The 225,875-nt window shown below is 63.3% G+C and carries 199 protein-coding genes, 1 other RNA gene and 1 pseudogene (1 of these 201 running past the window's edge); 115 read left to right on the forward strand and 86 right to left on the reverse strand.

Annotated features, from left to right (window positions below):
- Positions 1–68: 68 nt before the first annotated feature.
- Positions 69–980, reverse strand: coding sequence for a LysR substrate-binding domain-containing protein (locus tag B4L76_RS11130; protein WP_296232809.1), 912 nt, complete (start codon positions 978–980; stop codon positions 69–71).
- Between the two features lie 279 nt (positions 981–1,259).
- Here B4L76_RS11130 and ycaC (B4L76_RS11135) point away from each other — a divergent pair, with 279 nt between their 5' ends.
- Positions 1,260–1,889, forward strand: a complete 630-nt coding sequence (ycaC, locus tag B4L76_RS11135; RefSeq protein WP_296232474.1) for an isochorismate family cysteine hydrolase YcaC — start codon at positions 1,260–1,262, stop codon at positions 1,887–1,889.
- 637 nt (positions 1,890–2,526) lie between these two features.
- Here the strand turns inward: ycaC (B4L76_RS11135) and B4L76_RS11140 are convergent.
- Both B4L76_RS11140 and B4L76_RS11145 read right to left on the reverse strand, forming a co-directional pair.
- The gene (locus B4L76_RS11140) at positions 2,527–4,314 is read right to left on the reverse strand and encodes a monovalent cation:proton antiporter-2 (CPA2) family protein (RefSeq protein ID WP_296232475.1); all 1,788 of its coding nucleotides are present in this window, start codon (positions 4,312–4,314) and stop codon (positions 2,527–2,529) included.
- Positions 4,315–4,490: 176 nt separating this feature from the next.
- Positions 4,491–5,468, reverse strand: coding sequence for a GlxA family transcriptional regulator (locus B4L76_RS11145; protein ID WP_296232477.1), 978 nt, complete (start codon positions 5,466–5,468; stop codon positions 4,491–4,493).
- Positions 5,469–5,649: 181 nt separating this feature from the next.
- Here B4L76_RS11145 and B4L76_RS11150 point away from each other — a divergent pair, with 181 nt between their 5' ends.
- Together B4L76_RS11150 and ycaC (B4L76_RS11155) are read left to right on the forward strand one after the other, a co-directional pair.
- The gene (locus B4L76_RS11150; RefSeq protein ID WP_296232478.1) at positions 5,650–6,012 is read left to right on the forward strand and encodes a helix-turn-helix domain-containing protein; all 363 of its coding nucleotides are present in this window, start codon (positions 5,650–5,652) and stop codon (positions 6,010–6,012) included.
- Positions 6,013–6,084: 72 nt separating this feature from the next.
- A complete protein-coding gene (gene ycaC / locus B4L76_RS11155) occupies positions 6,085–6,711 on the forward strand; it encodes an isochorismate family cysteine hydrolase YcaC (RefSeq protein ID WP_296232479.1) in 627 nt (208 codons plus the stop codon).
- Positions 6,712–6,760: 49 nt separating this feature from the next.
- Here the strand turns inward: ycaC (B4L76_RS11155) and B4L76_RS11160 are convergent, their stop codons facing one another.
- Positions 6,761–11,809, reverse strand: coding sequence for a trifunctional serine/threonine-protein kinase/ATP-binding protein/sensor histidine kinase (locus tag B4L76_RS11160; RefSeq protein WP_296232481.1), 5,049 nt, complete (start codon positions 11,807–11,809; stop codon positions 6,761–6,763).
- A gap of 238 nt (positions 11,810–12,047) precedes the next feature.
- Between B4L76_RS11160 and B4L76_RS11165 the strand changes: the two genes are divergently transcribed.
- From B4L76_RS11165 to B4L76_RS11175, 3 genes are all read left to right on the forward strand, one after another.
- On the forward strand, positions 12,048–13,046 hold the full coding sequence (locus B4L76_RS11165; RefSeq protein ID WP_296232482.1) for a response regulator: 999 nt from the start codon (positions 12,048–12,050) through the stop codon (positions 13,044–13,046).
- The gene (locus B4L76_RS11170) at positions 13,043–13,411 is read left to right on the forward strand and encodes a response regulator transcription factor (protein WP_296232483.1); all 369 of its coding nucleotides are present in this window, start codon (positions 13,043–13,045) and stop codon (positions 13,409–13,411) included. Before B4L76_RS11165 ends, B4L76_RS11170 begins: the two co-directional genes overlap by 4 nt.
- Positions 13,412–13,519: 108 nt before the next feature.
- Complete coding sequence (locus B4L76_RS11175) at positions 13,520–13,948, forward strand: DoxX family protein (RefSeq protein ID WP_296232484.1); 429 nt, start codon at positions 13,520–13,522, stop codon at positions 13,946–13,948.
- A 72-nt stretch (positions 13,949–14,020) separates the two neighbouring features.
- Here B4L76_RS11175 and B4L76_RS11180 read toward each other — a convergent pair whose 3' ends face one another.
- Complete coding sequence (locus tag B4L76_RS11180; protein WP_296232485.1) at positions 14,021–15,511, reverse strand: YifB family Mg chelatase-like AAA ATPase; 1,491 nt, start codon at positions 15,509–15,511, stop codon at positions 14,021–14,023.
- Between the two features lie 255 nt (positions 15,512–15,766).
- On the opposite strand from B4L76_RS11180, the gene B4L76_RS11185 reads away from it, so the two are divergent.
- The gene (locus B4L76_RS11185; RefSeq protein ID WP_296232486.1) at positions 15,767–17,746 is read left to right on the forward strand and encodes a DUF4034 domain-containing protein; all 1,980 of its coding nucleotides are present in this window, start codon (positions 15,767–15,769) and stop codon (positions 17,744–17,746) included.
- A gap of 23 nt (positions 17,747–17,769) precedes the next feature.
- Here B4L76_RS11185 and B4L76_RS11190 read toward each other — a convergent pair whose 3' ends face one another.
- Positions 17,770–18,123 carry a gamma-glutamylcyclotransferase family protein gene (locus tag B4L76_RS11190; protein ID WP_296232487.1) on the reverse strand — a complete coding sequence of 118 codons (354 nt, stop codon included), beginning with the start codon at positions 18,121–18,123 and terminating at the stop codon, positions 17,770–17,772.
- A complete protein-coding gene (locus B4L76_RS11195; protein WP_296232488.1) occupies positions 18,124–18,390 on the reverse strand; it encodes an accessory factor UbiK family protein in 267 nt (88 codons plus the stop codon).
- A 400-nt stretch (positions 18,391–18,790) separates the two neighbouring features.
- Here B4L76_RS11195 and glnK point away from each other — a divergent pair, with 400 nt between their 5' ends.
- The 3 genes from glnK to sutA all read left to right on the forward strand — a co-directional run bounded on the left by glnK (position 18,791) and on the right by sutA (position 21,265).
- Complete coding sequence (glnK, locus tag B4L76_RS11200; protein WP_002555808.1) at positions 18,791–19,129, forward strand: P-II family nitrogen regulator; 339 nt, start codon at positions 18,791–18,793, stop codon at positions 19,127–19,129.
- Between the two features lie 46 nt (positions 19,130–19,175).
- A complete protein-coding gene (locus tag B4L76_RS11205) occupies positions 19,176–20,507 on the forward strand; it encodes an ammonium transporter (protein WP_225779718.1) in 1,332 nt (443 codons plus the stop codon).
- A 428-nt stretch (positions 20,508–20,935) separates the two neighbouring features.
- Positions 20,936–21,265 (forward strand): transcriptional regulator SutA, encoded by a 330-nt coding sequence (sutA, locus tag B4L76_RS11210; RefSeq protein WP_296232489.1) that lies wholly within the window; start codon positions 20,936–20,938, stop codon positions 21,263–21,265.
- 109 nt (positions 21,266–21,374) lie between these two features.
- On the opposite strand, the gene B4L76_RS11215 is transcribed toward sutA, so the two are convergent.
- The 6 genes from B4L76_RS11215 to lptM are packed head-to-tail and all read right to left on the reverse strand — an operon-like array spanning position 21,375 to position 25,994.
- Positions 21,375–22,070, reverse strand: coding sequence for an HAD family hydrolase (locus tag B4L76_RS11215; RefSeq protein ID WP_296232490.1), 696 nt, complete (start codon positions 22,068–22,070; stop codon positions 21,375–21,377).
- Complete coding sequence (gene xerC / locus B4L76_RS11220) at positions 22,067–22,966, reverse strand: tyrosine recombinase XerC (protein WP_296232491.1); 900 nt, start codon at positions 22,964–22,966, stop codon at positions 22,067–22,069. The genes B4L76_RS11215 and xerC overlap by 4 nt, the downstream gene beginning before the upstream one ends.
- On the reverse strand, positions 22,966–23,676 hold the full coding sequence (locus B4L76_RS11225) for a DUF484 family protein (RefSeq protein WP_296232493.1): 711 nt from the start codon (positions 23,674–23,676) through the stop codon (positions 22,966–22,968). The genes xerC and B4L76_RS11225 overlap by 1 nt, the downstream gene beginning before the upstream one ends.
- 13 nt (positions 23,677–23,689) lie before the next feature.
- A complete protein-coding gene (gene dapF, locus B4L76_RS11230; RefSeq protein ID WP_296232494.1) occupies positions 23,690–24,520 on the reverse strand; it encodes a diaminopimelate epimerase in 831 nt (276 codons plus the stop codon).
- A gap of 4 nt (positions 24,521–24,524) precedes the next feature.
- Positions 24,525–25,772: a diaminopimelate decarboxylase gene (gene lysA, locus B4L76_RS11235; protein ID WP_296232496.1), complete on the reverse strand. Its 1,248-nt coding sequence runs from the start codon at positions 25,770–25,772 to the stop codon at positions 24,525–24,527.
- 9 nt (positions 25,773–25,781) lie between these two features.
- Entirely contained in the window at positions 25,782–25,994 is a 213-nt protein-coding gene (gene lptM / locus B4L76_RS11240) for an LPS translocon maturation chaperone LptM (protein WP_296232498.1), read from the reverse strand.
- Between the two features lie 250 nt (positions 25,995–26,244).
- Between lptM and cyaY the strand changes: the two genes are divergently transcribed.
- The 3 genes from cyaY to rnk all read left to right on the forward strand — a co-directional run bounded on the left by cyaY (position 26,245) and on the right by rnk (position 27,359).
- Positions 26,245–26,577 carry an iron donor protein CyaY gene (gene cyaY, locus B4L76_RS11245; protein ID WP_170033689.1) on the forward strand — a complete coding sequence of 111 codons (333 nt, stop codon included), beginning with the start codon at positions 26,245–26,247 and terminating at the stop codon, positions 26,575–26,577.
- A gap of 1 nt (position 26,578) precedes the next feature.
- Entirely contained in the window at positions 26,579–26,803 is a 225-nt protein-coding gene (locus B4L76_RS11250; RefSeq protein ID WP_296232500.1) for a DUF1289 domain-containing protein, read from the forward strand.
- Positions 26,804–26,948: 145 nt separating this feature from the next.
- Complete coding sequence (rnk, locus tag B4L76_RS11255) at positions 26,949–27,359, forward strand: nucleoside diphosphate kinase regulator (protein ID WP_296232502.1); 411 nt, start codon at positions 26,949–26,951, stop codon at positions 27,357–27,359.
- Between the two features lie 17 nt (positions 27,360–27,376).
- On the opposite strand, the gene B4L76_RS11260 is transcribed toward rnk, so the two are convergent.
- From B4L76_RS11260 to B4L76_RS11270, 3 genes are all read right to left on the reverse strand, one after another.
- On the reverse strand, positions 27,377–27,949 hold the full coding sequence (locus tag B4L76_RS11260) for a hypothetical protein (protein ID WP_296232504.1): 573 nt from the start codon (positions 27,947–27,949) through the stop codon (positions 27,377–27,379).
- Entirely contained in the window at positions 27,909–28,220 is a 312-nt protein-coding gene (locus tag B4L76_RS11265; RefSeq protein ID WP_296232507.1) for a hypothetical protein, read from the reverse strand. Before B4L76_RS11265 ends, B4L76_RS11260 begins: the two co-directional genes overlap by 41 nt.
- Positions 28,221–28,290: 70 nt before the next feature.
- The gene (locus B4L76_RS11270; protein WP_296232509.1) at positions 28,291–31,155 is read right to left on the reverse strand and encodes a class I adenylate cyclase; all 2,865 of its coding nucleotides are present in this window, start codon (positions 31,153–31,155) and stop codon (positions 28,291–28,293) included.
- A gap of 174 nt (positions 31,156–31,329) precedes the next feature.
- Between B4L76_RS11270 and B4L76_RS11275 the strand changes: the two genes are divergently transcribed.
- On the forward strand, positions 31,330–31,782 hold the full coding sequence (locus tag B4L76_RS11275; RefSeq protein ID WP_296232510.1) for a YaiI/YqxD family protein: 453 nt from the start codon (positions 31,330–31,332) through the stop codon (positions 31,780–31,782).
- 178 nt (positions 31,783–31,960) lie between these two features.
- Here the strand turns inward: B4L76_RS11275 and elbB are convergent, their stop codons facing one another.
- Complete coding sequence (elbB, locus tag B4L76_RS11280) at positions 31,961–32,620, reverse strand: isoprenoid biosynthesis glyoxalase ElbB (RefSeq protein ID WP_296232512.1); 660 nt, start codon at positions 32,618–32,620, stop codon at positions 31,961–31,963.
- Between the two features lie 112 nt (positions 32,621–32,732).
- Here elbB and B4L76_RS11285 point away from each other — a divergent pair.
- Positions 32,733–33,359: pseudogene (locus B4L76_RS11285) on the forward strand (sterol desaturase family protein); the annotation flags it as partial.
- A gap of 501 nt (positions 33,360–33,860) precedes the next feature.
- On the opposite strand, the gene B4L76_RS11290 reads toward B4L76_RS11285, so the two are convergent.
- On the reverse strand, positions 33,861–34,505 hold the full coding sequence (locus tag B4L76_RS11290; RefSeq protein ID WP_296232514.1) for a DedA family protein: 645 nt from the start codon (positions 34,503–34,505) through the stop codon (positions 33,861–33,863).
- Between the two features lie 213 nt (positions 34,506–34,718).
- Between B4L76_RS11290 and ppk1 the strand changes: the two genes are divergently transcribed.
- A complete protein-coding gene (ppk1, locus tag B4L76_RS11295; RefSeq protein ID WP_296232516.1) occupies positions 34,719–36,968 on the forward strand; it encodes a polyphosphate kinase 1 in 2,250 nt (749 codons plus the stop codon).
- On the opposite strand, the gene ppx is transcribed toward ppk1, so the two are convergent.
- Positions 36,955–38,457: an exopolyphosphatase gene (gene ppx / locus B4L76_RS11300; RefSeq protein ID WP_296232518.1), complete on the reverse strand. Its 1,503-nt coding sequence runs from the start codon at positions 38,455–38,457 to the stop codon at positions 36,955–36,957. The two genes, ppk1 and ppx, sit on opposite strands and share 14 nt — an antisense overlap.
- A 256-nt stretch (positions 38,458–38,713) precedes the next feature.
- On the opposite strand from ppx, the gene trxA reads away from it, so the two are divergent.
- The 5 genes from trxA (at position 38,714) to B4L76_RS11325 (ending at position 44,142) form a co-directional block, all read left to right on the forward strand.
- Positions 38,714–39,040: a thioredoxin TrxA gene (trxA, locus tag B4L76_RS11305; RefSeq protein WP_056794137.1), complete on the forward strand. Its 327-nt coding sequence runs from the start codon at positions 38,714–38,716 to the stop codon at positions 39,038–39,040.
- Between the two features lie 261 nt (positions 39,041–39,301).
- Positions 39,302–40,561, forward strand: a complete 1,260-nt coding sequence (gene rho / locus B4L76_RS11310) for a transcription termination factor Rho (RefSeq protein ID WP_003253661.1) — start codon at positions 39,302–39,304, stop codon at positions 40,559–40,561.
- A 217-nt stretch (positions 40,562–40,778) separates the two neighbouring features.
- Positions 40,779–42,245 carry a 4-hydroxy-3-polyprenylbenzoate decarboxylase gene (gene ubiD / locus B4L76_RS11315; protein ID WP_296232525.1) on the forward strand — a complete coding sequence of 489 codons (1,467 nt, stop codon included), beginning with the start codon at positions 40,779–40,781 and terminating at the stop codon, positions 42,243–42,245.
- Positions 42,245–43,213 (forward strand): CDP-6-deoxy-delta-3,4-glucoseen reductase, encoded by a 969-nt coding sequence (locus B4L76_RS11320; protein ID WP_296232526.1) that lies wholly within the window; start codon positions 42,245–42,247, stop codon positions 43,211–43,213. The genes ubiD and B4L76_RS11320 overlap by 1 nt, the downstream gene beginning before the upstream one ends.
- A gap of 278 nt (positions 43,214–43,491) precedes the next feature.
- Positions 43,492–44,142: a gamma-glutamylcyclotransferase gene (locus B4L76_RS11325; RefSeq protein WP_296232527.1), complete on the forward strand. Its 651-nt coding sequence runs from the start codon at positions 43,492–43,494 to the stop codon at positions 44,140–44,142.
- A 69-nt stretch (positions 44,143–44,211) separates the two neighbouring features.
- On the opposite strand, the gene B4L76_RS11330 is transcribed toward B4L76_RS11325, so the two are convergent.
- Positions 44,212–45,189 (reverse strand): NADPH:quinone oxidoreductase family protein, encoded by a 978-nt coding sequence (locus B4L76_RS11330; RefSeq protein WP_296232528.1) that lies wholly within the window; start codon positions 45,187–45,189, stop codon positions 44,212–44,214.
- Positions 45,190–45,346: 157 nt separating this feature from the next.
- Here B4L76_RS11330 and B4L76_RS11335 point away from each other — a divergent pair, with 157 nt between their 5' ends.
- Entirely contained in the window at positions 45,347–45,751 is a 405-nt protein-coding gene (locus tag B4L76_RS11335; protein ID WP_170033661.1) for a flagellar basal body-associated protein FliL, read from the forward strand.
- Between the two features lie 57 nt (positions 45,752–45,808).
- Here the strand turns inward: B4L76_RS11335 and B4L76_RS11340 are convergent, their stop codons facing one another.
- From B4L76_RS11340 to B4L76_RS11355, 4 genes are all read right to left on the reverse strand, one after another.
- A complete protein-coding gene (locus B4L76_RS11340) occupies positions 45,809–46,921 on the reverse strand; it encodes an ABC transporter permease (protein WP_296232530.1) in 1,113 nt (370 codons plus the stop codon).
- Between the two features lies 1 nt (position 46,922).
- A complete protein-coding gene (rbbA, locus tag B4L76_RS11345) occupies positions 46,923–49,643 on the reverse strand; it encodes a ribosome-associated ATPase/putative transporter RbbA (RefSeq protein ID WP_296232532.1) in 2,721 nt (906 codons plus the stop codon).
- Positions 49,640–50,599, reverse strand: coding sequence for an HlyD family secretion protein (locus tag B4L76_RS11350; protein ID WP_296232533.1), 960 nt, complete (start codon positions 50,597–50,599; stop codon positions 49,640–49,642). Before B4L76_RS11350 ends, rbbA begins: the two co-directional genes overlap by 4 nt.
- Before the next feature lie 127 nt (positions 50,600–50,726).
- The gene (locus B4L76_RS11355; protein WP_296232534.1) at positions 50,727–51,176 is read right to left on the reverse strand and encodes an EVE domain-containing protein; all 450 of its coding nucleotides are present in this window, start codon (positions 51,174–51,176) and stop codon (positions 50,727–50,729) included.
- Positions 51,177–51,354: 178 nt separating this feature from the next.
- Here B4L76_RS11355 and B4L76_RS11360 point away from each other — a divergent pair, with 178 nt between their 5' ends.
- Positions 51,355–51,507: a hypothetical protein gene (locus tag B4L76_RS11360; RefSeq protein ID WP_170033651.1), complete on the forward strand. Its 153-nt coding sequence runs from the start codon at positions 51,355–51,357 to the stop codon at positions 51,505–51,507.
- A 19-nt stretch (positions 51,508–51,526) separates the two neighbouring features.
- Here B4L76_RS11360 and B4L76_RS11365 read toward each other — a convergent pair whose 3' ends face one another.
- From B4L76_RS11365 to B4L76_RS11380, 4 genes are all read right to left on the reverse strand, one after another.
- A complete protein-coding gene (locus B4L76_RS11365; protein ID WP_296232537.1) occupies positions 51,527–52,135 on the reverse strand; it encodes a 5-formyltetrahydrofolate cyclo-ligase in 609 nt (202 codons plus the stop codon).
- 81 nt (positions 52,136–52,216) lie between these two features.
- Positions 52,217–52,396, reverse strand: a non-coding RNA gene (ssrS, locus tag B4L76_RS11370) — 6S RNA.
- A gap of 17 nt (positions 52,397–52,413) precedes the next feature.
- On the reverse strand, positions 52,414–52,734 hold the full coding sequence (locus B4L76_RS11375; protein WP_296232539.1) for a cell division protein ZapA: 321 nt from the start codon (positions 52,732–52,734) through the stop codon (positions 52,414–52,416).
- A complete protein-coding gene (locus B4L76_RS11380) occupies positions 52,731–52,913 on the reverse strand; it encodes a TIGR02449 family protein (protein WP_170034340.1) in 183 nt (60 codons plus the stop codon). Before B4L76_RS11380 ends, B4L76_RS11375 begins: the two co-directional genes overlap by 4 nt.
- Positions 52,914–53,097: 184 nt before the next feature.
- On the opposite strand from B4L76_RS11380, the gene B4L76_RS11385 reads away from it, so the two are divergent.
- From B4L76_RS11385 to gcvP, 10 genes are all read left to right on the forward strand, one after another.
- Positions 53,098–53,652 carry a YecA family protein gene (locus tag B4L76_RS11385; RefSeq protein WP_225779697.1) on the forward strand — a complete coding sequence of 185 codons (555 nt, stop codon included), beginning with the start codon at positions 53,098–53,100 and terminating at the stop codon, positions 53,650–53,652.
- Positions 53,653–53,672: 20 nt separating this feature from the next.
- The gene (gene pepP, locus B4L76_RS11390) at positions 53,673–55,007 is read left to right on the forward strand and encodes a Xaa-Pro aminopeptidase (RefSeq protein ID WP_296232540.1); all 1,335 of its coding nucleotides are present in this window, start codon (positions 53,673–53,675) and stop codon (positions 55,005–55,007) included.
- Positions 55,004–56,203 (forward strand): 2-octaprenyl-6-methoxyphenyl hydroxylase, encoded by a 1,200-nt coding sequence (gene ubiH, locus B4L76_RS11395; protein WP_296232541.1) that lies wholly within the window; start codon positions 55,004–55,006, stop codon positions 56,201–56,203. The genes pepP and ubiH overlap by 4 nt, the downstream gene beginning before the upstream one ends.
- The gene (locus B4L76_RS11400) at positions 56,200–56,685 is read left to right on the forward strand and encodes a DUF4442 domain-containing protein (RefSeq protein WP_296232542.1); all 486 of its coding nucleotides are present in this window, start codon (positions 56,200–56,202) and stop codon (positions 56,683–56,685) included. The genes ubiH and B4L76_RS11400 overlap by 4 nt, the downstream gene beginning before the upstream one ends.
- Before the next feature lie 9 nt (positions 56,686–56,694).
- On the forward strand, positions 56,695–57,912 hold the full coding sequence (locus B4L76_RS11405; protein ID WP_296232545.1) for a 2-octaprenyl-3-methyl-6-methoxy-1,4-benzoquinol hydroxylase: 1,218 nt from the start codon (positions 56,695–56,697) through the stop codon (positions 57,910–57,912).
- A gap of 106 nt (positions 57,913–58,018) precedes the next feature.
- Complete coding sequence (locus B4L76_RS11410) at positions 58,019–59,020, forward strand: extracellular solute-binding protein (protein WP_296232546.1); 1,002 nt, start codon at positions 58,019–58,021, stop codon at positions 59,018–59,020.
- A 161-nt stretch (positions 59,021–59,181) separates the two neighbouring features.
- Positions 59,182–60,804 carry an ABC transporter permease gene (locus B4L76_RS11415; RefSeq protein WP_296232548.1) on the forward strand — a complete coding sequence of 541 codons (1,623 nt, stop codon included), beginning with the start codon at positions 59,182–59,184 and terminating at the stop codon, positions 60,802–60,804.
- 125 nt (positions 60,805–60,929) lie between these two features.
- A complete protein-coding gene (gene gcvT, locus B4L76_RS11420) occupies positions 60,930–62,012 on the forward strand; it encodes a glycine cleavage system aminomethyltransferase GcvT (RefSeq protein ID WP_296232550.1) in 1,083 nt (360 codons plus the stop codon).
- A 51-nt stretch (positions 62,013–62,063) separates the two neighbouring features.
- Complete coding sequence (gene gcvH, locus B4L76_RS11425) at positions 62,064–62,447, forward strand: glycine cleavage system protein GcvH (RefSeq protein WP_296232551.1); 384 nt, start codon at positions 62,064–62,066, stop codon at positions 62,445–62,447.
- A gap of 123 nt (positions 62,448–62,570) precedes the next feature.
- On the forward strand, positions 62,571–65,444 hold the full coding sequence (gene gcvP, locus B4L76_RS11430; protein WP_296232552.1) for an aminomethyl-transferring glycine dehydrogenase: 2,874 nt from the start codon (positions 62,571–62,573) through the stop codon (positions 65,442–65,444).
- A 119-nt stretch (positions 65,445–65,563) separates the two neighbouring features.
- On the opposite strand, the gene B4L76_RS11435 is transcribed toward gcvP, so the two are convergent.
- From B4L76_RS11435 to B4L76_RS11445, 3 genes are all read right to left on the reverse strand, one after another.
- Positions 65,564–65,878, reverse strand: a complete 315-nt coding sequence (locus B4L76_RS11435; RefSeq protein WP_296232554.1) for a DUF2388 domain-containing protein — start codon at positions 65,876–65,878, stop codon at positions 65,564–65,566.
- A 90-nt stretch (positions 65,879–65,968) separates the two neighbouring features.
- Entirely contained in the window at positions 65,969–67,654 is a 1,686-nt protein-coding gene (locus B4L76_RS11440) for a GspE/PulE family protein (RefSeq protein ID WP_296232556.1), read from the reverse strand.
- A 141-nt stretch (positions 67,655–67,795) separates the two neighbouring features.
- Positions 67,796–68,101 carry a hypothetical protein gene (locus B4L76_RS11445; RefSeq protein ID WP_296232557.1) on the reverse strand — a complete coding sequence of 102 codons (306 nt, stop codon included), beginning with the start codon at positions 68,099–68,101 and terminating at the stop codon, positions 67,796–67,798.
- A 126-nt stretch (positions 68,102–68,227) separates the two neighbouring features.
- Between B4L76_RS11445 and B4L76_RS11450 the strand changes: the two genes are divergently transcribed.
- A complete protein-coding gene (locus tag B4L76_RS11450; protein WP_043198918.1) occupies positions 68,228–68,698 on the forward strand; it encodes an Lrp/AsnC family transcriptional regulator in 471 nt (156 codons plus the stop codon).
- Positions 68,699–68,738: 40 nt separating this feature from the next.
- On the opposite strand, the gene B4L76_RS11455 is transcribed toward B4L76_RS11450, so the two are convergent.
- Positions 68,739–70,106: an inorganic triphosphatase gene (locus B4L76_RS11455; protein ID WP_296232561.1), complete on the reverse strand. Its 1,368-nt coding sequence runs from the start codon at positions 70,104–70,106 to the stop codon at positions 68,739–68,741.
- Between the two features lie 114 nt (positions 70,107–70,220).
- On the opposite strand from B4L76_RS11455, the gene argE reads away from it, so the two are divergent.
- On the forward strand, positions 70,221–71,363 hold the full coding sequence (gene argE / locus B4L76_RS11460; protein ID WP_296232562.1) for an acetylornithine deacetylase: 1,143 nt from the start codon (positions 70,221–70,223) through the stop codon (positions 71,361–71,363).
- Positions 71,364–71,487: 124 nt separating this feature from the next.
- A complete protein-coding gene (gene argA, locus B4L76_RS11465) occupies positions 71,488–72,786 on the forward strand; it encodes an amino-acid N-acetyltransferase (RefSeq protein WP_296232563.1) in 1,299 nt (432 codons plus the stop codon).
- Positions 72,787–72,838: 52 nt separating this feature from the next.
- Here the strand turns inward: argA and B4L76_RS11470 are convergent, their stop codons facing one another.
- Entirely contained in the window at positions 72,839–74,215 is a 1,377-nt protein-coding gene (locus B4L76_RS11470) for a glutamine synthetase family protein (RefSeq protein ID WP_084856533.1), read from the reverse strand.
- Between the two features lie 574 nt (positions 74,216–74,789).
- On the opposite strand from B4L76_RS11470, the gene B4L76_RS11475 reads away from it, so the two are divergent.
- The 21 genes from B4L76_RS11475 (at position 74,790) to B4L76_RS11575 (ending at position 97,731) form a co-directional block, all read left to right on the forward strand.
- Positions 74,790–76,148: a glutamine synthetase family protein gene (locus tag B4L76_RS11475; RefSeq protein ID WP_296232567.1), complete on the forward strand. Its 1,359-nt coding sequence runs from the start codon at positions 74,790–74,792 to the stop codon at positions 76,146–76,148.
- A gap of 45 nt (positions 76,149–76,193) precedes the next feature.
- Positions 76,194–77,555 carry an aspartate aminotransferase family protein gene (locus B4L76_RS11480; RefSeq protein WP_296232568.1) on the forward strand — a complete coding sequence of 454 codons (1,362 nt, stop codon included), beginning with the start codon at positions 76,194–76,196 and terminating at the stop codon, positions 77,553–77,555.
- A gap of 169 nt (positions 77,556–77,724) precedes the next feature.
- Positions 77,725–78,822: a polyamine ABC transporter substrate-binding protein gene (locus B4L76_RS11485; protein ID WP_296232569.1), complete on the forward strand. Its 1,098-nt coding sequence runs from the start codon at positions 77,725–77,727 to the stop codon at positions 78,820–78,822.
- Between the two features lie 158 nt (positions 78,823–78,980).
- The gene (locus B4L76_RS11490; protein WP_296232570.1) at positions 78,981–80,075 is read left to right on the forward strand and encodes a polyamine ABC transporter substrate-binding protein; all 1,095 of its coding nucleotides are present in this window, start codon (positions 78,981–78,983) and stop codon (positions 80,073–80,075) included.
- A 71-nt stretch (positions 80,076–80,146) separates the two neighbouring features.
- On the forward strand, positions 80,147–81,289 hold the full coding sequence (potA, locus tag B4L76_RS11495; protein WP_296232572.1) for a polyamine ABC transporter ATP-binding protein: 1,143 nt from the start codon (positions 80,147–80,149) through the stop codon (positions 81,287–81,289).
- A 35-nt stretch (positions 81,290–81,324) separates the two neighbouring features.
- On the forward strand, positions 81,325–82,206 hold the full coding sequence (locus B4L76_RS11500; RefSeq protein ID WP_225780768.1) for an ABC transporter permease subunit: 882 nt from the start codon (positions 81,325–81,327) through the stop codon (positions 82,204–82,206).
- A complete protein-coding gene (locus tag B4L76_RS11505) occupies positions 82,203–83,096 on the forward strand; it encodes an ABC transporter permease subunit (protein ID WP_296232575.1) in 894 nt (297 codons plus the stop codon). The genes B4L76_RS11500 and B4L76_RS11505 overlap by 4 nt, the downstream gene beginning before the upstream one ends.
- A 277-nt stretch (positions 83,097–83,373) precedes the next feature.
- Entirely contained in the window at positions 83,374–84,462 is a 1,089-nt protein-coding gene (locus B4L76_RS11510; RefSeq protein WP_296232577.1) for an efflux RND transporter periplasmic adaptor subunit, read from the forward strand.
- The gene (locus B4L76_RS11515) at positions 84,459–85,526 is read left to right on the forward strand and encodes an efflux RND transporter periplasmic adaptor subunit (protein WP_296232578.1); all 1,068 of its coding nucleotides are present in this window, start codon (positions 84,459–84,461) and stop codon (positions 85,524–85,526) included. Before B4L76_RS11510 ends, B4L76_RS11515 begins: the two co-directional genes overlap by 4 nt.
- Entirely contained in the window at positions 85,523–88,573 is a 3,051-nt protein-coding gene (locus B4L76_RS11520; protein ID WP_296232580.1) for an efflux RND transporter permease subunit, read from the forward strand. The genes B4L76_RS11515 and B4L76_RS11520 overlap by 4 nt, the downstream gene beginning before the upstream one ends.
- 251 nt (positions 88,574–88,824) lie before the next feature.
- On the forward strand, positions 88,825–89,007 hold the full coding sequence (gene oscA, locus B4L76_RS11525; RefSeq protein ID WP_003258557.1) for a sulfur starvation response protein OscA: 183 nt from the start codon (positions 88,825–88,827) through the stop codon (positions 89,005–89,007).
- Positions 89,008–89,054: 47 nt separating this feature from the next.
- Positions 89,055–90,062, forward strand: a complete 1,008-nt coding sequence (locus B4L76_RS11530) for a sulfate ABC transporter substrate-binding protein (protein WP_296232584.1) — start codon at positions 89,055–89,057, stop codon at positions 90,060–90,062.
- 100 nt (positions 90,063–90,162) lie between these two features.
- Entirely contained in the window at positions 90,163–90,981 is an 819-nt protein-coding gene (gene cysT / locus B4L76_RS11535; protein WP_289133489.1) for a sulfate ABC transporter permease subunit CysT, read from the forward strand.
- An 11-nt stretch (positions 90,982–90,992) separates the two neighbouring features.
- Positions 90,993–91,865, forward strand: a complete 873-nt coding sequence (gene cysW, locus B4L76_RS11540; protein WP_225779670.1) for a sulfate ABC transporter permease subunit CysW — start codon at positions 90,993–90,995, stop codon at positions 91,863–91,865.
- A gap of 3 nt (positions 91,866–91,868) precedes the next feature.
- Positions 91,869–92,858: a sulfate/molybdate ABC transporter ATP-binding protein gene (locus B4L76_RS11545; protein WP_114171931.1), complete on the forward strand. Its 990-nt coding sequence runs from the start codon at positions 91,869–91,871 to the stop codon at positions 92,856–92,858.
- 298 nt (positions 92,859–93,156) lie between these two features.
- Positions 93,157–93,942, forward strand: coding sequence for an energy transducer TonB (locus B4L76_RS11550; protein WP_296232587.1), 786 nt, complete (start codon positions 93,157–93,159; stop codon positions 93,940–93,942).
- Between the two features lie 30 nt (positions 93,943–93,972).
- Positions 93,973–94,692 (forward strand): MotA/TolQ/ExbB proton channel family protein, encoded by a 720-nt coding sequence (locus B4L76_RS11555; RefSeq protein WP_296232588.1) that lies wholly within the window; start codon positions 93,973–93,975, stop codon positions 94,690–94,692.
- A gap of 1 nt (position 94,693) precedes the next feature.
- Complete coding sequence (locus B4L76_RS11560) at positions 94,694–95,095, forward strand: ExbD/TolR family protein (RefSeq protein ID WP_296232589.1); 402 nt, start codon at positions 94,694–94,696, stop codon at positions 95,093–95,095.
- 202 nt (positions 95,096–95,297) lie between these two features.
- Positions 95,298–95,879: an alpha/beta hydrolase gene (locus B4L76_RS11565; RefSeq protein WP_296232590.1), complete on the forward strand. Its 582-nt coding sequence runs from the start codon at positions 95,298–95,300 to the stop codon at positions 95,877–95,879.
- A gap of 61 nt (positions 95,880–95,940) precedes the next feature.
- Positions 95,941–96,771, forward strand: a complete 831-nt coding sequence (locus tag B4L76_RS11570; RefSeq protein ID WP_296232592.1) for a sigma 54-interacting transcriptional regulator — start codon at positions 95,941–95,943, stop codon at positions 96,769–96,771.
- 174 nt (positions 96,772–96,945) lie between these two features.
- Positions 96,946–97,731 (forward strand): MetQ/NlpA family ABC transporter substrate-binding protein, encoded by a 786-nt coding sequence (locus B4L76_RS11575; RefSeq protein WP_225779664.1) that lies wholly within the window; start codon positions 96,946–96,948, stop codon positions 97,729–97,731.
- A 231-nt stretch (positions 97,732–97,962) separates the two neighbouring features.
- Here B4L76_RS11575 and B4L76_RS11580 read toward each other — a convergent pair whose 3' ends face one another.
- Both B4L76_RS11580 and B4L76_RS11585 read right to left on the reverse strand, forming a co-directional pair.
- The gene (locus B4L76_RS11580; protein WP_296232594.1) at positions 97,963–98,781 is read right to left on the reverse strand and encodes an alpha/beta fold hydrolase; all 819 of its coding nucleotides are present in this window, start codon (positions 98,779–98,781) and stop codon (positions 97,963–97,965) included.
- A gap of 63 nt (positions 98,782–98,844) precedes the next feature.
- On the reverse strand, positions 98,845–101,208 hold the full coding sequence (locus B4L76_RS11585) for a penicillin acylase family protein (protein WP_296232595.1): 2,364 nt from the start codon (positions 101,206–101,208) through the stop codon (positions 98,845–98,847).
- A gap of 86 nt (positions 101,209–101,294) precedes the next feature.
- Between B4L76_RS11585 and B4L76_RS11590 the strand changes: the two genes are divergently transcribed.
- Positions 101,295–101,861 (forward strand): sugar O-acetyltransferase, encoded by a 567-nt coding sequence (locus B4L76_RS11590; RefSeq protein ID WP_296232597.1) that lies wholly within the window; start codon positions 101,295–101,297, stop codon positions 101,859–101,861.
- Here the strand turns inward: B4L76_RS11590 and B4L76_RS11595 are convergent.
- The gene (locus B4L76_RS11595) at positions 101,840–102,409 is read right to left on the reverse strand and encodes a DUF6436 domain-containing protein (RefSeq protein WP_296232598.1); all 570 of its coding nucleotides are present in this window, start codon (positions 102,407–102,409) and stop codon (positions 101,840–101,842) included. The genes B4L76_RS11590 and B4L76_RS11595 overlap by 22 nt on opposite strands.
- Positions 102,410–102,532: 123 nt before the next feature.
- Here B4L76_RS11595 and B4L76_RS11600 point away from each other — a divergent pair, with 123 nt between their 5' ends.
- Positions 102,533–103,459: an alpha/beta hydrolase gene (locus B4L76_RS11600; RefSeq protein ID WP_296232599.1), complete on the forward strand. Its 927-nt coding sequence runs from the start codon at positions 102,533–102,535 to the stop codon at positions 103,457–103,459.
- On the opposite strand, the gene B4L76_RS11605 is transcribed toward B4L76_RS11600, so the two are convergent.
- On the reverse strand, positions 103,460–104,212 hold the full coding sequence (locus B4L76_RS11605; RefSeq protein ID WP_296232600.1) for a DUF2059 domain-containing protein: 753 nt from the start codon (positions 104,210–104,212) through the stop codon (positions 103,460–103,462). It lies immediately after the preceding gene.
- A gap of 113 nt (positions 104,213–104,325) precedes the next feature.
- Between B4L76_RS11605 and B4L76_RS11610 the strand changes: the two genes are divergently transcribed.
- Together B4L76_RS11610 and B4L76_RS11615 are read left to right on the forward strand one after the other, a co-directional pair.
- The gene (locus tag B4L76_RS11610) at positions 104,326–104,958 is read left to right on the forward strand and encodes a 2OG-Fe(II) oxygenase (protein WP_296232811.1); all 633 of its coding nucleotides are present in this window, start codon (positions 104,326–104,328) and stop codon (positions 104,956–104,958) included.
- Positions 104,945–105,448: a DUF523 domain-containing protein gene (locus B4L76_RS11615; protein ID WP_296232601.1), complete on the forward strand. Its 504-nt coding sequence runs from the start codon at positions 104,945–104,947 to the stop codon at positions 105,446–105,448. Before B4L76_RS11610 ends, B4L76_RS11615 begins: the two co-directional genes overlap by 14 nt.
- Before the next feature lie 57 nt (positions 105,449–105,505).
- On the opposite strand, the gene B4L76_RS11620 is transcribed toward B4L76_RS11615, so the two are convergent.
- Positions 105,506–105,994 carry a substrate-binding periplasmic protein gene (locus B4L76_RS11620; RefSeq protein WP_296232602.1) on the reverse strand — a complete coding sequence of 163 codons (489 nt, stop codon included), beginning with the start codon at positions 105,992–105,994 and terminating at the stop codon, positions 105,506–105,508.
- 224 nt (positions 105,995–106,218) lie between these two features.
- Between B4L76_RS11620 and B4L76_RS11625 the strand changes: the two genes are divergently transcribed.
- Complete coding sequence (locus B4L76_RS11625) at positions 106,219–106,695, forward strand: DUF4399 domain-containing protein (RefSeq protein WP_296232604.1); 477 nt, start codon at positions 106,219–106,221, stop codon at positions 106,693–106,695.
- Between the two features lie 45 nt (positions 106,696–106,740).
- On the opposite strand, the gene serA is transcribed toward B4L76_RS11625, so the two are convergent.
- Positions 106,741–107,970: a phosphoglycerate dehydrogenase gene (gene serA, locus B4L76_RS11630; protein ID WP_207838165.1), complete on the reverse strand. Its 1,230-nt coding sequence runs from the start codon at positions 107,968–107,970 to the stop codon at positions 106,741–106,743.
- 171 nt (positions 107,971–108,141) lie between these two features.
- On the opposite strand from serA, the gene B4L76_RS11635 reads away from it, so the two are divergent.
- The 4 genes from B4L76_RS11635 (at position 108,142) to B4L76_RS11650 (ending at position 112,263) form a co-directional block, all read left to right on the forward strand.
- Positions 108,142–109,539: an FAD-binding oxidoreductase gene (locus tag B4L76_RS11635; RefSeq protein ID WP_296232605.1), complete on the forward strand. Its 1,398-nt coding sequence runs from the start codon at positions 108,142–108,144 to the stop codon at positions 109,537–109,539.
- Positions 109,540–109,563: 24 nt separating this feature from the next.
- On the forward strand, positions 109,564–110,229 hold the full coding sequence (locus B4L76_RS11640) for a fumarylacetoacetate hydrolase family protein (protein WP_296232608.1): 666 nt from the start codon (positions 109,564–109,566) through the stop codon (positions 110,227–110,229).
- A 120-nt stretch (positions 110,230–110,349) separates the two neighbouring features.
- Positions 110,350–111,270, forward strand: coding sequence for an SdiA-regulated domain-containing protein (locus B4L76_RS11645; protein ID WP_296232610.1), 921 nt, complete (start codon positions 110,350–110,352; stop codon positions 111,268–111,270).
- A 90-nt stretch (positions 111,271–111,360) separates the two neighbouring features.
- Positions 111,361–112,263, forward strand: a complete 903-nt coding sequence (locus B4L76_RS11650) for an SdiA-regulated domain-containing protein (protein ID WP_296232611.1) — start codon at positions 111,361–111,363, stop codon at positions 112,261–112,263.
- Between the two features lie 76 nt (positions 112,264–112,339).
- On the opposite strand, the gene rpiA is transcribed toward B4L76_RS11650, so the two are convergent.
- Positions 112,340–113,014, reverse strand: a complete 675-nt coding sequence (rpiA, locus tag B4L76_RS11655) for a ribose-5-phosphate isomerase RpiA (RefSeq protein WP_013974672.1) — start codon at positions 113,012–113,014, stop codon at positions 112,340–112,342.
- Between the two features lie 134 nt (positions 113,015–113,148).
- Between rpiA and ilvA the strand changes: the two genes are divergently transcribed.
- Positions 113,149–114,663: a threonine ammonia-lyase, biosynthetic gene (ilvA, locus tag B4L76_RS11660; protein WP_296232614.1), complete on the forward strand. Its 1,515-nt coding sequence runs from the start codon at positions 113,149–113,151 to the stop codon at positions 114,661–114,663.
- A 124-nt stretch (positions 114,664–114,787) separates the two neighbouring features.
- Complete coding sequence (locus B4L76_RS11665) at positions 114,788–115,213, forward strand: DUF2269 domain-containing protein (protein WP_296232615.1); 426 nt, start codon at positions 114,788–114,790, stop codon at positions 115,211–115,213.
- Positions 115,214–115,232: 19 nt separating this feature from the next.
- Here B4L76_RS11665 and B4L76_RS11670 read toward each other — a convergent pair whose 3' ends face one another.
- Positions 115,233–115,889, reverse strand: coding sequence for an HAD family hydrolase (locus B4L76_RS11670; protein ID WP_296232617.1), 657 nt, complete (start codon positions 115,887–115,889; stop codon positions 115,233–115,235).
- Positions 115,890–116,030: 141 nt separating this feature from the next.
- Between B4L76_RS11670 and B4L76_RS11675 the strand changes: the two genes are divergently transcribed.
- Both B4L76_RS11675 and ptsP read left to right on the forward strand, forming a co-directional pair.
- Entirely contained in the window at positions 116,031–116,510 is a 480-nt protein-coding gene (locus B4L76_RS11675; protein WP_003249017.1) for an RNA pyrophosphohydrolase, read from the forward strand.
- Positions 116,511–116,532: 22 nt separating this feature from the next.
- Complete coding sequence (gene ptsP, locus B4L76_RS11680; protein WP_296232626.1) at positions 116,533–118,812, forward strand: phosphoenolpyruvate--protein phosphotransferase; 2,280 nt, start codon at positions 116,533–116,535, stop codon at positions 118,810–118,812.
- 32 nt (positions 118,813–118,844) lie between these two features.
- Here ptsP and B4L76_RS11685 read toward each other — a convergent pair whose 3' ends face one another.
- Complete coding sequence (locus tag B4L76_RS11685) at positions 118,845–119,591, reverse strand: NRDE family protein (RefSeq protein WP_296232627.1); 747 nt, start codon at positions 119,589–119,591, stop codon at positions 118,845–118,847.
- Between the two features lie 130 nt (positions 119,592–119,721).
- Here B4L76_RS11685 and B4L76_RS11690 point away from each other — a divergent pair, with 130 nt between their 5' ends.
- Genes B4L76_RS11690 through B4L76_RS11700 form a run of 3 tightly spaced genes read left to right on the forward strand, consistent with a single transcriptional unit; the run spans position 119,722 to position 122,350 of the window.
- Positions 119,722–120,504, forward strand: a complete 783-nt coding sequence (locus B4L76_RS11690; protein WP_296232628.1) for a sulfite exporter TauE/SafE family protein — start codon at positions 119,722–119,724, stop codon at positions 120,502–120,504.
- Between the two features lie 16 nt (positions 120,505–120,520).
- Positions 120,521–121,327, forward strand: coding sequence for a prolipoprotein diacylglyceryl transferase (gene lgt, locus B4L76_RS11695; protein ID WP_296232630.1), 807 nt, complete (start codon positions 120,521–120,523; stop codon positions 121,325–121,327).
- Between the two features lie 51 nt (positions 121,328–121,378).
- Entirely contained in the window at positions 121,379–122,350 is a 972-nt protein-coding gene (locus B4L76_RS11700) for a thymidylate synthase (protein ID WP_296232631.1), read from the forward strand.
- A 40-nt stretch (positions 122,351–122,390) separates the two neighbouring features.
- On the opposite strand, the gene cadR is transcribed toward B4L76_RS11700, so the two are convergent.
- The gene (cadR, locus tag B4L76_RS11705; protein ID WP_296232633.1) at positions 122,391–122,834 is read right to left on the reverse strand and encodes a cadmium resistance transcriptional regulator CadR; all 444 of its coding nucleotides are present in this window, start codon (positions 122,832–122,834) and stop codon (positions 122,391–122,393) included.
- Between the two features lie 83 nt (positions 122,835–122,917).
- On the opposite strand from cadR, the gene B4L76_RS11710 reads away from it, so the two are divergent.
- From B4L76_RS11710 to B4L76_RS11730, 5 genes are all read left to right on the forward strand, one after another.
- On the forward strand, positions 122,918–125,131 hold the full coding sequence (locus B4L76_RS11710) for a heavy metal translocating P-type ATPase (RefSeq protein WP_296232634.1): 2,214 nt from the start codon (positions 122,918–122,920) through the stop codon (positions 125,129–125,131).
- A gap of 9 nt (positions 125,132–125,140) precedes the next feature.
- Complete coding sequence (locus B4L76_RS11715) at positions 125,141–126,010, forward strand: LysR family transcriptional regulator (RefSeq protein ID WP_296232636.1); 870 nt, start codon at positions 125,141–125,143, stop codon at positions 126,008–126,010.
- A gap of 218 nt (positions 126,011–126,228) precedes the next feature.
- Positions 126,229–127,287 (forward strand): putative 2-aminoethylphosphonate ABC transporter ATP-binding protein, encoded by a 1,059-nt coding sequence (locus tag B4L76_RS11720; protein WP_296232637.1) that lies wholly within the window; start codon positions 126,229–126,231, stop codon positions 127,285–127,287.
- A 1-nt stretch (position 127,288) separates the two neighbouring features.
- Positions 127,289–129,013, forward strand: a complete 1,725-nt coding sequence (locus tag B4L76_RS11725; protein ID WP_296232638.1) for a putative 2-aminoethylphosphonate ABC transporter permease subunit — start codon at positions 127,289–127,291, stop codon at positions 129,011–129,013.
- 18 nt (positions 129,014–129,031) lie between these two features.
- Positions 129,032–130,057: a putative 2-aminoethylphosphonate ABC transporter substrate-binding protein gene (locus B4L76_RS11730; RefSeq protein WP_296232640.1), complete on the forward strand. Its 1,026-nt coding sequence runs from the start codon at positions 129,032–129,034 to the stop codon at positions 130,055–130,057.
- A 100-nt stretch (positions 130,058–130,157) separates the two neighbouring features.
- Here the strand turns inward: B4L76_RS11730 and B4L76_RS11735 are convergent, their stop codons facing one another.
- Both B4L76_RS11735 and B4L76_RS11740 read right to left on the reverse strand, forming a co-directional pair.
- Positions 130,158–131,522 carry a GTPase/DUF3482 domain-containing protein gene (locus tag B4L76_RS11735; RefSeq protein WP_296232642.1) on the reverse strand — a complete coding sequence of 455 codons (1,365 nt, stop codon included), beginning with the start codon at positions 131,520–131,522 and terminating at the stop codon, positions 130,158–130,160.
- Positions 131,515–132,906 (reverse strand): DUF2868 domain-containing protein, encoded by a 1,392-nt coding sequence (locus B4L76_RS11740; RefSeq protein ID WP_296232644.1) that lies wholly within the window; start codon positions 132,904–132,906, stop codon positions 131,515–131,517. Before B4L76_RS11740 ends, B4L76_RS11735 begins: the two co-directional genes overlap by 8 nt.
- A gap of 54 nt (positions 132,907–132,960) precedes the next feature.
- Between B4L76_RS11740 and B4L76_RS11745 the strand changes: the two genes are divergently transcribed.
- Complete coding sequence (locus tag B4L76_RS11745; RefSeq protein WP_296232646.1) at positions 132,961–133,476, forward strand: dihydrofolate reductase; 516 nt, start codon at positions 132,961–132,963, stop codon at positions 133,474–133,476.
- Between the two features lie 34 nt (positions 133,477–133,510).
- Here B4L76_RS11745 and B4L76_RS11750 read toward each other — a convergent pair whose 3' ends face one another.
- Positions 133,511–134,902, reverse strand: a complete 1,392-nt coding sequence (locus B4L76_RS11750; RefSeq protein WP_296232648.1) for an L-cystine transporter — start codon at positions 134,900–134,902, stop codon at positions 133,511–133,513.
- Between the two features lie 245 nt (positions 134,903–135,147).
- Between B4L76_RS11750 and B4L76_RS11755 the strand changes: the two genes are divergently transcribed.
- A complete protein-coding gene (locus B4L76_RS11755) occupies positions 135,148–136,203 on the forward strand; it encodes a haloacid dehalogenase-like hydrolase (protein ID WP_296232650.1) in 1,056 nt (351 codons plus the stop codon).
- Between the two features lie 165 nt (positions 136,204–136,368).
- On the opposite strand, the gene ilvD is transcribed toward B4L76_RS11755, so the two are convergent.
- The gene (gene ilvD / locus B4L76_RS11760; protein WP_296232652.1) at positions 136,369–138,210 is read right to left on the reverse strand and encodes a dihydroxy-acid dehydratase; all 1,842 of its coding nucleotides are present in this window, start codon (positions 138,208–138,210) and stop codon (positions 136,369–136,371) included.
- A gap of 478 nt (positions 138,211–138,688) precedes the next feature.
- On the opposite strand from ilvD, the gene B4L76_RS11765 reads away from it, so the two are divergent.
- Complete coding sequence (locus B4L76_RS11765) at positions 138,689–139,345, forward strand: magnesium transporter (RefSeq protein WP_296232654.1); 657 nt, start codon at positions 138,689–138,691, stop codon at positions 139,343–139,345.
- A gap of 38 nt (positions 139,346–139,383) precedes the next feature.
- Here the strand turns inward: B4L76_RS11765 and B4L76_RS11770 are convergent, their stop codons facing one another.
- Both B4L76_RS11770 and B4L76_RS11775 read right to left on the reverse strand, forming a co-directional pair.
- Positions 139,384–140,580: a class I SAM-dependent rRNA methyltransferase gene (locus tag B4L76_RS11770; RefSeq protein WP_296232656.1), complete on the reverse strand. Its 1,197-nt coding sequence runs from the start codon at positions 140,578–140,580 to the stop codon at positions 139,384–139,386.
- A gap of 118 nt (positions 140,581–140,698) precedes the next feature.
- The gene (locus B4L76_RS11775; protein ID WP_296232657.1) at positions 140,699–141,238 is read right to left on the reverse strand and encodes a type 1 glutamine amidotransferase domain-containing protein; all 540 of its coding nucleotides are present in this window, start codon (positions 141,236–141,238) and stop codon (positions 140,699–140,701) included.
- A 191-nt stretch (positions 141,239–141,429) separates the two neighbouring features.
- On the opposite strand from B4L76_RS11775, the gene B4L76_RS11780 reads away from it, so the two are divergent.
- Positions 141,430–142,248, forward strand: a complete 819-nt coding sequence (locus B4L76_RS11780) for an HDOD domain-containing protein (protein ID WP_289134205.1) — start codon at positions 141,430–141,432, stop codon at positions 142,246–142,248.
- A gap of 3 nt (positions 142,249–142,251) precedes the next feature.
- Positions 142,252–143,064 carry a bifunctional DNA-formamidopyrimidine glycosylase/DNA-(apurinic or apyrimidinic site) lyase gene (mutM, locus tag B4L76_RS11785; protein WP_296232658.1) on the forward strand — a complete coding sequence of 271 codons (813 nt, stop codon included), beginning with the start codon at positions 142,252–142,254 and terminating at the stop codon, positions 143,062–143,064.
- 39 nt (positions 143,065–143,103) lie between these two features.
- On the opposite strand, the gene B4L76_RS11790 is transcribed toward mutM, so the two are convergent.
- The 5 genes from B4L76_RS11790 to B4L76_RS11810 form a co-directional block, all read right to left on the reverse strand.
- A complete protein-coding gene (locus B4L76_RS11790; RefSeq protein WP_009683359.1) occupies positions 143,104–143,355 on the reverse strand; it encodes a YfhL family 4Fe-4S dicluster ferredoxin in 252 nt (83 codons plus the stop codon).
- Between the two features lie 107 nt (positions 143,356–143,462).
- Entirely contained in the window at positions 143,463–143,942 is a 480-nt protein-coding gene (coaD, locus tag B4L76_RS11795; RefSeq protein ID WP_296232664.1) for a pantetheine-phosphate adenylyltransferase, read from the reverse strand.
- Between the two features lie 111 nt (positions 143,943–144,053).
- Positions 144,054–145,652, reverse strand: a complete 1,599-nt coding sequence (locus tag B4L76_RS11800) for a GMC family oxidoreductase (protein ID WP_296232665.1) — start codon at positions 145,650–145,652, stop codon at positions 144,054–144,056.
- A 21-nt stretch (positions 145,653–145,673) separates the two neighbouring features.
- Positions 145,674–146,159 (reverse strand): twin-arginine translocation pathway signal protein, encoded by a 486-nt coding sequence (locus B4L76_RS11805; RefSeq protein ID WP_296232667.1) that lies wholly within the window; start codon positions 146,157–146,159, stop codon positions 145,674–145,676.
- 10 nt (positions 146,160–146,169) lie between these two features.
- Positions 146,170–147,600 carry a coniferyl aldehyde dehydrogenase gene (locus B4L76_RS11810; RefSeq protein ID WP_296232669.1) on the reverse strand — a complete coding sequence of 477 codons (1,431 nt, stop codon included), beginning with the start codon at positions 147,598–147,600 and terminating at the stop codon, positions 146,170–146,172.
- Between the two features lie 150 nt (positions 147,601–147,750).
- Between B4L76_RS11810 and B4L76_RS11815 the strand changes: the two genes are divergently transcribed.
- Together B4L76_RS11815 and B4L76_RS11820 are read left to right on the forward strand one after the other, a co-directional pair.
- The gene (locus tag B4L76_RS11815; RefSeq protein WP_296232815.1) at positions 147,751–148,416 is read left to right on the forward strand and encodes a TetR/AcrR family transcriptional regulator; all 666 of its coding nucleotides are present in this window, start codon (positions 147,751–147,753) and stop codon (positions 148,414–148,416) included.
- Between the two features lie 35 nt (positions 148,417–148,451).
- Positions 148,452–149,306, forward strand: coding sequence for a sulfurtransferase (locus B4L76_RS11820; RefSeq protein ID WP_296232671.1), 855 nt, complete (start codon positions 148,452–148,454; stop codon positions 149,304–149,306).
- Positions 149,307–149,355: 49 nt separating this feature from the next.
- Here B4L76_RS11820 and B4L76_RS11825 read toward each other — a convergent pair whose 3' ends face one another.
- From B4L76_RS11825 to B4L76_RS11850, 6 genes are all read right to left on the reverse strand, one after another.
- Positions 149,356–150,348 carry a hydrolase gene (locus B4L76_RS11825; RefSeq protein ID WP_296232673.1) on the reverse strand — a complete coding sequence of 331 codons (993 nt, stop codon included), beginning with the start codon at positions 150,346–150,348 and terminating at the stop codon, positions 149,356–149,358.
- 60 nt (positions 150,349–150,408) lie between these two features.
- Positions 150,409–151,782 carry a M16 family metallopeptidase gene (locus tag B4L76_RS11830; RefSeq protein WP_296232675.1) on the reverse strand — a complete coding sequence of 458 codons (1,374 nt, stop codon included), beginning with the start codon at positions 151,780–151,782 and terminating at the stop codon, positions 150,409–150,411.
- Positions 151,775–153,076, reverse strand: a complete 1,302-nt coding sequence (locus tag B4L76_RS11835; protein WP_296232817.1) for a M16 family metallopeptidase — start codon at positions 153,074–153,076, stop codon at positions 151,775–151,777. Before B4L76_RS11835 ends, B4L76_RS11830 begins: the two co-directional genes overlap by 8 nt.
- Positions 153,077–153,168: 92 nt before the next feature.
- Complete coding sequence (gene rsmD, locus B4L76_RS11840) at positions 153,169–153,771, reverse strand: 16S rRNA (guanine(966)-N(2))-methyltransferase RsmD (protein WP_296232676.1); 603 nt, start codon at positions 153,769–153,771, stop codon at positions 153,169–153,171.
- Positions 153,771–155,261, reverse strand: coding sequence for a M16 family metallopeptidase (locus tag B4L76_RS11845; RefSeq protein WP_296232679.1), 1,491 nt, complete (start codon positions 155,259–155,261; stop codon positions 153,771–153,773). Before B4L76_RS11845 ends, rsmD begins: the two co-directional genes overlap by 1 nt.
- Positions 155,254–156,609, reverse strand: coding sequence for a M16 family metallopeptidase (locus tag B4L76_RS11850; RefSeq protein WP_296232681.1), 1,356 nt, complete (start codon positions 156,607–156,609; stop codon positions 155,254–155,256). Before B4L76_RS11850 ends, B4L76_RS11845 begins: the two co-directional genes overlap by 8 nt.
- A gap of 230 nt (positions 156,610–156,839) precedes the next feature.
- Between B4L76_RS11850 and ftsY the strand changes: the two genes are divergently transcribed.
- From ftsY to rpoH, 4 genes are all read left to right on the forward strand, one after another.
- On the forward strand, positions 156,840–158,372 hold the full coding sequence (gene ftsY / locus B4L76_RS11855) for a signal recognition particle-docking protein FtsY (protein WP_296232682.1): 1,533 nt from the start codon (positions 156,840–156,842) through the stop codon (positions 158,370–158,372).
- Between the two features lie 2 nt (positions 158,373–158,374).
- Positions 158,375–159,046, forward strand: a complete 672-nt coding sequence (gene ftsE / locus B4L76_RS11860; RefSeq protein ID WP_009684915.1) for a cell division ATP-binding protein FtsE — start codon at positions 158,375–158,377, stop codon at positions 159,044–159,046.
- Entirely contained in the window at positions 159,043–160,068 is a 1,026-nt protein-coding gene (gene ftsX, locus B4L76_RS11865; RefSeq protein ID WP_296232683.1) for a permease-like cell division protein FtsX, read from the forward strand. The genes ftsE and ftsX overlap by 4 nt, the downstream gene beginning before the upstream one ends.
- A 111-nt stretch (positions 160,069–160,179) precedes the next feature.
- Positions 160,180–161,034, forward strand: a complete 855-nt coding sequence (gene rpoH, locus B4L76_RS11870; protein WP_170033417.1) for an RNA polymerase sigma factor RpoH — start codon at positions 160,180–160,182, stop codon at positions 161,032–161,034.
- A 115-nt stretch (positions 161,035–161,149) separates the two neighbouring features.
- Here rpoH and mtgA read toward each other — a convergent pair whose 3' ends face one another.
- The gene (mtgA, locus tag B4L76_RS11875) at positions 161,150–161,860 is read right to left on the reverse strand and encodes a monofunctional biosynthetic peptidoglycan transglycosylase (RefSeq protein ID WP_296232685.1); all 711 of its coding nucleotides are present in this window, start codon (positions 161,858–161,860) and stop codon (positions 161,150–161,152) included.
- Positions 161,861–161,924: 64 nt separating this feature from the next.
- Here mtgA and B4L76_RS11880 point away from each other — a divergent pair, with 64 nt between their 5' ends.
- The 4 genes from B4L76_RS11880 to trmB all read left to right on the forward strand — a co-directional run bounded on the left by B4L76_RS11880 (position 161,925) and on the right by trmB (position 164,179).
- Positions 161,925–162,296: a DUF423 domain-containing protein gene (locus B4L76_RS11880; RefSeq protein WP_296232687.1), complete on the forward strand. Its 372-nt coding sequence runs from the start codon at positions 161,925–161,927 to the stop codon at positions 162,294–162,296.
- Positions 162,297–162,398: 102 nt separating this feature from the next.
- Positions 162,399–162,599 carry a sulfur carrier protein ThiS gene (thiS, locus tag B4L76_RS11885; protein WP_003257817.1) on the forward strand — a complete coding sequence of 67 codons (201 nt, stop codon included), beginning with the start codon at positions 162,399–162,401 and terminating at the stop codon, positions 162,597–162,599.
- A 53-nt stretch (positions 162,600–162,652) separates the two neighbouring features.
- Entirely contained in the window at positions 162,653–163,447 is a 795-nt protein-coding gene (locus B4L76_RS11890; RefSeq protein WP_296232691.1) for a thiazole synthase, read from the forward strand.
- A 9-nt stretch (positions 163,448–163,456) separates the two neighbouring features.
- A complete protein-coding gene (gene trmB, locus B4L76_RS11895) occupies positions 163,457–164,179 on the forward strand; it encodes a tRNA (guanosine(46)-N7)-methyltransferase TrmB (protein ID WP_170033409.1) in 723 nt (240 codons plus the stop codon).
- 174 nt (positions 164,180–164,353) lie between these two features.
- On the opposite strand, the gene B4L76_RS11900 is transcribed toward trmB, so the two are convergent.
- The 9 genes from B4L76_RS11900 to B4L76_RS11940 all read right to left on the reverse strand — a co-directional run bounded on the left by B4L76_RS11900 (position 164,354) and on the right by B4L76_RS11940 (position 170,926).
- The gene (locus tag B4L76_RS11900) at positions 164,354–164,680 is read right to left on the reverse strand and encodes a DUF3392 family protein (protein WP_023378203.1); all 327 of its coding nucleotides are present in this window, start codon (positions 164,678–164,680) and stop codon (positions 164,354–164,356) included.
- A 9-nt stretch (positions 164,681–164,689) separates the two neighbouring features.
- Positions 164,690–165,865: a radical SAM family heme chaperone HemW gene (hemW, locus tag B4L76_RS11905; protein WP_296232693.1), complete on the reverse strand. Its 1,176-nt coding sequence runs from the start codon at positions 165,863–165,865 to the stop codon at positions 164,690–164,692.
- Positions 165,862–166,458 carry an RdgB/HAM1 family non-canonical purine NTP pyrophosphatase gene (rdgB, locus tag B4L76_RS11910; RefSeq protein ID WP_296232695.1) on the reverse strand — a complete coding sequence of 199 codons (597 nt, stop codon included), beginning with the start codon at positions 166,456–166,458 and terminating at the stop codon, positions 165,862–165,864. The genes hemW and rdgB overlap by 4 nt, the downstream gene beginning before the upstream one ends.
- On the reverse strand, positions 166,455–166,889 hold the full coding sequence (locus B4L76_RS11915) for a DUF4426 domain-containing protein (RefSeq protein ID WP_296232697.1): 435 nt from the start codon (positions 166,887–166,889) through the stop codon (positions 166,455–166,457). The genes rdgB and B4L76_RS11915 overlap by 4 nt, the downstream gene beginning before the upstream one ends.
- A 22-nt stretch (positions 166,890–166,911) precedes the next feature.
- Positions 166,912–167,532, reverse strand: a complete 621-nt coding sequence (gene metW / locus B4L76_RS11920; RefSeq protein ID WP_296232699.1) for a methionine biosynthesis protein MetW — start codon at positions 167,530–167,532, stop codon at positions 166,912–166,914.
- A 7-nt stretch (positions 167,533–167,539) separates the two neighbouring features.
- Positions 167,540–168,679, reverse strand: a complete 1,140-nt coding sequence (gene metX, locus B4L76_RS11925) for a homoserine O-succinyltransferase MetX (RefSeq protein ID WP_296232700.1) — start codon at positions 168,677–168,679, stop codon at positions 167,540–167,542.
- A 99-nt stretch (positions 168,680–168,778) separates the two neighbouring features.
- Positions 168,779–169,369 carry a YggT family protein gene (locus B4L76_RS11930; RefSeq protein ID WP_114168978.1) on the reverse strand — a complete coding sequence of 197 codons (591 nt, stop codon included), beginning with the start codon at positions 169,367–169,369 and terminating at the stop codon, positions 168,779–168,781.
- 10 nt (positions 169,370–169,379) lie between these two features.
- Positions 169,380–170,198: a pyrroline-5-carboxylate reductase gene (proC, locus tag B4L76_RS11935; RefSeq protein WP_296232703.1), complete on the reverse strand. Its 819-nt coding sequence runs from the start codon at positions 170,196–170,198 to the stop codon at positions 169,380–169,382.
- A gap of 38 nt (positions 170,199–170,236) precedes the next feature.
- Complete coding sequence (locus tag B4L76_RS11940) at positions 170,237–170,926, reverse strand: YggS family pyridoxal phosphate-dependent enzyme (RefSeq protein WP_296232704.1); 690 nt, start codon at positions 170,924–170,926, stop codon at positions 170,237–170,239.
- A 65-nt stretch (positions 170,927–170,991) separates the two neighbouring features.
- Between B4L76_RS11940 and B4L76_RS11945 the strand changes: the two genes are divergently transcribed.
- Positions 170,992–171,990 carry a type IV pilus twitching motility protein PilT gene (locus tag B4L76_RS11945; protein WP_296232705.1) on the forward strand — a complete coding sequence of 333 codons (999 nt, stop codon included), beginning with the start codon at positions 170,992–170,994 and terminating at the stop codon, positions 171,988–171,990.
- Positions 171,991–172,093: 103 nt separating this feature from the next.
- Here B4L76_RS11945 and B4L76_RS11950 read toward each other — a convergent pair whose 3' ends face one another.
- Positions 172,094–172,723 carry a C40 family peptidase gene (locus tag B4L76_RS11950; protein WP_296232706.1) on the reverse strand — a complete coding sequence of 210 codons (630 nt, stop codon included), beginning with the start codon at positions 172,721–172,723 and terminating at the stop codon, positions 172,094–172,096.
- Between the two features lie 165 nt (positions 172,724–172,888).
- On the opposite strand from B4L76_RS11950, the gene B4L76_RS11955 reads away from it, so the two are divergent.
- Positions 172,889–173,308, forward strand: a complete 420-nt coding sequence (locus B4L76_RS11955) for an NINE protein (protein ID WP_296232707.1) — start codon at positions 172,889–172,891, stop codon at positions 173,306–173,308.
- Positions 173,309–173,343: 35 nt separating this feature from the next.
- Here B4L76_RS11955 and B4L76_RS11960 read toward each other — a convergent pair whose 3' ends face one another.
- The 3 genes from B4L76_RS11960 to B4L76_RS11970 all read right to left on the reverse strand — a co-directional run bounded on the left by B4L76_RS11960 (position 173,344) and on the right by B4L76_RS11970 (position 178,119).
- Entirely contained in the window at positions 173,344–174,042 is a 699-nt protein-coding gene (locus B4L76_RS11960; RefSeq protein WP_296232709.1) for an SPOR domain-containing protein, read from the reverse strand.
- A gap of 1 nt (position 174,043) precedes the next feature.
- Positions 174,044–175,780 carry an arginine--tRNA ligase gene (gene argS / locus B4L76_RS11965; protein WP_296232710.1) on the reverse strand — a complete coding sequence of 579 codons (1,737 nt, stop codon included), beginning with the start codon at positions 175,778–175,780 and terminating at the stop codon, positions 174,044–174,046.
- A 119-nt stretch (positions 175,781–175,899) separates the two neighbouring features.
- Positions 175,900–178,119, reverse strand: coding sequence for a primosomal protein N' (locus B4L76_RS11970; protein WP_296232711.1), 2,220 nt, complete (start codon positions 178,117–178,119; stop codon positions 175,900–175,902).
- Positions 178,120–178,286: 167 nt separating this feature from the next.
- On the opposite strand from B4L76_RS11970, the gene rpmE reads away from it, so the two are divergent.
- The 3 genes from rpmE to B4L76_RS11985 all read left to right on the forward strand — a co-directional run bounded on the left by rpmE (position 178,287) and on the right by B4L76_RS11985 (position 180,772).
- Positions 178,287–178,502: a 50S ribosomal protein L31 gene (rpmE, locus tag B4L76_RS11975; RefSeq protein ID WP_003257833.1), complete on the forward strand. Its 216-nt coding sequence runs from the start codon at positions 178,287–178,289 to the stop codon at positions 178,500–178,502.
- A gap of 2 nt (positions 178,503–178,504) precedes the next feature.
- On the forward strand, positions 178,505–179,326 hold the full coding sequence (locus B4L76_RS11980) for a thermonuclease family protein (RefSeq protein ID WP_296232714.1): 822 nt from the start codon (positions 178,505–178,507) through the stop codon (positions 179,324–179,326).
- A gap of 177 nt (positions 179,327–179,503) precedes the next feature.
- Positions 179,504–180,772: a malic enzyme-like NAD(P)-binding protein gene (locus B4L76_RS11985; protein WP_296232715.1), complete on the forward strand. Its 1,269-nt coding sequence runs from the start codon at positions 179,504–179,506 to the stop codon at positions 180,770–180,772.
- A gap of 98 nt (positions 180,773–180,870) precedes the next feature.
- Here B4L76_RS11985 and B4L76_RS11990 read toward each other — a convergent pair whose 3' ends face one another.
- Positions 180,871–183,321: a penicillin-binding protein 1A gene (locus B4L76_RS11990; protein WP_296232717.1), complete on the reverse strand. Its 2,451-nt coding sequence runs from the start codon at positions 183,319–183,321 to the stop codon at positions 180,871–180,873.
- A 188-nt stretch (positions 183,322–183,509) separates the two neighbouring features.
- On the opposite strand from B4L76_RS11990, the gene pilM reads away from it, so the two are divergent.
- From pilM to B4L76_RS12045, 11 genes are all read left to right on the forward strand, one after another.
- On the forward strand, positions 183,510–184,391 hold the full coding sequence (gene pilM, locus B4L76_RS11995) for a type IV pilus biogenesis protein PilM (protein ID WP_296232818.1): 882 nt from the start codon (positions 183,510–183,512) through the stop codon (positions 184,389–184,391).
- Positions 184,388–184,924: a PilN domain-containing protein gene (locus tag B4L76_RS12000; protein WP_296232719.1), complete on the forward strand. Its 537-nt coding sequence runs from the start codon at positions 184,388–184,390 to the stop codon at positions 184,922–184,924. The genes pilM and B4L76_RS12000 overlap by 4 nt, the downstream gene beginning before the upstream one ends.
- Positions 184,921–185,928, forward strand: coding sequence for a pilus assembly protein PilP (locus tag B4L76_RS12005; RefSeq protein ID WP_296232721.1), 1,008 nt, complete (start codon positions 184,921–184,923; stop codon positions 185,926–185,928). Before B4L76_RS12000 ends, B4L76_RS12005 begins: the two co-directional genes overlap by 4 nt.
- Positions 185,852–187,114: a type IV pilus secretin PilQ gene (locus tag B4L76_RS12010; protein ID WP_296232723.1), complete on the forward strand. Its 1,263-nt coding sequence runs from the start codon at positions 185,852–185,854 to the stop codon at positions 187,112–187,114. The genes B4L76_RS12005 and B4L76_RS12010 overlap by 77 nt, the downstream gene beginning before the upstream one ends.
- A gap of 4 nt (positions 187,115–187,118) precedes the next feature.
- On the forward strand, positions 187,119–187,637 hold the full coding sequence (gene aroK, locus B4L76_RS12015) for a shikimate kinase AroK (RefSeq protein WP_225779590.1): 519 nt from the start codon (positions 187,119–187,121) through the stop codon (positions 187,635–187,637).
- A gap of 98 nt (positions 187,638–187,735) precedes the next feature.
- Entirely contained in the window at positions 187,736–188,833 is a 1,098-nt protein-coding gene (gene aroB, locus B4L76_RS12020; protein ID WP_296232725.1) for a 3-dehydroquinate synthase, read from the forward strand.
- Positions 188,834–188,848: 15 nt separating this feature from the next.
- The gene (locus B4L76_RS12025) at positions 188,849–190,477 is read left to right on the forward strand and encodes an SPOR domain-containing protein (protein ID WP_296232727.1); all 1,629 of its coding nucleotides are present in this window, start codon (positions 188,849–188,851) and stop codon (positions 190,475–190,477) included.
- A 371-nt stretch (positions 190,478–190,848) separates the two neighbouring features.
- On the forward strand, positions 190,849–195,294 hold the full coding sequence (gltB, locus tag B4L76_RS12030) for a glutamate synthase large subunit (RefSeq protein WP_296232729.1): 4,446 nt from the start codon (positions 190,849–190,851) through the stop codon (positions 195,292–195,294).
- A gap of 106 nt (positions 195,295–195,400) precedes the next feature.
- Positions 195,401–196,819, forward strand: a complete 1,419-nt coding sequence (locus B4L76_RS12035; protein ID WP_013974599.1) for an FAD-dependent oxidoreductase — start codon at positions 195,401–195,403, stop codon at positions 196,817–196,819.
- Between the two features lie 236 nt (positions 196,820–197,055).
- Complete coding sequence (hemE, locus tag B4L76_RS12040) at positions 197,056–198,120, forward strand: uroporphyrinogen decarboxylase (protein ID WP_296232732.1); 1,065 nt, start codon at positions 197,056–197,058, stop codon at positions 198,118–198,120.
- 116 nt (positions 198,121–198,236) lie between these two features.
- Positions 198,237–198,584: a NirD/YgiW/YdeI family stress tolerance protein gene (locus B4L76_RS12045; RefSeq protein ID WP_296232734.1), complete on the forward strand. Its 348-nt coding sequence runs from the start codon at positions 198,237–198,239 to the stop codon at positions 198,582–198,584.
- 36 nt (positions 198,585–198,620) lie between these two features.
- On the opposite strand, the gene B4L76_RS12050 is transcribed toward B4L76_RS12045, so the two are convergent.
- Positions 198,621–199,808, reverse strand: a complete 1,188-nt coding sequence (locus B4L76_RS12050; RefSeq protein ID WP_296232819.1) for an MFS transporter — start codon at positions 199,806–199,808, stop codon at positions 198,621–198,623.
- Positions 199,809–199,973: 165 nt separating this feature from the next.
- Between B4L76_RS12050 and B4L76_RS12055 the strand changes: the two genes are divergently transcribed.
- Together B4L76_RS12055 and B4L76_RS12060 are read left to right on the forward strand one after the other, a co-directional pair.
- Complete coding sequence (locus B4L76_RS12055) at positions 199,974–200,867, forward strand: LysR family transcriptional regulator (RefSeq protein ID WP_296232735.1); 894 nt, start codon at positions 199,974–199,976, stop codon at positions 200,865–200,867.
- 89 nt (positions 200,868–200,956) lie between these two features.
- Positions 200,957–201,730 (forward strand): ParA family protein, encoded by a 774-nt coding sequence (locus B4L76_RS12060; RefSeq protein ID WP_186672219.1) that lies wholly within the window; start codon positions 200,957–200,959, stop codon positions 201,728–201,730.
- On the opposite strand, the gene trxC is transcribed toward B4L76_RS12060, so the two are convergent.
- The 4 genes from trxC to B4L76_RS12080 form a co-directional block, all read right to left on the reverse strand.
- Positions 201,727–202,161, reverse strand: coding sequence for a thioredoxin TrxC (gene trxC, locus B4L76_RS12065; RefSeq protein WP_296232737.1), 435 nt, complete (start codon positions 202,159–202,161; stop codon positions 201,727–201,729). The genes B4L76_RS12060 and trxC overlap by 4 nt on opposite strands.
- Before the next feature lie 43 nt (positions 202,162–202,204).
- Positions 202,205–203,665 carry a protein adenylyltransferase SelO gene (gene selO, locus B4L76_RS12070; RefSeq protein ID WP_296232738.1) on the reverse strand — a complete coding sequence of 487 codons (1,461 nt, stop codon included), beginning with the start codon at positions 203,663–203,665 and terminating at the stop codon, positions 202,205–202,207.
- A gap of 114 nt (positions 203,666–203,779) precedes the next feature.
- Positions 203,780–207,088, reverse strand: coding sequence for a mechanosensitive channel MscK (gene mscK / locus B4L76_RS12075; protein WP_296232739.1), 3,309 nt, complete (start codon positions 207,086–207,088; stop codon positions 203,780–203,782).
- 33 nt (positions 207,089–207,121) lie between these two features.
- On the reverse strand, positions 207,122–208,864 hold the full coding sequence (locus B4L76_RS12080) for a potassium/proton antiporter (RefSeq protein WP_170034328.1): 1,743 nt from the start codon (positions 208,862–208,864) through the stop codon (positions 207,122–207,124).
- Between the two features lie 179 nt (positions 208,865–209,043).
- On the opposite strand from B4L76_RS12080, the gene B4L76_RS12085 reads away from it, so the two are divergent.
- Positions 209,044–211,194 carry a dermonecrotic toxin domain-containing protein gene (locus B4L76_RS12085; RefSeq protein ID WP_296232740.1) on the forward strand — a complete coding sequence of 717 codons (2,151 nt, stop codon included), beginning with the start codon at positions 209,044–209,046 and terminating at the stop codon, positions 211,192–211,194.
- A gap of 43 nt (positions 211,195–211,237) precedes the next feature.
- On the opposite strand, the gene betA is transcribed toward B4L76_RS12085, so the two are convergent.
- The 3 genes from betA to betI all read right to left on the reverse strand — a co-directional run bounded on the left by betA (position 211,238) and on the right by betI (position 215,179).
- Positions 211,238–212,935, reverse strand: coding sequence for a choline dehydrogenase (gene betA, locus B4L76_RS12090; protein ID WP_296232741.1), 1,698 nt, complete (start codon positions 212,933–212,935; stop codon positions 211,238–211,240).
- A gap of 77 nt (positions 212,936–213,012) precedes the next feature.
- Complete coding sequence (gene betB / locus B4L76_RS12095) at positions 213,013–214,485, reverse strand: betaine-aldehyde dehydrogenase (protein WP_296232742.1); 1,473 nt, start codon at positions 214,483–214,485, stop codon at positions 213,013–213,015.
- 37 nt (positions 214,486–214,522) lie between these two features.
- Positions 214,523–215,179: a transcriptional regulator BetI gene (gene betI, locus B4L76_RS12100; RefSeq protein ID WP_296232743.1), complete on the reverse strand. Its 657-nt coding sequence runs from the start codon at positions 215,177–215,179 to the stop codon at positions 214,523–214,525.
- A 474-nt stretch (positions 215,180–215,653) separates the two neighbouring features.
- Between betI and B4L76_RS12105 the strand changes: the two genes are divergently transcribed.
- From B4L76_RS12105 to B4L76_RS12120, 3 genes are all read left to right on the forward strand, one after another.
- Complete coding sequence (locus B4L76_RS12105) at positions 215,654–217,657, forward strand: BCCT family transporter (protein WP_414707186.1); 2,004 nt, start codon at positions 215,654–215,656, stop codon at positions 217,655–217,657.
- Positions 217,658–218,006: 349 nt separating this feature from the next.
- A complete protein-coding gene (locus tag B4L76_RS12115) occupies positions 218,007–222,026 on the forward strand; it encodes a dermonecrotic toxin domain-containing protein (protein ID WP_296232745.1) in 4,020 nt (1,339 codons plus the stop codon).
- Positions 221,953–222,654 (forward strand): hypothetical protein, encoded by a 702-nt coding sequence (locus tag B4L76_RS12120; RefSeq protein ID WP_296232747.1) that lies wholly within the window; start codon positions 221,953–221,955, stop codon positions 222,652–222,654. The genes B4L76_RS12115 and B4L76_RS12120 overlap by 74 nt, the downstream gene beginning before the upstream one ends.
- A gap of 15 nt (positions 222,655–222,669) precedes the next feature.
- Here B4L76_RS12120 and B4L76_RS12125 read toward each other — a convergent pair whose 3' ends face one another.
- The 3 genes from B4L76_RS12125 to B4L76_RS12135 all read right to left on the reverse strand — a co-directional run.
- A complete protein-coding gene (locus B4L76_RS12125) occupies positions 222,670–223,437 on the reverse strand; it encodes a divergent polysaccharide deacetylase family protein (protein WP_296232749.1) in 768 nt (255 codons plus the stop codon).
- An 8-nt stretch (positions 223,438–223,445) separates the two neighbouring features.
- Positions 223,446–224,762, reverse strand: a complete 1,317-nt coding sequence (locus B4L76_RS12130; RefSeq protein ID WP_296232750.1) for a S41 family peptidase — start codon at positions 224,760–224,762, stop codon at positions 223,446–223,448.
- A 78-nt stretch (positions 224,763–224,840) separates the two neighbouring features.
- Positions 224,841–225,875, reverse strand: the 3' portion of a protein-coding gene (locus B4L76_RS12135) for a murein hydrolase activator EnvC family protein (RefSeq protein WP_296232751.1). Its footprint extends 270 nt past the window's final position; 1,035 of the gene's 1,305 nt are visible here — the last part of the coding sequence; the start codon falls outside the window, past its right edge; its stop codon occupies positions 224,841–224,843.

Here is a 225,875-nt window from a genome sequence, read left to right on the forward strand (position 1 = left end):
CAGATGCAATGAAGAGCCTGTAGGAGCGGGCTTGTCCCGCGAAGAGGCCGGTACAGACAACCTTGAGCTCAGGCCATGTCGCTGATCGCGAACTCCTCGGCCAGGTGATCGATCAACGCCCGTACCGACGGCAGCAACCCCCGCCGTGACGGGAAGATCGCATGCACGATACCGCAGCGCGGGTGCCAACCCGGCAAAAGCTCCACCAAACGCCCGGACGCCAGGTCCTCGCGCACTGCCACCCGCGGCAGGTGCGCGATGCCCACACCAGCGACTACGAAATGACGCAGGGCGAACAGGTCGTCGGTGACCATGCGTGGCGTATGCGGGATGACGATGCTGTGGCTGGTGTCCTCGCCCTGGAACAACTGCCAGTGGTATTCGCGTTGGGCGCTGCCCCAGTGCAGGCTGGGCAACGTGCCGAGCAGCTGCGGGTCGAAGTCCTTGGGCAGTCGCTCCAGGTATTGCGGCTGGCCGACCAGGCACTGGGTACTGTTGCTCAGCACCTTCATCACCATGTCGGTGTTTTCCAGTGGCGGGAAGCGCACCCGCAGGGCGACGTCGAAACCTTCGTGCAGCAGGTCGACGCGGCGGTTGGTGCTCTCGATGAACAGTTCCACCTGGGGGTACTTGAGCATGTAGCGGGTCAGCATCGGCCCGACCCAGGAGTTGAGCAGTGTGGTCGGGCAGCTGATGCGAACCAGGCCGCGCGGTTCGCTGCGGTTGCGCTCGATGATCTCCGCCGCGCCCTCGGCTTCCACGCGCATGGCCAGGCAGCGGTTGTAGTAGGCCTGGCCGATCTCGGTGAGCGAACAATGGCGGCTGGTGCGGTGCAGCAGGCGCACGCCCAGGCGGTCTTCGAGGTCGGCGATGCGCCGGCTGAGTTTTGACTTGGGCATGTCCAGCGCGCGCCCGGCCGGGGCGAAGCCGCCATGCTCCACGACTTGGGTGAAGTAGTAGAGCGAGTTGAGGTCTTCCAATGATCGGTCTCCAGGCATGTGGTTGCCTGTGCCGGCCTCTTCGCGGCTGACGCCGCTCCTACAGGCTCAGCGCAGGTTCAGCTCCGGCGCGATCCCTGTAGGAGCGGCTTCAGCCGCGAAGGGCCGGCACAGCCCCGACAAATCCGTCGTTCATAAATTAGAACGCTAAAGCCAAATTCTGCTATCTACCGCCGTAAAGGTGATGATTTTAATCTGTGCTCATCAACACGAAACACCTTCAAATGCTGAAAAATTCATAAACCCTTAGGAGCACAGACCATGAGCAAATTCACCTACAACCGCCTGAACAAAGACGACGCCGCAGTCCTGCTGGTCGACCACCAGGCTGGCCTGCTGTCGCTGGTGCGTGATATCGAGCCAGACAAGTTCAAGAACAACGTGCTGGCCCTGGCTGACCTGGCCAAGTTCTTCAACCTGCCGACCATCCTCACCACCAGCTTCGAGCAAGGCCCGAACGGCCCGCTGGTACCCGAGCTGAAAGCGCTGTTCCCGGACGCCCCGTACATTGCCCGCCCTGGCCAGATCAACGCCTGGGACAACGAAGACTTCGTCAAGGCGGTGAAGGCGACTGGCAAGAAGCAACTGATCATTGCCGGTGTGGTGACTGAAGTGTGCGTAGCGTTCCCGGCTCTGGCGGCTCTGGAAGAAGAGTTCGACGTGTTCGTGGTGACCGATGCTTCCGGCACCTTCAACGAAATGACCCGTGATGCCGCACACGACCGTATGAGCCGTGCAGGTGCGCAGCTGATGACCTGGTTCGGCGTAGCCTGTGAACTGCACCGCGACTGGCGCAATGACATTGAAGGGCTGGCGGCGCTGTGCTCCAACCATATTCCGGACTACCGCAATCTGATTACCAGCTATAACGCCCTGACTGTTGGTAAGTAACAGCGAGGATTCTGGTTCAAGAGGCCGACCCTGATTGCAGGGTCGGCCTTTTTTTGTCTGTGGATGGCTGCGATGTGCCCGCCTTGATGGCATACCAGGGCCGCCAAGGGCTCGCCTTGAGATTTGCAGCGCCTGTGAGATCGAGCGCCGCGCGGGCGGCGCTCGACTGACCGACGCTGAAAAGCTCAAGGCATGCGCTTGGTAGCATTGACTCAACAACCCGCCAGGCACCTCATGCGTTCTGAATTCAGAAACAAGAACAGGGCCTAAGCCCTCTTGTCGTTTCGCTGTACCTCCTACATCTGTTTCGGGCCAGTACCTCCTGTGAGGTCACCGGTGTCCGCCTTGTTTGTCCCATTCATAATCGAAGGCATCGCTGCTGCCGTTCCACCTATCTCCCGCCATGCGCCAAGGGTGCGAGCGCCAATGGTGCAGGAATAACTGGCCCGACACAGAGGTAGGAGCGGATTTATCCGCGATGCGCCGCGCGGGCGGCGCTCGACTGACCGACGCTGAAAACCTCAAGGCATGCGCTTGGTAGCATTGACTCAACAGCCCGCCAGGCACCTCTCATGCCTTCTGAATTCCAGAAACAAGAAGAGGGCCTAAGCCCTCTTGTCGTTTCGCTGTACCTGCCTCAATCCGCATCCGAAGCAAACAACCGCTCCAACTCCACCCGCGCCTCCTTGGCCGTCTGCATCACCTTGGCCCGGTCATCGCGCACCTGCCCCTGGGCCAACAGCACCTCTTCGTCATGTTGGGTAAAGCGCTCGATGCGGTCCGCCGCCTGCTCGTCGCTCAAGCCCAGCCCCACCAATGCCCGGCGGGTCATCTCAAGGCTGGAGTAGAACGTCTCGCGAATCGGTTCGGCACCCGCATCCACCAGTTTGTGCACATGCTGGCGGTTACGCGCTCGGGCGAGCACTTTCAGGTGCGGGTACAGGCGTTTGACCCGCTCTGCCGTATGGATGGCGGCCTCCGGGTCATCGATGGTGATGATGAAGTACTCCGCCTCACCCACCTTGGCCGCATGCAGCACCTCGGGGCGCAGCGGGTCGCCGTAGAACACCGGCACCTGCTCGAACATGCGCGTCATCTCGATGGCATCCACCGACGTTTCCAGGGCAACGAACGGGATCTTCTGGGCGCGCAGGATGCGCGCGACGATCTGGCCCATGCGGCCCATGCCGACGATTACCACCCGTGGCGTGTCGGTCTGGATCTGCTTGTACTGCTCGGGCACTTCACGCACCGCTTGCGGGCGCTTGAGGGCGCGGGCGCAGCCAATCATCAACAGCGGGGTAATCGCCATCGACAAGGTGATGGTCATCAACAGCAGGTCGTAGGTCTGGGTGTCGAACAGGCCCTGGTCCTTGCCCAGCTTGAACACCACGAAGGCGAACTCGCCACCTGCGGCCAGCACCATACCCAGGCGCAGCGCGCTGGCGCTGTTCAGGCCACCGGCCAGGCGGCCGACCCCGATCAGCAGCACCAGCTTCACCGCCACCAGCAACAGGGTCAGGCCCAGCAGCACCAGCGGCATCTCCAGCAGCAGGCGCAGGTTGGCACCCATGCCGACGCTGATGAAGAACAGCCCCAGCAGCAAGCCCTTGAACGGTTCGATCTGCGATTCCAGCTCGTGGCGGTATTCCGAATCGGCCAGCAGCAGGCCGGCAAGGAAGGCACCCAGGGCCATGGAGATACCGGCTTGTTCCATCAGCCAGGCGGTGCCGATCACCACCAGCAGCGCGGTGGCCGTGGATACTTCCGGCAGGCGCGTGCGGGCCACGGTGCGAAACACCGGGCGCAGCAGGTAACGGCCACCGACAATGACCACGGCAATGCTGGCGAACACCTTCAGGCCATGCCCCAGACTGTCGCCGCTGCTGGTGTCCGGGCCGCTGGCGGCCAGCAGCGGGACCAGGGCGATCAGCGGGATCGCGGCAATGTCCTGGAACAACAGGATGGCGAACGCCAGGCGGCCGTGTGGCGCGTTGAGCTGCTTGCTCTCGGCCAGGCTCTGCAGGCCGAGGGCGGTAGACGACAACGCCAGGCCCAGGCCGAGCACGAGGGCTGCTGGTAGCGTCTGGCTGAAGCCGAACAGGGCAATGGCGCCGATCACTGCGCCGGTCAGCAGAACCTGGGCAGTACCGACACCGAACACCGCCTTGCGCATCAGCCACAAGCGCTTGGGCGACAATTCCAGGCCGATGATGAACAGCAGCAGGACCACGCCCAGTTCGGAAATGTGCGCCACGCTTTCGGTGTCGCGGATCAGGCCGAGTGCTTGCGGGCCGATGATCACCCCGGCAAGCAGGTAGCCGAGCACGGCCCCCAGTTGCAGGCGCTTGGCCAGGGGGACCGCGAGGACTGCGGCGAACAGGAAGATCACCGCAGTTTGCAGAAGGCTGCCGTCGTGTGGCATTGGCTCGTACTCCATGAGCTGCCGGGGCAGCATTAGACCAGTTTGGCGGACAATTCTGGGGGCTGGGGTGAAGGCAGACAATCCGCCTGGGCGGAGAAAGATTGTCCCGAATTTGATGACAGCCTGTGCCGGCCTCCTGGCCGGCATGCCCCGCGAAGAACGCAGCGCTGATCCAGCTATTCATCGCCTCCGAACTGCGCCCGATACTGCGCCGGCGTCATGCCGATCCGCTCACAGAACACCTTGCGCATATGCCGATCGCTGCCGAACCCGCACCGCGCCGCCACCACCTTCAATGGCAAATCGCTGCCTTCCAGCAGTTTGCGCGCCCGGTCGATGCGCGCGTTCTGCAGGTACTGCAATGGTGTGATGCCCACCTCGCGCTGGAACATGCGGGCGAAGTTGCGCCCGCTCATGGCCACCAGGTCGGCCATTTTCTGTACGGTGAACGCCTGCTCGATATGGTCGACGATGTACGCCTGTACCCGGGCGATCGGTGAATCATCCCGTGGCACCGCTGCCAGCAACGGCCCGTAGGGCGTCTGCCCGCCCTGGCGATGGCGGGCGACCAGCAGCACTTTGGCCACGTCCAGGGCCAGCGCCTTGCCGTGATCCTCGGCGACCACCGCCAGCGCCAGGTCGATACCTGCAGTGATGCCGCCCGAAGTGATCAGGCAGCGGTCGATCACGTAGATCTGCTCGGTTTCGACCTTGGCCTGGGGGAACGCCTGGGCCAGGCGCTCCACGTAGTTCCAGTGGGTGGTGCAGCGATAGCCATCCAGCAACCCGGCCCGGCCCAGCAGGAACACCCCGGTGCAGATCGCACCGAAGCGCCTGGCCTGGCGCACGGCCTGGGGCAGCCAGCGCTCGATCCCGGGCAGGGCAATGTCATAGGCGCCCGGGCCACCTGGTACCAGCAACAAGTCGACGGTCTCCGGTAGGTCTTCCAGGCGCCGGTCAGCGACCACTTTCAGGCCGCATGAGCCGCGCACCGCTGCCTGCCCCTCGGCCAAGGTCAGCAGCCGGTACTGCCGTTCTGCGGGCAGGAACCGATTGGCGATGGCGAATGCATCCATGGGGCCGGTGACATCCAGCAGCAACACATCGTTGAACAGCACCATGGCCACGGTGCGGTGGGCGGGTTTTTCCTGCATACCTCTTTCGCCTTGAATGTCGGCCGCTGGCAGCGGCCAGAAGCTGAATACGAAACGTATCTTATGGTATCGGCAAAACAGCCTGGGCCAGCAGCGCACAATTAATAACAATTCAGCTTTGGCTCAGGACTTTGTCATGCGCCGGGGGCGAGACTTCCCGCCATTGAACAGGAGAGTCGCCATGCACCCTGGGACGCCCGAAGCGCCGCTGCAAACCCCCGGCGCACTAACGCCCGCGCGGCTGCGCCGGGCCAAGGAACTGATGTTGCACAGCTCGTTGTCGATCATCGAGATCGCTGCGGTATGCAACCTCACCCGCAGCCATTTCTCCCGCGCGTTCAAAGTGACTACCGGCCTTTCGCCCCAGGCCTGGCGCCTGCTGGCGCGCATGGAAAAGGCCAAGCGCCTGCTCGCCACCGAGGCGCCCATCACCCACGTGAGCCTGGAGTGCGGCTTTTGCGACCAGGCCCATTTCACCCGCGCTTTCAGCCGTCTGGTTGGCCAGCCGCCGAAGGCGTGGCGCCAGGCGCAGGTACTTTCTTAAACCGTAGCTATCCGCCGGTATAACCCCCGCGGACAGTGCCGGCCCTTTATCCCAACCCAAGGAGTCACCCCCATGAGCCAACCCGATTACAAGCGCTTGAACAAAGACGACGCGGTGGTGCTGCTGGTCGATCACCAGACCGGCCTGATCTCGCTGGTGCAGGACTTTTCGCCCAACGAGTTCAAGAACAACGTGCTGGCGCTGGGCGACCTGGCCAAGTTTTTCGGCCTGCCGACCATCCTCACCACCAGCTTCGAGCAAGGCCCCAACGGCCCGCTGGTGCCCGAGCTGAAGGAAATGTTCCCGGACGCGCCATACATTGCCCGACCAGGCCAGATCAACGCCTGGGACAACGAAGACTTCGTCAAGGCAATCAAGGCCACTGGCCGCAAGCAGCTGATCATCGCCGGTGTGGTCACCGATGTGTGCGTGGCCTTCCCGGCCCTGTCGGCGCTGGCAGAAGGCTTTGAAGTGTTCGTGGTGACCGATGCCTCGGGCACCTTCAACGAGACGGTGCAGCAGGCGGCCTGGGTGCGCATGACCCAGGCGGGTGCACAGATGATGAACTGGTTCTCGGTGGCCTGTGAGCTGCACCGCGACTGGCGCAACGACATCGAAGGGCTGGGCAACCTGCTGTCGCAGCGCATCCCCAACTACCGCAACCTGATGAACAGCTATGCGGTCTTGAGCGCGCGTTGAGGTAAGCCTGCGCCGGCGGCTTCGCGGGCTTATTCGCGAAGCCGCCGGTCTAGGAGGGATTCACCGGCAGGGTGAAACGAATCCGGCACCCACCCAGCTGCGACACCAGCGCCTGCAATTGCCCGCCGTGCGCCTGAGCCACCGAGCTGCAGATCGCCAGACCCATGCCCATGCCACCGGTCTTGGTGGTATGAAACGCATCGAAGACACGCTCGCGCTCGTCCGCGGCAATCCCCGGCCCGTTGTCGTCCACGCAGATTTCCACGCCGTCCTCGACCAGCGCCGAGGCAATCCGCAGCACGCCATCACTGCGATACCCCGCCAGTGCCTCAAGGGCATTGGTGATCAGGTTGAATACCAACTGTTGCAACTGCACCGGGTCGGCTGTCACGCACACCCCGGCCTGTAGTTGCGTCTGCACGTCGACCCTGCCTTTGCTGGCATCGGCCGAGGTCAGGCGCACCACCTCGCGGATCAGCTCGTCCAGTTTCACCGCCTTGAGCTGCATCGGCGACTGCTTGGCCAGTGCCCGCAGCGCCCGCACGATGTTGGCGGCCCGTTCGCTGTCGTTGCGGATGTCTTCCAGGCCGGCAATCGCTTCTTCCAGGTCGGGTTTGGCGCGCTTCAGCCAGCGCAGGCTGGCCGCGGCATTGGAGGCAATGCCCAGCAACGGCTGGCTGATTTCATGGGCGATCGAAGCCGACAACTCGTTCATCACCTGCAAGTGCGCGCTGCGCGCCAGTTCGGCCCGCGAGCGGCGCAACTCGTCTTCCATCTGGGCGCGGGTCTGGTTGTCTTCGGCCAGGCGGGTATAGAACTTGGCGGTTTGCAGCGATACCGCTGCTTGTGAGGCGAGGATTTCCAGCATGGCCAGGCGCTGGCTGCCGAACAGGTTCGGCACCAGGCGGTTTTCCAGGTACACCAGGCCGATCAGCACGCCCTGGATCACCAGCGGCAGGCACAGCACCGAGCGGGCATTGCGCGCCTGCAACTGCTGGCGGAAAGCCTCCGGGCAATCGCTGAGGGCATCGCTGATTACCAACGGTTTGCGGGTGCGCATGGTGGCGTTGATGACCGACAGCGGCGCCTGGGTCATGAACCTCTGGCAGTTGTCCATGCTCACGTGCAGCCCGTCATCATCAATGTAGGCAAGGGCGGCCATCTGGAACTCGGCACCACTGACGATCAGCAGCGCGCCGTGGTCGGCGCCGGAGTGCTGGGTCAGGTGGCCCATCAGGGTTTCGATCAGGCCTTCGAGCAGCACTTCCTCGGACAACGCCCGCGCGGCTTCGATACCGGCTTCCAGGTCCAGGCTGGCCTGCTGGGTGGCGCGATAGGTCTCCTGGACCGGCTGGGTGCGCAGGAACGGATGCAGCGTCTCCAATTGGTGCACCTTGCCGCTCGCGCCCCAGATATGGAAGCAGTCGCGGGCGATACGCAGGTGCAGGTTGGCGCCGGAAATCAGGCCGCTGGGGATGCACACCTCGGCCAGTTGTTCATGGGCCAGCGCCTGCTCGTGGATGAAACCGGCAGCAGTAGCAGCGATCTGCGCCTGGTCGAAGCAGCGGATCGCAGCCAGGCCGTCGCCTTCGAGCTTGGCGATCACGCCCTCGATCAGCAGCAGCTTGTTGCGGAAGGTGCCCGGGTTGAAGCCGGCCCAGCAGCTGAAGCGCTCGCGCAGGGTGCGCAGCTCGCGCAGCTTGTCGGCCAGGTTGCCGGGGGCCTCCGGGCTGCCCAGGGCCAGGCCGCGGAACAAGTGGTAGTCGGCCAGGTTGATGTGTGCCGGTGCAGCCCAGGCGTAGTCAGCGGCCAACGCGAGGTTGCGCATGGCCTGCGCAATATTGCCCATGTAGAAGGCGCCCATGCCGGCGAACAGGTGCTGGAAGAACCGCGTGGTAGGCGATTTCGACGAGGCGGGCGAGGCCGGGCAAGGCATGCCGCCAAGGGTCGCGACGAACGCTTGCTGGGCCTGCAGGATCAGTTCGATATCGCGGTAGCCGTGGCGCCGCACGGTGGCCAGGCCTTGCGCCACTTCTTCGACCACTTCCGGCAGGTAGCGGCCCATGAACAGTGAGTCGGAAACCAGGTGGTTGCAGGCATAGCAGCTCATCGCCAGGTCGCCGCTCAGGCGCGTCGAGCCGACTGCGTCCAGCGCGGTACGGCGGGCGAACTCCATGGGCGAGGTCCAGGCGCTGACCTGGTCCAGGGCCAGCAGGGCGCTGGTCAGGTCGGCCTCCAGACCGTGCCGCTCGATCAGCTTGAGTGCGGCCAGGCAATAGGCATGGCCGTCATGGTAGGCACCGAAACGCTCGGCAATCATCACCCCGTACCAGGCCATGCCGTAGATGCTGCCCGGGGCGACGCCATGCTGCAGCGACATTTCCATGAGCTTGGCCAAGTGCAGGAAACAGATGTCGTCCTTTACGAAGAACGATGATGACAGCGTGGCGAGCAGGCTTATGGCAACCGTCACTTCCTCCGAGTCGGTGCGCGGCAGCGACTCCAGGCAATGCCGGCCTTTCTGTTCGACCAGGCTCTGTACGTGGGCATGGCAGGCCTCGACCTGTTGCCAGTCGACGCCCCGTGTCGGGTTTATACCCAGCAGGTCCAGGCCGGAAAGGGCGCTGTCGATGGCCGCCTGATAGTCGCCGCGCAAGGTGTGCAGCAATGCTTGCAGGCGGCACGCCCGTGCCAGGTCCAACGCCGATTGTGCGCGCTGGCGGCATACCTTGAGACGGGCTTCGGCGCTGTTCGTCCGTGATAGCTGAATGTCGCATTCCGTCGCTTTGCAGGCGATGGCAAAGCCATGCGTGGTGCGGCTTTGCAGCGAAGCACCGTGCTGCAGCAACTGCTCGGCGGTATGCAGGTAGTCAGCGGCTTGCTCGAAGGCGCCACGGTCGCGTGTGCGTGATGCCGCTTCGCGGAGAAGCTGCAGGAACGCTTCGCAGTCGTCCGCTGCAAACCCGCACGGGCTGGCGCGTTGCAGCTGGCTGGCGAGTTCGAACAGTACCTCGTGCAGGTGACCAGCCCAGACCTGGCGCATGGCCAGGACAATACGTGCATGCAGCGAGGCGCGCTCGGACGCCGGGGTAAGAGCGTAAGCGGCATCCATCACCCGGTCATGGGTGAAGCTCAAACCGTTCGCGCCTGGCTGCAGGAAACCCGCGCCAATCAAGGCTTTCAACGGTTCGCCTGGCGGTTGGGCGAGCACCTGCCGCAGCAGGCGCTGATCGCAGCGGCTGCCCGCCGCGCCAGCGACCCGTAGCAGGTCGCGTTGCGCTGCGGGCAGGCGCGCCAGACGCTGGATCATCAGGTCGGCGACATTGTCGGCGTAGCAGTGTCGGGTCACGGCTTGCAGGCACCACGACCAGCGCATGGCATGGGTGTCGAAGGTGAACAGCTGGTCTTCGACCATGGCCTTGAGGATCTGGTTGATGAAGAACGGGTTGCCGGCCGTCTTGTCATGAACCCTTTCGGCCAGCGGCAACGCCTCCTCGGGGGTGACGTGGTAGCGCTCGCCAATCAGTTCGGTTACCGCCTCGACAACCAGCGGTTGCAGGTTCAGCGTGGTGCTGCGCAGCGTTGCGGGTATGGCCAGTGGCGCGCTGCTGGTGGGCGCGTCGTTGTTGCTGGCGAACATCAGCAGCAGGTTATCGGGCGCCTCCGCCAGCGTTTGGGCCAGCAACTGCCGGGAGGCGTCGTCGGCCCATTGCAGGTCGTCGAAGAACAGTACCAGCGGTTGTCCAGGGCGGCTGAAAACCTGGAGGAATTCAATGATCGCGTGCAATTCCTTGTGCAACTCGAGGCGCGTGAGTTTGGCCGGCAGTTGCGGCTGCGGGCCGAGAATGAGCTGCAGGTCCGGGGCCAGTTTGCCGAGCAGGCGGCCATGGCCTTTGATGCGCTGCAGGATCTCGCGGCGCAGGGTGTCCAGGGCCTGGCTGTTCTTGGCCAGCAACTGGGTGGTCAGCGCACCGAGTATCTCAACCCAGGGCGTGTAGGGCACGGCCTGGGCCAGGCTGTTGCACTTGCCAATTGCGTGGTAGCCCTCGGTGTCGGCCTTGAGGGCGGCTTCGACCAGGCTCGACTTGCCCATGCCGGCAGCGCCGTTGACGAGCAGGACTTGTGGTGCGCTGTCGCGGCGCATGGCCTTGAACAGAAGGGCGATTGCCTGCTGCTCGGTGCGGCGGCCATACAGGCGCACGCGGCTGGGCACGACCGGGTCGGCGCAACCTGGGGTGAAGGGCGCCATGGTCCGGGTGGCAGCCCACTGCCGCTGGCAGTGAGCCAGATCTACCGCCAGGGCGCGTGCGCTCTGGTAGCGGGTATCCGGTTCTTTGGCCAAAGCCTTGGCCAGGATCAGGCTGAGGGGCTGTGGCACGTTGCCGTTCACTTCGCAGGCCGCCCGCGGCTGTACGCCGGCATGCAGCTGCCGCCAGTGCTGGATATCGCGGCCGGCCAGTGGCAGCTCGCCCAGCAATAGCTGGTAGAGGATGGCGCCCAGGGCATAGATGTCACTGCGGAGGTCGCTGCTGCTGCCGTGCGGGCAAACCTGTTCTGGCGCCAGGTACGCCCAGTTGCCGAGCGGGGCGCCCTGGTCGCTGATACGCTGCGCGTGGTCGGCGCGAAAGAAGCACAGCCGCACCCGCTGGTTGGCATGCAGGCACACATGCCCGGGCTGCAGCGCACCGTGCAGCACATTGTGTTCGTGCGCCTGTGCCAAGGCATGGGCAGCATTTACCGCGATGTCCAGAAACGGCGTCAACGCCAACGGGCCGTTGGCGAGCAGGTCGGCGACCGAGCGGCCGGCCGGGTACACCAGCAATGGGCCTTCAGCCGAGCGCACGAACGCCGACGGGATTACCGCCCACAAGGGGTTCAGTTGCAGACGGTAGTCACGTTCCAGGCGCTGGCAGGCGGCGGGTGCTTCGATCGGGGCGCGCACGGCGATCCAGGCCTGACGGGTGGCCGCGTCGCGCAGACGGAAGTAGCTGAGCTCGCCTTCCTGGCCCAGCGCGCTGATCTCGCATCGGTTCAGCCAGCCCTCGTCAATCGACTGGTCGTAATCGATGGGCCTGTGGGCAAGGCGTTCATCGAGCATAAAGCACCCCCGCTAGCGACATCCTGAGGCGCGAGTATACGCAGCGGGCCCAGTGCTGATGCGGGTTACAGCTTGTTTGGCAGGAACGGGCACGCTGTTGTCCGTTATCGTCCCCTGGCAGCTGGCTGGCTTTTGTATAGTCCTCAGGCCAACCTATCCCTCGGGATAATTGCCTGAACGCTTTCGCTGGCCTAGGCTGCCCAGGCAGCGAAAATGCCCGTGCCCGCGCGAGGAAGCCATGATCCGAATAGGCAATGCCCAGGTGTCGCTGGAGCGGCGCGAAGTGTTTGTCGACGGCAAGCCGATCCTGTTGGGTGGGCGTGCTTTCGAGGTACTCGCCACGCTGATCAGGGCCAACGGCCGGGTAGTCGGCAAGGACGAGCTGTTCAGCCAGGTATGGGCCGGCACGGTGGTCGAGGACAACAATCTGCAGGTGCAGGTGTCCATGCTGCGCAAGGCCTTTGGTGACCGCAGCCTGATCCAGACCGTGCCGCGTCGCGGCTACCGTCTGGCTGCCGAAATCAGCCTCGAGGTGCCAGGCCAGGCACTGGGCAAGTCGGTGCTGCGCAGCGTGGCTGAACCTGTCGAGCCACTCGATGAGCGTTTGAGCGTGCCGGTGCCGGTGCTGGTGGTGGATGACGACCCGTCGGTGCGCAGCGCCTTGGGCCGCCTGTTACGCTCACAGGACATCCCGCATCACTTGTTCGCCAGTGCCGAGGCGCTGTTCGAAGCCCGCCTGGAAACCCCCTGTGCCTGCCTGCTGCTGGACATGCACCTGCCCGGTACCAGCGGCCTGGAGGTTCAAGACGCGCTGCGCCGGCTGGCGTTGCCCTGGCCGATTGTGTTCATGACCGGCTTCGGCACCATCCCGATGACCGTCCAGGCCATGCGTGGCGGGGCGCTGGAGTTTCTCACCAAGCCGTTCGACGAGGACCAGTTGCTGGCCCTGTTGCAGGCGGTGCGTGCCCGCGCTGTGGTCGAAGGCCGCAAGTGGCACCATGCGCGGCAGGTCGAGGAAAAGTACCAGCGCCTGACCCAGCGTGAACGCCAGGTTTTCTCGCTGGTGGTTGGCGGTTTGTCGCACAAGCAGATCGCCAGGCAGATCGGCACCAGCGAGGTGACCACCAAGGTGCACAAGAAGAACATCATGAACAAGATGCAGTCCCGCTCGCTGCTGGAGCTGGTGGCCATGCACAACGTCCTCGGAGCACGACCTGAGGGCCTGGGCGGCGCATGAGCAGAGGGGTGTGCATCGTCGACGACGATGCGTCAGTGCGCAAAAGCCTGGCCAATCTGCTGCGTTCGGCGGGGTTCGACACCTTGACGTTTGCCGCTGGGGAAGCCTTCCTGGCCTCGCCCCTGGCGGGCGAGGCGGGCTGTGTGTTGCTGGACCTGAAGATGCCGGGCATGAGCGGGCTGGAGGTACAGCGTGAGCTGGCGCAGCGAAGCTGGCGCTTGCCGGTGATCTGCATGTCGGCGCATTGGGATGATGGCTCGGTGCAGGCGGCGATGGGGCAGGGGGCGCTGGCCTGCCTGGGCAAGCCGTTTTCTGAAGAAGTATTGCTCAAGGCGGTAGAAGAGGCACTGGCCGACAGCCTGTGATGCCCAGGTTCCTGTGCAGATGCTGCCTGGCAACTCAGCACACCTGCACAATCAACTTACCTGGCGCTGCGCAATGCTCTTGGGCTGATCGACCAGAGAGCCATCGTCATGCCTCGCCTGAAGCCCTTCCTCGACGCCCCATCGCCACGCCTTACCGACAGCGGCCTGTTGTTCCTGCGGGTAATGGCCGCCTTGCTGCTGCTGTTCATCCATGGCCTGCCCAAGTTGTTGAACTGGAGCACAGAACTGCAGCACATTGAAGATCCCTTCGGCCTGGGGGCACCGCTGACGTTGGGGCTGGCGGTGTTTGCCGAAGTGGTCTGCCCGCTGCTGCTGATGCTGGGAGTTGCCGCACGCCTGGCTTGCCTGCCGGTACTGGCGGTATTGCTGATAGCGCTGGTGGAGGTGCACCCGGACTGGACGCTGGAGCAGGGGCAGTTTGCCTGGTTGCTGGTGGCGCTTTATGGCGGGCTTGCCTTGACGGGGCCGGGGGACTATTCGGTTGCCGGGCTTTGCTGTCGGAGCAAGGCTGCCTGATGAATGTCGAGGCCGCTGTGCTGCCCATCGCCGGCGAGCCAGCCCCCACAGGTAAAGCGCAACGCTGACCCGCTAGCTGCTCCCCGGCCGGTACTGCAGGGCCTCGGCCAGGTGCGCCCGGCCAATCGCCTGGCTACCTTCCAGATCGGCCAGCGTTCGCGCCACCTTCAATAACCGGTGCGCCGCGCGCAACGACAGGGTCAGTCGCTCACAAGCTCCCTCCAGCCAGGCCTGCTCCGCTGCTGCCAGCCCGCAGTGGCGGCGCAACCCCTCAAGGTCGAGAAACGCATTCGCGCACCCCTGTCGCCTTTGCTGAACGTCCCGTGCCTTGGCAACATTGGCGGCGACATCGGCACTGGTCTCACCACACGGCTGGTTATTCAGCGTGGTGCTCTCGCGGGCCACGGTCAGGTGCAGGTCAATTCGGTCCAGCAACGGCCCGGACAGCTTGTTGCGATACCGCGCTATCTGCTCGGTGCTGCAGCGACAGCGCCCGGTGGGATCGCCCAGGTAGCCGCATGGGCACGGGTTCATTGCCGCCACCAGTTGGAAACGGGCAGGGAAGCGCACCTTGTCGCGGGCTCGGGCAATCACGATCTCGCCGGATTCCAACGGTTCGCGCAGCACTTCCAGCACCCGCCGCTCGAACTCCGGCAGCTCGTCCAGAAACAGCACGCCATGGTGGGCGAGGGTAATTTCGCCCGGTTGTGGTCGGCTGCCGCCACCGACCAGTGCCGGGCCGGAGGCGGAGTGGTGCGGATGGCGAAAAGGCCGCTGCGGCCAGCTGCTCAAAGGTGTGTGACCGCTCACCGACTGGATCGCAGCCACTTCCAGTGCCTCATGCTCATCCAGCGGTGGCAGCAGCCCCGGCAGGCGGCTGGCGAGCAAGGTCTTGCCAGTGCCGGGTGGGCCGGTGAACAAGAGGTTATGCGCCCCGGCCGCGGCCAGTAGCAGTGCGCGCTTGGCAGCCAGTTGGCCTTGCACCTCGCTCAGGTCCGGGTAGGGGCGTTGCTGCAGTATCAGGCCGTTGGCGGCATAGGGCGGCAGCGGTACCTGGCCGTTCAGGTGGGCGACCAGTTCCAGCAGGTGCCCCACCGCATACACCACCAGCCCGCCGGCCAGGCTGGCTTCCTCGGCATTCTCGCATGGCACCACCAGCGCCCTGCCTGCTTCGCGTGCTGCCAATGCCGCAGGCAGCACCCCCTGCACGGGGCGCAGTTTGCCCGACAAGGCCAGCTCACCCAGGCATTCGAGCTCGGCGAGAGGGGGCGTTGGCACCTGGCCATCGGCGGCCAGGATGCCCAGGGCGATGGCCAGGTCGTAACGCCCACCGTCCTTGGGCAGGTCGGCGGGTGCAAGGTTCTGGGTAATGCGCCGTGGCGGGTAGTTCAGCCCGGAATTGACGATGGCGCTGCGCACCCGGTCCTTGCTTTCCTTGACCGTGGTTTCCGGCAGGCCAACCAGGGTGAGATGGGGCAAGCCATTGGCCAGGTGAGTTTCGACGCTTACCGCCGGTGCCTGCACGCCCACCTGGGCGCGGCTGTGGACGAGGGCTAGGGACATGGACGCTCCGTTGTCGCTGATAAGGGCCGCTTCCTGCGGCTGCTGCAAGCATAGCGAGCGCTCTCCAGGACGGCGCAGGAAGTGTGCGTCCGGGTTTTTCAGGCCAGGCATCGTCCCCAGCCTTGATGCCGTATGGCAAGAATGGATCCAATAACTTTTGCGCAGGCGCCTGGTATGGCTTAGTGTTGGTGGGCATCAGCGGTTGCCATGGGATGGCACCGCAGCTTCCTTCAAATGGACTTGAGGTGGTGCCCCGTGCAAACGCTCACCCGCACGCGCCAGGTAATCCGCGAACTGGTGCAGGCCAACGCATTCACTGAACTCAACCGCTTTTACGATAGCCTTGAAGGGCAATGGCGGCAGGCTCCGCCCGGTGAGTTCCCCGACTACCTTGCAGCTATCGAAGGGCACTTGCTCGCCGACCTCGACTGCAACGGCGACCGTGCCCTGAGCCAGGTGCTCAGGGCCTGGACAGATGCTTGCCCCAAGGCTTATCACCCGCAGGTGGTAATGGGCTTGCACTGCTTTCAGCGCGCTTGCCAGGTGCAGGCCAGCGGCGGGCGCAACGCGGCGCGCTCGCTCGCCGTCGAGCAAATCTGCGAAACCGCGACCGCACACCTGCTACGGGCCATGGACCGCTCCACCCAGCCCGTGGCCGCAGCCATTGGCATGCTGCACATCAGTGCGCAATTCGGTGAGCCCGGCTGGCTGGCCGAATTGTTCCAAGGTCAGCCGGCGCGCTTCCGGCCCAGTGCCCGTGCCGATGTCGAGGTGCAAGAGGCTGCGGCACCGTTTCTGGTGAAGCATGGGCTGCTGCCTCTGGCCGAGCTGCCGCAAGCGTTGCCGGCATGCCTGGACAGGCGGGCCGACAGCGAAAGCAAGGATACCTGCCACTACTGGTTACGCCACGCGCTGGCCGCACGGCCCGGCTGCTTCGAAGCGATCCAGGCGTTGGCGTTGTACCTGCAGCCGCGCCGGGGTGCCAGCCTGGATGCGATCGAGTTGCTGGCCAATGGTCCGTTGTGCGAAGCGTGGGACGAGACATTGCGTAATGCGTTGCGCTGGATGCCTGTCGAAGACCGGCTGACACTGCCACATGCCGATCAGCAGCAGGCTGTCGCCGAGTGGCAACAAGTGTTCGAAGCCTGGTCGCAGCGCCCGTTAAGGCCAAGGGAGCAAGCCATTCTGCTGGCCTGGCGTGGGGCGTTGCGCAGCCATGCGTTGCACGACCACGTTGGCGGCATGAGTGATATCGCCGCCAGCCTCGCGTGCCAGGCAGATCACGCTGCCATCCCGGCCATGGCCGAGCCATTTCGCTGTCTGGCGGAATTGGTACTGCTAGATGGCATGACAGATGAAAAGCAGCTGCTGCGTACGGCTATCGAGTACTTGTGTGAGGGTCATTCGCATGCGGCGGCCTGCGCATTGCGTACCGCCGGGCACCGCTTCGGCCTGTGGGGCCTGCCGCGTTCTGCCGAGCAGGCCAGGGCCTGGGCGCAAATTGCGGTAAGGCGCCAGTGCGCCGGCCTGTCGCCGGGCTTCGGGGTGCTCGACGTGGCACGGCTGCTGTGGGCGGGCAACCGGCATGAGGTGGCCTGCTATCTGTATGAGCGGTGCGCCGAGCTGAATCTGCCAGGGGCTGCCCTTGCTTTGTACGAATTGCATCACGGCGAGCTGGGCGACACCCCTGAGCAATATCTGGATGACGAGGCGGCCAAGTACTGGCTGCAGCGTGCGGTGCAGGCTGGCAGCCAGCAAGCCAAGTACCACCTGGCCCGGTTGCGCATGGATGGCGATGAAGACCTCAACGATCGCAGCGCCATGCTGGCGGTCCGGCAGCTGCTGGTTGATGCGCTGGGCAATGCGCAGACCAACGCACAAGCGCGGCTGCACCTGGGGATCCTGTTGCGTCGGTTTGGCGAGCCGCAGGAGCGGGCCGAAGCGGTGGCCTACCTGCTGAGCCTGGTCGAGCATCCTGAAGCCGGGATTGCCGGGCGGGCCAGTGCCGAGCTGGGGCTGGCCTGGATGCAAGGGCGCGGCACCCGCAAACAAAGCCGTTTTGCCGCCATCGAATGGGTGAACCGAGCCGCCACCTTGCAGCCGGATGATTCGGCCATTGGCGAAATACAGGCCAAGGTGCTCAATTCACGCAATCGGGTGAAGACGTTGTTCACCCAGTGCGGCGCGGCCTTGTTCCGCGGCACCCTGCATGCCAGCGAGTTGCCGCCCGGGTGAATGTGGAGGCGGCCTGGAGGGATTCAGGCGCGCACATAGACCCAGGCAGTGAGCCCCGACGCGAGGGTGACCGCGATGCGCTTGTAGTCGGCAACTTCATAGCGGTCGGCAGCCGCCAGCTCTTCTTCGTTGATCTGGAAAACCATGCCGGCCACGCTGTCGTCGGCCTGGTTGCTGGGGGAGACGATGGGATGGTGGGACTTGCCGCTGGTCGCCAACACGGCCGGGTCGGTTATCTCGACCCAGTCCTGGCGATAGCCGGGCATCCGGTCGGCCTGGCCGGTCAGCTCACGGCCGAAGTTGGCCAGTTGCACGGCCTTGTCCTGCAAGGTGCCGTATGAGAACAGCAGTACCGGGTAGGCATCGGAAGGCTGCATTCACTTGTCCTGTGATGTCGGGGTCAGCCGCGCTTCCAGCTCGGCTACTTGTTGTTCCAGGGCTTCGAGGCGGGCACGGGTGCGCGCCAGCACAACCATCTGGCTGTCGAATTCATCGCGGCTGACCAGGTCCAGCTTGCTGAAGGCACCTTGCATCAGCACCTTGAACTGGCTTTCCAGTTCGGCACGGGGCTGGGTGGTATCGCTGCTGAACAGGCGCGAGGCCTGGTCGCTCAGGGCGTCGAGGAGGGCTTTTGGCGCGAGCATGGTTCGGCTGTCCACTGGTACTGGGAAATGGCCCGCAGTGTATCACGCACCTACCTCGCCTTTAGAGTGCGCATTGTTCGCTTCCACAGGAGCGCGTGGTTGCACACATTTCGAGCAATATGCCGGGCTGTCGCGCCCCAGGTTGGTGCGTGTATCCCGTGCTGGCGACTGGCCAATCACGCTTCACTGACATAAGCCGCTGTTTTCCGGGTGCCTTGGTAGAACTGGCAAGGTTTCTGCAAAGACCAGTACGAGCCATGCACTGATGCGGTTCCTTGTGACCAGGCAGTGCGCATGCGGAGCCGGATGCCGACGACGCGTTACAAAGCCAACTGCTGCGCTTAGACTTGAGACGGGTTTGTTTTCCTGGGGCAAGTCCACCAAATCGGGAGAGAGTTTCATGAAGCTAGTCACAGCCATCATCAAGCCGTTCAAGCTAGACGACGTGCGCGAGTCGTTGTCGGAAATCGGCGTGCAAGGCATCACCGTCACCGAAGTCAAAGGCTTCGGTCGGCAGAAAGGCCACACCGAGCTGTATCGCGGTGCTGAATACGTGGTCGATTTCCTGCCCAAGGTGAAGATCGATGTCGCCATCGATGACAAGGACCTTGATCGGGTAATCGAAGCCATCACCAAGGCAGCCAACACCGGCAAGATCGGTGACGGCAAGATTTTCGTGGTGAATCTGGAGCAGGCGATCCGTATCCGTACCGGCGAAACCGATACCGACGCGATCTAACAGCAAAAAAAGCCTCACCAAACCCAACGCCCCAGGAGAAAACAACATGACTCTGCGTAAAATCGCAGGGCTAGGAGCCCTATTGTCCCTCGTCATGCCCGGGCTTGCCCTGGCAGAGGAAGCTGCCCCAGCGCTGAACTCCGGCGACACCGCCTGGATGCTGACCGCAACGGCGCTGGTGCTGTTCATGACCATCCCAGGCCTGGCCTTGTTCTATGGCGGCATGGTGCGCTCCAAGAACGTGCTGTCGGTGATGATGCAATGCTTTGCAATCACTGGCCTGATGAGCATTCTGTGGGTCGTCTACGGCTACAGCATGGCCTTCGATACCACCGGTATGGAAAAGGGCGTGCTCAACTTCAATTCCTTCGTCGGTGGCTTCTCCAAGGCGTTCCTCAGCGGCGTCACGCCCGGTAACCTGACCTCGGCCACCGCGCTGTTCCCCGAGGCGGTGTTCATCACCTTCCAGATGACCTTCGCCATCATCACCCCGGCGCTGATCGTCGGTGCCTTTGCCGAGCGCATGAAGTTCTCCGCGATGCTGGTGTTCATGGGCATCTGGTTCACCCTGGTCTACGCGCCGATCGCCCACATGGTGTGGAGCGGTGACGGTGCGCTGATGTGGGACTGGGGCGTACTGGACTTCGCTGGCGGCACCGTGGTGCACATCAACGCCGGTGTCGCTGGCCTGGTCTGCTGCCTGGTGCTGGGCAAGCGCAAGGGCTACCCGACCACCCCGATGGCTCCGCACAACCTGGGCTACACCCTTGTCGGCGCGGCGATGCTGTGGGTTGGCTGGTTCGGCTTCAACGCAGGTTCTGCCGCTGCCGCCAACGGTACTGCGGGCATGGCCATGCTGGTGACTCAGATCGCAACTGCCGCCGCTGCACTGAGCTGGATGTTCGCCGAGTGGGTTGGCCACGGCAAACCGAGTGCCCTGGGTATCGCCTCGGGCGTGGTCGCCGGCCTGGTCGCGATTACCCCGGCTGCCGGTACCGTCGGCCCGATGGGTGCCCTGGTGATCGGCCTGGCCGCTGGTGTGATCTGCTACTTCTGCGCCACCAGCCTGAAACGCAAGCTGGGCTATGACGACTCGCTGGATGCCTTCGGCGTGCACGGCATCGGCGGTATCGTCGGCGCCATTCTCACCGGTGTGTTCGCTGCCCCGGCACTGGGTGGCTTCGGTACCGTGACCGACATCGGCATGCAGGTCTGGATCCAGGCCAAAGGTGTGATCCTGACCGTGCTCTACACCGCCATCGTCACCTATGTGATTCTCAAGGTGCTGGACCTGGTGATGGGCCTGCGGGTCAATGAAGAAGAAGAGTCGGTCGGCCTCGACCTGGCTCAGCACAACGAACGCGGCTACAACCTGTAACCGCGGCGCGGTAAAAAACTTGCCCGGCTTGCCGGGCATTTTTTTGCCAGATTTTTAGCATTTCGCGTTCGGCAAACGGTTTATTCGGTACGTTTGCGACGTGGGCATAAAACTTACAAAACGTAGAGCGTTCAGGGTGCTTTGCTTTTTCTTCTGGCGCGCTAGAATGCGCGCCGAAGGGTGTTTGACTGTTGTCCGCACGCTTCGCCAGCCTTTGCTAGGCTTGCCAATAGCGAGTGGCCAGCAGGGGCTTATGGATTTGTCAGGTCCTGCCAGGAGCAGGGTCTGCTGGGTACCGCCTCCCATCAGGAGCGCCGGCCCTAGGGCAGTGGCCTTACCACGGCCAGTTGAATTTTCACTGGTGGCTGCCGGTCTACGGCTGCACTGGTCTATAACTAACCTGCTTTTCGCAAGTCATGAGGTAGAACATGAGCGACGACGATCTGGAAAATGATGACCTCGAAGTAGGCGACGAAGACGAGGCTGACGAGGGCCTCGAAGCAGCGGCTGATGAAGTCGCCGAAGATGCCGGCGATGATGACAGCAGCCCGGCACCCACTGCCAAGGGCAAGTCCAAGGCGGCTGTCTCGGTAGACGAGATGCCGAGCATGGAAGCCAAGCAGAAGGAACGTGATGCCCTGGCCAAGGCCATGGAAGAGTTCCTCGCTCGCGGCGGCAAGGTTCAGGAAGTCGAGGCCAACGTTGTCGCCGACCCACCCAAGAAGCCGGACAACAAGTACGGCAGCCGCCCTATCTGAGTGGCTGATCGTCAAAAGGCCCGCCGTCGCTGCGGGCTTTTTTGTGCCAGTTGTACAGGCCAGGCCTGTGCGGCCCTGGAGACGACCATGAGGAGCCGCAGAGAATCTGTCAGCGCCAGCGCGCGAGCACGTCAGGTAGCTGCGACAGCCGCTGGATCTCGGCATCCGGTGCCTGTTCACCGGCCCAGGCCTTGCCCTGCGGGTTGAACCATACCGCCCGCAGCCCGGCGCGCTGGGCGCCGGCGATATCGTCGCCGGGGTGATCGCCGATGTGCACGGCGGCACTGGCGTCCACTTCACCGCGGCGCAGCGCCTCCAGGAAGGGTGCCGGGTCGGGCTTGCCGATGCCGAGGTCTTCGGCACACAGGGCAAAGCGGAAGTAATCGGCCAGGCCCAGCCGGCTCACGTCGGCATTGCCGTTGGTGACCACGCCCAAGGTGTAGTGGTGGCGCAGGATCTCCAGCACCGGCTGCACCTCCGGGAAAATCTCCACTTGGTGGCGGGCATGCAGGAATACTTCGAAGCCTTCGTTGGCCAGTTCCTGCGCATGTTTTTCGCTGTAGCCGACTTCTTCCAGGGCATGGAACAGCACGCGTCGGCGCAGGGCGCTGATGCGGTGTTTCAGACCGGGTTCGGCCTGCACCAGGCGCTCACGAATGGCGAACAGGTGCTCCACCGGCACGCCTCCGAGGATTGGGGCGTTGGCTTCGAGCCAATCGCGCAGCACCACTTCCGCGCTGGCAATTACCGGCGCGGTATCCCACAAGGTGTCGTCGAGGTCGAAGGTGATCAGCTTGATGCTCATGAGTCTGTGCCTTTGCTGCGTTTGGCCCGAGGGTGGGCGCTGTCGTACACCGCGGCCAGGTGCTGGAAGTCCAGGTGGGTGTAGATCTGTGTGGTGCCGATGTCGGCATGGCCGAGCATCTCCTGCACCGCGCGCAGGTCCTGGGACGATTCCAGCACATGGCTGGCGAAGGAATGGCGAAGCATGTGGGGGTGCAGGTGCTGGCCCAACTCGCGCTCGCCAGCCACCTTCACCCGTTGCTGGACCGCCCTTGGGCTGATGCGGTTGCCCTGGCGGGTAATGAACACCGCGCGGTCGCGCGGGTTGCCGAGGCCGCGCAGGCGGTACCAGGCCTGCAGCGCTTCACGGGCCTTGCGACCTACTGGCAATACGCGCGTCTTGCTGCCCTTGCCCAGCACCTGTACCAGGCCGGCAGCGAGGTCGAGGTGGTCGAGGTCGAGGTTGGTCAGCTCGGACAGGCGCAGGCCCGATGAATAGAACAGTTCGAGCATGGCCTGGTCACGGCGAGCGATGAAATCGTCATCGACGCCACCATCCAGCAGCTGCAGGGCGCGGTCGGTGTCCAGGACCTTGGGCAGCCGGCGCTCGCCCTTGGGCGCGCTCAGGCCGCTGGCCGGGTCATGCTGGCACAGGCCCTCGCGGTTGAGATAGCGGTACAGGCCGCGCACCGCCGACAACAGCCGCGCCAGGCTGCGCGAGGACTGGCCATGATGGTGCTGGCGAGCGATCAGCTGGCGTAGCTGCTGGATCTGCAGCGCTTGCCAGCCGGCAATGCCATGTTCCTTGCAGTAGGCGACAACCTTGTCCAGGTCGCGACGGTAGCCCAGCAGGGTATGCTCGGAAACCTGGCGCTCATTGCGCAGGTGTGCGCAATAAGCCTCCAGCTGGCGTTCCATCAGCGCACCGGGCGCAGGGTCTGGGTAACGCGCGGTACAACGCGGCCAAGTACCTCGGCGATATAGCCGAGGAACAGGGTGCCGACGCTGCTCTTGTAGTGCTGCGGGTCGCGGCTGCCGATCGCCAGCACGCCGTGCAGGCCTTGATATTCCAGGGCAGCCACCGCGCTGGAGCCAACCTCTCGGCGCTGCTCTTCGCCAAACAGGAATGCCAGCTCGTGCTCGCGCAGGTTGCCGCTGACGGTCTTGCCGCCGCCCAGTAGGGCGCCGATGGCCTGCTGCGCTTCGGCATTGCTGACCCAGCGCCCGACCGGCGCAACGTTCTCCCCGAACAGGATCAGGCTGACGAAGGGCACCTGGAATTCCTGGCGCAGGCTGTCTTCGACCGCCATTACCACTTCCTCCAGGCTGCCGGCATCCAGCAGGTCGAGGATCAGCCGACGGGTCTTGTCGAACAGCCGGTCATTGTCACGGGCCACATCCATCAGTTGTGACAGGCGATGGCGCATTTCGATGTTGCGGTCGCGCAACAGCTTGAGCTGGCGCTCGACCAGCGACACGCTGTCGCCGCGTTGGTGCGGGATGCGCTGTTCGATCAGCAGTTCGTCGTGCTCGGCGAAGAAAGTAGGGTGGGCGCGCAGGTAGGCGACAACCGCATCGGCATCGAGCTCGGCGGACTGCTTGGGTACAACCTTTGGCTGATCGGTCATGGCGGTTACTCGCTTAGAGACGAACCTGTCCTTCGTAGACGCGTACGGCTGGGCCGGTCATCAGCACAGGCTTGCCAGGGCCGGCCCATTCGATGTGCAGGCGGCCACCGGGCAGCTCGAGGGACACCGGAGAGTCCATCCAGCCCTGGCTGATCGCCGCCACGGCAGCGGCGCAGGCGCCGGTGCCGCAGGCCTGGGTTTCGCCCGCGCCGCGTTCCCACACGCGCAGGTTGGCGCGGTGACGGTCGACAACCTGAAGGAAGCCGGCATTCACCCGCTGTGGGAAGCGTGGGTGGTTTTCGATTTTCGGCCCCAGCTGGTGCACAGGGGCGCTACGCACGTCGTCGACCCGCAGCACGGCATGCGGGTTACCCATGGACAGGGCGGCGATCGGATACACCTGGCCGTCGACTTCCAGTGGGTAGCTCAGCGCCTGCTCGTCGGCGACGAACGGAATGTCCGCCGGGTTGAAGCGTGGCGGGCCCATGTCGACACTGACCTGGCCGTCGTTCTGCACGTCCAGTTCGATGATGCCGCTCTTGGTTTCCACGCGAATGCGCTTCTTCGCGGTCAGGCGCTTGTCCAGCACGAAGCGGGCGAAGCAGCGCGCACCGTTGCCGCACTGCTCGACCTCAGAGCCGTCGGCATTGAAGATGCGGTAGCGGAAGTCCACCTCCGGGTTGTTCGGCGCCTCGACGATCAGCAACTGGTCGAAACCGATGCCGGTATGGCGATCGCCCCATTGTTTGGCGTGCTTGGGCTGGATGTGCGCGTGCTGGCTGACCAGGTCGAGGACCATGAAGTCGTTGCCCAACCCATGCATCTTGGTAAAACGCAGCAGCATGGGCTTACTCCGGCAGCAGGCTTTCGCCAGCGTACAATTCGGCGATGGTCTCGCGGCGGCGAACTTCGAAGGCCTGGTCGCCGTCGACCAGGATTTCAGCGCAACGGCCGCGGGTGTTGTAGTTGGAACTCATGACAAAACCATAGGCGCCCGCAGACTGAACAGCCAGCAGATCGCCTTCGGCCAGGTTCAGCACACGGTCCTTGGCAAGGAAGTCACCGGTCTCGCAGATCGGCCCGACCAGGTCGTAGGCACGGCCTTCACCTTCACGTGGGATGACCGCGCTGACGCCCATCCAGGCCTGGTACAGGGCCGGGCGGATCAGGTCGTTCATCGCCGCATCGACGATGGCGAAGTCCTTGTGTTCGGTGTGCTTGAGGTATTCCACGCGGGTCAGCAGCACGCCGGCATTGGCCACGATGTAGCGACCCGGTTCGAACACCAGGGCCAGGTCGCGGTCGCCGATGCGCTCGCGGATGGCTTTGATATAGTCGGCCACCAGGGGTGGCTGTTCATCGCGATAGCGCACACCGACACCGCCGCCCAGGTCCAGGTGGCGCAGGTGGATACCGCATTCGGCCAGGCGGTCGACCAGCACCAGCAGGCGGTCGAGGGCGTCGAGGAAAGGCTCGACGCTGGTCAGTTGCGAACCGATGTGGCAGTCGACCCCGACCACTTCCAGGTTCGGCAACTGCGCGGCGCGCACATAGATGGCCTCGGCGTCGGCGATGGCGATGCCGAACTTGTTTTCCTTGAGGCCCGTGGAGATGTACGGGTGGGTGCCGGCGTCGACGTCCGGGTTGACCCGCAGCGAGACCGGGGCAACCTTGCCCATTTCGGCGGCCACCACTTGCAGGCGTTCCAGCTCGTCGGTGGATTCGACGTTGAAACAGTGCACCCCGACTTCCAGGGCGCGGCGCATGTCCTCGCGGGTTTTGCCGACACCGGAGAACACCACGCGGTCAGCGCGGCCGCCAGCGGCCAGCACGCGCTCCAGCTCGCCGCCGGAGACGATATCGAAACCGGCGCCCAGGCGCGCCAGCACGTTCAGCACGCCCAGGTTGGAGTTGGCCTTGACCGCGAAGCACACCAGGTGCTCGGTGCCTTGCAGGGCGTCGGTGTAGCTGCGGTACTGGGCCTCGATGTGGGCACGCGAATACACGTAGGTGGGAGTGCCGTAACGTTCGGCGATGGCCGACAGGCCCACGCCCTCCGCGAACAGCTCGCCGTCGCGGTAGTTGAAAGCGTTCATCTGGTTTCCTTACTGCGCTGGCAACTGCTCGGGCTCGGACTGCAGCTCGGGCTGCTGTTCCTGCGTCGTGGCCGGCTTGGCTTTTGGCGAGTGCTGGTGCGACTTGTGCGCTTTGCCGTTATCGCCGTCTTCAGGCAGGTACAGTGGACCTTTCTGGCCGCAGGCCGAAACGAGGCAGGCAACAGCGACCAGCGCCGCGAAGGAGGAAATCAGGCGCTTCATGGGTGAAATCCTTAGAAATTTGCAGTATTGCGCCGAGTATACCGAGCGACCGACGGCTTGCCTATGCAAGGGCAGGCCCGCCGGGCGGGCTATTCTTGGCGCTTGCAGCGGCCCGTTCCCAATCCTGCAGGCACTGCGCAGGCTTCGAGTTCGCGCCGCTGCAGGCAATGGGTAAAACTTTGCATTCGGCGGCAAGCGCCCGTATCTTGCCCGGCATGCCAGTAACGCAGCCAATTTCGAGGTTCCTGTAATGAGTTTGAGTGAAGCGCGTTTCCATGATCTGGTCGACACTACCCAACAGGCCCTGGAAGACCTGTTCGACGAGAGCGGCCTGGACCTGGACATGGAAAACTCGGCGGGTGTCCTGACCATCAAGTTCGACAACGGCAGCACGCTGATCTTCAGCCGCCAGGAACCGCTGCGCCAGTTGTGGCTTGCCGACCGTTCCGGTGGTTTCCACTTCGACTACGACGAAGAGAGCGGCAAGTGGGTGTGCGAGAAGAGCGAGGAGCTGCTCGGCGAAATGCTCGAACGCATCGTCTGGGAACGGGCCGGGGAAAAGCTGGACTTCGACGAGATCTGACATGAGCAGCACCCAGGCCCGGCCGCCCAGGCCGCTCTACAGCAACGTCAGCCCTGCCGTGCCGTCGCCGTGCATCAGCGTGTGCCGGCTGGACGAGCAGCGTATCTGTACCGGCTGCCACCGGCATGTAGAGCACATTCGCGAATGGCGCTCGGCCGATGACGAGCGGCGCCGGCAGATCTGCCGCGAAGCCCGGGCCCTGCGCGATCAGGCTAAGGCACACTGATCGCAGGGGCTTGAGTATTTGCCCGGCTGTGGTAGTGTCGGGTTCTGCGTCAGTGACGCAATGCCATTACAAACCCCGCCCTTGGGCGGGGTTTTGCTTTATCTGCATGTTGAAAACCGCCTGTTCAAAGGAGTCTGACTGGATCATGAGCACCAAGCCTTCCCTCATCCTCACCCGATTGGACGTACAGCGTCTGGAGCGTCTGATCGACAGCCTCGACGAGAGTACGCCGGGTGTGCTTGCCTTGATGGGCGAGCTGGACCGTGCCGAGCAGGTAGTCGGTCATGAGGAGGTGCCGGCTGGCGTGGTGACCATGAACTCGCGCGTGCATTGCCGTGAAGAAGCCAGCGGCAAGGACTACCACCTGACCTTGGTGTACCCGAAGGACTCAGGGCCTGAAGGCACGGTTTCGATCCTCGCGCCGATTGGTTGCGCCTTGCTGGGGTTGTCGGTGGGCGAGCAGATCGACTGGCCGGCACCGGGGGGCAAGACCCTCAAGCTGAAGCTGCTGGAAGTCGAGTACCAGCCGGAAGCGGCGGGCGATTTCGACCTCTGATCGCCCGCCCGGCTACTTCATTGCATGTTCCGCGCCCTGACTTGGCAGGCGTGGATGCAGTTCTCGACGATGCGGCTGCGCAGTGACCAATCGGTGTTGATGATGTCGAAGCCCTGGATGTAGCTGTCGATGTCTTTCGAGGCGAACCATTCGTCGATCTTGTCGCTGAAATCGTCGGGTGTGAATACAACCTTGTTGTATTTCGCACACTGAATCGAACGTAGCCTATCACCGGTCCTGTAGCGTTGCGCGCACTGGTCCATGAATGTTTTCAGCTCTTCGGTGGATGGCGTGTTCTCCCCGAACCAGTGGTGCTTCACGCCCGGCCAATGCTGCGCCCGGGCGTGGTGGTTGTACGCAATGACCACGGTCTTGCCGGGGTGCGCGTTCCACAAGTCATCCAGGGTGAGTTCGTGCAGCGCCCATGGGATGATCCGCTGTCCCATGTGCTTTTCCAGCATTCCCAGCATCCACTCGTGTTCCTTGTCAGTGAAGTTGTCGAACTGGTGGAAGTTGAGAATGATGATCTCCCGCTGAGTGGCAGGGTCGTCATAAAAACGCTTCAACTCCAGCACGACGTCGCCGAGCACGGTACGCCCCGAAGTACTCAAGTGATAAAGCTTGTAACGGGTGAGGCGAATCGGGCGTGTATTCGCGGTTGGCGCGCACTCGCAGGTCAAGAACGCGAATGCCGTTGCGGATCTGCTCGATGCACGATACATCCTGGGTCACTTCCTGCAGCGGCACGATGTTGTCGGCTTGTTTGTCCATGCCCGAGTCATGACTCCCGGGGAGAATCAACTGATCAACCCGTAGTCGGCCCAGTTCGGGCAACGCTCCCATCCAGCTCTGTTTGTTCATGTTCAGCTCTACTCGTTAGTCGAGTGGCAAGCATGTTTAGCTGGCGGAGCGTGGAGCAGAGGGAAATGCTCTAGCGTAACGCTGAGACAGGCGGCTGCAGCTGCGCCAGGCCCTGATTGAGCGCCAGCTCCAGGTGCTCCTTGTAACGCAGATAAAGGATGGTCGACCCTTGCTCGTCCTCGAGCAGCGCCGACAGGTCAAGGTCGGTGATGTAGCAACGATACTGGCCGGCACTGCGGCGTTGGCCCAGGATCTGTCGGGCTACTACCGCATACAGCTGCTCGCCATGCTCCAGTTCGGAAAACTCCTGCTGGTCGCAGTACAGCGTTACATGCGCAGCACCCGCGACCCCGGCCTGGATAATGGCCTGTACCTCGTAGTAGGGCTGGTTGCTGCCTTCGAAAGGGGCCGGGCGCGGCTCGCTGCTGCGCGCCTTGCCTGGGCCGGATGGCAGCAACTGGGCGTAATGGATGTCCGATGACGCCGGCCGCAGGGTGTCCATCGGCAACCGGGCATCGCGGCGCATCACCACCGAGCGCAGAAAGCGCTGCAGCGGCAGCAGCAGGTGTGCTTCGTCGTGCAGTGGCAGGCGCTGTTGCCACAAGGCGTTGTACTCATCCAGCACATACAACTCGGCCCAGCCTCCCTGCAGGCGGTAGAACACCTGGATGCAGGCTGGCTGGCCTTGTTCCAGGACCAGGCGCAGGTCGTGGTCCGGCAGGGCGTTGGCGTCCAGGTACAGGGGGCTGTAGGTACTGCGTTCTTCGCCAAGGTAGGCCAGTAATGCCTCGTGGTCGGCCAGGGTCGTCAGGCTTACGTGCCCGGCCAGCAGTTCAAGCACATGGGTATGCTGGGCAACCTGCAGCAGGTAGCGGTGGTTCTGGCCCTGGTCAAGCAGCAACTGCACCGTGTCGAATATTTCCTCCACGCGCTGGCTGATGGCCTGGGCGCGGCTCTGGCAGAAGCAGCGTACCCGCACCCGTGGCCGCTGGCCATGCAGCACCGGGCCGTTGAGAAAATCGCGCAGGCAGCGCACCAGCGCATGTTCGCCGTCATAGCGCTGGACCAGCACCTCGTTCCAGCTGTTGAGGGTGACCTGGTCCAGGGTCAGCACCAGGTTTTCGCGCACACCGGCGTAGCTTAGCGAGTCGGTGCGCTCGGTGGTCATCAGGATGTTCAGGTCGCGGTGGTGGCGCAGCGGGTCGACCGCGACGTTGACCAGCAGCAGTACTTCGTCGGCAACACTGGGTTGCAGCAGGCGCACCTCGCTGACGATCGGCAAGGGCAGGGGAATGCTCTGCTGCAGGCAGCCCACCAGGTTGAACAGCTCGATTTCGCTGAGGTCGCTGACACCGGGGTGCAAGGCCAGGCGCGTGCTGCTGTCGATCACCCCGTTGCGGTGCGCCCAGGTCAGCAGTTCGATCAGCTCGCGGCAGCGTTTCAACGGGCTGAAATGCTCCACGTCATGCGTGCTCAGGTTGCCGGTGTACAGCCCCCAGTGGTAGCTACCGGGCTCCTTGCGGTTGGGCGCCTGGACCAGGGTCAGCGTCCCTTCGGCGAGATCCGGGGCGATGCCTGGGTTGATCACCTCGACCTTGCCGGCACGGCGCTCGAAAGCCGCATACAGGCGCCGACCCAGCACGTTTAGGTCACGCTGGTCGGCGCGGCTGCTGGCGTTCTGCGTGCGGGCGAACTGGTTGAGAAAGCGGTAGCTGTGATTCAGCTCCGCTACCAGGTCGCGGCGTTCCACGGCGACGTGCTGGACTTTCCACTGGTTGCGGCTGTCCAGCAGTGCCAGCTGGCGCGTGTCCCAGCCCCATTCGTCAGTCAGGCGTTGCAGCAGTCGGCGTTGCCAGCCATTGGTCCGGGATGCATCGCTGAGCTTCTTGTTGACCTTCAGGTACAGGCTGCGGCGTACCAACTCCAGGCGGGCCCGTTCGCCACGCTGCAGCAGGTAGTGTTCGATGCGCCGGTAGACCATCACGTAGGGGTCCAACGCGTCGAGGTCGAGCTGGTTGGCGAACACGGCTTGCTTGTAGTCCAGGCTCAGGCAGCGCACGGCGGGGTGTTCGCTGGCATAGGCCTCGGTCAGCAACAGCTTGAGCAGCGACTTGTAGGGCGAGTCGATAGCTTTGAACAGCTGCCACATGCCGGCGCCAACGAACTCGCCCGGCGGAATGTGCGCCAGGCTGCCGAGGTCGAGCGCGTCCTGGCTGCGGATGAAGCGCTTGGACAGCAGGGCCTGGGTGTAGCTGTGATAGTGCTGTTCCTGGTACACCGGCACCATCCACCACAACGGCGTGCGCCCGGCCAGCCAGATGGTGGTGCGGTAGAACTCGTCCAGCAGCAGGTAGTGCTGGGTGGTACCGCAGTCGTCGGAGCCGAGCTGGCCCGCGCGTTGGCCCTGGGCGAAACCTTGCGTGTCGATCAGGAAGAAATGCGCCTCGGCGCCCAGGCTTTCCGCCCATGCTTCCAGCAACTGGCACTTGCGTCGCAGTTCGCCCAGCTGTTCATCGGCCAGGTCGGGCGCATGGCACACCCACAGGTCCATGTCGCTGTGCTCGGCCTGCGCCAGCGAGCCCAGGCTGCCCATCAGGAACAGGCCATGGATCGGCCGCGGCGGGTTGCCGTGACGGGCCTTGTAGGTGAACGAGCGGGCCAGGCGCTGGGCTTCGAGCAGCAGCTCGGCGCCTGGCTCGTAACCCGATACGCCGGCAGGGGTGCTGCCCGAAACATAGCCTGGCAGCAGCGGATGGTTTATGTGGAACAGCAACGGCAACAGCCTCAGCACCTGTTGCTGGCGCGTCGACAGGCCTTCCATTGCCCGCTGCAGCCGGCCCTGGTTGAGCCGCAGGAAACGCGCGCGCAAGGTCGCCAGCTCCTTGCGGTCGATGCCTTCATCCAGGTCGGGGCGGATTTCGTGGGGGTGGTTCATTGCGCACTCGGGCAGGCCAACGGAGCTGTGGCGAGTTTAGCCTGAGGGCTCGGCAGTGGATAAGCGTCAGTTGAAAAATTGACGCCATTTTGCCATCGCCGATGGGCGGCAAGCTCCAGCTTTTGCTGCCGTTGAGGCATGATGGCTGCCTTGGAAGAATGATGAGGTTACCCGATGCGTGTGTGGATCGATGCCGACGCCTGCCCCAAGGCGGCCAAGGATCTGGTCGTCAAGTTCGCCCTCAAGCGCAAGTTTGAAGTGGTCATGGTCGCGGGCCAGGCTGTGGCCAAGCCGGCATTCGCCACCGTACGCCTGATCGTTGTACCCAGCGGCATGGACGCCGCGGACGATTATCTGGTGGAGCACGCCGTGCCCGGCGAACTGGTGATCTGCAGTGACGTACCATTGGCCGACCGCCTGGTGAAAAAGGGCGTGGCAGCGCTGGACCCGCGTGGGCGCGAGTTCGACGAGCGCAACATGGGTGACCGGCTGGCGGCGCGCAATCTGTTCACCGAACTGCGCGAGCAGGGCCAGGTGGGGGGAGGGCAGGCGCCGTATGGCGAGCGCGAGAAGCAGGCGTTTGCCAATGCGCTGGACCGTATCATTGCCCGGCTTTCCAAACCCTGAAGCAACCCGGCTGGCGGGATGAACGCGCCATGTGGGAGCGGCCTTGTGCCGCGAAAGTGCCGCAGCGCGGCCCCGGCAATTCATGCGGCGAAGCTGAAATTCCGGGCCGCTTCGCCGCCCTTTCGCGGCACAAGGCCGCTCCTACAGGGACCCCGTCAGATTCTGAATCTTGCACCCGTTACTCGTGGGTCAGCTCCAGCACCCGATCCACCAGCTTGTAGATGCCGCCAGCCGCCTCGCTGATCGACTTGGCCTCCATGTATGCCGGGGTAGTAACCAGCTTGCGCTGGGAGTCTTCGACGATATCGTGCACGTCACATTGTTCATGGGTACCGCCCATTTTCACCACGGCCGCTGCGGTGTCTGCGTCAGTACCGATGGTGCAGACCACTCCCGGTCCGTAGATCTTCGCTGCCAGCGCCGGCGAAATACAGATCAGGCCAACCGGCTTGCATGCCGTTGCAAAGGCTTCGGCCAGGGCCAGCACATCCGGGTTGACGCTGCAGTTGGCGCCCTCCACGGCAAAGTTGGAGAGGTTCTTCGCCGCACCGAACCCGCCCGGGACGATCAGCGCATCGAAGTCCTCGGCCTTGGCCTCGCGAATGTCCTTGACCTGGCCGCGGGCAATGCGCGCCGACTCCACCAGTACATTGCGCGACTCGGGCATTTCTTCGCCGGTCAGGTGGTTGATCACATGCAGCTGCGCAATGTTGGGCGCAAAGCACTGCACTTGCGCACCGCGCTGGTCGAGGCGCAGCAGGGTGATCACGCTTTCGTGGATTTCGGCGCCGTCATACACGCCACAGCCGGAAAGAATCACCGCTACTTTTTTTGTCATGCTCATTACTCCAGTGTCGAGGCGCTAAATGTCCTCTAGTTTGGCAGATGTCGCCATAGGGATTCCTGCGGCTACGGCCTAATCTTGGTGGATAACGCCTGAGCTCATGCCCATGGATCTGATATTGCTGGCCGTGCCGTTCTTCTTCGTGTTGATCGCCGTGGAGCTGGCGGCCGACCGCGTGCGTGGGCAGCGCAATTACACCCTGGCCGACTCGATCAACAGCCTCAGCACAGGTGCACTGTCGACCAGCACCGGGCTGCTGACCAAGGGGCTGGGGCTGCTGACCTATGCACTCGCATTCGAGCATCTGGCGCTGCTGCGCTTGCCGGCGCAGGCCTGGTGGGTGTGGTTGCTGGCTTTCGTCCTGTACGACTTCTGTTATTACTGGCTGCACCGCCTCGGTCACGAGCGCAACGTGCTGTGGGCCGCGCACTCGGTGCATCACCAGAGCGAGGAGTACAACCTCACCACCGCGCTGCGCCAGACCAGCAGCGGCTTCATCTTTTCCTGGATCTTCTACCTGCCGTTGGCGCTGGTCGGGGTGCCGCCAGTGGTGTTCATCACTGTGGCGTCGCTCAACCTGTTGTACCAGTTCTGGGTACATACCCGGCATATCGCCAAGCTTGGCTGGCTCGAGTGGGTGTTGATCACGCCATCCAACCATCGCGTCCACCATGCGCAAAATCCTGCTTACTTGGATCGCAACTACGGCGGTGTGTTCATTCTCTGGGACCGTCTGTTCGGCACATACCAGGAGGAGGACCCGGCCGAGCCGGTAGTGTTCGGCGTGACCACGCCGCTGGCCAGCTGGAACCCGCTATGGGCCAACCTGCAGTTCTATGCCCAGCTCTGGCATGACGCCCGGCGTGCCGGCAACGTGTGGGACAAGCTGCGCATCTGGTTCATGCCCACGGGGTGGCGCCCGGCCGATGTAGCCGCCCGCTACCCGCATGGCAAGCAGGACCTGGTGTTGTTCCGCAAGTTCGAGGTTGCCCTGGGCCGCCCGCAGCAGGCCTACGTGGCGGCACAATTTGTGGTTTACCTGGCGCTGGGCAGCTATCTGATGGGCGTGGCCGAGCGCGTGCCAACCGCCGCGCTGGTGCTCGGCTGGTTGCTGATGGCGTTTGGCTTGTTCGTACTGGGCACGCTCCTGGAAAACCGGCCATGGGCCACGCGCCTGGAACTGGTACGGCTGGTGGCAAGCGCGCCGGCGCTGTACCTGGCCGGTGCATCGGGCCTAGCGGTGGTCGTGCCGCTTGCCTGGTTCCTGCTCGTGGCTTACGGCCTGCTCAGTCTCTGGGGCCTGGGCCTGGTCCGCCGCCTTGCGCTCCGCCCGCAGGGTGCGGAAGCGCCGGCGCAGCCATAACAGGCCCCCCAGCGCCAGCAGGCCACCCAGTACCCAGAGCTCGTAGCGCTTCACGTTGCCCAGCAGGCCTTCGAGAATGGCGCCGAAGTGGTACGCGGCCGCGCCCAGGGCGACTGCCCAGATCGCCGCGCCCAGACCGTTCAGCAGCAGGTAGCGGCGTGGCGGGTAGCCGGACAGGCCGATCGCCACCGGCATGACCGTGCGCAGGCCATAGACGAAGCGGAAGCTCAGAACCCAGATGTCAGGGTGGCGACGGATGTGGTCCAGTGCCCGGTCGCCCATCGCCTGCCAGCGTGGCCTGCGCGCCAGAATCCTGCGGCCGTGGCGACGGCCCATGAAGTACCACAGCTGATCGCCGGCATAACTGCCGAAAAAGGCCACCAGGCACACCAGGTTGATGTCCATGTAACCGCGGAACGCAAGGAATCCCGCAAGCACCAGGATGGTCTCGCCTTCGAAGAAGGTGCCAAGAAAAAGGGCGAAGTAGCCGAAATCCTGCAGGAATTGTTGAAGCATTTTCTGAGGTGCTGGCGAAATGAACGCGCAGCCTACCCCTTCGCGCGCATTCATGAAAGTGTCCAAATGTGTCTCGACGTGAACATTTCCTGCATCGAGAATGCCCGAAGGCGCGCGCCATCGCTTGCCCTGGCGTGTAACACAGGCGTCATAATGGGCGCTTATCTTGCCGCTCAATTGATGATAGGGCGTTAACGTCCTCAGGAACGCCAGATGAATAATGAAGTGCTAACCCCTGTCGCGATCAAGGATGCTCAGGAACTCCCCGAAGAGATGGTGCAGACCCCGCCAGACCTGCCGCCGACGCCTGCGCCTGCCGTAGAGCCAGCGGCCGGGCCCGTGGCCCCGGCGCCAGCACCGGCCGCGGCCCCGGCCATTGCCGTCCCCGGCCTGGACGACAGCAGCCTGTACATTCATCGCGAACTTTCGCAGCTGCAGTTCAACATCCGCGTGCTGGAACAGGCGCTGGACGAGAGCTACCCGCTGCTCGAACGCCTCAAGTTCCTGCTGATCTTTTCCAGCAACCTCGACGAGTTCTTCGAGATCCGCGTGGCCGGCCTGAAGAAGCAGATCAATTTTGCCCGTGAACTGGCCGGCGCCGACGGCCTGCAGCCGCACCAGGCGCTGGCGCGCATCAGCGAGCTGGTGCACAGCGAAGTGGAGCGCCAGTACGCGATCCTCAACGATGTGCTGCTGCCAGAGCTGGAAAAGCACCAGATCCGCTTCATCCGCCGCCGTTACTGGACACCCAAGCTCAAGACCTGGGTGCGCCGCTACTTTCGCGACGAAATCGCCCCGATCATCACTCCGATCGGCCTCGACCCGACCCACCCGTTCCCGCTGCTGGTGAACAAGAGCCTCAACTTCATCGTCGAGCTTGAGGGTGTCGATGCCTTCGGCCGCGATTCGGGCCTGGCGATCATCCCGGCCCCGCGCCTCCTGCCGCGGGTCATCCGCGTGCCGGAAGAGGTGGGTGGCGCAGGGGACAACTATGTGTTCCTGTCGTCGATGATCCACGCGCACGCCGACGACCTGTTCCAGGGCATGAAGGTAAAGGGCTGCTACCAGTTCCGCCTGACCCGTAACGCCGACCTGGCGCTGGACTCCGAAGAGGTCGATGACCTGGCACGCGCGCTGCGCGGCGAGTTGTTCTCGCGCCGCTATGGCGATGCCGTGCGCCTGGAAGTGGCCGATACCTGCCCGAAACACCTGTCGGACTACCTGCTCAAGCAGTTCAGCCTCAGCGAAAGCGAGCTGTATCAGGTCAACGGCCCGGTCAACCTCACCCGCCTGTTCAGCATTACTGGCCTGGACAGCCACCCGGAGCTGCAGTACACGCCATTCACCCCGGCGATTCCCAAGCTGCTGCAGAACGCTGACAACATCTTTAGCGTGATCGGCAAGCAGGACATCCTGCTGATGCACCCGTTCGAGTCGTTCACCCCGGTGATTGACCTGCTGCGCCAGGCGGCCAAGGACCCGCACGTGCTCGCCGTGCGCCAGACCCTGTACCGCTCCGGTGCCAACTCGGAAATCGTCGACGCCCTGGTCGACGCGGCGCGCAACGGCAAGGAGGTCACCGCGGTGATCGAATTGCGTGCCCGTTTCGACGAAGAGTCCAACCTGCAGATGGCCAGCCGCCTGCAGGCCGCCGGTGCAGTGGTGATCTACGGTGTGGTCGGCTTCAAGACCCACGCCAAGATGATGCTGATCCTGCGCCGCGAGCACGGCGAGATCGTGCGCTATGCGCACCTGGGCACCGGCAACTACCACGCCGGCAACGCCCGCCTGTACACCGACTACAGCCTGCTGACTTCCGACGACGCCCTCACCGAGGACGTCGGCAAACTGTTCAGCCAGCTGATCGGCATGGGCAAGACCCTGCGCATGAAGAAGCTGCTGCACGCGCCGTTCACCCTGAAGAAGGGCATGCTCGACATGATTGCGCGGGAAACCCAGTTCGCCCTCGAAGGCAAGCCGGCGCACATCATTGCCAAATTCAACTCGTTGACCGATGCCAAGGTGATCAAGGCGCTGTACAAGGCCAGCCAGTCGGGCGTGAAGATCGACCTGGTGGTGCGTGGCATGTGCTGTCTGCGCCCAGGCATCCCGGGGGTTTCGCACAACATCCAGGTGCGCTCGATCATCGGCCGTTTCCTCGAGCACACGCGGGTGTTCTATTTCCTCAATGGCGGCGAAGAGCAGATCTACCTGTCCAGTGCCGACTGGATGGAGCGCAACCTCGACAAGCGTGTCGAGACCTGCTTCCCGGTGGAAGGCAAGAAACTGCTGTTGCGGGTGAAGAAAGAGCTGGAAGGCTACCTGACCGACAACACCCACGCCTGGACCCTGCAGCCGGACGGGCGCTACGTGCGCAGCACGCCGACCGGCAACCAGAACCCGCGCAGTGCCCAGGCGACCTTGCTGGAGCGCCTGAGCAACCCGGTCCTCAACGTACGCTGAGGACGAAACCGACCCGGGCCAGCCATTCCGCCTCGTTGGCGAAGTCGGCCTGGGTCAGCTGGTTCTGTTCCAGCCAGCCTTGCGGGAATACCACATCGAGGCTGTCACCGGCTGCCTTCAGTTCCACCTTCGGCATCTGCTGGTTGCCACGGATATGATGGAACAGGATGGCGAAGCGCAGCAGCACGCACAGGCGCAGGAGCTTCACCCCTTCCTCGCCCAGTTCGGCGTATTTGTCCTTGGGGATGTTGCGGCGGTGGCCGCGTACCAGCAAGGCCATCATCTGCTGGTCCTCGCGCGAGAAGCCCGACAGGTCGGAATGCTCGATCAGGTAGGCCCCGTGCTTGTGATAATGGTAGTGGGCTATGTCCAGGCCGATCTCGTGCACCTTCGCTGCCCAACCCAGCAGGTCGCGCCAGTTCCCGTCCTTCAGGTCCCAGGCATCGGCGACCTGGTCGAACGCGTGCAAGGCCTTGCGCTCGACGCGAGCGGCCTGGCCCTGGTCGACGTGGTAACGTTCCATCAGCGAGTTGAGGGTGCGCTCGCGCACATCTTCGTGATGGTGGCGGCCTAGCAGGTCGAACAGCACGCCTTCGCGCAGGGCGCCGTCGCAGTGGTCCATGCGCTGCAGTTCCAGCGCATCGAAAATCGCTTCGAGTATCGCCAGGCCTGCCGGGAAGATGGTCCGGCGGTCAGGTTTGACGCCGTCGAAGTCGATCTTGTCGGCCTCACCCAGCTTGAACAGCTTGCGCTTGACCCAGGCCAGGCCTTCGGCGTTGACCTCGCCATTGCCCAGGCCTCCGGCCTTGATGGCTGCGCCGATGGCGCGGATGGTGCCGGAGGAGCCGATGGCCTCGTCCCAGGTCAGGCGATGCAGGGCATTCTCGATGCTCATCAGCTCCAGGCGCGCGGCGGTATAGGCCTGGGCGTAGCGGGCCGGGGTGATCTTGCCGTCGCGGAAGTAGCGCTGGGTGAAGCTGACGCAGCCCATCTGCAGGCTTTCGCGCAGCAGCGGTTCGAAGCGCTGGCCGATGATGAACTCGGTACTGCCGCCGCCGATGTCGGCGACCAGGCGCTTGCCCGGCGTATCGGCGAGGGTGTGCGACACGCCGAGGTAGATCAGGCGCGCTTCTTCGCGGCCGGAGATGACCTCCACCGGGTGGCCGAGGATGGCTTCGGCGCGCTGGATGAATTCGTTGCGGTTGCGCGCTTCGCGCAAGGCGTTGGTGCCCACGATGCGCACCGAGCCGGCGGGCATGCCGTTGATCAGCTGGGAAAAGCGCTTGAGGCAGTCCAGGCCCCGTTCCATGGCTTCTTCGCTGAGCATGCGGCCCTCGTCGATGCCGGCGGCCAACTGCACCTTCTCGCCGAGCCGCTCGAGAATGCGGATTTCGGTATGGTGGGCCTTGGCCACGACCATGTGAAAGCTGTTGGAGCCAAGGTCGATGGCGGCAATCAGGGACAGGTTCTTCGCGATGGTATGCGGCATGATCTGGTTGTTCTCGGTCGTTAACCCGGCAATCGTGCCACGATAGCAGGCTATCGCCAACGCGTCGCACCCAGCCGTTGAGCTGGCCTTGATGCAAGGCAACAGGTCATTCGATGTTATGACACTGGCATGACAGTTCCGATTCGCTGCGTCTTGCACAACTATAGTTACACTCAATCGCCCGCGACTTCCTGTAGGAGACGGGTGCGGCTATGATGGGCAACGTTTTTTATTGCTTACGACCTTGGAGATTTCCATGAGCGACAAAATCAAACACGTCACCGACGCCAGCTTCGAAGCCGAAGTACTGCAGGCTCAGGGCCCGGTTCTGGTCGACTACTGGGCTGAATGGTGCGGCCCATGCAAGATGATCGCTCCGGTTCTGGACGACATCGCTGCCACCTACGAGGGCAAACTGACTGTCGCCAAGCTGAACATCGACGAGAACCAGGAAACCCCGGCCAAGCACGGCGTGCGTGGTATCCCGACCCTGATGCTGTTCAAGAACGGCAACGTCGAGGCCACCAAGGTCGGCGCCCTGTCCAAATCGCAGCTGGCCGCGTTCCTCGACGCCCACCTGTGATAGCGAAAAGCCCCGCGAATGCGGGGTTTTTTTTGCGCGCAAAGGTCTGCAGGGGTACGATTTACCCTGTCAAAACCACTAGACGTCGAAAAAAGCAAGTGTTACATTCGGCCTCGCACTGCTTCTCCAGTGCCCTCTACACGCCGTCGCCGAAGCATCCCTAATTCGAATCAGTACGCGATCCTGTCGCCATCTAGCGGCGCGGCCTCATTAAGCCAGAAGCTTAATTCTCCCTTCTTACATGATTACGTCACTCCCCTTATGAACCTGACTGAACTCAAGCAAAAGCCGATTACCGATCTTTTGGAAATGGCCGAACAGATGGGCATCGAAAACATGGCCCGTTCGCGCAAACAGGACGTGATTTTCGCCCTGCTGAAGAAGCACGCGAAAAGCGGCGAAGAGATCTCGGGTGACGGCGTGCTGGAGATTCTCCAGGATGGTTTCGGTTTCCTGCGTTCGGCTGATGCGTCCTACCTGGCCGGCCCCGACGATATCTACGTCTCGCCCAGCCAGATCCGCCGCTTCAACCTGCGTACCGGCGACACCATCGTCGGCAAGATCCGCCCACCGAAGGAAGGGGAGCGTTACTTCGCCCTGCTGAAGGTCGACACCATCAACTTCGACCGCCCGGAAAACGCGAAGAACAAGATCCTGTTCGAAAACCTGACGCCGCTGTTCCCGAACAAGCGCCTGAAGATGGAAGCCGGCAACGGCTCCACTGAGGACCTGACTGGCCGCGTCATCGACCTGTGCGCCCCGATCGGCAAAGGCCAGCGTGGCCTGATCGTGGCGCCGCCAAAGGCCGGCAAGACGATCATGCTGCAGAACATCGCGGCCAACATCACCCGTAACAACCCTGAGTGCCACCTGATCGTCCTGCTGATCGACGAGCGCCCGGAAGAAGTGACCGAAATGCAGCGCACCGTGCGCGGCGAAGTGGTTGCCTCCACCTTCGACGAGCCACCCACCCGCCACGTGCAGGTTGCCGAGATGGTGATCGAGAAGGCCAAGCGTCTGGTCGAGCACAAGAAGGATGTGGTCATCCTGCTGGATTCCATCACCCGTCTGGCGCGTGCCTACAACACCGTGATCCCGAGCTCCGGCAAGGTACTGACCGGTGGTGTCGACGCCCATGCCCTGGAGAAGCCGAAGCGCTTCTTCGGTGCCGCGCGTAACATCGAGGAAGGCGGCTCGCTGACCATCATCGCTACCGCGCTGGTCGAAACCGGCTCGAAGATGGATGAAGTGATCTACGAAGAGTTCAAGGGCACCGGCAACATGGAACTGCCACTTGACCGTCGTATCGCCGAGAAGCGTGTGTTCCCGGCCATCAACATCAACCGCTCCGGTACCCGTCGCGAAGAGCTGCTGACCGCCGACGACGAACTGCAGCGCATGTGGATCCTGCGCAAGCTGCTGCACCCGATGGACGAAATCGCCGCCATCGAGTTCCTGGTCGACAAGCTCAAGCAGACCAAGACCAACGACGAGTTCTTCCTGTCGATGAAGCGCAAGTAAGCTTCCCAGCCAGGTATTGAATGGGGCTGCTTCGCAGCCCATCGCCGGCAAGCCAGCGCCCACGGCAACTGCACAGCTTTCGAAGCTTGTGCAAAGCCTGTGGAACTGGCTTGCCGACGATGGGGCGCGAAGCGGCCCCAAGTCATTTTTGGCCTTTGGGCACCGAACGGCGCTACACTCTGCACCCCGACCGATACGGCCAACATGAGGCTCCTGCATGCAGTATCGCGACTTGCGCGACTTCATCCGTGGCCTGGAACAGCGCGGCGAACTCAAGCGCATCCAGGTACCGATCTCCCCTGTGCTGGAAATGACCGAGGTCTGCGACCGCACCCTGCGCGCCAGGGGCCCCGCATTGCTGTTCGAAAAGCCCACCGGCTTCGACATGCCGGTGCTGGGCAACCTGTTCGGCACCCCGGAGCGCGTGGCCATGGGCATGGGCGCCGAATCGGTGGCGGAACTGCGCGAAATCGGCAAGCTGCTGGCCTTCCTCAAGGAGCCCGAGCCGCCGAAGGGGCTCAAGGACGCCTGGTCCAAGCTGCCGATCTTCAAGAAAGTCGTGTCGATGGCGCCAAAGGTAGTCAAGGACGCGGTGTGCCAAGAGGTAGTGGTCGAGGGTGACGATGTCGACCTCGGGGCGCTGCCGATCCAGCACTGCTGGCCGGGCGACGTCGCACCGCTGATCACCTGGGGGCTCACCGTCACCCGCGGCCCGAACAAGGACCGCCAGAACCTGGGCATCTACCGTCAGCAGGTGATCGGCCGCAACAAGGTCATCATGCGCTGGCTCAGCCACCGTGGCGGTGCCCTGGACTACCGCGAGTGGTGCGAGAAACACCCCGGCCAGCCGTTCCCGGTTGCCGTCGCCCTGGGGGCGGACCCGGCAACCATCCTTGGCGCGGTGACCCCGGTGCCGGACACTCTTTCCGAATACGCCTTTGCCGGCCTGCTGCGTGGCAACCGTACCGAGCTGGTCAAGTGCCGGGGCAGCAGCCTGCAGGTACCGGCTACCGCCGAAATCATCCTGGAAGGGGTGATCCACCCGGGCGAGATGGCCCCGGAAGGCCCGTATGGCGACCACACCGGTTACTACAACGAAGTGGACAGCTTCCCGGTGTTCACCGTCGAGCGCATCACTCACCGGCAGAAACCGATCTACCACAGCACCTACACCGGCCGTCCGCCGGATGAGCCGGCGATTCTCGGCGTGGCGCTGAACGAAGTGTTCGTGCCGATCTTGCAAAAGCAGTTCCCGGAAATCGTCGACTTCTACCTGCCGCCGGAGGGATGTTCGTACCGCATGGCGGTGGTCACCATGAAAAAGCAGTACCCAGGCCACGCCAAGCGCGTAATGCTGGGTGTATGGTCGTTCCTGCGACAGTTCATGTACACCAAGTTCGTTATTGTCACCGACGACGATATCAACGCCCGCGACTGGAACGATGTGATCTGGGCCATCACCACGCGCATGGACCCCAAGCGTGATACGGTAATGATCGACAACACGCCTATCGACTACCTGGACTTTGCCTCGCCGGTATCGGGCCTGGGATCGAAGATGGGCCTGGACGCCACACACAAGTGGCCGGGCGAGACGACGCGCGAATGGGGGCGGGTCATCGTCAAGGACGAAGCCGTTACCCGCCGTATTGATGAGCTGTGGGATCAGTTGGGAATAGATTGATGCAGGTAACGTTGCAGCCGTCCGGGGCGGTGCTGGCGCTCGAACCCGGGGAACGGATCCTCGATGGAGCGCGGCGGCTGGGCTATGACTGCCCGAACAGCTGCCGCAATGGCAATTGCCATGTCTGCGCCGCATTGTTGGTTGAAGGCAGGGTCCGCCAGGACGGCGCGGTCCGTGACCATGGTGAGCTGTTTACCTGCATTGCCGAACCGCTGGAGGACTGCGTATTGCTCTGGGATGGTGTGCTCGCCCTGGGCGAGCTGCCGGTGCGCAAGCTGGCGTGCAGTGTCAGCGAGTGCGTCGAGGTGGGCGGCGATGTCTGGCGCGTGCGTTTGCTCGCACCGGCCGGCAGGGCGCCGCGCTATCACGCCGGGCAATACCTGATGATCGAGCGCGACGGCGGCAAGCAGGCGGCGTTTTCACTGGCTTCCGCGCCTCATTCCGGGCGTGAGCTGGAGCTGCATGTGCTGGCACGCGAGCCCAGCGCCCTGCAACTGATCGCCCAGTTACAGCGCGATCGCCTGGCGCGCATCGAAATGCCGTTTGGCGACACCCACCTGGCCGAGCTGCCTGACGGGCCACTGGTGCTCATCGCCGCCGGCACGGGCATGGGCCAGATGCACAGCCTGGTCGAGCATTGCCGGGCCCAGGGTTTCCGTCACCCGGTGCATCTGTACTGGGGCGTGCGCCGGCCGGAGGACTTCTATCAGATCGAACACTGGGACGAATGGCAGCGTCTGCCCAACCTGTTCTTGCACCAGGTCGTCAGCGACCTCTGCGGCTGGGAGGGGCGATGCGGGATGCTGCATGAGGCGGTCTGCGAAGACATCGCCGACCTCAATGCCGTGCATGTGTATGCCAGCGGCTCGCCAAACATGATCTATGCCACCCTCGACGCCCTGGTCGAAGCTGGCATGGATGCGCACCGCATGCGCGCAGATGTGTTTGCCTACGCACCACGCGGTTAATAACCGAAGTTTAAAAGTGCGGGTATAAGGCGGTAATTGTTACCGCCTTGGCCACTAACTTTCACGCCGCCTGGAATAATAATTCCCAATCGTCGGAATGCCCGTTGAAAATCTCGACATATACTTGAGCTAACGCACCGGTCTGCCTTAGGTTATGCATGTCTCCCTCGTGGGAGCTGGCTTGCCGGCGACAGTGCTGGCGCGGGCAGTACACTGCGACTGCTTCGAATCGTTTTTCCGCTACATGTGTAGTTCACAGGGAATCATGGCGGCAGCTTATGTCGGCACTTGAAAGTTCGTCCTGGAAAGTTAGTTACCCCCCTTCGCTCGACTTCGGTCAGCAACTGACCCGCGAGCAATTGTACAACTCCATGCAGAGCACCATGTCGCGCCATCAGGGTGGGCCGGTCTGGCTGTTTGCCTATGGTTCTTTGATCTGGCGACCGGAGTGCAACTCGGTAGAGCGCCAGCGCGCCCGGGTGCATGGTTACCATCGGGGCTTGTATCTGTGGTCGCACGAACACCGCGGCACCCCGGAAACCCCTGGGCTGGTGTTCGGCCTGGACCGGGGCGGTTCCTGCAGCGGCTTTGCCTACCGGCTGGATGAAAGCAACCTGGACGACTCGCTGATGGCCCTGTGGCAACGCGAGATGCCGTACCCGGCTTATCGGCCGCACTGGCTCAACTGCCGGCTGAGTGATGGCAGCAAGGTGCAGGCCTTGGGTTTTGTACTGGAGCGGCACCTGCCGTGCTATGCCGGGAACCTGCCCGACACCCTGCTGAGCCAGATCCTGGCCAGCGCCAAGGGGCGCTATGGCACTACGCGTGACTATGTCGAGCAGACCTTGAATGCCTTGCGTAGTCACCAGATGCCCGATCGCAACCTCGAAGCACGGTTCCGCCGTTGCCATAACCTGCGCGAAGTCTGACAACCTGCACTGATCAACTTCGCGGGCATGCCCGCGAAGGGCCGGAACTGCGGATCAAGTTCTGCAGCCTTACCGCGCCAGCACCACCAACTTACCCACAGCCTGCCGCTGCCCCAGCCTTTCAATGGCCGCACCCGCCTCAGCCAGTGGATAAGTCTGCGACACCAGCGGCTTCAGCTTGCCTTCGGCATGCCAGGCAAACAGTTGCTGGAAGTTGGCCGCGTTGTCCTGTGACTGGCGTTGGGCAAACGCCCCCCAGAACACCCCCAGCACCGCTGCGCCCTTGAGCAGCACCAGGTTGGCTGCAAGTTGCGGGATGGTCCCGCTGGCAAAGCCCACCACCAACAGCCGGCCATTCCAGGCCAGCCCGCGCACCGCCTGCTCGAACAGCCCACCGCCCACCGGGTCATAGATCACGTCGACGCCCTGGCCGCCGGTCAGCCGCTTGATCTCGTCACGCAGGCTGGCCTGGCTGTAATCGATCAGCTCATCGGCCCCGGCCGCCTTGGCCACGGCCAGCTTTTCCGCACTGCTGGCTGCCGCGATCACTCGCGCGCCCATGGCTTTGCCAATTTCCACCGCCGCCAGGCCAACCCCGCCGGACGCGCCCAGCACCAGCAGGGTTTCGCCCGCCTGCAACTGGCCCCGCTGGCGCAGGGCATGCATGGAGGTGCCGTAGGTCATGCCAAATGCGGCAGCAGTGGTGAAGTCCATGCTTGGCGGCATCGGCATCACGTTGTAGAACGGCACCGCCACCTGTTCAGCGAATGCCCCCCAGCCGGTGAGTGCCATGACCCGGTCGCCGACCCGGAAGGCGCCGGCCTTTTCCCCGACCGCGGCCACCACACCTGCCGCTTCACCGCCTGGGGAGAATGGCAACGGTGGCTGGAACTGGTACTTGCCTTCGATGATCAGGGTGTCGGGAAAGTTGACCCCGGCAGCCTGCACATCGAGCAGGATCTCGTTCTTCTTCGGCACCGGGCTGGCCACCTCTTCCAGCACCAGGTTGCGCGCCGGGCCCAGGGTTTTGCACAACACAGCTTTCATCAGGGCTATTCCTTTGCGGGTAGTGGCCGATAAGTGTAGGAGGGCCGCCTGACCGGTCAACGAGCATGGCCCGCCCTGATGGCGCGGCATAAGCCCGGGCTTGGGTTTGCGCGGTGTGCTGGGTAAGCTGGCGACAACTGTATTGAGGAGCGAATTCGTGAAAGCGTGGATCTTGATGGTGCTGGCGCTGCTGCTGCCGGCTGCGGCCATGGCCGAGGAAGCCAAGGAAGGGGCGCCCAAGGTCGCCTACATCAGCCTGAGCCCGCCCTTTGTTGGCAACTATGCCCTCGACGGCAGCCCGCGGCTGCGCGTGTACAAGGCCGATGTGGCCCTGCGCGTGACCGGCGACGAAGCCGCCAAGGCGGTGAAGCACCACGAGCCGCTGATCCGCAACCAGCTGGTGGCGCTGTTCACCCAGCAGTCGGTGGAAAGCATGAGCAATGTCGAGGCCAAGGAGCATCTGCGCCAGGAGGCGCTGAAGCAGGTGCAACAGGTGATGGAAGCGGAAGAGGGCAAACCGATCGTCGAAGACCTGCTGTTCAACAACCTGATCGTGCAGTGACCTGCGAGCCCTGGTCCCCGTGCGACTACGGGGGCCTGCATAGGCCTGGCGCCCTGTTCAGGACGCCAGGCTACGGCGAAACCGTGCCAGGGCCACGCCGAAGAACACCAGGCCAATCACGGCCAGTGCCAGGATGTCCGGCCACACTACTGTCCACCCGGCATCACGGAACAGGATCGCCGCGCCAAGGCTGACGAAGTGCGTCGATGGCGAGCCCTGCATCACCCATTGCAACCATTGCGGCATGCTGTCCAGTGGTGTGCTGCCACCAGACAGCAATAGCATCGGAATGATCACCGGGATCGCCAGCAGGCCGAACTGCGGTGTCGAACGCGCCAGGGTGGCGAGGAAGATGCCCAAGGCTGTGCTGGCGAACAAGTACAGCGCGGTCACCGCCAGAAACAACCCCATCGAGCCGGCCAGCGGCACACCCAGTGCCCCCTTGACCACCACCACCAGCGAAATCCAGGTGCAGATCACCACCACCAGCGCATTGCTGGCGATTTTCGCCAGCATGATTTCCAGGGCGGTCAGCGGCAGCACCAGCAGATGGTCGAGGGTGCCATGTTCGCGCTCGCGCAGCAGTGCGGTGCCTGTGAGGACGATCGCCAGGATGGTGATGTTGTTGACAATCTGGATCACCGCCAGGAACCAGCCACCCTCCAGGTTGGGGTTGAACAGGGCCTTGGCATTGATTGCTATCGGGCTCTGGATATCCGCCCGCTGGCCGTAGTCGAGCAACTCGCGTTCGAAGATGCGGTTGATATAGCCGGCGCCCATGAACGCCTGGCTCATGGCGGTGGCATCGACGTTGATCTGCAGCTCCGGCGAGCGCCCGGCCAGCAGGTCGCTCTGGAAGTTCACCGGCACATTGACGACGAAGGTGTACTGGCCGCTGTCCATGGCCTGGTCCAGGCGCTCCGGAGCCAGCGCCACGGCAGGCTGGAACTCGGGTGGTTGCAAGGCTTCGCTGAGCTTGCGGGATAGCAGGCTGTGGTCTTCGTCGACCACCGCGACGCTGGCATTGTGCACGCCGATCACCGAACCGGCTGCCGGCATGTAGATGGCTACGCTGAAGGCGTACAGCAGGAACAGCAGCAATACGCTGTCATGGCGCAGGCTGCTCAGTTCCTTGAGGCCCAGGCGCAGGGTGTGGCTGAGGTGCGACATGTCAGGCTTCCTGCTTCTTCAGCATGGCCAGGCTGAGGCCGGTGAATGCGGCGAAGAAGCCCAGCAGGATCAGGCACTGCGGCCACAGTTCGCGCAGGCCCAGCGCCTTGGTGAAGGTGCCCACCGCAATATCGAGAAAGTAGCCCGCCGGGAACAGCTGGCCCATTACTGCCGCTGCACCGTCCAGCGACGAGCGTGGCACGATCAGGCCGGAAAACTGGATGGTCGGCAGGCTGGTGATGATCATGGTGCCAAGGATGGCGGCGATCTGGGTGCGAGTGAAGGCCGATATCAGCAGGCCCAGGCTGGTGGTTGCCAGCAGGTATGCCACGCCGCCACAGGCCAGGGCCAGCACGCTGCCCTTGAGCGGTACGGCGAACAGCCAGCGGTTCATCGCCACCAGCAGCGCCAGGTTGACCAGGCTCACGGCCAGGTAGGGCATCTGTTTGCCGAGCAGGAACTCCAGGCGGGTGAGCGGTGTGGCGTAGAAGTTGGTGATGGCGCCAAGCTCCTTCTCGCGGACGATGCCCAGCGCCGTAAGCATGGCTGGGATGAAGGCCAGGATCAGTGCCATCACACCCGGGCCGATGGCATTCACGCTGACCACGTCCTGGTTGTAGCGAAAACGTGTTTCCAGGCGCACCAGGTCCTGGCGTGGCTGTGGCTGTCTGCTGGCCTTCGCCAGCTGTTCGAGGTTGGCCTGGTGCACGGCTTCCACGTAGTTGCGGCTGGTTTCGGCACGGAACGGCATGCCGCCGTCGAGCCAGGCGGCCACCACCGGTTGGCGACCGGCATACAGGTCGCGGCCAAAGCCGGGCGGAATTTCCAGCGCCAGCTTGATTTCCGAGCGCTGCAGGCGCTGGTGCATGTCGCGGGCGTCGCTGATGAGCGGTTGCTCGGCGAAATAGCGAGAGCCACGGAAGGCTTCGAGGTAGGCGCGGCTTTGCGGGCTCTGGTCCTGGTCGTATACGGCGAAGGCGAGGTTTTCCACATCCAGCGAAATGCCGTAGCCAAAGATCACCATCATGAACATCGCGCCCAGCAGGGCAAATGCCAGGCGCACCTTGTCGCGCAGCAATTCCTTGCCCTCGCGGCTGGCCACGGCCAGCAGGCGCCGCAGACTGAAGCGCTGGCGTAACGCTGGTACTGGCGTGGCAGCCTGCTCCAGCACGCTGGTGTCGGTGGCTTGCGGGGCCAGCTCCTGGGCCTGTTCCAGGCAGCGTACGAACGCGTCTTCCAAGGTGTCGCCCTGGTATTGGCGTTGCAGGGCATCGGGTGTGTCGCAAGCCAGTACCCGACCGGCATGCATCAGTGAGATGCGGTCGCAGCGCTGGGCTTCGTTCATGAAGTGGGTGGACAGGAAAATGGTTACGCCCTGCCCGCGCGACAGTTCCACCAGCAGGCGCCAGAAGTCGTCGCGGGCGGCCGGGTCGACACCGGAGGTGGGTTCGTCGAGGATCAGCACTTCCGGACGGTGCAATACCGCGACCGCCAGCGACAGGCGCTGGCGCAGGCCGAGGGGCAGGGCGCCGGACGGCTGGTCGGCAATGGCGCCGAGGTCGAAGCGCTCGATCAGCTCATCGATGCGTTGGGCGGTTTCTGCCTTGGGCAGGTCGAACAGGCGCGCGTGCAGGGTCAGGTTCTGCCGGGTGCTGAGTTCACCATACAGCGAAAAACTCTGCGACATGAAACCGACCCGCTTGCGTGTGGCCAGGTCGCTGGCATCCACCGGGCGGCCAAGCAGGCTGGCGCTGCCCTCACTGGCCGGCATCAGCCCGGTGAGCACTTTCATGGTGGTGGTCTTGCCGCAGCCGTTGGAGCCTAGAAAGCCGAAGATTTCCCCGCGGCCAATGGCGAAACTCACCTTGTTCACCGCCGTGAAGTCGCCAAAACGCAAGGTCAGGTCATGGGCCTCGATCGCCACCGGGCCGTCAGACGCCGGACGTGGCGGGATCCTCAACGGCGGGTGTTGCGCCTTGCCCGTGCCCTGGTAATGGGTGAAGGCGTCATCCAGCTTGCCGCTGGGGGTGGCCGCAGCCAGTTCGTGGCTAGGCCCGGCGGCCAGCAAGCGGCCGCCATCGAGCATCAGGCAATGTTCGAACTGTTCGGCTTCCTCCATGTAGGCGGTGGCCACCAACAGGGTGAGCTGCGGGCGTTGTGCGCGAACCTGTTCGATCAGCTTCCAGAAGCGCCGCCGTGACAGCGGGTCGACGCCGGTGGTCGGCTCATCGAGGATCAGCAGGTCCGGCTCGTGGATCAACGCGCAACACAGGCCCAGTTTCTGTTTCATGCCGCCTGACAACTTGCCCGCCGGGCGCTCGGCGAAGCGCTGCAGGTCGGTAGCCTGTAGCAGTTTGGCCATGCGCTGCTCGCATTCACGGCGGCCCAGGCCGAAAAGGGTGGCAAAAAAGCGGATGTTCTCGCTGATCGACAGTTCTGGATAGAGGTTGTTGCCCAGCCCTTGCGGCATGAACGCCACTTTAGGGTACAGCGCCGCGCGGTGGTGTCGCTGGCGGATTGAACCACCCAACACCTGCAGTTCACCCTTTTGCAGGCGCTTGACCCCGGCGATCAGGCCCAGCAGCGTCGACTTGCCAGCCCCGTCCGGGCCGATCAGCGCGCAGCGAGTGCCGGCTGGCAGGCTGAAGCCGACGGTTTGCAGGGCAACCAGGTCGCCATAGCAATGGCTGATGCCTTCAGCCAGCAGTGCCGGGGTGTTCATTGCAGGCTGGCCGGCCAGTCGACCTCAGCCGTGCGTACATAGCCGGCGCCTGGCATGCCCGGTTTGGCCTGCGGCACGGCGCCCGGGTCACTCAGGCGCAGTTTCACCCGGAACACCAGCTTCTGCCGTTCGTCGCGGGTTTCTACCTGTTTGGGGGTGAACTGGGCCTTGGCGGCGACGAAGGCTACCTTCGCCGGCAGCGCCTGCTCGGGCAGGGCGTCGAGCACGATGCGTGCCTGATCGCCGACTGTCAGGCGACCGCTGGTAGAGGCCGGCAGGTACAGGTTCATGTACTGGTCGCTGGGGTCGATCAGCATCAACACGCGACCGCCGGCACCCAGTACTTCACCGGGTTCGGCCAGGCGCAGTTGGATGATGCCGTCGATGGGCGCACGCAGGCTGCTGTCGTCGATCTCGCTGCTGAGCTGCGCCACCTGCGCCTCGGCAGCACCGATGGCAGCCTTGATGGCGGCCAGTTGCGCGCGAGCGGCGACTACCGCTGCGTTTGCCGTGTCGAAGCGCGCCTGTTGCTGGTCGAGCAACTGCTGGCTGGCATATTTGCGCTGGAAAATCTCGCGCACACGCTTGAGTTCCTGGCTGGCCAGCAGCAGTTCGCTCTGGCGCAACTGCACGCTGGCCTGGGCGGCGGCGTAGTTTTCGCGCGCGCGCAGCACTTCGGCCTCGGCCTGGCTGCGTTGGGCTTCCATGGTGCGCGTATCGATACGTGCAAGCAATTGCCCGCGGGTAACCTTGTCGCCTTCATCGACCAGCACTTCGGCCAGGCGGCCGGGGATTTTGCTGGCGATTTGTACTTCGGTGGCTTCGAGGCGGCCGTTGCCCATGCTCAGGCCTTCAGGCAACTGGTCGTGCAGCGACTTCCAGTACCCCAGCCCGGCGGCCGCCGCAAGCAGGGCCAGCAGCGCGATGGCGAAGATTCTGGGAGCGTATCGGTTCATCGTTCTGCATCCTTGCGGTCATGCACACTCCATCATGGTCTGCGGCCATAATTGGTGTGTTGATATCGGTCAAGTCCATGACTGGGCCGCAGGGCGGCCCGTTTGGTTTATGACCTTAGCCGCAGTTTCAACGCAACGCGACAATCACCGCCCATTGCTCCGCAGTCACCGGCATCACCGACAGACGGCTGCCCTTCTGTACCAGCGGCAAGTCGGCCAGGCCGGCCTGCTGTTTCAGCCAGCCCAGTTCCAGCACCCGTGGCAGCGTCTGCACATGGGCCACATCCACTGCACTCCACGGGTTCTTTTCCGGCGTGGCCTTGGCGTCGTAATAAGGACTTTGCGGGTCCAGTGCGGTCGGGTCCGGATAGGCCGCGCGGGTGATTCTGGCAATGCCGGCAATGCCCGGTTGCGGGCAGCTGGAGTGGTAGAAGAAAAATTCGTCGCCAACGCTCATCGCGCGCAGAAAGTTACGTGCCTGGTAGTTGCGCACGCCGTCCCAGCGCGCTTCGCCGAGGCGGCCAAGGGCTTCGATGGAGAGCTCGTCGGGCTCGGACTTCATCAGCCAGTAGGCCATGAAAGTGCTCCTGAAAAAGTTTGAAATAACCTGTTGCACGAAACCGACAGCCGGTTGACGTCAAGGTTTGCGTGTAGACGCAGGTTGTCGGAAAATGCGCCCCGATAAAAGCGCGATGCTCCGGCGGTACCCAGAAAATCGCCGAGTACTGAACAGTTTGCCGGGGGGGCAATCTTCGATGAATCAACGCAACAAGCCAGACTTGCTGTGGGTCCTGGTGTTCATTTTCGGCCTGGGCGTGGTCACTACCGGTTATGCGCAAGGGTTCTGGGAGCGCAAGCTGGACAACGCCTACCAGATGCCAGTCGACGCCAGCCAGCCACAACGTTGATACCCCTCGCTGGCACCCTTCAGCGTGGTGCCAGGTACCAGCCACGGTCCGAGACGGTGCCCTGCAGTGGAACATCCCAGCTGGCCTGGGCCAGTCGCTCGACCTTCTGGCATTCATGCGCCAGCCCTAGCAGCAATGGCTTTTTCCAGGTCTGGCGACGCGCCTGGTAGGCCAGGCTGCGATCATAGAAGCCGCCGCCCATTCCCAGGCGCCCGCCCACTTCATCGAAACCGACCAGCGGTAGCAGAATCAGGTCCAGCGCCCAGATCGGGCGTTGGCGCTTGCGCTCGGTGACAGGCTCGGGAATGCGAAAGCGGTTGGGCAGGAGTTTTTCACCCTGTTCGAAGCGCTGGAATACCATCCGTGTGCGTGGCCAGGCGTGGAGTACCGGCAGGTAGACACGCTTGCCACGGCGCAGGGCCTCGCGCAGCAGCAGGGCAGGGTCGATCTCGCCGTCATTGGGCAGGTACAGGGCAATGTGCCGGGCCCGGCGGAACAGCGGGTGTTGCGCCAGCTGACGATACAGGCCGACAGCGGCCTGGCGTTGCTGGGCCGGGGTCAGGGCGCGGCGGGCATTGCGCAGCAGGCGACGAAGCTGCGGGCGGGTGAGCGGCGCGGTGTCGGTCATGGCACGAGCGGTCCCAAGTGCGTTGGCCGGCATGGCCGGCCAAAACGAATTGCCCGCCGGTAGAGGCGGGCAAGAGAATTCAGGCTCCCCGACAAGACCGCTATCGGTGTAGCCCTTGAACCCGAAAGTTCAAGGTGGAGATTGCAGGGGGCGTTAAGGCTTTCCGTCGGGCGGACATGCACACCGGCCCCAGCGTGCAACCCCCGTGGTTGTGCGTATCGGCTCAGGGACATAACCGACTGGCGCATCCCCCAGGGAGTGGCGCCAGTATACCAACCTCAGCCGATTTTGGTATCCGCATCGTCGGACAGCGCCTGGTCGACCCGCTCCAGCAGGTCGCGCACCTGTTCGCGGGTGGTGCCGCCAGCCGGCGCATCGTTGCGCTCGTCCTGGCGGTGCAGCATTTCGTGGGTGATGTTCAACGCAGCCATGACCGCGATGCGGTCGGCGCCGATCACCTTGCCGCTGCTGCGGATCTCGCGCATCTTGCCGTCCAGGTAGCGCGCCGCGCTGACCAGGTTGTTGCGCTCTTCCGGCGGGCAGATGATCGAGTATTCCTTGTCGAGGATCTGCACGGTGACGCTATTGCTTGAACTCATGAGTCTTGCTCCAGAGCCTTGAGGCGTAAAATCATCGACTCGACCTTGCGCCTGGCGATCTCGTTCTTTTCGATGAGGTGGGCGCGCTCTTCGCGCCAGGATTTTTCCTGAGCTACTAGGAGTGCATTTTGCCGTTTTAGTTGCTCGACGCGTTGGATCAGCAACTCGAATCGGCTCATCAGTGCCTGCAGGTCGTTCTCTTGCGTGGGTTGCACTCGATTCGCTCCGTCGTTGAGTCACCGTGGCGATGTGATGCCTCTGCCCGGGTGGCGACGGCCAGTGCCGATGGTCTTGGCGCGCCTGCCGGTGCTAGGATACAAGGTCTCCATTCTAGTCATTGCGCCGTCTGGCGCCTAGCTGCCCATGCCCAATACCCAATCGCCTTACGTTGCCTTCGCCATGCTGCTGTCCAGCAATGGCCATCCTGTCACCCCGGCCGAACTGCACGGCCTGCTGATCGGCCGCAGTTGCGCCGGTGCCGGCTTCGACGCCGAAGGCTGGCTGGCCGATGCCGCCCAGCTGCTGGAAACCGAGCCTGGCGACACTGTGCGCAACGCGCTGGTCGGCCTGCAGGAAATGGTCAAGGGCGAGCTGACCAGCGACGACATGGCGATCGTCCTGCTGCTGCCTTCCGACGACGCCGCCCTGGGCGACCGCGCCACCGCGCTGGGCCAGTGGTGCCAGGGTTTCATTACCGGGTTCGGTCTGAATGCCGGTGGCAAGGACCTGTCCAGCGAGGCCAAGGAAGTGCTGCAGGACCTGGTGGCCATCTCCCAGGTCCAGGAAGCCCTCGAAGAGTCCGAAGACGGCGAGAGCGACTACATGGAGGTCATGGAGTACCTGCGTGTGGCGCCGTTGCTGCTGTTCTCCGAGCTGGCCAAGCCGGCCGCTCCCGCGCCCAAGCCATCGTTGCACTGATCAACCGGGGTAGTCTGCCCATGAGCCACATTCCCAAGGCCGAATATGCCCGTCGGCGCAAGGCGCTGATGGCGCAGATGGTCCCCAACAGCATCGCCATCCTGCCCGCCGCCGCGGTTGCCATCCGTAACCGCGACGTCGAGCACTTGTACCGCCAGGACAGCGACTTCCAGTACCTCAGCGGCTTCCCCGAGCCGGAGGCGGTGATTGCGCTGATTCCGGGGCGCGAGCATGGCGAATACGTGCTGTTCTGCCGTGAACGCAACCCCGAACGCGAACTGTGGGATGGCCTGCGCGCCGGCCAGGAGGGCGCGGTGCGCGACTTCGGCGCCGACGACGCTTTCCCCATCACCGACATCGACGAGATCCTGCCGGGCCTGATCGAAGGCCGTGAGCGGGTCTACAGCGCCATGGGCAGCAACCCTGAATTCGACCGCCGGCTGATGGACTGGATCAACGTGATCCGCTCCAAGGCACGCCTGGGCGCCCAGCCGCCGAACGAGTTCGTTGCGCTGGATCATCTGCTGCACGACATGCGTCTGTATAAATCAGCGGCGGAAGTGAAGGTGATGCGCGCTGCCGCAGACATCTCGGCACGCGCCCACGTGCGGGCCATGCAGGCCTGTCGAGCCGGGCTGCATGAATACAGCCTGGAAGCCGAACTGGATTACGAGTTCCGCAAGGGCGGGGCGAAGATGCCGGCCTACGGCTCGATCGTCGCGGCCGGGCGCAATGCCTGCATCCTGCATTATCAGCAGAACGACGCCCCGCTCAAGGATGGCGACCTGGTGCTGATCGACGCCGGCTGCGAGATCGACTGCTACGCCAGCGACATCACCCGTACCTTCCCGGTCAGCGGGCGTTTTTCGCCCGAGCAGAAGGCCATCTACGAGCTGGTGCTCAAGGCCCAGGCCGCGGCGTTTGCCGAGATCGCCCCGGGCAAGCACTGGAACCACGCCCACGAGGCGACCGTGCGGGTCATCACCGAGGGCCTGGTGGAACTGGGCCTGCTCGAAGGCAAAGTGCAGGAGCTGATCGACAGTGAGGCTTACCGCGCCTTCTACATGCACCGCGCCGGGCACTGGCTGGGCATGGATGTGCACGACGTGGGCGAGTACAAGGTCGGCGGCGAATGGCGGGTGCTTGAACCCGGCATGGCGCTGACCGTCGAGCCGGGCATCTACATCGGTGCCGACAATCAGGCCGTGGCGAAGAAGTGGCGCGGCATCGGTGTAAGAATCGAGGACGATGTGGTAGTGACCAGGCAAGGCTGTGAAATCCTGACTTCGGGTGTGCCGCGCACGGTCGCCGAGATCGAGGCGCTGATGCAGGCTGCGCGCAAGGACGTCGCATGAACCGGATGAACCTGGCGATCATCGGTGGCGGCCTGGTCGGGGCAAGCCTGGCGCTGGCCCTGCAGGCCGGGGCCAAGGCGCGCGGCTGGAATATCCTGCTGATCGAGCCGTTCGCCCCCGGCGACAGTTTTCAGCCCAGCTACGATGCGCGCTCGTCGGCGCTGTCGTTCGGCACCCGGCAGATCTACCAGCAGTTGGGCTTGTGGCAGGTGATCGAGCGCCGCGCCGAGCCAATCCGGCAGATCCATGTTTCCGACCGTGGCCGCTTCGGCGCTACTCGCCTGGATGCCCAGGAAGAAGGCGTGCCGGCGCTGGGCTACGTGGTGGAGAACGCCTGGCTGGGCCAATGCCTGTGGCAAGGGCTGGACAGCGAAGTGGTGAGCTGGCGCTGCCCGGCGGAAGTGACCTCGATGCAGGCAATCGAAGGTGGCTACCGGTTGATGCTGAACGACGACACCACGCTGGAATGCGACCTGGCGGTGCTCGCCGACGGCGGTCGCTCCGGCCTGCGTGAACAGCTGGGCATCCATGTGCGCCACACGCCATATCAACAAAGCGCGTTGATCGCCAATATCACCCCCGGCGAGGCCCACGGCGGCCAGGCCTTCGAGCGTTTCACCGAAGACGGCCCCATGGCCTTGCTGCCGATGCCGGAAAACCGTTGCGCCCTGGTCTGGACCCGCCAGGGCATGGATGCGCGGCGCCTGGCCGATATCGACGAGCGCCATTTCCTGCGCGAGTTGCAGGCAGTGTTCGGCTACCGCCTGGGCGCGCTGCGCCAGGTCGGCGCGCGGCACCTCTATCCGCTGTCGCTGATCGAGTCCGAGGAGCAGGTGCGGCCGCATCTGGTGGTGCTGGGCAACGCCGCGCACAGCCTGCACCCCATCGCCGGGCAGGGCTTCAACCTGTCGCTGCGTGACGTGCAGGCGCTGGCCGAGGCACTGCTGGCCGGCCCGCAGCGGCCTGGCGACCTGACCACCTTGCTGGCTTATCAGCAGCGCCAGCGCCTGGACCAGGCCCTGACCATCGGTTTCTCCGATCAGGTTACCCGCCTGTTTGGCAGCAGCCAGCCGTTGCTGGCTGCCGGACGAAACTTCGGGCTGCTCGGGCTCGACCTGCTGCCGCCGGCGAAAAGCTGGTTTGCCCGCCAGGCCATGGGCCTGGGTACCCGCCCCGATTCGCGGGGGCAGCCATGACCGGTGATGCGCGCCGGCTGGCGCGCCGCGCGCGCCTGTTGCGCTGGCGCCTGAACCTGTTCCCGCCGCACCTCGGTGCCGGTATCCGCGTGCAGCACATCAGCGCAGACCTGCGTAGCGTCAAGGTAGCGATGAAGCTGACCCGCTGGAACCGCAACTACGTCGGTACCCAGTGCGGCGGCAGCCTGTACGGCATGGTCGACCCGTTCTACATGTTGTTGCTGATCGAGCAGCTGGGACGCGACTACATCGTCTGGGACAAGGCCGCCAGCATCGATTTCATTTCACCGGGCAAAGGCCCGGTGTATGCCGAGCTCCACGTCGATGACGCGTTGCTGGACGAGATCCGTCAGCAGACCGCCACCGGCAAGAAGTGCCTGCCGCGGCTGCAGGTCGATATTCGCGACGGCGCCGGCGAGCTGGTGGCGCGGGTCGATAAAACCCTATATGTGCGGCTCAAGCCGCAAGCGAGGCTGGCGTAAGGCATGGAAATGCGCGCAGATTTGTTGATTGTCGGTGCCGGTATGGTCGGCAGCGCCCTGGCTCTGGCGTTACGCCACAGCGGCCTGCAAGTCCTCTTGCTCGACGGTGGCCCGCTGGCGGTCAAGCCGTTCGATGCCCAGGCCCCGTTCGAACCGCGTGTCAGCGCGCTGTCGGCGGCCAGCCAGCGCATCCTCGAGCGCCTGGGTGCCTGGGATGGCATTGCCCGGCGGCGTGCCACGCCGTACTCGGACATGCATGTATGGGATGGCAGCGGTACCGGCCAGATTCACTTCTCGGCCGCCAGCGTGCATGCCCAGGTACTTGGCCATATCGTCGAGAATCGGGTGGTGCAGGATGGCCTGCTGGAGCGCCTGCATGACAGCGACATCGGTCTGCTGCCCAACGCGCGGCTTGAACAGCTGCGCCGCTCGGGCGATGAATGGCTGCTGAGCCTGGCCGATGGCCGCCGGCTGCGCGCGCCGCTGGTGATTGCGGCCGACGGCGCCAACTCGGCAGTACGGCGCCTGGCTGGCTGCGAAACCCGCGAGTGGGATTACCTGCACCAGGCCATCGTCACCAGCGTGCGCTGCAGCGCCGGGCACCAGGCCACGGCCTGGCAGCGGTTCACCGATGAAGGGCCGTTGGCGTTCCTGCCGTTGACCCGCGATGGCCAGCAGGACTGGTGCTCGATCGTCTGGTCGACTACGCCGGAGCATGCCGAGCAGTTGATGGCATTGGATGAAGTGGCCTTCGTGAAGGCCCTGCAGCAGGCGTTCGAGGGGCGCCTGGGGGATGTGCTGCAGGCCGACCCGCGGGTGTGCGTGCCACTGCGCCAGCGCCATGCCAAGCGCTATGTGGATGAAGGCCTGGCCTTGATCGGCGATGCTGCGCATACCATTCACCCGTTGGCTGGGCAGGGTGTCAACCTGGGCTTTCTCGATGCTGCCGTGCTGGCCGAGGTGCTGATCAGTGCCTGCGAGCGTGGCGAGCGGCTGGCGGATGTGAAGGTGCTCAGCCGTTACGAGCGCCGACGCATGCCGCACAACCTGGCGCTGATGGCAGCGATGGAAGGGTTCGAGCGGTTGTTCCAGGCCAATCCGCTGCCGTTGCGCTGGTTGCGTAACACTGGCCTGAAGCTGGTGCAACAGATGCCGGAGGCCAAGGCGCTGTTCGTGCGCCAGGCGTTGGGCTTGAGTGGTGATCTGCCGGAATTGGCCAAGGCTTGAGATTGTCGGGGCCGCTTTGCAACATCCAGTAACGGCTAGGTAGATGAGCCGGAAAATGGGATTCACTACCATTTGCGCCTCTCACACGATCCGAGGAGCGCTTTCCATGTTGCCACGCAAGCCCCTACTGGCCGCCCTGGCCCTGACATTGTTGGGCGGCACTGCCCAGGCGGCGGAAGAAGTGGTGGTGTACTCCTCGCGTATCGACGAGCTGATCAAGCCGGTGTTCGATGCCTATACCGCCAAGACCGGGGTGAAGATCAAGTTCATCACCGACAAGGAAGCCCCGCTGATGCAACGCATCAAAGCCGAGGGTGACAACGGCGTGGCCGACCTGCTGCTGACCGTCGATGCCGGCAACCTGTGGCAGGCCGAGCAGATGGGCATCCTGCAGCCGATCAAGTCCGAGACCATCGACCAGAACATCCCGCCGCAGTACCGCGCGTCGTCGCATGACTGGACCGGCCTGAGCCTGCGCGCGCGCACCATCATCTATTCCACCGAGCGGGTCAAGCCGGAGGAGTTGAGCACCTATGAAGCGTTGGCCGACAAGCAGTGGGAAGGCCGCCTGTGCCTGCGTACGGCGAAGAAGGTGTACAACCAGTCGCTGACTGCCACCCTGATCGAGACCCACGGCGAGGCGAAGACCGAGCAGATCGTCAAAGGCTGGGTCAACAACCTGTCCACCGACGTGTTCTCCGATGACAACGCAGTCATCCAGGCCATCGAGGCCGGCCAGTGCGATGTGGGCGTGGTAAACACCTATTACTACGGTCGGCTGCACAAGCAGAACCCGGAACTGCCGGTGAAGATCTTCTGGCCCAACCAAGGGGACCGTGGCGTGCACGTGAACCTCTCCGGCATCGGCCTGACCAGGCATGCGCCACACCCGGAGGCGGCGAAGAAGCTGGTGGAATGGATGACCGGTGAAGAGGCGCAAAAGCTGTTTGCCGACATCAACCAGGAGTTCCCGGCCAACCCGAAGGTCAAGCCATCGGACGAAGTGGCAGCGTGGGGGAGTTTCAAGGCCGACAGCATTCCGGTGGAAATCGCCGGCAAGCGCCAGGCTGAAGCGATTCGCTTGATGGACCGGGCTGGCTGGAACTAAGCGCCAGGCTTTATCCTTCAGGGGCCTGCAAGGGCCTCCTCGCGGCTAGTTACGCTCCCGCAGGAACTGCACAGGATTCAGGCATTGTGCGTTCCCTGTTGGAGCGGGTCCTAGCCGCGAACGACCGCACAGCGGTCGCCATCGCACTCGAGAATTCAGCCTTGCCCCACACCCCGCAACGCCGCTGGTACCTCCCGGTCGTCCTGACCGCCGCCCTGGTGCTCCTGCCCCTGAGCGTGCTGCTGCTGTCGTGGCAGTCGATCGACCTGCAGATCTGGTCGCATCTGCTCGACACCCAGATGAGCCGCCTTTTGGGCAATACTTTGACGCTGGTGGCGGGTGTTGGCATTGGCGTCACCCTGCTGGGCGTCAGCCTGGCCTGGCTGACCAGCCTCTGCGAGTTCCCCGGTCGGCGCTGGCTCGATTGGGCGCTGATGCTCCCGTTCGCGATTCCTGCCTACGTGCTGGCGTTCGTCTTCGTCGGCCTGCTGGACTTCGCCGGCCCGGTGCAAAGTGCCTTGCGCGAGGTGTTCGGGCCCATGCGCCTGCCGCGGGTGCGCTCCACCGGTGGGGTGATCATCGTGCTGGTGCTGGTGTTCTACCCCTATGTCTACCTGCTGGCGCGCACTGCCTTCCTGGCCCAGGGCAAGGGCCTCATGGAGGCGGCCCGGGTGCTCGGTCTGTCGCCCTTGCAAGCCTTCTGGCGCGTGGCGCTGCCCATGGCGCGGCCGGCTATCGGTGCCGGGATCGCCCTGGCGCTGATGGAAACCCTGGCGGATTTCGGTGCCGTGGCGGTGTTCAACTTCGACACCTTCACCACCGCCATCTACAAGACCTGGTACGGCTTCTTCAGCCTGTCCAGCGCAGCCCAGCTGGCCAGCCTGCTGCTGCTGGCGGTGATGCTGGTGCTGTACGGCGAACGCCGGGCACGGGGCGCCAGCCGCAGCGGCAATGAGCGGCCGCGCGGCCAGGCGCTGTACCACCTGCGCGGGGTCAAGGCGTTGCTGGCCAGTGGCTGGTGCCTGCTGGTGTTTGCCTGCGCTTTCATCATCCCGCTGCTGCAACTGCTGACCTGGTTCTGGCAGCGTGGTCGACAGGACCTGGACGAGCGCTATGTCGGCCTGGTCCTGCATACCCTGTACCTGGGCGGCATGGCGGCACTGGTTACGGTGAGCGTGGCGCTGCTGCTGGCCTTCGCAAGGCGCCAGGCGCCGACGGGGACTATTCGCGCTGGAGTCGGGCTGGCCAACCTGGGCTACGCCTTGCCCGGGTCGGTGCTGGCGGTGTCGATCATGCTGGCCTTCAGCTACCTCGACAACCAGCTGGTCATCCCGCTGTCCAGCTGGCTGGGTGGGGCCGGCAAGCCGCTGTTGCTGGGCAGTCTTGCCGCTTTGCTGCTGGCGTATCTGGTGCGCTTCATCGCGGTGGCCTACGGGCCGCTGGAAAGCAGCCTGGAGCGTATCCGTCCGTCACTGCCCGAGGCGTCGCGCAGCCTGGGTGTCGGAGGCGTGGGATTGTTTTTCAAGGTGTATCTGCCGCTGCTGGTACCGGGTGCCCTCAGCGCCGCCTTGCTGGTATTCGTCGATGTACTCAAGGAAATGCCGGCGACCCTGCTGATGCGCCCGTTCGGCTGGGACACCCTGGCCGTGCGGGTGTTCGAGATGACCAGCGAGGGTGAGTGGGCGCGTGCATCGCTGCCGGCGCTGACCCTGGTGCTGGTGGGACTGCTGCCGGTCATCGGCCTGATCCGCCGTTCGGCCCGTCGACCCGGTCACAGTCGCTAAGGGTGTCAGCCCGCGCCCTTGCGGCTACAATGCGCGGCACTCGCGCGGCGGGTCCTACACAAGAAGAGCTGACGACCTAACGTCATCGACCGCCGCCGCTTCGCCACGCCCGGAAGGAGAAACCCATGGGACAGCGCACGCTTTTGTATGACCTGCACCTGGCGCTGGGCGCCAAGACGGTCGATTTCGGTGGCTGGGACATGCCCCTGCACTATGGCTCGCAGGTCGAGGAGCACCATCAGGTGCGCAGCGATTGCGGGGTATTCGATGTTTCCCACATGACCGTGATCGATGTCGACGGCAGTGACGCTACTGCCTGGTTGCAGCGCCTGCTGGCCAACGATGTAGCCCGCCTCGACGATATCGGCAAGGCGCTGTACAGCCCGCTGCTGCAGGAGCAGGGCACTGTCATCGACGACCTGATCGTCTACCGCACCGAAACCGGCTACCGTCTGGTCACCAACGCCGCCACCCGGGCCAGGGTACTCGATTGGCTGGCAATACAGCGTACCGGTTTTGCCGTGGATTTTCGGGTCCGCCCTGACCTGGCCATCCTCGCCATCCAGGGGCCGCATGCGCGCGAGAAGGTGGCCGCCTTGCTCAGCCCCGCGCGCGCCGCGCTGATTCGCGAACTGCGCCCGTTCGAGGGCATTGCCGAAGGCGACTGGTTCATTGCCCGCACCGGTTATACCGGTGAAGACGGCCTGGAGATCATTCTTCCTGGCGAGCAGGCCGTGGCCTTCTTCAACGACCTGGTCGGCGCCGGTATTGCCCCAAGTGGCCTTGGCGCCCGCGACACCCTGCGCCTGGAAGCCGGCATGAACCTGTACGGCCAGGACATCGACGAAACGCACACACCGCTTACCTCCAATCTGGGCTGGAGCATTGCCTGGCAGCCAGCCGAGCGCAACTTCATCGGCCGCGCCGCCCTGCTGGCGGAAATCGAACAAGGTGTGCAGGAAAAACTGGTCGGCCTGGTACTGGAGGAGCGCGGCGTATTGCGCGCCCACCAGGTGGTCCGGGTGGCGGGGATTGGCGAAGGGGAGATCACCAGTGGTAGTTTCTCGCCTACGCTGAGCAAGTCCATTGCCCTTGCACGCGTACCCATGGCCACCGGCGACCGGGCCGAGGTGGAAATTCGCGGTAAGTGGTACCCGGTGCGGGTGGTCAAACCGACCTTCGTGCGCCACGGCAAGATCCTGATCTGAACCATTTATAACCGGCGGGCGTACCGCTGAGCCAATCGAGGAATTCAAGACATGAGCGATATCCCTAGCGACCTGCGTTTTGCCGAAAGCCATGAGTGGGCCCGCCTGGAAACCGACGGCACCGTGACCGTGGGTATCAGCGACCACGCCCAGCAAGCCCTGGGTGACGTGGTATTCGTCGAACTGGCCGAGGTCGGCAAGGTGTTCGGCGCTGGCGACGCTGCCGGTGTGGTCGAATCGGTGAAGGCCGCCTCGGACATCTACGCCCCGGTGGCTGGCGAAGTGATCGCGGTCAACGATGAGCTGGCCGACAGCCCGGAACTGCTCAATGAGAACCCTTACGGGGCGTGGATCTTCAAGCTGAAGCCAAGCGACCTGGCCGAGCTGGACAAGCTGCTGGATGCTGCAGGCTACAAGGCAACGATTGGCGAGTAATCGAGGGATTCTTGGGGCTGCGAAGCAGCCCCGACGTTGAGATCAAGTTTCCCCGCACAATCGGCAATCCCTTCCTAGACTTGTAAGTCTCCATGAGAGCTGGCCTAGGAAGAGAGCGTCGTCATGTCCCAGTCGCCATCCCTGCATCAACTGCAAGAGCCCAATCCTTTCCTGCATCGCCATCTGGGCCCCGATGCTGCCGATCAGCAGGCCATGCTCAACGCGCTTGGCGTTGCCAGCCGCAGTGAGCTGATTGAGCAGACCGTACCGCCGGACATCCGTTTCGATCGCCCGCTCGACTTGCCCGCTGCGCTGGACGAGCAGGCCGCCTTGGCCAAACTCGCCGGCTACGCCGAACAGAACCAGGTCTGGACCAGCCTGATCGGCATGGGTTACCACGGTACCATCACGCCCACGGTCATCCTGCGCAACGTGCTGGAAAACCCCGGCTGGTACACTGCCTATACCCCCTATCAACCCGAAATCGCCCAAGGCCGGCTGGAGGCGTTGCTGAACTTCCAGCAGATGGTCATCGACCTTACCGGGCTGGCCCTGGCCAATGCCTCGCTGCTCGACGAGGCGACTGCCGCCGCCGAAGCCATGGCGTTGGCCAAGCGGGTGGCGCGAAACCAGAGCAATGCATTCTTTGCCGACGAGCATTGCCACCCGCAGACCCTTTCGGTGCTGAAGACACGGGCGGAGGGGTTCGGCTTCGAGCTGATCGTCGACTCTGTGGATAACCTTGGAAAACACGCGGTATTCGGTGCTTTGCTTCAGTACCCCGACACTCATGGCGAAGTACGCGACCTGCGTCCGTTGATCGACCAGTTGCACAGCCAGCATGCACTGGCCTGCGTGGCAGCGGACCTGCTCAGCCTGGTGGTGCTGGCGCCGCCGGGGGAACAGGGTGCCGACGTGGTACTGGGCTCGACCCAGCGCTTTGGCGTGCCAATGGGTTACGGCGGCCCCCACGCGGCCTATTTCGCCTGTCGCGACGACTACAAGCGGGCGATGCCGGGGCGCATCATCGGCGTGTCACGCGATGCGCGTGGCAACACCGCCCTGCGCATGGCCTTGCAAACCCGCGAGCAACATATCCGCCGCGAGAAGGCCAACTCCAACATCTGCACTGCGCAGGTGCTGCTGGCCAACATTGCCGGCTTCTACGCGGTTTACCATGGCCCTGAAGGCCTGCGACGCATCGCCCAGCGCGTGCATCGGCTGACCTTCATCCTGGCAGCCGGCCTCGAAGCCAAGGGGATCCCGCGGCTTAACCAGCATTTCTTCGACACGCTTACTGTGGAGGTAGGCGGCGCCCAGGCGGCCATCATCGAAAGCGCCGAAGCTGCGCAGATCAACTTGCGTATTCTCGGCCGTGGGCGTCTCGGTGTGAGCCTCGACGAGACCTGCTCGGAGCAGACGGTACTGCGCCTGTTAGACATCTTCCTGGGGGTGGATCACGGCCTGGACATTGCCGCTCTCGACCAACTCGCCCTGCCCGAAGGGATTCCAGCGAGTCTGGTGCGGCGCACGCCATTCCTTGCCCACCCGGTATTCAACCTGCACCACAGCGAAACCGAGATGTTGCGCTACCTCAAGCAGCTGGAGAACAAGGACCTGGCGCTGAACCAGTCGATGATCCCGCTGGGCTCCTGCACCATGAAACTCAACGCTACCAGCGAGATGATCCCTATCACCTGGCCGGGCTTTGCCCAGTTGCACCCGTTTGTCCCGGCCGCCCAGGCCACCGGTTACAAGGCGATGATCGACGAACTGGAAAGTTGGCTGTGCGCCATTACCGGCTTCGATGCCATCTGCATGCAGCCCAATTCCGGTGCCCAGGGTGAATATGCCGGCCTGATGGCCATAACCCGCTACCACCGCAGCCGTCACCAGCCGCAACGCACCTTGTGCCTGATCCCGGCGTCAGCCCACGGCACCAATCCGGCCTCGGCGCAGATGGCCGGCATGGAGGTGGTGATCGTTGATTGCGATTACCATGGCAACGTTGACCTGGCCGACCTCAAGGCCAAGGCGCATGCCGCCGCAGACCGCCTGTCGTGCCTGATGATCACCTACCCGTCGACCCACGGTGTATACGAAGAGGGCATTCGCGAAATCTGTGAAGTGGTGCATCAGCACGGCGGCCAGGTGTACATGGACGGTGCCAACCTCAACGCCCAGGTGGGCTTGGCACGCCCAGCGGATATTGGCGCCGACGTTTCCCACATGAACTTGCACAAGACCTTCTGCATCCCCCACGGCGGTGGTGGCCCCGGCATGGGCCCGATCGGCATCCGCGAGCATCTCAAGCCGTTTGTCGCCAGCCACCCGGTGGTACCGGTGCCCGGCCTGGACCCGAACAACGGTGCGGTAAGCGCCGCCCCCTGGGGTAGCGCGAGCATCCTGCCGATCAGCTGGATGTACATCGCCATGATGGGCCCGCAGCTGGCTGATGCCAGCGAAGTGGCGATCCTTTCGGCCAACTACCTGGCCAGCCAGTTGAGCGGCGCCTTTCCGGTGCTCTACCGTGGTCGCAACCAGCGTGTGGCGCATGAGTGCATCCTTGACTTGCGGCCGTTGAAAACGCTGACCGGCATCAGTGAAGAGGACGTGGCCAAGCGCCTGATGGATTACGGCTTTCATGCGCCGACCATGTCCTTCCCGGTGCCGGGTACGCTGATGGTCGAGCCCACCGAGAGTGAGTCGAAGGCCGAACTGGACCGGTTCGTCGAGGCGATGCTGGCGATTCGCGCAGAAATCGGCGAAGTGCAGGAGGGTAACTGGCCGGCGCAAAACAATCCGCTCAAGCATGCGCCGCATACGCTGGCTGACGTGCTCGGGGCGTGGGACCGGCCTTATAGCCTGGAGCAGGCGGTGGCACCCAGTGGCCACGTACGCCAGCACAAGTACTGGCCGGCGGTGAACCGGGTCGACAACGTTTATGGGGACAGGAATCTGTTCTGTGCTTGTGTGCCGGTGGAGGCTTATCGCTGATTGTGGTTTGCCCGTGCCGGCCTCTTCGCGGGTAAACCCGCTCCCACAGGACTTGTACAAGTATTGAATACTGTGCAGTACCTGTGGGAGCGGGATCCCCCGCGAAGCAGGCGACGCGGTTACTCGGCTACCGCGTTCTTGGCCAGAATGGCATTGGCCAGTTCCATGTCGGTGGCCTGCAGGCCTTGGTTCTCTGTGCGGGCCTGACGAATTGCCGCCTCCAGGAATGGCCCACGGATCGCGCCTTCGCTGGCCACGAAGCTGCCGGCGTCATCCTGCGCCGCCATCACCAGCTTGTGGTCCCCCGAGGTCAGATAGCTCGATGCTGTGGTGGCACCGGTGGTCATCACGTTACGCCAGAAGGTATCGGCCATGGCCGAACCTATAGGCAGCAAAAGCAAGGCAGCGGCGGCGATGGCGGTTTTGAGACGCATGTTGGAAAACCTCGAAGGGGTGGGGTGTTGACGATGCGCGGTTGGATTGGCGGTAAAGAGGTAAGTTCCTTGAATACAAGGCGTTTTTTCTCATGAACAGGCCCGTAGCACTTCCTCCTCTCGGGTCTGCCCGCAGGCCACCTTGGCGGCCCCGCAAGTGCGCAAGTCGAGCAGGCCATCGGCTTTTGCCTGGTGACGCAGGCTGGCCAGATCGCTGCCTGGGCCTATCAGGGCACGCAGGCTGTCGCTGGGCACCAGCAGCTCGAACAACCCGGTACGGCCGTGAAACCCGGTGCCTCGACAGGTACGGCATGGTTGGCCGCCGGGTGCAGTCAGCGCGCCGCGACAATCCGCGCACAAGGTACGCACCAGGCGCTGGGCCATCACGCCGACCAGCGTCGCCTTGATCAGGTAGTCGGCCACGCCCAACTCTTGCAGGCGGGTGATTGCACTACAGGCATCGTTGGTATGCAGGGTGGACAGCACCAGATGACCGGTCAGTGCCGCCTGGACCGCCACCAGGGCCGTCTCGCGGTCGCGGATCTCGCCGATCATGATGATATCCGGGTCCTGACGCAGCAGTGCCCGTACACCGTTGGCAAAGCCCAGGTCCAGCGCGGGCTGCACCTGCAGCTGGTTGAATGCAGGTTCCAGGCGCTCGATTGGGTCCTCGATGGTGCACAGGTTGACTTTTGGTGTGGCCAGCAGTTTGAGGCTGGCATATAGCGTGCTGGTCTTGCCGGAGCCGGTCGGCCCGGTAACCAGGATGATGCCCTGGCGCTGTCGCAGCAGGCCCTGCCACTGGGCCAGTTGCGGTCCTTCCAGGCCAAGGCGATCGAAACCTTCCTGCAGTTGGTGCGGGTCGAACAGGCGCAACACCAGTTTCTCGCCGAACGGGGTGGGCAAGGTCGACAGCCTCAGTTCTACCTCGGCGCCACCCGGCAGGCTGCTTTGCAGGCGGCCATCCTGTGGCCGGCGTTTTTCCGCGACGTCCATACGCGCCAGATGTTTCAGGCGGCTGACCAGCGCCAGGGTGACCCCGGCGGGGAAGGCATACACGCAGTGCAGCAAACCATCGATGCGGTAGCGCAGCTGGCCCTGCTCGCGGCGGGGCTCCAGGTGGATATCGCTGGCGCGCTGTTCGATGGCGTACTGCAGCAGCCAGTCGACGATATGCACGATATGGGCGTCGTCGGCGCTGGCCTCGGCCTGGCGCTTGCCCAGCTCCAGTAGCTGTTCGAGTTCACCGAGGCTGGCCGACTGCTGGTTTTGCGCACCTTTGACCGACTGAGCCAGACGGTGGAATAACTGCCCTGCCTGACGAATCTGCAACGGGCTGGCCAGCACGCGACGTATCGGCCGGCCCAGGCTGCGCGCCAGGTCTGCCTGCCAGTCATCCTGGTAGGGCTGGGCGCTGGCGACTGTGACACCGGTGTCGTCTGCGGCGACGATGAGAATGCCATGGCGCTGGGCGAAGGCAGGGGAGATCAGGCCGCTGATCTGGGTCAGGTCAAGTTGCATCGGGTCGATGCGCAGGTAGGGCTGGCCAACCCTGTGGGCCAGCCATCGGCAAAGACGATCCAGGTCCAGGGGCTGGCCGGGGTGCAGGCGGTCCTCCAGGGCGCAGGCGGCTATCTGCTCCAGTGGGTGGGTGCCGGGGTGGGTGTTGGCGTGTTCAAGTACTGGCAGGGTGTCGTTAGCGTGCAGGTGCCGGTCGGCGAGCAGGGCCTGGAGCACCCGCCTGAGGTCGAGGGCCGGATTGTCGGGAGTGTGCATTGGGAGCGTCCGTGCTTGATGGGGAAGTGCTGATCAAGCCTAGCCGGGCGCTGGAAAGTGACTGGAGTGAAGGGTTTCTGAATCTTGCTGTTTGCCGTCGCTGTGATACCCCTTCGCAAGTAAACCAATACAGCGAACCGTTCAAACCACTGCCAGCTCCACTCGCTGCAGGTTGGACAGGCTCACCTCGCTCACACACACCAGATTGCGCAGCTTCTGCGCGATCACCTCGGCCCGGTGCCAGCTCAGCCCGCCGATGCCGACTTCGATATCCAGCCAGTCATCCTGTTGGCTGACCTGCACGCTGTGCGGTGTGAGGAACTGCAAGGCAAACAGATTCAGGACCCGGCACAGGCTGTCAGGCTCGGCTTCGGCCTGCAGGCGGTAGTGCACGGTGCTATGGGCGTTGGTGGCGGCCCAGGCGTCGGTACGGGGTTGTGCGTTCATGCTGGTCTCCGCAGATGTGGGAGAAATTCTTGCACGTTGGCAGGGGTATTTTTTCGCTATGATTCGTAGTTTTAGAGGTATTTTCGAATAGAAATATTCATATTTTGACGTTTTGGAGAATAGTCAATGCACAGCGAGCTGGACGCCTACGACCGCCGTATTCTCGAACTCTTGCAGGAGGACGCTTCGCTTTCCAGCGCGCAGATCGCCGAACGCGTGGGGCTGTCGCAATCGCCGTGCTGGCGACGCATCCAGCGTTTGAAGGAGGAGGGGGTGATCCGCGGGCAGGTGACGTTGCTGGATCGCAAGAAGGTCGGCCTGAATACGCAGATCTTCGCCGAAGTGAAGCTGAATGCTCACGGGCGCTCAAATTTTACCGAGTTCACCGAGGCGATCCGCGGGTTTCCGGAAGTGCTGGAGTGTTATGTGCTGATGGGCTCGGTGGACTTTCTGCTGCGGATCGTCACGTCGGATATCGAGGCTTACGAGCGGTTCTTCTTCGAAAAACTGTCGAACGTGCCGGGTATCCAAGAGGTGAACTCGATCGTGGCACTGTCGGAGATCAAGTCCACCACCAGCCTGCCCCTGTCGCGGTGAGGCCATTCGCGGGCAAGCCCGCGAAGAAGGCGACACGCTTTCAAGCCTTGAGCAAGTGCTTCCAGCCGCGGCTCTGATCGACTACCCGGGCCTGGTCGACACGGGCTTCCAGCACCTCATCGCTGATCGGCTGCTCGGCCAGCTCGTGCAGTTTCTTCAGGTCGCCATACAGGCGGTCCATCTGTGGCGCCTCCAGCACCTGGCGGGCATGGTGCAGCCAAGCCAGCAGCTGCTCGATACGTGGCAATTGCTCGGCCAGGTCTTCCGGGCGCTGGGTGTACAGCGGCAGCTTCAACGCACGGCCCTCTTCACCCAGCAGGTGTGCCAGCCAGCTGGCCAGTTGCGCCTTGCCCTGGCGTTCGCCACGGCCTTTGCGTTCAACGGTCCAGGCACGGGCCAGCAGCCAGCGCGAGGTTTCCAGCGAGAACAGGCCCCAGCGCACGTCTTCCAGCTCCTCGGCGAACTGCTCGGGTGCCGCGCGGCGGATATCTTCGTCATCGTTACCGGCCTGCACCAGCGGGCGCCAGTCTTCCAGCAGGGCATCGAGGCTGCTGCGCAGGTCGCGGGTGGTAGCGCGCGGGGCGGCCTGGCCCAGGCTGGCGGTCAGGGCACGCAGTTCGCTCAGGCACTCGACCCAGTCCTGCAGCAGGCGCCAGTGACCGTTGTGGCGGTACTGCTCGGCCAGGCGCTGGCTGCTGCCCAGCAGTTGCCAGGCCAGTGCGGCATAGGCATCGTCCACGGCGGTTTCGGCTTCCAGCTCGGCGTGTGGCAGGCCCAGCTCGTAGCTGTCCGGCTCCAGCAGGCGGTAGCCACGCTCGGCCTTGCTGATATCGCAGGGCATCAGCGGCAGGCTGGCGGCCAGTTCGGCAGCCAGTTCCAGCAGGGCCTGCGGTTCACCTTCGCGCAGTTCCAGCTCCAGCTCGCAGATCTCTTCCTTGCGCTTGCCGGCGATCACGAAGCCTTGGTCAAGCGCCGCCTCGATCACCACCTTGCCCTTGCCACGGCCCCAGGCGATTTCGGCGTATTCACGGCTGAAGTCGGTAGTGAACAGCGGTTTGATGGTTTTCTTGTCGAGGTTGGCCAGTTGCGCGGGCCAGCAGGTGGCGTCGAGCTTTTTCAGGTCGAGCTTGACCTTGTCCAGCTGCCATTCGTACTCATTGCGCTCGGACAGGCCGGCGACGCTTTGGCCGCGGCACTTGAGGGTCTGGATGATGGCCTCGCCGTCGCGGCGCAGGCGCAGGGCGACACGGGCGGCGGAAAGCTCGCGCTCAGGGGTGTCGAAGTACTGGTTGAGCAGTTCGCGGGTCTGCCAGCCGGACTTGTTGCGCTTTTTCAGCAGAGGGTGCTCGCGCAGGGCGGCAAGGGTCTCGCGGCTGGCGCGGAGCTTGAGTTCGGTTTCTTTGTGCATCACAGGCTCGAAAGGGGGCGTGGTTGGCGGAGAGTCTACAGCAGTCGGCCGCCAACGGTTTATTCCAGACAGCGGATAGTCCTATGATGGGTCACGTTTCCAAGGAGTACGGGCATGCCGTTGCCAACGTTGAAAGACCAGTTCGCCGCCTTGATCGCCGCGCCCTCGGTCAGTTGCACCCAGCCTGCACTGGACCAGTCCAACCGCCAGGTCATCGACCTGCTGGCCGGCTGGCTGGACGACCTTGGCTTCAACTGCGACATCCGCCAGGTCAGCCCCGGCAAGTTCAACCTGCTGGCCAGCCGGGGCAGCGGCCCAGGCGGCCTGGTGCTGGCGGGGCACAGCGACACCGTACCGTACGACGATCAGCTATGGGCCAGCGACCCGCTGCGGATGACCGAAGTCGATGGCCGCTGGGTCGGTCTGGGCAGCTGCGACATGAAGGGGTTCTTTGCCCTGGTCATCGAAGCGCTCATCCCGCTGCTGGAGCACGACTTCAAGCAGCCGCTGCTGATCCTCGCTACCTGTGATGAAGAAAGCTCGATGTCCGGGGCCCGCGCCCTGGCCGAAGCCGGCCAGCCGCTCGGCCGGGCGGCGGTGATCGGTGAGCCCACCGGGCTGCGGCCGATCCGCATGCACAAAGGCATCCTGATGGACCGCATCGACATCCTGGGGCGCAGCGGCCATTCTTCGGACCCATGCCTGGGCCGCAGCGCCATGGAGGCCATGCACGCCGTGATGGGCGAGTTGCTGGGCCTGCGCCAGCAATGGCAGCAACGCTACTGCAACCCGCAATTCACGGTGCCGACCCCGACCCTGAACTTCGGCTGCATCCATGGCGGTGACAACCCCAACCGCATCTGCGGCCAGTGCGCCCTGGAATTCGACCTGCGTCCGTTGCCGGGCATGGACGTGGAGCAACTGCGCGCGGCCATCCGTGACAAGCTGGCGCCCGTGGCAGAGCGCTTCGAGGTGCGCATCGACTATGCGCCGCTGTTCCCGGAGGTGCCGCCTTTCGAGCAGGCTGCCGACGCCGAACTGGTGCAAGTGGCGGAGCGCCTCACCGGCCATCGTGCCGAAGCGGTGGCGTTCGGCACCGAAGCACCTTATCTTCAGCAGCTGGGCTGCCAGACCATCGTGCTGGGGCCTGGCGACATTGCCTGTGCCCACCAGCCCGGCGAATACCTTGAAATGTCACGAATCGAGCCTACCGTGCGTCTATTGCGTGACCTGATCCGGCATTACTGCCTGAACTAAACGTCAACCGAGTTTATACGTTCCTGCCTAGAGGAGACCGCGCGTGACCGCAAGCCTGTTCCGACGATGATCCTGAACGCCCCCTGTATCGCCGTTCTCCGTCCACTTATCCACAGGCCCTGTCATGCCCGACTACGTCAACTGGCTGCGTCATGCCTCCCCGTATATCAATGCCCATCGCGACTGCACCTTCGTGGTCATGCTTCCTGGCGATGGGGTGGAACACCCTAATTTCGGCAACATCGTCCACGACCTGGTGTTGCTGCACAGCCTGGGCGTGCGCCTGGTGCTGGTGCATGGCTCGCGCCCGCAGATCGAAAGCCGCCTGGCTGATCGCGGCCTGACCCCGCACTACCACCGCGGCCTGCGCATCACCGATGCTGCTACCCTGGATTGCGTGATCGATGCCGTGGGCGCCCTGCGCCTGGCCATCGAGGCGCGCCTGTCGATGGATATCGCCGCGTCGCCGATGCAGGGTTCGCGCCTGCGCGTGGCGTCCGGCAACCTGGTCACGGCGCGGCCGATCGGCGTGCTGGAAGGGGTGGACTACCACCACACCGGCGAAGTACGCCGGGTCGACCGCAAGGGCATCAGCCGCCTGCTCGATGAGCGTTCCATCGTACTGCTGTCGCCGTTGGGCTATTCGCCCACGGGGGAGATCTTCAACCTGGCCTGCGAGGACGTGGCCACCCGAGCCGCGATCGAGCTGGGTGCCGACAAGCTGCTGCTGTTCGGCGCCGAGCCAGGCCTGCTGGACGAGGACGGCAAGCTGGTGCGCGAGTTGCGCCCCCAGCAGGTTGCCCCGCATCTGCAGCGCCTGGGCAATGATTACCAGGCCGAACTGCTGGATGCTGCCGCAGAAGCCTGCAAAGGCGGGGTGGCGCGCAGTCATATCGTCAGCTATGCCGAGGACGGTGCCCTGCTGACCGAGCTGTTTACCCGTGGCGGTGGCGGTACGCTGGTTTCGCAGGAGCAGTTCGAAGTGGTGCGTGAGGCGAGCATCGATGATGTCGGCGGTCTGCTGGAACTGATCAGCCCGCTGGAAGAGCAGGGCATTCTGGTACGCCGTTCGCGCGAGGTGCTGGAGCGGGAGATCGAACAGTTCAGCGTGGTTGAGCGCGAAGGCATGATCATCGCTTGCGCGGCGTTGTACCCGATTGCCGATTCTGACGCCGGTGAGCTGGCGTGCCTGGCGGTGAACCCGGAGTACCGCCATGGCGGGCGCGGCGATGAGCTGCTGGCGCGAATCGAGGGCCGGGCGCGGCAGGCAGGGCTAAAGACCCTGTTCGTGCTGACTACGCGCACTGCGCACTGGTTCCGCGAGCGCGGGTTTGCGCCGAGTGGCGTGGAACGGCTGCCGGCGGCGCGGGCGTCGCTGTACAACTACCAGCGCAATTCGAAGATCTTCGAGAAACCGCTGTAAGCCGGCGACTTCGATCCAAAAAAAACGCCGCCCTGATGGGCGGCGTTTTCGTTTACACGGTATGCAGGTACCAGTTGTACTCGAGGTCGGAAATCGAATGCTCGAATTCCTCCAGCTCGCTCTCCTTGCACGCGACGAAGATGTCGATGTACTTCGGATCGATGTACTTGTTGAGGATTTCGCTGTCGTCCAGCTCGCGCAGGGCGTCGCGCAGGTTGTTCGGCAGGCTCTGCTCCAGCTGCTCGTACGAGTTGCCTTCGATCGGCTCACCTGGCTCGATCTGATTGGTCAGGCCATGGTGCACACCAGCCAGCACGGCAGCCATCATCAGGTAAGGGTTGGCGTCGGCACCGGCCACGCGGTGCTCGATACGCACGGCGTCCGGCGAGCCGGTCGGCACGCGCAGGGCCACGGTGCGGTTGTCCAGGCCCCAGCTTGGCGCGTTCGGTACATAGAACTGCGCACCGAAGCGCCGGTACGAGTTGACGTTCGGGCACAGGAACGCCATGGACGCGGGCAGGGTCTCGAGCACACCGCCGACAGCGTGACGTAGCGCGGCGTTCTGCTCGGGATCCTCGCTGGTGAAGATGTTGTTGCCATCTTTGTCCAGCACGGAAATGTGTACATGCAAGCCGTTGCCTGCCTGGCCCGGGTAGGGCTTGGCCATGAAGGTGGTGTCCATTTCATGGTCGTAGGCGATGTTCTTGATCAACCGCTTCAGCAGTACGGCATAGTCGCAGGCCTTGAGTGGGTCGGCCACGTGGTGCAGGTTGACTTCGAACTGCGCCGGGGCGCTTTCCTTGACGATGGCGTCGGCCGGGATGCCTTGTTCCTTCGCGCCTTCGAGGATGTCCTGCAGGCAGTCGGCATATTCGTCGAGGTCGTCGATCAGGTAGACCTGGGTCGACTGGGGGCGTTTGCCGGAAATTGGCGAGCGCGGCGGCTGCGGGCGGCCGTTCACGTTCTCCTGGTCGATCAGGTAGAACTCCAGCTCGAACGCGGCACAGATGGTCAGGCCCATCTCGGTGAACTTGCTCACGACCTGGCGCAGTACTTCACGCGGGTCGGCGAAGAACGGTTCGCCTTCGAGCTCGTGCATGGTCATCAGCAGCTGGGCGGTCGGGCGCTTCTGCCAGGGTTCGTTGGAGAGGGTGCCAGGGATCGGGTAGCAGATGCGGTCGGCATCGCCGATGTCCAGGCCAAGCCCTGTGCTTTCGACGGTGGAACCGTTGATGTCCAGGGCGAAGAGGGAGGCAGGCAGGTTGATGCCCTTCTCGTAAACCTTGTGGAGGCTGGTGCGCTCGATGCGCTTGCCACGCACCACACCATTCATATCTGCAATCAGAAGGTCAACGTAGAGAACCTCAGGATGTTCCTTAAGGAACGCGTTCGCTTCGTTAAGCTGAACGGCACGCGGGGGTACCGACATGATGCAACACCTTTTTTGTTAAAAATATCAATCAAGGGGGGCTTGCAGGACCAGTCAATCGAAAACCCAAACTGATGTCAAGCCAACCCCATGATGCCCTGAAATGGCTCATCGACGGCAGATTTGCTGCATATCGGGGCAAGCCATTATCCGCTATTTCCCTCATGAAGGGCTATCTCCGACAAGCCGTGTTTTATTTTTTACGGAAGTGTTGTGTAAAAAAATGAACAAGGCTAAGCTCGGTCTCAACCCAGAACACAATAATACGAGGGTCACATGGTCCGCTTGCCGCGACCTGAAAGCGCTGCCTGCGCAGTGCCATCGGGTACCTCCGTCAATTTTGCAAGCTTCGTCAATGGCGTGGCCGCCATGGCCGCAATAATTGACGTTTGGCAGCTCCGGACTCGCCCTCGCAGCGGCTTGCCGCCCTTCGTTTCGTCTTCCTGCCCTTCGAACTCATTACCGATGCACTTGTTTTCAGTGTATCCAGTGTGGCTCTGCGCGGGGGTTTTTGCTTTAGCAATCTACTCCATCCAGAATCAGTGCGCGGCCCACCTTACCTCCTGAGGTATTTATGAGTAACAACCTCGACCAGCTCACCGATTGGTTGAAAGAGCACAAGATCACCGAAGTCGAATGCATGATCAGCGACCTGACCGGCATCACGCGCGGCAAGATCTCGCCCACCAACAAGTTCATCGCCGAAAAAGGCATGCGCCTGCCCGAGAGCGTGCTGCTGCAGACCGTGACCGGCGACTATGTTGACGACGACATCTATTACGAACTGCTCGACCCGGCCGACATCGACATGATCTGCCGTCCCGACGAGAACGCCGTGTTCCTAGTGCCGTGGGCCATCGAGCCGACCGCGCAGGTCATTCACGATACCTACGACAAGAAGGGCAACCCAGTCGAACTGTCGCCGCGCAACGTGCTGAAGAAAGTCCTCAAGCTCTACGCTGACAAGGGCTGGCAGCCGATTGTCGCGCCGGAGATGGAGTTCTACCTGACCAAGCGTAGCGAAGACCCGGACTTCCCCCTGCAGCCCCCGGTAGGCCGTTCGGGCCGCCCGGAAACCGGCCGCCAGTCGTTCTCTATCGAAGCCGCCAACGAGTTCGACCCGCTGTTCGAAGATGTCTACGACTGGTGCGAACTGCAGCAACTGGACCTGGACACGCTGATCCACGAAGACGGCACGGCGCAGATGGAGATCAACTTCCGTCATGGCAATGCCCTGCACCTGGCCGACCAGATCCTGGTGTTCAAGCGCACCATGCGCGAGGCCGCGCTCAAGCACAACGTGGCTGCCACTTTCATGGCCAAGCCCATGACCGGCGAGCCAGGCAGTGCCATGCACCTGCACCAGAGCGTGGTCGACGTGGCCACCGGCAAGAACATCTTCAGCAATGAAGATGGCAGCATGAGCGAGCTGTTCCTGCACCACATCGGCGGGCTGCAGAAGTTCATCCCCGAGGCGCTGCCGCTGTTTGCGCCCAACGTCAACTCGTTCCGCCGCTTCCTGCCCGACACCTCGGCTCCGGTGAATGTGGAATGGGGCGAAGAGAACCGCACCGTCGGCCTGCGCGTGCCGGATGCCGGCCCACAAAGCCGCCGGGTCGAGAACCGCTTGCCGGGCGCTGACGCCAACCCGTACCTGGCGATTGCCGCCAGCCTGCTGTGTGGCTACATCGGCATGGTCGAAGGCATCGAGGCCAGTGCGCCGGTGCAGGGCCGTGGCTATGAACGCCGCAACCTGCGCCTGCCGCTGACGATCGAGGACGCCTTGGAGCGCATGGAAAACAGCCGCGCACTGGTGCAGTACCTGGGCAAGAAATTCATCACCGGCTACGTCGCCACCAAGCGCGCCGAGCACGAGAACTTCAAACGCGTCATCAGCTCCTGGGAGCGTGAGTTCCTGCTGTTCGCTGTCTGATCAACCCTGAGGCCGCCGCGCGGCCGCCGGAAACTGGAGAGGCACATGAGCGTCAACAACCCGCAAACCCGTGAATGGCAAACCCTGAGCGGCGAGCACCACCTGGCCCCCTTCTCCGACTACAAGCAACTGAAGGAGAAGGGACCGCGCATCATCACCAAGGCGCAAGGTGTGCATTTGTGGGACAGCGAGGGGCACAAGATTCTCGACGGCATGGCTGGCCTGTGGTGCGTGGCGGTGGGCTATGGCCGTGAAGAACTGGTGCAGGCGGCAGAAAGGCAGATGCGCGAGCTGCCGTACTACAACCTGTTCTTCCAGACCGCCCACCCGCCGGCGCTGGAGCTGGCCAAGGCGATCACCGACGTGGCACCGCCAGGCATGACCCATGTGTTCTTCACCGGCTCCGGCTCCGAAGGCAACGACACCGTGCTGCGCATGGTCCGCCACTACTGGGCGCTGAAAGGCAAACCGCAGAAGCAGACCATCATCGGTCGTATCAACGGTTACCACGGTTCCACCGTGGCCGGTGCCAGCCTGGGCGGCATGAGCGGCATGCACGAGCAGGGCGGCCTGCCGATTCCCGGCATCGTGCATATTCCGCAGCCGTACTGGTTCGGCGAAGGCGGCGACATGACCCCGGACCAGTTCGGGGTGTGGGCGGCCGAGCAGCTTGAGAAGAAGATTCTCGAAGTTGGCGAAGACAACGTCGCTGCCTTCATCGCCGAGCCTATCCAGGGCGCCGGTGGCGTGATCATTCCGCCGGACACCTACTGGCCGAAGGTGAAGGAGATTCTCGCCCGTTACGACATCCTGTTCGTCGCCGACGAAGTGATCTGCGGCTTCGGGCGTACCGGCGAGTGGTTCGGCTCCGACTACTACGACCTCAAGCCGGACCTGATGACCATTGCCAAAGGCCTGACCTCCGGTTACATCCCCATGGGTGGTGTGATCGTCCGTGACAAGGTGGCCCAGGTCTTGAGCGAAGGTGGCGACTTCAACCACGGCTTCACCTACTCCGGACACCCGGTGGCGGCTGCAGTGGGCCTGGAAAACCTGCGCATCCTGCGCGACGAGCACGTCGTCGAGAAGGCGCGCAGCGAAGCGGCACCGTATTTGCAAAAGCGTTTGCGTGAGTTGCAGGACCACCCGCTGGTGGGCGAAGTGCGCGGCCTGGGCTTGCTCGGCGCGATCGAGCTGGTCAAGGACAAGGCCACCCGTAGCCGTCATGAAGGCAAGGGCGTAGGCATGATCTGCCGCACGTTCTGCTTTGAAAACGGCCTGATCATGCGCGCAGTGGGTGACACCATGATCATTGCGCCACCGCTGGTCATCAGCCACGCAGAGATCGATGAGCTGGTGGAAAAGGCGCGCAAATGTCTCGACTTGACGCTTGAAGCGATTCGCTAGGCGTTTGCTAGGCTAGCGGTGTGACATTAAGTGGTTACAAGGCCCTGCTTTTGTTGAAACAGAGCCTTGTAACTTGCCAGACTAGCGGCTGTTCCAGTCGCCGCGCGCTCTGCACCGTGGGTCCTGGCTACTGAACAGATGGCTAAATAAAAATTCCGGAGCATTACGCATGAATAAAATGGGCAAGACGTTGCTGGCCGCAGCCCTGATGGGTGCCATGGCCACCGCTGTTCAGGCTGAAGACAAGGTGTTGAACGTCTACAACTGGTCGGACTATATCGCGCCGGACACCATCGCCAAGTTCGAGAAGCAGACCGGTATCAAGGTCAAGTACGACGTGTTCGACAGCAACGAAACCCTCGAGGCCAAGCTGCTGGCCGGCAAGTCGGGTTACGACATCGTGGTGCCGTCCAACAACTTCCTGGCCAAGCAGATCAAGGCTGGCGTATACGAGGAACTGGACCGCTCCAAACTGCCGAACTGGAAGAACCTCGACCCGGACCTGCTCAAGGCCGTTGGCGATGCCAGCGACAAGGACAACAAGCACGCCTTCCCGTACATGTGGGGCTCGATCGGCATCGGCTACAACCCGGAGAAGGTCAAGGCCGCGCTGGGCGTGGACAAGATCGACTCGTGGGACGTGGTGTTCAAGCCTGAGAACATCGCCAAGCTCAAGAGCTGCGGCGTGAGCTTCCTCGATGCCCCGACCGAAATGCTTCCGGCTGCGCTGCACTACCTGGGCAAGCCGACCGACAGCACCAGCAAGGAAGACCTGAAGGCCGCCGAGGACCTGTTCCTCAAGATCCGTCCTTCGATCACCTACTTCCACTCGTCCAAGTACATCGGCGACATGGCCAACGGTAACATCTGCGTAGCCGTCGGTTACTCGGGTGACCTGGAGCAGTCCAAGGCCCGTGCCCACGAAGCCGGCGACAAGGTCAAGGTCGAATACGTCATTCCGAAGGAAGGTGCCGGTACCTTCTACGACATGGTCGCCATCCCCAAGGATGCCGAGCACAAAGATGCTGCCTACCAGTTCATGAATTTCCTGATGCAGCCGGAAATCATGGCCGAGATCACCAACGCTGTGCGCTTCCCGAACGGCAACGCTGCCGCCACCCAGTTCGTGGACAAGGAGATCACCAGCGATCCAAGCATCTATCCGCCAGCTGAAGTGAAGAAACAGCTGTATGCCATCGCTGCTCCTGAAGCCAAGGCCCAGCGTGACATCACCCGTAGCTGGACCAAGATCAAGTCGGGCAAGTAAGCCCGATGCAGCACCTCTGGGCCGGGATACCCGGCCCAGAGCCAGTAAAAGGCAATTGATGATTGCGGCATCGAAGCTGCGAAGGTAAGTTGCGCGCCGGTTTTGCGTGTGCGGCAGCACTGTCGCTACCCGGACACTGATTGTAAAGGAGCACCCACTTGTCCATTTCTGTATTCCGCAAAGCCTTGATGGCTGGTGCGGGCCTGACGCTGGCATGCAGCGTCCAAGCGGCGCCTACGGTGCACTTCTACAACTGGTCCGACTATATCGGCCCGACCACACTCGCGGACTTCGAAAAGGCGACGGGCATCAAGCCCGTGCAGGACGTATTCGATTCCAACGAAACCCTGGAAGGCAAACTGCTGGCCGGCAACACCGGCTATGACGTGGTGGTGCCGTCCAATCATTTCCTCGGCAAGCAGATCAAGGCGGGCGCGTTTCAGAAGCTCGACAAGAGCCTGCTGCCCAATTACGCCAACCTCGACCCGGCGCTGATGAAGCGCCTGGAAAAGAACGACCCAGGCAATCAGTACGCCGTGCCGTACCTGTGGGGCACCAACGGCATCGGTTACAACGTCGACAAGGTGAAGGCCGCGCTGGGCGTGGACACCATCGACTCCTGGGCCGTGCTGTTCGAACCGGAGAACATGAAGAAGCTCGCCAAGTGCGGCGTTGCGTTCCTCGACTCGGCTGACGAAATGTTGCCGGCGGTGCTCAACTACATGGGGCTGGACCCCAACAGCAGCAACGCCAAGGACTACCAGGCCGCCGAGAAGAAGTTGCTGGCGGTACGCCCATACGTGACCTATTTCCACTCGTCCAAGTACATCACCGACCTGGCCAACGGCGACATCTGCGTCGCGGCAGGATTCTCGGGTGATGTGTTCCAGGCCAGGACCCGCGCTGAAGAAGCGAAAAAGGGTGTGAACCTGGCCTACGCCATTCCCAAGGAAGGCGGCAACCTCTGGTTCGACGTGCTGGCGATCCCCAAGGACGCCAGGAATGTCAAAGAGGCACACGCCTTCATCAACTATTTGCTGAAGCCTGAGGTTATCGCCCAGGTCAGTGATCATGTCGGTTACGCCAACCCGAACCCCAAGGCTGGCGACCTGATGGACCAGGCCGTGAGGACTGACGCCGCGGTTTACCCACCGCAGGAAGTGCTGGACAAGATGTTCGTGAATGCAGAGTTGCCACCCAAGGTGCAACGGCTGATGACCCGTAGCTGGACCAAGGTCAAGTCGGGCAAGTAAAAATCCAGACCCGTGGCGGCACCTGCAGAGCAGGCCACGCGGGCACAAAAATCTTGTTGGGAGTTTCACTCATGGCAGTTGCCTCCGGTGCCTATAAAAAAGCCCTCGAGGGTGGCCAGCAACCCAAGCAGGTGCTGGTCAAGATCGACCGGGTCACGAAAAAATTCGACGAAACGGTAGCCGTGGACGATGTGTCCCTGGAAATCCGTAAGGGTGAGATTTTTGCCCTGCTGGGTGGCTCCGGTTCCGGCAAGTCCACCTTGCTGCGCATGCTCGCCGGTTTCGAGCGCCCGACCGAAGGGCGGATTTTCCTCGATGGCGTCGACATCACCGACATGCCGCCCTACGAGCGGCCGATCAACATGATGTTCCAGTCCTATGCACTGTTCCCGCACATGACCGTGGCGCAGAACATCGCCTTCGGCCTGCAGCAGGACAAGATGCCCAAAGCCGAGATCGATGCCCGCGTGGCCGAGATGCTCAAGCTGGTGCACATGACCCAGTATGCCAAGCGCAAGCCGCACCAGTTGTCCGGTGGCCAGCGCCAGCGCGTGGCCCTGGCCCGCTCGCTGGCCAAGCGCCCCAAGCTGCTGCTGCTCGACGAGCCGATGGGCGCGCTGGACAAGAAGCTGCGTTCGCAGATGCAACTGGAGCTGGTGGAAATCATCGAGCGCGTGGGCGTGACCTGCGTGATGGTGACCCACGACCAGGAAGAGGCCATGACCATGGCCCAGCGCATCGCCATCATGCACCTGGGCTGGATCGCCCAGATCGGCTCGCCGGTAGACATCTACGAGACCCCTACCAGCCGCCTGGTGTGCGAGTTCATCGGCAGCGTCAACCTGTTCGACGGTGAAGTGGTGGACGACGCCGAGGGCCACGCGATCATTGCCAGCCCCGAGCTTGAGCGCAAGATCTACGTGGGCCATGGCATCACCACCTCGGTGGAAGACAAGCACATCACCTACGCCCTGCGCCCGGAAAAGATGCTGGTCACCACCCAGCAACCAACCTGCGAGCATAACTGGTCGCGCGGCAAGGTCCACGACATCGCCTACCTCGGTGGCCACTCGGTGTTCTATGTCGAGCTGCCGAGCGGCAAGGTCGTCCAGTCGTTCGTGGCCAACACCGAACGCCAGGGCACCCGGCCGACCTGGGGCGATGAAGTGTACGTGTGGTGGGAAGACGACAGCGGCGTGGTACTGCGGTCATGAAACTTCGCAAGCTCAAGCGAGCCTTCCAGCGCATCATTCCGGAGGGGCGGCACCTGGTGATAGGCGTGCCGTTCATCTGGCTGTTCCTGTTCTTCATGCTGCCTTTCTTCATCGTGCTGAAGATCAGCTTCGCCGAAGCCGATGTGGCGATCCCGCCCTACACCGAGATCTACAGCTACGTCGAGGACAAGGTCCAGCTCGTGCTCAACCTGGCCAACTATGGCCTGCTGACCGAAGACGAGCTGTACATTTCGGCCTACCTGGGTTCGCTGAAGATGGCCTTCTTCAGCACCCTGCTGTGCCTGTTGATCGGCTACCCGATGGCCTATGCCATCGCCAATGCCAGGAAGGAGACCCAGACGGTCCTGCTGCTGCTGATCATGATGCCGACCTGGACCGCGATCCTGATCCGCGTCTATGCCTGGATGGGCATCCTCAGCAACAACGGCCTGCTCAACGGCTTCCTGTTGTGGACCGGGCTGATCGACCAGCCGCTGCAGATCCTCAACACCAACCTGGCGGTCTATATCGGCGTGGTCTACTCGTACCTGCCGTTCATGATCCTGCCGCTGTTCGCCAACCTGGTGAAGCACGACCCGAGCTTGCTCGAGGCCGCATCCGACCTGGGTTCGAGCACCTTCAACAGCTTCTGGAAGATTACCGTGCCGCTGTCGAAGAACGGCATCATCGCCGGCTGCATGCTGGTGTTCATCCCGGTGGTGGGCGAGTTCGTGATTCCGGAACTGCTTGGCGGCCCGGAAACCCTGATGATCGGCAAGGTGCTGTGGCAGGAATTCTTCAACAACCGTGACTGGCCGGTGGCATCCGCGCTGGCGGTGGTGATGCTGGCGATCCTGATCGTGCCGATCCTGCTGTTCAACCGCAGCCAGGCCAAAGAAATGGAGGGCAGGGCATGAAGCGCTTCAGTTTCTCCAAGCTGATGCTGGTGCTCGGCTTGCTGTTCATCTACCTGCCGATGCTGATCCTGGTGATCTACTCGTTCAACGCCTCCAAGCTGGTGACCGTGTGGGGCGGCTGGTCGGTGAAGTGGTACGTCGGCCTGCTCGACAACACCCAGCTGATGGGGTCGGTGATGCGTTCGCTGGAAATCGCCTGCTACACGGCGGTGGCGGCAGTCGCGCTGGGTACCCTGGCGGCATTCGTGCTGACCCGCGTCACCCGCTTCAAGGGCCGCACGTTGTTCGGCGGCCTGGTCACCGCGCCGCTGGTGATGCCCGAGGTGATCACCGGTCTGTCGCTGTTGCTGCTGTTCGTGGCCATGGCGCAGATGATCGGCTGGCCGCAGGAGCGGGGCATTGTCACTATCTGGATCGCCCACACCACGTTCTGTGCGGCTTATGTGGCGGTGGTGGTGTCGGCGCGCCTGCGTGAGCTGGACCTGTCGATCGAAGAAGCGGCGATGGACCTGGGTGCCAAGCCGTGGAAGGTATTCTTCCTCATCACCATCCCGATGATTGCGCCGTCGCTGGCGGCGGGCGGCATGATGTCGTTCGCGCTGTCGCTGGATGACCTGGTGCTGGCCAGCTTCGTCTCGGGCCCGGGCTCGACTACCTTGCCGATGGAGGTGTTCTCGGCGGTGCGCCTGGGTGTGAAGCCGGAGATCAATGCCGTGGCCAGCCTGATCCTGCTGTCGGTGTCCCTGGTGACCTTCCTGGTCTGGTACTTCAGCCGCCAGGCCGAAGAGCGTCGCCGCAAGGCGATTCAGCAGGCGATCGAGGAGGGTGCGGCAGCCAACGCTTCGCAACCGCAGGTCAAGCGTCCGGCGTCGGTGGCTGCTTCGGCCTGATCTTGAGGGCGCCCTGCAGGGGTTGACTCTGTGGAGCGCCTGGTCATTGAAGGCCTTGTTGGCCTGTCTTGTGTGTTTGGGCCGCCAGGGGCCTGGCACAACATCTTCTGCAACTGTGAGCGCCGCCCGCGCGGCGCTCGATTTCACAGGCATCGAAAATGCCATGGCATGCACCTGAACTGGCCACATCTGGCTCCTGTCAGTGCTGTTTATCGAACCCTGAACTACGCTGACAGTCGCATCCCACACATCATTTGTGCGCAAGCAAGGAGCCTGCATGACGTTGTTGCGTCCGCTGTCGGTCGTTTGCCTGGGGCTGTTGTACATGCTCACGGGTTGTAGCAAGGAAGAAGTCCCCAAGACACTGCCCCGGGTGGGCGTGCAGCAGGTCCAGCCGACCGACTTCGCCGCCAGGGTCACCCTGACTGGCGACGTACAGGCACGCGTGCAGACCGACCTGTCGTTCCGCGTCGGCGGCAAGATCATCTCGCGTAGCGTAGATGTCGGCGACCACGTCAAGGCCAACCAGGTACTGGCGCGCCTGGACCCGAAAGACCTGCAGAACAACGTCGACTCGGCCAAGGCCGAGGTGTTCGCTGCGCAGGCGCGGGTCACCCAGAGCAGCGCCGCTTTCGTACGCCAGCAAAAACTGCTTCCCAAGGGCTACACCAGCCAGAGCGAATACGACGCTGCCGAGGCCGCCCTGCGCAGCGACCAGAGCGCACTCAAGGCCGCCCAGGCGCAATTGGCCGATGCCAATGAGCAACTCGGCTACACCGCCCTGGTGTCCGAAGCCGATGGCGTAATCACTGAGCGCCAGGCCGAGGTTGGCCAAGTGGTGCAAGCAACCATGCCGATCTTCAGCCTGGCCCGCGACGGCGACCGCGATGCCGTGTTCAACGTCTATGAGTCGCTGCTGGTGGCGCCGGCCAGCGATGCCGGGGTGATCGTCAGCCTGCTGGACGATCCCAAGGTAAAGGCGCATGGCTTTGTCCGCGAAATCACCCCTACGGTGTCCGAGCAAAGCGGCACGGTTCAGATCAAGGTCGGCCTCAGGGACGTGCCTGCGGCGATGCAGCTGGGTGCACCGGTTACCGCCACCACCAATGCCGAGGGGCGGCCCAGCATCGAGCTGCCCTGGTCCGCCTTGACCAAGGCACTGCATGAACCCGCGGTGTGGGTGGTAGGCGAGGGCGACAAGGTGGAACTGCGCAAGGTTGAAGTCAGCCGCTACCTCACCGGCAGGATCGTGGTCGCCAGCGGCCTGAAAGGTGGCGAAACCGTGGTGGTCAATGGCGGGCAGTTGCTGCACCCCGGCATGCAGGTACAGAAGATCGATGCCAAGGCCAAGGGGGGTGAGCTATGAAGCGCCTGCTGATGATGGTGTCGGCCGGCATGCTGTTGGTCGGCTGCAGTAGCGAGGACGAGGCGCCGGAGCCGATTCGGCCAGTGCTGTCGGTCAAGGTCGAGCCCCAGGTTCAATCGCAACTGGGCCGCTTTGCCGGTTCTATCCAGGCGCGTTTCGAAAGCACCCTGGGCTTTCGCGTGTCCGGGCGCATCGCCCGGCGCTGGCTGGATGTGGGCGCCCAGGTAAAGGCGGGTGACACGCTTGCCACGCTCGATCCAACCGACCAGCAGAACCAGTTGCGCGCCGCCGAAGGCGACCTGGCCAAGGTGCAGGCGCAATGGATCAACGCCCAGGCCGATGCTCGCCGCCAGCAGCAGTTGTACGACCGGGGTGTTGGCGCCCAGGCCCAGCTGGACATCGCCCAGACCAACCTGAAGACCACCAGTGCCGCGTTGGAGCAGGCGCGCTCGGCCGTCAGCCAGGCCCGTGACCAGCTCGACTACAGCACCCTGCGCAGCGACCATGCCGCGGTGATTACCAACTGGAAAGCCGAAGCCGGGCAAACCGTCACCGCTGGCCAGGCCGTGGTGACCCTGGCCCGGCCGGACGTCAAGGAAGCGGTAATCGACCTGCCGATCGGCCTGGCCGAGCAGTTGAACAAAGGCCTGACCTTTACCGTTGCCTCGCAACTCGACCCGAGCATCAACACCACGGCCAGTCTGCGCGAACTGGAACCCCAGGCCGACGCCACCACCCGTACCCGCCGCGCCCGCCTGACCCTGGCCAGCACGCCGGCGGCGTTCCACCTGGGTACCGCCATCAGCGTAACCCTGAGTTCGGCGGTGACGCCGCGCAGCGAGCTGCCCCTGAGTGCCTTGCTCGAACGGGATGGCAAGACCCAGGTGTGGGTGATCGACCCGCAACAGAAAACCGTGGCCACCCGTGACGTGGCCCTGATCGACCGCACCGACCAGAGCATCATCCTGACCTCCGGGGTGCAGCCCGGTGAGCGGGTGGTGACGGCGGGCGTGAACAGCCTCAAGCCTGGCCAGAAGGTCACCTTCGACGAGGATGCGCGATGAAAGGAAGCTTCAACCTGTCCGACTGGGCACTCAAGCATCAATCGTTCGTCTGGTACCTGATGTTCGTTGGGCTGCTGATGGGGATCTTCTCCTACTTCAACCTGGGCCGTGAGGAAGACCCGTCGTTCACCATCAAGACCATGGTGATCCAGACTCGCTGGCCGGGTGCGACCCAGGACGAGACCCTGTACCAGGTCACCGACCGCATCGAGAAGAAGCTCGAGGAACTCGACTCGCTCGACTACACCAAAAGCTACACCCGCCCGGGTGAATCCACGGTCTACGTGTACCTGCGCGACACCACCAAGGCCAAGGACATTCCGGAAATCTGGTACCAGGTACGCAAGAAGATCCAGGACATCCGCGGTGAGTTCCCGGCAGGCATCCAGGGCCCGGGGTTCAACGACGAGTTCGGCGACGTGTTTGGTTCGATCTATGCCTTCACCGCCGACGGCCTGACCCTGCGTCAGCTGCGTGACTATGTGGAGCAGGCGCGGGCTGAGGTGCGCGACGTACCCAACATCGGCAAGATCGAGCTGATCGGCACCCAGGACGAAGTGCTGTACCTGAACTTCTCCACCCGCAAGCTGGCAGCCTTGGGCATCGACCAGCGCCAGGTGATGCAGGCCTTGCAATCGCAGAACGCGGTGACTCCGGCCGGGGTGATCGAGGCGGGCCCGGAGCGCATTTCCGTGCGCACCACCGGACAGTTCGCCTCGGAAAAGGACCTGCAAACCGTCAACCTGAAGATCAACGACCGCTTCTTCCGCCTGGCCGACATCGCCGACATCGAGCGCGGCTACGTCGACCCACCTTCACCGATGTTCCGCTACAACGGCCAGACAGCGCTGGGCCTGGCTATCGGCATGAAAGCCGGTGGCAACATCGAGGTGTTCGGCGCGGCACTGAAAAAACGCATGGATCGGGTGGTCGAAGACCTGCCTATTGGCGTCGGGGTGCATACCGTTTCCGACCAGGCCGTGGTGGTCAAGCAGGCGGTGGGTGGCTTCACCAGCGCGTTGTTCGAGGCAGTGGTGATCGTGCTCGGGGTGAGCTTTGTCAGCCTGGGGGTGCGCGCCGGCCTGGTCGTGGCCTGTTCGATCCCGCTGGTGCTGGCCATGGTATTCGTGTTCATGGAATACAGCGGTATCACCATGCAGCGTATTTCGCTGGGTGCGCTGATCATCGCCCTGGGCCTGCTGGTGGACGACGCGATGATCACCGTGGAGGTCATGGTCACGCGGCTGGAAATGGGCGAGAGCAAGGAGCAGGCGGCGACCTTCGCCTACACCTCGACGGCGTTCCCGATGCTCACCGGCACCTTGGTCACCGTGGCCGGGTTCGTGCCCATTGGCCTCAACGCCAGCTCGGCGGGCGAATATACCTTCACCCTGTTCGCGGTGATTGCCGTGGCCCTGCTGGTGTCGTGGATCGTGGCGGTGTTCTTTGCGCCGGTGTTGGGTGTGCATATGCTCAGCAGCAACCTCAAGGCACATGATGCCGAGCCTGGAAGGCTCGGCCGGGCCTTCGAGCACGGCTTGCTGTGGTGCATGCGCAACCGCTGGCTGACCATCATCGGCACCGTGCTGCTATTCGCCCTGGCGATCTTCTGCCAGCGCTTCGTGCAGAACCAGTTCTTCCCGTCCTCGGACCGCCCGGAAATCCTTGTCGACCTCAACCTGCCGCAGAACGCCTCGATCGAAGAGACACGCAAGGTGGTCGACCGCTTCGAGGCGCGGATCAAGGACGACCCGGCCCTGGTGCACTGGAGTACCTACATCGGCCAGGGCGCTGTCCGCTTCTACCTGCCGCTCGACCAGCAACTGCAGAACCCTTACTACGCGCAGCTGGTGATCGTCAGCAAGAGCTTCGAAGAGCGCCAGGGCATGATGGAGCGGCTGCAGAAGATCCTGCATGAGGAATTCGTCGGCATCGGTACCAACGTGCAGTCGTTGGAAATGGGCCCGCCGGTGGGCCGGCCGATCCAGTACCGGGTCAGCGGCGCCAATATCGACGAGGTGCGCAAGCATGCCATCGAGCTGGCCACCCTGCTCGACCAGAACCAATACATTGGCGAGATGATCTACGACTGGAACGAGCCAGGTAAGGTGCTACGGGTGGAAATTGCCCAGGACAAGGCGCGCCAGCTGGGCCTGTCATCGGAAGACGTGGCTAATGTGATGAACAGCATCGTCAGCGGCGTCCAGATCACCCAGGTCAATGACAACATCTACCTGGTCGACGTGGTTGCCCGTGCGCAGGACAGCGAGCGTGGATCGCCCGATACCCTGCAGAACCTGCAGATCCTTACCCCCAACGGCACCGCGATACCGCTGCTGTCGTTTGCCACGGTGCGCTACGAGCTGGAGCAGCCGCTGGTGTGGCGCCGTGACCGCAAGCCGACCATTACCATCAAGGCCTCGGTCAATGGCGACATCCAGCCCACCGACCTGGTTGCCCAGCTGAAGCCGAAGATCGACGAGTTCGCCAGCAAGCTGCCGGTGGGCTTCGAAGTGGCCACTGGCGGTACGGTGGAAGAGAGTGCCAAGGCGCAAGGCCCGATCCGCAAGGTGATCCCGCTGATGCTGTTCCTGATGGCGACCTTCCTGATGATTCAGCTGCACAGTGTGCAGAAGCTGTTCCTGGTGGTCAGCGTGGCACCGCTTGGGCTTATCGGCGTGGTGCTGGCGCTGGTGCCCACCGGCACGCCGATGGGCTTCGTGGCGATTCTCGGGATTCTCGCGCTGGCGGGCATCATCATTCGTAACTCGGTGATCCTGGTGACCCAGATCGACGAGTTCGAGGCACAAGGCCTGTCGCCCTGGGATGCGGTGGTGGAGGCTACCAATCACCGCCGCCGACCGATCCTGTTGACTGCAGCGGCGGCGAGCCTGGGCATGATCCCGATCGCCCGCGAGGTGTTCTGGGGGCCGATGGCCTACGCCATGATTGGTGGGATCATCGTGGCCACCCTGCTGACACTGCTGTTCCTGCCAGCGCTGTATGTGGCCTGGTACAAGATCCGCGAGCCACAGAAACAAAACTGAAGCCCCCTGCACAAACCCTGTGGGAGCGGGTTTACCCGCGAATGCGATGGTGGGATTTACCGCCGCATTCGCGGGTGAACCCGCTCCCACAGGGTTTTTGTGGGGCTGAAAGTGAGTGTCTGAATTTGGTTATATAAAAATTCTTAAACAGTATTTTTAAGAATAACCTTGCCTCACTACTATTGCCCCAAGCCAGGCGTAATCCCCCATTCAAACCTCAGCCCGGCAACCTCACTCCAAGGAGAACGAGCATGAGTGCATCCCTGCGTAGCATCGACGGTCAGGACGAAGCCACCATTCTGCGGGAAATCCAGAGCGCCCTGCGCGACCTGCGTTTCGGTGCGGTGGAGATCACTGTGCACAACGCTCAGGTCGTACAGATCGAGCGCAAGGAGAAATTCCGCCTGCAACAGCCCGGCAACAAGACCGGCTGACGCGCCACCCATTCAAAACTAGAAAAATGCCAATTGGGAGCTTCACCATGTCCATCCGCCGTTATGCGCTCGCCGCCCTGGCCAGCGCTGTTTTTGCCGGTTCCGCCATCGCCAAGGACTACGAACTGCTCAACGTGTCCTACGACCCGACCCGTGAGCTTTACCAGCAGTACAACGCCGAGTTCATCAAGCACTGGCAACAGGCCCACCCGGGCGACACGGTGAAGATCCAGCAATCCCATGGTGGCTCGGGCAAGCAGGCCCGTGCGGTGATCGACGGCCTGCGCGCCGACGTGGTGACCCTGGCCCTGGCCGGCGACATCGACGAAGTTGCCAAGCTCGGCAAGAGTTTGCCCGAGGACTGGCAGAAGCGTCTGCCGGACGCCAGCACGCCCTATACTTCGACCATCGTGTTCCTGGTGCGCAAGGGCAACCCGAAAGGCATCAAGGACTGGGGCGACCTGATCAAGAAGGATGTATCGGTCATTACCCCGAACCCGAAGACCTCCGGGGGCGCCCGCTGGAACTTCCTCGCCGCGTGGGCCTACGGCCTGAAGACCGGGGGGAGCGAAGACAAGGCCAAGGCCTACGTGCAGGAGCTGTTCAAGCACGTGCCGGTGCTGGACACCGGTGCGCGTGGCTCGACCATCACCTTCGTCAACAACGGCCAGGGCGACGTCCTGCTGGCCTGGGAAAACGAGGCCTTCCTGGCCCTGAAGGAGGACGGTGGCGCCGACAAGTTCGAAATCGTCGTGCCGTCGCTGTCGATCCTGGCCGAGCCGCCGGTGGCGGTGGTCGACAAGAACGCCGAGAAGAAGGGCAATACCGAGATTGCCAGCGAATACCTCAAGCACCTGTACAGCCCGGCCGGGCAGAAGATTGCTGCCGAGAACTTCTACCGTCCGCGTGATGCCAAGGTAGCCGCCGAGTTCGGCAAGCAGTTCCCGAAACTGGACCTGGTGACTATCGACAAGGACTTCGGTGGCTGGAAAACTGCACAGCCCAAGTTCTTCAATGATGGCGGTGTGTTCGACCAGATCTATCAGGCACAGTAAGCGCCAGGGAAAAGCGGGGCTGCAAGGCAGCCCCAGGATTCACAAGCCTGCACCGGCCCGGGATTGATCCCGGGCTTCGTGCGTTCAACCAGGGATATTTATGTCACGTCGCATTTCCCCCGTCATACCCGGCTTCGGGCTGACGCTGGGCTACACCTTGGTGTACCTCAGCCTGATCGTGCTGATACCGCTGGCCGCCATGTTCGTGCATGCCGCGCAGCTGACCTGGGAGCAGTTCTGGAATGTCATCAGCGCTCCGCGGGTGATCGCCGCGCTCAAGCTGAGTTTCGGCACCGCCCTGTTCGCCGCCATCATCAACGGCCTGATCGGCACCTTGCTGGCCTGGGTGCTGGTGCGCTACACCTTCCCTGGGCGCAAGGTCATCGATGCGATGATCGACCTGCCATTTGCCCTGCCCACCGCCGTTGCCGGCATCGCCCTGACTGCCTTGTACGCGCCTTCGGGCTGGGTCGGCCAGTTCGCCACCGACCTTGGCTTCAAGATCGCCTACACCCCGCTGGGCATCACCCTGGCCCTGACCTTCGTCACCCTGCCGTTTGTGGTGCGCACGGTACAACCGGTGCTGGCCGACATCCCGCGCGAAGTCGAGGAGGCCGCTGCCTGCCTGGGCGCCAAGCCGTTGCAGGTGTTCCGCCATGTGCTGGCGCCGGCGCTGCTGCCCGCCTGGCTCACCGGCTTCGCCCTGGCCTTTGCCCGCGGTGTGGGCGAGTATGGATCGGTGATCTTCATTGCCGGCAACATGCCGATGAAGACCGAGATCCTGCCGTTGCTGATCATGGTCAAGCTCGACCAGTACGACTACACCGGCGCGACCTCCATCGGCGTATTGATGCTGGTGGTTTCCTTCATCCTGCTGCTGCTGATCAACCTGCTGCAGCGCCGCATAGAAACCCCTTGAAGGAGGCCGGCATGTCCAGTTCAACCCTGAATGCAACCGCCGCCGCCAACGCCGCCCGCCGTGGCAGTGCGACTTCGCGGCGCGTCCTGATCAGCCTTGGCTGGCTGGTATTCGCGCTGTTCCTGCTGCTGCCGCTGGTGATCGTGGTATCGCAGGCACTGAAGAACGGCTTTGGCACGTTCTTCGAGGCGATCCTCGAGCCGGATGCTTTGTCGGCGCTGAAGCTGACCTTGATCGCGGTGGTCATTTCGGTACCGCTCAACCTGGTGTTCGGGGTCAGCGCCGCCTGGTGCGTGAGCAAGTACACGTTCCGCGGCAAGAGCCTGCTGGTCACGCTGATCGACCTGCCGTTCTCGGTTTCGCCGGTGATCGCCGGCCTGGTGTACGTGCTCATGTTCGGCGCGCAGGGCCTGTTCGGGCCGTGGCTGCAGGACCACGACATCCAGATCGTGTTCGCTTTGCCGGGTATCGTCCTCGCCACCATATTTGTCACCGTGCCGTTCGTGGCCCGTGAACTGATCCCGTTGATGCAGGAACAGGGCACGCAAGAGGAGGAGGCTGCGCGCCTGCTCGGCGCCAATGGCTGGCAGATGTTTTGGCATGTGACCCTGCCGAACATCAAATGGGGCCTGATCTACGGCGTGGTGCTGTGCACCGCGCGGGCCATGGGCGAGTTTGGTGCCGTGTCGGTGGTGTCGGGCCATATTCGTGGCGTGACCAATACCCTGCCGCTGCACGTGGAGATCCTCTACAACGAGTACAACCACGTGGCGGCCTTCAGCGTGGCCAGCCTGCTGCTGATCATGGCGCTCTTCATCCTGCTGCTCAAGCAGTGGAGCGAGAACCGTATTAACCGCCTGCGCCACAGCGCCGCGGAGGAATGATTCATGTCGATCGAAGTTCGTAACGTCAGCAAGCGCTTCAACAGCTTCCAGGCACTGGACAACATCAACCTGGACATCAACAGCGGCGAGCTGGTTGCCCTGCTTGGCCCGTCCGGCTGTGGCAAGACCACCCTGCTGCGCATCATTGCCGGGCTGGAAACCCCCGACCAGGGCAATATCGTGTTCCATGGCGAAGACGTGTCCGGCCATGACGTGCGTGACCGCAACGTCGGTTTCGTGTTCCAGCACTACGCCTTGTTCCGTCACATGAGCGTGTTCGACAACGTCGCCTTCGGCCTGCGCATGAAGCCCAAGGGCGAGCGCCCGAGCGAAAGCAGGATTGCCGAAAAGGTGCATGAGCTGCTGAACATGGTGCAGCTGGACTGGCTGTCCGACCGCTACCCCGAACAGTTGTCCGGTGGCCAGCGCCAGCGTATCGCCCTGGCCCGTGCGCTGGCGGTAGAGCCCAAGGTACTGCTGCTGGACGAGCCGTTCGGTGCCCTGGATGCCAAGGTGCGCAAGGAACTGCGCCGGTGGCTGGCGCGTCTGCACGAGGACATCAACCTGACGTCGGTATTCGTCACCCACGACCAGGAAGAAGCCATGGAAGTGGCTGACCGCATCGTGGTGATGAACAAGGGTGTGATCGAGCAGATCGGCTCGCCGGGCGAGGTGTACGAGCACCCGGCCAACGATTTCGTCTACCACTTCCTGGGTGACTCCAACCGCCTGGCCTTGAGTGAGGGACACCATGTGCTGTTCCGCCCGCACGAAGTGTCGTTGTCGCGGCACGAGACCGAGGGGCACCATGCCGCCGAGGTGCGCGATATCCGACCGCTGGGCGCTACCACGCGGGTGACCCTGAAGGTGGAAGGGCAGAGCGAGCTGATCGAGGCCGAGGTGGTCAAGGACCATGACAGCCTGACCGGGTTGGCGCGGGGCGAGACATTGTTCTTCCGGCCGAAGGTCTGGCAGAAAGTGGCGGATATCTGAGCCGCCTTCGAACATGAAGAACCCGGGCGCTGTCCCGGGTTTTTCATGCCTGGCGGGTGTCCGTGGCCGCTTCGCAGGCCTGGAAATCCCATGCATTGCGCGCATATTTTGCATGCGCCTGATGCACCGTTTTTTCCCGCCACAGCCACAGCCCACGGAATCCGCGGCGTCGAAGCCATCGCGAAAAAAAGATATTCATTTAAGTTCTAAGTTTAATTTTAAACATTCCTTTAAGAGATAAGTCCCCTGGTTCCATGATTCAGATACACCCTGAATCGAGACCCTGGGAGTTTTATCAATGGGTAATGTCCAGTCGGCCATGAAGGCCTACGCCCAGCCATGGCGCACCGCTCCGGGTGACTTGATCGAGCTTGGGCGCACGCTTCGCCTCCCGCTCGGCCAGCTGCGCCTGCAACGCACGCCTGTCAGCGCGCTCAAGCGCCGCGACAAGCTGGCGCTGGGCCTGCTGGTGCTGGCACTGCATGCTGCGGTGGCCTACTGGATCAGCCGGGCGCCTACGCCCGAGCTACCGGTAGTCCCGCCGCAGGTGCTGCCCATGACCATCGAATTCGCCGCGCCTGCCCCGCCTGTGGTCGAGCCGCCGCCACCTGCCCCGGCACCGCCTGTGGTCCAGCCGCCAGCGCCTGAAGTGATCGACGAACTGGCCAGCAAACCCAAGGCCAAGCCCAAACCTGTGCCCAAGCCGGTGGTAAAGCAACAACCCAAGCCGGTCGAAGCTGCGCCGTCGGTCCCCGTAGCCGCCCCGGCAGCACCGGCACCCGCGCCTGCCGTGCCCGCCCCGATAACCCCGGCATCGGCGAACGCCGCGTACCTGAAGAACCCGGCGCCGGAATATCCGCAGTTGGCCCAGCGCCGTGGCTGGGAGGGCACCGTGCTGTTGCGCGTCGAGGTGCTGCCCAGTGGCGCGCCCGGACAGATCCAGATCCAGAAGAGCAGTGGCCGCGATGCCCTCGACGCCGCCGCGCTGGCGGCAGTCAAGCGCTGGAGTTTCGTTCCGGCCAGGCAGGGCGACGTGGCCCAGACCGGCTGGGTCAGTGTGCCGATCGATTTCAAGCTTCGCTAACTATTCCGCAGAACACAGGAAGACATCATCATGAGCCTGCTGGCATCCCCACTCGAGTCCGTTGAAAGCGCAGTCATCTGGCTGTTGGTTGGTTTCTCTGTCGTCACTTGGGGCCTGGCCCTGGTCAAGGCCTCTCAGTTCGTGCGCTTGAAGCACCAGGACAAGCGCTTCCACCAGCAGTTCTGGGCCGCCTCGAGCCTGGACTCGGCCGCCGAGCCCAGCCACGAGCTGCCGGGCCCGGCTGCACGCGTGGCCCAGGCCGGCTACGCCGCCATCGCTGTGGGCGATACCCAGGCCAGCGACTTGAGCCACGCCATCAACCACCAGGACCGCCTGGAGCGTGCACTGCGCCAGCAGATCGTGCGGGAGCGCCGCTCGCTGGAAACCGGCCTGGCGGTAGTCGCCAGTATCGGCAGCACGTCGCCCTTCATCGGCCTGTTCGGCACCGTGTGGGGCATCATGGAAGCGCTCAAGGGCATCAGTGCGGCCGGCTCTGCCAGCCTGGAAACCGTCGCCGGGCCGATTGGTGCGGCACTGGTGGCCACCGGTGTGGGTATCGCCGTCGCGGTACCGGCGGTGCTGGTCTACAACTATTTCCTGCGCCGGCTCAAGCTCACTGCAGCCGACCTCGATGACTTCGCCCATGATTTCTACAGCCTGGCGCAGAAGAGTGCTTTCCGCGTACTGGTGCACCCGGCCGTGCACGCGCACCAGGGTGGGTTCTCCCAGCCAGTCAAGGAGGCTTCCTGATATGGCCTTCTCGACCCAGGACAATGACGAAGTCCTCAGTGAAATCAACGTTACGCCCCTGGTGGATGTGATGTTGGTGCTGCTGGTGGTATTCATCGTCACCGCGCCGCTGCTGACCAACGCGATTCCTGTGAACCTGCCCAAGACCGAGGCCGTGGCGCCGGTGGAACAGAAGGACCCGCTGGTGGTCAGCATCGATGGTGGTGGCAAGCTGTTCATCAACAAGGACCCGATCCAGCCAGATCTGCTGGAAACCAGCCTCAAGGCCGCCAAGGACAAGGACGCGCAAGTGCGTGTGCAGCTGCAGGCCGACGACGGTGTCAACTACGGCGAAGTGGCACGGGCCATGGCGGCGATCGAACGTGCGGGCATCAGCAAACTGGCGGTGATTACCGCGCGCTGAACCCCGGCAACCCCCTTCAGGCAAGTGCTTATGGGCCATATCTCTTGGCAGGGGATGGCCCATTTTTTTTGCCATAAGCGCCCGTCCAACGATCGCTTCGATTTGTTATTTGGTTATTAACAAATAGCTTCCTATTCCTTTACCGATATAACTGCCGCCCTATACTGGTCTCCAAGCACGCAAACTTACTGGAGGCGTCCCCATGCGCAACGAGTCGATCCGTTACCTGATTGTGCCGGGCTGGCAAGGATCGCCAGACAATCATTGGCAAAGCCACTGGCAGCGCACCCTGCCCAACAGTGCGCGGGTCGAGCAACAGGACTGGTTGACCCCGCAGCGCCAGGACTGGGTGCAGGCGCTGGAGCAGGCGATTGCCGCCGAGCGCTCGCCGGTCATCCTTATTGCCCACAGCCTGGGCTGCGTCACGGTCGCCCATTGGGCCGCCCAAGCCAGCCCGGCCTTGCTACGGCGGGTGCGTGGTGCCTTGCTGGTGGCGCCGGCGGATGTCGAACGGCCCGGTTGCGCACCCGCCTTGCGCAACTTCGCGCCGATCCCGACCGAGGCGCTGCCGTTCCCCAGCCAGGTGGTCAGCTCGGACAACGACCCGGCCGTGAGCGTGCCACGGGCGTTGTACCTGGCCCAGGCGTGGGGCGCCGAAGCGGGGCTGCTGACCAACGCCGGACACATCAACGTCAAGTCCGGCCATGAGCGTTGGGAGCAGGGGTTCGCTTACCTGTATCGCTTGCAGAACCGGGTCGAGCAGCGCGCGCTGCGCCGCGCCTGATCACCCTATTGTTTACCGTTTGCGACGCCCGGCCACTGCAGGCCAGGGGCGGGAGTTCGTCATGACTTTTCAAAACCCGTTTGGCCAGCCGTTGCTGACTTTCCCCGAACTGGACAAAAGCCCGCTGAGCATACGCGCCAAGGCGCTGGTATTCATCGACCCGCGTTCCCAACGGCTGCGCGAGCAACTCGAGCGCCTGGCGCCACAGCCCCTGCCGGTGCTGATCCGTGGCGAAACCGGCACCGGCAAGGAGCTGCTGGCTCGGCAAATTCACCGCGCCAGCGACCGCGGAGGGTTGTTCGTGTCGGTCAACTGCGCAGCCATCAGCCCCACCTATGCCGATGCCGAGCTGTTCGGCTACAGCGCCGGTAGCCACGCAGGCACGGCCAGCAGCCGCGCCGGCTGGTTTGGCTCGGCCAACGGCGGCACGCTGTACCTGGACGAGATCGCCGACCTGCCGCTGGCCATTCAGGGCAAGCTGCTAGCCGCCCTGGAAAACCGCGAGGTTACCCGGGTAGGCGCGCAGCAGCCGCAGCCGGTGGATGTACGCCTGGTAGCCGCCACCAGCATCGACCTGGCCCGGGTGGTAAGCGCGGGGCGCTTCAACGAGCGCTTGTACCAGTACCTGCGCGAAGGGGCGCTGGAGCTGCCGCCACTGCGTGAGCGGCCGGGCGACATCCTGCCGTTGGCCGAATATTTCGTCGGTATCTACAGCGCGCGCCTGCAAAGGCCGGTGCCGCTGGTGAGCGAGGCCGCACAACAGCTACTGGAAGCGCACTTCTGGCCGGGCAATATCCGCGAGCTGGAGAACATTATTCACTTCGCCCTGCTGGTGAATGACGGCGAGGAAATTCTGCCGAAGGACCTGGATTTGCCCAGCCCTGCGCGCTAGACGACGTTCATGAACAAAGTCGCTGATGGCGATTTGCTTTTGGCATAAGCAGCTAAATAAAAGATATTGTTGCGGAATAAAAAATCTAGGTATTGTCCGCCTTATGCCCGCTGATGAACCGGTTGGGCACCCGATTCGCCATCGTCGATGGCCAGAACCAGAACAAGGACCACCATGAAGAAGACCCTGCTGACCACCGCCTTGGCTGCCGCCCTGTCGTTCGCCGGCCTGGCTGCTGCCGCCGAGAAACTGGTGGTTGCCGCCACCCCGGTACCGCACGCTGAAATTCTCGAGTTGATCAAGCCGACCCTGGCCAAGGAAGGCGTGGACCTGCAGATCAAGGTGTTCACCGACTACGTGCAGCCCAACGTGCAAGTTGACCAGAAACGCCTGGACGCCAACTACTTCCAGACCCTGCCGTACTTGCAGAACTTCAACGAAGGCAAGGGCACCCACCTGGAAACCGTGATCGGCGTTCACGTCGAGCCGTTCGGTGGCTACTCGAAGAAGGTCAAGAACCTGAGCGAGCTGAAAGAAGGCGCCACCGTTGCCATTCCCAACGAAGGTAGCAACAGCGGCCGTGCCTTGCTGCTGCTGCAGAAGGCTGGCCTGATCACCCTGAAAGACCCGAAAAATGCCCTGGCCACACCCAAGGACATCGCCGAGAACCCGAAAAAGCTGAAGTTCCGCGAGCTTGAATCGGCCATGCTGCCGCGCGTGCTGGACCAGGTCGACCTGGACATGATCAACACCAACTACGCCCTGGAAGCCGGCCTGAACCCGGCCAAGGATGCGTTGGTGATCGAAGGCAGCGACTCGCCGTACGTGAACTTCCTGGTCGCCCGCCCGGACAACAAGGACAGCGAAGCCATCCAGAAACTGGCCAAGGCCCTGACCAGCCCGGAAGTGAAGGCCTTCATCGCCAAGAAGTATGAAGGTGCGGTACTGCCGGCCTTCTGATCCGCAAGCTGTATGGAGATAACGCCGACGCATTCATGTCGGCGTTTTTGTATCTACAGGACTACCACACGCTTGAACATTGAGGAGACCCTGCGGCGGCACCTGTCTTGTGTTGCCTGTGATGGCCTTATCGCCGCCAAGCCAGCTCCCTAGGATATTCACAGGCCTGAGGGAAGCTGCAGGGTGAGAGCTGGTTTGCCGGTGATGCACTGCAAAGCAGGCCCGGTAATTTCACTGATTGCGCGGCAACCAGTTCAACAGGAATTCATTGACCACCCGTGGGTTCTCCAGGCTGGAGATATGCCCGGCAAAGGGGATCTGCGCCGCCAGGCAACCAATGACCTGGGCCATTTCGTTGGATTCCGCAGGCGGCCGTGGAATGTCCCGGTCGCCACAGACCACGATGGTCCGCTCGCTGGCCAGCTCACCCAACCGCGACAGCAGGTCCGGTCGGCCAAAAATCACCCGCCCCAGTGGATCGAGGCTTTGCCGAATGACTTCGGCACTGCTCGCCTTCAGCGCTGCCCGGAAGCTTTCCCTGACCTGCGGCACCGTCTGCCCACCCGCGTGGAAGAACATCGGCACGACGATATCCAGCAACGGCTCCGGGAACATGCCTGCGCCACTGGCCGCGTCCAGCAGGCCGAAATACTTGAGCCGGGTCGCCTCCGGTTCTGCGCCGAGGTAGGTATCCATCAATACCAGGCGGTCGACCCGCTGGGGGTGCTCCAGGGCCAGCTGTGCACCCCACATGCCACCGACCGACAGGCCGACCAGGTGGCATTGGCCAATATCCAGGGCATCCAGCAGCGCCAGGTGCTGGCGGGCCAGGGCGCTCATGTCGGTGGTCGTGGCAGGCGGAGCGTCGGAGCTGCCGTGGCCCCACAGCTCGGGCACGATGACGCGAAAGTGGGCCGACAGTGCCTCGATCTGTGGCCGCCACATGTCGGCGGACCACAGGTAGCTATGGCCGAGCAGCACCGGGAAGCCCTGGCCCTGGTCGACGTAGCTCATGCGGGCGCCGTCGATTTCGATGAAATGTCTTTGCATGGAGTGGGTCTCGGCTGGAAGGTCTGTAGAGTATTCGAAATTGTCGGGGCCGCTGTGCCGCCCTTAAGGCTCTGGCACCAATCGCAAGGTGCTCTGCGCCGGAATTATGCCCATCTGCGCCCGTTGGTACTGCCCCTGCACATAGCCCCCGGCCTGGTCCGCGTAGTGCCCATCGAACGGCACGCCACTCTGCCCGACCGGGTTGCTGGTCAGCGCCAGCCCGGCATCGGCGAAGTCGATCAGCCGTCGGGTAGACGGCCCATAGTTCACCGGCCATGGCGCCGGGCCGATCTTCGCCGAAAGATTGTTCGGCACCTCGTGGGTACCCGGCGCGGCGAACGGGCCGACATTGAATAGCAGGTGAAGTGGCTTCTTCACCCCAAGCGGGTGGTTGTGGGTCAGGGTATGCGCCTTGCCCCACTGCCAGCTGGCCGAGTCGTTGCCCATGGTGTCGCGCAGGTGCTTCAGGCTGTTCTGCCAGGCCGCGCGCACGATGGCGCTGCGGTCGGTGCGCTGGTTGCCACCACGGGTGTTCCACCAGGGCGAATCGGCATCCGCCGCCAGGCGTGGCAGGGCGGCGTCGATGACGCGGGTGCTGATCAGCACCGGGAACCAGGTATCGCCCAATTCGTCATGCAGTGCGGCGAATGCCAGTTCGTAGAGGAACTGGTTGAAGAGCGTGGCACTGACCGAATCCAGCGGATAGTCACCTGCCCAGGCGGCCAGTTGCTCCACCAGCTCCTTCTCTTCGTCACCCTCGGCTACCGCGCGCAACGTTGCCAGCAGCGGGGCAAGGGTTCGCGGGCCATAATCGCTGGCGGTGCCCAGCTGCAGCTGCTGGCTGTTCTGGGTGTCCCACTTCACCTCGGGGTTGGCCAGTTGGTTGTCGAGCTGACGGCCCCGGTCTGGCAGGTTGTAATAACCCGGTATCGGTACCGCCGCCGGTGGCTGGTAGTTGGCCGAGACAATGTAGCCGCGCGCCGGGTTTTCCTGCTGCGGGTTGACGCTGAACGGGTAGAAGCCGAGCTTGGCGGCCTGAGCACTGGCCCCGTCGAGAATGAACGCCGGGTCGACCCCGTCGGGACGAATCGGCAACTGCGCAGCGGCCCACCAGCCAATGTCGCCACGCGCATTGGCCCAGACAAAATTCAGCCCGGGCGCGTGCACTTTAGCGGCAGCCTCGCGCATCTTGGCCAAGGTATCGGCGCGGTTGATCTGGTAGAAGCCGTCGAGGATCGGGTTCTCGGTTTCCAGGAATGCCCACCACAGGGCGATCGGCGTGGGCCCGGCGGTGACGCCCAGCACGTCGTTGACGATCGGGCCGTGGGGTGAGCGGCGCAGGCTCAGGGTGACCGGTGCTTCGCCTTTCACGGCGATCTGTTGTTCGGTCTTTTCCAGCGCCTGCCATTGGCCATCGACCATGACCTGGTTGGCATCGGCCGGGTTGCTGCGTTCGGCGATCAGGTCGACGTCATCGTTCTGGAACATGGTCAGGCTCCAGCCGAAGTCGCGGTTGTGGCCGAGCAAGGCGAACGGGTTGAGCGCCTGGAAGTAGCCGTACAGGTTGAAACCCGGCGCTGAAAGTTCGGCCTCGTACCACACTGCCGGCACGGCAAAGCCGATGTGCGGGTCGCCGGCCAGCAGCGGCTTGCCGCTGCGGGTGCGGCTGCCGGCCACGGCCCAGGCGTTGCTGCCTTCGAACTGGGGGATACCGGCCTCGCCTAGCGCGTCACGACCAAGGCGGGCGAGGGCCTCGAGGCTGTGCCAGTCGGCAGCGGCCAGTGGTGTACCCAGGGCGCCCTCCGGCTGCCAGCCGAGATCGAAGATGCCCAGGTACTTGGGGCCCAGCTGGTCACGGATATAGGTCAGTGCCGGCTCGGTACGAAAGGCGGCGGCGAAACTGTAGGCCAGGTAGCCGGCGATGCTGAGCGTGTCTTCTGCGGTGAACGCGCGCGGGGTGATACCGAGCAGGTCGAATTCGACGGGCTTGGGATGGCCGGCCTGCCAGCTGTTCACGCCATCGAGGTAGGCCTGCAAGGCCTGCCAGGCCGGGGACTGACGATCCTGACGCTTGGCCATCAGGGCGGCCTGTTCGCGAATGCGCAGGCTGCGGAACAGGGTGTCGGTGGGTAGCAGCTTGGCGCCCAGCACCTCGGCCAGTTCGCCACGGGCCAGGCGGCGCAGGATCTCCATCTGGAACAGCCGGTCCTGGGCATGCACATAGCCCAGTGCCCGGTACAGGTCCGTCTCGCTCTGCGCCTGCAGGTGCGGCACGCCGCGGGCGTCGTAGCGTACGCTGACCGGCGCCTGCAGGCCGGCGACGGCCACCTCGCCCTCGCGCTGCGGTAGTTTGCCCTGCACATACCAGTATCCAGCGCCGGCGGCCACGGTAACCACCACCGCCAACAGGGTCAGGCTGCGCTTCATTCAGGCTCCTTGTGCATTCCAGCGAAAAGTGTGGTCCGATGATCGGCGGATTCGCGAACAGAGCATAGTCCCAGGAAGGAGTTTCCATGTCCCTCAGCGAAAAACAGAAAATGCTTGCAGGCCAGCTCTACCATGCCGGTTGCCCCGAGCTGCAGGCCGAGCAGATCGCCAACAAGCACTGGATGCACCGTTACAACAACAGTGTCGAGCTGCTCAACGAAGCACGGCATGGGCTGTTGGCCGAGCATTTTGCCCAGGTTGGCGAAGGCGCGGTGATCCGCCCACCGTTCCATTGCGACTATGGCTACAACATCAGTGTCGGCCGCAATACCTTCATGAACTTCAACTGCGTGATTCTCGATGTGTTGCCGGTGCGGATCGGCGACGACTGCCAGATCGGCCCCAACGTGCAGATCTACACCGCCGACCATCCGCTCGACCCCGAGGTGCGACGCACAGGGTTGGAAAGCGGGCGGCCGGTGACAATCGGCAACAATGTGTGGATTGGTGGTGCGGCGATCATCCTGCCCGGCGTGAGCATTGGCGACAATGCCGTGGTGGGTGCCGGTAGCGTGGTCACGCGGGATGTACCGGCCGGGGCGACGGTGATGGGTAACCCGGCGCGGTTACGTCAACCGCGCCAGGGGCAGTAGCAGCCCACGGCAAGGGTATTCGAGGCGCTCACCTGTCGACCGTCGAGCAGGGCCTTCAGGATTGGCTCGATGAAACTGTTGCTGGAGTTGCACACCGCACCTTCGCTGTACGGGCCGAAGTAAGCCAGACGGCCTTGCCGGTCCCAGATGGCCACGGCCGGAGAGGCCGGCAGCCGTTCGCTGCCGGGCAAACCGGCGATGGGCTGCAGGCTGCTCAGGTTGGCAGGCAACTGGCCATGGCTGCCTGGCTTTTGCAGGACGTGGAAGGTCACCCCGCGCTCGGCAAACTGGCTGACCAGTTCGCCCAGGTGTTGCTGGTTACCGACGTTGCACGGGCAGGTCGGGTCCCAGAAGTGCACCACGCGGATCGGGCCGGGGCCGGCCAGTTTGGCGGGTAGTTGCAGGAGGCTGCCGTCGAACAGCGTGGCCTGGTTGTCGAACGGACGCAGGTAACGAGCCTGGAACGTGGTGTAGGCCTGCCAGAGGATGGCGGCACCGGCCACGAGGGCGATTGCTGTGCACAGCGGTTTGATGATCCGGTTATTCATGCAGTTCTTCCGCGGTGCCCATTTAGGAGCGGTGCTGGTCGTTCGACGCTGAGCAAGCTTGCCACGACGCCGGCCAGAGCTGAATATCGCAGATCAATACATTGCTTCGCTTTGGATGCACCGATGCCCGCTGCCTTTCATCCCGATCTCCTGCGCACCAGCCTGGCGGCGCTGACCGCTCGCCAGCCGCTGTCGGCCCAGGCTCAGGAATACCAGCGCTTCTATGGCCTGAACCTGCCGGCACAAAGCTGGCTGGGCGGCTTCCAGGCTGCGGGATTCGATCTGGTCGGGCAGGTCTGGTTACCCGAGCGGGCCAACGCGACGCTGTTTTTGCTGCACGGCTATTACGACCATATGGGCCTCTATCGGCACGTGATCGAGTGGGCGCTCGAGCAGGGGTTCGCCGTCATCAGCTGCGACCTGCCCGGCCATGGCCTGTCCAGCGGCGAGCGAGCCAGCATCAGTGATTTTGCGCTGTACCAGCAGGCGCTGGAGGCTTTGTTCGAGCAAGCGCGCATGCTGCAACTGCCACGCCCGTGGCATCTGTGCGGGCAGAGCACCGGTGGTGCGATTGCCGTGGACCATCTGCTGTACCAGGGCGCACAGAGCCCCATCGATGGCCAGGTCATCCTGTTGGCGCCATTGGTGCGGCCCTGTGCCTGGCGTTGGTCGAAGTTGAGCTATCGCCTGCTGCGCCACTTCGTCAATGGCATCGAGCGACGCTTCAGCGAGAACACCAATGACCCGGCCTTCCTGCCGTTTCTAGAGGCCGACCCGCTGCAACCCCGTCGCCTGCCAACGGCCTGGGTCGGTGCCTTGATCGCCTGGGTCAAACGCATCGAAGCCGCCCCGTGCAGTACGCGGCGGCCATTGATCGTGCAAGGGGAGGCGGATGGCACGGTGGACTGGCCCTACAACCTCGAAGTACTCAAGGCCAAGTTCGCCGAGCCGCAGATTCTGCTGCTGCCCGAAGCTCGCCACCACTTGGCCAACGAGCTGCCGGGGATTCGCCAGCGCTACTTCGACTTCATCGACCAGCGCCTGGGCTGATCACTTCAGGTCGCTGCTGCTCTGGCCCACTGCCAGGCCTGCGCGCACGGCTGCCAGGGCGGCCTGGTAATAGGCCTTGCCGTCAGGCGATTCGGCAAAGGTCGCGAACTCTTCCAGCTCGGCGTCGGACAGGTCGCGGTAGACATACAACAGGGTATTGTTGAGGTCTTCGCCGATCTGGCTCATCAGGCGCTGGCGCTGGCCATCGAGCAGGCTCTGGGCCTGGCCGTTACCGAACAGCCCGGGGATCATCGAACTGAGGCTGTCGGCCGCCACGCCAGCGATGGCCAGGCTGACTTCGGCGCCGGCCTCACGTGCCGGCAGGGCCTGGGCCAGGTGGCCGATGATCAGCAGACGGTCGTCGCTGGCCTGGATCTTCGGCAGGCCTTTGGCATTTCTGGCCAGTTCATCCTTGCGTGTGGCCTTGAGTTCGGCTGCCACCACCTTGCGCCCCAGCGGCGACTGGAAGAAGGCCAGCGCCGGTGCCGGGTCGGCCAGGCTGGCACGCAGTTTTGCCTGGGCGCGACGGTCCACGGCCTGGGCCTGGAAGCGCTGGTTGCTGTTGTTGACCAGCGCCTGGTACACGGCGGGTGGCAAACTGTTGCGGTAGCGTTCCTGGGCAGCGGTCAGGGCATCGTTGAAATGGGCACGCTGGTCGGGCCAGCCAGCAGCCTTGTACAGTTGATCCAGGTTGTCTGCCCAGACAGGCACGGTGCAGATCATCAACAGAATCAGGGAAAACAGACGGCGCATTCAGGACTCCTGTCGGCAGGCGGCTATTGTCCTTGGCCTGGCGCTGGTTTGTCGAGATATCTGCGTGCTTCTCGGCCAAGTGGCGCTGTGCGGCGGCATGGCTAATGGATATGATGCGCGCCATGCACATTACCCCCGAACACCCGATGCTTGCGGCCGTCGTCGACGATCTGGCCACCCGTGGCTGGTCGCAGCAGGCGCTGTTTCTGCCTGCCGACCTGGTGCGTGCGCTGGCGGCCGAATGCCGGCGTCGTGATGCCGAAGGCGAACTCAACCCTGCGGGGGTTGGGCGCGGTGTTGCCCAAGAGGTACGCGAAGCCATTCGCGGCGACCAGATTCAGTGGATCGACCCTGGGCAGGCCGAGGCTTGCGACCAGTACCTGGCCGCCATGGAGCAGCTGCGTCAGGCCATCAACCGGGGCCTGTTCCTCGGCCTGGAGGATTTCGAGTGCCATTTCGCCCTGTACCCGCCGGGGGCATTCTATCGTCGCCACCTGGACCGCTTTCGCGACGATGACCGGCGCATGGTGTCAGCGGTGCTGTACTTGAATGAAGGCTGGCAGCCAAACGACGGTGGCCAGTTGCGCATGTTCCTGGCGGACGGCGTCGAGCACGATGTGCAACCGGTGGCCGGTTGCCTGGTGGTGTTCCTGTCTGGGGAGGTGCCGCACGAAGTGCTGCCGGCCGGGCGCGAGCGGCTGTCGTTGACCGGCTGGTTCCGGCGCCGTGGCAATGACCCGTTCTGACCTGCCCAAGGTGCTGGTCAGCGCCTGCCTGCTGGGGCAGCCGGTGCGTTATGACGGCCGTACCAGTGGCTACCCCGACCTGTTGCAGCGTTGGCAGGCCGAAGGGCGTGTGGTGCCATTGTGCCCAGAGATGGCAGGCGGCCTGCCGACCCCTCGCCCGGCTGCAGAGATAACCGGCGGGCAGGGGGCAGCGGTGCTTGATGGTGCTGTACAGGTGCTGACGGTGAGCGGTGAGGATGTCAGCGAGCAGTTCATTGCTGGGGCGCAGCAGGCGCTGGAACTGGTGCGTCGGCATGGCATTCGCGTGGCGGTGCTGAAGGCCGGCAGCCCTTCGTGTGGTAACCGCTTGACCTATGACGGCACGTTCAGTGGCGTGAAGGTGGCCGGGGAGGGAGTAACCACGGCACTGCTGCGGCGGGCTGGGGTGCAGGTGTTCAGCGAACTGGAGCTGGAACTGGCGGAACAGGCGCTGGCTGCGTTTTCAGTTTGAGCCTGTACCGGCCATTTCGCGGGCGCCCTTGAAAGGGCCGGTGCAGCGACAAGGAAATTACTGCCCGGCTGCCGTCGTCGGCACGCCCTTGAACCACTTCTGCTCAAGCTCGGCAGTCCGCCCACTGTCCTTGAGCCGCTGCAATGCGTTGTTCACCGCACTTTCGAAAGCCGGATTGTCCTTCTGGAACGGGATCACCAGCTGCTTCTGGCCAAATGGCAAGCTCACGTCGAGGGGGCCGTCAGCCTGGGGCGACTCATTCGGCGGGGTCAGTGCAATGTCGTACTTGCCACTCTCGACACCAGGCAGAACTTCGGCTGCGGGGGCTTCGATGAATTCGGCGCGCAGGTCCAGCTCCTTGGCCAGGTCCTGGCCAAACTCCACTTCGAAACCGGTCAGGTGGTCGTTTTCCTTGAAGGCGTACGGCGAGTTGTCAGCCTGTACGGCAATGCGCAGTTCGCCCCGGTCGGCGATTTCATCTATCAGCTCGGCTTGAGCCAATGGCGAGACCAGTACCGCCAGCAGTAGTCCAATGGTCGAACGCATGAAAGCCCCTTTTTTTCTTTGGCAGGTGAATAACGCCCGCCACGGCTTTTTTCCTCGCCATGGTCGGGCGCAGCCTATGACCTTGAAGCCTCGGCGATGTTTAACCGTGACTGAAATATTTCTACTGTCGATTTGAACATATGGGCGTTCACATCAACTAAGGTGAATCATCGCCGCCGTTGGATCGCAGGCGGGGGCCGACAAGTGAATCACAGGAGAAGTGAATGAACAGCCTATTTTCGCGTGCTGCCGTTGCGGGTCTGCTGATGGGGGCATCGGTGCTGGCCAGTGCAGCAGACGCCCTGACGAGCCAGGAACCGCCCAAGGAGGCCAAGGTCTTCATCGTTTCCCCCGCCGACGGCGCTACGGTGGACAAGACCTTCACCGTCAAGTTCGGTATCGAGGGCATTGCACTCAAGCCAGCCGGTGATCACACCCCGCATTCCGGCCATCACCACCTGCTGGTTGACGTGGACAAGGAGCCGGTGGCCGATATGCCGCTGCCGACCAGCCTGATGCCGGAAAACGGCGTGGCCCTGCCAGATGGGCCGCAGGTGCTGCACTTCGGCAAGGCGCAGACCGAAACCACCATCACCCTGACCCCCGGCAAGCACACCCTGCAACTAATACTGGGTGACCAGTATCATGTGCCGTTCAAGCCGAGCGTCGAGTCGCAGAAGATCACTGTCGAAGTGAAATAAAAAAGGGAGGCCACCAGGGCCTCCCTTTCTCATGCTGCCAGCAAATCAGAACAGGACGCGGGAACGGATGGTGCCCTTGACCTGTTGCAGCTTCTCTTGCGCCAGGTCCGAGTACTCGGCGTCGACGTCGATCACCACGTAGCCGACCTTCTCGTTGGTCTGCAGGAACTGGCCCGAGATGTTGATACCGTTCTCGGCGAAGACCTTGTTGATCTCGCTGAGCACGCCCGGGATGTTTTCGTGGATGTGCAGCAGGCGGTGCTTGCCCGGGTGCGCCGGCAGGGCCACTTCAGGGAAGTTGACCGAGGACACCGAGGTGCCGTTGTCGCTGTACTTGACCAGCTTCTCGGCTACTTCCAGGCCAATGTTGGCCTGAGCTTCGGCGGTGGAGCCACCGATGTGCGGGGTCAGGATCACATTGTCCAGGCCACGCAGCGGGCTTTCGAACTCTTCGTCGTTGGAGCGCGGCTCGACCGGGAACACGTCGATGGCGGCGCCGATCAGGTGCTTGTCCTTGATCGCGGCGGCCAGGTGGTCCAGCTCGACCACGGTGCCACGGGCAGCGTTGATCAAAATCGAGCCCTTCTTCATTGCACGGATTTCCTTCTCGCCGATCATCCACTGGGTGGACGGCAGCTCAGGCACGTGCAGCGAGACGATGTCGGCCAGGCCCAGCAGTTCGTGCAGGCTGGTCACCTGTACTGCGTTGCCCAGCGGCAGCTTGGTCAGCGGGTCGAAGAAGTACACCTGCATGCCCAGGCTCTCGGCCAGGACCGACAATTGGGTACCGATCGAGCCGTAGCCGACGATGCCCAGCTTCTTGCCACGGATCTCGAACGAGTTGGCCGCGCTCTTGATCCAGCCGCCACGATGGCAGGAGGCGTTTTTCTCAGGGATGCCGCGCAACAGCAGGATAGCTTCGGCCAGTACCAGCTCGGCTACCGAACGGGTGTTGGAGTACGGCGCGTTGAATACGGCGATACCGCGCTCGCGGGCAGCTTCCAGGTCGACCTGGTTGGTGCCGATGCAGAAGCAGCCAACCGCGACCAGCTTCTTGGCGCAGTCGAAGATTTCTTCGGTCAGCTGGGTACGCGAACGGATGCCAATGAAATGGGCATCGGCGATCTTTTCCTTCAGCTCGGCTTCCGGCAGCGAACCAGTGAGGTATTCGATGTTGGTGTAGCCGGCGGCCTTGAGGGTATCGACCGCGTTCTGGTGCACACCTTCAAGAAGAAGGAACCGGATCTTGCTCTTGTCGAGAGAAGTCTTGCTCATCTGCGTAAACCTGTATCCCGGAGAAAAAATGGCGAGGGGTGATGCCAGGCGCCAGGGCTGCCTTAGCATGAACAGCGGGAGGGCTATGCTAGCATACGCGACACAATCTGAGCTTATCCCGACAGGTGAAGAGTGCTCAGGGTGACTATGAATAAGTCGAGAGTTCCAGCGATGACCCATCCCGCTGTAATTGATGAACTGATGACCTTGGTCGACCCTGGCAAGGTCCTGACCGACGCGGCTTCGCTCGAAGCCTATGGCAAGGACTGGACCAAGCATTACCCACCGGCACCCAGCGCCATCGTGTTTCCCAAGACAGTGGAGCAGGTGCAGGCGATTGTTCGCTGGGCCAATACCCACAAGGTAGCCTTGGTGCCGTCTGGCGGGCGCACCGGGCTTTCCGCAGGGGCCGTGGCGGCCAATGGCGAAGTGGTGGTCGCCTTCGACTACATGAACCAGATTCTCGGCTTCAATGCCTTCGACCGCACCGTGGTCTGCCAGCCTGGGGTGATCACCCGGCAGTTGCAAAGCTTCGCCGAAGAGCAGGGCCTGTATTACCCGGTGGACTTCGCTTCCAGTGGGTCGAGCCAGATTGGCGGCAATATCGGCACCAATGCCGGCGGAATCAAGGTGATTCGCTACGGCATGACCCGCAACTGGGTGGCCGGGCTGAAGGTGGTCACCGGCAAGGGCGAATTGCTTGAGCTGAACAAGGGCCTGGTCAAGAACGCCACCGGTTACGACCTGCGCCAGCTGTTTATCGGTGCCGAGGGCACGCTGGGCTTCGTGGTCGAAGCCACCATGCGCCTGGACCGCATGCCGCGCAACCTCACCGCCATGGTTCTGGGCACCCCGGACTTCGATTCGATCATGCCGGTGCTGCATGCCTTCCAGGGCAAGCTGGACCTGACCGCCTTCGAATTCTTCTCCGACAAGGGCCTGGCCAGGATCCTGGCACGCGGCGACGTGCCGGCACCGTTCGAGACTTCTTGCCGGTTCTATGCGCTGCTGGAGTTCGAGGCCAGTACCGAAGAGGTGGCCAACGAAGCCTTGACCACCTTCGAGCACTGCGTCGAGCAAGGCTGGGTGCTGGATGGCGTGATGAGCCAGAGCGAGACCCAGCTGAAAAACCTGTGGAAGCTGCGCGAATACCTGTCGGAAACCATCTCGCACTGGACGCCCTACAAGAACGATATCTCGGTAACCGTTGCGAAAGTTCCAGCATTCCTGCGCGACATCGACGCTGTCGTCGCCGAACATTATCCGGATTACGAAGTGGTGTGGTACGGCCACATTGGCGACGGCAACTTGCACCTGAACATCCTCAAACCCGAGCACATGAGCAAGGACGATTTCTTTGCCTCGTGCACCAAGGTCAACAAGTGGGTGTTCGAGATCGTCGAACGCTACAACGGCTCGATTTCCGCCGAGCATGGGGTGGGCATGACCAAGCGCGACTACCTGGGCTACAGCCGCTCAGCCGAGGAAATCGCCTGCATGAAGGCAATAAAGGCCGTGTTCGACCCTAACGGCATCATGAATCCGGGTAAGATCTTCCCACCCGAATAAAAGCAGTATCCAGAGGAGTCGGCCATGAGTTACCAGCACCAGTACGTAGACGGCACGCGCATTCACTTCCCGCTGGGCAAGGTGGTGTGCATCGGCCGTAACTATGCCGAGCATGCCAAGGAACTGGACAACCCCATCCCCACCGAACCGCTGTTGTTCATCAAGCCGGGCAGTTGCGTGGTACCGGCCGAAGGTGGCTTCAAGATCCCGGCCGAACGAGGTTCGGTGCACTATGAGGCTGAAATCGCAGTGCTGCTGGGCAAGCCGCTGTCGACCCACCCGACCGAAGAAGAGGTACTGGACGCCATATCGGGCTACGCCCCTGCGCTGGACCTGACCTTGCGTGACGTGCAGGCCAGGCTGAAGGAAAAGGGCCTACCCTGGGAACTGGCCAAATGCTTCGACGGCGCCTGTGTGCTGCCGCCGTTCGTATCGGCTGCCAGCTTCGAAGACCTGGCCGACATTCCGCTGCGCTTGACCGTCAACGGCGAAGTACGCCAGGACGGCAACAGCAAGATGATGCTCAACCCGATCGTGCCGATGATTCAGCACATATCCGCGCACTTCTCGCTACAGGCGGGGGATGTGATCCTTACCGGTACCCCGGCGGGGGTGGGGCCGTTCAATGTCGGTGACGAACTGGTGCTGGAGCTGCCAGGTGTGAGCCGCTTCGAAAGCCGGGTGCTCTGAAGCGAAACCGCATCGCTTTCTTCGCGGGTACACCCGCGAAGAAGCCAGCGCTGTTGACCGTTTTTTCACACCTCATCCGGATAATGCGCGGATCTCCGCCCATTACCCCAGGAACCCCGCATGTCATCACCCTCCAGCGCCTCGGCAACACCCAAGCGTCGTTTCTACCTGCGCTGGCCCTTCGGCCTGGCCGTGGCGGCCGTGATTGGCTATGGCGTGGCTGTGGCCATGCACTGGGATGACCGCGGCGCGCTGTGGCTCAAGGAAAGCTTTGAAAGCACCGCCGAGCGCAGCGTAAGCGTGTGGTTGCCGGATTACCGTGTCGACATCGATGCCAAGCCGCTGCCGGGGATGGACGATGACGAAGCCTCCGATGTGGCCTTCAACCCGCATACCCGCACCCTGTTTGCAGTGATGGGCAAGAACCCGTTCCTGGTCGAGCTGAACCTGGATGGCGAGGTCCTGCGCAAGATCCCGCTCAACGGCTGGAACAACCCGGAAGGCGTCGCGGTGCTGGAGGACGGCTACCTGGCCATTACCGACGAGCGCCTGCACGACCTGACCGTGGTCAAGGTGGATGCCCAGACCACCGCCCTGAACCATGATGACTTCCAGAGCCACGACCTGGGCCAGTCGGTGAAAAGCAACAAGGGCTTCGAGGCGGTTGCCTGGGACCCGCTGCGCCAGCGCCTGGTCATCGGCGAGGAGCGCCCGCCCAAGCTGTACACCTGGAACACCGATGGCCGCAGCCCGCTCACGGGTGACAAGCAGGTGTTGCCCAGCGATGAACTGGACCTGCGCAACCTCTCGGCGCTGAGTGTCGACCCGCGAACTGGCCATCTGCTGGTGCTGTCGGCGGATTCGAACATACTGCTGGAACTGGACGAGCAGGGCCAGCAGGTCAGCTTCATGACCTTGCTGGGCGGTTTCAATGGCCTGCGAGATACCATCCCGCGCGCCGAAGGGGTGGCCATGGACGACAAGGGCAACCTGTACATGGTCAGCGAGCCGGCCCTGTTCTATCGCTTCAGAAAAAACTAGCCTGAACATCCGACTTTTCGGATGCTGGCATTAAGCTTTGTTTCAGTTGTTCGTGGTTAGATTCGTCACCCCTATGTCGAGTCTGTACGCATGCGTCGTTTTGTTCGCCTTTCTCTTGTCGTAGCCGTTGCCGGCTTCCTTCTGCTCGGATGGGCCGGGCAGGAGTTCCGCCTGTTCGAGCGTGGCTGGTTCAACCTCAAGGCCTGGTGGCAGCCTGCGCAGCAGGGCATCGGCCTGGACCGCTACCGGGTAGTGGTCGAGGCGCAGCCGGTCGAAGGGCTGGATGATGACCTTTCGGCGCTGACCTACGACCCCGACCGCAAGACCCTGTTCACGGTCACCAATGCCCGTTCCGAACTGATCGAACTGTCGCTGGACGGTCGCATCCTGCGCCGGGTACCGCTGACCGGTTTCGGCGACCCGGAAGCCGTCGAGTATGTCGGGCCGAACAGCTATGTCATTACCGACGAGCGCCAGCAACGGCTGATTCGCGTGCGCCTCGATGATGACACCACGTTCCTCGATGCCGGCGATGCCGAGCAGCTGACCTTGGGCATAGGCCTGAACGGCAACAAGGGCTTCGAGGGGCTGGCCTACGATTCGGCAGGCAAGCGCCTGTTCGTGGCCAAGGAGCGCGATCCGATGCTGATCTACGAAGTGCATGGTTTTCCGCATGACAAGCCCGACCAGCCTTATGCGGTACACGTGGTACAAGACCGCAAGCGTGATTCACGGCTGTTCGTGCGCGACCTGTCGAGTTTGCAGTTCGATGAGCGCAGCGGGCATCTGCTGGCGTTGTCTGACGAGTCGCGGCTGGTGCTGGAGCTGGATGTGGAAGGCCGACCGCTGAGCACCCTGTCGTTGCGCAAGGGTTTCCAAGGGTTGCAGGCGACGGTGCCGCAGGCGGAGGGGATTGCGATGGATGAAGCGGGGACCATTTACCTGGTCAGTGAGCCGAACCTGTTCTATGTGTTCAAGCAGGTCGTAGAGTAAGGGGCGGGGCTGCTATGCAGCCCATCGCGACCCAAGGAGCGGCCTTGTGTCGCGACACGAGGGCCCTCGCGGAGGGTTACTCGGCCTTCAGGCTTTTCACGCCCTCGGACGTGCCCAGCAGCAGCAGGTCTGCCGGCCGCGCAGCGAACAGGCCGTTGGTGACCACGCCAACGATGGCGTTGATCTGTGCTTCCAGCTCCACCGGGTTGGTGATCTGTAGGTTGTGCACATCGAGGATCACGTTGCCGTTATCGGTGACCACACCCTCGCGATACACCGGGTCGCCGCCCAGCTTGACCAACTGGCGCGCCACGTGGCTGCGGGCCATGGGTATCACTTCGACCGGCAACGGGAACGCACCCAGCACTGGTACCAGCTTGCTGGCATCGGCGATGCAGATGAAGGTCTTGGCCACCGCGGCAACGATCTTCTCGCGGGTCAGGGCTGCACCACCGCCCTTGATCAGGTTCAGGTGCGCGTCGCTCTCGTCGGCACCGTCCACGTAGAACTCCAGTTCGCTGACGCTGTTGAGTTCGTAGACCGGGATACCATGGCCTTTCAGGCGCTGGGCGGTGGCTTCGGAGCTGGCGACCGCTCCGTCGAAGGCGGTCTTGTGCTGAGCCAGGGCGTCGATGAAGAAGTTGGCGGTCGAACCGGTACCGACGCCGACAACGCTCTTTTCATCCAGCTTGGGCAGAATGAAGTCGACAGCGGCCTGGGCGACGGCCTGTTTGAGTTGGTCCTGGGTCATGCGGGCTCCGAGAGGGGCAGGGCGGTTTTGAAAGGAGCCTAGTATAACGGCTCGCACGGCTTTGCTGTGGTCGCCCGACGTAGCGCTGGGGTAGACTCCAAGCCCTTGTCCCGCGGCCCAGTGATGCTTTCCCGATGCTCGAACAGTACGTCAAGAAGATCCTCACCTCGCGCGTCTACGACGTTGCGGTCGAAACCCCGCTGCAGAGCGCCGGGCAGCTGAGCAAGCGCCTGGGCAACCAGATCCTGCTCAAGCGTGAAGACCTGCAGCCAGTGTTCTCGTTCAAGATCCGCGGGGCCTACAACAAGCTGGCCCAACTGACTGCGCAAGAACTGGCCCGTGGCGTGGTCACCGCCTCGGCCGGCAACCACGCCCAGGGCTTGGCCCTGGCTGCGCGTGAAATGGGTATCAAGGCCACCATCGTGATGCCCAAGACCACCCCGGAGATCAAGATCGAAGGCGTGCGCTCGCGCGGCGGCAAGGTGGTGCTGCATGGCGACTCCTTCCCCGAGGCACTGGCCTATTCGCTGAAGCTGGTGGATGAAAAGGGCTTTGTCTACATCCACCCCTACGATGACCCGCACACCATTGCCGGGCAGGGCACCGTGGCCATGGAGATCCTGCGCCAGCACCCTGGCCAGCTGGATGCGATCTTCGTGCCCGTGGGCGGTGGCGGCCTGATCGCTGGTATTGCTGCTTACGTGAAGTACCTGCGCCCGGAAATCAAGGTGATCGGTGTCGAGCCGGATGATTCCAACTGCTTGCAGGCTGCCATGGCGGCTGGCGAACGCGTGGTACTGCCGCAGGTCGGGCTGTTTGCCGACGGCGTGGCGGTGGCGCAGATCGGCCAGCACACCTTCGATATCTGCCGTCTTCATGTGGACGAGGTGGTGACTGTCAGCACTGACGAGATCTGTGCCGCAATCAAGGATATCTATGACGATACCCGCTCGATCACCGAACCTGCCGGGGCCCTGGGCGTGGCCGGCATCAAGAAGTACGTCGAGCTGTACGGCGTCACCGGCCAGACCCTGGTGGCCATCGACTCGGGCGCCAACGTCAATTTCGACCGCCTGCGCCATGTGGCCGAACGTGCCGAGCTGGGGGAAAAGCGCGAAGCGATCATTGCCGTCACCATCCCGGAGCGCCCGGGTAGCTTCAAGGCGTTCTGCGAGGCTGTCGGCAAGCGTCAGATCACTGAATTCAACTACCGCAAGCATACCTCTGACGAAGCGCACATCTTCGTTGGCGTGCAGACCCACCCGGAAAACGACCCGCGCGCGGCGTTGGTACAGCAGCTGACCGAGCAGGGCTTCCCGGTGACCGACCTGACCGACAACGAACTGGCCAAGCTGCATATTCGCCACATGGTCGGTGGGCATTCGGCGGGTGCCAGCGACGAAATGGTCCTGCGCTTCGAGTTTCCCGAACGGCCGGGGGCGCTATTCAACTTCCTCAACAAGCTGGGCGGGCGCTGGAACATCTCGATGTTCCACTACCGCAACCATGGCGCGGCAGACGGGCGTGTGGTGGCAGGGTTGCAGGTACCGGAGGACGAGCGCCACCTGGTACCGGCGGCGCTGGCCAAGATCGGCTACCCGTACTGGGACGAGACTGATAACCCGGCCTACAAGCTGTTTTTGGGCTGAGCGGCTAAGCTAAGCCAGATCTCTCGCCTTGCAGGAGCGACCTTGTGTCGCGAAAGGGCCGCAAGGCTGCTCCTGCAAGGAAAAAGGCTGCTGCCAACATGGCCTGATAAAGGACAATTCGGACATGGAACACCTGACCACCTTCAAGACCCTGCACATCCTCGCCAGCGCAGTCCTGTTGCTGGGTGCCCTGGGCCTGGCGATCTGGACTGTACGCGCCCGTCGCCAGGGCGATGCCGAGGCCTACGCCAAGCTGCTGCGCCGGCCGCTGGTGTTCGTCTGGCTGGTGATGGGCCTGTGCCTGGCAAGCATGCCGATCACCGGCTGGTGGCTGGTACACCTGGTGGGCTGGCCGCTGGGGCAAGCCTGGGTGCTGGCTTCCAGCGTCATCTATATATTCGGCGCGTTTGCCGTATGGTGGCTGCTGGTGCGGCTGAACCGGCTGCGCAAGGCTGAGGTGGCAGGGTTGCGTTTTACCTTGGCACTGGCGGTGTTCAGTGCGGTTTGCTTCCTGTCCATTGCCGGGCTGATGGGTGCCAAGCCAGTCTGAAGGCCGGAACAGGAAAACCTCAATCCCGCAACGAGACCACCGGCCACCCGCGCTTCTCGGCCTCGGCCCGCAGCTTCGGGTCCGGGTCCACCGCCACCGCATGCGTCACCCGCCGCAGCAACGGCAAGTCATTCATCGAGTCGCTATAGAAGTAGCTGTCCTCAAGATCGAAGCCGTTCTCCAGCATCCAGCGTTCCAGCCGCGTCACCTTGCCTTCACGGAAACAGGGTATATCGGTACTACGCCCGGTATAACGGCCATCACGCATCTCGCATTCAGTCGCCAGCAACACGCGAACACCCAGGCGCCGGGCAATCGGCGCGGTGACGAAGCGGTTGGTGGCGGTGATGATCACCGGCTGGTCGCCCGCTTCACGGTGCTGCTCCAGCAAGGCCAGCGCCTTGGGCAGGATGATCGGCTCGATGCAGTCGCGCATGAAGTCGCGGTGCCATTCGTCGAGCTGGGCCACGGGCGTTGCCGCCAGGATCTCCATGGAAAAGGCCAGGTAGGCCTGCAGGTCCAGCGTGCCATTCAGGTAGTTCTGGTAGAAAGCATCGTTGCGTTGCTTGTAGGCAAGCGGGTCGACGATGCCGCGTTGGCACAGGTAATCACCCCAGGCATGGTCGCTGTCGCCACCGAGGAGGGTATTGTCCAGGTCGAATAAAGCCAGGCGCATTGCGGTCACTCGCATCAGCCACAAGATAGGCCCGCAGAATACGGAGTTTTCGCACGGCTGCACATAAGCTTGGCGGGCGCGTTGCTGCGCTCGCAAGCTTTGTGGAACAATGCGGTGACATGCGTTTGCGAGGTTGCTGCCGTGATCGACCCGGATGGTTTTCGCCCCAATGTCGGGATCATTCTCACGAATGATGCCGGGCAGGTGCTATGGGCTCGACGGATCAACCAGGATGCCTGGCAATTTCCCCAGGGTGGCATCAACCCTGACGAGACGCCGGAAGACGCCCTGTACCGCGAGCTGAACGAAGAAGTTGGCCTGGAACGCGATGATGTGGAAATTCTTGCCTGCACCCGTGGCTGGTTGCGTTATCGTTTACCTCAGCGGCTGGTGCGTACGCATAGCCAGCCGCTGTGCATCGGCCAGAAGCAGAAGTGGTTCCTGCTGCGCCTGGTCAGCAACGAACAGCGGGTGCGGATGGACCTGACCGGCAAGCCGGAGTTCGACGGCTGGCGTTGGGTCAGCTATTGGTACCCGCTGGGCCAGGTTGTGACATTCAAGCGCGAGGTGTACCGACGCGCCCTGAAAGAGCTAGCACCGCGTCTGCTGACGCGCGACTGACGACGGAGTTCGACCCCGAGCCATGCTCAATACGCTGCGCAAGATCGTCCAGGAAGTAAACTCCGCCAAAGATCTCAAGTCGGCGTTGGGGATCATTGTCTTGCGTGTCAAGGAGGCCATGGGCAGTCAGGTCTGCTCGGTCTACCTGCTCGACCCGGAAACCAACCGCTTCGTGCTGATGGCCAGCGAAGGCTTGAACAAGCGCTCCATCGGCAAGGTCAGCATGGCCCCGAACGAAGGCCTGGTTGGCCTTGTCGGTACCCGGGAAGAGCCGCTGAACCTGGAAAACGCTGCCGATCACCCGCGTTACCGCTACTTCGCCGAAACCGGTGAAGAGAAATTCGCCTCCTTCCTTGGTGCGCCGATCATCCACCACCGCCGCGTGGTCGGGGTACTGGTCATTCAGCAAAAGGAGCGGCGCCAGTTCGACGAGGGCGAAGAAGCCTTCCTGGTCACCATGAGCGCGCAACTGGCCGGGGTTATCGCCCACGCCGAGGCGACCGGCTCGATCCGCGGCCTGGGCCGCCAGGGCAAGGGCATCCAGGAAGCGCGCTTCGTCGGTGTGCCGGGCTCGCCTGGCGCCGCCGTGGGGCGCGCCGTGGTGATGCTGCCGCCGGCCGACCTGGAAGTGGTACCGGACAAGACCGTCGATGACATCGACGCCGAACTGAACCTGTTCCAGAACGCCCTTGAAGGCGTGCGCGACGACATGCGCAAGCTGTCCGCCAAGCTGGCCACCCAGCTGCGCCCGGAAGAACGCGCGTTGTTCGACGTTTACCTGATGATGCTCGAAGACGCGGCCCTGGGCGGTGAAGTGACCGAAGTCATCAAGACCGGCCAGTGGGCCCAGGGCGCGCTGCGCCAGGTGGTGGGTGAGCACGTCAACCGCTTCGAGCTGATGGACGATGACTACCTGCGCGAGCGCGCCTCCGACGTCAAGGACCTTGGCCGACGCCTGCTGGCCTACCTGCAGGAAGCCCGCTCGCAGTCGCTGGTGTATGCCGACAACACCATTCTGGTCAGTGAAGAGCTGACCCCGGCGATGCTCGGCGAAGTGCCGGAAGGCAAGCTGGTCGGCCTGGTCTCGGTGCTGGGCTCGGGCAACTCCCACGTCGCCATCCTGGCCCGTGCCATGGGCATCCCGACGGTGATGGGCCTGGTCGATTTGCCCTATTCCAAGGTCGACGGCATCGAGATGATCGTCGACGGCTACAAGGGCGAAGTGTTCACCAACCCCAGCGAAGTACTGCGCAAGCAGTACAGCGATGTGGTCGAAGAAGAACGCCAGCTGGCGCGCGGCCTGGATGCCTTGCGCGAACTGCCATGCGTGACCCCGGATGGCCACCGCATGCCGCTGTGGGTCAACACCGGCCTGCTCGCCGACGTGGCCCGTGCCCAGCAGCGCGGCGCCGAAGGGGTGGGCCTGTACCGCACCGAAGTGCCGTTCATGATCAACCAGCGCTTCCCCAGCGAGAAGGAGCAACTGGCCATCTACCGCGAGCAGCTGGCGGCATTCCATCCGCTCCCGGTGACCATGCGTACCCTCGACATCGGCGGTGACAAATCGCTGTCGTACTTCCCGATCAAGGAAGAAAACCCGTTCCTCGGCTGGCGTGGCATCCGCGTCACCCTCGACCACCCGGAAATCTTCCTGGTGCAGACCCGCGCCATGCTCAAGGCCAGCGAGGGCCTGAACAACCTGCGCATCCTGTTGCCGATGATCTCCAGCATCCATGAGCTGGAAGAGGCGCTGCACCTGATCCACCGCGCCTGGGGCGAGGTGCGTGATGAAGGTACCGATGTGCCCATGCCGCCGGTGGGCGTGATGGTGGAAATTCCCGCGGCGGTGTACCAGACCAAGGAGCTGGCGCGGCAGGTCGACTTCCTGTCGGTCGGCTCCAACGACCTGACCCAGTACCTGCTGGCCGTAGACCGTAACAACCCGCGTGTGGCTGATTTGTACGATTACCTGCACCCGGCGGTGCTGCAAGCGCTCAACACGGTGGTGCGCGACGCTCATGGCGAAGGCAAGCCGGTGAGTATCTGTGGCGAGATGGCCGGTGACCCGGCGGCGGCGATCCTGTTGATGGCAATGGGCTTCGACAGTCTGTCGATGAACGCCACCAACCTGCCGAAAGTGAAATGGATGTTGCGTCAGGTGAACCTGAGCAAGGCCAAGGAGCTGTTGGTGGAAGCCCTGAGCCATGACAACCCGCAGGTTATCCACAGCTCGCTGCAGCTGGCCCTGAAGAACCTGGGGCTGGCGCGCATGATCGGGCCAGGGGCCAATAAGACCTTGTGAATTGCCGGGGCTGCAAAGCGGCCCCATGGCCCTCAAAGCAAAAGGTCAACTTCCCCCAGGTGCCCGCCAAACGGGCCGAAACTGCGCTCGACAAGCCGCCTTCTGCCGTGATCGTCGACCATCAGCACGGTACTCGCCCGGGTTCCATAGTTCTGGCTGGCAATGAACACGCTTGACAGCAGTTTCTCGGTCGCCAATCCCACACCGGTCTCCGGCAACTCGCCTTCCGGCGCAGGTTCGGTATCGGCCAGCAAGGCCAGCAACCGCTGCGGGTCCGCTGTGGCCAGCAAGCCCTCAAGCCCGCTCCGCGCTTTCACCAGCTTTGGCCACGGCGTATCCAGCCTGGCATTGGACAACCCGTACACCCCGGCCTCAAGCAAGCGCGGTGCGGCATCCCGGGCATGCACGTAGCCAAGCTGGCGGCTATCGCCCACCAGCAGGTTGAAACCCGCATACTGTCCGCTGCGGCTGGCCACCTGATCCAGATACGCCTCGACCCCCAGCTCACCCTGCAGGTAGGCCGCTACCAGCTCGCCGCGTGAACGTGGACCCAGCGCTTGCCCTGGATCGCGAATGTTGGTCAGCGCCGCGAAACGCCCCTGCGGCCCCACTCCCAGCCAGGTTCCGCCGGCTTCCAGGTCGCGCCCGGCATACACCCCCGGTGCGTCTGTCCAGGCTGCCAGGGCCTGGGTAGGGCGGGCATAGAACTCGTCGCGGTTGGCCGCCACGACCAGCGGCAGGGCATGCCCTGGTCGCCAGGCGAATACGATCAGGCACATCGTTCGAGCCTCTGTGTGTTTTAGCCACTGTACTAACAGCGGCGGGGCTGATCCATCCTGACACAGACTTCACTAGAGCGCCGAGCCCGGCTTCCGTTACCATGCCGGATTGTTTTTTCGGGGAAGACGAATGGAATTCGTACTCTATCTTTTGTTGGGCGCCTGTGCCGGTGTGCTGGCCGGGCTGTTCGGCGTAGGCGGCGGTATCATCATCGTGCCGGTGCTGGTGTTCAGCTTCACCTTGCAGGGTTTCGATGCCTCGGTGCTGACGCATCTGGCGGTCGGCACTTCGCTGGCAACCATCGTCTTTACCTCGATCAATGCCGTGCTCGAACACCACCGCAAGGGCGCAGTGCAGTGGCCGATCTTCGCCTGGATGACACTCGGCATTCTCATTGGCGCCGGAGTCGGCGCCAAGACCGCCTCGCTGATCCAGGGGCCGCTGCTGCAGAAGATCATTGGCGTGTTCGCCCTGGTCATCGCCGCGCAGATGGCGCTGGACCTCAAGCCCAAGGCCAGCCGTGGCATCCCCGGCAAGCCCGCGCTGGTTGGTGCCGGCGGGGTGATCGGCTGGGCCTCGGCCATCTTCGGCATCGGCGGTGGTTCGCTAACCGTGCCGTTCCTGACCTGGCGCAGCCTGCCCATGCAGCAGGCAGTGGCCACATCTTCGGCCTGTGGCCTGCCGATTGCGCTGGCCAGTGCCCTGAGTTTCATGCTGCTGGGCTGGCATGAGGCGCACCTGCCGGCCCATAGCCTGGGTTATGTCTACTTGCCGGCGCTGGTCGGCATTGCCGTGACCAGCATGTTTTTCGCCCGCTTCGGTGCGCGGCTGGCGCACAAATTGTCGCCACGCTTGCTGAAGCGCCTGTTCGCAGCCTTGCTGTTCTGCGTCGGGCTCAGCTTTCTGATTTGAACCGAGAGGAAGTTCCATGCTGCCTTACCCGCAGATAGACCCCGTGGCCGTTGCCATCGGGCCGCTGAAAATCCATTGGTACGGCCTGATGTACCTGGTCGGCATAGGGGGTGCCTGGCTGCTCGCCTCGCGCCGGCTGAACCGTTTCGACCCCACCTGGACGCGCGAAAAACTCTCCGACCTGGTGTTCTGGCTGTCGATGGGGGTGATCGTCGGTGGCCGGCTGGGCTATGTGCTGTTCTACGACCTGCACGCCTACCTGGCCAACCCGACGCTGATCTTCGAGGTCTGGAAAGGCGGCATGTCGTTCCACGGCGGCTTCATTGGCGTGATGCTGGCGGCCTTGTGGTTCGGCAAGCGCAACAACAAGTCGTTCTTCGAACTGATGGACTTCGTCGCCCCGCTGGTACCAATCGGCCTGGGCGCCGGGCGCATCGGCAACTTCATCAACGCCGAACTGTGGGGCAAGCCGACCGATGTGCCATGGGCGATGATCTTCCCGCCGTTCAGCGACCCTGCACAGTTGCCGCGCCATCCGTCGCAGCTGTACCAGTTCGCCCTTGAGGGCGTGGCGCTGTTTGTCATCCTCTGGCTGTTCTCGCGCAAGCCGCGACCGACCATGGCGGTTTCCGGGATGTTCGCGTTGTTCTACGGCATCTTCCGCTTCATCGTCGAATTCGTCCGCGTACCGGATGCCCAGCTCGGCTACCTGGCCTGGGGCTGGCTGACCATGGGTCAGATTCTGTGCGTACCGATGGTCCTCGCTGGCCTCGGCCTGATCTGGTGGGCTTATAATCGCAAGCCCACGGCGAAACCCGCCTGACTAATCCCACGGCTGGGGCGATCCCCCAGCCGTTCTTGCTACAGGTAAGCCATGAAACAGTATCTGGACCTGGTCCGCGACGTCATCGAAAACGGCACGCTGCAGGGCAACCGCACCGGCATCCGCACCATCAGCCTGCCGGGCGCCATGCTGCGTTTCGATTTGCAGAAGGGCTTCCCGGCCATCACCACGCGCAAGCTGGCGTTCAAGTCGGCGATCGGCGAAATGGTCGGTTTCCTGCGCGGTGTGAAGAACGCCGGTGAATTCCGCGAGCTCGGCTGCAAGGTCTGGGACCAGAACGCCAACGAAAACGCCCAGTGGCTGGCCAACCCGTTCCGCCAGGGCCAGGATGACCTGGGCGAGATCTACGGCGTGCAGTGGCGCCAGTGGCCTGGCTACAAGCGCATCCCGTTGAGCAACCCGGCAGCCATCGAGATGGCCGAGAAGGCGGGTTTCCGTCGCATCGCCCAGGACGAGGAAAACGGCGTCGCCTTCGTCATCCTGTACAAAGCCATCGACCAGGTGCGTCAGTGCCTGGACACCATCGCCAATGACCCGGGCAGCCGGCGCATCCTGTTCCACGGCTGGAACTGCGCGCAGCTGGACGAAATGGCGCTGCCGCCCTGCCACCTGCTGTACCAGTTTCACCCGAATGTAGAGACTAAGGAAATTTCCCTGACCCTCTACATCCGTTCCAACGACCTGGGCCTGGGTACACCGTTCAATCTCACCGAAGGTGCGGCGCTGCTGTCGCTGTTCGGCCGCCTGACCGGCTACACCCCGCGTTGGTTCACCTACTTCATCGGCGATGCCCATGTGTATGAAAACCACCTCGACATGCTCAACGAGCAGCTCAGGCGCGAGCCGCTGGAAGCGCCGAAGCTGGTGATCAGCGACCGCGTGCCGGCGTTCGCCGATACGGGCAGGTACGAGCCGGAGTGGCTGGAGAAGATCGAGCCGAGTGATTTCTGGCTGGAAGGGTATGAGCACCATGCGCCGATGACGGCGCCGATGGCGGTGTGATGTTCTGAATCGCCGGGGCGCAGAAGCAGCCCCGGAATTCTCAATGCCCGTGGCTTCGCCCCACATGCGAATGCTCGGTATCCGGCACCGATACTGCCCCATTCGTCTCCAGCTGCTGCAAAATCGCGCATTCTGCCCCTTGCGTATTGCAGCGCCTGCGCAATTCCACAAGCTGCTGCTGCAGCGCCACCAGACCATCGATCCGCGCCTGCACGTGCTCGATGTGCTCGTCGATCAACGCATTTACGCTGCCGCAAGAACCCTCCGGGCTGTCGCGCAGGCGTAGCAGGCTGCGGATTTCGTCGAGGGTCATGTCCAGGGTGCGGCAGTTGCGGATGAAGGTCAGCCGCTCGACGTGAGCCTGGGTGTACAACCGGTAGTTGCCTTCTGTACGTGCCGGCTCCGGCAGCAGCTGTTCGCGTTCGTAGTAGCGGATGGTTTCCACGGCGCAATCAGTGGCCTTGGCCAGTTCTCCGATCTTCATCAGCAAATCTCCAGCAAGTGGCTTGACCCTATAGTGGCTACAGGGTGTTCACTTGGCAACAGGCTCATATTAAGGACGAACCCATGAACCAGCCTGTCAGCCACGAACACAAGCATCACCACCACGCCCACAGCTGCTGTGAAGCCACCGTTGCGCCCGCCAAGGTACAGGTGAGCGGAAAGGCCAGCAGCCATGCCCAGCTCAGCCGCTTCCGCATCGAGGCCATGGACTGCCCGACCGAGCAAACGCTGATCCAGGACAAGCTGGGCAAGCTTGCGGGTGTCGAGCAGCTGGAATTCAACCTGATAAATCGCGTACTCGGCGTGCGTCACACCTTGAACGGCACTGCCGAAATCGAGCAGGCGATCGACAGCCTGGGCATGAAAGCCGAGCCGCTTGGCAGTGCAGATGACGGCACCGCCAGCGCGCCGCAATCGGCCAGGGCTCGCTGGTGGCCGCTGGCTTTGTCGGCTGTCGCCGCGCTCGCCGCCGAAATTGTGCACTTTGCGGCGCTAGCCCCGGAATGGGTGGTGGCGGCACTGGCGCTGGCGGCAATCCTTGGCTGTGGCCTGGGTACCTACAAGAAGGGCTGGATCGCTCTCAAGAACCGCAACCTCAATATCAACGCGCTGATGAGCATTGCCGTGACCGGCGCCGTGCTGATCGGTCAGTGGCCGGAAGCCGCCATGGTGATGGTGCTGTTCACCGTCGCCGAACTGATCGAAGCCCGTTCGCTGGACCGGGCGCGCAATGCCATCGGCGGCCTGATGCAGCTCGCCCCGGACATGGCCACCGTGCGCCAAGCCGATGGCCAATGGCGTGAAGTGGAGGTGCGTGAGGTGACCATCGGTGCCTTGGTGCGGGTGCGCCCCGGCGAGCGGATTGGCCTGGACGGCGAAGTGACCAGCGGACAATCCAGCGTCGATCAGGCGCCGATCACCGGCGAAAGCCTGCCAGTGGAAAAGGCGGTGGGGGACAAACTGTTCGCCGGCACCATCAACCAGGCGGGCGCACTGGAGTTTCGCGTTACCGCAGCTGCCGGGCAATCGACCCTGGCGCGGATCATCAAGGCGGTCGAGGAAGCGCAAGGTGCTCGGGCGCCTACCCAGCGGTTCGTCGACCGCTTCTCGCGCATCTACACGCCGGTGGTATTCGCCATTGCATTGGCCGTGGCGGTAATACCGCCGCTGTTCATGGCCGGCGCCTGGTTCGACTGGGTCTATCGCGCCCTGGTGCTGCTGGTGGTGGCATGCCCGTGTGCCTTGGTGATCTCGACCCCGGTAACCATCGTCAGCGGGCTGGCCGCCGCCGCGCGCAAAGGCATCCTGATCAAGGGCGGCGTGTATCTGGAGGGCGGCCGCCATCTGGACTTCCTGGCGCTGGACAAGACCGGCACGATCACCCATGGCAAGCCCGTGCAGACCGACGCCAAGGTGCTGGAGCCGCTGTACGAAGGCCGCGCCCAGGCCCTGGCCGCCAGCCTGGGCGAGCGTTCGGACCACCCGGTGTCCCGCGCCATCGCCCAGTTCGGCAAGCAACAAGGCCTGGCCCTGGCCGAGGTCGAGAATTTCGCCGCCCTGGCCGGCCGAGGTGTGCGAGGCAGCATTGCGGGTGAGGTCTACCACCTGGGCAACCACCGCATGGTCGAGGAGTTGGGCCTGTGCTCGCCGCAGCTGGAAGCTCAGCTGGATGCGCTGGAATGTCAGGGCAAGACCGTGGTGCTGCTGCTCGACCGCACCGGCCCCTTGGCCTTGTTTGCCGTGGCCGATACGGTCAAGGACAGCAGCCGTCAGGCCATCGTCGAACTGCACGAGTTGGGCATCAAGACCGTGATGTTGACCGGTGACAATCCGCACACCGCACAGGCCATCGCTGCCGTGGTCGGGATCGACCGCGCCGAAGGCAACCTGCTGCCTGCCGACAAGCTGAGCAGCATCGAAGCGTTGTACGCCCAAGGCCATCGGGTGGGCATGGTCGGCGACGGCATCAACGATGCCCCGGCACTGGCCCGCGCCGAGATCGGTTTTGCCATGGCGGCGGCCGGTACCGACACCGCCATCGAAACCGCCGATGTTGCGCTGATGGACGACGACTTGCGGAAAATCCCTGCCTTCGTCAGGCTGTCGCGGCAAAGTGCGGCGATCCTCATGCAGAACATCGTTCTGGCGTTGGGTATCAAGGCGATATTCCTGGCGATCACCTTTGCCGGCATGGCCACCATGTGGATGGCGGTATTTGCCGACATGGGCGTCAGCCTGCTGGTGGTATTCAACGGCTTGCGCCTGTTGCGCAAATAGAGGACCTGCATGCTGAGTTCGGAGCTCAAAGCCTTCTACATGGTAGCCCGCCTGGGCAGCATCACCCTTGCGGCGAAGAAGCTCGGACTCAGCCAGCCTACGGTGACCACGCAGATTCGTAACCTGGAAAGCCAGTACGCAGTGGAGCTGTTCTACCGCGGCGGACGGCGCCTGGTGTTGAGCGAGGAGGGCGGGCGACTGCTGCCGATGGTCAAGGCGCTGCTGCAGCAGGAGGCCGACATCGAGTTCGAATTGCGCAACAGCGGCCAGGCTCAGGGCAGCTTGCGCATTGCCGCCACGGCGCCTTACTACATTCTCGACCTGGTGAAGATCTTCCGTGAGCGCCTGCCGCAGGTGGACGTGGCGGTGGAAATCGGCAACTCGCAGCAGGTACTGGAAATGCTCGAGGAGTACCGAGTGGATATTGCTGCTTCGTCGCAGCTGGTGGAGGATGCGCGGTTGGTGCGGCGGGTGCTGGGGACCGACCCGTTGGTGGTGGCGGTGCACCGCAATCATCCATTGGCCCAACGCCAGGCGGTGTCGATCGAGGCGGTGGTCGGGCATTGCCTGCTGCTGCGCGAAAAGGGTTCGACCACACGCAAGCTGACCGAGCAGATGCTGCGGGACGCAGGGGTGATGGCTGGAACGTTGCTGGAAATCGGCAGCCGTGAGTCGATCCGCGAGGCGGTTTTGCGCAATATCGGCATCAGTGTGATTGCCCGGCACGAGGTGCCGCACAACCCCGAGTTGCGCGTGCTGACGCTGGAAAACGCGCCGGTGATGCACGAGTACCTGTATTGCCTGAAGGAGCGGCGCCAGGCCCGGTTGCCGGCGGCCTTCCTCGGGGTTGCGCAGGAAGTGGCCGGTTCACAGTTCTAGATTTGTGTTGGCTTCTTCCCGGGTAAATCCGCTCCCCAGGTACTGCACAGCCTTCAGATGCGGCGCGATCCCCGTGGGAGCGGGTTTACCCGCGAAGAGGCCCGCGAAGGCCACTGCAAAATCTGCCTATATCACTATCACCGGCTTTTGCCCTAAAGCCACAGAACCTTCGCACAGCCTTTCTAGCATGGCCCCCATCTCTTCGATGAGGCCCTGCCATGAATTCCTCCACCCCTGGCGCACAGATGAAAGTGCGCAACATCCACAAGCGCTTCGGTGCCTTCACCGCGCTCAATGATGTCTCGCTGGACATCGCCGCCGGCGAGCTGGTGTGCCTGCTGGGCCCGTCCGGCTGCGGCAAGACCACCCTGCTGCGCTGCATCGCCGGGTTGGAGCGCCAGGACAGCGGCACGCTGTACATCGGCGCGCGCGATGTCTCGAGGCTGCCACCCCAGGCACGTGACTACGGCATCCTGTTCCAGTCCTACGCGTTGTTTCCCAACCTGACCGTCGAAGCCAACATTGCCTACGGGCTGACCGGCAACGGCCGCGACCAGGCGCGTCAACGGGTGGCGGAAATGCTGGCGCTGGTAGGCCTGGTCGGTAGCGAGAAAAAGTATCCCGGCCAGCTCTCGGGTGGCCAGCAGCAGCGCGTGGCCCTGGCCCGCGCGCTGGCGCCGTCGCCCTCCCTGCTGCTGCTCGACGAGCCGATGTCGGCGCTGGATGCCAGGGTGCGTGAGCACCTGTGCAGCGAACTGCGCCAGCTGCAGCGCCAGCTGGGCATCACTACGTTGATGGTGACCCACAACCAGGACGAAGCCATGCTGATGGCCGACCGCATTGCGGTGATGAACAACGGCCAGGTCGAGCAGTACGCCACGCCACAGGACATCTACGATAAGCCCGCCACGCCGTTCGTCGCCGAATTCGTCGGCCAGGGCAACTGGTTGCCGTTCCGGCGCAGTGGCGACAGCCATGCCCGGGTTGGTGACATGAACATGCGCCTGGTGCCGGGTTCAGCCCTGGCCAACAGTGGCCGGTTGTTCTGTCGCCCGGAGGCGATCACGGTCAACCCGACGGTGCACGAAGACAACCTGTTCCCGGCGTTGGTCCGCGAGATCACTTTTCTCGGCAACCGCTGCCGCATGAGCTTCGAACTCAAGGCCCTGCCAGGTCATGCGCTGCTGGCCGAGCTGGCCCCCGAGGCCATGCCACGGCTGGGCTCGCAGGACATCTGGGTGGCACTGCCGCCGCAGCGCCTGCAGGTGTTTGCCTGAGATGGCCGCGCCCATGTCCCTGCCGTTGAACCAGGCCCAGGCCGCTCACAACGCTGGCGTCGCCCGGGGTGACCGGTTGTTCGTCGTCGGCGGCAAGAGCCTGCTGCTGATCCTTCTGCTGGTGGCGGTGCTGATGCCGCTGCTGGCGATCTTCTGGCGCGGCTTCAGCGCTGAAGCGGGCCAGGGAGGCGGCCAGGTGGCAGCGCGCGAGCTGTTTACCAGCGCCAACTTCCACTGGTTGCTGGGCAACAGCCTGGCAGTAGCCTTCACCGTCGCGGCCATCGTCGTGCCACTGGCCTATGTGTTCGCCTATGCCCTGCAACGCACATTGATCCCGGGGAAGGGCCTGTGGCGGGGGATTTCCCTGCTACCGCTGCTGGCGCCATCGATGCTGCCGGCCATTGCCCTGGTCTACCTGTTCGGCAACCAGGGCCTGCTGCGCGGCTTGCTCGACGACAACATCTACGGCTTCTGGGGGATCGTGCTGGGCGAGGCAATCTACACCTTTCCGCATGCGCTGATGATCCTGCTGTCAGCCTTGTCGCTGGCCGATGCACGCCTGTTCGACGCCGCGTCCAGCATGGGCGCCGGGCCGTGGCGGGCCTTCACCAGTGTTACCTGGCCGGCCACGCGCCAGGCAGTGTTCGCGGCGTTCTGCCTGGTGTTCACCCTGACCATCACCGACTTCGGTGTCCCAGTCGTGGTCGGCGGCGATTATCAGGTACTGGCGCTGGAAGCCTACAAGGCAGTGGTCGGCCAGCAACAGTTTGGCCGTGGAGCGCTGATTGGCATGGTGCTGCTGGTGCCGGCGCTCTTGAGCTTTTCCGTCGACGCCTGGCTGCGCCGACGCCAGGGCGAGGCCATGAGTGGCCGCGCCCAGGTGTTCGAGCCCAAGCCGTCGCGCAGTCGCGATGCCTGCTTCCTGGCCATCGTGCTGCTGGTGTGCGCGGCGTTGCTGCTGGTGATCGGCATGGCGGTGTATTCCTCCCTGGTTACCTTCTGGCCCTACAACCTGTCGTTGTCGCTGCGTCACTACCTGTTCGAGGACACCGCCGGGGGCGGCTGGCTGGCCTACCGCAACAGCGTGACAATGGCCATCGGTACTGCGCTGATCGGCAGTATCGTGATCTTTACTGGTGCCTACCTGATGGAGAAGACCCAGGGCCAACGCCCGCTCAACCAGGCGCTGCGCTTGCTCAGTTTCATCCCCATGGCTGTGCCGGGCCTGGTCCTGGGCCTGGGCTACGTGTTCTTCTTCAACCTGAACGGCAACCCCCTGCACGTGTTCTATGGCGGCATGGGGCTGTTGGTGGTGTGCACCATTGCCCATTACCTGACCACCGCGCAGATGACCGCGGCCACCGCCCTGCGCCAGCTCGACGACGAGTTCGAGGCCGCCGCGCTGTCGCTGAAGGCCCCGCTGTACCGGCACTTCCTGCGGGTGACCGTGCCAATCTGCCTGCCGGCGCTGCTGGACATCATCCGCTACCTGTTCGTCTCGGCGATGACCACGGTATCGGCGGCGATCTTCCTGTACAGCCCCGACACCATCCTGGCTGCCGTCGCCGTGCTGAACATGGACGATGCTGGCAACGTCGGCGGAGCCGCCGCCATGTCCACCCTGATCCTGCTGACCAGTGCCGGCGCTTCACTGTTGCTGGCTGCAGCCTCACGCGGCCTGCTGCGCCGCTCCCAAGCCTGGCGCCAACGCGCCGCGACCGTCTGACCTGTAAGGAACCTACCCATGCACAAGCACCTTGCACTTGGCGCTGCTGTCTCCGCCGTGTTCAGCCTGCAGGCTTCGGCCGCGGCCACCCAGTTGACGGTCTACACCGCGCTGGAAGCTGAACAGCTGAAGAGCTACAAGCAGGCCTTCGAGAAGGCCAACCCGGACATCGAGATCAAGTGGGTCCGTGACTCCACCGGCATCATCACCGCCAAGCTGCTGGCCGAGAAAGATCGCCCGCAAGCTGACGCCGTATGGGGACTGGCGGCATCGAGCCTGGCCATCCTCGATCACAACGGCATGCTCGAAGCCTATGCACCCAAGGACCTGGACAAGATCGCCAACAACTATCGCGATGCGGCCAACCCGCCAGCCTGGGTCGGCATGGACGTGTGGGCTGCCACCCTTTGCTTCAATACCATCGAGGCCGAGAAACAGGGCCTGAGCAAGCCGCTCAGCTGGCAGGACCTGACCAAGCTCGAGTACAAGGGCAAGATCGTCATGCCCAACCCGGCCTCGTCCGGCACCGGTTTCCTGGATGTCAGTGCCTGGTTGCAGACCTTTGGCGAGCCGCAGGGCTGGGCTTACATGGATGCCTTGCACCAGAACATCGGTCAGTACGTTCATTCCGGGTCCAAACCGTGCAAGCTGGCCGCGGCGGGCGAGTTCCCGATCGGTATCTCGTTCGAGTATCCGGCCGTGCAGCTCAAGCGCCAGGGCGCGCCGCTGGACATCGTGCTGCCGAAGGAAGGCCTGGGCTGGGAGATCGAGGCGACCGCAGTGATCAAGGGTTCGCCCAAGGCGGATGCGGCCAGGCGCCTGGCTGATTTCTCGGCCAGCCCGGCGGCCATGGAGCTGTACAAGGAGAACTTTGCCGTGCTGGCCGCGCCGGGTATCGCCAAGCCACAGACCGAGTTGCCGGCGGATTATGAACAGCGGTTGATCAAGAACGACTTTGCCTGGGCTTCGCAGAACCGTGACCAGATCCTGGCCGAATGGCGCAAGCGCTATGACGGCAAGTCGGAGAAGGTGGCCCAGCAGTAAGCTGCCCCAGGCCTCTTCACGGGCACGCCCGCACCCACAGGGATCGCACAGGCATCACGCTTGCGCGTAGCTGTGGGAGCGGGCTTGCCCGCCTGCTGGCTCAGATCTGTGAAACCAGCATCTCTAACTGCGCCTGCCGCTCCGCCTGGTTCAGCTTCGCCCCAGGATTCAGCGTGGACCATTGCGGATGCGCCCGGGCCTTTACCAGGGCCTCCGGCAACTTGCCCTCGCGCCAGGCTTGTTCTTTCAGCTCGCCCAGCCTGATGCTGTCCTGCGCTGCATGCCCGCGATTTTCCAACGCGACCAGCAACTGCTGCTGACGCAAGGCCAGCAAACGCAACACCGTATCGTCCACGGTCAACTCACGCTTGCCTTTCAACTTGCCTATCAGCCGTGACCCATAGTTGCGAGCGGTCTGCAGCGCGCCTCCGGCAATCGCCCCGGCGAGGGCGGCCGCGCCCAGGGTCAGGCCACCCACCAGCAAGTCGACCCCGGCCCCGGCTGCAGCACCCGCCGCCACACCGCTGCCAAGGCGTACGCCGAGCTGTTTCAAGGTCTCCGGATTGAACAGGTCATCGCCCCAGCGGCCATCCAGCAACGGCAGTTCGCCGGCATGGGCATCCTCGCGGCGGAAGGCGTACAGCTTGAGCAATGCTTCGACACAGCGCTGTTCGCGCTGACGCACATCCTGACGCAGTGCCTCGATGGCCCGGGCTTCGGCAGCCGGCTCGGCCTCGACACTGCGCCGGCAGGCGGCGCAGTCCAGCAGCAGTTCGGCGATCAGGCGCTTGCCGCTGTGCCGGCGAGCCAGGCGCTGCGCTTGCTGATCGTCGATCAGCCGCTGCAGGGCCGGGCGAGCGTTTTCCAGCAGCAGCGCCAGGCTTTCGTACAACCGGCGTTCGCCATCCTCTGGCGGCGCCACGCTGTCGAACCGCACCAATGCGTGAAGGCCAAGCCGGGCAAGGGCTTCACGCCATTGCGCTTCGCGATGCGAGTGGCTGGCGACGAAGTTGAGCACGGGTAGCAGCGGCTTGCCGCAGCTGGCCAGTACCTCCAGCTCGTCACGGTACTTGGCCAGTACCGGCTCACGGGCATCGATCACATACAGGCCGGCATTGCTGGCCAACAGCTGGCGCAGCACCTTGGCCTCCTGCTCGAAACGCTGGCGCGCTTCGCTGCCTTGCAGAAATCGCTCCAGACGGGCCGGGCCGTCCAGGCGCTCGCCAGGACGGTCCAGGCGTTCAAGGTAGTCGAGCAGGGCGATGGCGTCTTCCAGCCCTGGGGTGTCGTACAGCTCCAACAGGGGCTCACCGTCCACCGACAGCCGCGCCCCTTCCACATGGCGGGTGGTGCTGGGACGATGGGACACCTCGCCAAAGCCGACGTCGCGGGTCAGGGTACGCAGCAGCGAGGTCTTGCCGACGTTGGTGTGGCCGACCACGGCCAGTTTCAGCGGCTCAGTCATGGCCATGCTCCAGCCAGGTCAGGGGCGAGGTATCGGCATGTGGCAAGCCAAGCCGGTCGAGGGCTTCGTGCCAGTCACCCAGACGCTGGGCGTCGAGGGCCTGGCCCGGTGCGGTCTGTAACAGCCAGATGCGGGTTGCGCCGGCATTGCGCGCCAGTTCGGCGAGCAACGCCAAGCTGCCCCGGTCGGGCGAGCGGCGTGGGTCGCAGGCAATGGCCAGGCGTGCCGGAGGGAAGCGGCCGAGCTGCTCCAGCAGCCGGTTACGCGATTCACGGCTGTCGAGCACGCCGGCATCGGTGACGCCTTTCGGCAAGGCTGGTGGCCAAGGCCGCTGATCATCCAGCTCCAGGCCGACCAGCAGCGCGCCGCTGCTGCCGCTTTCCAACTGGCCGGCGGTGAACTGCGGCAAGGCTTCGGGCGCGGCGTCCTGTACGCCGATGCGTTCGCTGCGTGGCATCAGCGCATCACGCAGCTGCGCGTAGCCGGGCAGGCTGAGATCCAGGGCCAGGCGTTCATGGCCCTGGCGCCAGCGCCACAGGCACAACCCGGCCAGCAGCAGACGTGGCAGCAGGCCATAAACCAGCACCACGCCGAGCAGCCAGCTAGCCCAGGCCTGGCGGGCCGGGTCCAGGGCCGGCAGGCTGCCGCCGCTCGCGCGGATCATGGTTTCGTCGGGTACGCCGAAGCCCAGCAGCGAGGGCAGGGCGCCCAGGGCCTGGGTCAGTTCGATGAACGGGTCGGCGGCGAGCAGGGTGGTTTCCCAGACAAAACCATAGCGTCGGGTGGCCAGCAAGGCCAACAGCATGCCCAGCGCGCTCAGCATTGCCAGCAGCCACAGGCCGTGCACCAGCAGGCCGAGCAACCAGCGGCTGAGACGCTGGCGCTGCAACAGCACCAGCAGTGCCGGGGCCAGGTGCGCGGCCTTGGCGTCACGGGCGAAGCGTTCGCTCAGCCAAAGCCACAGGCGGCCCAGCCCGGCGCCATATTCGCCGCTGGCGGCAAAGCCGATGGCCCAGCCCAGCAGCATCAGAAGGTCAAGCCCGAGCAGGCTGCCCAGTGCCCAGAACACATTCACCGGGCGTTGCCCATCACCGAGGGCCGCCAGGGCCAGCCCTGCGCCGCTGAGCATGGCCATTATCAGCAAGGCCAGCAGCGCCAGGCGCGCACCCTGTTTCCAGTGGCGCAGGGCGGTGCTCATACCATCGCGTTCAGCCAGGAACAACGCACGGGTTTCAAGGCGGGTCGTCAGGTCACCGCCTGCCTGGCGGGCGCGACGGTTGGCTTCCTGGTCCTCCAGGGGGCCAGCATGTTCCTCGCGCAGGCGTACCGCTTCGGTGAGCCAGCGCTTGTCCAGGGAAGTCGGAGCAGTCACAAGGTCTTCCATTGCACAGGTCAGGGCAGAAGCATAACCCACACGCCCGATGCTATCCTCGCTGGCATGAATACATCACTCCCCCTCAGCCTGATCGCGGCGCACGCCGAAAACCGCGTGATCGGCATCGACAATTCCATGCCCTGGCATCTGCCGGGGGATTTCAAGTACTTCAAGGCCACCACCCTGGGCAAGCCGATCATCATGGGGCGCAAGACCTGGGATTCGCTGGGGCGGCCACTGCCCGGGCGGTTGAACATCGTGGTCAGCCGCCAGGCAGGGCTGGAGCTGGCCGGTGCCGAGGTGTTTGGGTCGCTGGAGGAAGCCCTGGTGCGAGCCGAGCAGTGGGCACGTGAGAAAGGTGCCGGTGAATTGATGCTGATTGGTGGGGCACAGCTGTATGCGCAGGCCCTGGAGAAGGGGTTGGTCAGCCGGATGTACCTGACACGGGTAGAGTTGGCGCCGGAAGGAGATGCCTGGTTCCCCGAGTTTGATGACGGGCAGTGGAAACTGGTGTCGAGCGAGGCTCAGGCCGAAGAAGGCAAGCCTGGGTATCACTTCGAGGTTTGGGACAAGGTTTGAGGTTTTGGGGCTGCAACGCAGCCCCGTCGATCTGTCAGGTATGGCTCAGCTCGACATGCTCATCGTCGGCCAGCACATTCTTGTCGGTCTCTTTCAGCAGTTGGCTGGTCACCACGCCCGCGGTCATCGAGCCATTCACGTTCAATGCCGTGCGGCCCATGTCGATCAGCGGTTCTACTGAAATCAGCAACGCCACCAGTTCCACCGGCAGGCCCATGGCCGGTAGCACGATCAGGGCGGCGAACGTGGCACCGCCACCTACGCCGGCAACCCCTGCCGAACTCAGGGTAACGATGGCCACCAGGGTGGCGATCCACAGCGGGTCGAAGGTATCGATGCCCATCGCCGGCGCCACCATCACCGCCAACATGGCAGGGTAGAGGCCGGCACAGCCGTTCTGCCCGATGGTGGTACCGAACGAGGCGCTGAAGCTGGCAATCGACTGCGGCACGCCCAGGCGGCGGGTTTGCGCTTCGATGTTCAGCGGAATGCTGGCGGCGCTGGAGCGGCTGGTGAAGGCGAAGGTCAACACCGGCCACACCTTGCGCAGGAAGCGCAGCGGGTTCACGCCGGTGACAGCGAGGATAACGCCGTGCACCACGAACATCAGCCCCAGGCCCAGGTACGACACCACCACGAAGCTGCCCAGCTTGAGGATGTCTTGCATGTTCGAGCTGGCCACTACCTTGGCCATCAACGCCAGCACGCCATATGGGGTCAACTTCATCACCACCCGCACCAGGCGCATCACCCAGGCCTGCAGGGTGTCGACGGCCAACAGCGCGCGCTGGCCTTTCTCGGCATCGTCCTTGATCAGTTGCAACGCGGCCAGGCCGAGGAATACGGCAAAGATCACCACACTGATGATCGAGGTCGGTTTCGCCCGCGCCAGGTCAGCCACCGGGTTGCTGGGAATGAACGACAGCAGCAGCTGCGGGATGTTGAGGTCGGCGACCTTGCCGGCATAGTCGCTGTGGATTACCTGCATGCGTGCGCTTTCCTGGGCGCCAGCCACCAGGCCTTCGGCGCTGAGGCCGAACAGGTTGGTCAGGACGATGCCGATCAATGCAGCGATGGCGGTAGTCAGCAGCAGGGTGCCAATGCTCAGCACGCTGATGCGGCCCAGCGACGAGGCATTGTGCAGGCGCGCTACAGCGCTGAGGATCGAGGCGAAAATCAGCGGCATGACGATCATCTGCAACAGGCCGACATAGCCGTTGCCGACCAGGTCGAGCCAGCCGATGGTGGCCTTGAGCACCGGGTGGCCTGCGCCATACAGGGTGTGCAGGGCCAGCCCGAAGACCACACCCAGCACCAGGCCCAGCAGTACCTTCCTGGCCAGGCTCCAGTGGGTGCGGCGGGTTTGTGCCAGGCCCAGCAACAAGGCCAGGAATGCCAGCAGATTAAGGGACAGCGGCAGGTTCATTGAAGCTCCAGCGGAAAAAAGGCAAAAGAGGCATCGCCTCTGTGAGCGATTGCGAACGGAAATGCTAACAGCCTGAAAACAAACGAATTTATACACATATGGAATGTGCATAGTCGTTTATGGAATAACGCTATGTCGCGCATTGCAATGAACGCGGCGTTTGCAGCTGTATGAGGGTCGTTATGAAAGGCCGCCTGCCACCCTCGTTGCACTAGCGTTTCGGGGTCATTTCAGGAGATTCGTCGATGAAATCTGCTCCGAAGGCTGTCGCTGTCGCCCTGTCCCTGCTGTTCAGTATCGAAACCTTCGCCACCGAGCTCAAGCACTGGCCGGCCGAGGCTGCCAAGCAACTCGATACCCTGATCGCCGCCAACGCCAACAAGGGTAATTACGCGGTGTTCGACATGGATAACACCAGTTACCGCTACGACCTTGAAGAGGCCTTGCTGCCATTCATGGAAAACAAGGGCCTGCTGAGCCGCGACAAGCTCGACCCCTCGTTGAAGCTGATGCCATTCAAGGACACCGCCGACCACAAGGAAAGCCTGTTCAGTTATTACTACCGGCTGTGTGAAGTCGACGACATGGTCTGCTACCCGTGGGTAGCTCAGGTGTTCTCGGGCTTCACCCTGCAGGAACTGAAGGTGCAGGTGGATGAAATGATGGCCTCCGGCAAGCCGATCCCCAGCACTTACTACGAAGGCGACCAGGTCAAGACCATCGAAGTGCAGCCGCCCAAGGTCTTCAAGGGCCAGACTGAGCTGTACAGCAAGCTGATGGAGAACGGTATCGAGGTCTACGTGATTTCTGCTGCCTCCGAGGAGCTGGTACGGATGGTCGCGTCCGACCCCAAGTATGGCTACAACGTGAAACCAGAGAATGTAATTGGTGTGAGCCTGCTGCTGAAGGACCGGGCCAGCGGCCAACTGACCACGGCTCGCAAGCAGATCACTGCCGGGCACTACGATGCCAAGGCCAACGTCGGGCTGGAGCTGACCCCATACCTGTGGACTCCGGCCACCTGGATGGCCGGCAAGCACGCGGCCATCCTGACCTATATCGATGAGTGGAAGAAACCGGTACTGGTGGGCGGTGATACGCCAACCAGTGACGGCTACATGCAATTCCATGGCGTGGACGTGGACAAGGGCGGCATCCACCTGTGGATCAACCGCAAAGCCAAGTACATGGAGCAGATCAACGGGATGATTGCCAGGAATGCGGCAGCGCAGGCCAAGGAGGGCTTGCCGGTTACAGCGGACAAGAACTGGGTGATCGTGACGCCGGAGCAGATTCAGTAAGCCTTGCGCTGCCAGCTCCGGCCTCTTCGCGGGTGAACCCGCTCCCACAGGTACTGCACAGGTTTCCGATGCTGTGCCGCACCTGTGTGGGTTTACCTGCGAAGGAACCTCACAGGCATAAAAAAACCGGCGCCCAGGACGCCGGTTTTTTCTCTCTGTCAGGCCTTAGAACCCTTCCAGCATCGCCTTGTTACGCACAGCACCCTTGTCGGCACTGGTTGCCAGCAGGGCATAGGCCTTCAGCGCAGTGGTCACCTTGCGTGGGCGCACTTCGGCTGGCTTCCAGCCCTTCTTGTCCTGCTCGACGCGGCGTTGGGCCAGTTCTTCGTCGCTGACTTGCAGGTTGATCGAACGGTTGGGGATATCGATCAGCACCTTGTCGCCGTCGCGCACCAGGCCGATGGCACCGCCAGCCGCGGCTTCCGGCGAGGCGTGGCCGATCGACAGGCCCGAGGTACCGCCCGAGAAGCGGCCATCGGTGAGCAAGGCGCAGGCCTTGCCCAGGCCTTTGGACTTCAGGTACGAGGTCGGGTACAGCATCTCTTGCATGCCCGGGCCGCCTTTCGGGCCTTCATAGCGGATGATCACGATGTCGCCGGCCTTCACTTCGTCAGCGAGGATGCCGCGCACGGCGCTGTCCTGGCTCTCGAAGATCTTCGCTGTGCCTTCGAACACCAGGATCGATTCGTCGACGCCGGCGGTCTTCACCACGCAACCATCCAGCGCGATGTTGCCGTACAGCACGGCCAGGCCGCCTTCCTGCGAGTAGGCGTGCTCGACGCTGCGGATGCAGCCTTCGGCGCGGTCCAGGTCCAGGCTCGGCCAGCGGGTCGACTGGCTGAATGCAGTCTGGGTCGGGATGCCGGCAGGGCCTGCCTTGAAGAAGGTATGCACGGCTTCGTCATCGGTCTGGGTAATGTCCCACTTGGCGATGGCTTCTTCCATGCTGCGGCTGTGCACGGTCGGCAGGTCGGTGTGCAGCAGGCCGCCACGGGCCAGCGAGCCGAGGATGCTGAAGATGCCGCCGGCGCGGTGCACGTCTTCCATGTGGTATTTCTGGATGTTCGGCGCCACCTTGCACAGCTGCGGTACTTTGCGCGACAGGCGGTCGATGTCGCGCAGGTCGAACGCCACCTCGGCCTCCTGGGCTGCGGCCAGCAGGTGCAGGATGGTGTTGGTCGAGCCGCCCATGGCGATGTCGAGCATCATGGCGTTCTCGAACGCCTTGAAGTTGGCGATGTTGCGCGGCAGGACCGACTCGTCGTTGTCGCCGTAGTAACGCTTGCACAGCTCGACGATGGTGCGGCCGGCAGTGAGGAACAGTTGCTCGCGGTCGGCGTGGGTGGCCAGGGTCGAGCCGTTGCCCGGCAGGGCCAGGCCCAGGGCTTCGGTCAGGCAGTTCATCGAGTTGGCGGTGAACATCCCGGAGCACGAGCCGCAGGTCGGGCAGGCGCTGCGCTCGTATTCGGCGACCTTTTCGTCGGAGGCCGAAGAGTCTGCAGCGATGACCATGGCGTCGACCAGGTCCAGGCCATGGTTGGCCAGCTTGGTCTTGCCGGCTTCCATCGGGCCGCCGGATACGAAGATCACCGGGATGTTCAGACGCAGTGCGGCCATCAGCATGCCGGGGGTGATCTTGTCGCAGTTGGAGATGCACACGATGGCGTCGGCGCAGTGGGCGTTGACCATGTATTCAACGGCGTCGGCGATGATCTCGCGGCTTGGCAGCGAGTACAGCATGCCGTCGTGGCCCATGGCGATGCCGTCATCGACCGCGATGGTGTTGAATTCCTTGGCCACGCCACCGGCGCGTTCGATTTCGCGGGCGACCAGCTGGCCCAGGTCCTTCAGGTGCACGTGGCCTGGGACGAACTGGGTGAACGAGTTGGCGATGGCGATGATGGGTTTCTTGAAGTCTTCGTCCTTCATCCCGGTGGCGCGCCACAGGGCACGGGCGCCGGCCATGTTGCGGCCTTGGGTGGAAGTCTTTGAACGGTAATCAGGCATGAAACACTCCTGGCGGCTTAATCAGGTCACAGAAAGGGGAGTGAGCTTCTCTTGTCCTTTGTACCGCAGGCCGGTTGCCACTGGCACGGATGGGGCCGAGGACTGCGCGGGATCGCCGCGTGCCTGGCCAGAGCTCATAAACCCGCCGGGGATGACTGGCGATGAATAGGCCGATTCTACACCGCTGAGGCGGTGAGGGAATGGCGATGTGGCCAGGCGGTGGCTTTGGCCTGTTGGTCGGTTGCTTGTAGGACCTTTCTGAATCGCTGCTGATGGGGCTGACCAGCAGTTCCCGAGCTTTTATCATGCCGGCGCCGCATGTGCGGCTTTGCGAGAAAACACTCAATGGACCTTCCCAGTTACCGGTTCCACACGAACCTGAAATCTGGCACTGAGCGCGCCGTCGCCAGGGCTGCCGAAGGCTTGAGTCCAAGGGGCTGAGGTCTGTGGGCGCCTGGGTCGGCGCCTGGAGAAACTCATGCAACAATCGCTCGATAGAAATACCTCCGATCTGAACACCCAGGCAGCCCTGGAGGCACAACGGCGTGAGGCGACCGAAGATTTCCACAAGGGCGCCTCGATCACCAATCACATAGGCAATCTGCGACACGCGACCCTTGGTCTGCTTTACCGCAAACGCGTGTTCTGGCTGGTTCTGCTGGTGTTCGGCAACCTCTTTTCCGGGGCGGGCATTGCTGCCTTCGAGGAAACCATCGCCGCCCACATCGCTCTGGTGTTCTTTCTGCCACTGCTGGTGGACAGCGGCGGTAATGCCGGTGCCCAGTCTGCAACATTGATGGTGCGGGGCCTGGCCACAGGTGAAGTGGTCATGCGTGACTGGTGGCGCATGCTGGGGCGGGAATTCGCGGTGGCGCTGCTGCTTGGATGCACCATGGCGGTGGCCGTAGCGTCCCTTGGGGTACTACGCGGGGGGCCGCAGATTGCCCTGATCGTTGCCAGCAGCATGGTGTTGATCGTGCTGGTCGGCAGCCTGATCGGTATGAGCCTGCCGTTCCTGCTCAGCCGCTTCAAGCTGGACCCGGCCACGGCCAGTGGCCCGTTGATCACATCGATTGCTGATGCCGCAGGCGTGCTGGTGTATTTCGGAATTGCGACGCAGGTATTGGGCATCTGAAGCGAACCGGGGGCATGAAGGCCCCCGGTTGCCAGCGCTTAGCTGTTGGGCAGTAACCGGCAGGTGATGCTCTTGATGTAGCGGGTTTCGGCGATGGCCGGGTGCACCGGGTGGTCCGGGCCCTGGCCGCCGCGTTCGAGCAACTGCATGTTGCGGTCGAGGTGGCGGGCGCTGGTCAGCAGGATGTTGTGCAGGTCGTCTTCAGGCAGGTGCATCGAGCACGAGGCGCTGACCAGAATACCGTCCTTGGTCAGCATGCGCATGGCCTGCTCGTTCAGGCGGCGATAGGCCGCTTCACCGTTTTTCAGGTCTTTCTTGCGCTTGATGAACGCGGGTGGGTCGGCAATGATCACGTCGAAGCGCTCTTCGGCGGCCTTGAGCTCGCGCAGGGCCTCGAAAACGTCGCCTTCGATGCAGGTCAGCTTCTCGCTGATGCCGTTCAGCGCGGCGTTGCGCTCCACGCCATCCAGGGCAAAGCCCGAGGCATCGACGCAGAACACTTCGCTGGCGCCAAAGGCACCCGCCTGCACGCCCCAGCCACCGATGTAGCTGAACAGGTCGAGCACACGCTTGCCTTTCACGTACGGTGCCAGGCGGGCACGGTTCATGCGGTGGTCGTAGAACCAGCCGGTCTTCTGGCCGTCACGCACCGGGGCTTCGAACCTGACGCCGTTCTCTTCCAGCGGCACCCAATCCGGGACTTCACCATAGACCGTCTCGACATAGCGCTGCAGGCCTTCGGCGTCGCGCGCCGAGGAGTCGTTCTTGAACAGGATGCCGCTGGGCTTGAGCACCTGGACCAGCGCCGCAATCACGTCATCCTTGTGCGCTTCCATGGTGGCCGAAGCCAGTTGCACCACGAGAATGTCGAAGAAGCGATCTACCACCAGGCCTGGCAGCAGGTCGGAATCACCGTAGACCAGGCGGTAGCAGGGTTGCTCGAACAGGCGCTGGCGCAGTGACAGGGCCACGTTCAGGCGGTGCACCAGCAGCGACTTGTCCAGCGGCAGTTTGGCATCGCGCGACAGCAGGCGGGCACAGATCAGGTTGTTCGGGCTCAGTGCCACGATGCCCAGCGGCTTGCCGTTGGCCGCCTCGAGTATGGCCTGCTGGCCGGCCTGAAAGCCCTGCAATGGGGTCGCGGTGACATCGACTTCGTTACTGTAGACCCACAGGTGGCCGGCGCGCAGGCGGCGATCGGCATTGGCTTTGAGGCGAAGGCTGGGCAGGGACATGACGTCGCTCCGGGAAAAAAGAGCGGGATTATAGCCTGTCTGCCTACCTATCGGTGTCAGGCTCGACAAGCTGCCGGCCCGATCACCGGCTTGTCGGTGATCGGGCCGGTAGAGACAATCAGGCCGCGAGTGCCTTGATCAACTGCTGGCTGAACGCCGGAATGTCATCGGGCTGGCGGCTGCTGATCAGCTTGCCATCGACCACCACCTCTTCATCCACCCACTCCCCGCCGGCGTTGCGAATGTCGTCCTGCAGGGTCTTGTAGCTGGTCATCCGTTTGCCCTTGACCAGCCCGCATGACACCAGCAACCAGCCACCGTGGCAGATCACGGCCAGCGGCTTGCCGGCCGCGTCGTGGCTTTTCACCAGTTTCTGCGCCGCAGGTATGAGTCGAATCGTGTCGGAGTTTTGCACGCCGCCAGGGAGCACCAGCGCATCGTAGAGGTCCAGGTGGGCACCTTCGAAAGTGGCATCCACGGCGAACTCATCCGCCGGCTGGTCATGGTTCCAACCGCGTACCGTGCCCTCCTTGTCGCTGAGGATATCCACCACCGCGCCGCTCTGTTCAAGCGCTTCGCGGGGGCCGGTCAGCTCCACCTGCTCGAAGCCGTCGGTGACCAGAAAGGCTACGCGCTTGCCGTTCAGTTCCGCACTCATGGTCATTGCTCCTTTTTCGATGGATGTGAAAAAAGAGGCCCGTGGCGCTCAAGGAAAGTTCCGGCGTTACGATTCAGTGGTTGGTCCCTTGCCGGTCCAGGGGGTTAGAATCGCTCGTCCCGAACGAGTGTGCACATATGTCCCAGGAACTCAGCGCCGAACAGATTCAGCAAGCCTTGCAAGGCATCACCATCCCGCCGCAACCGCAAATCATGGTCGATCTGCAGTTCGAGCAGTACATGCCAGACCCTGATCTGGAAACCATCGCCAAGCTGATTGCCCAGGACCCGGGGCTTTCCGGCGCCTTGCTCAAGCTGGTCAACTCCCCGCACTTCGGCCTTTCCAACAAGATCGGTTCGATCCAGCGCGCGGTGAACCTGCTAGGTAGCCGTTCGATCATCAACCTGATCAACGCCCAGTCGATCAAGGGCGAAATGAGCGACGAGACCATCGTCACCCTCAACCGCTTCTGGGATACCGCCCAGGATGTGGCGATGACCTGCCTGACCCTGGCCAAGCGCACCGGCATCCAGCCGGCGGACGAGGCCTACACCCTCGGCCTGTTCCATGACTGTGGCGTGCCGCTGATGCTCAAGCGCTTCCCCGACTACATGGAAGTGCTGGAGCAGGCCTATGCCACGGCCGACGGAGAAACCCGGATCGTCGACACCGAAAACCGGGCCTTCAACACCAACCATGCGGTGGTCGGCTATTTCACCGCCAAGTCCTGGCGCCTGCCCGAGCACCTCAGCGCGGCCATCGCCAACCATCACAATGCCTTGGCGGTATTCCGCGACGAAAGCTCGCGCAATACCCAGAGCCAACTGAAGAACCTGCTGGCGGTACTGAAAATGGCCGAGCACATCTGTGCCTCCTACCGGGTACTGGGCAACCAGTCGCTGGACCATGAATGGCGCGTGGTCGGCCCGCTGGTGCTCGATTACATCGGCTTGTCGGAATACGATTTCGAAAACCTCAAGCAGAACATTCGCGAGTTGGGCGGGCACTGACACATGCCGGAATTACCCGAAGTAGAAACCACCCGGCGCGGTATCGCGCCGCACCTGGTAGGCCAGCGGGTCAGCCGGGTGGTGGTGCGTGACCGGCGCCTGCGCTGGCCGGTTCCCGAAGACCTGGACGTGCGCCTGTCAGGGCAGTGCATCGTCAGTGTCGAGCGGCGCGCCAAATACCTGCTGATCAATGCCGAGGTCGGTACGCTGATCAGCCACCTGGGCATGTCGGGCAACCTGCGCCTGGTCGAGCTGGGTTTGCCGGCGGCCAAGCACGAGCACGTCGACATCGAACTGGAGTCGGGGCTGATGCTGCGCTATACCGACCCGCGCCGCTTTGGCGCGATGCTGTGGAGCCAGGACCCGTTGAACCACGAGCTGCTGCTGCGCCTGGGGCCGGAGCCACTGACCGACCTGTTCGACGGCGAGCGGTTGTTCCAGTTGTCCCGTGGGCGTTCGATGGCGGTCAAGCCGTTCATCATGGACAACGCAGTGGTGGTGGGGGTGGGCAACATCTACGCCACCGAGGCGCTGTTTGCCGCCGGAATCGACCCACGCCGCGCGGCCGGCGGGATTTCACGGGCGCGTTACCTGAAGCTGACGATAGAGATCAAGCGGGTGCTGGCGGCGGCAATCGAGCAGGGCGGCACGACCCTGCGCGACTTCATCGGCGGCGATGGCCAGCCGGGGTACTTCCAGCAGGAATTGTTCGTGTATGGGCGGGGCGGGCAGCCGTGCAAGGTGTGCGGCACGCAATTGCGCGAGGTCAAGCTGGGGCAGCGGGCCAGCGTGTATTGCCCGCGCTGCCAACGCTGAGGCGCTGCGCTCCTGCAGGTACCGCGCAGGCCTGCAGATTCAGGCCTTGCCGGTGATCCGGCGATACTTGGCCATCAGCTGTTCTTCGGTTTCCGGGTGCGCCTCATCCAGCGGGATGCAGTCGACAGGGCAAACCTGCTGGCATTGCGGCTCGTCGTAATGGCCCACGCACTGGGTGCACAGGTTCGGGTCGATCACGTAGATCTCTTCGCCTTGGGAGATGGCCTCGTTCGGGCACTCGGGTTCGCAGACGTCGCAGTTGATGCAATCGTCGGTGATGATCAGGGACATGGGGACTCCGGCCGGGGCTCTGCGCCCGGGCATGTTCAACGCAGTGGGCACAATTGTGCCGCATTCGCGCCCGCAGTGCACGCGGGCGCGACAATCAGCTGTCTGGCTTACTTCCTGAAGCGTTCGGTCAGCGCTTCGGCCACCGCAGGATGGACGAATTTGCTGATATCACCCCCCAGTGCGGCGATTTCCCGGACCAAAGTCGAGGAAATGAACGAATAACGCTCCGAAGGCGTGAGGAACAGGCTCTCGACATCGGGCGCCAATTGCCGGTTCATGTTCGCCAACTGGAACTCGTACTCGAAGTCGGATACCGCCCGCAGGCCACGCAGGAACACGTTCGCGCCCTGTTCCTTGGCGAAGTGCGCCAGCAGCGAGGAGAAGCCGATGACTTCGACATTGGGCAGGTGCTTGGTGACCTCACGGGCGAGCTCCACCCGTTGTTCCAGCGGGAACAGCGGGTTCTTCTTGGGGCTGGCCGCCACGGCGATGATCACGTGGTCGAACAGCCGCGAGGCGCGTTCGACCAGATCGCCATGGCCTTTGGTAATGGGGTCGAAAGTACCCGGGTACAACACTCGGTTCATCGCGTCATCCTGGCTGGAGTGCGTTGGGGAGTCGGATGGTAGCGCAGCGACTGCGCCCGGCCAAGTCATGCGGCCAGCTGATGGCACTATAGACAGGGGCCGCGATCGTTGTCATGCGCTGTGTGTCAGGCGGGCAATCAGCGCCTCGCTGAGCATGGCGCTGATGGCATACACCGACAATTGCGGGTTGGCGCCGATGCTGGTGGGGAACAGTGAACCGTCGTGTATCGACAGGTTTTCCAGCTGGTGATGGCGGCCCAGGCTGTCGCATACCGCCTGGCGCGGGTCGTTCCCCAGGGCACAACCGCCCATTACGTGGGCGCTGCCCAAACGCATGCGGAACGGCTCCAGGCGCAAGCTGTCGATCATGGCCAAGGCCTGTTGCAGGCTGGACGCGGCACTGGCATCGCTGTGCACGGGGGTTACCTGGATGGCGCCGGCGGCGAACTGGATTTGCGTCATGCTGCGATAGGCGCGGCGCAAGCCGTCATACAGGTAGCCGGTGAGCGGATAGTCGAGCACAGGTGAGCCATCACCGCGCAGCTCCACCGTCCCACCCTGGCTTTGCGGGTGAAAGCCGTCGCGCAGCAGCGCCAGCATTACGTGGGTATGTGGTAGCTCGGCCATGCGCCGGGCATTGTCCTCGCCATACCCACCCAGCAGGGTGCTGGCCAGGGCCGGGTGCAACGGCGGTACCTCCAGCTTGTAGCCAATCGGGCCGTCGACGCCGCCTTGCCATTGGAAGTGGTCGCTGTAGATGGATTGCGGGGCACCGTAGTAAGGGTCGATACGCTCGTTGAAGCGCGCTGCGCTGAAGTTCACCAGGTGCAGGAAGGTGCGCTTGCCCAGGCGGCCGTGCGGGTCGGGCGCGGCGGACCGCAGCAGTAGCGCCGGGCTGTTGATACCGCCCCCGGCCAGAGCATAGTGGCGCGCGCGAATGCGGATCTGGCGGCCTGAAGGGTGTATGCCCTGGCTGTCCAAAGCCTGGCAGGTCAGGCCATGGATGCGTTCGCCGTTGTGCTCGAAGCGCTCGGCGCGGGCCAGATAGAGTAACTCGCCGCCTTGCTCGAGAGTGGCGGGTATGCGGGTCACGAGCATTGATTGCTTGGCATTCACAGGGCAGCCCATGCCGCAATAGCCCAGGTTCCAGCAGCCGCGCACGTTGCGCGGAATCACCGCCCAGCGGTAGCCCAGCTGCTCGCAGCCACGGCGCAGCACGTCGTTGTTGGCGTTCGGCGGCAGTCCCCAGGGGCTGATGCCCAGCTCCTGTTCGATGCGTTCGAACCAGGGGCGCATCTGCGTTTCGTCCAGGCCGCTCACGTTGTGGGCCGAGGCCCAGTGCGCCAGGGTCTCGGGAGGGGTGCGAAAACTCGAGGTCCAATTGACCAGCGTTGTGCCACCCACGGCGCGGCCCTGCAGAATGGTGATGGCGCCATCCTTGCTCATGCGGCCCAGGCCTTCCTGGTACAAACTGGCGTAGGCTTCGTTTTCCAGCAGGTGGAAATCGCTGCTGGTCTTCAACGGGCCTTCTTCGATCAACAGCACCTTGAAGCCGGCGGCGCTGAGCATCTGTGCACTGGTTGCGCCACCGGCACCGCTGCCAATCACGGCAACGTCGGCTTCCAGGGTAAGGTCCTGCTCCAGGCGCGAGGCGTCATGGATGATCCAGCCACCCTCCAGGCCTTGGCGAAACGGGTCGGGTACAGGCATTTGCGCTGCTCTTGTTGTTTTTCAGATCTTCGGTGGCCCTGGGTAGCCGCACGCGGCCCAGGATTCAGGGCGTTCGTACCAGGCCATTTGCAGCAACTGCAGTAGTGAGGCGTGCCCCATGCGCAGCAGGTTCAGTGAGCTGTGCTGCCAACGCTGCAGGAATCCCCTGACTTGCGCGGGGCTGGCTTGTTCCCAGGCGCCCCAGACACCCGTCAGCGGGCCGCGGGTGAGCGGCAGGCTGAGCGCGTCGAACAATTGCCGGGTGAGCTTGAGCATCTCAGGCGACAGCGCCGCCAGCTTGTCGTCAAGGCTGTGCAGCACCAATGGTTCGGTGGCCTGTGTGTCGGCCAGTACCACCGGGATCAGCGCACTCAGTAGCGGCAGGTCATCGTCGCGCAATGCTTGGTAACCGGTCGCGGCTGTTTGTGCGCGGCAACCGACCAGGCTGGTACCGGCCAGCATCAGGCTGGCGCCAAGGCTGAAACGCAACAGTTCGCGGCGGTGCATGGGTTGGCCCTCAGCCGATGAACAGCCTGAACACCAGGCGCTGCAGGGCTTTGCCATAAGGCGGGTAGATCAGCCGCGCAGCATTGAAACGTTGCTTGGCCAATACCGCCTTGGCCTTGCTGAAGGTGAGGAACCCGTCATGGCCATGGTAGTGGCCCATACCCGAAGGGCCGATGCCGCCGAATGGCAGGTCGTCCTGGGCCACCTGAAGCAGGGTGTCGTTCAGGCACACGCCGCCGGAATGGGTGTGACGCAGCACCTGCTCCTGGCCGGCGCGGTCATAGCCGAAGTAATACAGCGCCAGCGGGCGTGGTCGTTGGTTGATGTAGGCCAGCGCCTGTTCGAGACTGTCGTAGGGCACCAGCGGCAGCAGCGGGCCGAAGATCTCGTCCTGCATCACTTGCATGTCGTCGTGCACGTCGAGCAACAGGTGCGGCGGCAGTCGCCGACCCTGGCGGGTTTCATCGGGGTAGATATCCAGCACCTGCGCGCCCTTGGCACGGGCGTCATCCAGCAGGCGCTGCAAGCGCTGCAGCTGGTACGGGTTGATGATGGCGGTATAGTCGGGGTTGTCTGCGATGCGCGGGTACAGCTGGCGTACGGCACGCTGGTAGGCGTCGCTGAAGGCCTGCAGCCGCTTGCGCGGCACCAGCACGTAGTCGGGTGCGACGCAGGTCTGGCCAGCATTCAGGGTCTTGCCGAAAGCGATGCGTTCGGCGGCACTGTCCAGCGGTACGTCGGCCGAGACAATTGCCGGCGACTTGCCACCCAGTTCCAGGGTGACCGGGGTCAGGTTGTGTGCCGCAGCCAGCATCACCTGACGCCCGACGCTGGTAGCACCGGTGAACAGCAGGTGGTCGAAAGGCAGGCGGGCGAAGGCCTTGCCCACCTCGACTTCGCCAAGCACAACGCTGACCAGGTCGGTGGGGAATACGCGCTCCAGCAGCTGTTTCAGCGCTCGACCGCAAGCCGGTGTGGCTTCGCTGAGCTTGAGCATGACCCGGTTGCCAGCAGCCAGGGCGCAGGTCAGCGGGCCGATGGCCAGGAACAACGGGTAGTTCCACGGCACGATGATGCCGACCACGCCCAAGGGTTGATAACGCACCTGCGCGCTGGCTGGCTGAAAGGCCAGGCTGACGCGGCGTCGGCTGGCGCGCATCCAGCGTTGCAGGTGCTTTTCGGCGTGGCGCAGGCCCTGCACCGAGGGCAGCAGTTCGGCCAGCAGGGTCTCGTTGGCGCTGCGCCCTTCAAAGTCCTGGCCGATGGCTTCGATCAGCTCCGCCTGGCCGGCCAGCAAGGCCTCGCGCAGGCTTTTCAGCCATTGCCGCCGCTGCGCCGCAGGTGGCAACGGGTTGCCGGAAAAGGCCCGGCGCTGAACAGCGAACATCGCCGCCAGGTCGGTGTCGGATTGCACAATAGGCAGGGCACTAGGCGAGTTCATGGCAGTGGCGAGTCCGGGCGGGAAATCCTTAGAGCCTATACTCTAATCCAGGCGATGGTGCGACTTTTTCCGCGCACTCATGCGGTGTATTCCACCGCCAATACGCCGTAAGATGACCTTTTGATGAAGCCCGCAGACTGGGAGCCGAGCATGGCGCCGCGCATGAACACCCGAGAGCGCATCGTGCAGAACAGCCTTGAGCTGTTCAACCAGCAGGGTGAACGCAGCGTCAGTACCAATCACATTGCCGCGCACATGGAAATCTCACCCGGCAACCTGTATTACCACTTCCCCAACAAGCAGGCGATCATAGCCCTGTTGTTCAGCCAGTACGAAGACCTGGTGGACAGCTTCCTGCGCCCGCCGCAAGGCCGCCCGGCGACCGTGGAGGACAAGCGCTTCTACCTCAAGGCCCTGCTGGCAGCAATGTGGAACTACCGCTTCCTGCACCGGGACCTGGAGCATCTGCTCGACAGTGACCCGGAGCTGGCGGCCCGTTACCGGCGCTTTTCCGAGCGCTGCTTGCGCCAGGGCCAGGCCATCTACCGCGGCTTCGTCGAGGCGGGGATTCTGGCCATGGTGCCGGCGCAGATCGAATCGCTGACCATCAACGCCTGGATCGTGCTGACGTCCTGGGTGCGTTTTCTTAGTACCACGCGGGAGCATTCCGCGCATCTGGGCGAAGAAGCCTTCAAGCGCGGCGTCTATCAGGTGCTGGTGCTGGAGCTTGGCTTTGTCACCGAGAATGCCCGCAGCGCCGTGGACGCCCTGTGTCAGGAATTCCATGTACCGTTCAACCAGGCCCTGGCGAAGTAACCCGGGGCCCTAGTGCCATCGATCAGGAGATTGTCATGCCCCTTGCGCAATTGATCACCCCGCAGCAGTTGGCCGAGCGTCTGGGTTCGGCCAAGTTGGTGATACTCGACTGCCGCTTTGCTCTGGAGGATGTGGACTATGGCCAACGCAGCTACGCCCAGGGGCATATTGCCGGGGCGCACTTTGCCGACCTGGAGCGTGACCTGAGCGGGCCGATGAGCAAAGGCCGCACCGGGCGCCACCCGTTGCCGGATGCGCAGCGGCTTGTCGAGCGCCTGCGCGAGTGGGGCGTGGACAATGACAGCGAGGTGGTGCTGTACGACGACGGCCCTGGCGCCTTTGCCGCCCGAGCGTGGTGGTTGCTGGCCTGGCTGGGCAAGCGCAGCGGTGTGGCGATCCTCGACGGGGGGCTGAAGGCCTGGCATGCGGCTCACCTGCCGCTGAGCCTCGACCCGCCAGCCAAGCGGGAAGGCACGTTCGCAGGTGAGCCGGACGCCAAGCTGCTGATCGACGCCGGGCATCTGGCCAAGCGTTTGGGTGCAGATGACATGACTTTGCTCGACGCGCGTGCATTGCCGCGGTTTCGCGGGGAAGTGGAGCCGATCGACCCGGTGGCGGGGCATATCCCTGGCGCCCAGTGCGCAGCGTTCACCGACAATCTGGGGGCTGACGGGTGCTTCCTGCCGGCTGAGCAGCTCAGGCAGCGCTTTGCCGAGAAGCTGGCAGGGCGCGCGCCGGAGCAGTTGGTTTCGTATTGCGGATCTGGGGTGACTGCTTGCCATAACCTGTTTGCGCTGGCGCTGGCGGGGTATCCGCTTGGCAAACTGTATGCCGGGTCCTGGAGTGAATGGATCAACGACCCGGCGCGTGGCGTAGCGACCGGTGAATAGGCAGGCCTGGCCTCATCGCCGGCTTGCCGACGTTGAGGCCGTTACCGCTTTACTGGCCTTGCAACAGCCACTGCGGAATCCGCCGCTCCAGGTAATATGCCGGGTTGCGCAAGCTGCCATCGACAAAACCCACATGGCCACCCCGGTCATGCAGTTCGAAACGGGTCTGTGGTGCCAGCTCACGTGCCGTGGGCAGGCTGTGGTCTGAAACGAATGGATCATCGCTTGAATGGATGATGAGTGTCGGCGTGCGGTTGCCGCCCAGGAAGAAGTGGCTCGATGAGCGGCGATAGTAGTCGTTCGCGTCGCGAAAGCCGTTCAGTGGGGCGGTGACCTTGCCATCGAAGTCCCAGAATGTGCGCAACTTGTCCAGCGGCCCCAGCCGTTGCAGTGTCGCCAGCCGTTCATGCTGGCCATTGTCGTGAAAGTGCCGCTGCTTGAGTTTCACGTACGCCAGCATCTCGCGCATGAAATGCGCCTGGTACACCTTGGAGAAACCTTGGCCGATACGGTCGGCACAATGGTCAAGACGAAATGGCACCGACACCGCCACTGCGGCTTCCAGCTGGCTGGCGACGCCGCTTTCGCCCAGGTACTTGAGTAGCACATTGCCGCCCAGCGAATAGCCCACCGCATACAGCGGTGCCAGCGGGCGCTGGGCGCGCAGGTGGCTGACAATTTCTGCCAGGTCTTCGCTGGCACCGGAATGGTAGCTGCGCGGGAGCAGGTTGGGTTCGCCCGAACAACCGCGCCAGTTCGCCGCCACGCTGGCCCAGCCGCAGGCCTGCAGCGCTTGCTGCAAGCCTTTGACGTAAGGCGAGTGGGATGAGCCGGTCAACCCGTGCAGCACCAGTACCAGAGGAGTATGTGCATGGTGCGGGCCGTGCCAGTCCAGGTCGATGAAATCGCCATCGGCCAGCCACAGCCGCTCGCGGCTGCGTGGCAGGTCGGGCAGCTTGCGCCACAGTGGCCCCCACAGGGTTTGCAGGTGAGGGTTGGACAGACCGATGGCTGGGCGGAATGTGGCGCTCGAACTGGGCATGCTGGGCGACTCGTGGTGTGCCTGCCTAGAGTGCCATGAAATAGCGCCACTGTACCTGCGCTATTGGTCGGTAGGCGGCAGCGGCTGCTGCTCGGCCGCAGGGCCGACACTGACCAATACCTTGTGGTCGAGGTCCAGCCGGCGTTGCATGACCGAGCGGACATCTGCCGCAGAGGTTGCACTGATGCGCTCGATGTAGGTGTTCAGATGATCGGCGGGCTGGCGTTGATGGGTGACCCGGGTGAGCAATGCTGCCAGGCTCCGGTTTTGTGCAACGGCACGCAGCAGTTGCCCGGCCAGCTGCTTGCGGGCGAGCTGCAATTCCGCTTCGGTTGGCCCTTTGTCGATGAATTCGCGCAGCAGGGCCTCTACCAACGCTTGCGAGCCCTGGAGGTATCGGGGGGCGATTTCCCATTCAACGGCGAACAACCCACCCGCACTCAAGGGCTTTACCATGCTGTGGATGCCGTAGGTAAGGCCGCGACGTTGGCGTAATTCCATCATCAAGCGGGACTCCAGGCTTCCTGCAAGTACTTCGCTGGCCAGTATCAGGGGAAGAAACTCTGGGTCGTTGGCAGGCACATTCATGGGCAGTGCAAGCAGCGTGGCAACGCTTGCACCAGGTTGTTGGATGTTGATCGTTGCGCTGGTGACCGTGGGTACGGCAGGCAGTTCAGCAGCTGTCCAGCCCTGCGGCAGGGCCTGGCTGATCCGTTGAGCGATCGCTTGGGCTGTGCTCAAGGAAAGGTCACCCACCATGACTATTTCAAGGTTGCTGGCCGCATAGGCGCGTTTATGGAACTTGCGCAGGTCGTCGACAGTTACAGATTCCATTCCCTGTCGGGAGCTTCCCAGATAATTGCCATAAGGGTGGCCGTTGAACAAATAACGGAATGCTTCTGTGCGCGCCTTGACGCCAGGCTGCCGTTCTCGCGATGCGTTAAGGCGTTGTAGCTGCGGTTTTATGTTGTCCAGTGCAAGTGGCGGAAAAGCAGGATTTGCAGCGAGGTCGATGAACAGCTCCAGGGCCGCATCGAGTATTTTCTCGTTGCCAAGACTGCGCAAACTGAGCGTCGCATGCTCCAGGCCTATGTTTTTTTCCGTGATCGCGCCCAGGCATTCCAGATGCTCTGCATGTTGGCTCGCCGTATGCTGCTGGCTGCCTTCGTCAAGCATGTAGAACGTCAGGGCTGCCAAGCCGGACTGGTCGGTGTCCTGGCTGGTGCCAGCCTTGAACCGCAGTACCACGTCGACGATTGGCAGTCCGCGTGCCTCGATGAACTTCACGCCTGTGCCGGCCATCGTGGTCCAGGTCTGGACCGGTACGTGCAGGGTTTCGAACAGGTCCAGATCAAGCCCTTGGGTGGACAGCAAGCTGCTGCCGACGCTGCTGGCTACGGTTGGTTGTGGCGCAATCGAAATGGTGTCACGCATGAGCGTTCTCCTTGGCGTGCATGAAAGTCATGGCGGCTCGGGATTCGGTCAGGAAGTCATAGGCTGCCTGGCCCACCTGCTCGGCCGTCACGGCCTCTATGGCTTGTCGCTCGTCATCCAGGGCAACCGGGTCTAGCCCGCAAGCCGCCTGTTTGCCGATGGCACGCGCCTGTTTGTCGATGTCATCCCTTTCGAACTGTTGCCGGGCCAGCAGGCGTGCCTTGGCGCGCTCAAGGTCTTGCCTGGTGGGTGCCGCCTGGCGAAATGCACCGATCTCGAGCATCAATCGCTCGGCTGCGGCCTCCGGGGTGACGTGCGGGCTGCAAAATGCGTAAAGGGCAAGCATGCTGTCGCCGCGTTGCCAGGGCTCATAGGTCGCTCGCAGGCCCTGGAGGAGCGGCTCTTCCACCGCCAGCAGCCGTTTCAGCCTGCTGGCGTGGCCATCAGCAAGGATTTCGGGCAGTAACCGCAGCGCATAGGCTTGTGCATCCGACCCAGCGGTGCATTGGCTGGGCAGGTTGAAGCCGAGCACCGCGCCGGTATACAGGCCTGGCAGGCGCAGGGTCTGCTGGCGCATGCCTGGGTTTGGAAGGCCCATTGGTACCTGGCGCGGGGGAAGGCGATGGGCGGGTATGCCAGCAAAATGCCGGGTAACGAGTGTTTGCAGCTGCGGCAAGGTTATGTCGCCGGCGACCGCGAGTGTGGCGTTGTTGGGGTGGTACCAGGTCCGATACCAGGTTTGTGCCGCCGCCGGAGTTAAGTGCTCAAGATCGACTTTGTGGCCGATCACAGGCGTGCCATAACCGGCGTCGCCGTAGGTCAGCAAGTGGTGATGCTCCAGCGCAAGTGCCAGCGGGCTGTTCTCGACATTCGCACGCCGCTCGGCCATGACCACCGCCAGCTCCCTGGCAAATGGCGTATCGCTCAGGGTGGCGCTGGCCATGACATCGGCCATGGCCTCCAGGGCGATTTCCACGCGGCTGGCCGGCAATGTGAGTGGAAAAACAGTGGCGTCCGAGCCCGTGAATGCATTTGGCTCACCGCCCAGGCGGGTCATGAGCGTCGAATACTCGCCCGGCGCCAGTTTGCTGCTGCCTTCGAACAGCAAATGCTCCAGTGCGTGGGACAGACCGCTGTGGCCCTGCGGTTCATAACTGGACCCGACGTGATACCAAAGCTGCACGCTGACCAGCGGGGCGCGATGATCTTCGCGCAAGTAGATGCGCAAGCCATTGTCGAGGAGGAGGGATTGCACCGCGCTTGGTAGCGTGGGTGGGGAGGGGCGATCGGTCATGGTTGAAGTGCTCCTGCAAGAACGAAGGAGCAGCTTCAATGACAACGCAGGCGGGATGGCGGTATCTAATTAGCCAACCTGCGGCTTTTCGGTCAGCCCCGTTGCCAGAGCGCGTAGTACACCTGGCCGGTTTTCTTTTCACGGTGCAGGCGCCAGTTGCCAGGCAGTTGCAGGGTCGACGGCGCGGTTTCGCTTTCGGTGTAGACCCACGCTTGTTCGTGCAGCCACTGGTTCTGCTCCAGCAGGTTGCAGGTGTTGGCCAACAGGTCCTGGTGGAACGGCGGGTCGAGGAAGACCACGTCGAACTGCTGCTTGGCCGGGCCTTGCAGGTAGCGCAGCGCATCGGTCTGCAGGATTTGCCCGCGTGGGCAGCGCAGGATTTCGAGGTTGTTTTTCAGGTTGGCGATAGCCACCGGGTTGCTGTCCAGCGCCACGGCGTCTTCGGCCCCGCGGGACAGTGCTTCAAGTACCAGGGCGCCGCTGCCGGTGAAAGCGTCCAGCACGCGGGCGCCTTCGATGTAAGGGGCCAGCCAGTTGAACAGGGTTTCGCGCACGCGGTCGGGCGTTGGCCGCAGGCCTTCGCCATCCGGTACTGCCAGGCGGCGACTGCGCCATTCGCCGGCGATGATGCGCAGGTGGCCCTGGCCCTTGCTCTGGCCCGGTTGCGGGCGGGCGGGAGGGGTGGATCTAGGCATTAGTGCTCCGGTACCCCGAGCGATTGCTCGGAGGGTTTGTCGGTAGGTGCTGGCAGCGGTTTTTGTGGCACTTTCGGGCCTACGGTGACGATCACCAGTTTATCGGCTGACAGGTGTTTGTTCATGGCCGCCTTGACCTGCTCGACGGTGAGCGCCTGGGACTGTTGCATGAAGTCCTCCAGCCAGGTGAGCGGCAGGTTGTAGAAGCCAATGGCGCCCAACTGACCGACGATGTTGGCATTGCTGGCATTGGACAGCGGGAAGCTGCCGGCCAGTTCGCGTTTGGCATCGTCCAGTTCCTGCTGGGTGGGACCGGCCTTGAGGTAGTCGGCGAGAAGGTCCTGTACCAGCTTGAGCGTGCCTTCGCTGAGTTCGGCGCGTGTCTGCAAATTGATCATGAACGGGCCGCGTACCTGCATTGGGCTGAACGCCGAATATACGCCGTAGGTCAGGCCGCGCTTTTCTCGTACTTCGGTCATCAGCCGGGTGCCGAAAGCACCACCACCGAGAATCTGATTGCCAAGTGAGAGGGCTGGCCAGTCCGGGTCCTGGCGGTCGATACCGAGCTCGGCCAGCATCAGATGGGTCTGCTTGGACGGGAAGTCGATGTGAGTCAGGCCTGCCCTGGCTTCAGTGGGCTGGGCCGGGGCGCTCAGCGCCGGGCCCTTGGGCAGTCCGGCGGACACCTGGGCGGCAATGGCTTCGGCTTCGGCGCGGCTGAGGTCGCCGACCAGCGCGATGACCGCGTTGCCGCCGGTGTAGGCCTTGGCATGGAAGGCGCGCAGCTGTGCCAGGGTGATGCGGTTGATGCTGTCGGCGGTGCCGTCGCTCGGGTGGGCGTAGGGGTGGTCACCGTAAAGCTCGGCGAACAGGGCCTTGCCAGCGATCTTGCCGGGGTTCTGCTTGTCGTATTCGAAGCCGGCCAACATCTGGTTCTTGATGCGCTTGAGGGCCTCTTCCGGGAAGGTCGGTTTGCCAGCCACTTCGGTAAACAGCTTCAGCGCCGGTTCACGCTTGTCCTTGGCGCTGAGGCTGCGCAGCGAGGCTATGGCCATGTCGCGGTAGGAGCCGTTGCCAAAGTCTGCACCCAAGCCCTCGAAACCTTCGGCGATGGCGGTCACGTCCTTGCCGGCCACGCCTTCGTTGAGCATGGCGTTGGTCAGGGCCGCCAGGCCTGGCACGCCGCCATCCTGGCTGCTACCAGCAGCGAAGGTGACGCGCAGGTCGAACATGGGCAGCTCGCGGGCCTCGACGAACAGCACTCGGGCGCCTTCCGCGGTGTTCCAGTGCTGAATGTTCAACTGACGCCGGCTGGGTGCCTTGCCATCCAGCTCGGCCAGCGACTGCAAGGTGTTGGCCGGGCGTGCGGCATTGCCTTCGGCCTTGGTGACGTTGTCAGCCATGGCCGGTCCGGCCAGCACGGCCGCCAGCGCGAGGGCACGGATGCCGCTGGCCAGCAGGGTCGGGTAGGATGAGCGGCGGTCACTCATGAGCGGACTCCTCGGGCAGTACATGGGCAACGCTCAGGCGTTCGCGGGTGAAGTAGGTGCGCGCAGCGTTCTGGATGTCCTGCGGGGTAACGCGTTTGAGCTCGTCCAGTTCGCTGTCGATCAGCTTCCAGGACAGACCGACGGTTTCCAGCTGGCCAATGGTGGTGGCCTGGCTGCTGATGGAGTCACGGTCATAGACCAGGCCGGCAATGACCTGGGCGCGCACGCGCTCGACTTCCTCGGCGCTGGGTGGGGAGTTCTTGAGCTCATCCAGCAGTTGCCAGATGCCCTTTTCCACGTCCGCCAGGGATTTGTGCTTCTGTACGTTCGGTGTGGCCGAAATCAGGAAAAGGCTGTCGCCGCGGGTGAAGGCGTTGTAGCTGGACGAAGCACCGGCCACCAGCTCCTGACCACGCTCCAGGCGCGCCGGCATGCGGGCGCTGTAGCCGCCGTCGAGCAGCGCCGAGATCAGGCGCAGGGCGTGCACCGTGCGCGGGTCCTTGGCAGTGGCCAGGCCGGGGACATTGAAGCCGTAGATCAGGCTGGGTAGTTGGGTGCGTACGTGCAGGGTCAGCTGGCGCTGGCCGGGCTCGGCCAGTTCCAGGGGCAACTTGGCCGGCGGCACGGCACGCCTGGGGATGCTGCCGAAGTACTTCTGTGCCAGGTCCTTGACCTCGTCGACGGTGACGTCGCCCACGACGACCAGGGTGGCATTGTTGGGGGCGTACCAGGATTCATACCAGTGGCGCAGCTCTTCGACCTTCATGCGCTCGAGGTCGGCCATCCAGCCGATGGTCGGCGTGTGATAGCCGCTGGCCGGGTAGGCCATGGCGCGGAACAGCTCGAATGCCTTGGCGTTGGGCTGGTCATCGGTGCGCAGGCGGCGTTCTTCCTTGATCACCTCGATTTCGCGGCTGAACTCGTCGGCAGGCAGGCGCAGGCTGGCCAGGCGGTCGGCCTCCAGCTCCAGGGCCACCGGCAGGCGGTCGCGGGCCAGAACCTGGTAATAGGCGGTGTAGTCATCGCTGGTAAAGGCATTTTCCTCGGCACCGATGTCACGCAGGATGCGCGATGCCTCGCCAGGGCCGACCTTGGCGCTGCCTTTGAACATCATGTGTTCCAGCGCGTGGGACAGGCCGGTCTGGCCCGGGGTTTCGTAGCTGGAGCCAACCTTGTACCAGATCTGCGAGACCGCCACCGGGGCGCGATGGTCCTCGCGCACGACCACTTTAAGGCCGTTGTCGAGGATGAATTCGTGGGTGGGTTGCACATCGGCGGCGAAGGCTGCGAGCGGCAGGCACAGCGTGCCGAGCAACAGGCCTGCGGCGCGGCGGGCTAGAGCATTCATACAGTGTTCAACCTGTTCGGCGGCCCGCCGGTTTAGCGTCGGTGGGCCAGGAGGTGCTAGGATACTGATCCGGTTGCCTGGCGACCATGCCTGTCGCCGTTCTGGCCCACAGGACATCAAGACAAAACGTTGCGCATGAACCAGCCGGCTTCAAGATAGTCTGTTCTGCGTAGAGAGAATTCCCGATGCGCCGTAGCTGGCCCATCGCTACCCTGAGATAGCCGTCTTCCATGTTTGGTTCCAACGACGACAAAAAAGCACCGGCCGAGGCTGGTGAGAAGAAAGGCCTGTTCAGCTGGTTTCGCAAGAAGCCGCAGCAACCTGCGGAGGCTGGCTCGCCCGCGCACGAAACCCACGCCGTCGAGCAGCCTGCAGCCGCTCCGGTAGAGGCCCCTGTCGGCCAAGCGCCGCAGGCCGCAGAGCCCGTCCAGGCCCCTGCCGCGCCGGTGCTGGCCGAGCCGCAGCAGGCCGCCGAAGCAGCCCAGTCCCAAGTAGCCCACGCGCCGACACCCGAACCGGTGGCTTCCCAGCCATTGCAGGCCCCCGAGCCTGAGTCGGTCGCTTCCCAGCCACTGGTGGCGTCAACGCCGCAGCCGGTTGCTTCCGTACCCTTGCAGGCGGCTCCGGTCGAGACTGCTGCCGTGGTCGAACCTGCTGCGCCGGCCAGCAACCTGGTACTGCCGGTTGCTGAAGAACCTGTGGCTCTGGTGCCGGACCTGGAGCCAAAGGCTCCACCGGCCATCCCGGAACGCCCTGCACCAGACCCCGTCGCCCCTGTGGCTGTTGCCGCAGCGCCGGTCGAGCCGGCATCGGCACCTGCACCGGTCGAGCAGGCCAAGCCCGGCTTCTTCGCACGCCTCAAGCAGGGCCTGTCGAAGACCAGCGCCAGCATCGGCGAGGGCATGGCCAGCCTGTTCCTGGGCAAGAAAGTCATCGATGACGACCTGCTCGACGAAATCGAGACCCGCCTTTTGACCGCCGACGTCGGCGTGGAGGCGACCTCGACCATCGTCCAGAACCTGACCCAGAAGGTCGCCCGCAAACAGCTGGCCGACGCCGACGCCCTGTACAAATCGCTGCAGGAAGAACTGGCTGCGTTGCTGCGTCCCGTTGAACAGCCGCTGGTGGTACAGGCGCAGAACAAACCCTACGTGATTCTGGTGGTTGGGGTGAACGGCGCCGGCAAGACCACCACGATCGGCAAGCTGGCCAAGAAGCTGCAACTCAAAGGCAAGAAAGTGATGCTGGCCGCCGGTGATACCTTCCGTGCCGCGGCGGTCGAACAGTTGCAGGTATGGGGTGAGCGCAACCAGATCCCGGTGATCGCCCAGCACACCGGGGCCGACTCCGCCTCGGTGATCTTCGACGCCGTGCAGGCCGCCAAGGCCCGTGGCGTCGACGTGCTGATTGCCGATACCGCCGGCCGCCTGCATACCAAAGACAACCTGATGGAAGAGCTGAAGAAGGTCCGCCGGGTTATCGGCAAGCTCGATGCCGAAGCGCCGCACGAGGTGCTGCTGGTGCTGGATGCCGGTACCGGCCAGAACGCCATCAGCCAGGCCAAGTACTTCAACCAGAGCGTAGAACTGACCGGCCTGGCCCTGACCAAGCTGGATGGCACTGCCAAGGGCGGGGTGATCTTTGCCCTGGCCAAGCAGTTCAAGCTGCCGATTCGCTTTATCGGTGTTGGTGAAGGCATCGACGACCTGCGCACCTTCGAAGCCGAGCCGTTCGTCAAGGCTCTGTTCGCCGAGCGAGACTGACCATGATCCGATTCGAACAGGTTGCCAAGCGTTATCCCAATGGTCATGTCGGGTTGCATGAGCTGAGTTTCCGGGCGCGCCGGGGCGAATTCCTGTTCGTCACCGGCCACTCGGGGGCTGGCAAAAGTACCTTGCTGCGTCTGCTGCTGGCCATGGAACGCCCGACCAGCGGCAAGCTGATGCTGGCCGGGCAGGATCTGGGGCAGATCAGCAACGCACAGATCCCGTTCCTGCGCCGGCAGATTGGCGTGGTGTTCCAGAACCATCAGTTGTTGTTCGACCGCACGGTGTTCAACAACATCGCCTTGCCGCTGCAGATTCTCGGGTTGTCCAAGGCCGAGATTGCCAAGCGCGTGGACTCGGCCCTGGAACGCGTGTCGCTGGCCGACAAGGGCGAGCTGTTCCCGGCCGACCTGTCCACCGGGCAGCAACAGCGGGTGGGTATTGCCCGTGCCATCGTGCATCAGCCGGCCCTGCTGCTGGCCGACGAACCCACCGGTAACCTCGACCCGCGCCTGGCTGCGGAGATCATGGGCGTGTTCGAGGACATCAACCGCCTGGGCACCACGGTATTGATCGCCAGTCACGACCTGGCACTGATTGCGCGCATGCGCCACCGCATGCTGACCTTGCAGCGCGGCCGCTTGATCGGCGATGGGGAGGCCGGGCAATGAGCACTACACGTACGCCGAAGGTTTCCGAGCGGGTTGCGCCGAAACCGGCCGACCCGCAACCGGCGAAGAAAAAACACGGTGAAGACGACGACGGCCCGGATTTCCGCACGCTGTTGCATGCCTGGCTGGAAAGCCACCGTGCCAGCCTGGCCGACAGCCTGCGCCGTCTGGGCAAGCAGCCGATCGGCAGCTTCTTCACCTGCCTGGTGATGGCGGTAGCGCTGAGCATGCCCATGGGGTTGTCGCTACTGCTGAAGAACGTCGAAAAGCTCGGCGGCTCGTGGCAGCGCGCCGCGCAGATTTCGTTGTACCTCAAGCTTGATGCCGGCAGCCGCGAAGGCGAGGCGCTGCGCGATGAGATCAAGGGCATGCCCGGTGTGGCTGACGCGCTGTATGTCAGCCGCGAACAGGCGCTGGAGGAATTCCAGCAGCAGTCCGGCCTGGGCGAAGCCCTGCGTGAACTGCCCGACAACCCGCTGCCCGGCGTGGTCGTGGTGACCCCCACCGAGGTCGACAAACCGGCGCTGGAAGCCTTGCGTCAGCGCTTGTCCGAGCTGCCACGGGTTGAGGTGGCGCAGCTCGACCTGCTGTGGGTCGAGCGCCTGGCGGCGATCCTCAAGCTGGGTGACCGTTTTGTTTTCGGCCTGGCTGTGATGCTGATTTCTGCCTTGCTGTTAGTAATCGGTAACACAATTCGGCTACACATTGAAAACCGCCGCACCGAGATCGAAGTGATCAAGCTGGTCGGGGGCACCGACGCCTACGTGCGCCGGCCTTTCCTGTACATGGGGGCCCTGTATGGCCTGGGCGCGGGCGTGTTGGCGTGGGGTATCCTGGCGTTTGGCCTGAACTGGCTGAACGAGGCGGTAGTAGGGCTTTCCGGGCTGTACGGCAGTGACTTCGCCCTGGGTGGGGTGCCGGCGTCCGATGGTCTGTCGCTCTTGATCGGAGCCGTGCTGTTGGGGTATATCGGTGCATGGATTGCAGTCGCCCGCCACCTGAACGAGCTGGCGCCGCGATAGTTTTTAAGTGCCAGCATTGACAGATTCTTCACTATGGAACTTGTACCGTCGTTCCAGGTCAATGTTGGCAGCGCCCACAAGGTGCGAGTCTGGTAAGTCGGAGGTTCTTGAATGACCACATCGTTGCAACCTGCCTATGCCCTGGTACCCGGTGCAAACCTGGAAGCCTACGTGCACACGGTCAACAGCATTCCGCTGCTGACGGTCGAGCAGGAGCGTGATCTGGGCGAGCGTCTCTATTATGAGCAGGATGTCGAGGCCGCTCGCCAGATGGTGATGGCCCACCTGCGTTTCGTCGTACATATCGCCCGTAGCTACGCCGGCTACGGGCTGGCCCAGGCCGACCTGATCCAGGAAGGCAACGTCGGCCTGATGAAAGCCGTCAAGCGCTTCAACCCGGAAATGGGTGTGCGCCTGGTGTCCTTCGCCGTGCACTGGATCAAGGCGGAGATCCACGAATTCATCCTGCGCAACTGGCGCATCGTCAAGGTGGCCACCACCAAGGCCCAGCGCAAGCTGTTCTTCAACCTGCGCAGCCAGAAGAAGCGTCTGGCCTGGCTGAGCAACGACGAAGTGCACCGTGTGGCGGAAAGCCTGGGTGTCGAGCCGCGTGAAGTGCGCGAGATGGAAAGCCGCCTGAGCGGCCAGGACATGGCCTTCGACCCGGCAGCGGAAGCTGATGACGACAGCGCCTTCCAGTCGCCTGCGCACTACCTGGAAGACCACCGCTACGACCCGGCGATGCAGCTGGAAGATGCCGACTGGAGCGACAACTCCACCAGCAACCTGCACGAAGCGCTGCAAGGGCTGGACGAGCGTAGCCGCGACATTCTGTATCAGCGCTGGCTGGCGGAAGAGAAGGCCACGCTGCATGAGCTGGCGGACAAGTACAGTGTTTCGGCTGAGCGCATTCGCCAGTTGGAGAAGAATGCGATGAACAAGGTCAAGGCATTGATCGCCGCCTGATCCAGCGTTGATTGCACAGAAAGCCGCTGGCCCTGATCGGGTGAGCGGCTTTTTTATTGTGCTGGTTTCATCTGACTCGTTCGCGGATAAACCCGCGAAGGAGTCGGCACAACATTCAAAGCTTTCGAGATGAGTCGAGCTGCATCAGGTAACTGGGCCCACCCAGCTGGCTCATCTGCCGCCGGATCCACCCGGCGCGGCTGGCCACATAGGCGCTTGGCCGACTGGCACTCCACTTGATCGGGCTTGGCAGCACTGCCGCCAGCTGTGCGGCCTGCTGGCGGCTGAGCCGGCTGGCATCGACGCCAAAGTGGTAACGCGCCGCGGCCTGGGCGCCGAACACACCCTTGCCCCATTCGGCGCTGTTCAGGTAGACCTCGAGGATCCGTTCCTTCGACCAGAACAGCTCGATCAGTGCGGTGAACCAGGCCTCCAGCCCTTTGCGCAACCAGCTACGCCCGGACCACAGGAACAGGTTCTTGGCCACCTGCTGGGTCAGGGTGCTGGCTCCACGAAGGTTGCCGCCGCGCTCGTTGTAGGCCAGCGCCGCCTGGATGGCGGGAATGTCGAAGCCCCAGTGGTTGGCGAACTTCTGGTCCTCGCCAGCGATGACCGCGACCTTGAGCTCGTCGGAGATATTCTCCCAAGGCTCCCAGTCACGCTGCAGGTCGATTGGCTCGCCATTCACCCAGGATTGCACCTTGCGCTCGACCATCAGTGCCGTACCAGGTGGCGGCACCCAGCGGAACACCAGTACCAGCACGATGCTGCCGGCGGCGAACCAGAGCAGGGCGCGGGAGAGGCGGCGGAATAGGCTTGGCAGCATGGCGATGGCTTGGCCGTACGGATGGAAGGAGCCATTATACAGACCCGATCCGAGGAGTCGTCCCATGCTTCGCAGCTTCCTGATGCTTGCCGCCTTTTTCGGCTTTACCGGTGTCGCCCTGGGCGCTTTTGCTGCCCACGGCCTGAAAAGCCGGCTGACAGCCGACTACCTGGCGGTCTTCCAGACCGGTGTCACCTACCAGTTGGTGCATGCCTTGGCGATCTTTGGCGTCGCCGTGCTCTCGGTGCACCTGCCCGGGCGCTTGGTCGGCTGGGCGGGCGCGCTGTTTGCCCTGGGCATAGTGCTGTTCTCCGGTAGCCTGTACCTGTTGACCCTCAGCGGCCTGGGCAAGCTCGGCATGATCACTCCGCTCGGTGGCCTTTGCTTCCTGGCCGGCTGGTTGTGTCTGGGCCTGGCGGCCTGGCGCCTGGGCTGACCAAGTAGTCCACAATCGCGACTAATGGCGTGCACCGCCCTTGGGTTGCAGGGCGGTTCGGCGCTAGAATGCGGGCCCCAAAGCACAATGGTGGCCGTGCGCATGCGCATTCAATTGAACGGTGAACCTTACGAATTGCCAGCTGGCGAGTCGGTCGCAGCCCTCCTGGCCCGCCTGGAGCTGACCGGGCGTCGCGTCGCGGTGGAACTGAACCTGGATATCGTGCCGCGTAGCCAGCACGACAGCACGCTGCTGAACGATGGCGACCAGGTCGAGGTTGTCCACGCCATCGGTGGCGGCTGACCGCTGCCCGGCGGTTCACCTGAAGCCCTGCAACCTTTTCCCGAGGAACAACCATGAGCAACGTTCGTAGCGACAAGCCCTTCACTCTGGCCGGGCGTACCTTCCAGTCGCGCCTGCTGGTCGGTACCGGCAAATACCGTGACATGGAGGAGACCCGCCTGGCCATCGAGGCATCGGGTGCCGAGATCGTCACCGTTGCCGTGCGCCGTACCAACATCGGCCAGAACCCGGGCGAGCCGAACCTGCTCGATGTGTTGCCACCGGACCGCTATACCATCCTGCCGAACACTGCCGGCTGCTATGACGCGGTCGAGGCCGTGCGCACCTGCCGTCTGGCCCGCGAACTGCTGGATGGCCACAATCTGGTGAAGCTGGAAGTGCTGGCTGACCAGAAAACCCTGTTCCCCAACGTGATCGAAACCCTCAAGGCCGCCGAAGTGCTGGTCAAGGACGGTTTCGACGTGATGGTCTACACCAGCGACGACCCGATCATCGCCCGTCAGCTGGCCGAAGTCGGCTGCATCGCGGTCATGCCCTTGGCTGGCCTGATCGGTACCGGCCTGGGTATCTGCAACCCCTACAACCTGCAGATCATCCTGGAAGAGTCCAAGGTGCCGGTGTTGGTCGATGCCGGCGTGGGTACTGCTTCCGACGCCACCATTGCCATGGAAATGGGCTGCGAAGCGGTGCTGATGAACTCGGCCATTGCCCACGCGCAGCAGCCGGTACTGATGGCCGAGGCCATGAAGCACGCCATCGTCGCCGGCCGCATGGCCTACCTGGCCGGCCGTATGCCGAAGAAACTCTATGCCAGCGCCTCCTCGCCGCTGGAAGGTCTGATCAAGTAAGAGCCCCTGATGACTGAATCGCACGATACGCCGAGCACCCCTGACGGCGAAGCCCGCCCGCACCGCCGCATCAAGAGTTTCGTGATGCGCGCCGGGCGCATGACCGAAGGCCAGCAACGCGGCCTGGAGCAGGGTGGTCCGCTGTACATCCTGCCGCTGGCCGACAGTCCGGTGGATTACGACCAGGTATTCGGCCGCTCGGCGCCGCGCACCCTGGAGATCGGCTTCGGCATGGGCCATTCGCTGCTGGAAATGGCGGCTGCCGCGCCGGAGCAGGACTTCATCGGTGTGGAAGTGCACCGCCCGGGTGTTGGCGCGCTGCTGAACGGCGTGCTGACTCAGGGGTTGAAGAACCTGCGGGTGTATGACTGCGACGCCATCGAAGTGCTGAACCGCTGCGTGGCAGACAACAGCCTCGACCGCCTCATGCTGTTCTTCCCCGACCCATGGCACAAGGCTCGTCACCACAAGCGCCGCATCGTCCAGCTGGAGTTCGCCGAGCTGGTACGGCGCAAGCTCAAGCCGGGTGGCGTGTTCCACATGGCCACCGACTGGGAACCGTATGCCGAGTACATGCTGGAAGTGATGAGCGCGGCCCCGGGTTATCGCAACCGTGCGGCCGATGGCACCTACGTGCCGCGCCCTGAAGAACGCCCTATCACCAAGTTCGAACGCCGTGGCGAGCGGTTGGGGCATGGGGTTTGGGACTTGAAGTTCGAGAAGGTGGATTGATCGGCCGATATGGCCTTTCTATGTGAAAAAACCGCCCTGAGAAGGGCGGTTTTTTTTCGACAGGATTGAGCAACCCGGCTGACAGCCATGGCCTCGCGGGCATGGTCACGTTGCAACAAATGTAGGAGTGGGTTCATCCGCAATGCGGCGCGCGATGCCACTGTGTGGATTGGCTTAGCCCCGCCGATCGGCCACTACCCCAATCAGCACAAGCACCACCAGCAGCACCGGCGCCAGCGCATAGTTGTTGAACTGGCCCAGCCCTTTCACCACCCAGGGTGTGGCATAAATCAACGCCGCACCACTGCCGATCATCACCAGCAAGGCCATGAACGGCACGCGCAGGGCGCCGGCCAAACCGCCCAGGCGCTGTTCCACCCAGCCTTTGATATCGGTGCCGAACAGCACCAGCAGGCAGCCTACCAAGGCTAGCGAAATCTCCGACAGGTTGCTGCGGCTCCAGCGGGAAACCGTCGCGAGCAGATCAAGTACCAGATCCATGGGTCATCCTTAGCTCAAGAAATACTGCAGCAGGTCATTGAGGAACAACTGGCCCCGCGGCGTGGCCGCCAGTCGATCCGCTTCGACCTGTAAAAGGCCCTTTTGTTCGGCGGCGCGCCGCGCTTCGCGCAGCTGTTCCAGTGGCAACCCGGTGCGCTGGGTGAACAGTTCGGCTTCCACGCCATCGGTCAGACGCAGGGCATTCATCAGGAACTCGAACGGCAGTTCGTCGACCGGCAGCAGCTTTTCGCCGGCTTTGAACGGCTTGGCCAGGTTCAGGTAGTCCTTGGGCAGACGGGTCTTCCAGGTGCGCAGGATGCGCCCGTCGGCGAAGGTCAGTTTGCCGTGGGCACCGGCACCGATGCCGATGAAGTCGCCGAAGCGCCAGTAATTGAGGTTGTGCCGCGCGGCGCGGCCAGCCTGGGCATAGGCCGAGACCTCGTATTGGCGGAAGCCATGGCCGGCCATCAGCGCCTGGCCGGCTTCCTGGATGTCCCAGAGGATGTCGTCCTCGGGAAGCTCCGGTGGCTGGTTCCAGAACACCGTGTTCGGTTCCACGGTCAGCTGGTACCACGACAGATGCGTGGGCCCCAGGTCGATGGCCTGGCGCAGGTCGCCCAGCGCGTCGTCCAGCGACTGATCGGGCAGGCCGTGCATCAGGTCCATGTTGAAATTGTCGAAGCCGGCGGCACGCGCCATGCCGGCAGCGCGGACCGCTTCATCGCCATTGTGGATGCGCCCCAGCGCCTGCAGCTTGGCTGGCTGGAAGCTCTGCACACCGATCGACAGGCGGTTGATGCCGGTTTGCCGGTAGGCTTTGAACTTGTCCTGCTCGAACGTGCCCGGGTTAGCCTCCAGGGTGATTTCGATGTCCGGCGCAAACGCAATGCGTTGCTCCACGCCTCGCAGCAGACGGCCGAGGGCGTCGGCACTGAACAGGCTGGGCGTACCGCCGCCGAAGAAGATCGAGCTGATCGGCCGGCCTTGCACGGCGGCCAGTTCCTGGTCGAGGTCGCTCAGCAGGGCTGCAACATAGGCATCTTCTGGCAGATCAGGGCCGGCGGCATGGGAATTGAAGTCGCAGTAAGGGCATTTGCGTACGCACCACGGAATGTGGATGTACAGCGCCAGCGGCGGCAGGCTGGTGAAACCCGCCGCGCCGGGGGTGGACAGCGTGTCGATCATGCCAGGCCCAGACGTTGACGCAGCTGGGCCATGGCGCGCGCGCGGTGGCTGAGCTGGTTCTTGTCCGCAGGGGCCAGTTCGGCACTGGAGCAACCGCGCTCCGGTACCCAGAACAGCGGGTCGTAGCCAAAGCCGTGCTCGCCGCTGGCCTCGAACATGATGCGCCCGTGCCACAGGCCTTCGCACAGGATCGGCAGCGGGTCATCAGCATGGCGTACCAGTGCCAGCACGCAGACGAACTGCGCACCGCGCTCGGCTTCGGGTACATCCTTCAAGGCTTCGAGCAGCTTGGCGTTGTTCGCCGCGTCACCCTTGCCGTCGGCATAACGCGCCGAATAGATGCCCGGCGCCCCGCCGAGAAAATCCACTGCCAGGCCGGAATCGTCGGCCAGGGCGGGCAGGCCGGAAATGCGTGCGGCATTGCGCGCCTTGAGGATGGCGTTCTCGACGAACGACAGGCCGGTTTCTTCCGGCTCTACCTGGCTGAACTCGCCGATCGAGCGCAACTGCACCGATGCGCCAAGCATGGCCTGGAGTTCCTTGAGTTTGCCGGCGTTGTGGCTGGCCAATACGAGTTGCTGGAAATTCATCATTCGCCTGGGAACACTTCCTGGTTGAAGCTGAGGGAATTGCTGATGCCGCCGGTTTCGATGTTCAGGTCGAAGGTGACGGTCTCTGCCTGGTCGATCTTGAATTGGGCGATGTAGTACACCGCGCCTTGCTCGTTTATCTGCTTGAACGACAGCGGGCTGCTGCGCCCGGTCAGGTCCTTGACTGTGCCGCTGACCACCGCCATGGCGGGTTTGTTGGCCCTGAGCACGGCAATGTTGAGCACGCCCTGGTTCTTGCTGCGTACCAGCCCGGTGGCCGCAGCCACCTCCGGTGTCAGCATGCTTGAGGTAAACGCGCTGTAGTGCACCGTCACGTCGCCAAACACTTCCTTGCGCTCGGGGCGGGCTGCATCGGCAGCCAGTACCGGCAGGGCCAGGCACAGGCTGATCAGGAACAGGGCTAGGCGACGCATGGGGTGGTTCCTCCGCTGGGCGTCAGACAGCGAGCTGGTGCTCTTGCAGGCCTGGGCTGCTGACGCGGTAGATACCGATCTCACCTAGAAGATTAGGCCAAAGCCGGCCACCCCACCCATTACGGTGCAAGTGGTCGACAGCCAGGCGGTCAAGCACCCTGGCCTTGCGCTCGTGCACCAGCTCCTCGAAATCGGCAAAGGTGCAGAAGTGGATGTTCGGCGTGTTGTACCAGGTGTACGGCATGAAGTCCGACACTGGCATGCGGCCTTTGGTTGCCAGGTACCAGCGGCAGCGCCAGTGGCCGAAATTGGGGAAGGTGATGATGCACTGGCGACCCACGCGCAGCATCTCGTCGAGGATGCGGTCGGGATACTCCACGGCCTGCAGGGCCTGAGTCATGATCACCACGTCGAAACTGTTGCTGGCGAAGTTGCCCAGCCCTTGGTCCAGGTCCTGCTCGATTACGTTGACGCCCTTGGCCACGCAGGCGGCGATATTGTCGGCGTCGATCTCCAGGCCGTAACCGGTGACCTGCTTGCGGTCACGCAGCGAGGCCAGCAGCTCGCCATTGCCGCAGCCCAGGTCGAGTACCCGGCTGCCGGCGGGGATCCAGTCGTGGATGATTTCCAGATCGGCTCTCATGCTGTCCTCAGATGGCAATGCGGTTCATGTAGTTCGCGAAACCCTGCATGTAGCGACGCGTGGGGATCAGGAAGGCATCGTGGCCATAGGGCGAGTCGATCTCCAGGTAGCAGACGTTCTTGCGTGCGGCCATCAGGGCATTGACGATTTCGCGCGAGCGGGCCGGGGAGAAGCGCCAGTCGGTGGTGAACGACATGATGCAGTAGTCCGCCTTGACGTGGGCCAGGGTGGCCGCCAGGTCGCCACCATGGGCAGCGGCCGGGTCGAAGTAGTCCAGCGCCTTGGTCATCAGCAGGTAGGTGTTGGCATCGAAACGGCCGGAGAACTCCTCGCCCTGGTAGCGCAAGTAGCTTTCGACCTGGAATTCGACGCTATGGAAGTCGTAGTTGAGCTTGTCGCTCTTAAGCTCACGGCCGAATTTTTCGCCCATCGAGTCGTCGGACAGGTAGGTGATGTGGCCGACCATGCGCGCCAGCATCAGGCCACGCTTGGGGATCACGCCCTGGTCCTGGAACGAACCGCCGTGGAATTCGGGGTCGGTGAGGATGGCCTGGCGTGCCACTTCGTTGAATGCGATGTTCTGTGCCGACAGCTTGGGCGCCGAGGCGATATCGACACAATGGCGCACGCGCTCGGGGTAGCTGATGGTCCACTGCAGCGCCTGCATGCCGCCCAGGCTGCCGCCGACCACGGCAGCCCATTGCTGGATGCCCAGGCGGTCGGCCAGGCGCACCTGGCTATGTACCCAGTCTTCCACGGTCAGCACCGGGAAGTCGGCGCCATAGGGCTTGCCGGTGGCCGGGTTGATGCTGCTGGGGCCGGTACTGCCATTGCAGCCGCCCAGGTTGTTCAGGCTGACCACGAAGAAGCGGTTGGTGTCGATCGGCTTGCCGGGGCCGATGCAGCTGTCCCACCACCCCGGCTTGCGGTCGGTGGCGGCATGGTAGCCAGCGGCATGGTGGTGGCCGGACAGGGCATGGCAGATCAGCACGGCGTTGCTGGCGCTGGCGTTGAGGGTGCCATAGGTTTCGTAGACCAGTTCGTAACTGGCCAGCGAGCGGCCACAGGCCAGGGCCAGCGGTTCATCGAACCGGGCTGTTTGCGGTACTACCAGACCGACGGAATCTTCGGGAAAGACAGTGGACATCGACCCTGCTCACGCTTGACGGAGGCGTCAGTCTAAAGAGCGCTACCCCCAGCGGCAAGCAGAGGCTTGCCGCTGGAAGCAACCAGGGCCGGGTGCGGCTCAGATCATCCGCCACAGCTCTTGTGGCATGCCGGCGTAGGCGGCCAGCGGCGGCATGACGAACGACTGGATCACCTGGATCGCGAGGAAGGCGAAGATTGGCGAGATGTCCATGCCGCCCAGGTTGGGCACGATGCGGCGGAACGGTGCCAGCACCGGTTCGCTGATCTGGTAGGCCAACTCGGCAGCCGGGTTGTGGCTGTTGGGGGCTACCCAGGAAACGATCACCATGACGATCATCGCCACCCAGAAAATCTTCAGGAACAGCGAGGTGATCCCGATGATTGCCCACATCAGCAGGTGCAGGATGTCACCGAACGTGCCGTAGGTGACCATCAGCACGAAACCCATCAACAGCGCCTGGATGACCACCGACAGCAGCAGCGACGAAGTGTCCAGCCCGCCGACACTGGGGATGACCCGGCGAATCGGCTTGAGCAGCGGCTGGGTGGCACGTACCGCGAACTGGCAAAGCGGGTTGTAGAAATTGGCCTTCACCAACTGCAACACGAAGCGCAGCAGGACGATCACCAGGTACAGGCTGACCAGGGTTTGCACCACGAAGATCGCGGCGCCGGACAGTGCATTCATCTGGAACTCCTTATTTGCCCAGTTGTTCGGCCAGCTCCGCAGAGCGCGTGGCTGCGGCTTGCAGGGCTTGTTCGACGATGGCTTCGAAACCGCTGGCCTGGAACGATTTGATCGCCGCTTCGGTGGTACCGGCGGGCGAGGTGACACGGCGGCGCAGTTCGGCGGCATCGACATCGCTGGCGACTGCCATGTGCGCGGCGCCCAAGGCCGTCTGCAAGGTCAGCTGAGAAGCCGTTTCGCGTGGCAGCCCGAGCTTTTCGCCTGCTGCGGTCATGGCCTCGATCAGCAGGAAGAAGTAAGCCGGGCCGCTGCCGGAGACAGCTGTCACGGCGTCCAGTTGCTGTTCCTGCTGCAGCCACAGGGCGGTGCCAACGGCCGACAGCAGTTGCTCGGCCTGCTGGCGCTGCTCGGCGGAAACCTCTGCGGTGGCGTACAGGCCGCTCACGCCTTGGCGCAGCAGTGCAGGGGTGTTGGGCATGCAGCGTACCAGCGGGCGAGCGCCAACCCAGCTCTGCAGGCTGGCGCAGGTGATGCCGGCGGCGATGGAAACGATCAGCTGGCCATCCTGCAGGTGCGGTTGCAGCGTCTGACACACGGCTTTCATGACCTGCGGCTTGATCGCCAGCACGATCACGTCGGCGCCGTCGATGGCCTCGGCATTGTTCTCGAAGGTTTCGATGCCGTGTTCGGCCTGGATGCGGTTGCGGGTCTCGGCGCCCGGGTCGCTGGCGCGGATCTGCGAGGCGTCCAGGCCCTGGGCACGCAGACCACCGATCAGGCTGGCGGCCATGTTGCCGGCGCCGATAAAGGCAATACGTGTCTTGCTCATGTCAGGTCCTTGTTGGAAAGAGTGAGTAAAGCATGGGATCAGGCGTGGCCGCCGTAATCGCGGGCACCGAACAGGGCAGTACCGATACGCACCCACGTCGCGCCCTGGGCAATGGCTGCTTCCAGGTCGTGGCTCATGCCCATGGACAGGGTATCCAGGCCGAGGCCCAGGGCTTCCTGCAACTGGCGCAGGGTGGCAAAGGCGGCCTCCTGGGCGGCGCGGTCATCGGTGGGTTCGGGAATGGCCATCAGCCCGCGCAGCCGCAGGTTGGGCAACGCGGCTACCGCGTTGGCCAGGGCCGGAAGGTCAGCCGGTGCACAGCCGGATTTGCTGTCTTCGCCGCTGACGTTCACCTGCAGGCAGATATTCAGCGGTGCCAGCCCGGCAGGGCGCTGTTCCGACAGGCGTTGGGCGATCTTCAGGCGGTCCACGGAATGTACCCAGTCGAAATGCTCGGCGATGGCTTTGGTCTTGTTCGACTGAATGGGGCCGATGAAGTGCCAGATCAAGGGCAAGTCGCTGAGTGCCTGCTGCTTGGTCAGCGCTTCTTGTAGGTAATTTTCACCAACATCACGCACGCCGGCGGCGTGGATTTCGCGGATGGCGCTGGCGGGCTTGGTCTTGCTCACGGCCAGCAGCTGGACGCTGGCCGGATCACGCCCGGCAGCCTGGGCAGCCCTGGCGATACGGGCGGAAATAGCGGAAAGGTTGTCTGCTAGGGTGGACATGGACTGGTGCCGGCGGCTTTAGGGTTTGCGGCATTCTACCGACTTGCAAGCCTTTGGGGAGTCTCATGGAAGTGACCGACCTGTTGGCCCAGGCCGTGGACGCGGGGGCTTCCGACCTGCACCTGGCAGCGGGCCAGATACCGATGTTGCGCCTGGATGGCGAGTTGCACTGCATGGCCATGCCGCCCTTGGCTGCGGCCGCCTTGATCGAAGGCATGGCGGCCATGCTGGACAAGGGCCAGCAACGGCGGTGGGCCCAGGGAGATGATCTGGACCTGGCGCTGGAACTGCCCGCGCTGGGGCGCTTTCGGCTGAACCTGTATCGCCAGTTGAATGGCTTGGCAGTCACCTTTCGCCTGATCCCGGGGCGCATCGCCACGCTCGATGAACTCGAGCTGGCGGATGTGTTTCAAGCTGTTGCTCGGTGCCAGGACGGCCTGATCCTGGTAGGAGGGCCAACCGGCAGCGGCAAGTCCAGCACTCTGGCGACTCTGCTCGACCAGTTGAACCGGAGCCGGGCGCTACACATCATCACGCTTGAAGACCCGGTCGAAGTCATCCACAGCAGCCAGCGCAGCCTGGTCACCCAGCGCGAGGTCGGCCGCCATTGCAAAGGTTATGCACAGGGGCTGCGCAGTGCGCTGCGCCAGGACCCGGACGTGATCATGATCGGCGAACTGCGCGACCTGGAAACCATCCGCCTGGCGTTGCGTGCAGCCGAGACCGGCCACTTGGTCCTGGCAACCGTGCACACCCGCTCGGCGGCCAACAGCATCGACCGCCTGGTGGAGGTGTTTGCGGCCGGAGAGAGGGCGCTGGTGCGGGCGATGCTGGCTGATGCACTGCGTCTTGTAGTGGCGCAGGTGCTGGTCAGCCGTGTGGGTGGAGGACGAGTTGCTGCACGGGAGGTGCTGGTGGCAACGCCGGCGGTGCGCAATCTGGTGCGCGAAGGGCGGATGGCGCAGTTGTGTTCGGTGATGCAGGCGGGTGGTGCAGAGGGGATGCGGACGATGGAGGGGGCGTTGCGGCAGTTGGGGGAGAGGGGGGTGATTCGCGATTCGTAGTGCTGGTGGCGACCCTTTCGACGCGTTAACCCGTTCCCGCAGATACAGCGCTGCACGCGAGAGCGACGCTGTATCCGTGGGAGCGGGAGAGGCCTGGTACCTATTAGCGCTTGGCCAGGTTCAGTTGTTGCTGCTCTTTCGGCAGCACCCGTTTGGCCACTACATAATGCTTCTGCCAGTAAGGTTTGCTCAGGGTGTCGATGCTCACCCGTTTGCCACGGCGCGGGGCATGGATGAAGCGGTCATTGCCCAGGTAGATGGCAACGTGATTCACCCGACGGCTCTTGATATTGAAGAAGATAAGATCACCAGGCTTCAGGTCTCCCTTGGCCACCTTGACCCCGTGGCCTCGTGCCATGGCGTTTGAGGTGCGTGGCAGGTCGACATCGGCGACATCATTGAAGGCGTACTTGACCAGGCCGCTGCAGTCGAAGCCCTTCTTCGGGCTGCTGCCCCCCCAGACATAAGGCGTGCCGAGCACATTCACCGCACGGCTGAGCACATCGCTGCTCTGCTTCGGCGACATGGCAATGGCCGGCACGCTGCGGCTGCTGCCGGCTGCATTATTTGGTCGGGTACGCAGCGCGGTCTGCTTGACCGGCGTGTGTCTCACCGAGGCATTGGTGGTGTAGCCGGTGAAACCATTGGGGAGACGTTGCTCACGATTGGTGGCGTGGGCGGCCAGGGGCAATAATAGGCAGAGGGTCAGCCATGTCTTGAGTAAAGGCGGCATAGATGAAGCTCTTATGAATAGTTGTGTGTTGGGCGCGCAACTTTATAACAGCTTTTTGATCAATCTTTGATCCGTTGGTCGACTGTCCGGGTGCCGTACGTCGGCCTGCAACGAAAAAGTCACATTTTTTTTGAAATTTTTTTGGATAACCCGCAGGAGCTACGAATGAACAGTTATCAACAGGGAGCGCAGTTCCACGATACCCACAGCAAGACCATTGGCTACCTGTTGTGGATTTTCGGCTTCACCGGGTCGCATCGCTTCTACTACGGCAAGCCCGTTACCGGCACCATCTGGTTCCTGACCCTGGGCCTGCTGGGCATCGGCTGGCTGATCGACCTTTTTCTGATCCCGTCCATGGACCGTGAAGCCGACTTGAGGTTCGAGTCCGGGCGCATCGACTACAACATCGCCTGGGTTCTGCTGACCTTCCTCGGGGTGTTCGGCCTGCACCGGTTGTACCAAGGCAAGTGGGTGACCGCGATCATCTACTTCTTCACCGGCGGGCTTTGCCTGGTGGGGGTGCTGTACGATTTCTGGACGTTGAACAGCCAGGTGTCCGAGCGCAACGCGGGCCGGGCCTGAGGGGCTTGGGGGCGCAAAGCGCCCCCATTTGCAGGCTACTGGCGGGTTTGCCGTTGTTGCAGCAACAGGTTGCTGAAACCAGCCCCGGCCAGCTGCTTTTGCGCCCCGGTCAGTTGCTCGCGGTTGCTGAACGGGCCGACCATGACGCGGTACCAGGTTTCGTCCTTGACCGTGCCTGACTCCACCTTTACCGCCTGGCCCAGCAGGATGATCTGCGCACGGACCTTGTCGGCGTCAGCCTGCTTGCGGAACGAGCCGGCCTGCAGGAAGAACTGGGTGGTTGCCGCCGGCTTGATCACTGGTGGTGCCGGTGGCGGAGTCTGGCCCATCAACGCCGCCTGAGCTCGCGCCGTGTCGATCTTTGCCGCTTCGGCGGGGGTCACCGGTGTCACCGGCTGGGCCGGGACGGGCGGTGTTTTCTCAGGTACGGCTTCCGGCGGCACGATCACCTCCGTCTCCGGCAGCAGGGTATAGAAGTCATACTTCGGCTTCACCGGCTGCTGCGGCGTGGCCTGTGCCGTCCTGCCGGCCTCGGCCACCTTCTCTGGTTTCTGCTGCTCGGGCTTGGCCCGCTTGATGTCTTCGCCACCAGGCTCGAGCTTCATCAGGAACACGATGAACGCGCCTACGGTCAGGCCGACCGCCAGCCATACCCAGCCGGGAATCGGCTGCTTGGCCGGCGCCGTCTGGCGGCTGGCGCCGCGTTTTGGGGCAGGTTTTTTCTTGGCAGCCAACTTACATGCGCTCCAGGGTTTCCAGGCCGAGCAGTTCCAGACCTTGCTTGAGGGTGCGGCCAGTCAGGGCTGCCAGGCGCAGACGGCTCTGCTGCTGCTCTGCAGTTTCGGCGGCGAGGATCGGGCAGTTCTCATAGAAACCGGAGAACAGCCCGGCCAGGTCGTACAGGTAGCTGCACAGCACATGCGGCGTGCCCTTGTCGGCCACGTTGTTGAGGATTTCGCCAAACTGCGCCAGGCGCGCGGCCAGGTCCTGTTCGTGAGGTGCCTGCAGCACGATGTTGCCTTCGACTTCGTCAAAGCCCTTGCCCAGCTTGCGGAACACGCCGGCCACACGGGTGTAGGCGTACAGCAGGTAAGGCGCGGTGTTGCCTTCGAAGTTGAGCATCAGCTCGAAGTTGAAGCTGTAGTCACTGGTGCGGTGCTTGGACAGGTCGGCGTACTTCACTGCGCCGATGCCCACCACTTCACCGATGCGGCGCAGTTCCTCGTCGGCCAGGCTTGGGTTCTTTTCCTTGACCAGCGCGTAGGCGCGCTCCTTGGCCTCGGTGAGCAGGTCGATCAGCTTCACGGTGCCGCCGTCACGGGTCTTGAACGGGCGACCGTCGGCGCCGTTCATGGTGCCGAAGCCCATGTGTTCCATCTGCATCGGGTGGCCGACGAAGCCTGCGCGGCGCGCGACTTCGAACACCTGGTTGAAGTGCAGGGCCTGGCGCTGGTCAACGAAGTACAGGGCGCGGTCGGCCTTGAGCACGTTGCTGCGGTAGCGCACGGCGGCCAGGTCGGTGGTGGCGTACAGGTAGCCGCCGTCGGCCTTCTGCACGATCACCGGCAGTGGCTCGCCCTCGCTGTTCTTGAATTCCTCGAGGAATACGCACTGGGCGCCCTGGTCTTCGACCAGCATGCCCTTGGCCTTGAGGTCGGCTACCACGTTGGCCAGGTCGGCGTTGTAGGCGCTCTCGCCCATCACGTCGGCCATGGTCAGCTTGACGTTGAGCAGCTCGTAGGTCTTCTGGCAGTGCGACAGCGAGATGTCCTTGAAGCGTGTCCACAACGCCATGCAGTCCGGGTCGCCAGCCTGCAGCTTGACCACCAGGCCGCGTGCCCGGGTGGCGAACTCTTCGGATTCGTCGAAGCGTTTCTTGGCGGCACGGTAGAAGTTTTCCAGGTCCGACAGCTCGTCGCTGGTGATCGGGTTTTCTTCCAGGTAGGCCAGCAGCATGCCGAACTGGGTACCCCAGTCGCCTACGTGGTTCTGGCGGATCACCTCGTCGCCGAGGAATTCGAGCACGCGCGCCACGCTGTCGCCGATGATGGTCGAACGCAGGTGGCCGACGTGCATTTCCTTGGCCAGGTTGGGTGCCGACATGTCGATCACCACCTTTTGCGCTGGGCCGGCCTTGTGTGCCCCCAGGTGGGCATCGGCCAGCGCGGCATCCAGGCGGTTGGCCAGGGCGGCAGTGTTCTGGAAGAAGTTGAGGAAGCCGGGGCCGGCGATCTCGACCTTGCTGATGTCGGTGCTGGCGGGCAGGGCATCGATCAGTTTTTCCGCGAGGTCGCGCGGTTTCATGCCGGCCGGCTTGGCCAGCATCATGGCGATGTTGCTGGCGAAGTCGCCATGGGTCTTGTCCCGGGCGTTTTCCACCTGGATCGCCGGCGACAGCCCTTCAGGCAGCACACCGTCGGTGACGAGTTGGGTGAGGGCTTGCTGGATCAGCTGGCGAATGGTGTCTTTCATGGGGATCTCTTTTCGACCGCAAGCGCGGTGGAGCGCTTCGATGCGCAGGTGGAAAAACTGGATATTATCCGTGGCCGGGAGCAGGTTGCCAACCTTTGGGCCGCAAAGCGGAGCTGGTTTCAGTAAAGGTCTACCGGGTCGACATCCAGTGACCAGCGTACCTGGCGCCCGCTCGGTATTTGCTCCAACACTAGCAACCAGGCGCTGATCAGTCGATGCAAAGGCGCGCGGGTATTGGCCTGTAGCAACAGTTGCGCGCGGAAGCGCCCGGCCCGCCGCTCCATCGGGGCCGGCACCGGCCCCAGCAGCTCGATGCCTGCCAGGCCCTGCTCGGCTACCAGACGCTCGGCGGCGGCGCAGGCCTCGTCGAGGAAACCTTCGGCCTGCCCTGGCCGGTGTGCTTCGGCGCGCAGCAGCGCCAGGTGCGAGTAGGGCGGCAGCCCTGCCGCCCGGCGCTCTTGCAGGGCCTGCTCGGCAAAGGCGAAGTAGCCCTGTTCGGTCAGTTGCACCAGCAGGGGATGGTCGGCCAGGTGGGTCTGGATGATGACCTTGCCAGGCTCTTCGGCACGCCCGGCACGCCCGGCCACTTGCACGATCAGCTGTGCCATGCGCTCGCTGGCGCGGAAATCGCCGGAGAACAGCCCGCCATCGGCATCAAGGATCGCCACCAGGGTCACCCGTGGGAAGTGGTGGCCCTTGGCGAGCATCTGCGTGCCGACAAGAATGCTCGGTTGGCCGCGCTGGATGGTGCTGAACAGGTTGTGCATGGCGTCCTTGCGTGCCGTGCTGTCGCGGTCCACGCGCAGGATCGGGTAATCCGGGAACAGCACCTTGAGGCGCTCTTCGGCCCGCTCGGTACCGGCGCCAACCGGGCGCAGGTCGACATGGCTGCATTGCGGGCACTGGTGCGGCAGGCGTTCGTCATAACCGCAATGGTGGCAGCGCAGCACGCCGGAGCGTTGGTGCACGGTCATGCGCGCATCGCAGCGCGGACACTCCGACAGCCAGCCGCAGTCGTGGCACAGCAAGGTCGGGGCAAAACCGCGGCGATTGAGGAACACCAGCACCTGCTGGCCCGCCTCCAGTGTCTGCCGGATGGCCTGCTGCAACGGGCCGCTGATGCCACTGTCCAGCGGCAAGCTCTTGACGTCCAGGCGCAGCATGCGCGGTGGCCGGGCGCCGCCGGCGCGCTGGTTCAGGCGCAACAGGCGGTAGCGCCCGTTGAGGGCGTTATGCAGGGTTTCCAGTGACGGTGTGGCCGAGCCGAGCAGGATCGGGATGTTTTCCTGGCGGGCGCGCACCAGCGCCAGGTCGCGGGCGTGGTAGCGCAGGCCTTCCTGCTGTTTATAGGAACCGTCATGTTCTTCGTCGATGATGATCAGGCCAGGGTTTTTCATCGGCGTGAACAACGCCGAGCGGGTACCGATGATGATGTCCGCTTCACCGTCCCGTGCCGCCAGCCAGGCGTCCAGGCGCTCGCGGTCGTTCACCGCCGAATGCAGCAGGGCGATGCGGGCATTGAAACGCTGCTCGAAGCGCGCCAGGGTCTGCGGGCCGAGGTTGATCTCCGGAATCAGCACCAATGCCTGTTTGCCGGCTTCCAGGGTTTCCCGGATCAATTGCAGGTAGACCTCGGTCTTGCCGCTGCCGGTCACGCCAGCCAGCAGGAACGCCGCGAAGCCGCCGAAGCCTTCGCGCACGGCATCAAAGGCCTCGCGTTGCTCTTCGTTGAGCGGTAGCTCAGGTTGCGCCAGCCAGTGTTCGTGGCGCAACGCCGGGAGGTGGCGGCGCACCTCGATCTGCACCAGGTCCTTGGCCAGCAGCAGGTCGAGGCTGTCCTTGTTCAGGTTGAGTTTGGCCAGCAGGCTGTGGGCCACGCCGTGCGGGTGCTGGGCCAGGGTCTTGAGGGCGTCGCGCTGGCGTGGGGCACGGGCGATGCGCGGGTCTTCCAGGCGGGCGCCGGGGGCGACATGCCAGAAGCGCTCCTGGCGCATCTCGGCCGGTTCGCCCTGGCGCAGCAGCGTTGGCAGGGCCCAGCTCAGGGTGTCGCCCAGGCTGTGCTGGTAGTACTGGGCGGTCCACAGACACAGCTTGAACAGCGATGGCGGGATCGGTGACACCGGGTCGAGCAGGGCGCTGGCCGGTTTCAGCTTGTCTGCCGGCACCTCGCTGCGCTCACAGACCTCTACCAGCACGCCGATCATTTCGCGGCGGCCGAATGGCACGCGAACACGCATGCCCGGAGTCAAGGCCTGGCGCGCCATGCTCGCCGGTGCCTTGTAGTCGAACAGGCGACGCAGCGGGGAGGGCAGGGCAAGGCGCAGAATGACGTCGGACACGCGGAAAGTCTCGGAGGGCGTTTCAAGAACTGGCGAGCCTAGCAGACGACGGTCGGTGCAAGCGACAACTTGCACTGGCGCAGCGCTCTGGTATTATTCGCCGCCTAATTACGTGCGGTATTCAACAATTGGTGTTGGGTGGCGGCACGCAGCTCGAGGAAGTGACCATGAAAGCAGATATTCATCCGAACTACGAAGTAGTTGCAGTCACCTGCAGCTGCGGCAACAAGTTCGAAACTCGTTCGACCCTGGGCAGCACCCTGGCGATCGACGTTTGCAACCTGTGCCACCCGTTCTACACCGGTAAGCAGAAAGTTCTGGACACCGGTGGTCGCGTACAGAAGTTCGCCGATCGCTTCGGTATGTTCGGTACCAAGAAGTAATCATGCGCATGGCGAACCCCTCGGGTTTCGCATTGCTGCAAAAAAGGGCGCCCCTCGTGGGCGCCTTTTTTATGGCTGTCGTCTGGCACTTTCCGGCCCAGGCGTTCTGCTTGCTGCCGGACAGGCCTCAGCAGGTGGCGGTGCGCCAGGTGGTGGACGGCGATACCTTGCGTCTGGTCGACGGTCGCAGCGTGCGGCTGATAGGCATCAATGCCCCGGAGATCGGTCGCAACGGGCGTAGCAGCGAACCCTATGCGGAGGCCGCCAGGCGGCGCCTGCAGGTATTGGTCAAGGCCAGTGACGGGCGAGTCGGTCTGGTGCCTGGCATCGACAGCAAAGACAAGTACGGCCGAACCTTGGCGCATATCTATTCCAGCAATGGCGACAATCTGGCAGCGCAATTGCTCGGAGAGGGCTTGGGCTATCGGGTGGCGGTTGCCCCCAATGTGCGCCTCAGTGCTTGCCACCAGCTTGCCGAGCAGGCGGCGCGCAAGGCTGGCGCCGGCCTGTGGCGACGCTCGCCAGTGCTGCGTGCCGAACAGGTGCGGCAGTCCGGTTTCGCCGTTGTCGCTGGCCGTATCGAAGCTGTGCAGCGCAACCGTGGCGGAGTTTGGCTGAACCTGGACGATGCCGTGGTGCTGCAGGTTCCCGCTCGTCTGCTACGCAACTTCCCCGCCGGCTTCTTCGATAACCTCAAGGGACGCCAAGTCGAAGCGCGTGGCTGGGTGCTGGATCGTTCCCGCAAGGGCGGCCTCAAGCCAGGGCAGCGGCGCTGGCTGTTGTCATTGACCGATCCAGGCATGTTGGAGCGTATTTCAGGCTAAAAGTTGTAGACATTTCGCTATTGGATTGTACACACTGTGGACCGTATGCCCCGTGGGTTATAGCGTAAAGTCGTAGGCTAAAGGCCTTGACACAAGTGACCGGCCAGTCTTGTGGCTACCCGGCTCTTTGCGTATCCTCGGCGGTCCGTCAGAACAGTAAACAGCGGAATGCCCACCATGTCAGACCTGAAAACCGCCGCTCTCGATTATCACGCCCAACCTCGTCCGGGGAAACTGAGCGTCGAACTTTCCAAGCCCACTGCCACCGCACGTGACCTCGCCCTGGCCTACAGCCCAGGCGTTGCAGAGCCCGTGCGCGAAATCGGCCGTGATCCGGAGCTGGCTTACAAATACACCGGCAAGGGCAACCTGGTTGCGGTGATTTCCGATGGCACTGCCATCCTCGGTCTGGGCGACCTCGGCCCGCTGGCCTCCAAGCCGGTCATGGAAGGTAAAGGCGTACTGTTCAAGCGTTTCGCCGGTATCGACGTGTTCGACATCGAAGTGGAGTCGGAAAGCCCACAGGCATTCATCGACACCGTTCGCCGTATTTCGATCACCTTCGGTGGTATCAACCTTGAAGACATCAAGGCCCCTGAGTGCTTCGAAATCGAGCGCACCCTGATTGAGCAATGCGACATCCCGGTGTTCCACGATGACCAGCACGGTACCGCCATCGTCACCGCGGCCGGCATGATCAACGCCCTGGAAATCGCCGGCAAGAAACTGGAAGACGCCAAGATCGTCTGCCTGGGTGCTGGTGCTGCTGCCATCTCCTGCATGAAGCTGCTGGTGAGCATGGGCGCCAAGGTCGAGAACATCTACATGATCGACCGCAGCGGCGTGATCCACGCGGGCCGCGACGACCTCAACCAGTACAAGGCGCAGTTCGCCCACGCGACCGACAAGCGCACCCTGGCTGACGCCCTCAACGGTGCCGACGTGTTCGTAGGCCTGTCGGGCCCGAACTTGCTGAGCGCCGAAGGTCTGAAGTCGATGGCTGCCAACCCGATCGTGTTCGCCTGCTCGAACCCGGACCCGGAAATCTCGCCGGAGCTGGCGCACGCCACCCGCAGCGACGTGATCATGGCTACTGGCCGTTCCGACTACCCGAACCAGGTCAACAACGTACTGGGCTTCCCGTTCATCTTCCGCGGTGCCCTGGACGTGCGCGCCAAGCGCATCAACGAAGAAATGAAGATCGCTGCCGCTATCGCCCTGAAGGACCTGGCCAAGCTGCCAGTGCCGAAGGAAGTCTGCGAAGCCTATGGCGTCGAAGGCCTGGAGTTCGGTCGTGAGTACATCATTCCGAAGCCGCTGGACGCCCGCCTGATCACCGTCGTTTCCGACGCTGTGGCCAAGGCCGCCATCGAATCCGGCGTCGCTACCCTGCCGTATCCGAAGCACTACCCGCTGAAGAGCGTGGATGACGTGTTCAACGGCTGATTGCAGCTGAGCGAAACAAGAAAGCCCCGGCTCGCATGAGCCGGGGCTTTTTGTTTGCCGCTGTCCCGATGAGTGCGGTCCTGCAGGGGGGGGCTGCTTCAGAACAGATCCATTGGTGCCGCTTCATCCGCTGGCAGCGGGCTGCCCGGCGCCGCTCCGGTGCCCAGTTCGTCCACCGAAGGCGGCGAATCCTCGGCCTTGAACAGCTCGAAGTAGGCATTCGGCGTGCTTGGCGAGGCAGCCCGACCGCTGACCGGATCGACGCGCAGGCTGAGGATGCCCTCCGGCTCTGCGGGCGGATGTTCAGGCTTGTCCTTGAGTGCCGCCCCCATGAAGCTCATCCAGATCGGGAGTGCCGCCGTGCCGCCGTATTCGCGACGACCAAGGGTTTCGGGCTGGTCGAAGCCGACCCACACGGTGGTCACGTAGTCGGCGTTGTAGCCGGAGAACCAGGCGTCCTTGGACTCGTTGGTGGTACCGGTCTTGCCGGCCAGGTCGGTACGGCCCAGCGCCAGCGCCCGGCGACCGGTGCCGCGCTTGATCACATCCTGCAGCATGCTGGTGAGGATGTAGGTGGTACGCCCGTCGATGATCTGTTCGGCCACGGCTGGCGCCTGCGGTGCAGCTGCCACCTGGCTGAAGGCGGGCGCTTCACCCGGCATGGCTGCGGTACTGATCGGCTGTTCAGGCGCCGCCAGGCCGGCGTGGTCCTCGGCGCCTTGCGGTACCCGCGCCGGGTTGGCGGTGAACAGGGTCTCGCCGCTGCGGCTCTCGATGCGCTCGATCAGGTACGGGGTAACCTTGTAGCCGCCGTTGGCAAAGGTGCTCCAGCCGGTGGCAATTTCCATCGGGGTCAGCGTAGCGGTGCCCAGGGCCAGCGACAGGTTGCGCGGCAGGTCCTGTTTGTTGAAGCCGAACTTGGCAATGTAGTCGATGGTGCGGTCCACGCCCATGGCTTGCAGCAGGCGGATCGACACCAGGTTACGTGACTTGTAAAGGGCCTCGCGCATGCGGATAGGGCCAAGGAAGGTGTTGGTGTCGTTCTTCGGTCGCCAGACCTTGTCCAGGTACTCGTCAACGAACACGATCGGAGCATCGTTGACCAGGCTGGAAGCGGTATAACCGCTATCCAGGGCGGCACTGTAGATGAACGGTTTGAAGCTGGAGCCCGGCTGGCGCTTGGCCTGCATGGCGCGGTTGTAGTTGCTCTGCTCGAACGAGAAGCCGCCAACCAGCGCGCGGATGGCACCGCTGTAAGGGTCGAGGGTGACCAGCGCACTCTGGGCCCCAGGTACCTGGCTGAATTTGAGCTTGCCATCCTCCAGGCGCTGGACACGTACCAGGTCGCCGACCTGGGCTACATCTGCCGGTGACTGCGGCGAGCGGCCCTGAGCATTGCTGTTGATGAAGGGGCGGGCCCATTTCATGGTGTCCCAGGCCACCAGTTCTTCCTGGCCGCTACGGGTCAGCACCTTGACGCCAGTCTTTTCGACCTGGGTGACAATGGCCGGCTCCAGACCCCCTAACGTGCGCTGCTTGCCCAGTTCCTGCAGCCAGGCCGCCTGGGTGCGGCCCGGGAAGCGTGCTTCCGGCCCGCGGTAGCCGTGGCGCTCGTCATACTCGGAAAGACCGTTGAGGATGGCCTTGTTGGCCATTTCCTGCATGTCACTGGGCACCGTGGTGGTGACGCGGAAGCCTTCGGTATAGGCCTCGCTGCCGTAACGACCGACCATTTCGGCGCGGGCCATTTCCGCGATATAGGGTGCGTTCACTTCCGGTGCGGGCACGTGATAGCTGGCATTCAACGGCTCGGCCAGGGCGGCCTGGTAGCTGGCTTCGTCGATCTTGCCCAGCTTGTACATGCGGCCGAGGATCCAGTCGCGGCGCTCCTTGGCGCGCACCGGGTTGGCCAGCGGGTTGAAGCGCGACGGGGCCTTGGGCAGCCCGGCAATCATCGCCATCTGCGCCAGGCTCACATCGCGAATCGACTTGCCGTAGTACACCTGCGCGGCGGCATCGATACCGTAGGCGCGGTTGCCCAGGTAGATCTTGTTCACGTAGAGCTCGAGGATCTCGTCCTTGGTCAGCTCACGTTCGATCTGCAGGGCCAGCAGGATCTCGTTGGTCTTGCGCGAGAAACTGCGTTCGCTGGTGAGGAAGAAGTTCTTCGCCACCTGCATGGTGATGGTGCTGCCGCCGGTCTGGATATGCCCGGTTTTTACCAACTGGGTCGCGGCGCGCATCAGGCTGCTGGGGTCGACACCGTAGTGATTGAGGAAATTGTCGTCCTCGGCTGACAGAAGCGCCTGGATGAATTGTGGGGGGATTTCCGCGAAGCGGATCGGCGAGCGGCGCATTTCGCCGAACTCGGCAATCAGCTTGCCGTCGCTGCTGTACACCCGCAGGGGGATCTGCAACTGGATGCTTCTAAGCGAATCGACCGAGGGCAGGCTGGGGCTAAGATACAGAAACGCACCGCTCACACCGAGTACGAGCGCGCAGATGACTGCGACGGAAGACCACCAGAAGAACTTCAGCAAGCGTATCAAGGCTTTTCGGTGTCCAGGTTGGGAGTGGATTGCACGCGGGTCCGGCGGACCAAAAAACGCTGGGCATTATAAGCATTTTTTAGCCTCTCCGGGTTACCGGTCAGGCTGCCCGTCGCCTCGAGGCGACGGCGCGGCCCGGTCTTTGCGGGGTTGCTACAGATAGCTGCGGCTACGACAAGGAAGCCATGATGCTAGGACGCTTCGGCAAGAATGCGGGTTCACTCGTGGGGGTGGAAATAGCCCCTGATACTGTTCGTGTCGTGCAACTGCAGCGGCGTGGCCGGCGCTACCGGGTGCATGCCTCGGCGCAGGAACCGTTCGAGCCGCCAATTGGCAACGATTGGCTGGCAGAGCCCGTGGCAGTGGTGGCCGCCTTGCGGCGCGCCTGGCGCCGCAGCGGCCTGGGGCAACGCCGAGTCGCGCTGGCGCTGCCGGCCAACCTGGTGATTTGCAAGCTGTGCCAGCTTCCAGCGGGCCAGGATGAGGCGGAAATGGAGGCGCAGTTGCTGGCTGACGCAGAGCGGCTGTTTCCTTTTCCGTTGGAAGACCTTGCCCTGGATTTCCAGGTCATCGGAGGCTCCGGCGTTCAGCCAGGTTGCGTCGAGGTAATGGTGGCTGCATGTCGGCAGAGTGCGATGACGCCCCTCGAAGCCATCGTCGACGAGGCGGGGTTGCAGTTGGAGGCCGTGGAAATCGACAGCATCGCCTTGTGCCGCCTGTTGCCAGGTAGCGAGGCCAAGACAGCAGCGCTGCTGCGTATCGAAGCGCACGGCGCGACGCTTTATGACTGGCAGCCGGGGCGGCTGCACCAGCGCCGGGACCTGCAAGTGGCTGGAGCGGGTATGAAAGAACGGTTGCCCGAGTGCCTGCACGCGCTGTTTGCCGATGGGCCCCGGCCCGCGGGCCTGTGGCTTGTCAGTAGTACCCCGATCGACCCGGGCTGGCTGCAAAGCCTGAGCGCCCGGCTGCACATGCCTTGTCGGCATCTGCCCGGCCTGGCTGGGCTTGAGCACGTCGATGGCTCGATGATCCTGGCATGCGGCCTGGCGCTTGGCGGGTTGCAGCCATGATGCGGCTGAACCTGCTGCCCTGGCGCGAACGGCAGCGCCAGGCCGCACTCCGCCGTTTTCGCCGACAGCTGGTCGCTGGCGCACTGTTGGCCCTTTGCGCGGTGACGCTGGTCGACCAGCTGGCCCGCCAGCGCGGCGAGCACCTGGCCCTTGCCAATAGCCAGCGCGAGGCAGCCATTGGCCTGTTGAATGAACAGCTGCAGCCGCTGGCCGATGTGCGGGAGCGGCATGAAACCCTGCTCGCCCGCGCGATGTCACTGGAAAGCTTGCGCGCCAACCAGGATGTACTCGCCGACGTGTTCGCGGACCTTGAGGCTGCGTTGCCACAAGGCATTCAGTTGCTCGATCTCAGCCTTGAAAGCGGCCGCCTGCAGGTAACGGGGCTGGCCACGTCGGGTGCCGTGGTCGCGCAGTTCATGCGCGACCTGGAGCGCTCAAGTGCATTGCTCGACCTGGAACTCAAGCGCATGAGAAGCCTGCCGGGCGGCGATGAGTTTCTGCTGAGTGCGCGTGTTTCGGCGTTCTGGTCATGAATGCAGCGAAGCTGCTGGCCTGGCTGACTGCGGTCGGCCGTACCAACCGTTTCAGGCAACTGGCGCCAGTTCTGCTGGCCGTGGCGCTCTTTGGCCTGGGGTGCATGATCCGCCTGCCGGCGCCGTTGCAGCAGCAGGCGCACGAGGCAGCCCGGCACGTCGGGTTGACCGAGCAACACGCCGCCAGCGCCGCGCGGGTTTACGAGCTGGAGCAACTGCGGACGTCCGTGGCGCTTGCCGAGCAACGTTTGAAGGAGGCTCAGTGGCAGCTGGCGGCTGGCGAGGGCATGAGTGATCTGCTCGACCGCCTGGCGGCACTGGGGCAGGCCCACGGTCTGCTCATCGAGCAGGTCGTCGTGCTGGAAGGCGAACAACAGGCCGGCTTTCGTCGGGTACCTCTGGAGCTGCAGCTTGTGGGGCGTTACACGGCCTTGCGCCAATGGCTGGGCGACTGGCTGGGGCAGGCGCGAGTGCTGCGCGGCGATTACCTGCGGCTGGTGGCAGCCGATGGCCTGCTGCGCCTTCAGTTGCGGGTTGATACCTATCAGGCACTGGTGCCCACGTCAGCACCCGCCGTGCTGGCGCGGATGCCGGCCAGGGCTGCTACACCAGTGCCTGCGATCGACCCGTTCGCCCCAGGGGCGTCGCGGCTGCCGAGCGACGGGCTGGCCAGCGTGCCGCTGGCCCAGTTGGAAATGGTCGGCAGTCTGTCGCGCGGCGCCACTCACGAAGCGCTGCTGAGGGTGGCTGGCAGGCTCTACCGTGTGCGCCTGGGTGACCGGGTGGGGCGTGACCAGGGCGTAGTGACGCAGATCGACCCGCGTCAGGTCGAGGTGCGCGAAAGGCTGTTCATGGCGGGGGGCTGGCACGAGCGCACGGCCTTCCTCACCCTCGCAAAGCGCCTGGGCAAGGAGGCCCCGGAACAGAATGAAACGAGTGAAGAAGTTGGGGCTGGCAGCCCTGCTGTCGATCCCGCTGGCGTCGGCCACGCCATACCAGGGTGAGCCGCTGTCGCTGAACTTCCAGGATGTGGAGGTCCGCGCGGTGTTGCAGGTGCTGGCAGATTATGCCGGCGTCAACCTGGTGGCCAGCGATGCCGTGCAGGGCAATGTCACCTTGCGCCTGCAGGACGTGCCTTGGGACCAGGCGCTTGATCTGGTGCTGCGTAGCAGGGGGTTGGCCCGACGCCAGGAAGGCAATGTATTGCTGGTGGCGCCTGCGTCCGAGCTTGCCACGCAATCGCTCGATACCCGCGTGGAGCAGGCGCTGGAGGCGCAACTGCAGCCGTTGCGCCGGGAGCTGCTGCCCATCCACCATGCCAAGGCCGCCGAGCTGGCGGAGTTGCTGTTGGCGAGCCTGGCTGATGACGGCATTGGGCGCGGCAGCCTGAGTGTCGATGAGCGCACCAACACGCTGGTGGTGCATCAGCCGGCCGAGCGCCTTGGCGAATTGCGGCAACTGGTGGCGCAGCTGGATGTACCGGTACGTCAGGTAGTGATCGAGGCACGTATCGTCGAGGCCAACGTTGATTACGAGAAGAGCCTCGGCGTGCGCTGGGGCGGGCCGCTTTACCTGGAGGGCCCGCAACCGGGCAAAGACCTGTTCGTCGACCTCGGGCTGGAGCGTGCCGGCAGCAGCATCGGCCTCGGCCTGCTGCGCGGGGGTGTGCTGCTCGACCTCGAACTCAGCGCCATGGAAAAGAGTGGCAATGGGGAGATCATCTCGCAGCCCAAGGTGGTCACGGCCGACAAGGAGACCGCCAGGATCCTCAAGGGCACCGAGGTGCCTTATCAGGAAACCAGCCAGAGCGGCGCCACCTCGGTCGCGTTTCGCGAAGCCTCGTTGTCGCTGGAGGTGACCCCGCAGATCACCCCGGACAACAAGGTGATCATGACCGTCAGGGTGACCAAGGACGAGCCGGATTACGTCAACGCACTGAACAATGTGCCGCCGATTCGCAAGAACGAGGTCAATGCCAAGGTGCGCGTGATGGATGGCGAAACCATCGTGATCGGCGGCGTGTATTCGACTTCGCAAAACAATGTGGTCGACAAGGTGCCATTTTTCGGCGATCTGCCGTATGTTGGGCGGCTGTTTCGACGCGATGCATTACAAGAGAAAAAATCCGAGCTGCTGGTCTTCCTGACTCCGCGTATCATGAGTGACCAGGCGATTGCTGTGAGTCGTTGATTCTGTGCGAAATTTGATACTTGTGGGACCCATGGGTGCTGGTAAAAGCACCATCGGACGCCTATTGGCCAAAGAGCTGCGCCTGCTGTTCAAGGATTCCGACAAGGAAATCGAACTGCGCTGCGGCGCCAACATCCCGTGGATTTTCGACAAGGAAGGCGAGCCGGGTTTTCGTGACCGCGAACAGGCGATGATCGCCGAGCTGTGCGCACTCGACGGCGTGGTTCTGGCAACCGGCGGCGGTGCGGTGATGCGCGAAGCCAATCGTCAGGCGTTGCGCCGGGGGGGGCGGGTGATCTACCTGCATGCCTCGGTGGAACAACAGGTTGGCCGTACCGCGCGCGACCGCAATCGCCCCCTGCTGCGCACGGCCAATCCCGAGGCAACCTTGCGTGCCCTGCTGGAGACCCGCGACCCGCTTTACCGCGAAATCGCCGACCTGGTGGTGGAAACCGACGAGCGGCCACCGCGCATGGTGGTGATCGACATTCTCGAACGCTTGCAGCAGTTGCCGCCCCGGTAGCCCGGGACTATTCTCGGCCACCAGCGCCGAGGCGAGCTTGAACGTTACCGCGTGGCGCCGTCGCGAAGGCGCCGCGCTCAAGTACATTGTGGGGATACATGCAGACACTTAAGGTCGACCTGGGCGAGCGTAGCTACCCGATCTACATTGGCGAAGGCCTGCTGGACCAGCCCGAGTTGCTGGCCCCGCATATTGCCGGGCGGCAGGTTGCCATCGTTTCCAACGAAACCGTCGCGCCCCTGTATCTCCAACGCCTGAGCAAGACCCTGGGTGCCTATTCGGTACTGCCGGTGGTGTTGCCCGATGGCGAAGCCCACAAGAACTGGGAAACCCTGCAACTTATCTTCGATGGCCTGCTGACGGCGCGACACGATCGCCGTACCACCGTGGTCGCCCTGGGTGGCGGCGTGATCGGTGACATGGCCGGGTTCGCCGCGGCCTGCTACCAGCGCGGTGTCGACTTCATCCAGGTCCCGACCACCCTGTTGTCTCAGGTCGATTCATCGGTAGGCGGCAAGACCGGCATCAATCACCCGCTGGGCAAGAACATGGTCGGTGCCTTCTATCAGCCCAATGCAGTGCTGATCGATACCACCAGCCTCAAGACCCTGCCGGCACGTGAACTGTCCGCAGGGCTGGCGGAAGTGATCAAGTATGGCCTGATCTGCGACAAGCCCTTCCTCGCCTGGCTCGAAGACAATATGCAGGCGCTGCGTGCCCTCGACCCGACGGCGCTGACCGAAGCCATCCGCCGTTCCTGCGCAGCCAAAGCCGCAGTGGTAGGTGCTGACGAACGCGAGTCAGGCGTACGGGCCACGTTGAACCTGGGGCATACCTTCGGGCATGCCATCGAGACCCACATGGGCTACGGCGTGTGGCTGCACGGCGAAGCCGTTGCGGCTGGCACGGTGATGGCCCTGGAAATGTCCATGCGCCTTGGCTGGATCAACCAGGCCGAGCGCGATCGCGGAATCCGCCTGTTGCAGGACGCAGGTTTGCCGGTGGTGCCACCACAGGAAATGACCCCGGCGCATTTCATGGAGCACATGGCGGTCGACAAGAAGGTGCTCGACGGCCGTCTGCGTCTGGTGCTGCTGCGCCAGATGGGCGAGGCCGTAGTTACCGACGACTATCCGAAAGAGATACTACAGGCCACGTTGTCGGCGGATTACCGCGCGATCGTGGCCCAGCTTTGAGGTTGTGACAGCGCAATGACCAGTTTGCATGCCGATGAGGCCTTTCTCGACCATTACCAGTTGAGCCACGATCCGTTCGCACCCCGCGTGCCCGGTTTCAAGTTCTTCCCGGCCCAGCGCAAGCCCGTGCTCGGCCAGTTGCATCACCTGGCGCGTTACAGCCAATTGATGCTTGTGGTCAGCGGTCCGCTGGGCAGCGGCAAGACCCTGCTGCGCCAAGCCCTGGTGGCCAGCACCAACAAGCAGGCAGTGCAGAGCGTCGTGGTGTCTGCCCGCGGTGCCAGCGACGCGGCCAGTGTCCTTGGCCAGGTCGCACAGAGCCTGGATGTGGCGCAGCCGGAAGTGCCGGCAATCCTGGCCAAGGTGGTGCAGTTGGCACTGACCGGCCAGGAAGTGTATTTGCTGGTGGACGATGCGGAACAACTCGACGAGTCGGCACTCCAAGCGTTGCTGGAATTGGCCGCAGGCGTACCGGAGGGGCGCCCGCATGTGTTCCTGTTCGGTGAACCTTCGCTGATTGCCGGGCTGGATGAGCTGAATATCGAGGAAGAACGCTTCCACATCATCGAGCTCGCCCCCTACAGTGAAGAAGAAACCCGCGAGTACCTTGAGCAGCGCCTGGAAGGGGCTGGCCGGGGCATCGAGGTGTTCACCCGCGAACAGATCGTCGATATCCATGAAAACTCTGACGGTTGGCCTGGCAACATCAACCAGGTCGCCCGTGACACTTTGATCGAAGCCATGATCGCCAGCCGCTCGACGGCCAAGCGACCATCCATGGGGTTCAAGATGCCTAAAAAACACGTGCTCGCGTTGTCCGCTGTGGTCGTGGTCGCCGTAGCGGCCGCGGTATTGATGCCCAGGAAAGGCGACAAGGCGCCCGCCGAAGCGCCCGTCGCCCAGGCACAGCTGCCGCTGGGTGAAGGCCAGGGCAACGGTGGCAACCCGGCCATCGAGTTCTCGGGTTCGTCCCAGCCGATGCCGCTACCACTGGTTGGCCAGTCGCAGCCGGTGATGCGCGAGCCGCTGGCCCAGGCTGCCGGCATGGGCGAGGGCGAAGAGGGCAGCCCGGCCGGTGATACCGCGCTGCAGCCTGGCAACCCGCCGCCTACCGTGACCACCATCGCGCCACCGCAGGGTGCGCAGGCGGGCCCGGCGCCAGTACCTGCCCAGCCTGTCGCTATTGCGCCGGCCCAGCCGGTACAGCCACAGCCGGTTGCGCCTGAGCCTAAGCCTGTCGCAACCCAGCCTGCCAAGCCGGTTGCGCCAGCCAAGCCAGCCCCGGCGCCGACCCAGGTTGCCGTGGCCAAGCCAGCTGCCAAGCCTGCCGAGAAGCCAGCTGTGGGTGGCAATGGCAACGGTGGCTGGTACGCCGGGCAGAAGCCGGGCAACTACGTGGTGCAGATCCTTGGTACCAGCTCCGAAGCGTCGGCCCAGGCCTTCGTCAAGGCCCAGGGTGGCGACTATCGCTACTTCAAGAAAAACCTCCAGGGCAAACCGCTATACGTCGTCACTTACGGCAACTTTGCCAACCGTGACGCGGCGGTTGCGGCAATCAAGAACTTGCCAGCGAAGGTCCAGGCTGGTAAACCTTGGCCACGTACCGTCGGCAGCGTTCAACAAGAGCTTGCCACGGCTCGCTGATTACCTTCCGGGCGGCAACACCCCGCTGCCCAGTTGCTAAGCGATTACAGAACTTCGACTAGCCTGCTGCGCCTGAGCGCGGCAGGCTTTTCTGTCCCAGGCTGCCGGCCAAAAGCCTCACTTGCAGTCATGGCTGAAACGCTTCAGACTCGAGCCAAGCCGCTATCACGGCGCATGGCGTAAAACATTCAAAATTGCGACATGAATTTTCAATGGTGAGACATGAAAATTTGTGAGCATCGCTGTCGCTGTGCAACAATGGTTTTCCATGGCCACCGCAAAAAGCTGGCGTTTGATCGGCGTGGATGGTAAGTGGTTGTTAAAAAAGAGATTTACCTCCGTTGAGAGGTGAACCTGGTGAGAATGTGTCTATGAAAACAGGTCTGTACCATCCCGAAGAATTCAAGGACAACTGTGGTTTTGGCCTGATCGCCCACATGACGGGTGAACCGAGCCACCACCTTCTGCAAACCGCCATGCAGGCACTGACTTGCATGACCCACCGCGGCGGTATCAACGCCGACGGCAAGACCGGGGACGGTTGCGGTCTGCTGATGCAGAAGCCCGATCAGTTCCTGCGCGCCGTGGCCCAGGAACATTTCGCCGTCGAGCTGCCCAGGCAGTACGCTGTCGGCATGGTGTTCTTCAACCAGGACCCGGTCAAAGCCGAAGCCGCCCGTGCCAACATGGACCGCGAAATCCTCGCAGCCGGCCTCAAGCTGGTCGGCTGGCGCAAGGTGCCGATCGACACCAGCGTGCTCGGCCGCCTGGCCCTGGAGCGCCTGCCACAGATCGAGCAGGTGTTCATCGGCGGCGAAGGCCTGAGCGACCAGGAATTTGCCATCAAGCTGTTCAGTGCCCGTCGCCGTTCGTCCGTGGCCAACGCCCATGACGCCGACCACTACATCTGCAGCTTCTCGCACAAGACCATCATCTACAAAGGCCTGATGATGCCGCGCGATCTGGCGGCGTTCTATCCGGACCTGGGTGACGAGCGCCTGCAAACCGCGATCTGCGTGTTCCACCAGCGCTTCTCCACCAACACCTTGCCGAAATGGCCGCTGGCACAGCCATTCCGCTTCCTCGCTCACAACGGCGAGATCAACACCATCACTGGCAACCGCAACTGGGCCATGGCCCGTCGCACCAAGTTCGCCAACGACCTGATCCCCGACCTCGAGGAGCTTGGCCCGCTGGTCAACCGCGTCGGTTCCGACTCCTCTAGCATGGACAACATGCTCGAGCTGATGGTTACCGGTGGTATCGACCTGTTCCGTGGCGTGCGCATGCTGGTGCCGCCAGCCTGGCAGAACGTCGAGACCATGGACGCCGACCTGCGCGCCTTCTACGAATACAACTCCATGCACATGGAACCGTGGGACGGCCCGGCCGGTATCGTCATGACCGAGGGCCGCCACGCGGTGTGCCTGCTCGACCGCAACGGCTTGCGCCCGGCGCGCTGGGTGACCACCAAGAACGGCTACATCACCCTGGCGTCGGAAATCGGCGTATGGGACTACAAGCCAGAGGACGTCATCGCCAAAGGCCGTGTCGGCCCTGGCCAGATCTTCGCCGTCGACACCGAAACCGGTCAGATCCTCGACACCGATGCGATCGACAACCGCCTGAAGTCGCGCCACCCGTACAAGCGCTGGCTGCGTCAGCACGCCACGCGCATCCAGGCCACGCTGACCGACGACCAGGGTGTGGCCAGCTACGACGCCGATCAGCTCAAGCAGTACATGAAGATGTTCCAGGTCACCTTCGAAGAGCGTGACCAGGTGCTACGCCCGCTCGGTGAGCAGGGCCAGGAAGCGGTCGGCTCGATGGGTGACGACACGCCGATGGCCGTGCTGTCGCAGCGCGTGCGCTCGCCGTACGACTTCTTCCGCCAGCAGTTCGCCCAGGTGACCAACCCGCCGATCGACCCGCTGCGTGAAGCGATCGTCATGTCGCTGGAAATCTGCCTCGGCGCCGAACGCAACATCTTCCAGGAATCCCCGGAGCACGCTTCGCGGGTGATCCTCAGCTCGCCGGTCATCTCGCCTGCCAAGTGGCGCTCGCTGATGAACCTGGAGCGCGAAGGCTTCGACCGCCAGCTGATCGACCTCAACTATGAAGAGAGCGTCGGCCTGGAAGCGGCCATCCGCAACATCGCCGACCAGGCTGAAGAAGCGGTGCGCAGCGGCAAGACCCAGCTGGTGCTGAGCGACCGCTACATCGCCCCGGGCAAGTTGCCGGTGCATGCCTCGCTGGCCGTTGGCGCGGTGCATCACCGCCTGACTGAACAGGGCCTGCGTTGCGACAGCAACATCCTGGTGGAGACTGCCACGGCCCGCGACCCGCACCACTTCGCCGTGCTGCTGGGCTTCGGTGCCTCGGCCGTGTACCCGTACCTGGCCTACGAAGTGCTGGCCGACCTGATCCGCACCGGCGAAGTGCTGGGTGACCTGGATGAAGTCTTCAAGTACTACCGCAAGGGCATTTCCAAGGGCCTGTTGAAGATCCTGTCGAAGATGGGTATCTCGACCATCGCCTCGTACCGCGGTGCACAGCTGTTCGAAGCCATCGGCCTGTCCGAGGAAGTGGTTGGCCTGAGCTTCAAGGGCGTGTCCAGCCGCATCAAGGGTGCGCGTTTCGAAGACCTTGAAAGCGACCAGAAACTGCTGGCTGCCGAGGCCTGGAGCGCGCGCAAGCCGATCCAGCAAGGCGGCCTGCTGAAGTTCGTCCACGGAGGCGAATACCACGCCTACAACCCGGACGTGGTCAACACCCTGCAGGCTGCCGTGCAGCAGGGCGACTACGCCAAGTTCAAGGAATACACCACGCTGGTCGACCAGCGCCCGGTATCGATGATCCGCGACCTGCTGAAGGTGAAGGTGGCTGAGCAGCCGCTGCCGCTGGAGCAGATCGAGCCGCTGGAGGCCATCCTCAAGCGCTTCGACTCCGCTGGTATTTCGCTGGGCGCATTGTCGCCAGAGGCGCATGAGGCGTTGGCCGAGGCCATGAACCGCCTGGGTGCGCGCTCCAACTCCGGTGAGGGCGGTGAAGACCCTTCGCGCTATGGCACTATCAAGAGTTCGAAGATCAAGCAGGTAGCCACTGGTCGCTTTGGCGTGACCCCGGAATACCTGGTCAACGCCGAAGTGCTGCAGATCAAGGTCGCCCAGGGTGCCAAGCCCGGTGAGGGTGGCCAGCTGCCAGGCGGCAAGGTCAACGGCCTGATCGCCAAGCTGCGCTACGCGGTGCCGGGTGTGACCCTGATTTCGCCACCACCGCACCATGACATCTATTCGATCGAAGACCTGGCCCAGCTGATCTATGACCTCAAGCAGGTCAACCCGCAGGCCCTGGTGTCGGTCAAGCTGGTGGCTGAAGCAGGCGTCGGCACCATCGCCGCCGGTGTGGCCAAGGCCTATGCGGACTTGATCACCATCTCCGGCTACGACGGTGGTACCGGTGCTTCGCCGCTGACCTCGATCAAGTACGCTGGCGCCCCGTGGGAGCTGGGCCTGGCCGAAACCCATCAGACCCTGCGCGGCAACGACCTGCGTGGCAAGGTCCGGGTACAGACCGACGGCGGCCTGAAAACCGGCCTGGACGTGATCAAGGCGGCCATTCTCGGCGCCGAGAGCTTCGGCTTCGGTACCGCACCGATGATCGCCCTGGGCTGCAAGTACCTGCGCATCTGCCACCTGAACAACTGCGCTACCGGCGTTGCCACCCAGAACGACAAGCTGCGCAAGGACCACTACATCGGCACCGTCGACATGGTGATCAACTTCTTCACCTTCGTCGCCGAGGAAACCCGTGAATGGCTGGCCAAACTGGGCGTGCGCAGCCTGGGCGAGCTGATCGGGCGTACCGACCTGCTCGATGTACTGCCAGGCGACACCGAGCGCCAGCAGTACCTCGACCTGTCGCCGCTGCTGGGTAGCGCGCATATCCCGGCGGACAAGCCGCAGTTCTGTGAAGTCGACAGGAACCCGCCGTTCGACCAGGGCGAGCTGGCCGAGAAGATGGTTGAAATGGCCATGCCGGCTATTCGCGACCAGGCCGGTGGTGAGTTCAGCCTCGACATCTGCAACTGCGACCGCTCCATTGGTGCGCGTGTATCGGGCGAAATCGCCCGCCTGCACGGCAACCAGGGCATGGCCGCGGCGCCGATCACCTTCCGCTTCAAGGGCACTGCGGGCCAGAGCTTTGGCGTGTGGAACGCCGGTGGCCTGAACCTGCATCTGGAAGGCGACGCCAACGACTACGTCGGCAAGGGCATGACCGGTGGCAAGGTCACCATCGTGCCGCCAGCCGGCAGCCCGTTCGAAACCCAGCACAGCGCCATCGTCGGCAACACCTGCCTGTACGGAGCGACTGGCGGCAAGCTGTTCGCCGCCGGTACCGCGGGCGAGCGCTTCGCTGTGCGTAACTCTGGCGCCCACGCTGTTGTCGAGGGTACTGGCGATCACTGCTGTGAATACATGACCGGCGGCTTTGTCTGCGTCCTGGGCAAGACCGGTTACAACTTCGGTTCTGGCATGACTGGCGGCTTCGCCTACGTGCTCGACATGGACAATACCTTCGTCGACAAGCTCAACCACGAACTGGTGGAAATCCAGCGGATCAGTGGTGAAGCGATGGAGGCCTATCGCAGCCACCTGGCGCGGGTCCTTGCCGAGTACGTAGAGGAGACCGGCAGCGAGTGGGGGCGTGAGCTCTCGGAGAACCTGGACGACTACGTGCGGCGCTTCTGGCTGGTCAAGCCAAAGGCGGCCAACCTGAAGCATCTGCTGTCCAGCACCCGTGCCAACCCGCAGTAACAACAGCTGCAAGTGACGGCCCCGTGCGCGGGGCCTGTCGTGCTCAAGTGATCGTCTTGCAGCTTGCAGCCTGAGGCTGGCAACTGCGGTAAAGAGGTTTTGAAAAATGGCTGAACGTCTGAACAACGACTTCCAGTTCATCGAAGTGGGCCGCAAGGACCCAAAGAAAAAGCTGCTGCGCCAGCGCAAGAAGGAGTTCGTGGAAATCTACGAGCCGTTCAAGCCGCAGCAGTCCGTGGAGCAGGCGCACCGCTGCCTGGGCTGCGGTAACCCGTATTGCGAATGGAAGTGCCCGGTCCACAACTTCATCCCCAACTGGCTGAAGCTGGTCTCCGAAGGCAATATCCTGGCGGCGGCCGAGCTGTCGCATCAGACCAACACCCTGCCGGAAGTGTGCGGCCGTGTATGCCCGCAGGACCGCCTGTGCGAGGGCGCCTGCACCCTCAATGACGGCTTCGGCGCGGTGACCATCGGCTCGGTCGAGAAGTACATCACCGACACCGCCTTCGCCATGGGCTGGCGCCCGGACATGTCCAAGGTCAAACCGACCGGCAAGCGCGTCGCCATCATTGGCGCTGGCCCGGCCGGCCTGGGCTGTGCCGACGTGCTGGTACGCGCTGGCGTGACCCCGGTGGTATTCGACCGTAACCCGGAAATCGGCGGCTTGCTGACTTTTGGCATTCCGGAGTTCAAGCTGGAAAAGACCGTGCTCAGCAACCGCCGTGAAGTGTTCACCGGCATGGGTATCGAGTTCCGCCTGAACACCGAGGTGGGCAAGGACGTGACCATGGAACAACTGCTGGCCGAGTACGACGCGGTATTCATGGGCATGGGCACCTACACCTACATGAAGGGTGGCTTCCCGGGTGAAGACCTGCCGGGTGTGCACGACGCGCTGGACTTCCTGATCGCCAACGTGAACCGCAACCTGGGCTTCGAGAAGTCGCCGGAAGATTTCGTCGACATGCAGGGCAAGAAGGTGGTGGTACTCGGTGGTGGTGACACCGCGATGGACTGCAACCGCACCTCGATCCGCCAGGGCGCCAAGTCGGTGACCTGTGCCTATCGCCGTGACGAGGCAAACATGCCGGGTTCGCGCCGTGAGGTGAAGAACGCCAAGGAAGAGGGCGTGAAGTTCCTGTACAACCGCCAGCCTATCGCCATTGTCGGCGAGGACAAGGTTGAAGGCGTGAAGGTGGTCGAGACCCGTCTCGGCGAGCCGGATGCCCGTGGTCGCCGTAGCCCCGAGCCGATCCCGGGTTCCGAAGAGATCCTGCCGGCCGATGCCGTTGTGATCGCCTTCGGCTTCCGCCCCAGCCCGGCGCCGTGGTTCGAGCAGCATGGTATTCAGCTGGACAGCCAGGGCCGAGTGGTGGCACCGGAGAAGGGCAAGTTCAAGCACCAGACCAGCAACCCGAAAGTGTTTGCCGGTGGCGACATGGTGCGCGGGTCGGACCTGGTGGTGACGGCTATCTTCGAAGGGCGTACGGCTGCCGAGGGTATCCTCGATTACCTCGAAGTCTGATCCATTGTCGGGGCCGCTTTGCGGCCCTTTCGCGGCACCAGGCCTCCGCTACCGGGGTCGCGTATATCCTGTAGTTGCGGCGTTGTGTCGCTATCACCAGCAAAGCAGCCTCAAAGGCATTTTTGTATACAAAATTCCTTGATCCATGGCATCCAATAGACAAAACGCATGGCCCCGGCCGTGCCTTTTGTGCTGGCGTCTGAGAAAATGCCCGCACTTTTTTTCCGGATGCCGACATGACTGCCCTGAAGAACGATCGTTTCCTGCGTGCACTGCTCAAGCAACCCGTGGACGTTACCCCAGTGTGGATGATGCGCCAGGCTGGCCGCTATCTGCCGGAGTACCGCGCCAGCCGCGCCAAGGCCGGTGACTTCATGAGCCTGTGCATGAACCCGCAGTTCGCCTGCGAGGTCACTCTGCAGCCGTTGGACCGCTACCCGCTGGATGCGGCGATCCTGTTCTCGGACATTCTCACCATCCCCGACGCCATGGGTTTGGGCCTGTACTTCGAAACCGGCGAAGGCCCGCGTTTCAAGAAGGTCATCAGCACCCCGGCCGATATCGAAGCGCTGCCGATCCCCGACCCGCAGAAAGACCTTGGCTACGTGATGGACGCGGTCAGCACCATCCGCCGCGAGCTCAATGGCCGCGTGCCGCTGATCGGCTTCTCCGGCAGCCCTTGGACCCTGGCCACATACATGGTCGAGGGCGGCTCGTCGAAGGACTTCCGCAAGACCAAAGCGATGGCCTACGACAACCCGCAGGCCCTGCACCTGCTGCTGCACAAGCTGGCCCAGTCGGTTACCAGCTACCTCAACGGCCAGATCCTTGCTGGCGCCCAAGCCGTGCAGATTTTCGACACCTGGGGCGGCAACCTGTCGGCGGCGGCATACCAGGAGTTTTCCCTGGCCTACATGCGCAAGATCGTCAGCGGCCTGATCCGCGAGCACGAAGGGCGGAAGGTGCCGGTGATCCTGTTTACCAAGAATGGCGGCCTGTGGCTGGAAAGCATCGCTGAAGCGGGCGCCGACGCGCTGGGCCTGGACTGGACCTGCGAGATTGGCGACGCTCGCCGCCGTGTGGGTGACAAGGTGGCGCTGCAGGGCAACATGGACCCGACCGTGCTGTACGCCAAACCCGAAGCCATCCGCAATGAAGTGGCGCGGATCCTGGCCAGTTACGGTCACGGTACAGGCCATGTGTTCAACCTGGGCCACGGCATCACCCCGGAAGTCGACCCGGAGCACGCTGGCGTGTTCATCAACGCCGTGCATGAGCTGTCGGCGCAATACCATCAGTGAGCTGGTCGCTGAAAGCCACAGCCCGGCCATGTGCCGGGCTTTTTCTTGCATTAAGTTTCAATTCAGCGATCGTCGCTAATCTGGTCCCATCGAAACTGGAACAGGACCTTATCCTCATGAAAACCCGCTACCTCGCCCTGATCTTCGCACCGCTGTTCAGCACCGCAGCCCTGGCGGCCAGCTACACCGGCCCCGGCGCCCAACCGGTCACCACTGTTGCCGCCGCCAACGATGCGGCCGATGACACCCCGGTGGTGTTGCAGGGCTTCGTGACCAAGAAGGTCAACAACGACGACAAGTACGAGTTCAAGGACAATACCGGCACCATCACCGTCGAGATCGATGACGAAGACCTGCCGCAGACGTCCTTCAATGAAAAGACCAAGGTCAAGCTGACCGGTGAGGTGGAGAAGCACCTGATGAGCCGGGAAGTGGATGTGGACATCGTCGAGATCATCAACTGATCCGACATTCTGGGGCTGCAAGACGGCCCCCGGGGTTCAGCTCGATTTAGGCGGTAGCTTGCTCAGGTAAAGCGCCACCAGCAACGCTACCGCCAGCAAGCTACCTATGAACAACCCGATGCCATTCCAGCCCCAATGGTGCCAGAACACCCCACCCGCGGTGCCCGCTACGCTCGACCCGGCGTAATAGCTGAACAGGTACAGCGACGAAGCTTGCCCCTTGGCTTTCAGCGCCCGCCGCCCGATCCAGCTGCTGGCAACCGAATGCGCGCCAAAGAAGCCGAAGGTGAACACCAGCATCCCCGCGATCACCATTACCAGCGGGCTGGCCAAGGTCATCAGCAAGCCGCTGGCCATCACCACGATACTGGCCCAGAACACTTTGCGCCGGCCTAGCTTGTCGGCCAGGGCGCCGACCTGCGCCGAGCTGTAGATGCCCGACAGGTACACCACCGACAGCAAGCCGACCAGCGCCTGGTTCATATGGTAGGGGCCGGCCAGCAGGCGGTAGCCGATGTAGTTGAACAGGGTGACGAAGGCACCCATCAGCAGGAAGGCTTCAAGAAACAGCCAGGGCAGGCCGGCATCCTTGAAGTGCATGACAAAGCCGTCCAGCAGGCTACGTGGGTTCATCGCCTGTGGGCGGAAGTTGCGCGATTCGGGCAGCACTTTCCAGAACACCAGCGCGGCTGCAAGGGCCAGGCCACCGATGGACAGCATCGCCGTGTGCCAACTGACGAAATCGATCAATACCCCCGTGATCAGGCGCCCGCTCATGCCGCCAATGGCATTGCCGCCAATGTACAAGCCCATGGCCAGGCCGATGTGCTGCGGGTGGATCTCCTCGCTCAGGTAGGTCATCGCCACTGCCGCCAGGCCGCTCAGGGACAGCCCGACCAGGGCACGGGTGGCCAGGACCAGTTCCCAACTTGGCATTACCGCGCTGGCCAAAGTGGAGAGGGCGGCACAGGCCAGGGCAAAGACCATCACCTGCTTGCGACCGATGCGGTCGGAAATGGGGCCGGTGATCAACAGGCCGAACGCCAGCATCGCCGTCGATACCGACAGCACCAGGCTGCTCTGCGCCGCGTTGATGGCAAATTCCTTCGACAGCAATGGCATCATCGGCTGCACGCAATACAGCAGCGCGAAGGTGGCGAAGCCGCCGCTGAACAAGGCCAGCACGGTTTTCATGAAAGCAGGCGTGCCCTTTTCGATCCACATTTCGTTCAAGGAGGCGGGTTCTGGCTCGGCGGGGAGGGGCGCTACAGCAGTTTTCACGGGTGGTGACCTCTGGTGCAATGAAAAAAAGCATATAGCTGGCTAATGATTAGATCCAATATATTGTTCGACCTATTTAAGATGTTTGGCGACTTGTTTGGAGCTGATATGGAACTGCGCCATCTGCGTTATTTCATCGCCGTTGCCGAAGAGCTGCACTTTGGTCGCGCCGCCCTCCAGCTAGGTATTTCGCAGCCGCCCCTGAGCCAGCAGATCCAGGCGCTGGAGCAGGAACTGGGCGCGCGGTTGTTCGAGCGCACCAACCGGCGGGTCGAGCTGAGCGAGGCGGGGCGATTGTTCCTCGACGAAGCCCGCCAGGTGCTGGCGCAGGTGGAAAAGGCCGCCGATGTGGCCCGGCGTGCGCAATTGGGCGAACTTGGCGAAATGAAGATCGGTTTCACTTCTTCAGCCCCTTTCACCTCGAAGATCCCCAAGGCCATCCATGCGTTCCGCCAGCGCTTCCCGGCGGTGCACCTGAACCTCAGGGAAATGAGCAGCCGCGATGTCGCCGAGGGGGTGTTCGATGAATCCATCGAGGTCGGGTTGATGCGGCCGATGCCCCTGCCGGAGGGGCTGGTCGCCACAGAGCTGTTCAGCGAGCCGCTGGTAGCGGTTATCAACGCATCGCACCCGCTGACCGAAGGCTCCGAGCATGGCGTGTACATGACGGCACTGGCCGATGAGCCGTTCGTGTTCTTCCCGCGCAGTTATGGCAGCGGCCTGCATGCGCAGCTCTTGAGCCTGGCGCGGCAGGCGGGCTTCAGCCCGCATTTTGCCCAGGAAGCGGGGGAAGCGATGACCATCATCGGGCTGGTGTCGGCGGGCTTGGGGGTTTCGGTACTGCCGGCATCCTTCCAGCGCATGCGCATCGAAGGCGTGGTATATCGCACCTTGCTCGATGACGGCGCGATGACGGCGGTGTGGCTGGTACAGCGTGAGCGCGGCAGGTCGGCAATGGCCAAGGCTTTCGCCGAGTTGGTCACCGGGCAGTCCTATGACTGACGACCTGCAGGTGTGAACGGCAAATGGCACTGGCCATTGCCGCGGCGCCGCCACATACTCGGGCATTCGTTGAAACACGGAGGTCAATCATGCGGCGCGTGGTGTTCAATCAGAAAGGTGGCGTGGGCAAGTCGAGCATCGCCTGCAACCTGGCGGCGGTCAGTGCCAATGAAGGCTACCGGACCCTGCTGATCGACCTGGATGCCCAGGCCAATTCGACCCAGTACCTCACCGGCCTCACCGGCGAGGACATCCCCATGGGCATCGCCGATTTCTTCAAGCAGAGCCTGTCCAGCGGGCCGTTCAGCAAGAAGAACAAGGTCGATATCTACGAAACCCCCTTTGACAACCTGCACGTGGTCACCGCCACCGCCGAGCTGGCTGACCTGCAGCCGAAGCTGGAGGCCAAGCACAAGATCAACAAGCTGCGCAAGTTGCTCGACGAACTGGACGAGGACTACGAGCGGATCTATATCGATACCCCGCCGGCTTTGAACTTCTATGCGGTTTCCGCACTGATCGCCGCCGATCGCGTACTGATTCCCTTCGACTGTGACAGCTTTTCGCGCCAGGCCCTGTATGGCCTGCTGGCCGAGATCGAAGAGCTCAAGGAAGACCACAACGAAGACCTGGTGGTCGAAGGCATCGTGGTCAACCAGTTCCAGTCCCGTGCCAGCCTGCCGCAGCAGATGCTTGATGAGCTGCTGGAGGAGGGTTTGCCAGTGCTACCGGTGTACCTGGGCAGCTCGGTGAAGATGCGTGAATCGCACCACGCCAGCCTGCCGCTGATTCACCTGGAGCCAAGGCACAAGCTGACCCAGCAGTTTGTCGAATTGCATTCGCTGCTGGAAGAGAACGCTTAAACTCCTTGGCTGCGCAGCCACTCCAGCAGTGATTGGAGTGGAAACGCCCCGGCCTGGCGGCTGATCTCGCGGCCGTTCCTGAACAGCAGCAGGCTGGGGATCGAACGGATAGCCAATTGCCCGGCCAGGTTGCGGTTGGCTTCGCTGTCGAGCTTGGCCAGCCGGCAGCGGCCGGTCAATTGGCGGGCGGCCTGTTCAAACGTGGGGGCGAAGGATTTGCACGGCCCGCACCAGTCGGCCCAGATGTCGACCAGCAGCGGCAGGTCGCCCTTGATCTGGCTGGCGTAGCTCGCTGCGGTGAGCTCGAACGGGGCGTCGAGCAGCACATCCTGTTTGCAGCGGCCGCATTTCGGATTGTCGCCCAGGCGCTCGGCGGGCAGGCGGTTGAGGCCGTTGCAGTGGGGGCAGGGGATTACCAGTGGCTCGGACATGTCGTTTCCTTGAGATTTTGGGGCTGCAAAGCGGTGCCGGGATTCATGATGAACAGCTGATTTCCAGGTGTTTGCCCCACTCCGGTGGCCGTTCGGCGTAGGCCTGCATCCCGGCTTGCTCTGCAAACGGCTTGCTCAGCACCTGGTGCAACCGTCGCACTTCACTGTAGTCGCCCGCTTCCGCCGCTTCGATGGCTTTCTGCGCCAGGTAGTTGCGCAGCACATACAGCGGGTTGACCGCATGCATCCGCTCCCGACGCCCGGCGGCATTAGCGGCTTCACGCTCGCAACGGGCCAGGTAGTCGGCCCCCCAGGCATCGAAACCGGCCAGGTCGATGAAGTCGTCGCGCACCACTCTCAGCGCTTCGGCTACCGGCTTGTCACCCAGCTTACGGAAGAACAGGTTGTAGTCCACCCCACCGCTCTGCATGCGTTGCAACAGGCGCTCGACCAACGCCATGTCGTCGTCCTCGGCGCTGGTCAAGCCCAGACGGCGGCGCATCAGGTCGAGGTAATGGGCCTGGTAAAGCGGCAGGAACAGCCCCAGCGCCTCTTTCAGGGGGTCTACTTCGATCACCGTGGTCAGTGCCTGGGCCAGGGCACTGAGGTTCCAGTGGGCGATCGGTACCTGGTTGGCATAGCTGTAGCGGCCACGGTCATCGGAGTGGTTGCAGATGAAGTTGGCGTCGAAGTCGTCCAGGAACGCATAGGGGCCGAAGTCGAAGGTAATGCCGAGAATCGACATGTTGTCGGTGTTCATCACGCCGTGGCAGAAGCCATAGGCCTGCCAACGGGCAATCAGTTCGGCGTTGCGCTCGACGATGCTGCGGAACATGGCCAGGTAGGGCTGCTCGGCGTCACGGCATTCGGGGTAGTGCTGTTCCAGCACATGGTCAATCAGCACGCGCTGCTGCTCGGGCTGTTTGGTGTAGTAGAAGTATTCGAAATGGCCGAAACGCACATGGCTCGGGGCCAGACGGGTGAGCATGGCCGCGCTCTCACGGGTTTCACGCCATACCGGGGTGCTGGAGCCAATGACGCACAGCGCTCGGCTGGTGGCGATGCCCAAGGCGTGCAGGGCTTCCGAGGCGAGGAACTCGCGGATCGACGAGCGCAGCACGGCGCGGCCGTCGCCCATGCGCGAGTAAGGGGTCTGGCCGGCGCCCTTGAGATGCAGGTCCCAGTGCTCGCCGGCGTCATTGAGCACTTCGGCCAGCAGCAGGCCGCGGCCATCACCCAGCCGTGGGTTGTACGAGCCGAACTGGTGACCGGAATAGACCATCGCCCGTGGGTCGGCCTGGTCCCACAGCTTGTGGCCGCTGAACAGCTCGGCGAACAGTGGCAGTTCGGCCTGGGCCGGGTCGAGGTCGAGCAGGGCCATGGCTGACTCGCTTGCAACCACCAGGCGTGGGTCTGCAATGGGCTCGGGCAGTACCTGGGTTGAGAACGCATCGCCCAGGCGGGCGAAACGGTTGTCGAAGGTGAGTTGGTCGAGAGCTTTCACAGGCCGGCTCCTGGGGTTGATTGACCGGGGCCGCGGTACGGCCCTCGCGAGCTTGCCCGCGGACGAGGGCAAAGACCTCGCGGGGGTTGCCCAGAATAAAGCATTGGAACGTTCTCAGGCCGAAGCAGTGCCATCCGATTTTGGCTGCTCCACTGGAACCAGCTGTTGCTTGCCGCCTGTCGGGTCCATCAGGAATACCTCTACCTGGCGTACCGAGATCTTGATGTTGTGCGCCTTGAACTCGCGGTTGATGTAGCGGTTGATCTCATCCAGGGTCGGGTTGCGGTCGCCCAGGTCGCGCACGTGCATGCGCAGCTCGTGGTCCAGTGAACTTTCGCCAAAGTTGAGGAAATACACGATCGGCTCCGGGTCCTTGAGCACCCGTGGGTTCTCATGGGCACCCTTGAGCAGCAGGTCGCGTACCAGGTCAAGGTCGGAGCCGTAGTCGATGCCCAGCTTCAGTGTCACCCGGGTGACCGTGTCGGTCAGCGACCAGTTGATCAGCTGCCCGGTGATGAAGGTCTTGTTGGGGACGATGATGTCCTTGCGGTCGAAGTCGGTGATGGTAGTGGCGCGGATGCGGATCTTGCTCACGGTACCCGACAGGTTGCCGATGGTGATGGTGTCGCCGATACGCACCGGGCGCTCGAACAGGATCATGATGCCGGAAATGAAGTTGGCGAAGATTTCCTGCATGCCGAAGCCCAGGCCCACCGACAATGCGGCCACCAGCCACTGCAGCTTGTCCCAGCTGACCCCCAGGGTGGACAGGGTGCTGACGATGCCAACACCAACGATGGTGTACGACAACAGCGTGGTGGTGGCGTAGGCACTGCCCTGGGCCAGGTTCAGGCGTGACAGTACCAGTACTTCCAGCAGGCCCGGCAAGTTGCCGGCCAGGGCAAAGGTGATGCCCACGATGACCAGGGCGCCGAGCAGGTCGCCGAGGCTGATTGGCACCATGCTGGCGGCGGCACCGGTGCCGCTGGTGTATTCGTAGAGAACGAAGTTGTTGAGGTAGGCGAACACCGAGATCAGGTCTGCCCACACCCAGTACAGGCCGGCGATGAAGCCGCCGAGCAGGGCCAGGCGGATCAGGCGCAGCGACTGCTGGTTGACCTGTTCGATGTCCAGGGTCGGCTCTTCGGTGATGACTTCGCCATCAAGACCCTCCTTGGCCGCTGCCCGCTTGCTCAGCGCGCGTTGGTAGGCCAGGCGCCGTGCAGCTACCGACAGGCCGCGCACGAATGCGGCCTCGATCACCAGCCAGAACAACAGCAGGTAGAGGGTGTAGATCAGTCGGTCGGTGAGCTTCAGCGCGGTGTAGTAATAGCCGAAGCAAACGGCCACGAACAGGGCGATGGGCAGTGCGGTGAAGGCCACGCCCACGGCCTTGCGGAACAGCGATGTGTCGCGGTGTGCCGGGCTGCTGAGCAACAGGCGGCTGAGCAGCCAGGCCATCAAGGCATAGCAGGTCAGCACTACGCCGATGCCCAGCACGTCATCGGCGAGTGCCGAGGGTTGATGCTCGGCCACGGCCACGACGCCGACCAGCGCCAATACCACGGTGCCCAGGCGGCGGACCCAGCCGCGTAGGAACTCGACCTGTGGCTTGTGCCAGCGGAAATGAATTTCCGCCACGCCGCCAGGGGCGAGGATGCGGTAGGCGGTATAGAACACCAGCCAGGCCTGGGCCAGTTGCCAGAGGGCGGCGCCGAGGTTGGCATTCTGCCCACGGGCGTCGATCTGCAGGGCATAGCTGCACAGGGCCAGGCCCAGGCTGACCGGCATCGCCAGCAGGATGTTGATGAGAATCGCCTGGGGAGTATGCCACTGGCTGTCGCGGCGGAAATGGCCGATGTCCTGGTGCACCTTGCCGAGGCGTTGGTACAGGTACGTGCGCCGCCACAGCAGGGCGCCGATCACCAGCAGCAGCGGCAGGAACAGCAACGGGCGCTGGCTCAGGCCGTCGGCCAATTCCTTCAGGCCCGAGCCCCACGGTAGGTTGGCGACCTGGTCAGCCAGGCGCTCCGGCACGTAACGCAGCCAATCCCAGTCCAGCGGTTTGTTGCTGGGGATCCAGAACATCTGCTCGTCGAGGGTGGTCCGCAGGCTCTGGGCGGTGCCTAGCAATTGCTTCTGGTTCAGCTGCAGGGTGATCGATTCGTTGAGCAGTGCCGACAGTTCGCGGTTCAGCCGTTCCAGCAGGTCGCTGCGGGTGATGGCTACTTCCAGCAGGGCTTTGCGCAGCTGCGGTGTCACCTCTTCCTGCGGTTGTGCCGCCAGCAGCTTGTCGACGTAGGTGACCGGGTTGCTCATCTGCTCGCGTTGCTGGTTGACCTCGAACTGGTACAGGCGGGTGTCGGCGATCTGGTCGGCGAGGTCGCGGTCCAGTTTCAAGTGCGGCAGGGTCTGCTTCTGCTTGTAGAGGATCTTCGACAGCAGCAGGCTGCCTTTGAGCACGTTGATCTGCTCGTCCAGTGCCTGGTCAGCCTGGGTCAGGCTGTCCAGCTGTTGCTTGGTGCGCAGGTTCTGCTGGGTCAGTTCGTTGAGCCGATCGGTGCTTTTGAGCAGGTAGTCGGAGAGCTTGAGGTTGACCGCGCTTTCGGTGGCCAGCAGGCTGCTGCCGCCGGCCTTCTGCGCCTCGATCGATTGCTGGGTGACGGCTTCCTGGGACTGGGCCAGACGCTTGTCGTTGATCAGGGTCTGCAGGTCCTGGATTTCCTGCTCCAGGCGCGCCGCGCGCTCGATCAGCAAGTCATGGCGGGCGTTGCCGAGGTCCTGCAGCAGACTGTTGCCGGCCAGCTCCTGGCGGCGTAGCAGGGTCAGGGCGTTGAGCGAGGCCAGTTCGGCATTCAGCTGGTTACGCTGGTCAGCGTTGATCGGTTTGCCGGCATCCTTGCCGGTCTTGAGGATGCTGTTGATCTGTTGGGTGCGCGCCTGGGCGTTGCTGATCTCCGCCTGGGCGCGTTCCGGACGGGTCTGCGAATTGATGATCAGGCTGTTGGCTTCGGACAGTGCCTTTTGCAGCTCGCCCTGCTGGGTGCTGCGCTCGCTGAGCATCTGCTCCAGCTGCGGCACGCTGAGGCTGGCGTAGCGCTGGGTCACCGGCTGTGGCTTGCTTTCCTTGAGCTTGGCCAGTTCGCGCTGGCTGTCGCTGGTTTCCTTCGGGGCTCCGGCCAGCTGCTGCTTGAGCGCGGCGAGCTTCTTCTCGTTGTCTTCCTTGCTGGCGAGCAGGCTGAGGGTTTGCTCCAGGACCTGCTGCAAGGCTTTCTGCTCAGCCTCGGGCAGCTTGCGCTCGGCAATCTTGTCGAGGCTGTTCTGGATGCTGGCGGTGGTCGGGGCTTCTGCCCCAATGGCTGCAACAGAGAGAGACAGACACAGCCCCAGCAGGGCTGTGCGGAGATACGCGCGCAGGGACATAGGCAGGCTACTTGTGAATCAGGCAAACGAAATTTAGAGGAACAATCCTGGTCCGGGTCGCGTTCCTTCGGGGAATCTGACGCCCACTTTCTGGATCTTGTTCCCGTCCATGGTGGCCACGGTCCAGATTGTGCCATGCCATTCGACCTGGTCGCCTACTACTGGAGCGCCTCCGACCTTCTGTCGGATGAACTGCGCCAACGGCATTTTCGCGTCCAGGCCATCGAGTTTCAGGCCGTACAGCGCTGCCACCGCACCCAGTTCGGCATCGCCCTCGAGTACGAAGTCGCCGAAGAAGCGCAGGTCCAGGCCCCGTTGCGGTGCCTGGCTGAAGAGTTTGCCCAGGGCTGGCAGGTTGTGCTCGTGGCCGATCACGCAAAGCATGTCGCCTACTTCGAGCACGGTGCTGCCCGACGGGTGCAGCAGTTGCTCGCCTCGGAACAGTGCTGCGATCCGCGTGCCTTCGGGCATTTTCAGCTCGCGCAGGGCGGCGCCAATGCACCATTTTTCCGCGCCCAGGCGGTAGACGAACAGTTCCCACTCGCTCGTCAGGTGGACTTCCAGGGCGGAACGGGAGATCGGTGCCGGGTCGGGCGGTACGGTCACTTTCAGCAGCTTGGCCATCCACGGCAGGCTGGTGCCTTGCACCAGCAGCGACACCAGCACGATGAAGAACGCCAGGTTGAAGAACAGCTGGGCGTCCGGCAGGCCGGCCATCAACGGGAATACTGCCAGGATGATCGGTACCGCGCCGCGCAGGCCAACCCAGGAAATGAAGCCCTTTTCACGGCCATGGAAGGCCTTGAATGGCAGCAGGCTGGCGACCACCGACAGCGGGCGCGCCACCAGGATCATCCACAACGCCAGGCCCAGCGCAGGAAGGGCGATGGGTAGCAGGTCGTGCGGGGTGACCAGCAAGCCCAGCACCAGGAACATGCCGATCTGTGCCAGCCACGCCATGCCGTCGAGCATGTGCAGGATGCCATGGCGGCTGCGGATCGGTTTGTTGCCCAGCACCAGGCCGCACAGGTATACGGCAAGGAAACCACTGCCGTGCAGGGCGTTGGTCAGCGAGAACACCACCAGGCCGCCCGCGATCACCAGGATCGGGTACAGGCCGCCCGCCAGGTTGATGCGGTTGACCAGCTGCAGCATCAGCCAGCCACCGCCCAGGCCCAGTAGCCCGCCAATGCCGAACTCGCGCAGCAGGTGGGTGAGCAGGCTCCAGTGCAGGCCGGTCTGGCCGCTGGCGATCATGTCGATGAGGGTGACGGTGAGGAACACGGCCATCGGGTCGTTGCTGCCCGATTCGATTTCCAGGGTAGCGGTCACCCGCTCGTTCAGGCCTTTGCCGCCAAGCAGCGAGAACACCGCCGCGGCGTCGGTGGAGCCGACAATTGCACCGATCAGCAGGCCCTGGATCAGGCTCAGGTCGAACAGCCAGGCGGCGACCATGCCGGTGAGGGCGGTGGTGATCATGACACCGACGGTGGCCAGCGAAAGCGCCGGCCACAGGGCCACGCGGAAGCTCGCAACCCGTGTACGCAGGCCGCCGTCAAGCAGGATTACGGCCAGTGCCAGGTTGCCTACCAGGTAGGCGGTCGGGTAGTTGTTGAAAATGATGCCGCCACCATCGACACCGGCGATCATGCCGACCGCAAGGATGATGACCAGGATCGGGATGCCCAGGCGCGACGACAGCGAGCTGACCAGGATACTTGCACCCACCAGCAGTGCGCCGATCAGGAACAGGCTGTTGATGGTGCTTGCATCCAAAGGCAGGTACTCCGAAACAGCGGCGGGAAGGGGCGTGGTAGCGCGGTGTTCAGCAAAAGCTAGCAGGTCGCGTGCCAATCGATTCTAACCTGAGGCCAGCGCAGGCTGTAAAGCGATACCGCATCTTCGCTGCGGCTTGCGGCTGCAATGGTGTGCCCACAATCAGGCAGCCGAGTATCATGAACGTCAAAGCAACCATTCCTCTCGCCCAGGTGGCCCAGCGCCTGCTCGGGCGATTTCCTGATTTGCACAATCTGGCGCGCCAGGCGGCGGGCCATGTGCTTTGCCGCCAGCTAGGGTACTGGCTGGACCCGGACGGGCTTTATTGGCACGAATTCCCGTCGGCGGCCAGCAGCTCGTCGAGCTTCACTGGCTGGTGTCACAATGGGCCACCACGGCGGTCCTTGAGCCTGACCGAACTGGTCATCCAGCGATTCAGTCCGCAGCAGCAGGCCAATGCTGACGAGCTGAGTATTTACGGTGGCTTCTACCGGGTGGATGCCAGCCACACGGTCTTTGACGAGCGCAACGAAGTGCGGCTCGATCCACGGGATGTCCTGACGGCGTTCTGGCGGTTGGACTTTGCCGGGCGCTACACCGAGGCGCTGGGCAAGTTTCGCGAGCGCCATGGTGAAGACTACTGCGTCTTGGCCCGCGCCCGCTTCCTTGCCGCTGTGGGCCGATCTACGTTGAGCGAACCTGAGCGCCAGGAACTGATGGTGGCGACGGTCGCTGTACCCGCTTTGCCGATTACCGTGCAAGGCTTGCGACAGGACCAGCTAACGAATGCCCAACATGGATGGAGTGCACTGGTCATCGGCGATATCAGCGCCAAGCTGATGTTCTTGCATAAGCTGAAAACTGGCAGGTTGTGCCTCTATCTTGCCGATGCTCAGGCCGTGGTGCAGGTATTCGAAGATCGCCATGCGTTTCAGGCGTGGATGGCTGGCCAGGCAGCCACGGATGTGGGGCGAGAGCGGCTGGTCAGGTTGTTCGTCGGAGACGGGGTATTGGCGCAGTCGCTGCGCCCGCGTTTACGCAATTACTTCAAGTTGCTCGCGCAGTCACGGGGCGACAGCATGATTGCCGGGCCGGCCATTGAAGGAGACCTGTTCGTCCGTCTGCGCGACTCGGTCATGGATGATCTGGCCAGCGACGCGCACGAGCGGCTGACCAGCAACGCCCAACTGCGCCAGGCCGATTGGCTGGCGGGCTTGCAGGCAGCGAGTTTTATCATTGCGCCGATGGCGCCGCTTGGCTGGCCAGTGATATTGGCATCGCTCGGTCTGGGCACCGCAAGCCTGGCTCTGCACCTGGACCGGGCTATCAATGGCAAGCAGGGCTGGCGTACAGCAGCATGGTGGTCGGTACTGGCGGACATTCTGTTCGTACTGCTTGATATTGCCATGATGCGTGCCGGCGAGCTGTTCGCTGATGGCCATGTCCCCCCACGTGTGGCTGGTCAGGCGCAAGCCTCTGCCGCCAAGGTCGACTGGGAGCTTTATATGGCCCCGGCGGCAGACGAATTGCTGGCTATGTCGGATAAGGCGCTGGCGCGCCAGGAAGCCCTGTTGGGTGCGGTACCGTGGGCTGATCTCGACGCCGTGGGGCCCAATGGCGAGTATCTGGATGCATTCAGTGAGCCATACCCCGCCTATCGCGATGAGCACGGCTTTGGGTCGCCCGCCATTGCCGGGTACACCAGCTCGCCGGAGCGCTACAACAACCTGTGGCGGGGTATGCCGCTAGAGGGCACCCGCGCGGAGAATATCCGGCGCAGCCATGAGCTTGCCCGCGCACTGGGGCAAATTGGCGTCAGTAATCAGGTGAGGCTGTACCGGGCGGCTTCCAGCCTGCGGGGCACGGGTTTTCAGGCATCTGGTGAGGGCGCCATTGAAGTGGGTGACGTGCTGGTGACCACCGACTTCACGTCATTCACGGAAAACCCCTATGCCCTCTGGGAGGTTTTCAACGACCCGCAGACCCAGGTCAGCGGCCGGAGTGCTTTCGATGAAAATGCGTTGGTGTATGTATTGGAACCGGGCGAGGGCATGCAGGCGACGCCTATCGGGCCCTTTTCAAGGCGACCCGATGAGGCAGAGTCTTTGATGATGCCCGGGCGCTACTTGCAAGTGGAAAAGGTGACGGCCATTCAAGGGCGCAATTATCACTTCACGGAAGTGTGCCTGAAGGCACTGGCGCAGGCGCCAATTGGGAAAGCAGTGCGCGATATGCGCACAGGACAGTTGTTCGATCGCCAGGCACTGGCGGGGCGGCTGGGCGTTGAGGACGATTCGTTGATGCGCACCTTCTTTGCGCTGCCCACCTGAGCAAAGAGTGAAAGGGGCCGCTGCGCGGCCCCTGTTCAAGCTTTCAAGCCTGCTTCACTTCGCGCATCGGCTTGCCCTTCACTGGCGCATCACCCGCCACGTAGTACTTGGCCGTGCTACGCGGTAACGGCTTGCGGCCACGGATCTTGTCCGAAATCTTCTCGGCAATCATGATCGTGGTGGCGTTGAGGTTGCCGGTGATGATGATCGGCATGATCGACGCATCGACCACCCGCAGGCCTTGCATGCCGTGTACGCGGCCTTCGCCATCGACCACCGCCATATCATCGGTGCCCATCTTGCACGAGCAGGACGGGTGGAAGGCCGTTTCGGCGTGCTCACGGATGAACTTGTCCAGCTCCTCGTCGGTCTGCACGTGTGCGCCCGGGCTGATCTCGCGGCCGCGGTACGGGTCCAGCGCCGGCTGGGCCATGATCTCGCGGGTCAGGCGGATGCCGTCACGGAACTCCTGCCAGTCCTGTTCGGTAGCCATGTAGTTGAACAGGATGCTGGGGTGCTGGCGCGGGTCCTTCGACTTGAGGCGGATACGGCCGCGGCTTGGCGAACGCATCGAGCCCATGTGCGCCTGGAAGCCGTGCTCCTTGACGCCGTTGGAGCCGTTGTAGTTGATGGCCACCGGCAGGAAGTGGTACTGGATGTTCGGCCATTTGAATTCAGGGCGGGTACGGATGAAACCACCGGCCTCGAACTGGTTGCTGGCGCCGATACCGGTGCCGTTGAACATCCACTCGGCGCCGATCGCCGGCTGGTTCCACCACAGCAGCGACGGGTACAGCGACACCGGCTGGGTGCAGGCGTACTGCAGGTACAGTTCCAGGTGGTCCTGCAGGTTTTCGCCAACGCCCGGCAGGTCGTGCACCACCGGGATGTCGAGGCTTTCCAGCAGGGCGCGCGGACCGACACCGGAACGCTGCAGCAGTTGCGGCGAGGCGATGGCACCGGAGCTGACGATCACTTCCTTGCGTGCACGGGCTTCGACGCGCTCTTCGCTATCGCCGACCAGGTAAGTCACGCCGATGGCGCGCTTGCCTTCGAACAGAACGCGGTCAGTCAGGGCATGGGTGACGATGGTCAGGTTCGGGCGTTTCTTGGCCTGGTCCAGGTAGCCGCGGGCGGTGCTGGAGCGGCGACCGTTCTTGGTCACGGTGCGGTCCATCGGACCGAAGCCTTCCTGCTGGTAGCCGTTGAGGTCTTCGGTGCGTGGGTAACCGGCCTGCACGCCTGCTTCGACCATGGCGTGGAACAGCGGGTTGTTACCGGCCTTCGGCGTGGTCACGCTGACCGGGCCTTCGCCGCCATGGTAGTCGTTCGGGCCGATGTCGCGGGTTTCGGCCTTGCGGAAGTACGGCAGGCAGTCCAGGTAGGTCCAGTCTTCCAGGCCCGGCAGTTCTGCCCAGCCATCGAAGTCCATGGCGTTGCCGCGGATGTAGCACATGCCGTTGATCAGCGACGAGCCACCCAGGCCCTTGCCTCGGCCACACTCCATGCGGCGGCCGTTCATGTGCGGCTCCGGGTCGGTCTCGTAGGCCCAGTTGTAGCGGCGGCCCTGCAGCGGGAAGGCCAGGGCGGCCGGCATCTGGGTGCGGAAGTCGAAGCGGTAGTCTGGGCCACCGGCTTCCAGCAGCAGTACGGTGACGCCGGCATCTTCGGTCAGGCGGGTCGCCAGGGTGTTACCGGCCGAGCCGGCACCGACGATGATGTAATCGTATTCTTTGGACATGAAAGTACCCTCATGTTGGCGGTGATCAAGGAGCGGGAACGCCCGTGCGCAGCGGCACGGGCGTGGCCAGACAGGGTTTAGAAAACCGAGTTGTAGCCGCCCAGCTCGACCTGGACCGACTTGATGCGAGTGTATTGAGCCAGCGAGCTGATGCCGTTTTCACGGCCGACACCCGACTGCTTGTAGCCACCCACCGGCATTTCGGCCGGCGATTCGCCCCAGGCATTGATCCAGCAGATACCCGCTTCCAGCTTGTGAATGATGCGGTGGGCGCGGCTGATGTCGTTGGTGCACACACCGGCGGCCAGGCCATACTCGGTGTCGTTGGCGCGGCGGATGACTTCTTCTTCGGTTTCGTAGGTGAGGATGCTCATCACCGGGCCGAAGATTTCTTCCTTGACGATGGTCATGTCGTCGGTGCAATCGGTGAACACTGTCGGGGCGACGAAGGCACCCTTGGCGAAATCACCTTCGGTCATGCGCTCGCCACCGCACAGCACGCGGGCGCCTTCTTCCTTGCCCTTGGCGATGTAGCCGAGCACGCTTTCCATGTGCTGGAAGCTGACCAGCGGGCCGAAGTTGGTGTTCTCGTCTTCCGGGTTGCCAGCACGAATGCGCGCAACGCGCTCGACGATCTTGGCTTCGAAGGCCGCCTTCATTGCCGCCGGGATGAACACGCGGGTGCCGTTGGTGCACACCTGGCCCGAGCTGTAGAAGTTGGCCATCATGGCGATGTCGGCGGCCTTGTCCAGGTCGGCGTCGGCACAGATGATCAGCGGCGACTTGCCGCCCAGTTCCATGGTGACTTCCTTGAGCGACGAGCTCGAGGCGCTTGCCATCACCTTCTTGCCAGTGGTGGTGCCGCCGGTGAAGGAGACTTTCTCGATGCGCGGGTGCTCGGTCAGCCAGGTGCCGACTTCGCGGCCGCTGCCGGTCAGGACGTTGAACACGCCGTTCGGCAGGCCGGCTTCGGTGTAGATCTCGGCCAGTTTGAGGGTCGTCAGCGAGGTCACTTCCGACGGTTTGAAGATCATCGCGTTGCCAGCGGCCAGGGCCGGGGCGGATTTCCACAGGGCGATCTGAATCGGGTAGTTCCAGGCGCCGATGCCGACGGTCACGCCCAGCGGCTCGCGGCGGGTGTAGACGAAGGACGACTCGCGCAGCGGGATCTGCTCGCCTTCGATGGCCGGTACCAGGCCGGCATAGTACTCCAGTACGTCGGCGCCGGTGACGATGTCGACGTAGCGGGTTTCCGAGTACGACTTGCCGGTGTCCAGGGTTTCCAGCATGGCCAGTTCGTCGTTGCGCTCGCGGAGGATGTCCACGGCGCGGCGCAGGATGCGCGAACGCTGCATGGCGGTCATCGCGGCCCAGACCTTCTGGCCGCGTTCGGCGCTTTCGACGGCCTTCTCGACGTCTGCCTGAGTGGCACGTTGAACGTGGGCGAGGACTTCGCCGGTGGCCGGGTTGATGGCTTCGAAAGTGGCATCGCTGCCAGCGTCGACGTAAGCGCCATCAATGTAGAGTTTTTGCGTTCCGAAACGGGCCATAGTGTCCTCGCAAGTGCAGTGTGTGGTTGGCTGCGCGTCACGCTCCTGCCGGGTCGACAAGTGCCGTGCGTGCTTGATCAGCAGGCTGGTCGGTTATGCCCAGGGTGTGCTGTTTAGCCAGTTGTAGATCCATGTATTCGTAAGCAATCCGTATCGCCTGGTCGGTGTCGAATGCATCACCCGACAGGGCGCCACGCAGCCACAAGCCGTCGATCAGGGCTGCCAGGCCGCGGGCGGCCTTGCGCGCATGGTAGAGCGGCAGGGCGCGGCGAAACTGGCAGCACAGGTTGGAATACAATCGGTGGTCGTTGATCCGCTGCAACCTGTGCAAATCGGGCTGGTGCATGCTGGAAGCCCAGAAGGCCAACCAGGTTTTCATTGCCGGGCCGTTCACCTGGCTGGCATCGAAGTTGCCCTCGATGATCACTTTAAGGTGGGCGCGCGGGCTGTCGTCCGTCAGGGCCTGGCGACGTGCTCGAACGCCTTCGTTGAGCATGTTCATGATGTAACCCATCGTCGCTGCGATCAGGCCGTTCTTGTCCCGAAAGTAGTGACTGATGATGCCGTTCGACACACCGGCCAAACGGGCAATCAGCGCAATGCTGGCATCCCCCAGTCCGACCTGATCGACCGCCTGCAACGTGGCTTCGATCAACTGCTGGCGGCGGATGGGTTGCATACCGACCTTGGGCATCTTGCTATCTCCTCAGGCCTGCGAGCAGGCGACAGGCGCTGACTCGGCGAAGGCCAGTCTATTTTGTTTTGATTGAACGTTCAATCAATAAAGAATAAGCTCTGCGACAATTTGTGCCATTGACAGTTTTTCAGGCGGTCTAAGAAGCACGGATTGACACCCCAGGAAATCGCGTAACCCCCGTAATACAAGGCGTTGACGGGCATGAGCGATGCGAAATGCAGATTCTGCCGTACGCTCGTCGAGCATGCGGCAGGCCCTTGGAGCGGGCGGGGTGGGCTGTGGCTAATGCGCACACCTCGACCGAGGCGCAGCACTGGCGACAGGCCACCTGTCTGGTTTTTGCAACGTATCGATTCGGGATCACGGTTTCCAGGGTGCCTTTTATAACACCTGACGCAGTGGGGATATTCCACCAATTGCTCGGGAACACTGATTAGCCTCCATAGCCGTACTGCCCGGAGCATTCGTGCAATGAGTTCTGCCTCACTTACCAAACCCCCCGCCGAGAGGGTCCGGGTCAACCGCGTGGTGTTCTTCACCTCCGCGCTGATGATCCTTGTTCTGACTGCCTTGCTTATCGCTGTACCCGAAACTGCCGGCCAGGTGCTTGGCGTGGCCCAGAAGTGGCTGACGCGCACCTTTGGCTGGTACTACATGCTGGTGATCTGTGGTTACCTGCTGTTCGTCGTCTACCTGGCCTTCTCCGACTACGGCAAGCTCAAGCTTGGCGGCAAGGACGACGAGCCCGACTTCAGCTATGGGGCCTGGGCCGGCATGCTGTTCTCCTCGGGTATCGGTATTTCGCTGCTGTATTTTGGCGCCTCCGAGCCGCTGGACCACTATTTCAACCCGCCGGAAGGCACCTCGGCCAGCCTTGAGGCCGCGCGCCAGGGCTTGCAGTTGACCTTCCTGCACTGGGGCCTGCATGGCTGGGCAATCTACGCCCTGGTCGGCCTGGCCGTGGGTTACTTCGCCTACCGCCATAACCAGCCGCTGGCCCTGCGTTCGGCGTTGTACCCGCTGGTGGGCGAGCGTTGGGTCAAGGGTGCCGCAGGCAACGCCGTGGACATCTTTGGCATGTTCGTGACCTTGCTGGGCCTGGTGACCAACCTTGGCATCGGTGCGATGCAGGTGGCCTCGGGCCTGGAATACCTGTTCGGCATGGACCACAGCAAGACCAACCTGCTGGTAGTGATCCTGGTCATGGCCGGTGTGGCCACCGTGGCTGCGGTCTCGGGTGTGGAAAACGGCATTCGCCGCCTGTCCAACCTGAACATCATGCTTTTCAGCGGCTTGTTGATCTTCGTGCTGCTGGGAGGCGAAACCCTGTACCTGCTCAACGGCTTCGTACAGAACATCGGCGATTACCTCAACGGTATCGTGCTGAAGACCTTCGACCTCTACGTGTACGAAGGCTCGGGTGACAAGTCCGAGCGCTGGTTGGGCCTGTGGACCGTGTTCTACTGGGCCTGGTGGATTTCCTGGGGCCCGTTCGTAGGGATGTTCATCGCCCGTATTTCCAAGGGCCGCACCGTGCGCCAGCTGGTCATGGGCGTATTGCTGATCCCGCTGGGCTTCACCCTGGCGTGGTTGTCGATCTTCGGCAACACGGCGCTGGACCTGGTCATCAACCAGGGTGCGGTGGAACTGGGCAAGACTGCGCTGGAACAGCCGTCGATGTCGATCTACCAGCTGCTGGAATACTTCCCGGCTGCCAAGATCGTCATTGGTGTGGCAGTGTTCGTCGGGTTCGTACTTTTCCTCACTCCGGCCGACTCCGGCGCGGTGATGATGGCCAACCTGTCGTGCACAGGTGGCAAGGTCGACGAAGATGCCCCGCACTGGATGGTGGTGTTCTGGTCCGTGGTTATCACCCTGGTGACCATCGGCCTGCTGTTTGCCGGTAACTTCGAAGCCATGCAGACCATGGTCGTGCTGGCTGGCCTGCCGTTCTCGGTGGTGCTGGTGCTGTTCATGTTCGGCCTATACAAGGCCATGAAGCAGGACGTGGTGATCGAGCAGGAGCGCGCCGAACTGGCCGCCCGTGGCCGTCGCGGCTTCAGCGAGCGCCTGACCCAGCTGGAACTGCAGCCGACCCAGGCCGTGGTGCAGCGCTTCATGGACAAGCAGGTCAGCCCGGCGTTGAAAGAGGCCGCTGCACAGCTGCAGACTCAGGGCTTCGAGGTGGAAACCCGCGTTGGCCAGTCGCGCAACCTGATGGGCTTGCGGGTGATGATGGAAGAGGGCAACCCGTTCGTCTACGAAGTGAGCCTGGACGGCTACATGGCCGCGCCAAGCGAGGCACCGGTCGACGGTGAGCCGGAAATGCGCCAGCGCTTCTACCGCGCCGAGGTCTACCTGCACGACGGCAGTCAGGAGTACGACCTGATGGGCTTTACCCCCGAGCAGATCGTGCGTGATGTGCTCGACCAGTTCGAGAGCCATCGCCAGGTGCTTAGCCGCGTCTATAGCTGACCGCCCGGCAGGTTGCGGCACCGCCAGGTGCCGCCGCCTGCCAGCAGCAATATGAAGCACCGCCTTCGGTTACATCTCCAGGAGGCGGTATTCAGCAGGTGGGGTGGTGATGCACATCGTACATTGAGAGATCCTGTTGATCATGGACTGGATGAATACCGACTACGGTTCTCGATCGCCCGGCGAGCAAGGCCGAACATCTCGGCATTTGCCATGGGCACGATGACGTTCTCGTTCTGTGCCACTACCTGCCTGACTGCCAGGCCGGCAGGCAAATAAATATGTAAGCCTCACTGGGTGGCGCGGTCGCGCATGGTAACGGCTCATAGTCGTAGCTGGAGCCAATCGCATGACCCTTACCACCGAACCCTTCGCCCCCCATGCGCAGAGGGACATGATCGCAGCACAGTTCGCAACACGCCCGACGTTGCGCCAAGTGTTGGACACCAAGCTGTTCAGCGCCCTCGTCGCACGTTATCCACAGCTGGCTTCTCACTTTCCCGAACGTGATTCCAGCGAAGGGTTCACCGTGACCCTGGCGCGCAATGGCAAGATCGACCTGCAGAGCCTGGCCACGGTGCTGCTCGACGGGCTGGTTCAAGGCCGGCCGGCAGCCTTCACCGAGCAGCATCACCTGAGCGCCGAGCCTCCCGCCAGCGGGCTTTCCGAGGTTATCGAACACAGTGGCTTGCAGTCGCTGAACGTGCGCTTGCACGAACTGAATGCTGTTTTCGATGAAGTCCTGGCCTCGCTGATCGAAGATTTTCAGCGGGCGCAGATCGACTACTGGAATGCCGAAGCTCGCCCGAATCCCGATGATGCTGGTGTCGGCAGGCACCGCTGGATGCAGCAAGCGCTGCGGATGGCGCTGGCAGGCAGCGTATCGCGGGCCCAATTGGAGGATGACGAACGCACGTTGGTCAACGAACTGCTGTTGGGCGTGAGCGGGATCCAGGTCACCACGCTGGGCTTTTCCCGGACCGTTGATGAGCGCGAGCAGGTGTTCATGCCGGGGGACCTGTTGATCGAGGCTGAGCGAGACGAGCGCAAGCTAATCCTGTGGTGCACGCTGTCTGGCGCGGTCAGGGCGTTCGCTGATGTGCTGGAATTCAGCGAAGCGCTGCGTGACTACTCGGCGGTGCGCTGCCGGGCCGACGAGCTGACCTGGCGCAGGTACGCCTTCGAGGGTGATGTCTTCATGCAGCAATCCGGGTTGCTGCTGGCCCTGTTGCTTGATGATGTGGCACAAGTCAAGTTGTCGTCGATGGCCGATGGTGCCGAACTGGAAGCGGTGATGAGCGTACTCACCGACCCGTCCCGGCTTTTCCTCAACGAGGACCGTTCTGAAGATATCGACGTGACTTCGGCCTTGCCTGAATGGCTGTTGGCCGCCAGTAGTCGTGACCGTTTCGAGTATCAGGTGGCATTGCTGGATGCCTCGATCGCCCAGGCGCTGAGCAAGGGATGCACTTCGCTGGGCGGTCTGCAAGACCTTCACAGCTATGCCGCAGATCGCTTGCGCAAGCAGATGCTCGACGATTACCCAACTGAAGCCAATTACTTCCCGGATGACCTGATACTGAAGGTGTCCATTCCCGACACCACTGTCGACAAAGACTTGCCCGTCACCCTCAAGGATGGCGGCAGCCTGACCCTCACCCAGCTGGCAATCGGGCACCTGGATGCCCTGTCGGGCGGCATCATCAGCAGCATTAGCCATAGGGAAAACCAGTTGATCATGGACTGGATGAATCCGGTCTATATCAGTAGCCTGATCGAGCGTGTGGACATTGGTGGCAACTATCCTGTGCATGCCGCCGAAGTGCTCAATGACAGGGCCACATTGACGGAGCGCGGCAAGCTGTTTGGCCGTGAATGGCGTTATGGACTGTTGTTCGACGGCTTGAAGGCCAAGGTCGAGGGCAACCTGAGCGAGAGTGCCTGGCATGCGCTGGCCGAGTTCTGCCGCAGCGGACGGGACCTGAGGGTGAATGTGGGTATCGCCCCCTTGGCCTTCAGGGCGGCCCCTGGCCGGCGTCAGGTCGACGAGGTTGTGTGCATGTATGTGATCGCCCTGACCCACCCTTCGGTGGTGCTGCTGTACCGGCCGCTTTATGCACAACAGACGCTACTGCAGTACGACGATCAGGACGGCCTGATGAACGCCATAAGGGAGCCTGGCGACCTGCAGGACAGTGTGCTCGCCTGGTTGCCGGAAAGTGCGCGATCCATCTACGCCTATGGCGGTTTCATCGAACCTCACCTGGGTCGCCCGATCATCGATACTTCGATCCTGCCATCACCGGTCGCGCCGCCGAGATTGATGCTACGGAACTATCTGTCCGATATCGACGTGCGCATGTTCGCCAGCAAGCGCGCAGCGCTGATCGAACTGGCGGACCGGCAGACGGTGTCGAATGCCGAGCATCGCTGGGCGGTGGTGAAGACGTTCGGTTGGCTGTTCTTCGACCTGGTAGCGCCGGTATTGCCGGGCCTGCTGGGCCGGGTCGCTGCCTTGGTGGGCCTGCTGTCGCCGTTGCTGGAAAAGACCCCGGCTTCGCAGCGTGGCTTATCGGATACGGTAATGAGTGCGAACCTAGTGGCTACCGTAGCCATGGCGCTCATGCATGGTCGACAGGGCGAGATTGCCCGCGCACCGCGAATGATTCATGCCGAACCGATCTACAAGGCCCTTGCACCTAGAGACCCCGCTATCTGGCGGCCCGCTGAGGTGGTGTCCACAGTGGAAACCTCCATCGGTTCGCTACGGGAGGAAGTGGGGCCGGTATCGCTGGGGCACGGTTGGGGGCAAGGGCCGGTGGCACAAGCTAAGGCGTTGGCCCCGTATGTCGCCGACATCGATCTGACTGGCGCTACGCGCAGCAATGGCCTCGAGCGTGTTGGCGAACGGTTCTATGTGGTCATTGACGGGAATGCCTACCAGGTGCTGCACGACGATCATGGGCGGCGCATCGTTGGCCCTGACGGTGAGCATGGCCCGCTGTTGGTGGATGATGGCATATGGCGCATAAGAACCGATGGTTTCCTGCCTGGAGGCGGAGGCCGAGGTGAGCGGAGGGCGCCGCAGGAAAGATTCGACCGCGTGACGGGTCAAGCAACGGAACTGCTTGGTGAGCTGCAACAGCGTCAATACGAGACGGTCAGGTTGTCCCAGAAATGTCAGCAACTGTTTTCGGAGCTTAATACGCTCAAAGGCATGAGGGACAAGTTCCTGCAGATGCCGGACCAACAAGCTGATCAGCGTGCGCGGCTGGTCGCTTCCACCGAAGAAAAGATCGCGACGAAAAAGGGCGAGCACCGCGAAGCAAGCACCCAGTTCGTCAACGACCTGCGTGATGTCATCGGCCGGAACAAGCGACTGGTCGGGCTGCTGAACACCGCTGCCGAATTGAAAACCCATTACTCCAGATTGGTATCCCGGTTCTCGCTGGCAACGATCGAGAAGGCACGGCTTGAATCATACGCCGAGATCGTCAGATGCAGCGAAAACATGCTGCACCAGGTACTGCAAAATGCCGAGCCCGGTGAAGTCTATCGGCTGGAGGATGAGCTGATTGGGCGTAACGTCAAAGACGTAGAGGGGCAGTACCTGGAGTACAAGCGCCGCATCGTAGGCCTGGTCGAAATCACCAGGCAGGCCGTGGAAGCGAGTGCCAACCTCGACGAATTCATCGTTCTGGTGCCCGAGGATCATGTGATGAGCTCGGTTCTGGATGAAAATGGCCAGCCGAGAACCGTGGGTGGATTAGTCGCGAAACGTACAGCCACGACGCTGGACATGCAGCTCGGGCAGGCTATGTTCCATGCAGAGCTCTCGTTCAATCTGGAGCAGGAAGGCGCTGTCAATCGGGCGGACGACAGGCGCAAGCTTGTCAGCGAAGCATTGAAAGTCGCCAGCAATGCTCACGCCCAACTCCTTACGAGCAACCTGCCGCCCGCAGATCGTATCGAAGTGCTGCAAGTGGCCTGGGATGAATACAGCGCTGCCATCATCAATAGCATCGACATGAGGCGCGGGGTTGACCCCGTTGTGAATCCCGCCATGCTCGAGGCTTTCGAACAGGACATGATGGCGTTGAAGCAGTCGGCCAACACCCTGTTGGTCGAGGCAATGTGGGAGCTTGAAGGCCGAGCTCCCTCGGCACGTCGTGCCTATCCTGTCGAGCAGGCGCAGCAGTTCGTGGTGTATGGCCGGGACGGTCAGATTGCCATAGGCCGTCAGGTCGATGACGGGGGGGGCGCCCGTGGTCGAGGTGACCAGCCGATCGGGCGATATGGCGGTGCTCAAGCGCTTCGACAGGGTCGATGGCGTATGGACCGAGCGGGTACCAGCCCCGACAATACCTGATCGCGCCCGCGCGGAGCTGGTCGGGCATGCCCTGTATCTGCTGTCCCAGGACACAGCCCTTGAGCGAATGATCGAGCAAAAGGCACGCGAAGGCGTGAGTACTCGAGATCTGAAAAACCTCCTCGACGACCATATCGGCCAACTCCGTACCCACGCCGACGCGTTGCAGAGCGACGAAGGTTTCACCCATGGAAAACTGGTCGAAAAGCTGAGCAGCTGGACGCAGCGACGCCAGGAGTTGCTGATCAGGATCTATTCCATTACGCCTTACCCTGAAGCTGAGGGTTTACGCTACCTGCATCAGCAACAGCGGATCTCGATCGAATACCGTGGTCCGCGGAAGGTATTGAAGGACAATTCCTCCATGGATGAATATGCGATTCGCCTGCGCGACAGTAAGGCTGGCAAAGCCAAAAAGATCATCTGGGCTGCACACTTTCACTTCGGTTCGCCTGATGCCTTGCCAGCGGAGTTCACCGTGGGCCATCTCAAGACCTGGGAGCAGCGCTTCCTGGGCCCCCAGGATGCCCCGGCATTGGCTGAGCGCGGCCAACGACTGCATCGGGGCCGGTTGACACTTGCCCAGGCATCGGCCGTTTTCAGCGAGGCTTGGAACCGCCCATCCTGAACCTTGCGCTGACGCTCAGCGGTTCTGGTAACGGCCATTGCGGCCATGTGCCGGCATGGCCTGGTTGGCGCGTTCCGCAATCATCTGGCGCAGGCCGATCAATTCGATCCCCTGGCTCTTGAGCCTGGGGATTTCCCGTTCCAGCACTGCCAAGGTCTGTGGATAAGGGTGTCCAATCAGCACCGCCGAGCCTTGTTTGCGCGCCAGGGCGATACCCTGTTGCAACTGAGCGGTAATGGCCTCGGGTGTGCGTACGTCATCCAGAAATACATCCCGTGACACATGCGCGACATCCTGTGCCTGCGCCTCGGCTGCGGCGACGGTGGCGGCACTGGTGCGACTGTCGACAAAGAACAGATGGCGCCGCTGCAGCTCGCCCATCAACCACGTCATGGGGTCACGCTGTGCCGTCATGCGGCTGCCCATGTGGTTGTTGATGCCGGCTGCGTAGGGCACCTTGGCCAATGCTGCGTCCAGGCGCCGCGCCAGTTCTTCGATGGCGATACCTGGGTGCCAGGCATAGGGCCCGGTGGCCGGGTCCATGGGCATGTGCAGGATCACCGTCTTGCCGGCCTTGTGCGCCTGGCGTGCAAAGTCGGTGGCATGCGGGGTGTCGGGCATGATCGCCATGGTCACCGGCCCGGGCAGGGCCAGGGTACGGCCGTCACGCTCGGGGCTCTGGCCCAGGTCGTCGATGATGATGCTCATGTAGGCCTTGCTGGCCGGCGCCGCTTGCGCGATTCCGGCCATCAGGCAGAACAACAGGCACAGCAGATAACGCATGGGGTAGATCAGTCGCCCTTGGTGATGTTCAGGCCCTTGAGCAGGCTCAGGGCCTGGCTCAGCTGGAAGTCGTCATCCTGTGGGCGCTCCTTGCGTTTGCCACTGCCGGTCGGGCGGTCGGCGCCGCCGTTGCCGTTGCCCAGGTGACCCTGCAGGTCGGCTTCCTTGAAGTTGTCGGTGTCGGCTTCGGCGGTGAGCTTGGCCGGGCGTACTTCGATGTCGGGGACGATGCCCTGGGCCTGGATCGAGCGGCCATTGGGGGTGAAGTACAGCGCAGTGGTCAACTTCAGGGCGCGATCGTTGGCCAGCGGCAGCACGGTCTGCACCGAGCCTTTGCCGAAGCTGTCGGTACCCATCAGTACCGCGCGTTTCTGGTCTTGCAAGGCGCCGGCGACGATTTCCGAGGCCGAGGCACTGCCGCCGTTGATCAGCACTACCAATGGCACGCCTTCGCTGGCGTCGGCCGGGTCGGCCGAGAAGCGCAGCTCGGAGTTGGCGATGCGCCCCTTGGTGTAGACGATCAGGCCTTTGGTCAGGAAGTGGTCGGCCACTTCCACCGCCGACTGCAGCACGCCGCCCGGGTTGTTGCGCAGGTCCAATACCACGCCGCGCAGCTTCTTGCCGTTGTCCTTGCGCAGCTTGGCCAGCGCCTTGCCCACTTCGTCGCCAGTCTTGACCTGGAACTGGGTGATGCGAATGTAGCCGTAGTCGTTTTCCAGCAGTTGGCTCTTCACGCTCTTGACCTGGATGACAGCGCGGGCAAGGGTGACGTCGAACGGGGTACCGCCATCGCGCACCAAGGTCAGGGTGATCTTTTCACCGACCTTGCCGCGCATCTTGTCGACCGCCTCGGTCATGGTCTGGCCCCGGGTAGGAGCGCCGTTGATCTTGACGATCAGGTCACCCGCCTGCACGCCGGCACGCGAGGCCGGGGTGTCATCGATGGGCGAGACCACCTTGATGAAACCATCTTCCTGGCCCACTTCGATACCCAGCCCACCGAACTCGCCGCTGGTGCTTTCCTGCAGCTCCTGGAAGTCCTCGGGGCCGAGGTAAGCCGAGTGCGGATCGAGGTTGCTGAGCATGCCCTTGATGGCGTTTTCCAGCAGGGTCTTGTCGTCTACCGGCTCCACGTAGGCCGCCTTGATGCGGTCCATCACCTCGGCGAAGGTGCGCAGTTCCTCAAGCGGCAGAGGTGCCTTGGTGGTCACCTCGGTGGCCGGCTCTGCAGCCGGCTTGGCCGGCTCTGCGGCAGTGGCCAGGGGCGCGCCCACCGCCAGGGCGATGGACAGGGCCAGCTGGGTGAGACGAGGCGAGTGCAGCATGTCGAACGAACTCCTGATCCTGTAGGCGCTCCCTGGGGAGCATCGGCGTGGCCCGTGGGCTACGCCGTCGAAATTTGACTAGCCCCGGCACCACTGCGAAGGGTCGGTAGGGCGGCCCTGCTGGCGAATGGCGAAATACAAGCCGGCAGCATCCTGGCCGCCGCTGTCGCCAACAGTGGAAATGGCTTCGCCGGCCTTGACGATATCACCGGCGCTCTTGAGCAGGCTCTGGTTATGCCCATACAGGCTCAGGTAACCGTTGCCATGGTCGAGAATTACCAGAAGCCCGGCACCGCGCAACCAGTCGGCGAACACCACGCGCCCGCCGTGCACGGCACGTACCTGGGTGCCCGGGCTGGCGCTGATCATCACACCGTCCCACTTGGCACGGGCGTCGCTGCCGCGGGCATCACCGAAGCGTGCCAGCAATCGACCATTGACTGGCCAGGGAAGTTTTCCCCGCGCGGCAGAAAATGCGCCGCCATAGCTCGCGCCGTCGCTGGAAACCATCGGGCCCAGGGTGGTACGCGCCTTTTTCGGTGGCTCTGCGGGTTCGCTGTCTTGCGCGCGGGCGGCGGCTGCAGCCAGGGCCTTTTGCTGACGGCGTTTTTCCGCCTCCTGCTGGGCCAGCAAGGCTTTCTGGCGCGCCTCTTCGGCCTCGCGGGCCTGGCGGGCGAGGGTTTCCTCGATGGTCTTGAGCACTTTGGCCAGGTCGGCCTGGTCCTGCTCGCGCGACTGCAGCTTCTGGTCGCGGTCCTTCATGTCGCTGTTGAGCTTGGCCAGTACCTGCTGGCGTTTGCCACGCTCAACTTCCAGGGCCTGGCGGCGGCTGTCGAGGTCGGCGCGCTGGGCCAGCAGCTGTTCCTGCTGGTTGGCAATGTCCTTCTCAACGTTGGCCAGCTGGCGCAAGGTCTCGTTGAAGGTGCGCAGTTGCTCCAGGCGCGCCTTGCTCAGGTAGTCGTAGTAGGTGAGGGTGCGGGCGAACTTCTCGGGATTCTGCTGGTTGAGCAGCAGCTTCAGGTATTCCTCGCGGCCGTTCTGGTAGGCCGAACGGCCCTGGATGGCGATCAGTCGCTGTTGTTCAACGCGGGCGCTCTGGAGTTTTTTTTTCTC

The sequence above is a fragment of the Pseudomonas sp. UBA4617 genome (assembly GCF_002386445.1).
GTDB lineage: Bacteria > Pseudomonadota > Gammaproteobacteria > Pseudomonadales > Pseudomonadaceae > Aquipseudomonas.

What these genes read in the sequence shown, in the direction of transcription:
- ycaC (WP_296232474.1), top strand. Translation starts at nt 1,260, where the DNA reads ATGAGCAAATTCACCTACAACCGCCTGAACAAAGACGACGCCGCAGTC.
- B4L76_RS11140 (WP_296232475.1), bottom strand. Translation starts at nt 4,314, where the DNA reads ATGCCACACGACGGCAGCCTTCTGCAAACTGCGGTGATCTTCCTGTTC.
- B4L76_RS11145 (WP_296232477.1), bottom strand. Translation starts at nt 5,468, where the DNA reads ATGCAGGAAAAACCCGCCCACCGCACCGTGGCCATGGTGCTGTTCAAC.
- B4L76_RS11150 (WP_296232478.1), top strand. Translation starts at nt 5,650, where the DNA reads ATGCACCCTGGGACGCCCGAAGCGCCGCTGCAAACCCCCGGCGCACTA.
- ycaC (WP_296232479.1), top strand. Translation starts at nt 6,085, where the DNA reads ATGAGCCAACCCGATTACAAGCGCTTGAACAAAGACGACGCGGTGGTG.
- B4L76_RS11160 (WP_296232481.1), bottom strand. Translation starts at nt 11,809, where the DNA reads ATGCTCGATGAACGCCTTGCCCACAGGCCCATCGATTACGACCAGTCG.
- B4L76_RS11165 (WP_296232482.1), top strand. Translation starts at nt 12,048, where the DNA reads ATGATCCGAATAGGCAATGCCCAGGTGTCGCTGGAGCGGCGCGAAGTG.
- B4L76_RS11170 (WP_296232483.1), top strand. Translation starts at nt 13,043, where the DNA reads ATGAGCAGAGGGGTGTGCATCGTCGACGACGATGCGTCAGTGCGCAAA.
- B4L76_RS11175 (WP_296232484.1), top strand. Translation starts at nt 13,520, where the DNA reads ATGCCTCGCCTGAAGCCCTTCCTCGACGCCCCATCGCCACGCCTTACC.
- B4L76_RS11180 (WP_296232485.1), bottom strand. Translation starts at nt 15,511, where the DNA reads ATGTCCCTAGCCCTCGTCCACAGCCGCGCCCAGGTGGGCGTGCAGGCA.
- B4L76_RS11190 (WP_296232487.1), bottom strand. Translation starts at nt 18,123, where the DNA reads ATGCAGCCTTCCGATGCCTACCCGGTACTGCTGTTCTCATACGGCACC.
- B4L76_RS11195 (WP_296232488.1), bottom strand. Translation starts at nt 18,390, where the DNA reads ATGCTCGCGCCAAAAGCCCTCCTCGACGCCCTGAGCGACCAGGCCTCG.
- glnK (WP_002555808.1), top strand. Translation starts at nt 18,791, where the DNA reads ATGAAGCTAGTCACAGCCATCATCAAGCCGTTCAAGCTAGACGACGTG.
- B4L76_RS11205 (WP_225779718.1), top strand. Translation starts at nt 19,176, where the DNA reads ATGACTCTGCGTAAAATCGCAGGGCTAGGAGCCCTATTGTCCCTCGTC.
- sutA (WP_296232489.1), top strand. Translation starts at nt 20,936, where the DNA reads ATGAGCGACGACGATCTGGAAAATGATGACCTCGAAGTAGGCGACGAA.
- B4L76_RS11215 (WP_296232490.1), bottom strand. Translation starts at nt 22,070, where the DNA reads ATGAGCATCAAGCTGATCACCTTCGACCTCGACGACACCTTGTGGGAT.
- xerC (WP_296232491.1), bottom strand. Translation starts at nt 22,966, where the DNA reads ATGGAACGCCAGCTGGAGGCTTATTGCGCACACCTGCGCAATGAGCGC.
- B4L76_RS11225 (WP_296232493.1), bottom strand. Translation starts at nt 23,676, where the DNA reads ATGACCGATCAGCCAAAGGTTGTACCCAAGCAGTCCGCCGAGCTCGAT.
- dapF (WP_296232494.1), bottom strand. Translation starts at nt 24,520, where the DNA reads ATGCTGCTGCGTTTTACCAAGATGCATGGGTTGGGCAACGACTTCATG.
- lysA (WP_296232496.1), bottom strand. Translation starts at nt 25,772, where the DNA reads ATGAACGCTTTCAACTACCGCGACGGCGAGCTGTTCGCGGAGGGCGTG.
- lptM (WP_296232498.1), bottom strand. Translation starts at nt 25,994, where the DNA reads ATGAAGCGCCTGATTTCCTCCTTCGCGGCGCTGGTCGCTGTTGCCTGC.
- cyaY (WP_170033689.1), top strand. Translation starts at nt 26,245, where the DNA reads ATGAGTTTGAGTGAAGCGCGTTTCCATGATCTGGTCGACACTACCCAA.
- B4L76_RS11250 (WP_296232500.1), top strand. Translation starts at nt 26,579, where the DNA reads ATGAGCAGCACCCAGGCCCGGCCGCCCAGGCCGCTCTACAGCAACGTC.
- rnk (WP_296232502.1), top strand. Translation starts at nt 26,949, where the DNA reads ATGAGCACCAAGCCTTCCCTCATCCTCACCCGATTGGACGTACAGCGT.
- B4L76_RS11265 (WP_296232507.1), bottom strand. Translation starts at nt 28,220, where the DNA reads ATGAACAAACAGAGCTGGATGGGAGCGTTGCCCGAACTGGGCCGACTA.
- B4L76_RS11270 (WP_296232509.1), bottom strand. Translation starts at nt 31,155, where the DNA reads ATGAACCACCCCCACGAAATCCGCCCCGACCTGGATGAAGGCATCGAC.
- B4L76_RS11275 (WP_296232510.1), top strand. Translation starts at nt 31,330, where the DNA reads ATGCGTGTGTGGATCGATGCCGACGCCTGCCCCAAGGCGGCCAAGGAT.
- elbB (WP_296232512.1), bottom strand. Translation starts at nt 32,620, where the DNA reads ATGACAAAAAAAGTAGCGGTGATTCTTTCCGGCTGTGGCGTGTATGAC.
- B4L76_RS11290 (WP_296232514.1), bottom strand. Translation starts at nt 34,505, where the DNA reads ATGCTTCAACAATTCCTGCAGGATTTCGGCTACTTCGCCCTTTTTCTT.
- ppk1 (WP_296232516.1), top strand. Translation starts at nt 34,719, where the DNA reads ATGAATAATGAAGTGCTAACCCCTGTCGCGATCAAGGATGCTCAGGAA.
- ppx (WP_296232518.1), bottom strand. Translation starts at nt 38,457, where the DNA reads ATGCCGCATACCATCGCGAAGAACCTGTCCCTGATTGCCGCCATCGAC.
- trxA (WP_056794137.1), top strand. Translation starts at nt 38,714, where the DNA reads ATGAGCGACAAAATCAAACACGTCACCGACGCCAGCTTCGAAGCCGAA.
- rho (WP_003253661.1), top strand. Translation starts at nt 39,302, where the DNA reads ATGAACCTGACTGAACTCAAGCAAAAGCCGATTACCGATCTTTTGGAA.
- ubiD (WP_296232525.1), top strand. Translation starts at nt 40,779, where the DNA reads ATGCAGTATCGCGACTTGCGCGACTTCATCCGTGGCCTGGAACAGCGC.
- B4L76_RS11320 (WP_296232526.1), top strand. Translation starts at nt 42,245, where the DNA reads ATGCAGGTAACGTTGCAGCCGTCCGGGGCGGTGCTGGCGCTCGAACCC.
- B4L76_RS11325 (WP_296232527.1), top strand. Translation starts at nt 43,492, where the DNA reads ATGTCGGCACTTGAAAGTTCGTCCTGGAAAGTTAGTTACCCCCCTTCG.
- B4L76_RS11330 (WP_296232528.1), bottom strand. Translation starts at nt 45,189, where the DNA reads ATGAAAGCTGTGTTGTGCAAAACCCTGGGCCCGGCGCGCAACCTGGTG.
- B4L76_RS11340 (WP_296232530.1), bottom strand. Translation starts at nt 46,921, where the DNA reads ATGTCGCACCTCAGCCACACCCTGCGCCTGGGCCTCAAGGAACTGAGC.
- rbbA (WP_296232532.1), bottom strand. Translation starts at nt 49,643, where the DNA reads ATGAACACCCCGGCACTGCTGGCTGAAGGCATCAGCCATTGCTATGGC.
- B4L76_RS11350 (WP_296232533.1), bottom strand. Translation starts at nt 50,599, where the DNA reads ATGAACCGATACGCTCCCAGAATCTTCGCCATCGCGCTGCTGGCCCTG.
- B4L76_RS11355 (WP_296232534.1), bottom strand. Translation starts at nt 51,176, where the DNA reads ATGGCCTACTGGCTGATGAAGTCCGAGCCCGACGAGCTCTCCATCGAA.
- B4L76_RS11360 (WP_170033651.1), top strand. Translation starts at nt 51,355, where the DNA reads ATGAATCAACGCAACAAGCCAGACTTGCTGTGGGTCCTGGTGTTCATT.
- B4L76_RS11365 (WP_296232537.1), bottom strand. Translation starts at nt 52,135, where the DNA reads ATGACCGACACCGCGCCGCTCACCCGCCCGCAGCTTCGTCGCCTGCTG.
- B4L76_RS11375 (WP_296232539.1), bottom strand. Translation starts at nt 52,734, where the DNA reads ATGAGTTCAAGCAATAGCGTCACCGTGCAGATCCTCGACAAGGAATAC.
- B4L76_RS11380 (WP_170034340.1), bottom strand. Translation starts at nt 52,913, where the DNA reads ATGAGCCGATTCGAGTTGCTGATCCAACGCGTCGAGCAACTAAAACGG.
- B4L76_RS11385 (WP_225779697.1), top strand. Translation starts at nt 53,098, where the DNA reads ATGCCCAATACCCAATCGCCTTACGTTGCCTTCGCCATGCTGCTGTCC.
- pepP (WP_296232540.1), top strand. Translation starts at nt 53,673, where the DNA reads ATGAGCCACATTCCCAAGGCCGAATATGCCCGTCGGCGCAAGGCGCTG.
- ubiH (WP_296232541.1), top strand. Translation starts at nt 55,004, where the DNA reads ATGAACCGGATGAACCTGGCGATCATCGGTGGCGGCCTGGTCGGGGCA.
- B4L76_RS11400 (WP_296232542.1), top strand. Translation starts at nt 56,200, where the DNA reads ATGACCGGTGATGCGCGCCGGCTGGCGCGCCGCGCGCGCCTGTTGCGC.
- B4L76_RS11405 (WP_296232545.1), top strand. Translation starts at nt 56,695, where the DNA reads ATGCGCGCAGATTTGTTGATTGTCGGTGCCGGTATGGTCGGCAGCGCC.
- B4L76_RS11410 (WP_296232546.1), top strand. Translation starts at nt 58,019, where the DNA reads ATGTTGCCACGCAAGCCCCTACTGGCCGCCCTGGCCCTGACATTGTTG.
- gcvT (WP_296232550.1), top strand. Translation starts at nt 60,930, where the DNA reads ATGGGACAGCGCACGCTTTTGTATGACCTGCACCTGGCGCTGGGCGCC.
- gcvH (WP_296232551.1), top strand. Translation starts at nt 62,064, where the DNA reads ATGAGCGATATCCCTAGCGACCTGCGTTTTGCCGAAAGCCATGAGTGG.
- gcvP (WP_296232552.1), top strand. Translation starts at nt 62,571, where the DNA reads ATGTCCCAGTCGCCATCCCTGCATCAACTGCAAGAGCCCAATCCTTTC.
- B4L76_RS11435 (WP_296232554.1), bottom strand. Translation starts at nt 65,878, where the DNA reads ATGCGTCTCAAAACCGCCATCGCCGCCGCTGCCTTGCTTTTGCTGCCT.
- B4L76_RS11440 (WP_296232556.1), bottom strand. Translation starts at nt 67,654, where the DNA reads ATGCACACTCCCGACAATCCGGCCCTCGACCTCAGGCGGGTGCTCCAG.
- B4L76_RS11445 (WP_296232557.1), bottom strand. Translation starts at nt 68,101, where the DNA reads ATGAACGCACAACCCCGTACCGACGCCTGGGCCGCCACCAACGCCCAT.
- B4L76_RS11450 (WP_043198918.1), top strand. Translation starts at nt 68,228, where the DNA reads ATGCACAGCGAGCTGGACGCCTACGACCGCCGTATTCTCGAACTCTTG.
- B4L76_RS11455 (WP_296232561.1), bottom strand. Translation starts at nt 70,106, where the DNA reads ATGCACAAAGAAACCGAACTCAAGCTCCGCGCCAGCCGCGAGACCCTT.
- argE (WP_296232562.1), top strand. Translation starts at nt 70,221, where the DNA reads ATGCCGTTGCCAACGTTGAAAGACCAGTTCGCCGCCTTGATCGCCGCG.
- argA (WP_296232563.1), top strand. Translation starts at nt 71,488, where the DNA reads ATGCCCGACTACGTCAACTGGCTGCGTCATGCCTCCCCGTATATCAAT.
- B4L76_RS11470 (WP_084856533.1), bottom strand. Translation starts at nt 74,215, where the DNA reads ATGTCGGTACCCCCGCGTGCCGTTCAGCTTAACGAAGCGAACGCGTTC.
- B4L76_RS11475 (WP_296232567.1), top strand. Translation starts at nt 74,790, where the DNA reads ATGAGTAACAACCTCGACCAGCTCACCGATTGGTTGAAAGAGCACAAG.
- B4L76_RS11480 (WP_296232568.1), top strand. Translation starts at nt 76,194, where the DNA reads ATGAGCGTCAACAACCCGCAAACCCGTGAATGGCAAACCCTGAGCGGC.
- B4L76_RS11485 (WP_296232569.1), top strand. Translation starts at nt 77,725, where the DNA reads ATGAATAAAATGGGCAAGACGTTGCTGGCCGCAGCCCTGATGGGTGCC.
- potA (WP_296232572.1), top strand. Translation starts at nt 80,147, where the DNA reads ATGGCAGTTGCCTCCGGTGCCTATAAAAAAGCCCTCGAGGGTGGCCAG.
- B4L76_RS11505 (WP_296232575.1), top strand. Translation starts at nt 82,203, where the DNA reads ATGAAGCGCTTCAGTTTCTCCAAGCTGATGCTGGTGCTCGGCTTGCTG.
- B4L76_RS11510 (WP_296232577.1), top strand. Translation starts at nt 83,374, where the DNA reads ATGACGTTGTTGCGTCCGCTGTCGGTCGTTTGCCTGGGGCTGTTGTAC.
- B4L76_RS11515 (WP_296232578.1), top strand. Translation starts at nt 84,459, where the DNA reads ATGAAGCGCCTGCTGATGATGGTGTCGGCCGGCATGCTGTTGGTCGGC.
- B4L76_RS11520 (WP_296232580.1), top strand. Translation starts at nt 85,523, where the DNA reads ATGAAAGGAAGCTTCAACCTGTCCGACTGGGCACTCAAGCATCAATCG.
- oscA (WP_003258557.1), top strand. Translation starts at nt 88,825, where the DNA reads ATGAGTGCATCCCTGCGTAGCATCGACGGTCAGGACGAAGCCACCATT.
- B4L76_RS11530 (WP_296232584.1), top strand. Translation starts at nt 89,055, where the DNA reads ATGTCCATCCGCCGTTATGCGCTCGCCGCCCTGGCCAGCGCTGTTTTT.
- cysT (WP_289133489.1), top strand. Translation starts at nt 90,163, where the DNA reads ATGTCACGTCGCATTTCCCCCGTCATACCCGGCTTCGGGCTGACGCTG.
- cysW (WP_225779670.1), top strand. Translation starts at nt 90,993, where the DNA reads ATGTCCAGTTCAACCCTGAATGCAACCGCCGCCGCCAACGCCGCCCGC.
- B4L76_RS11545 (WP_114171931.1), top strand. Translation starts at nt 91,869, where the DNA reads ATGTCGATCGAAGTTCGTAACGTCAGCAAGCGCTTCAACAGCTTCCAG.
- B4L76_RS11550 (WP_296232587.1), top strand. Translation starts at nt 93,157, where the DNA reads ATGGGTAATGTCCAGTCGGCCATGAAGGCCTACGCCCAGCCATGGCGC.
- B4L76_RS11555 (WP_296232588.1), top strand. Translation starts at nt 93,973, where the DNA reads ATGAGCCTGCTGGCATCCCCACTCGAGTCCGTTGAAAGCGCAGTCATC.
- B4L76_RS11560 (WP_296232589.1), top strand. Translation starts at nt 94,694, where the DNA reads ATGGCCTTCTCGACCCAGGACAATGACGAAGTCCTCAGTGAAATCAAC.
- B4L76_RS11565 (WP_296232590.1), top strand. Translation starts at nt 95,298, where the DNA reads ATGCGCAACGAGTCGATCCGTTACCTGATTGTGCCGGGCTGGCAAGGA.
- B4L76_RS11570 (WP_296232592.1), top strand. Translation starts at nt 95,941, where the DNA reads ATGACTTTTCAAAACCCGTTTGGCCAGCCGTTGCTGACTTTCCCCGAA.
- B4L76_RS11575 (WP_225779664.1), top strand. Translation starts at nt 96,946, where the DNA reads ATGAAGAAGACCCTGCTGACCACCGCCTTGGCTGCCGCCCTGTCGTTC.
- B4L76_RS11580 (WP_296232594.1), bottom strand. Translation starts at nt 98,781, where the DNA reads ATGCAAAGACATTTCATCGAAATCGACGGCGCCCGCATGAGCTACGTC.
- B4L76_RS11585 (WP_296232595.1), bottom strand. Translation starts at nt 101,208, where the DNA reads ATGAAGCGCAGCCTGACCCTGTTGGCGGTGGTGGTTACCGTGGCCGCC.
- B4L76_RS11590 (WP_296232597.1), top strand. Translation starts at nt 101,295, where the DNA reads ATGTCCCTCAGCGAAAAACAGAAAATGCTTGCAGGCCAGCTCTACCAT.
- B4L76_RS11595 (WP_296232598.1), bottom strand. Translation starts at nt 102,409, where the DNA reads ATGAATAACCGGATCATCAAACCGCTGTGCACAGCAATCGCCCTCGTG.
- B4L76_RS11600 (WP_296232599.1), top strand. Translation starts at nt 102,533, where the DNA reads ATGCCCGCTGCCTTTCATCCCGATCTCCTGCGCACCAGCCTGGCGGCG.
- B4L76_RS11605 (WP_296232600.1), bottom strand. Translation starts at nt 104,212, where the DNA reads ATGCGCCGTCTGTTTTCCCTGATTCTGTTGATGATCTGCACCGTGCCT.
- B4L76_RS11610 (WP_296232811.1), top strand. Translation starts at nt 104,326, where the DNA reads ATGCGCGCCATGCACATTACCCCCGAACACCCGATGCTTGCGGCCGTC.
- B4L76_RS11615 (WP_296232601.1), top strand. Translation starts at nt 104,945, where the DNA reads ATGACCCGTTCTGACCTGCCCAAGGTGCTGGTCAGCGCCTGCCTGCTG.
- B4L76_RS11620 (WP_296232602.1), bottom strand. Translation starts at nt 105,994, where the DNA reads ATGCGTTCGACCATTGGACTACTGCTGGCGGTACTGGTCTCGCCATTG.
- B4L76_RS11625 (WP_296232604.1), top strand. Translation starts at nt 106,219, where the DNA reads ATGAACAGCCTATTTTCGCGTGCTGCCGTTGCGGGTCTGCTGATGGGG.
- serA (WP_207838165.1), bottom strand. Translation starts at nt 107,970, where the DNA reads ATGAGCAAGACTTCTCTCGACAAGAGCAAGATCCGGTTCCTTCTTCTT.
- B4L76_RS11635 (WP_296232605.1), top strand. Translation starts at nt 108,142, where the DNA reads ATGACCCATCCCGCTGTAATTGATGAACTGATGACCTTGGTCGACCCT.
- B4L76_RS11640 (WP_296232608.1), top strand. Translation starts at nt 109,564, where the DNA reads ATGAGTTACCAGCACCAGTACGTAGACGGCACGCGCATTCACTTCCCG.
- B4L76_RS11645 (WP_296232610.1), top strand. Translation starts at nt 110,350, where the DNA reads ATGTCATCACCCTCCAGCGCCTCGGCAACACCCAAGCGTCGTTTCTAC.
- B4L76_RS11650 (WP_296232611.1), top strand. Translation starts at nt 111,361, where the DNA reads ATGCGTCGTTTTGTTCGCCTTTCTCTTGTCGTAGCCGTTGCCGGCTTC.
- rpiA (WP_013974672.1), bottom strand. Translation starts at nt 113,014, where the DNA reads ATGACCCAGGACCAACTCAAACAGGCCGTCGCCCAGGCCGCTGTCGAC.
- ilvA (WP_296232614.1), top strand. Translation starts at nt 113,149, where the DNA reads ATGCTCGAACAGTACGTCAAGAAGATCCTCACCTCGCGCGTCTACGAC.
- B4L76_RS11665 (WP_296232615.1), top strand. Translation starts at nt 114,788, where the DNA reads ATGGAACACCTGACCACCTTCAAGACCCTGCACATCCTCGCCAGCGCA.
- B4L76_RS11670 (WP_296232617.1), bottom strand. Translation starts at nt 115,889, where the DNA reads ATGCGCCTGGCTTTATTCGACCTGGACAATACCCTCCTCGGTGGCGAC.
- ptsP (WP_296232626.1), top strand. Translation starts at nt 116,533, where the DNA reads ATGCTCAATACGCTGCGCAAGATCGTCCAGGAAGTAAACTCCGCCAAA.
- B4L76_RS11685 (WP_296232627.1), bottom strand. Translation starts at nt 119,591, where the DNA reads ATGTGCCTGATCGTATTCGCCTGGCGACCAGGGCATGCCCTGCCGCTG.
- B4L76_RS11690 (WP_296232628.1), top strand. Translation starts at nt 119,722, where the DNA reads ATGGAATTCGTACTCTATCTTTTGTTGGGCGCCTGTGCCGGTGTGCTG.
- lgt (WP_296232630.1), top strand. Translation starts at nt 120,521, where the DNA reads ATGCTGCCTTACCCGCAGATAGACCCCGTGGCCGTTGCCATCGGGCCG.
- B4L76_RS11700 (WP_296232631.1), top strand. Translation starts at nt 121,379, where the DNA reads ATGAAACAGTATCTGGACCTGGTCCGCGACGTCATCGAAAACGGCACG.
- cadR (WP_296232633.1), bottom strand. Translation starts at nt 122,834, where the DNA reads ATGAAGATCGGAGAACTGGCCAAGGCCACTGATTGCGCCGTGGAAACC.
- B4L76_RS11710 (WP_296232634.1), top strand. Translation starts at nt 122,918, where the DNA reads ATGAACCAGCCTGTCAGCCACGAACACAAGCATCACCACCACGCCCAC.
- B4L76_RS11715 (WP_296232636.1), top strand. Translation starts at nt 125,141, where the DNA reads ATGCTGAGTTCGGAGCTCAAAGCCTTCTACATGGTAGCCCGCCTGGGC.
- B4L76_RS11720 (WP_296232637.1), top strand. Translation starts at nt 126,229, where the DNA reads ATGAATTCCTCCACCCCTGGCGCACAGATGAAAGTGCGCAACATCCAC.
- B4L76_RS11725 (WP_296232638.1), top strand. Translation starts at nt 127,289, where the DNA reads ATGGCCGCGCCCATGTCCCTGCCGTTGAACCAGGCCCAGGCCGCTCAC.
- B4L76_RS11730 (WP_296232640.1), top strand. Translation starts at nt 129,032, where the DNA reads ATGCACAAGCACCTTGCACTTGGCGCTGCTGTCTCCGCCGTGTTCAGC.
- B4L76_RS11735 (WP_296232642.1), bottom strand. Translation starts at nt 131,522, where the DNA reads ATGACTGAGCCGCTGAAACTGGCCGTGGTCGGCCACACCAACGTCGGC.
- B4L76_RS11740 (WP_296232644.1), bottom strand. Translation starts at nt 132,906, where the DNA reads ATGGAAGACCTTGTGACTGCTCCGACTTCCCTGGACAAGCGCTGGCTC.
- B4L76_RS11745 (WP_296232646.1), top strand. Translation starts at nt 132,961, where the DNA reads ATGAATACATCACTCCCCCTCAGCCTGATCGCGGCGCACGCCGAAAAC.
- B4L76_RS11750 (WP_296232648.1), bottom strand. Translation starts at nt 134,902, where the DNA reads ATGAACCTGCCGCTGTCCCTTAATCTGCTGGCATTCCTGGCCTTGTTG.
- B4L76_RS11755 (WP_296232650.1), top strand. Translation starts at nt 135,148, where the DNA reads ATGAAATCTGCTCCGAAGGCTGTCGCTGTCGCCCTGTCCCTGCTGTTC.
- ilvD (WP_296232652.1), bottom strand. Translation starts at nt 138,210, where the DNA reads ATGCCTGATTACCGTTCAAAGACTTCCACCCAAGGCCGCAACATGGCC.
- B4L76_RS11765 (WP_296232654.1), top strand. Translation starts at nt 138,689, where the DNA reads ATGCAACAATCGCTCGATAGAAATACCTCCGATCTGAACACCCAGGCA.
- B4L76_RS11770 (WP_296232656.1), bottom strand. Translation starts at nt 140,580, where the DNA reads ATGTCCCTGCCCAGCCTTCGCCTCAAAGCCAATGCCGATCGCCGCCTG.
- B4L76_RS11775 (WP_296232657.1), bottom strand. Translation starts at nt 141,238, where the DNA reads ATGAGTGCGGAACTGAACGGCAAGCGCGTAGCCTTTCTGGTCACCGAC.
- mutM (WP_296232658.1), top strand. Translation starts at nt 142,252, where the DNA reads ATGCCGGAATTACCCGAAGTAGAAACCACCCGGCGCGGTATCGCGCCG.
- B4L76_RS11790 (WP_009683359.1), bottom strand. Translation starts at nt 143,355, where the DNA reads ATGTCCCTGATCATCACCGACGATTGCATCAACTGCGACGTCTGCGAA.
- coaD (WP_296232664.1), bottom strand. Translation starts at nt 143,942, where the DNA reads ATGAACCGAGTGTTGTACCCGGGTACTTTCGACCCCATTACCAAAGGC.
- B4L76_RS11800 (WP_296232665.1), bottom strand. Translation starts at nt 145,652, where the DNA reads ATGCCTGTACCCGACCCGTTTCGCCAAGGCCTGGAGGGTGGCTGGATC.
- B4L76_RS11805 (WP_296232667.1), bottom strand. Translation starts at nt 146,159, where the DNA reads ATGCACCGCCGCGAACTGTTGCGTTTCAGCCTTGGCGCCAGCCTGATG.
- B4L76_RS11810 (WP_296232669.1), bottom strand. Translation starts at nt 147,600, where the DNA reads ATGAACTCGCCTAGTGCCCTGCCTATTGTGCAATCCGACACCGACCTG.
- B4L76_RS11815 (WP_296232815.1), top strand. Translation starts at nt 147,751, where the DNA reads ATGGCGCCGCGCATGAACACCCGAGAGCGCATCGTGCAGAACAGCCTT.
- B4L76_RS11820 (WP_296232671.1), top strand. Translation starts at nt 148,452, where the DNA reads ATGCCCCTTGCGCAATTGATCACCCCGCAGCAGTTGGCCGAGCGTCTG.
- B4L76_RS11825 (WP_296232673.1), bottom strand. Translation starts at nt 150,348, where the DNA reads ATGCCCAGTTCGAGCGCCACATTCCGCCCAGCCATCGGTCTGTCCAAC.
- B4L76_RS11830 (WP_296232675.1), bottom strand. Translation starts at nt 151,782, where the DNA reads ATGCGTGACACCATTTCGATTGCGCCACAACCAACCGTAGCCAGCAGC.
- B4L76_RS11835 (WP_296232817.1), bottom strand. Translation starts at nt 153,076, where the DNA reads ATGACCGATCGCCCCTCCCCACCCACGCTACCAAGCGCGGTGCAATCC.
- rsmD (WP_296232676.1), bottom strand. Translation starts at nt 153,771, where the DNA reads ATGCCTAGATCCACCCCTCCCGCCCGCCCGCAACCGGGCCAGAGCAAG.
- B4L76_RS11845 (WP_296232679.1), bottom strand. Translation starts at nt 155,261, where the DNA reads ATGAGTGACCGCCGCTCATCCTACCCGACCCTGCTGGCCAGCGGCATC.
- B4L76_RS11850 (WP_296232681.1), bottom strand. Translation starts at nt 156,609, where the DNA reads ATGAATGCTCTAGCCCGCCGCGCCGCAGGCCTGTTGCTCGGCACGCTG.
- ftsY (WP_296232682.1), top strand. Translation starts at nt 156,840, where the DNA reads ATGTTTGGTTCCAACGACGACAAAAAAGCACCGGCCGAGGCTGGTGAG.
- ftsE (WP_009684915.1), top strand. Translation starts at nt 158,375, where the DNA reads ATGATCCGATTCGAACAGGTTGCCAAGCGTTATCCCAATGGTCATGTC.
- ftsX (WP_296232683.1), top strand. Translation starts at nt 159,043, where the DNA reads ATGAGCACTACACGTACGCCGAAGGTTTCCGAGCGGGTTGCGCCGAAA.
- rpoH (WP_170033417.1), top strand. Translation starts at nt 160,180, where the DNA reads ATGACCACATCGTTGCAACCTGCCTATGCCCTGGTACCCGGTGCAAAC.
- mtgA (WP_296232685.1), bottom strand. Translation starts at nt 161,860, where the DNA reads ATGCTGCCAAGCCTATTCCGCCGCCTCTCCCGCGCCCTGCTCTGGTTC.
- B4L76_RS11880 (WP_296232687.1), top strand. Translation starts at nt 161,925, where the DNA reads ATGCTTCGCAGCTTCCTGATGCTTGCCGCCTTTTTCGGCTTTACCGGT.
- thiS (WP_003257817.1), top strand. Translation starts at nt 162,399, where the DNA reads ATGCGCATTCAATTGAACGGTGAACCTTACGAATTGCCAGCTGGCGAG.
- B4L76_RS11890 (WP_296232691.1), top strand. Translation starts at nt 162,653, where the DNA reads ATGAGCAACGTTCGTAGCGACAAGCCCTTCACTCTGGCCGGGCGTACC.
- trmB (WP_170033409.1), top strand. Translation starts at nt 163,457, where the DNA reads ATGACTGAATCGCACGATACGCCGAGCACCCCTGACGGCGAAGCCCGC.
- B4L76_RS11900 (WP_023378203.1), bottom strand. Translation starts at nt 164,680, where the DNA reads ATGGATCTGGTACTTGATCTGCTCGCGACGGTTTCCCGCTGGAGCCGC.
- hemW (WP_296232693.1), bottom strand. Translation starts at nt 165,865, where the DNA reads ATGATCGACACGCTGTCCACCCCCGGCGCGGCGGGTTTCACCAGCCTG.
- rdgB (WP_296232695.1), bottom strand. Translation starts at nt 166,458, where the DNA reads ATGATGAATTTCCAGCAACTCGTATTGGCCAGCCACAACGCCGGCAAA.
- B4L76_RS11915 (WP_296232697.1), bottom strand. Translation starts at nt 166,889, where the DNA reads ATGCGTCGCCTAGCCCTGTTCCTGATCAGCCTGTGCCTGGCCCTGCCG.
- metW (WP_296232699.1), bottom strand. Translation starts at nt 167,532, where the DNA reads ATGAGAGCCGATCTGGAAATCATCCACGACTGGATCCCCGCCGGCAGC.
- metX (WP_296232700.1), bottom strand. Translation starts at nt 168,679, where the DNA reads ATGTCCACTGTCTTTCCCGAAGATTCCGTCGGTCTGGTAGTACCGCAA.
- B4L76_RS11930 (WP_114168978.1), bottom strand. Translation starts at nt 169,369, where the DNA reads ATGAATGCACTGTCCGGCGCCGCGATCTTCGTGGTGCAAACCCTGGTC.
- proC (WP_296232703.1), bottom strand. Translation starts at nt 170,198, where the DNA reads ATGAGCAAGACACGTATTGCCTTTATCGGCGCCGGCAACATGGCCGCC.
- B4L76_RS11940 (WP_296232704.1), bottom strand. Translation starts at nt 170,926, where the DNA reads ATGTCCACCCTAGCAGACAACCTTTCCGCTATTTCCGCCCGTATCGCC.
- B4L76_RS11945 (WP_296232705.1), top strand. Translation starts at nt 170,992, where the DNA reads ATGGAAGTGACCGACCTGTTGGCCCAGGCCGTGGACGCGGGGGCTTCC.
- B4L76_RS11950 (WP_296232706.1), bottom strand. Translation starts at nt 172,723, where the DNA reads ATGCCGCCTTTACTCAAGACATGGCTGACCCTCTGCCTATTATTGCCC.
- B4L76_RS11955 (WP_296232707.1), top strand. Translation starts at nt 172,889, where the DNA reads ATGAACAGTTATCAACAGGGAGCGCAGTTCCACGATACCCACAGCAAG.
- argS (WP_296232710.1), bottom strand. Translation starts at nt 175,780, where the DNA reads ATGAAAGACACCATTCGCCAGCTGATCCAGCAAGCCCTCACCCAACTC.
- rpmE (WP_003257833.1), top strand. Translation starts at nt 178,287, where the DNA reads ATGAAAGCAGATATTCATCCGAACTACGAAGTAGTTGCAGTCACCTGC.
- B4L76_RS11980 (WP_296232714.1), top strand. Translation starts at nt 178,505, where the DNA reads ATGCGCATGGCGAACCCCTCGGGTTTCGCATTGCTGCAAAAAAGGGCG.
- B4L76_RS11985 (WP_296232715.1), top strand. Translation starts at nt 179,504, where the DNA reads ATGTCAGACCTGAAAACCGCCGCTCTCGATTATCACGCCCAACCTCGT.
- pilM (WP_296232818.1), top strand. Translation starts at nt 183,510, where the DNA reads ATGCTAGGACGCTTCGGCAAGAATGCGGGTTCACTCGTGGGGGTGGAA.
- B4L76_RS12000 (WP_296232719.1), top strand. Translation starts at nt 184,388, where the DNA reads ATGATGCGGCTGAACCTGCTGCCCTGGCGCGAACGGCAGCGCCAGGCC.
- B4L76_RS12005 (WP_296232721.1), top strand. Translation starts at nt 184,921, where the DNA reads ATGAATGCAGCGAAGCTGCTGGCCTGGCTGACTGCGGTCGGCCGTACC.
- B4L76_RS12010 (WP_296232723.1), top strand. Translation starts at nt 185,852, where the DNA reads ATGAAACGAGTGAAGAAGTTGGGGCTGGCAGCCCTGCTGTCGATCCCG.
- aroB (WP_296232725.1), top strand. Translation starts at nt 187,736, where the DNA reads ATGCAGACACTTAAGGTCGACCTGGGCGAGCGTAGCTACCCGATCTAC.
- B4L76_RS12025 (WP_296232727.1), top strand. Translation starts at nt 188,849, where the DNA reads ATGACCAGTTTGCATGCCGATGAGGCCTTTCTCGACCATTACCAGTTG.
- gltB (WP_296232729.1), top strand. Translation starts at nt 190,849, where the DNA reads ATGAAAACAGGTCTGTACCATCCCGAAGAATTCAAGGACAACTGTGGT.
- B4L76_RS12035 (WP_013974599.1), top strand. Translation starts at nt 195,401, where the DNA reads ATGGCTGAACGTCTGAACAACGACTTCCAGTTCATCGAAGTGGGCCGC.
- hemE (WP_296232732.1), top strand. Translation starts at nt 197,056, where the DNA reads ATGACTGCCCTGAAGAACGATCGTTTCCTGCGTGCACTGCTCAAGCAA.
- B4L76_RS12045 (WP_296232734.1), top strand. Translation starts at nt 198,237, where the DNA reads ATGAAAACCCGCTACCTCGCCCTGATCTTCGCACCGCTGTTCAGCACC.
- B4L76_RS12050 (WP_296232819.1), bottom strand. Translation starts at nt 199,808, where the DNA reads ATGTGGATCGAAAAGGGCACGCCTGCTTTCATGAAAACCGTGCTGGCC.
- B4L76_RS12055 (WP_296232735.1), top strand. Translation starts at nt 199,974, where the DNA reads ATGGAACTGCGCCATCTGCGTTATTTCATCGCCGTTGCCGAAGAGCTG.
- B4L76_RS12060 (WP_186672219.1), top strand. Translation starts at nt 200,957, where the DNA reads ATGCGGCGCGTGGTGTTCAATCAGAAAGGTGGCGTGGGCAAGTCGAGC.
- trxC (WP_296232737.1), bottom strand. Translation starts at nt 202,161, where the DNA reads ATGTCCGAGCCACTGGTAATCCCCTGCCCCCACTGCAACGGCCTCAAC.
- mscK (WP_296232739.1), bottom strand. Translation starts at nt 207,088, where the DNA reads ATGTCCCTGCGCGCGTATCTCCGCACAGCCCTGCTGGGGCTGTGTCTG.
- B4L76_RS12085 (WP_296232740.1), top strand. Translation starts at nt 209,044, where the DNA reads ATGAACGTCAAAGCAACCATTCCTCTCGCCCAGGTGGCCCAGCGCCTG.
- betA (WP_296232741.1), bottom strand. Translation starts at nt 212,935, where the DNA reads ATGTCCAAAGAATACGATTACATCATCGTCGGTGCCGGCTCGGCCGGT.
- betB (WP_296232742.1), bottom strand. Translation starts at nt 214,485, where the DNA reads ATGGCCCGTTTCGGAACGCAAAAACTCTACATTGATGGCGCTTACGTC.
- betI (WP_296232743.1), bottom strand. Translation starts at nt 215,179, where the DNA reads ATGCCCAAGGTCGGTATGCAACCCATCCGCCGCCAGCAGTTGATCGAA.
- B4L76_RS12105 (WP_414707186.1), top strand. Translation starts at nt 215,654, where the DNA reads ATGAGTTCTGCCTCACTTACCAAACCCCCCGCCGAGAGGGTCCGGGTC.
- B4L76_RS12115 (WP_296232745.1), top strand. Translation starts at nt 218,007, where the DNA reads ATGACCCTTACCACCGAACCCTTCGCCCCCCATGCGCAGAGGGACATG.
- B4L76_RS12120 (WP_296232747.1), top strand. Translation starts at nt 221,953, where the DNA reads ATGGCGGTGCTCAAGCGCTTCGACAGGGTCGATGGCGTATGGACCGAG.
- B4L76_RS12125 (WP_296232749.1), bottom strand. Translation starts at nt 223,437, where the DNA reads ATGCGTTATCTGCTGTGCCTGTTGTTCTGCCTGATGGCCGGAATCGCG.
- B4L76_RS12130 (WP_296232750.1), bottom strand. Translation starts at nt 224,762, where the DNA reads ATGCTGCACTCGCCTCGTCTCACCCAGCTGGCCCTGTCCATCGCCCTG.